Raw genomic sequence first — 230686 nt, forward strand, 5'->3', positions numbered from 1 at the left:
CTACGTCTACGTCTACGTCTACGTCTACGTCTACGTCTACGTCTACGTCTACGTCTACGTTTGCGACTGCGAGTGTTTTTTAGGCGATATTAGGCGCGGAGTATGAAATTTAGTCATTCTAAATGATGAGAAACAACGTTTCGCAAGGTAACTCGTAACGGCAAAAACACTCTAGTCCTGAAGGGTTGTGGCTAAAATTATCTCAGTCTGTGTTATGAAACTCGAAAATAGTCTCGCTATTCTCTTCGTTTCATGCCTTGCCTGCTCAATTTTAGCCTACAACGCAAGCCATTTATGAAATGTCAACAGACCCTAAGATAAATGAGAAGAACATGATTCAAAAACAATTAGAAAATATACAAAATTGGTTAGTGCAACATGCTGCAAAGATCGCAAATCAATCACTCAATCCTGCGGCAAGTATTTCAGATATAGAACAATTTGAACAAAGGCTTTCTAAACGTTTACCTGATGATTTTAAACAGTTGTACTGTTGGCATAATGGGATGAATGAAGAGGAAAATTTAGGCAGTTTATTTTATGGTATGGAATTTTTATCGCTGACCAATATTGAAAATAAACGTGCCGATCTTGCGGATCTCGTTGATGAGTTGTTTGTTCTTCAACATGCTGACCCACAAATCAATCCAACCAATGCCCATCATCGAGATTGGGTTCAGTTTGCGCACGATGGTGGGCGCACAGGTTTGTATGTGGATTTAGCACCCACCGCCGTTGGTCAAATTGGCCAAGTAATCTTTATTGATCATGAATATGATGTTGGTATTCTAGTCGCCAACTCGATTACCGATTTACTTCAACAATTTTCAGATGATTTAGACAATGACTTATATCAGCTGAATGAAGATGCTTTAGAAGATGAAAATGAATTTTTAGAAAGTGATACAGCTATTGATCTGGTCAATTGGCATATGAGTGAACGCTGGGCGCGTCCTGATTTTACTTAGATTTTTTTAGAAAAATCATTTTATAAAATTATGTTTGAACGCTTCACTCATAAAAAGTGTATCAATAGCGATTATTGCTACACACTCAATTTTGAACGTATTACATTTCTAATCGAATCAATTTTACAAAATCAAGTAAGCTCTTATTTTTAAACGAGCAAAATGATGGATCATAAAATAACGGTTGATGAGGTTGTAGCACGTTCAGTAAAAATCAGAGAACGTTATCATGAGCTAGAGCGAATAAATCATCATGCTGAATGGACAGTGCAAGAGGATGCGTTGGCATTTTTATCTGATGCTGGATTGGTTGGGAGATTAGTCATGGCGCAGACAGGGAAGTGGTTACACAAAGGCGATGCTCAACAAGAGTTGCAGCATAAGTTAGGTGAATGTGTCTGGTGGTTAGCCATTATTGCCAATGAATTAGATATGGATTTAACTGAAGCCACACAATACTTTTTAGATAAAGCTGAAAAGATTTAAATTTTTGGAAAAATGTTTATTGAACATTTTTTATGACCAAGCATTTGATCATTAATTATATAGTCAACCTGTCAAAAACTCAGACACAAGAATATAATTCTTCTTAATTAATATCTTAAATTAAATCAATTGCATGGAAAAATAAATTGTTTGATTATAAAAAGCTTGCAATGCCACACCTTACATTCAAAGTTTAAATACCATTGCGTAGGCGATGCCTCACTTTTCAGAGATGAAAAGATGACAAAAATCTTTTGCTGGGCGAGGGGTACGTCCTGTACCCCCGCCCAACGGCGACATCCCTGTCGCCCCACAGTAGGATCACCATCTAGGACTTAAAATTACAAAAAATGAATTAATAACCAACAGTTTCTAAAAGTTCATATAAAAACATAAGCTCAATTTGTGATCAATGACTTGATGAAAATTAATTCTATGAATAATTAGGTGGTTTAACTATAGAATTTTGACGGGCTTTTTTCAATTTTTATATTTAGTATGAATGACTAACCGATAAATAAGTCATAGCCCATTCGGCCAATTAAAAATACCAGTAAAATTAAAAAGAAAATACGAATAAAACCACTTCCATATTTAAATGCTAAAGCGGTACCTGCAAGTGAGCCTAAAACATTGCAAACTGCTAAAATGATGCCAGCCATCCATAAAATATGCCCAGAAGGGATAAAGAAAAACATGGCAGCAATATTGGTGGCAACATTGACCAATTTGGCAGATGCAGAAGCATTTAAAAAATCAAAAGCAAATACTTTTACAAACAGAAAGAGTAAAAAACTACCTGTCCCTGGGCCAAAAATTCCATCATAAAATCCAATTAAGGCGCCAAAAAATAAACCTAACGCAATTTCTTTTTTACCCGTCTGTAACACAGTATGGATTTTACCTAAGTCTTTTTTGGCAAAGGTGTAGATCGCAATCAAGATCAGTAAAAAGAATACGATATAACGCATCAACTCTTTAGGTATCAACGAAACTGACATTGCACCTAAAAAAGAAAATATAAATGCTGCCAACATTGTGGGTAGTATAAGTTTCCAATTGATTGTAACTTTCTTAAAGTAAGCAAATGCAGAAGATACAGTCCCTGCCATGGCAATGATTTTATTGGTTCCAAAAACTGTGGCGAGACTTTGATTGGGAAAGGCATGCATTAGTGCTGGGAGTAGAACTAATCCACCTCCACCGACCGCAGCATCAATTAAACCCGCACAAAAAGCGAAGAAGCCTAAACTCAGAAGTATTGTCTCGTATTCCATTACAGATTGTTCTAACTGCTATTTTAAGAGAATAATCATAGAATATATTCAAATAAAAGTAATTAAAAAGCGCTAATCTCAATCTATGAGATTAGCGCTTTAGTTTTAAATGCTTTGTAAATCTACAAGTTTTTCAAAAATTAGAAATCAACAGAAGTTTGTAGATAGAAAGTACGCGGTTGCCCTACGTATTTACCACCTGTAGAGTCAGATGAGCGAGTAAAGTATTCTTGATCAAATAGGTTTTTAATCCCACCAGCAACTTTTAAACCGTAAAAATCTTGTCCAAAATCATAACCAGTACGTACCGCAAAAGTTGAGTAACCCGGGATATCACCAGTACGACCATCTGAAGTTTCAACGGTTTGGTAAACATTGCCTGAACCCGGCGCATGTTGTTTAGATTGAGCAAACATATCTGCATTGACAGACCATTTGTCAAAGCTATAACCAAGCCCTAAATTTCCAACATGTCGTGAATAATAAGGTAAGTCCTTACCAGCAAATTTACCTGCCTCAGACACTGCTTTGGTAAATGTATAGTTACTATAGACTTTTAAGCCTTGCAGAGAGTCGTAGATATTACCAAAGTCATAACTTAGGCCAAGCTCTACACCTTTATGACTGGTTGCACCTAGATTGGTCCAAATGCCTGTACCAATATTGTCAGGGCGTTCAAGTAATAATTCTTTATCAAAGTCTAAATAGAACACTGTAAATTCAGCATTTAAACCATTGCCGAGGTATTTTGTGCCGATTTCATAGTTGTTGGATTTTTCAGGATGCAGACCATCTAAAGTGGTTATCGCTTTATTTCCTTCGACTTTAGCCAATTGATTATATTGCTGAGGACCAAAAGAAACCGCCGCATTGGCAAAGACATTCCATTGCTCATTGAAATTGTATTGCACTGCAAGGCTTGGTAAAAACTCATCAGAATTTATTTTTGGGTGTACCGTATTGATGAATTTACCATTTTGGTAGGCGGTATAATCATTATGGGTTTTAATTGACTCAAAACGTACACCTGGAGTGATGGTTAGTGCACCTAGACCAAAACGGTTATCAATATACACGGCATGCGCTTTGGTTCCACCTTCACTAGTGGTGTTGGCAAGACGTTCACCCGGTGTGCCTGTTGCAGTATTATATGGCGCTGTACGACCAGAAAACTCTGAACTATCTTCTTGTAAGTAGCGATAACCGACAGTGACTTCATTATTCATATTACCCAAAGTGTAGGCGCGTGAATAACGCGGTTCAATGCCAAAATATTTATAATCACGTGGAGAATTACTAATTCGACTATTTGCAGTACCTTCTACAGCTGATTCTAGATCACTGGTACGGAATGAATCGACATAATAACCAAGGATTTCAAAGTTATTGAGTTCATCTTTATGGCTGTATTTAACAGAAACATCTGAACGACGGCCAGCAAAATAGTTACGGTATTGGTTTGACTGGTATGGGTTTTTGGCATAATCCGCAGTCGTTAAGCCTTCTGGCATTTCGCCACGACCTTCATAATGATGCAAATTAAGTGCAATCGAATCTGCATCTGTAAACTGATATGACGACTTTAACATGACGTCATCAATATCTATGTCGTTATTGGCTTCGCGATAGCCATTTCCTTTGGTTCCTGAATAAAGTAGCGCAAGACCTAAACCATTATCCATAGTACCGCCGATAAAGAGGTTTGGGCTGTACTTGAGTTGGTCGGTACCTGTGGCGAATTCTGTGGTTAAACCAACAGAGCCTGATAGTTTTTCAGGGATTGCACGGGTATTAAAGTTGATGATTCCCCCCACGTTTTGAGGCCCAAAGCGGACTGAACCTGCGCCACGAACAACGTCTACAGATTCAATATTGCCCATTGAAACAGGTGCCATAGACAATTGTGGTTGACCATAAGGCGCGAAGGATAATGGAACACCATCCATCAACACAGTGGAGCGCGGTGAGAGGCGAGAGGTTAAGCCACGCACACCCAGATTGAGTGAAACATCACTACCCCCTGTGCCATTGCTATCCTGAACCTGAACCCCTGGCACTTGTTTTAGCGCATCACGGATAGAGGTCACCGCAGATTCGTCCATTTTTTTACGATCGATAATGGTACGTGCACCTGCATGCTTGTGAACTTTTTCAGCTTTGGCTGCTTCAAGCCAGTTTCCTTCAGCTTGTACGGTGATTGTTTTAAGTGTTTGTGTTGAAGTTTCTTGATTGTCTTCGGCAAAAGCAGCATTGGATATAAAGCTAAGTGAAACAGCAATTGCAAGGCTGAGATGTGAGGGTTTAAACAGGGCGAAGTCAGGTGTTCTATGGCTTGAAATTTTCATAAAGAGATAGGCATTTGAAATTGTGCGTATCTTAATCTCTTCAAGCATATTTTTAAATCAGGATGATTATCATTTAAAACTATTGTTTAATTCAAATTAATAGATTTTTTAATCAAATATTCACTTTTTTATATTGCAATCGCAAATTTATATAGTGCAATAGCAAAAAACCGTGCATAAGCACGGTTTATATAATAATCAAAAAATTATTTAAACTGGATCGAACCATTGGCATTGACTGTGATTTTTGATTCACCAGCGGCCATGTTCTGACCACCGACTGCATCGGCAGCTTCGAACTTAGCCATAGATGCACGCGCTGCATATACTGGTTGCGGATAAGAGTTGCTGGTATTGATGTTGATATTGACCAAGTTATAAGACGATTTATTCCACGCTTGCGTTAAAATTTGTGCACGTTGTTGGAAGTTCTTTGAAGCCTCAACCATCAATTCATTTTCAACTTTTTTACGTTGTTCATCAGATACTGTGAAATTAATCGATTGTGTTTGGAAGCTGGTTTGCAACTCGTTGATTAACTGGCTTGCCGCTTTAAAATCTTTACTTTCGATTTGAATTTCTGCACGACCACGCCATTCTTTCAATTTTTGGTTGTCATTGTCATAAACAGGATAAGTGGTTTGTGAGCCTGTTTCGACTTTAACTTGTGGATACTTTTTCGAAATGCTAATGGCTTGATTCATTAACTGAGTAATTTGAGAAGATAACTCAGCAGGTTGCTTGTTGTTTTTCTCAATAAAAAGTACAGCATGCATTTCATCATTAGACACTTGACGTGTCGCATCTGCTTGAACGTTGACAATATTGTAGTTTAACGGGTCATTTTCTGCTGCCATTGTCATTGTGCTCAGTGTGGTTCCCAAGAGTAAAGTAGTTAAAGCTAAATAACGCATAATGAATCCTTAAAATTGTTTGACTAAATTTTATGACCGAAAGATATATTGTATAAATTGAATCTGTTTTTAATCATAAATCTGGTTTGCGGAAAACTATGGCAGATTTTGTGGTGCATTTGTAATAATTTGCATATAAATTGCAATTTTGTTTTGATTAAAATATTTTAAAAATTAAAAGCTTATCGAGTTTGATTGTGATAAAAAATGATCAGAAGGGTTGAGATTTATAAAGTGATTTTAATTATCGGCTTTTCTTTGCTTTGTCACATAGTATGATGATAATAACTAATTAGATTTAGCTAAATGTTTTTTTCGATAAATGGAGTGTGGATAAGTACATAAAAGATATTTATTTTCTTGTAAAAAACTGTATTATCGCGCTCCTAGTTATGAAGATTAAAAGCACTCTAACTAGATTTCTATAAAGCACCGAGTCAAAGGACCACAAGTCACCCGACTTATTTCTTTCAACCCATATCAGAGATGGTAATTCGATATGAGCGTTACTTCTGTAAATCCTGCTGCCACTTCCACAAACGAATACTACTTGACTCGCCAAAGTCAGATGGAATCGAATGTTCGTAGTTATCCACGTAAATTACCGTTAGCGATAGCGGAAGCACATGGTTGTTGGGTTACCGATGTTGAAGGTACAAAGTACCTCGATTGTTTAGCTGGGGCAGGAACATTGGCATTAGGCCATAACCATCCTGCGGTGATTAAAAGTATTCAAGACACTTTAGCGAGTGGTCTCCCTTTACATACTTTAGATTTAACAACGCCTTTAAAAGATGCTTTCACTGAAGCACTGCTTGCACAACTTCCGGGTGGGCAAGAAGAGTATTGCTTACAGTTCTGTGGCCCATCTGGTGCAGATGGTACAGAAGCAGCGATTAAATTGGCGAAAACCTATACAGGTCGCAATACAGTTATCAGTTTCTCTGGCGGTTACCATGGGATGACTCATGGCGCGTTAGCGATGACAGGTAACTTATCTGCTAAAAATGCGGTAAATGGCTTAATGCCAGGCGTACAATTTATGCCATACCCGCATGAATACCGTTGCCCGTTGGGTGTTGGCGGTGAAGCAGGTGTTGATGCCTTAACTTATTATTTCGAAAACTTCATTGAAGATGTCGAAAGCGGTGTAACTAAGCCTGCAGCTGTGATTCTTGAAGCAATTCAAGGTGAAGGCGGTGTGGTTACAGCACCTGCGAAATGGTTGCAAAAAATCCGTGAAGTGACTGAGCGTCATAACATTGTGTTGATTTTGGACGAAGTTCAAGCGGGCTTTGCACGTTCAGGCAAAATGTTTGCTTTTGAACATGCTGGTATTGAACCTGATGTTGTGGTGATGTCAAAAGCAGTGGGTGGTAGCTTACCATTGGCTGTTTTGGGTATTAAACGTAAGTTTGATGCTTGGCAACCTGCAGGTCACACAGGTACTTTCCGTGGTAACCAACTTGCAATGGGTACTGGTCTTGCAACGATCAATACCATTAAAGAGCAAAACCTTGCACAAAATGCGCAACAACGTGGTGATTTCTTACAAGCTGAATTGAAAAAATTAGCGCAAGAATTCCCATGTATTGGTAATGTTCGTGGTCGCGGTTTAATGATCGGTATCGAAATTGTGGATGAGCGTAAGCAAGCGGATCATATGGGTTCTCTTCCTGCGGATTCACAATTGGCTGCTGCAATTCAAACGGCATGTTTTAACAATAAATTATTGTTAGAAAAAGGCGGCCGTAGCGGTACGGTGATCCGTTTACTTTGCCCATTGATCATTACTCAAGAAGAATGTGAAGAAGCTATTGCGCGCTTTAAGAAAGCGGTTGCAGAGGCTCTTATTGCAGTTCGAGGCGCTTAATTCATGGTAGATTTTGCAGAACATCGTAAAGCGTTACTCTGCAATGATGCTCAATCTATTGCTGACTATGAGTCAGCAATGGGTGAGGCGACCAAAGCGGTCGCAGCATGGTTGCAAAATGACAAAATGTATACAGGTGGGAGCATTAAAGAACTTCGTGAAGCGATTTCTTTTGCACCGTCTAAACAAGGTCTAGGTTTACACCAATCGCTTGAGCGTATGGTTGAGCTTTTCCTGAACAAAAGTTTAAAAGTACATCATCCGCATTCTTTAGCACATTTGCATTGCCCAACCATGGTGACAAGTCAAATTGCTGAAGTCTTGATTAATGCGACCAACCAATCAATGGACTCATGGGATCAAAGCCCAGCAGGTTCTTTGATGGAAGTTCAATTGATCGACTGGCTGCGTCAAAAAGTAGGTTATGGTGCAGGTCAGGCAGGTGTGTTCACCTCTGGTGGCACTCAATCTAACTTGATGGGCGTATTGTTAGCGCGTGACTGGTGTATTGCCAAGAACTGGAAAGACGAAAATGGTCTGCCTTGGTCTGTGCAACGTGATGGCGTTCCAAGTGATGCCATGCGTAATGTCAAAGTGATCTGTTCTGAAAATGCACATTTTTCTGTGCAAAAGAACATGGCGATGATGGGCATGGGCTTCCAATCTGTGGTGACTGTTCCAGTCAATGAAAATGCGCAGATGGATGTTGATGCGTTAGAAAAAACCATGGCGCATTTACAGGCTGAAGGTAAAATTGTTGCTTGTGTCGTTGCGACTGCAGGGACAACCGATGCAGGTGCGATTGATCCATTGAAGAAAGTGCGTGAAATCACCAATAAATATGGCGCGTGGATGCATATCGACGCAGCATGGGGTGGTGCACTGATCTTATCGAATGACTACCGTTCAATGCTTGATGGTATTGAATTGTCTGATTCGATTACATTGGATTTCCATAAGCATTATTTCCAAAGTATTTCATGTGGTGCGTTCTTGTTGAAAGATGAAGCGAACTATCGTTTTATGCATTATGAAGCTGAATATTTAAATTCTGCTTATGATGAAGAACATGGTGTACCGAACCTAGTGTCTAAATCTCTACAAACTACACGCCGTTTTGATGCGTTGAAATTGTGGATGACGATTGAAAACCTAGGTGAAGAGCTTTATGGTTCAATGATTGACCATGGCGTTAAGCTAACTCGTGAAGTGGCAGATTACATCAATGCTACTGCTGGTTTGGAAATGCTGGTTGATCCACAATTTGCATCGGTATTATTCCGTGTAATACCTGACAATTATCCAGTTGAATTACTTGATACTTTGAATCAAAACGTTGCAGATGAATTATTTGCGCGTGGTGAAGCCAATATCGGTGTAACTAAAGTTGGACAGGTTCAATCTTTGAAAATGACCACTTTAAGTCCAGTTGCAACTTTAGAAAACGTGAAGAATCTTCTTGCCTTGGTGTTAGAAGAAGCTGACCGTATTAAAGATGCGATTGCTGATGGCACCTATACGCCTGCAATTGACTAGATTGATATCCAGTTGATTGACGTTTGAAATAGATTAATTTTATTTCAAAAAACGCCCGATGAATTTCATTGGGCGTTTTTTATTTAAGGGCGTTTCGATCTAAAATATGATCAGTGATCAAATGCTTGTTCATAGAAAAGAGATCTTATTGATCTCTTTTAAATTGAATATGGAGTATTAAAAATTACACATTGAGCTATTACGGGTGAGATCAGGTCCCCAAGTACGATAACCTTGAGTATCAATATGGATTTGCCCTGAAGCATACAGTCCTAAGCCCATGTTTAAGCTTTGACCATACTGCGACCAGAACTGGCATAATTTGAATTTGGTATGTTCAATATACGCATAATCTTGAGGTTGCGGATTTTCTGGCCCAATACGGAAATCAATGGCTGAATTGAATAGGTGACGTGAAGATCCAGCACCACCGGCACATTGGTTTAAAGGTAAGTCTCGATATACTGAGGTTACAGTAAAATCAGTCAGAACTTTAGAAGCAACCAAGTATTTAAATACTTTTAATGTCGGTAATTGATTACTCCAAAGCTCACGGCTTGGAATCATATATTCAGACTTACCACACTTGTCCCAATCCCGTGCAGTTTTAAATAACTCAAAACTAGGAATAATATTTCCAGCATTATTTTGTTCAAGAAAACGTTCATAATCACGTGCACGTGATTGATTGTCTCCATAAATCAACCATTGGCGATAAGATGAAGGCATCGTTTTAGGAGGAATAGGTCGCTCAATCGTAATTTTTTCTTCGGGGATGTAAATACGCTGACCATGCGACGTGCTAATTGTTGGATTCTTTTGAGGGGAAGATGTACATCCAGCCAGAATCATTGTAGTAACACCGACAGCAAGTAAACCTTTCAAAATAAATTTCATTCTCAATATTAGCTAAAGCAAGTAACGGGCTATTTTAGTCTAGTTTGGCGCGTGTATTATGGATAAATTGCAAATAAATGTACAATTTACATATTAAAATGCAAAAAGATCAGCCTAAGCTGATCTTTTTTATACAATACTTATTTTTCTAAGTATTGTAATTTATCGGCTTTACCATTCCACTCTTCACGATCTTCAGGTTGATCACCGATTTGAGTAATGTTTGGCCATTTTTGAGCAAGTTCAGCATTTAATTCAATAAATACTTCTTGACCTTCAGGGAGTTCATCTTCAGAGAAAATTGCATTTGCAGGACACTCAGGTTCACATAGCGCACAGTCAATACATTCGTCTGGACTAATGACTAGGAAATTTGGACCTTCATAAAAACAGTCTACTGGACATACTTCTACGCAGTCTTGATATTTACACTTAATACAATTTTCAGTGACAACAAAGGTCATGGCGTCAGCTACCTAAAAATATGGTTCTAATTAATAATGCTGTATTTTAGGGAAAACGCCGCAAACTAACAATTGCTTTTATTGATATTTAATATAGAAGAACCTGCTAAATCAATTTTTTTTATAGAAAATTCTTCTAACTTGTGATGAATTATGCATTTTTTAAAATATGCGCTGTAATTTTGATGTTGCCATAGGTGAAAAAATGCTAAACATATTCAAAAAAGAACATAAATATGAGACTAAATCACAGAAGCGAAATGGGGTTATTACCTTCGCGTGCTGGTTTTTTAGCCAATTGCTATATTCAGAACTATTTAGAATTCTTTAGACCTGTATTTTCAGTATCAGTCAGATCATCACAATGTATAGATAAGATGAATATCTTCAGGTTCTAATTCCAATAATTGCTGATCAGGTTTTTCTAAGACCAGCGCGCCTTGTTTAAGATAAAAGTCGACAGTACGCTGGGTTGGTGTTGCTGAAATATACAGTTGTTTAGCACCAAGTTGCTCAGCTGATTTTATCGCTGAGTGCATGAGTTGTGTACCAAGACCAAGGCCTTGATGATTTGCATCGACATAAAAATATTGTAATAGCTTCGCATCTGGATAATCAGTGATGACTTGATTAGATACCAGTTGTACACCAATTAATCGATTTAATTGATTAAATGCACCCACACATCGTCCACCTTGAATAAGATGCTGCATTAACAGCGGGGGGTCATTTTCTAAATGATATTCATCCCAGCTTTGCACATCATAAAAACAATCTACTAAATGTAAATTTTGCTTTTGTTGTAGATACATTTGGGTGATTAATTCACGTCGATCAATATGTTGCCAAATGAGATCTATATCGGAAAGCTGCAGGGACTTGAGTAAAATATTGATATTATTCTCCTAAAACTTAGCATTCAATTACTCATTATGGAGTGCTATTTTACGCTTTAGACTGGCTTAAGTTATCGTCTAGATTGCTATTTAAAGATCAATAGACGCAAGTTATTTCCAGCCTAAGTAGAGAGTTTCAAACTTACTTAGACTGGATAGCTGTTATTGCTTATGCATTTAGTGCTGCTTTTAATGCATAGAGGTGATCTAGCGCTTGGCGAGGCGTTAAATCATCGACATCAATATTTGCTAAAGCATCGAGTACTGGTGATGACTTTTCAACTTCAACGACTTTTTCAATTTCAATGATGTGTTCAAACTTTTCAGGCTCAATGGTTTCAACTTCTGCAAATAAGTCATTTTGCACAACGGATTGCAATTGTTGCTGTTGTTGTTTCTCTAAAATTTTTAAACGCTTTTGCGCTTCTTTAATCACCCCCGCAGGGATCCCTGCAAGTTTTGCAACTTGTAAACCATGACTTTGGCTGGCAGGACCTTGTTGTACTTTATGCAATAGAATCAAATTACCATTTAACTCTTTGGCAGTCACATGGTAGTTATCAATTGCCACTTCTTTTGAAAGTTCAGTTAATTCAAAATAATGTGTGGCAAAGAGACATAAACATTTGATTCGTTTGGTTAGATCAAGCACACATGCCCAAGCTAGGGATAGTCCATCATAAGTACTTGTACCACGACCAACTTCATCCATAAGCACCAAAGACTGATTGGTTGCATGGTGCAAAATCTGAGATGTTTCGGTCATTTCCACCATAAAGGTAGATTTACCCGTAGATAAATCATCTGCAGAGCCTATTCGAGTAAATATACGGTCAATTGGTCCTAACTTCGCAGTTTTAGCAGGGACGAAGCTACCACAATATGCCAGCAAACTAATCAGTGCAGTTTGACGCATAAAGGTTGATTTTCCGCCCATGTTTGGCCCTGTAATGATCGCCATACGATGATTGAAATCGAGTAGGGTATCATTAGGGGTAAATGGCGTTTTACTGAGTGACTCAACTACAGGGTGGCGACCTGCGGTAATTTTGATCCCGATTTCTGGGCTGTATTCAGGTCGATTCCAATTATTCAAACGGGCTTGATGGGCAAAGTTTGCCAATAAATCGATATGGGCAATCGATGCACTCATCATTTGTAAATTGGCAATATCCGCTCTTAACTCATCTAATAACATTTCAAAGAGTAGTTTTTCTCGCGCAAGCGCACGTGATTCACTGGAAAGTACTTTATCTTCAAAAGATTTTAATTCTGGGGTGATATAACGCTCGGCATTTTTCAGCGTCTGACGACGGATGTAATGATCAGGCGCTTGTTCTGCTTGGGCACGGGTGAGTTCGATATAGTAACCACTGACACGGTTATAACCAATCTTCAGGGTATTAATGCCCGTGTTTTCTCGCTCTTTGATTTCTAAATCAATCAGGAATTGGCCTGCGTGATCACGGATTTTACGCAGTTCATCGAGCTCATCATCAAAACCTTCTGCAATTACATTGCCATCACGCAATAATACAGGTGGGTGTTCAACAATCGCAGACAGTAAACGTTGGTGTAATCCATTAAAATCGCCCAATTCTTCATTCAATTGCACAATCAATTTAGATTGCTGAGTCTCAAGAATCGGTTGGATTGCATGTCTTAAGAATGGGATTTGTGCACATGCTTGACGAAGCTGCACCAAATCACGAGGACGTGCACTGCCAAGTGCAACACGACTTAAAACCCGTTCAATATCGCCAATTTCTTTTAAGACTAAGCGAACAGGACTTTCATGGTAGCCTTTCAGTAAAGTATCCGTTGCATCTAAACGTGCATCTAAGATTTGAGTATCACGAATGGGCTGCATCAAAGTACGTGCCAGCAATCGTCCGCCCATTGCTGTTTGGCAATCATTGATTAAGCTAAACAGCGAAGTGCCGTGCTCAAATAAAGGATCAATAATTTCTAAATTACGGCGTGTAACAGGATCAAGTGCAATAAAATCTGAGCTTTGTTCTAATTTAATTGAACGAATATGTGGTAACGCAGTTTTTTGAGTTTCTTTGGCATAATGAATCAGTGCAGCGGCAGCCGCTTTAGCCAAGGGTAGATGGTCAATACCAAAACCAGAAAGTGTGGAAACTGCGAATTGGTCACATAAGGTTTTTTGTGCGTTATTTAAATTAAAATCGACATTGGGCCGTTTGGTAATCGGGCATTCAATTTGTCGTTTAATATCTTCAATAATATTTGGGTCGACAATGTCCTCATCGACCAATATCTCACTTGGCATTAAGCGAGCTAATTCAATCGCCAAGCTTTCAGATTTAAATTCTTGTTGTTGAACTTTAAAAATACCAGCACTTAAATCCAGCAGTGCCATACCAATTTGGTTTTGTTGAAAGCAGATTGCAACAAGATTCGATGCTTGTGTTGCGGTTAACAGGGCATCATCGGTCAATGTTCCAGGGGTAATAATTCGCACTACACCGCGTTCAACAGGTCCCTTACCTGTGACTTCACCAATTTGCTCACAGATGACAACCGCTTCGCCTTTTTTAACCAAACGCGCCAAATAGCCTTCCGCAGCATGGTATGGAACACCTGCCATTGGAATAGGTTCACCATTGGCTTTACCACGATGAGTGAGGGTAATACCCAAAAGTTTTGCGGCTTTTTTAGCATCGTCAAAGAACAGTTCGTAAAAATCGCCCATGCGATAGAACATTAAAGAGTGTGGATGCTGCATTTTTACTTTTAGATATTGCTGCATCATTGGGGTGTGGGAGGATAAGTCAGCCATTGTTTCCATGCTATTCATGTATGTTAAATCTCTAAATTTAAATAATAAATAAGTTTATTTTGAAAGTTTGGCTATCTAACCAATTCTAACAACTTCTGTGCAAATCTGACCTAAGCAAAGGAAAAAGCATCGCTTTAGTGTACTTTTATTAGTGCCAAAATTGAGTCAACAATGTGTGAGGAAACAAATTGGTTTCTCTCGGTCGCCATCTTAACAAATTGAGGCTGATTCACAAAAAGGAATCCGAAGATGAGTGCGGAAATTAGCAACAAAAAGAAAATGGCATGATCTGCTCGTGCTATTGATAAGATGAAGATAGGGGATGTCGTAAAAGAGGTGGGTTATCTCTATTTAACTAAAGTGATTATTGTTTTACGCTCTGAAGTTAAGAAAAATATACAAGGTGTGCGAAATTTAAAAGGACAACTTGAAGCAAGACGAACTATATGCTTATGTAATTACAGATAAAATAACACCTGATAGCATCGTCTATACTAATTAATGGCGTAGTTAAAATTCTCTAGATATAGCGGGTTCTGCCATCATAAAATTTATCATTCTACGCACTTTGCAAATGGTCAAAATCATTTTTATGGAATCGAAAATTATTGGAATTAAAATCAAAGGTTAGTATGAAAATAATAATATACCGAAAAAGATTATTTCCCTTATTTTTGAAGGAAAGGGGGGCAAGATTTACTACGGAAGTCCAAAACCACTATTGAGAATTTTGAGATCATGGACTGGAATTTAAAGCTCATCTAGTAGGACTCCGTTTTTATTATTAGATGATCAATATTTTTTAAAAACAATTAATTACGCTAAATTAAAGCATCTATATTTATTTATGTTTGGAAGTTAAACAATTGATTACTTAATTTGAAATGGTAGTATGATTAATGGTTTTAATGTAAGGTATTTATATTTATAGAATTTTTCTGATTATTTAGCATTTTTGTTTTATATGATAAACAAAATGTTTAAGATGTAAAGAAAATAATAATCAATAATTTTAAACTTTAACGTCCAGTTTTTTTAAGTAATTATTGTTTTGTCAAAATCAAGCACAAAGGTTAAACGAAAATATAATCGAACTTATCTAAGGAAAGGTGATCATGCATTTATTCTCATTTCTATCTTCTTAACGAGAGTTAAATATCAAGGTTGGAATGATGGACAAATTAAAAAAGTATTGAAAGAAGCGACAAGTAAAGATTATGAATATTTATATTTTACTTTAAAAATGAGTTTAGATAAGGAAAATATTTAAGGTATATTGGAAATTCAGTTCAAAGGAACTGAATTTCCCTTTTTAATTATTGAGATTTTAATGTTTTTATTTCATTTTCTAAGGCTTCAATTTTACGTTCTTTCTTTTTAATCTTATTTAAATTTCCAGATTTTTGCTCTAGTTGTATTTCTGATTTAAGTTTTTGTATTTTAATTTCTTTTTCTTTGATTTTAGTGTCTGTTTTTTGCTTTAATGTCACATTATTGCAATGTATCTGATTTTCTTTTAGTGCTTTTTTAAGACCATTTATTTCGTATGTATTATTATGTTGTATTGCAATTTTTAATTTACTTTCGATTTCTTGTTGTTTTGATTCGCATGATTGAAAATTTTGAGCATTTGAAGTGTTAATTGATACGAAGATTATTGAGGCTGTAGCAATACATTTATAAAAATTCATTCAGGTTATTTCCTTTTTAGCGTTTGATTGTTTTTATTTTAGTTTGAAAAATATTTATTTATCAAGTTATTTGATAAATAAACTTGATAAATATGATTGATTTCATTTTATTTCTTTAAGTCATTATTAAAATTCAATAATTTGTCTTGTATTGGGTATTTTATTATTTTTGTTAAACTTATCACTCTTTTTCTTGTGAGTTATGAGTAAATTTATCTAATTGAATTCAATAAATAATTTTTTAAAATAATAAATTTATATTTAAATTTTTAAGAAAATTTGTTTTAAATGTATAAGTAATTTGTGTGAAATGTAAAGAATTGTTTATCGCTTAAAGATTATTATCCTCATAGTTTCATTTGGTTTTATTTATCATTTAAAGGTGTATTTATGAAATTAGTAAATCGTTTTCTAGCAATAGCAACTATGAGCATTATGGTTACAGGCGTTGCAAATGCTGCGCCTACAGTAACATTTCAAGGGGAAGTTACAGATCAAACTTGCCAAGCTTCAATCAATGGTGGAACCAATGGCGTGGTTTTACTACCTACGGTATCAGCAAATACGCTAACTTCTTCTGGTGCCACAGCAGGTTTGACACCTTTTACGATTAATGTCACTGGATGTACTGCACCTAGCTCAGATCTTGATATTAAAACAAAATTTTTAGGTCACTCAGTAACTACGAGTGGCAATTTAGGCAATGTAGCAACAGTTAATCCTGCTACTAATGTTGCGATTCAGTTGACTAAAGAGGCTGCTGGAACAACTTCAGTTGTTCTAAATGGGCCAACAGCTGTTGAAGGTCTGAAATTACTCAATGGTGCAACAAGTGCCAGCCATGATTTTGGTGCGCGTTATATTTCTGAAGCTGGTGGTGCAACACAAGGTGCTGTGACCTCAGTTGTTGAATACACCTTAAGCTATCAATAAGGTTTTATCTGATCTGCTACTTAAGTAGCAGATCAATCAATTTTTTGGTTGGAGTGGTAAAAATGAGTAGGTGGATCGTCAATATTATAAAAAGTCATATCTTGATTGGTGGCTTAACCATAATGTCCGCTGCCTTCTCAGGTGTAGTTCTTACAGGAACACGTGTAATTTTTCCTGATGGCCAAAATGAAAAAACGATTTACTTACAAAATAAAGATCAATATCCAAACCTTGTACAAATTTGGCTAGATGAAGGGGATGAAGATTCTACTCTTGAAAAAAGCAAAGCTCCCTTTGTTGTTAGTCCACAGATTTTTCGGATAAATCCAAATACTGGACAAACTGTACGCTTAATATTTACGGGTGAGGAAAACGTCTCAAAAGATGTTGAGTCACTGTTTTATTTGAATTTTTCTGAGTTTCCTGCACTAAAAAAACAAGACAGCGATAGTAGCCGTTTAATGATTGTATTTAAGAATCGTGTCAAGGTTTTTTACCGCCCTAAAAATTTGAAAGGTTCTACAGCAGATGCTTATAAAAAAGTTCAATTTGCCTTGGAAAATGATGGAACAAAAAAGCAATTAAACATTCAAAATTCATCTGAATATTATGTGAATATTAAAGAATTAAGTTTAGTTGCTGGAAATAGCGAAATCGTGGTGAAAAAAAATGACTTAATTGCTCCAAAAGCTAAAGTTAATTGGGTAATAAATAATAATACGCATAGTTTAAAAGATTCAAAAATTAAACTTACCCTTGTTAATGATTATGGTGCTTTAGTCGTCCACGAGATTCCTCTGAATAAATAATAAGCGAGTATAATATTATGTTTGCTGAATATTTTGGCCGTAGAAGCTTATTGTCTATATTTTTAGTAGGTTACTTGATTGGTGGTTATAATTCTGCCGATGCAAATGATCATGTTAATAACGATGGTGAATATATATTTGATCAAGCATTATTCCGTGGGCAATCTGATCATCAAATTAAGCTATTAGAACGTTTAAGTGAAAAAGAAGATATATTGCCAGGCTTTTACAAAGTGGATGTTTTTGTTAACAAGCAAATTATTGAACGTATGGATTTAAAGTTTGTAGAAGACCAACAAAAAAATATTTCTCCATGTTTTGATTTAGTTGCTATAGAAAAATTAGGAATTTCAGAGCAAATTTTGATAAATATTAAAAAACAGCAAGATCAATGTGTTCTCTTATCAAATTATATTCAATCCAGCTCAATAGATTTTAATTTTGAAAAGCTTCGACTTGATATTAGTATCCCTCAAAATGATATGCATAATATTCCACGGGGTTATGTTAATTCATCCCAATGGGATGCGGGTGAAAGTATTGGCTTTATCAATTATCTGGGTAATTATTATCATACTTCATATCAATTACACGACCATTCGCAGACTCAATCTGCTGCATATGTATCATTAAATGGTGGTGTAAACATTGGAAAATGGCAATATCGTCAACAGTCTAATATTAATTATAGTCCAGAAATAGGGACAAAATGGACCAATATTCGTAGTTATATTTCTCGCCCTATAGAACCTATTCAAGGTGTATTGACTTTAGGGCAGACCTATAGTTCTGGAAAGTTTTTCTCAGGGTTAAGTTTTAATGGATTGAGCCTTAGTTCCGATGAAAGGATGTTACCTGATTCATTACGAGGCTATGCACCAACGATTCAAGGTATAGCTAAAACCAATGCAAATGTTTCTATATTGCAAAATGGAAAGGAAATTTATCAGACAACAGTAGCGCCAGGCGCGTTTAAAATTTCTGATTTATATCCTACACATTTTAATGGTGATTTAATCGTTAAAGTTAGAGAAGCTGATGGAACGATTTCTCAGTTTAGTGTTCCATTTTCAGCTGTACCTGAGTCTCTACGTTTAGGTGCTTCACGTTATAACTTAGATGTAGGGAAAACTCGTGATATTGGAGAGGACACTTTTTTCTCTAATCTTACTTATCAACGAGGAATAAGTAATAGCGTCACTTTAAATTCAGGATTACGGCTAGCAGATGGTTATCAAGCTGGCCTCTTAGGCGGAACATATGCATCACATATCGGTGCTTTTGGTGCTAACTTAACTTACTCTAGAGCAAGTTTACCTGATGAAAATATAATAACAGGTTGGATGACTAACCTGACCTATAGTAAGACTTTTCAGCCTACCAACACGACAGTATCTTTAGCAGGCTATCGTTATTCAACTGAAGGATATAGAGATCTAGGCGATGTTATTGGGCTGAGGAATTCTTATAAACATGGTTATCGTTGGGAGTCATCGACTTACCAACAACGCTCCCGTTTTGAAATTACGCTGAACCAAAGCCTTGGTGATTACGGGATATTATTTTTATCAGGGTCAGCACAAAACTACCGTGATGGTCGTGATAATGATGTACAGGCACAAATTGGATACGGCAAAGCATTTCAAAATGGTTTGACGCTCAATCTGGCTGTAATGCGACAACGTTATGCTTATGACAATATCATCAACAATAGATTTGATGAAATAGATTCAAAACTACTTGATAATCGTCAAGATACCTCAGTGAATCTTTCCTTGAGCTTTCCTTTAGGACGATACAAAAAAGCAAATTTACCGAATTTAGATTTAGCTTACTCACATGCTGAAAACGCTAAAGAGTTTTATCAAAGTACATTATCTGGTTCTTTAACTCAGGATCAATCACTGAATTATGCAGTAGGTCTCAGCCATGATCGAAATATGCAAGTGACGACTTGGAATACAAATCTCAATAAACGTCTAGACAATAGTAATTTAGGTCTAAATGCTTCAATGAGTGATAACTACTGGCAAGTTTCAACTAATCTGCAAGGCGCATTAGCGGTGCATTATGGAGGGATCACATTTGGTCCATACCTTGGTGAAACTTTTGCTTTAGTTGAAGCCAAAGGCGCTGAAGGTGCACGACTCTTCAATGGTCAAGGTACACGAATTAATCATCAAGGCTATGCACTTATTCCTGCAATTACACCTTATCGCTATAACAATATTTCATTAGAACCAAAAGGCATTTCTGATCGTGTTGAGATTGAAACAAATGATCAACGTATTGTTCCCTATGCTGGTGCAGCGGTAAAAGTAAAGTTTAAAACCAGAATGGGTTATCCATTACTCATCCAAGCAAAATTGGATGCTGATGAATTTGTTCCTTTAGGTGCTGATGTAATTGATTCGCAAAATAATGTGATTGGAATGGTGGGGCAAAGTGGTCAAATGTATGTTCGTACTCCAGCAAAGCAAGGGGTTCTAACTGTCAAATGGGGCGAAGAATCAGATCAGAAATGTGATGTTCATTATCAGTTGAATGATGAACTTCTTAAACAAACGATTATTCGTCTGGAAGAAACGTGTAAATCTGGAGAGTTGAAATGATCCGCATACAATTCAAAATATTAATTTTATTGGGATTCTTTTTATCTATCTTTGCCCATGCTAACTGTACAAAAGTGGGAAACTTTCTAGCAACTGATGGTACTACTGCACCTATTGTGTTTGGAAAAGTAAACTTAACAAGTTTATATTTACAACCTGTTGGGAGTTTAATGGGGAGTGCTGTTGTCCCTCCAACAAGTTATACCTATGGTGGAGCGAATGCCTCGACAGTATTTTGGGAGTGTGACCTTACAGATTTACCGAATATCCAATTTTTGGTTGCTACAAATGGCGATGATCGAGTAGGGGGCTATTGGGATTTGGGTGGACTCTATGATGGACTTCCCAGTGTATATGCAACTTACTATAAGTATGTTGGTCTTAAACAAACAATGGATGGGGTAGTTTTAACTCGCTATTGGAAATCCTTGCCGGTCAAAAATTATCAAACTGTCGGAAGTAAAATACGAATTAGACTACAAGATATCCCATCGCTTTATGCAGAACTCTATAGAGTTAGCCGTTTAGCACCTCAATCTGGTTCAGGTAGCGCTTATTGTGGAACTGGTATAGACAATCAAATCACGGTGGGTTCATATACCTGTATACAGCCTAATGCATATATTCAATTAAAAGGACCGGGTTTAACCAGTGATAATGTTGGAGAAGATTCGAATACAAATTATAGATTTTGGGGGGTAAATAATGGGATAGGCTATGGAATGCGCTCTGGAAACTCACTTGCGAATCAGCCAACTTGTGTTGCTCGAAATGCGACTCCTATTGTTTTTTTCAATACGATTAATACTCTAGCGCTTGGTGCAAATCAATCTGTACAAGAGAACTTTAATGTATCTATTGAATGTTCCAATCAAGTTACTTCAGGTACAGCAAGTAATCAGACTGCTATTGGTATACAGACTTCAAATGGTGCATTTGCAGCAGCACAACAATTAGGTTTAGTAAATGCCCAAAATGGTGTGACTGCTTTACTCTCAGATAATTATACTGATGCACAGTCAGCAAAAGGTGTAGGAATTTTCTTAAAAAACACAAATACTGGGACAGATATGAATTTTGTTGGTCAGCCAGGTTTAGCAGGTGGGGGTACTGCTGCTGGTTGGTATCCTGTACTAAGTGGAGCGCAAACAGGGGCATCAACAGAGTCAGGCTATACGCATTATCTACATAATTTTACCGCAATCTTAAAAAAACTACCTGGAACTGAACCAATTAAAGCTGGGAAAGTTAATTCCACAGCATATGTATTAGTTAAGGTACAGTAATGAAAATAACAAAATTTACACTATTATGTATTTGTTTGTTTTATTCATTTCTATGTCAAGCTGGGGTATTGGCTGCTAAAACACGGGTAGTTTTTAAGGACGGTGAGCATGAACAAAGTCTAATGTTAGCAAATACTAATGACTATCCTATTATTCTACAAACATGGGTTGATCAAGGAGAAGGGGATCCTGATATTAATAATATGCCGTTTCTAATATTACCACCTTTTGTAAAACTCGCATCAAATGACATTCACGGGCTTAGAATTTTATATAATGGCAAGGCTCTACCAAACGATAGAGAAACTGTTTTTTGGTTAAATCTATATGAAATACCAATGATTAAGCGCCATAGCGATCAAGCTGCGTATATGAATTTAGCAATGAATACTCAGCTTAAATTATTTTATCGTCCTAAACAGATCGCAAAAATGTTGCCTGAAATGATTGTAGAAAAAATACATTTCAAAATCGTTGAACAAGATAAAAAAAATTATATCGAGTGTGAAAATCCCACGCCTTATCATGCTTCATTGATCAACTTAAAAATTGAAAGTTCTTCTCAAAAAATATATATACAATCAGAAATGGACATGATGTGCTACCCGTATTCAACTAAACGTTATGAAATAGCTGGTGAACTTAATAAAAATGATAATTTATATAAACTTAGCTTTAATTTTCTTGATGATGATGGTAATGCAATTCACTTTCAGAAAAATCTGAACCCATTTAGCTAATGATATAGAACCTTGGTATAGTTCTATATGTTCTAATAAAATCTGATGCTTAGCGATTAATCTTTTTTAGATGTACAGGGGAAATTAAAGATGAAGCGTATTTATAGTTTGAAGTCTGTGACGAGCGGTTTAATTGATTTGTTAGAGCTTTTTGTTTTAAAAAAAAATTTAAATGTCGCTAAAATTTCAAACAATTTGCATGAATACAAACGAATTCCATTTACTGAATGGTTAGCAATGTTGAAAGCAATTGAAGAAAAATATAATAGACCATCTCTAGGATTAGAAATTGCTAGATATGTAAAACCTTCACATTTAGGTATTTTAGGATACATCGGCTTATCATGTGAAAGCTTATATGATGCACTGCCTTTTTTTATTAAATATCAAAGGCTCTGTTATGACTTTATGCAAATGGAAGTTTCTATTGAAGATGAAAGCCTTGTTGTTTCATGGGAGTTTGATGCAAACTTTAAAGCGGGTAAGTTAGCGGATGAGACAATGATTGCTATATTTTTTAATATTGTAAACATCATTGTAGCGCCCAATGTTGTGAAGTTGAACAAAGTGGAGTTTGTATTCGATCGACCCAAAAATCCACGTACTTATGAAAAATATTTTGATTGTAATATTGAGTTTTCAAAAAATAGAACAAGGATGTTTTTTGCGAAAAGTAATTTAGAGTTGCCAATAAATAAGGCTGATCCTGTTTTAAAAAATATTTTAAATAGGCAAGCAGACATTTTGTTGACGGAGCTACCAGAGGTGAATTCATTTGATGAGTTGGTGCAACAAAATATTATCAAAGCTATTCATCAAGGTAATATCAATATTGAATATGTTTCCAAAAAAGTAGGTCTTCCTACGAGAATTTTTCAATACAAATTACAAAAACAAGGTTATACATTTAAGCAACGTCTTAACCAAGTTAGAAAAGGACTGGCATTACAATACCTTGAGGACAGGTCATTGAACATTAATGAGATATCAGCTTTGCTCGCTTATAATGAACAAAGTTCTTTCAACCGAGCATTTAAAACTTGGTTTGGTATGAGTCCAATACAATGGAGAAAAGATTTTAATAAAGATGCTATTTGAAATTGGTAAAGTTAAAGAATTATATTCATTTTGTTAAATTCACTAAGTTTTATTAGAAATGGCCCAGAAATTACTTCTGTTAAATTTACATGTACTCGCTCAAACCTGATCTGACAGTTACCCTTTTTTAGTGTGTCTGTCAGGTTAAATTTGAGCTAGATTCTTTTCAGCCCAAATTCGCTTCCCTTCAAGTAATGTTTCTAGTGGTGTGTGACCACTGCACATTTTTCTCCTGATATGTTCGTTCAGTATTATAGAATTTTGCCAAACGTCTAGAGCAGCTTGTAATTCCGCTAATGTACTATATAGCTTCTTCCTAAATGTAATTTGATAAAACTCTTGCAAGATCGTCTTTATGGAAACGCTCGCATATTCCATTCGTTTGTGGGAATGCTGGTTTTGTTTTTGTGTGATCAATATCATTGATGGCTAAACATAGCTCATAATTATGTTGTTCAACCTTCACCGCAATATCCAATACCCTATCTGCCAGGATACGCAGCATTGGTAGATCCTGTGACTGATAAAATGGTATACAGGATCATTTAAAAAGATCTGCTGCTGTAATCGGTATTTTCGTTGTATAGAGCTGGCAATGAATGACTTTGCTGTAGGTGTCGATGAAAGTTTGTAGATAGATTCGACCAACACCTTTGAGATTGCCAACGTAAAAGATATCTTTTGCTCCAAGATATCCTGGATGGTGTGTTTCTATTATGTTTGCCTTTGCGTTGGTAAATACGACCACGTTTGGGATCAAAGCAGATTAAAAGATTTCATCAATTTATCAAGGCTTGGCAGTAGAAGATGAATGGCTTGTATGATAGGTTTTAGATACGGGTTTGTTGATCTGTGAATGATATTGCTGAACAAGGCCATACGGACTGGTTTTACAACAAAGTTCAATAAGAAAGGTTGATTCGGCTTTGAATGACCAGGGTGTAGGGTACCTAGATTAGGTGTTATTACTGGTTTATCTATTTTTGCCACGCAACTTTAATGAAGCAAAACTGTTTTTAAGTGCTGAGAAATAAAATGATGAAGGTATCAAAACAAAGCTCTGTAAGCATAAGCTCTGAAACAAAAAGCCAGTTTGAATCTATTTTATCAGCACATTTACCTGAATCGAAATTAGTTGACCAGTTTCAAAGACACAAAAGAAAACTAAGAATTTCGTTGACTGATCGATGTAATTTTAAATGCAGTTATTGTATGCCTGATCATCCGAGCTGGTTAGCTAAACAGGATATTTTAGGTTTTGAAGAACTTTATAGATTTTGCGAAGTGATGATTAAACTTGGCATCACTCAAATTCGCTTAACGGGTGGCGAGCCGTTGATGCGAAAAGGGCTCGTTAATTTTATTTATACGCTCAATACGTTAAGACCATCAGGTTTACAACGTGTCTCAATGACGACGAATGCTTATTATTTAGAAAAATACGCAGTTGAGCTAAAACAAGCTGGCCTTGATGATCTGAATATAAGTTTAGACAGTATTGATCCAGATACTTTTTTAAAAATGACTCAAAAACCCTTAACACCCGTATTAAAAGGAATTGAGGCGGCAAAAGCTGCAAATATCCCAATTAAACGCAACTGTGTTTTAGTGTATGGACAGAATCATCAGGAAATATTGTCATTAACTGAGTGGGCTTATCAAAATGACTTTGAACTACGATTTATTGAATACATGCCATTGGATCAACCTGAGCATTGGAAGCGTGAGAAAGTCGTGGTTGAGGATGACATTATCAATATACTTTCGCCACATTTTCGCATCGATAAATTAGAGCGAAATAATGACCCAGCCACAATATATACACTCAATCAACGTTTTAAACTGGGTATTATTTCCACCATCAGCAAGCCTTTTTGTCAAAGTTGTGATCGTTTGCGTTTAACCGCGACGGGTGAGTTATTTACATGTTTGTTTGCCAATACAGGTATTTCTGTTCGACATTTATTGGATAAAGCTCAGGGAAAACAATTGATAGCAACAATTTTGGATACGGTTTGGCAAAAAAAGGCAGGATATATTGCTTACCAAGCTGCACCCATTCGTAAGATTAGTATGCATTCTATTGGCGGTTGATTTTATACATAGAGATAGAATTGTATATGCTTTTTTTATTTGAAATGAGTCGCTTATTGTGAAGTTGTGTATTATTTAAATTGACAGGATTTTTTATGAAAAATGTAGGCATGAAGCCTGAGAGTTATCGTATTGCTACTGCAAGTTCAGAGTTATTCGCGCCTCCGCATTGTTTACAATTATTAGCAGAGGGTAATACTGAAAAAGGCGATGCACTAAAAACAGCACGAATCGCAGGGATTCTTGCAGCCAAACGTACTGATGAGCTTATTCCGCTTTGTCATCCTTTACCTATTTATCGAGCTGATGTCGATTTTGAAATACTAGCAGATCGCGTCAAGATTACGGCAACCGTAGAAACGATTGCGCCAACTGGTGTTGAAATGGAGGCTTTAACTGCCGCAAGTCTGGCTGCGCTCACGATTTATGACATGTTGAAACCGCATTGTGAACCAGATGAACTGATGATTGGTCATTGCAAACTTGAATTGAAAAAGGGCGGGAAATCGCACTATAAACGTCATCTTCGACAAGCTGTATCAGCTGCAGTCATTGTTTTATCAGATAGTGTCGCTTCTGGCAAAAAACCTGATACTGCGGGACGTTTTGTGGTTGAAACCTTAACTGAGGCTGGATTTGATCCAATTCACTATCAAATCATCGCTGATGAGCCTTTGCAACTAAAACAATTGATTGCAGAATTGGTGCAATCTTATGGATGCATCATTACGGTGGGTGGGACAGGCATAGGTAAGCGCGATATTACTGTTGATACGATAGAACCATTATTGGAAAGAGAGCTGAATGGTCTGATGGAAGCGGCACGTGCTTTTGGGCAAAGACGGACACCTTATGCTGCAATGTCTCGTGGTGTAGCTGGTTTTATTGACCGATCATTAGTTATTACGTTACCAGGAAGCCGTGGTGGTGCTTCTGAATCTATGGCAGCGATTTTACCTGCCTTGGTGCATATCTTTGATGTATGTCGAGACTTACCACACCCAGGAGGTTATGAATGAGTTGTTCTGGTCAAGGATTAATAGGTTTAGATCAAGCATTGGCAGCTTATTCTACGGTTGAATCACGAGCGGTTCAGACTCTGCCACTGGTAGAAGCACATCAACATTATCTGGCACAAGATGTCCTGTCTGAGATTGCATTACCTCTATTTACTCAGAGTGCAGTAGATGGCTATGCCTTAAAAAGCGAAGATATTCTTGCCGGTATTACCGTGTTTGAATTGGTTGGAGAAATACGCGCAGGTATTGAAGAATATGTTCAGATTGAGTCTGGACAATGTGTTCGAATTTTTACAGGCGGTAAATTGCCAGATTCGGCTGATACAGTTGCCAGACAAGAAATAGTATCTAAACTAGATAGCCGAATCAGCTTAAATCAAGCGCTTAACAAAGGGACAGATATTCGTTATCAAGGCGAAGAATTATCTATTGGGACAATATTGGCAAAGCAGGGCCAATATCTAAAAAGTGGCTTAGTTGCATCACTAAGTATGGCAGGGGTAAAAGAGGTCAGTGTTTTTAACCATCCTCGTATTGCTGTATTGATTACAGGGGATGAAGTCAGCAAAAGCCTTGATAATAGCGCTCAGGTTTTTGATGCGAATTCGCCAATGGTTTTGACATGGTTGAAGGAAAGAGGTTTTTACTCGATCCATTTAGAACATGTGATAGATGACGAAACTGTCTTGAAAAAGGCTTTAGCAAATGCCTTAGATCATTACGATTTAGTTATCACGACTGGTGGGGTTTCAGTTGGAGATTATGATTTGATTCGTCCTGTTTCTCTTGCATTAGGGGCAAATGAAATTTTTTGGCAAGTTGCTCAGAAACCAGGCAAACCGATTTATTTTGCTGAATATAAAAAACCAAACCAGTCTTCCTATTTATTAGGGTTGCCGGGGAATCCAGCAGCAGTATTTGTTTGTTTAGAAATCCATGTGTTCACTTTGCTTAAAGCAATGCAAGGTTTAAAAGAAGCAAAACCAGAATGGGAGAAGGCAAGCTTAAGCGAAGCTGTAAAGGGTGATAGTCGAGAACAACTGTTGCGTATGAAACTGAATGTTGATGAGCAAGGGCAACTTAGTGTTTCAAAACTCAAAAAACAGCAATCGCATATGCTAAGTAATTTAAGTGAAGCGAATGTCATTGGTCGAATTCCAGTGTTTAACAATGCTGAAAATTGCCCCAAATTCATTGAGTTCATTCGTCTTTAGTATTTTGAGTCTAATACGCTTGGGTAACAATAAAAATGTCTCAATATCCAAATACTGACTTAGTCATTTTAGCTGGTGGTCAAGCTAGACGGATGCAAGGTAAAAACAAGCTTTTGCAGCAGTTTGATCATGAAATGCAATTGCTTAAAATCTATCGTCAATTTTGTGATGAGGTTGCGAAAATTTGGGTAAATAGTCATCAGGACTGTATTGTTTATCAGGAGATCATCGCTGAAATAGCCTGTTTTTCAGATGATCAGGCGGGATTTTTAGGGCCATTAATGGGAATGAAAAGCGCATGGGCACATGTAACTACAGATTATATTCTGTTTATTCCTTGCGATATTACTTTTATCCCTAAAGATGTCTTATCAAAAATGCATCAAACTTTATTGGATGCAGAAAATTCTCAAGCTGTATTTATCTCTATAAACGAACAAAACCTTTACCCATTTTGTTTGTTAAAAAGAGACAGCTTAGCTACGCTCGAAAAGCATTTGGCTAATGAACAATTAAGTATTCGAAAATGCTTTGATGATTTGAATCCAAAGGTCGTTAAATATGAAAACCCTATAAGTTTTCATAGCATTAATTCAGAACAGGAGTTAAGACTATACCGTGAAGAATTACACATATTCAGTGGTTCAAATTCAATTTAGTTCACCCTAAATACTCATTGTGGCGCTATGCTTAAGTAAAGGTGTTAAATGGCAGAGATTCAAATTAAGATTGAAACTTATGGTGCAATTGAAAGACTGTTACCTAAAGATTTAAATTTTTCTTGTGTTGAAAATAGTATGGTCTCAGAAATTTTGCAGCAAATTTCTGATCAATATGCTGATTGCGCTAGTCTTTTAGAGAAGTGTGCATGTGCGATTGGTGAAGAAATTATTCCCCGTCGACATCGATTAACAAACCATTGTACATTGGTTTTATTATCCCCTGTAGCAGGAGGCTAACATGACAAATGGATCTCGGATTAAGGAAACGGATCTGAGTTTAGATGATTTTAAAACCATTGATCATTTTCCTGAATGTGGTGGTATTGGAATTTTTATTGGAACGGTTCGAAATCACCATGAAGGTCGCAGTGTTAAGGCATTAAAATATACTGCTTATAAGCCCATTGCTGAAAAAATGATTCGTGTAATTGAGCAAGAAATACAAAACAAATATGCAGTATCATATATTCAGGTTATTCATAGAATTGGCGCTCTAGATATCGGAGGCAAAGCAATCATCGCAGTGGCTTATGCGCCGCATCGAAGAGAAGCTTTTATGGCGTGTGAAGAGGCTGTAGAACGTGTAAAACATGAAGTTCCAGTATGGAAAGAAGAGTTTTACTCAGATGGTTCCAGTGAATATGTTGCTGGCTGTTGTATCCGGAAAGATGAAGATGTTTCGCATAAACATCTTCATTTGAATTCACATTCTCATTAAGTCGTTGTAAATTAAGCAGCTTAAGTTATAAGAATGATGAATGATTATTATGAAAAGTTACCATGTAAAGTAAATGAATTTTTTCTTGAGCTGATTTTTTAATCAGATAAGCCATTAAAGAGGGCACTCAAATGAACGATTTAGAAAAAAATAAACCTGAAACAGAAGGTCAAGAACGCCATATTCAGGAGAATACCAATTTCGCGCGTATCGAACCCTATACGCACCCAGCTGGTGGTTGGGGCGCTTTGTTGAGTGTTGCTAGAAATTTAAAAAGGCAAGAAGTCTTTGCCAAAGGCTCAATTACATTAATGAATATTAACCAGCCGACAGGTTTTGACTGTCCTGGTTGTGCATGGCCTGAAAAAAAAGATACGCACGCATTTAACTTTTGTGAAAATGGTGCAAAAGCTGTTGCATTCGAAGCAACCAGTAAACGAGTTACTCCCGAATTTTTTGCGCATCACACAGTGAGTTGGTTAGCTGAGCAAAATGATTTTTACCTCGAAGATTTGGGGCGACTCACAGATCCAATACGTTATGACGCGGCTACAGATAAGTATGTCCCAATTTCTTGGGATGATGCATTTAAGCTTATCGCTCAACATCTTCAAGCTTTGGATCATCCAGATCAGGCAGCATTTTATACATCTGGTCGGGCAAGTAATGAAGCGGCTTTCTTGTACCAGTTATTTGTCAGAAGTTATGGAACAAATAACTTCCCTGATTGTTCAAATATGTGTCATGAAACCACCAGTATTGGTTTGAAGGATTCAATTGGGCTTGGCAAGGGTACCGTTACTTTAGATGATTTTGATCAAGCGGATACTGTATTTAGCTTTGGGCATAATCCTGGTACCAACCACCCTCGAATGTTAGGAACTTTACGTGAAGTATCGCGTAGAGGTGGAAATATTATTGCGATTAATCCAATCAAAGAACGTGGATTAGAGCGTTTTCAGGATCCTCAAGCAGCAATTGAGATGATGACGAATGGCAGTACGCCCATTAGTCGCTTTTATTTTCAGCCGAAAATTAGCGGAGATTATGCGCTTCTGTTAGGTATGATGAAGCATCTTCATGAATGGGATAAACAGGCAATACTTGCAGGTAAAACGGGGGTATTTGATCGGCAGTATATTGCTGAGAATACTGTTGGCTTTGATGAAATGTTAAAAGAAGTTGACCGAACAGAATGGCGTGATATTTATCAGTATTCAGGTCTCTCTTCGGAAAACTTAGAATCAATTGCTAAAATGTTTTGCGAGTCTGAGCGTTCGATTTTTTGTTGGGGGATGGGCATAACACAACATAGACACGGCACTGCGAATGTTCATATGTTGGCTAATTTACTTTTGGCAAAAGGACAGATTGGTCGTCCGGGAGCAGGCCTATGTCCAGTTCGTGGGCACAGTAATGTGCAGGGTGATCGGACCATGGGGATCAATGAATTACCAAGTGAAAAAATGCTGGATGATATTGATCGTGTTTTCAACATTAAATCGCCACGTAAACATGGCTATGGCGTGGTGGAAACGATTAAAGCGATGTATGAGGGCGATGTTAAAGTCTTTATTGCTTTAGGCGGGAATTTTGCAGTTGCGACACCTGACACCCCATATACTCAAGAAGCGCTTAAACGCTGCTCACTGGTGGTAAATATTGCAACAAAACTCAATCGTAGCCATCTCGTGTGTGGTAAAGACGCCTTGGTTCTTCCATGCCTAGGTCGTACCGAACTGGATAAGCAACTGAAAGGGAATCAGGCGATCTCAGTTGAAGATTCAATGAGTAATGTGCATTTGTCCGCTGGGCGCAATGAACCTGCATCAAAGAACTTGCTTTCTGAACCTGATATTGTTGCACGAATGGCTGAAGCGACATTACCTGACTCTAAAATTAAATGGCGTTGGTATGTTGAGGACTATGATCGTATACGTGATTCTATTGAAGAGGTTTTTGAGGAGTTCAAAGATTTCAATGGGCGAGCCTATCAACCAGGTGGTTTCCATCTTATTCATCCTGCCAATGCTAAAGTTTGGAATACACCCGTGGGTAAAGCACAATTCCTGATTACGCCATTAACCCAAGTCTATAACGATCAAGAAAATCAATTTTCTGCCCAGTATACGAAGAGCAAAGTCTACACTTTAATGACGATACGTTCGCATGATCAGTACAATACGACCTTATACGGTCTTGATGACCGCTATAGAGGTGTGTTTGGCCAGCGCCGTGTATTATTTATAAATCAACAAGATATTGATGAAGCAGGTTTTGTTGCTGATCAATGGGTTGATATTGAAAGTGTATTCTCTGATGGGGTAAAAAGAGTCGTGAAAAGTTTCCGAATCGTTCCCTATAACATTCCACCAGGAAGTCTGGCCGCTTATTATCCTGAAACCAATCCACTGGTTGCGCTTTCAAGTCATGATCAATATGCCAAGATTCCAGCTTCAAAAAGTGTTCCTGTTATTTTACATGCTGGCGATGCACCTGAGCACTTCAATTTATTTACTGAGGTCGATCCTGAGAATGCAGAAAAAAAGGTTGAGATTTAATTATTTACTGGTTTATTGCAGGATACGTGAAATTGGATAGTAACCTATGATTGCTATCCAGAATTGTAAGGAAAGCTCAAGTTGGAACCACTATTTTCAGGTTATGCGTCAGTTCAAATTACACGATTTGATCAAGATAAAACAGATGTTCAGTTTGATCAGGTTGTTCAAGAATATCCTATAGCATTGGTTTATAACGGTATATCTCATGCTGTGATGATGGCTACACCAACTGATATCGCTGAATTCGCAAAAGGATTTAGCCTTTCTGAAGGAATAATTGCAAGTTTAAAAGAGCTTTACTCGCTTGATATTATTCACAACAATTTTGGTATACAGGTTGAGATGAAAATTTCATCAAAAGCTTTTATGGCATTAAAACAACATCGCAGAATGCTGATTGGTAGAACAGGATGTGGTTTATGTGGTATAGAAAGTCTTCAACAACTTCAATTTTCATTGCCAAAAATTAGTTCTACAATTCAATCAGAATGGTTAAGAGAAATTCCTAACGTAATCAAACAATTAAAAAACCAGCAAAAGATTACCGCTGTGACTGGTGGAGCTCATGCTGCTGCTTGGGTTGTGGAGGGGAACATCCATGCTATTTTTGAAGATGTTGGAAGACATAATGCGCTAGATAAATTACTGGGTCATATCTCAGCAGAGAACTTTGATCTGTCAAAAGGATCTGTGGTGATGACCAGTCGAGCAAGTTATGAACTGATTAGAAAGTGTGTTGTATTAAATATCGCATTACTTGCAACAATTTCTGCGCCTACCAGTCTGGCAATAGAGATGGCACAAGCTTCAGGTCTCACATTGGCAAGCTTTTGTCGGGGTGACGGTTTCGTTCTTTATAGTCAGTAATGCTTAGCGATCAATTTTTTGTTATTCAAAGGAAGATGTCGATGAAAAAAATTTTATTCAGTTTAAGTTTGCTTGCCATGGGCCATGCTTATGCAGAAGATACAATCACAGTCTACGCTGCAGCCAGTTTAACCAATGTTCTAGCAGAACTAGATCAAAAATATGAAAAGAAAAATAATATAAAAATTAAAACATCTTATGCAGGTTCATCGACACTGGCAAAACAGATTGAAGCAGGAGCACCAGCCAATTTATTTATCTCTGCCGATGAGCAGTGGATGAATTATTTACAAGATAAAAAATTGATTAATCCTAAAAATAGAAAAAATCTACTTGGTAATCGTTTAGTATTGATTAGCCCGAAAAATCAAAACATACCATTCAAAATGACCCCATCATTTGACCCAACTACCGCATTTAAAGGCAAGCTTTGTACAGGCGATACCAAAAGTGTTCCTGTTGGAAAGTATGCGAAGCAAGCTTTAACATCATTGCAGTGGTGGGAAAAAATTCAGCCGCGTTTAGTTCAAGCAGAAGATGTTCGCGTTGCACTGAATTTTGTGGCACGTGGGGAATGTAATGTGGGGATTGTTTATTTAACTGATGCTGCAATTAGTCCAGATGTTAAGGTTATTGCTGAGTTTCCGTTAAACACGCATACACCGATTGTTTACCCAATGGGGATGGTAAAACCGACCCCTGAAACTGTTAAGTTTTATCAATATTTACAAAGCAATGAAGCTAAAACCATATTTAAAAAATATGGCTTTAGCGTTCTTAATTAGAAATCGGCTATGTTTGATGTACTGTCACCAGCAGAAATTGAAGTCTTAAAACTCTCTTGTAAAGTTGCTGGTTTTTGTCTGATTTTTAGCTTGATTCCAGCCATTATCGTTGGCTGGATTTTGGCACGTAAAGATTTTTTCGGAAAATCATTATTTGAAACATTGATTTTTTTACCTTTGGTGTTACCGCCAGTTGTGCCAGGTTTTTTACTTTTACAAGTTTTTGGTAATCGAGGCTTCTTAGGGAAATATTTAACGGAGTTCGGCCTAGATTTTGCATTTAATTGGAAAGGTGCAGTCTTGGCTTCGGCAGTGATGGGATTTCCATTATTGGTCCAATCGATTCGTCTGGCGATTGAACTTGTTGATCAAAAGCTAGAAATGGCTGCAAAAACTTTGGGCGCATCTGCATTTTCAACATTTCTGCATGTGACTTTACCTTTAGCGAGTAGTGGTATTTTAATTGGTGCAATCTTATGTTTCTGTCGTAGTTTAGGAGAGTTTGGCGCAACAATTACATTTGTGGGGAATGTTGAGGGTGAAACCAGAACTCTGCCGCTTGCGATGTATAGTTTGATGCAACAGCCTGATATGAATCATGCATTACAACGTCTGATTATGATTTCATTGACTGTGGCATTTTTGGCATTATGGTTTGCGCAGTGGTTTCACCGCTATCAAAAGAAAAAACAGAGTTAACGTAATGCATTTCGATTTTAAAATAACCCTGAAATTTAATAAATTTAATTTAAATCAGCAATTTAAGTCTGATGAAAGTGTTGTGGGATTATTTGGACATTCTGGTTCAGGTAAAACCAGCATTTTAAATGCGATAGCTGGCTTACGTACGCCACAACAAGGCTGGATCAAAGTGAACCAAGATACTTGGTTTGATCATGAAACAAAAATAAATATCCCCACTCAAAAACGCCGTGTGGGGTTAGTCTTTCAAGATGCCCAATTATTCCCACATAAAAATGTTATGGGAAATTTAAAGTTTGGATATAACCGAATTGATGTTGAGCGACGTCAATTTGAGTTGGACTATATCGTTGAATTATTAAAGCTGAGCCATCTACTTGATCGGATGCCAATACACCTTTCTGGTGGTGAAAAACAGCGTGTAGCATTGGGTCGTGCGATTTTATATTCGCCGAATATTTTGCTATTAGATGAACCTTTATCAGCCTTAGATGCAGAGCATAAAGCTGAAATTATTCCATTCTTTCAACAAATAAAGAATGAGATTAAAATTCCTATGTTATATGTGACTCATGATATCGAGGAAGTCAAACTGTTAACAGATAGCATTTGGCACTTATCATGATTGTCGATTGGGTTTAATTTGAAAAATTCATTTTATATTTTTTTAGAATAAATTGGGGATATTTTAGAAATTTAGAACCATAAAATAAATATGGCAACTCAATTCTAGATTTGTATAACAACCTATGTTAGAAAAATAATAGGGTTACTAGAAAATGACTGCAAGAGAAATTAAAAGCTCTTTTAAAGCACATCAAGGTAGCAGCGTTTAATCAAAAACTAATAGAGCAAATATTAAAGTAAGTACTAAGGTAGACAAAATTTGTAATTCAAACTTATGATTTTTAATTTTATCTAGTGATATGATTTAAAACAATAAAATGAAATGAGATTGCTCCAATACATCATTTGTATTCGATTTTTAACAAATAGATGAATTAAAAAATAGCTGTTTTGGTAATGATAAGACGTGGTTAAAAATATGCATTATTTGCATACAAGATTTAATTTTTGCATTGTCGTTTTATAAAAAAAAAAGCAACACTTGCGACAGCGGATTGTTGAGCCATTTTTTTTAACGAAAAAGTAAAGCCATCGCTATGTAACCAAAATGGATAATCATCAAAGTCTGTATGTAAGATCAAAATTTTGATGTAAATAATATTAAAGAAGGAATTTGTTTTATGAATCAAAAAAAATTACTCAAATATATTTTGATTGCAATGATATCAGGAGTATTGGTGGGTTGGGTATGCCATAGTAATTTAAATACCATACAAGCAACTGAAATTTCTTCATACTTCAAGATTGTCACTGATGTCTTTTTAAGATTAATTAAAATGATTATTGCGCCTTTAGTATTTGCAACAATTGTTTCTGGCTTGGTATCAATGGGAAAGTCATCTTCTTTAGGATCAATTACCTTAAAAGCTATGAGTTGGTTTATTGGGGCATCTTTACTTTCACTTTTACTCGGTATGAGTCTAGCAAATTTTTTCCAACCTGGTGCTGGAATGAACCTGACTATTCCGAAGCAAGCTATCGATGTTGGTGTTAGTGCATCAGGTTTAAGTCTACAAACTTTTATTACTCATATTTTTCCACGCAGTTTTGCTGAAGCAATGGCGAATAATGAGATTTTGCAAATTCTAGTTTTTTCAATTTTCTTTGGTTCCGCATTAGCCTATGTTCAGCACGAAAATGAAGCTACTGTAATTGGCCGGATTATTGATGAGCTTTGTCGAGTCATGTTCCGCATTACAGATTATGTTATGGCTTTTGCACCTGTTGCGGTTTTTGCGGCAATTGCTTCTGCCATTACAGTTCAAGGACCTAGGTTAATTCTTGATTATAGTATTTTTATTGGAGAATTCTATATCGGATTACTTATTCTTTGGATGATCCTCATTTCATTCGGCTACATCTTCTTGAAAAAAGATGTATTTAGATTGATGCGAGTGGTTCGCGAGCCTACCATATTGGCATTTGCTACAGCCAGTAGTGAGTCAGCATACCCAAAAACGATGGAGGCTTTAGACAAATTTGGGATTCCTAAACGAATTACCAGCTTTGTGCTTCCATTAGGTTATTCATTTAATCTTGATGGGTCTATGATGTATATGGCATTTGCTGTTTTGTTTATTGCACAAGCTTATAATATTGATTTGAGCTGGACTCAGCAGGCTTTAATTCTAGTTACGTTAATGATAACCAGTAAGGGAATTGCTGGTGTTTCTCGTGCATCTATTGTCGTTATCGCTTCAACTCTAGCCATGTTCAAATTGCCTGAAGCTGGTATTTTATTAATTTTAGCAATCGATCAATTTCTAGATATGGGACGTACTGCAACTAATGTCATTGGCAATAGCATTGCAACTGCTGTAATTGCTCGTACAGAAGGCGATAAATATGAGCATGCTGAACAAGAGAATGAAGTGATTGAATCAAATGCTACCCCAGTAAATCGATTAGCAGATAATTGCTAATCTGTTTTATGTAGCATATAAATAACCTACTAAAAAAGAGTATCAACAGTGATTTTAAATAGCAAGCTTGATGTTGTATTTATCACTTAATTTAATGATCACTATGTTGATGCGGGTTTTTAAGATCATAATTAAAATACCATATGCTAATTTTTTATTTTTTTGGTGCAGTTATTGATCTCCATATCTGATTAATACTATTTGAAATAATAATTTTGTGTCTGATAATGTAGACATCTTGAGATGTATTATAGTTTTTGTTATCTATTATTTTTAATTTGTTTTCGGAGATCTCTTTTTCAATTAATAATTTTGGTAGCCATGCTATACCCAAACCTTGTATAACTAATTCTTTTAAATCACTGGCATTATCTGTTTCATATAGAGTTCGATAATTTAGATTTTTTTCAATCACCTCATCAACGCAGTTTCTTAAATATGCTTGTTTACTATATGCCAATAGGGGGAAAGGCTGATCAATTGAATATTTAGGAATACCATTATCAAGTGCAGTAACAGGGAGTATTTCCATTTTCACAATTTTATGAAAGACAAAAAGAGAAAGATCAAGTTGCTGTAATGTTTTTTGATCGCAATAGCAAATTAATAAATCACAAGAGCCATCTTTGAGTAAACCCAGCCCTTGTTTGAAGTTGGATGCAATAATTTCTAATTTTAAATCTTCTAAATTTATTAATGAATCATTGATAAATCGTGGGAAAAATTGGGTTGTTAAGGAGTGTGATACAGCAAACCTTATATTTAATTCATTATTTTTAATATTTTTTTCAAGATAGTTGATTGTTGCATTAAGTTGGTTTTGGATATTTTTTGAGGAAGCTAATAAAATTTGTCCCGCTTCGGTAAAATCAATATTTTTACTATATCTTTTTAGAATTTGGAATCCAAATGCATTTTCAATGTTCTGAATTCTCCGTGTAAATGCAGATTGTGTGACATGTCGTACCTCTGCTGCTTGAGAAATTGATTTTTCTTGCTCTAGAGCAAGTAAGTCTTCAATCCATCGAATTTCTAATGTCATAACTAATACTTAATGCAGACTTTTATAAATTATAATATATTATGTGGAAAATTAATGTATTAATATTTTTAAAAAATAGAAAAAATAATTTTAATATCAGTTTTCTATTGCTAGGGATTTTTTTTGATAATTATTAACCAATTTTTAGAGTATACGCTATTATAAATATTGCTTAATTTAAAATGAATGGTTTTTAAAGTATATTTTTTAGAATCTTAGCTATAAATAATTAGGTTCTAGTCAAAAAATAAGCATTTTTGCTGAGCTTGTTAATTTTCTTTACGATCTAATAAAATCTGATAATTTTGATAAAGAAAGATTAGCAGAAATAATATTAACTATTGGAAAATTAAATATAGGAAATTATAGATATTTAAGCCATTTAGTGACAATCTTAAGTGAAGAGTTTTCTATATTCATGTTTGATTAAATCATGAGATGATAACTTTGTAGAACCAGTCTTGGCAGTAGCTCAAAATAAATGAGTTATGTCATATTTTTGTGGACTTTTCATTGCTAAAGTATAAATTTAGTTATAAATGGGTATTAAGTTTTTATGATACAAAACATAGAGTTAAGGTGGTTGTATGATCTTATTGTTTTAGAAAAGTATCGAAACTTTACAGTTGCCGCAGATATAAGAAATATTTCGCAATCCTCTTTAAGTAGACGTATTCAGACTTTAGAGAACTCTTTGGGATTTGAAGTTTTTGACAGGGATACATCTCCTCTAAAATTGACAGAAAAGGGCAAGCTATTTCTTTTACATGTAAGAAGTTTATTAGATGATTTTGAATACAACATCGATAAAATTAAAGGTACTAATGATATAAGAAGTAGAGTAACTATAGCTTCAGCACATTCATTAGCAGGATATATTTTTCCTAAAATTTTGGGGAATTTAAAAAATTATCAAGAAAAAATCTTTTATGTTGAGTCAATCAATGTAAATGAGACAGTTGATCATCTAAGAAATGGGAAATGTGATTTTATCGCTTCTTTTTATGATGATGAGCTTATGAACACTCAATTTTTATGCCATAAACTTTTCTCAGCAAAATTATATTTAGTTACGGCCCCAAATCATTTAGGGTGTCCTAAGTTTTCCCTTGAAGATGGTTCGCTTCCTTTAATGAATTATACCGATGATAGTTATATGGGAAAGAAAGTAAATAAATTTCTTCAAGAACATCAATCTCATTCTTTTAGTACTACGTTTGTATCATCAATGAGTATCTTACTTAAAGATATGATTAAAGGGGGATATGGTGTGGGCTGGTTGCCAGATTACAGTATCCAAGATGAACTTAAAAATAATGAACTCATGGTTATTCCTCTAAAAAACTCTGTGTTATCTGTTGATATATATTTATATAGAAGTAGTTCTAGATTGAATGCCGCATCAGAAGGATTATGGAGTTTTGTTAAAGCTATAGATTGGGAAATTACATAGATGGAAATAAATCCGTAGCACTTTAGTTTTTTAAATAATTGTACTTTTAAGTTTGTAGCTCTGATCTAATAATAATGTTTATATCAGTCTATTGTACACACCAATAACTCAAAAAAGTGAAGATATTCATACAGCCAAAATTATTAAAATAAAAATAAAATCATATAGATTTATAATCATTTAATATGTTTATACAAAAATATCATTATTGTTTAGCCTATTTTTTAGTTAATCATAATAATTAAACTAAAAGGTATTTTAAATATCAATATCATTCCCCAAAGAGTGCATTAAAATGATGCAAAACTTATGCATTTTTTAATATAGCTATGCAAATTATGCATCATTATATAATGCCTATATTTAATTAATTTAATTAAATCAATAAGTTAATATAAAAATTTAAAAAATACAAATAGAATGCTTATGCATTTTTTGGATTTTACATCTATTTTTTGCAAACTGATAGATTTTTTTCTTGCAATGCTAAGTTCATATAGTAATTGCTCGGAAATGGATATGAATAAACCAATTGGAATTTTAGGTGGAATGGGGCCACAGGCGACAGTTGATGCCATGAATAAAATTATTAAAAATACTAGAGCAAGCTGTGATCAAGACCATATTCCGGTCATAACTGTATGTATTCCAGACATACCTGATAGAACAAAATCCATTTTGAATAAAAATGATAAACCATTAGAAAAGATGGTTGAATATTTACGAATTTTAGAAAATGCCAATGTCGGATGTATAATCATTCCATGTAATACTGCCCACTTTTGGTTTGATCGGTTGCAAGAATCTACTCATACAAAAATGATTAGTATTGTTGAATCAGCTATTCAATATATTAAAAATAGTAATATTCAGGAAGTCTGTATTTTAGCGACTACGGCTACAATTAGTACTCAACTTTATCAAAAGGAATTTGTTAATAATAAAATTAACTTCACTATTCCTTCTTCTTTTTTTCAGAATCTAATAATGGAAAGCATTTATAAGTATAAAGCTGGAGAATATGCAAAAGCTAAAGAAATAATGAACAGCATTATTAAAAATTATACATTAAAAGATGATAAAAAGTTCCTTCTTGCATGTACAGAAATTCCTCTAATTTTAGAAGATTGGATTAAAATACATCCGGATTTATTCATAGATGCAACTGACTTATTAATCAAAAATGCAATTAATTGGTACCAGTATAAGCATTGCTAAAATATTTGAAATAATTGCATAGAGGAATTTTTAACTAAAATAAAATCTGTATTGGATTTTGAATTTTTAGTTTTTAAATTGAAAGAAAAGATATCGATGAAATTTTTTGATGATCAAGAGGGGTATTTATTATTTTTATTGAAATGATTTTTTTAAATGTGAGAATTTAATAATCTATTTTTTATTTGAATTTTATCTTTGATTAATATTCAAATACTTTTAATTAAAAAGGAAATCTATATATGAAAGATGATGTTTTAAAATACTCCAAAATTTTAAGATTATTTTCTGTTACATTCATAACGCTGTTAGGCCTGACGGCTTGTAATGATAGTTCAGACAGTAAATCTACAAATACTCAACAACAGGCATCAAGTAAGGGACCTACTTTACAAGGAAAATTTATCCCAATTTATGAACCTGCTCTAAATGCAGACAATAGAATTGAGGAAGGTCTTTGGCGTAGTCGGAAGTTATTAGAAGGCTATACTGAAGAAATGAATGATTTTGTTAATATTCCCTCTGATATCAAAGTTATTGCAAAAGAGTGTAATGAAGCGAATGCATTTTATGAAAGTGATAAGAAAACAATTGAACTATGTTACGAATTGGGTGCAGAAGAAAGGAAAATGTTCACTGAAGCTGGCGATTCGGGTGTCATATTAGAAAACGAGTTATATCAAAGTGCTGTGGGAACTTTATTCCATGAAACTGGGCACGCCCTTATTGCAGAGCTCGATTTAAAAATTACGGGTAGAGAAGAAGATGTAGCAGATCAGTTGGCAGCATATATTTTAACTTATGACGATCAAGATAAAGAGTACCTTCTTACAGTTTCAGATACCTATGGTCTTGCTGCAAGAAGAGCGACTTCATTGGATGATTTACTTTTTTATGATTCACATTCTTTAGATGCACAACGTGCTGTAAATTTTCTTTGTTACGTTTATGGTTCTGATCCGAAGAGCTTCCAGAGTCTTATAGATGATGAGTTGCTTCATAAGGAACGTGCTGAAGACTGTGAACATGAATATCAACAAATAGTTGATGCTTGGGATTCTTTACTTGCTCCTTATTTTAAAAAGAAAAAGAATGCTTAGTTATCTTCGAGTTAGTCGTGGTACCAGATTTTTCTTTTTAGGAAGACATATTAACAGGAACGTTATTGAATTTATGATCGTTTAAAAAGGATTGTAATATTTTTAGCTTTAAGAAGCTTGTTGTGCAATCTTATATTTAACTGATTTTCAAGATTGGGTTGTTTCATGTTGCTATATTATTAATATATTTTAAATATATTAATTTTAATCTAGATATAACTCTTAAATTATATGATGTTTAAAATTAGGTGGATGATATGGGAATAAAACGTATTTTAAAAATTTTATTTAAGATTAATATATTATTTTTCTTATTTACTAATATGGTTTTTGCGGCTATGCCACCAAGTGGGCAACTGAATAATAACTTTTCTGAAGCTGCTGGAGGAAATAGAAGTTATTTCGTTACTTTACCTAAAAATTATACCCCATTGAAAAAATATAAGTTGGTATTGGTTTTTGCGGGAACAGATACTACAGGTAAAGAAATGAAGGATTGGTTTGGGCAGGGATGGAGTTCTTCGGCTCATGGATTAGAAAAAAATATGTCTGATACTATTTTTATTTATCCTGATCAAAAATGGCGCTGGGGAGTTGATAAAGGTTGGGCCTTAGGGCCAAACGGTGGGGATTTTTCTGGAAATCATGATATCAAATTTACTGAGGAATTACTTTCTTTAGTTAAGCGTAATTATTCAATTGATTCAACAAGAATATTTGTTACTGGGCATTCTTGGGGAGGCGATATGGCTGCTGTAGTTGGATGTTTGCTAGGAGATCAGTTTAAAGCAATTGCACCAGTTGCAGCCAATAATCCATATTGGTTTTATGATGATAATAATAATGCTGTTAAATGCAAAGGTAATCCTGCAGTTTGGACTGTATTTGGTTTGGCAGATGATTTTTTTGGCAGTAAGAGTCCAAATGGATTGTTTGGAAAAGAGCAGAATACATTTTGGTTAGATAATCATAAATGTAAAACCTCTTTGACTAAAAAACTATCAAACGAAACAATTGAATACACCCAATGTCAGGTCGCACCTGTAAGGTTGACTCTTTATCAACTTGGTCAGTATTCTGGAGGTGGGAGTTTAAAAGGACATTACCCACCAGATTATTTCTTAAAAGATGTTTCAAGATGGTTTGCTAGTTTTTAAAAATAAGAGTAATTTCTTTAATTTAGGAAACATAATTTTTTTAATGCGCTTTTATATGGAAAATTTAATTAGGCTTCCTTAATGAAGCCTAATTGATTTTATAAATTGTTTATGGATGAACAGAGCTTAATATTTTAAGTAAAGGAATTGGCACGTAATTTGCCCCTTAACAAGTATTGAGCGTTAGCTAGGTGAAAAGAATATGTTATCACTAAGCCAAGAGATGGATCTAAATCACTATTCCCGTCAGGCAGAATTTGCACACAGTTTAATGTCCTCAATATGTGGGGAGCATCACTTAGATACATGCGGTCGAAATGTCTTGGATTTTCATTATGAAGGGATTCGATTACCCCACAAGCGTATGGCGATCGGTAAGATCAGCTATGGTGCAAATGTACTCATTAACACGTCTAATTTAAGGGCATATAGTATTAGCTTGCCGATTCAAGGTAAGCAGACTTTAGCAATCAATGGCACCAATTACATTTCCAGTGCGGATAAAGGCCTAATTTTATCTAATGCAGATTTACAGGATTTAGCGATTGATAAAGATTGTAAAAAATATCAAGTGGTTATTCCTGAAAAAAGTATGCAGAAGGTGTTAGGCGAATTACTACGTCAGTCTGTTGAAGAGCCCGTGGTTTTCAATCCTGAAATGAGTTTGAAAATTGATCAGGGTATCGGGATGTGGTGGCAAAATATTGATCATTTTTTGTTGCTTCGATCTCAATACAAAAGTATGCAGGGCTTACAACTTTGGTCAGAGGATTATGAAAATTTTCTGATTAAAGCTTTATTACTCTCGCAAGAAAATAATTATTCAAGCTTGTTAAGATCCTTATCTGATCAACAAGCGCCAGAATACTTACGTAAGGTATGCGACTATATTCAGAAGTATGCCCATGAAGAGATTCGTGCAGAAGATTTGCTAAGATTAGCTGGCGTATCAAAGTCTAAATTATATGCTGAATTTCAACAGTATTATGGAACAAGTCCTTTGACTTTTTTACGTAGATATCGTTTACAACAAGTTTATAAGACCTTAAGTACCTCTAGGGATAAAAATATTTCCATTTCAAAATTAGCATTTGATTGGGGATTTAATCACTTGGGTCGTTTTTCGCATGAATATCGTGAAGAGTTTGGAGAGAATCCAAGTGAAACTAAGAATCGAGTAAAAATATAATCTATTAATTCATTCGTGCTTTTAACCCGATTCTTTCCAAAATGGGAAAGCGTTAATAAACTACTTTAGACTCTTGCTTAATGTGCGAGTCGTTGATTATTTTAAAATGGAATTACACAGTATTATTTACAAGCGCATGCTTTGATCATTCTTTTTAGACTTGTCATCTCAAGAGGCAGTTTTTCTCTATTTATTAGGTATATTGGGGCATGATCTAACAAATTAATAACAACCTATACTCGCCATCCTTTTCAACGGGCGCTCGATGAACGCAAGGTAAAACCTGTTGTGTTGGATGATCTACCGCTAAGCGCCAAAGATGTCCTGAGCCTAAATTTACAGGTTCTGAGTTGGGTTTCGGCTGGTAATGCAGATCAAAAAAATACTCTTGCAGAAAGGTTTCAAATTCTGCTTCAGGACCGTCATGTAATGCTTTAAGCTTTTCCCTGATTTCTGGGATCAAAATCTTTTGTTCCACTTGATCATTGGAGATGATGTCACTGGCAGCGCCATGATAGGTACATAAAAAAGTATCTGTTTCAATGGGCGAACGATCAACATGATACGAATATACATCTGTAGAAATGAAATCCAGATCTTGATCCCGTTCATAATGTTTAAGTAAATTCAGTGAAGGCGAAGCACCGAAATCAGTTAATAGTTGTATATCGCTTAAGATGATATCCCTTGCCAGAATGCCTTTTTCTGAAAGTTGTAGCGCTAAAAGATCTTCAGTGGAAACTTCGGTAATATTTTCTTTTAACTCAAGTTTAGACACAATTTCTTTAAAATCACCCAGCAAATCTCTGTTCCAACAAATGGCATTTATCTCGCCTTGAAATGTCGTATTTACAAGTTCAGAAAAAGTCGTTACTACACGAACTTGATTGTTGTCAGAAAATGCAAGGTGCATATTAGAATTTAATAAATCAGAAACCATGTCTAATATATTCACTCAGCTTGATAGAATCAGCTTTATAGAAGTTGGGACGAATCGCACAGAAGCGTGCATTACAGGTAGCGTTGAACATAGCTTACTGAACAACAGGGTATTGTTGCAATGTATTGCTGAGAGAGATGGACTTTAACAATGAGTTCTATTGAGAACTTTTGCAAAATTGCAGATTTACTTATTTAACTATGGCTTATTGATGTGGTGAGCAAAATCTTGTTTAAGATAATGTTGTTCAGAATAGTAGATGACAAGACATTTATAAAAAGTGGCAATCAGCTTCTATCATAAGTCCTTATTAAAACCATAATTCAACATTAAAGCCCTCTCATCCTCGCCTCAGCCCAAAGGCAATTTCAATATCAAAACGATTCGCTCAATATGCTCATTTTTTGATTTATGAAAAAGATCTAATGATTTCTAAAATAAATTTTATGCATTGAATTTTCATCTTTCACAGTATTCCGCACTGATTGGATAATCCTCGCAGATTTTGGACAGACGTTAAATACCTTTCACAGACATGATAACGCTAACGGTTAGGTCTGGAGTGGATGAAATGTCAGGTCAATATATTGAAGTAAAAACCCAAACAGGGAAGTCATTTGCTGGGTATTTGGCAATTGCAGAAGGCGGAAAAGGGCCTGGAATTGTACTGTGTCAGGAAATTTTTGGTGTGAATGCAGCAATGCGTATCAAGGCTGATTTTTTGGCTGAGGAAGGCTATACCGTATTGGTTCCAGATTTATTCTGGCGTACTGCACCCCGCATTGAACTGGGTTATACCGAGCAAGATTTTCAAAAAGCCTTCGAGCTTTATCAACACTATGATGAAGATCAAGGTGTCGAAGATATTCAAGATAGCTTGAATTTTCTCAAAACTTTAGAGAGTTGCGATGCCAGTGCAGGCTTAGGTGTCGTGGGATATTGTCTGGGTGGAAAACTGGCGTATCTGGCAGGTTGTCGTATTCCTGAAGTGGCCTGTGCTGTGGGTTATTACGGGGTAGGAATCGAGAAGACACTCGATGAACTTGAAAATGCCAAAGGGCGAGTAGTTTTACATATTGCTGAATTAGACAAGTTTACACCGCCAGAGGCACGCCAAAAGATTCTGGATGCTGCCGCCCAATATAGCAATGTTCAGGCTTATGTCTATGAGGGTGTAGATCATGCCTTTGCCCGACCAAACAGCGAACATTATCACAAACCCTCCGCACGTTTTGCTCATGAACGCAGTATTACCGCACTGCATCAAAGTATCGGACCAGTTTATGATTTGGTTGCACTTTGGGAAGCGCATATCCGTTATGAATTTGATACACGCGATGTACCTGCCACTATGGCAACCATGGTGGCGCAACCCTATGTCAATCATATTCCAACATTGACAGGTGGTGTGGGATATAGCCAACTTGCCCGCTTCTATCAATATCACTTCGTTCATCAAAATCCAAAAGATATGAAGATCACGTCGATCTCACGCACTGTCGGTTCAACACAGGTGGTGGATGAATTCATTATGAGTTTTACCCATGACAGTGAAATTGACTGGTTACTGCCGGGAGTCGCGCCAACAGGGAAGTATGTTGAGATTCCTATGCTGGGTGTGATTCAGTTCCGTGGCCCAAAACTCTGCCATGAACATATCTACTGGGATCAGGCATCCGTTCTGGTTCAAATTGGATTACTCAATCCTAAAGGGCTACCCGTTGCTGGTGTAGAAACTGCTCAAAAACTACTGGATGAAGATTTGCCATCCAATACCCTCATGCCGTCTTGGTCAAGCAGCGAAGGCAAATCGTTTTAACTATCAGGAGTGGAATATGGATATTCAATTGAATCAGAAAATCGCTGTGGTCAGTGGCGGCGCAACCCTGATTGGTCAGGCCGTAGTTCAAGCATTGGTCGATGCAGGTGCAAAAGTCATTATTCTGGATATTGACCAACAAGGACAGCAAGTGGCGGATGCCATGCACGGGCAGGCGCAATTTATTCAAACTGATTTAAGCAGTGATGTGGCGATTGTAAACGCAGTGAAAACAATTCACGACAGCTTTGGCAAAGTTGATTATTTGGTCAATCTGGCCTGTACCTATCTGGATGATGGCTTTAAATCCTCACGTGAAGACTGGTTACAAGCATTGAATATTAATCTGCTTTCAGCCGTCGAACTGACCCGTGCGTTTTATGAGGATTTAAAAACCAAGCATGGTGCGATTGTCAATTTCACCTCGATCTCCGCCAAATTTGCACAAACAGGACGCTGGCTTTATCCCGTTTCAAAAGCAGCGATGCGACAACTCACCCAGTCTATGGCGATGGATTTTGCAGCAGATGGGGTACGAGTTAATTCGGTATCACCTGGTTGGACATGGTCACGGGTGATTGCCGACGTCAGTGGCAATAACCGAAGCAAAGCTGATGCCGTAGCAGCTGACTATCACTTGCTGGGACGTCTAGGTCATCCCGAAGAGGTAGCCAATGTGGTGCTGTTTTTACTCTCGCCAGCCGCAAGTTTTGTGACAGGCGCAGATTATGCCGTCGATGGTGGTTACTCCGTCATGGGGCCTGAAGGGAATCAACCAGCTATTCCACGTTTAGCCGATGAAGCGTGATAGCAAATCAAACATTTAAAACACTCAATGAATTAAAAAATATGGGAGAACCATGATGCGTCGTATAGCTATAGTAGGAGCGGGTCAATCTGGATTGCAGCTCGGTTTAGGATTATTAGACACAGGTTATGAGGTGACGATTGTCACCAACCGTACTGGTGATGAAATTCGTCAGGGCAAGGTCATGTCGAGTCAGTGTATGTTTCACACGGCCTTGCAAACAGAGCGTGATGTTGGACTTAATTTTTGGGAAGAGCAATGTCCAGCGGTTGAAGGGATTGGATTTACACTGGTCAACCCAGAAACAAAACAGCCTGCCTTTGCATGGAGTGCGCGATTGGAGCGTTATGCACAATCGGTAGATCAGCGCGTCAAGATGCCGTACTGGATGGAAATGTTTGAGCGTCGTGGTGGTCAGTTGATTATTCAAGATGTTGGAATAGATGAACTGGAACAGCTCACTGCTGAATATGAGCTGGTCTTACTGGCCGCAGGTAAGGGGGAAGTGGTTAAACAGTTCGAGCGTGATGAAGCGCGTAGTTGTTTTGATAAGCCACAACGCGCGCTTGCTTTGACCTATGTAACAGGTATGAAGCAAATGTCGCCGTATTCTCGTGTGACTTTTAACGTAATTCCAGAAGTGGGTGAATATTTCTGTTTTCCTGCGCTTACAGTTACAGGTGCTTGTGAAATTATGGTGTTTGAAGGCATTCCCGGTGGGCCGATGGATTGCTGGCAAGATGCGAAAACACCAGAACAGCATTTGCAAATGAGTAAAGATATTTTAAACAAATATGTGCCTTGGGAAGCAGCACGTTGTGAAAATATTGAATTAACCGACGCTGGTGGCTATCTGTCTGGACGTTTTCCACCGGGAGTGCGTAAACCGATATTAACCCTGCCATCTGGTCGTAAAGTTTTTGGTATGGCCGATGCATTAGTGGTGAACGACCCAATCACGGGGCAAGGTTCAAACAATGCCGCCAAGTGTAGCAAAATTTATTTCGATGCCATTTTAGCGCATGACAATCAAACATTTACAGATGAATGGATGCAACAGACATTTGAACGTTATTGGGCATATGCCGAAAAAGTCGTGGCTTGGACCAACAGTTTATTGTTGCCACCACAACCGCACATGATTGAGCTTTTGGCGGCGGCTGAGCAGAACCATGCCATTGCTTCGAGTATTGCCAATAATTTTGATAATCCACGTAATTTTGCTCCATGGTGGTTTGATCCAGAACAGGCGCAACGTTTTATCGAATCGAAAAGCTGTCAAAAAGTGGCTTAATAGGGAAGCAAAGTCAAAGGTGAATGGTATGAATATCAACACATCGCAGGAACTGGATTTAAAACCAATTGATACGGAAAATCCAAGAGAAATTCGCAACCTGTTAGGGCAGTTTGCTACAGGGGTTACGGTGATTACAACCCGTGGACGAGATGGAAGAAAAATTGGGATGACAGCCAACTCGTTTTCTTCACTATCACTCGATCCGCCGCTGATTTTATGGAGTTTGTCAAAGACTGCACCAAGCTTATTGGATTTTACTGAGACCGAATATTTTGCGATTCATATGCTGGCACAAGAACATCACTCACTTTCAGGGCATTTTGCCCGTGGTTCAGAGGATAAGTTTGCCAACATTGCACATCGTGAGTGTGAGCGCGGTTTACCGTTACTAGAAGATGTATTGGCAACATTGGTATGTAAAAACGTAAATCAATATGAAGGGGGGGATCATCTGATTTTTATTGGTCAGATTGAACATTATCAACATCGTATTGGTGAGCCTTTGGTGTTTCATGCGGGCAAGTATCGTATTGCTGCAGCGCATCCAGAACTGAGTATTTAACAGCAACAATCACGATCAATTTTGATCGTGATTTTTTTCGGGGATCGAAAATGAAAAATAATGTGATCAAAAGAGGTTTTCTTGCTGGAACAGTGGTCTTAACAGCGGTTGCAGCACAGGCATATGACTTGCCGACAGTGAATCTGGGCATGACCAGTTTTCTGGATGGTGGACTGCCTGCTGGGCCGGGGTGGTATTCTCAAACGTATCTGCAAAATTATGATTCGAACAAGTTAAAAGACAATCAAGCTCATCGGTTAGCTTTACCCAAGACCGACTTAAATTATCAAGTCATTGTTGAACAAGTTAGTTATCTGTCCGATTTGCGTGTAGGTGAACACGCATCGTTAGGATTGAATGTGCTGATTCCATTTGTCAGTAAAATGGATATGGATGATGGTTTAAATAATGCCGCGATTAAAGCCCAAGGGGGTTTTGGTGATCTGATGATTGGGCCATTTATCCAGTTTGACCCAGTCATGAGCAAAGATGGGCCCAAATTCGTACAACGTTTTGAATTTCAGGTCAATTTACCGACAGGGAAATATGATCAGAATAAAAATATTAATCCGGGCAATAATGCCGTCTCATTTGATCCATACTGGGCAGCAACTTATTGGTTTAATCCAAAGTGGACGGTTTCTACACGTCTGCACTATTTGTACAATTTTAAAAATGATGATCCAAATTATAGCTTCGGTCTTGCAGATGATATTCAGGCAGGGCAAGCGATCCATGCCAATTTTGCAACCGACTATGCGCTTACACCACAATTACGCTTAGGGATCAATGGTTACTGGCTCAAGCAAATTACTGACACGGAAGTAGAGGGTGAAAAATTAACAGGCACACGTGAACAAGTGTGGGCGATTGGACCGGGGGCGATGTATAGCTTTTCTAAACATGATCATATCGTGACAAATGCCTATTTTGAACAGGATGCAAAAAATCGTCCTGAAGGAACTCGTTTGCAATTACGCTATATTCATCACTTCTGATTTGAAACGCTATGGCAACATACTGACAGATATACTTGACCTATTTAAATACGTCTAAATAGGTTTTTTAATTATTTATAATGAATAAAATCTCTAACTAAATCTTATCGGTTGTTTAAGAATATGGCTTAAACCTAAGATCTTGCTGTTCAAGGGTGCTACGGCGTGTACAAGAGGGTAATTCACCATAACGACGTTTATATTCCTGAGAAAAACGTCCAAGATGACTAAAGCCCCATTTAAACGCGACATCTGTGACTGAGACATGCTCATTTTGTAGGAGTTCCATATGCGCTTGTTCAAAACGCAACTCTTTTAAATATGACATTGGAGTAGTGTTTAAAAAGCTTTTAAATCCTGCAAATAATGTACGTACGCTTACGCCTGCCTGTTCAGCCAATTGTTCAATGGTTAAATTTGCGTGTAGATTTTCACGCATATAGGCTTCGGTACGTTTGACAAAATAAGGTGAAATGGCTTTTTCTCTGTACTGATCGATTTGATGCAATAAGCTGTTGGCTTGGCCGTAAATCAGGGCATTAAATAGACTGGATTCAAACTGCTTAAATGCCATTGGGTGATGCAAAGGATGCTGTTCACAAGCAAGCGCATCCATCAATGTACGCATCAATTGGAAAAAATAAGCACCACCTTGGGTAGAAAGATCAAGCTTGGGTTCAAAAATAGGAGGGTGCTGCTGTGCGTCTGGAAGATGCTGGCGGCAGTGCTGTAAAAGGTCATCTTTATCAATTTTGAGAATCAGCTGTGGGGAGTTGGCATGCCAGCGCATTTTTAGCGATTGTTCGGGTGAAATTAGAGAGGCAACTTGCGGATAAGAAATAAATTTTTGTTGATTCATTTCAATTTCTGCATATCCCTGTGTTGGGATTTGAATCAGATAAAATTTTTCTAAATGGTCAGGTTCAATATAGACATCGGCACTGTATTCAAGACGACTGATGGATAATCGTCCTGCTTTAAGATGGTGCATGGATGAGTGAAAATCGTTTTGTTGTTGTACGATTTTTAATAGATGCGGTTTGAAGATTTGCCCAACACTTTTGCAGGTTTCGCCCAAGTCTTGATGCTGAAAGACTAAGTTTTGCGATGAAAAAATGGGGCATTGTTGTAAATGACGTCCATTGAATTCCATAGTAGGATCGACCTGACTCATAAATATTCCTTTTGGCTGGCTTGTTTATTACAGCTAATCTTTATGTCACATGATGACCTGATTAAAATGCACTAAACAATACTTAAAACTTTAAGTGGCTGGCAGTGATATAAAGAGTTAAGCAAAAAATAGACCAAGTAAAATACCTCGATACAACATATTTTTAGTCTAGTTTGGCGTGATCAAATCAATAAAAACGTTATGGTATTTTTAAAAAAATAAAGGATAGCGTTGATCATGCTTTGTACTCTTTATATGATCCTATTCCTTAAGATCTATCTCTATGTATAGCAAATCTGACTAAAATGATCAATTTATTTTTAGTTGTTTTTAATGGTATAACATATTGAATAATATAATTATATTAAAATCTCTCATATTATTTTAAATATCAGGATATCACAAAACTGAAATATTCAGACGACGTAGAAAAAATATCCAAATTCCATCAATAAATCATTCTATGATTTCGCTATTTAATAAGTTTTGTTGCCCAATTAAGATTTGAATCATCTTGAGCTTAACCCTGCTGTGAGTTGGTGTCATATCTTAAGATATGACACGCATTTTGTTGTTAAAACTAAGTTCTTACCGTATTGCTCTGTAAGAATTTCTCACTGTAAATCGAACAATCTTCGATAGATTGCTCATCTAGCCAAGATTTAACGGCTTCGATCATCGGTGGCGGGCCACATAAGTACATATCAAAGCGCTGTTGTTGAAGTTGTTGTTTATCCAGATGTTGATGGATATAGCCTGATTTTCCTTGCCATAGTTCTGAGGCGCTTGAAATGATCGGATGATAACTAAAGTCTTTGATCTTTTCTGCATAGGCGATCAAACGCTTTTGTTCACATAGATCGGCTTCTGTATTGACACCATAATAGAGTTGCACTGAGGGTTGATTTGGTTGATCGGCAATATTATCGAGCATACCTAAAAAAGCCGATAAACCTGTACCACCTGCAATAAAGATCAGAGGGCGTTCAGCTTCACGTAGATAAAAACTACCTAAAGGCGCTTCCATCATCAGGCTTTGTCCAATCTGACAACGTTCTCTGAGATAATTACTCATTACACCATCTGGCAGCAGACGAATTAAAAACTGAAGTTGATTGTTGGCATTGGGACGATTGGCAAATGAATAAGAACGCCAATCGTCAGTCTCTGGAATTTGTAAACGTGCATATTGACCTGGTAAAAAATTCAGTTCCTTGTCAAAACTACTGGCATCCAGATGCAAGATCGCGGTGGTTTCTGAAACCAATTCAACAGCAGTAACCACCGTGGTGATTTTTAAAGCCTCACCCGCATTACAGATTTCGGAACTATGATCGAAATAAAAAGCGGCATTAGACTTAACCCGTGTCTGGCAAGCCAGCATTTTACGTTCAGCCAAATCACGTTCGCTTAATGCATCCTCATCGACATATTCTTGTTCATAAATACCCGTTTCACATTTTCCCTGACAGGTTCCACAAACACCTTCACGGCAGTCAAGCGGAAGGTGGATTCCTTGACGAACCGCTGCATCTAACAGCAATTCGTCTTCCTGTACCGCGATAAAAAATGTTCTACCATCGGCAAAGTTGAGTGCAACAGAATGACTCATTGTATTTCTCCTTAGACGTGATAGAAATCGAGAACCGAATCTATCTTGTCATTAAGCAATACGCTATGTTGACGACGAATACGGAAGCTATCTTCAGTTGGACGGAGCAAATAAGTGGCATGACCATAAAAGCATCCTTCAAGGCCCTGACGATTATAAAGCGTGCGCCAACTTACCTTTGCCTCAACCAAACCATCTTCTTGAGTCTTTACTTGTACATTGTGAATATTATGTTGAGTGCGCGGTAAAGGCGTTGCAGAAGCTGCTTTTCCAGTACGGATACGGAACACACGATCTTCAAGTCCTGAACGATCGGGGTAATAAATATAGGACAAGCCTTGATTGGGATCTTGAACGTAGTGATGGTCATCAATCCATTGCGGGATATGATATTCACTATCTTCATCATAGAGTTCGAGGTAAGCATCCCAATCATAGCGATCACACAGTTCCGCCTTTTTATAAAGGAATTGAGACACTGCAAAATGAAGTTCTAGAGACATGGTTACACCTCATCCGTAACAGATTGATTTAAAAAAGTAACTTCTTGCATCTTAAGTGCTTTTTTATTGAGTCCATTGAGGAGCAGGCGTTGCCAGTGACCATGCTGGTTGACATATAGCCCTTCATGAGTAAATTCACGCCCTGTGATCACGGGTTCAATACCAAGATCTTGTGAATTTTGTGATGGGCCATAATTCCATTGATGATAACCGCGTGAGATATCACTCCAGCGTTCTAAACGGCCCTGAAAGCCTTTTTGTTGTTCGCGGAATTCCACCAGATCATCTGGTGTACCCAATCCTGATACATTGAAAAAGTCTTCAAACTGACGAATACGGTTACGACGTGCCTCCGCTGATTCACCTTTGACACCAATACATTGGCTGATGACTTCGGTTTTATTCCATGCCACAGGCCGGACAATACGCAGTTGTGAACTGATCTGATCCATAAAGAACAGGCTTGGATAAAGGTTGAGGTTACGTAAACGGTGCATGGCCCATTTAGCACGCTTTTCCCCAAACCTTTCCAGCAGATAAGGCATCACCACATCATAACCAGGACGTACCGCTGGATTTGGCATATCACTAAACAGAACACTATGTCCATTTTTAAAGCTAAACCAACCATCATCCGTTTCGGCATCACCCGCACCTAATTTACTATAATCAAGTGTGTCAAGTTCACTGCCATTGGCTGCGTTAACTTGCTGGCGATGTTGAACGGTGGAAACATAGTTATAATGCACGGTACTAACGTGATAGCCATCCAGACCATTTTCATTTTGTAGTTTCCAGTTGCCTGCAAAAGTATAAGCAGATTTACCTTGTAATACTTCAAGCTCACCCGTTGGTGATTGATCAACCATCAAGTCAAGAAACACTTTAGTATCACCTAAAAAGTCTTCCAGTGAATCTGTAGCCTGAGTATCCAGACTGACAAAAACAAATCCACGATAGCTGGCAATACGGCCTTGTTTTAAACCACGGCTAGATTTATCAAAATCTTCACAATATTCATTTGGCGCTTTGACCTTAACCAAACGCCCATCCGACTTATAACACCAAGCATGAAACGGGCAGGTGAATACAGACTGATTGCCTTTGGCCACACGGGTCAAGGTTGCACCACGATGCTCACAGGCATTGACCATGGCATGTAGTTCGCCTTTACCATCACGGCTGATAATGATCGGTTGTCGGCCAATCTGTACTGTAATGAAATCATTGTTATTGGCAATTTCACTTTCATGGCAAGCGTAAATCCAGACCTTTTCAAAAATGAGTTCCATTTCGAGATCAAATAGTTCTGGTTCGGTAAACATATCGCGAGCAATTCGATAAACACCATCATTTGGTCGAAAATCGATACAGCTGTGTACAAAATTTTGCCATTCGGCGAGGTTACGTGCAGTCATGGGCTCTTCCTCTATCCAATCAGTCCTTTGTTTGATTGAACCGCGATTTAAAGAAAGGCTCTATCCAGATTTTCCATGTGTTTATCCACTTTATGCAGATTAAATGCTTGGATACATTTTTGTGGAGGAGATTGCGATAGGATTGTTGAATCTGTTTTATACATAACAAGATGCATACTTTTGAAATAAATAGGGTCTGTTAACAATTCGTCTATGTTTGCGACTATGTGTGTTTTTTAGGCGATACTAGGCACGAAATACGAAATTTAGTCATTCTAAATGAGTAGTTCGTAACGACGTAGCGGCAAAAAACACGCTAGTCCCGAAGGGGTTGTGGCTAAAATTATCTCAGCCTTCGTTATGAAACTCGAAAATAGTCTCGCTATTCTCTTCATTTCATGCCTTGTCTGCTCAATTTTTGCCTACAACGCAAGCCATTTATGAAATGTCAACAGACCCTCATATTTTTGAATTGGACTTCGCCGTAATTTGGTTTTTTAAGTAAAATTTTAATGATGGGGATGAAAATGGACAAAGTGTTTGCCAAAACGGGGGGAGGCTAAGCTTTAAGTCGCAATTCAATCATTTATATTCTAAATTGATATCTTATTGAACTTAAAGCGTTGCATTGAAAAATGAAGTTATTAAGACTGACCGCTATTTAAGGTAAAAAGGTTTCCTGTAAGTAACTCCACTGCATTTTTCCTTGAATTTCTTCAATCAGCGCACAAGAACGTCGAACTAGAATTCCTGATTCCTTGGTGTGTTTTTCAGTATAGGTGAGAACAATGCTTTGTTCACTTTGCATCAAAATTTGTTCATCATAAATTTCGATCTTTAGATCTGGCATCTTGCCCTGATTATTGCTAAACAGCCCTTTGACATCGGCCAAGGAAAAACGCTTTCCAGCTGCACCGACCATCTCAAAATGATCGGAAAAATATTCAATAAGTAGGGGAAGATCTTGTTCTGTATGTTTCCCGTTAAAAATACGTTCAATCAGTACGTGCATGCTATGTATACTTTCAATTGCATCTTGTTTTGACAGTGGCATATCCATTTCCTATGAGAGGTGTATTTTTTATATTATGTAAAAATAAATGTAAAATTCAATATTATTTTAAAATTAAATTTTTAACGTATGTTTCAAGATCGCTCCCAAAAATAATTTCCAATTTAAAAAACATAGCATCTTATTGATATCTATTATTTTAAATAAAATGAATTTGTTCGAGTTGAGCATTGTGACGCAAAAGGTATAACTATATACTTAAAATAACATGGAAAATTCCATGTAAAAATAACTATAGTAGACTAAGCTTTTCTTTATGAAGGTGGATAGGAAATGGATATTTCCTCGAATACGCGACGTCTTCTTAAAGATACCAATCATAAAAATGCATGGACAAGGAAGAAAAATGGATACTCATTCACCAGAGTCAACAGGCTCTCATTCAAATACATATGCATGGTATGTTGTTTCGCTGTGCATGTTGGCTTATATCTTTTCATTTATAGATCGGCAAATACTGGCACTGATGATTGAACCAATTAAGGCTGATCTAGGTTTGTCAGATACCCAATTTAGTCTATTACATGGTCTCGCCTTTTCGTTGTTTTACGCCTTTATGGGGTTGCCACTGGCCTATTTGGCAGATCGATTTTCTCGACCAAAAATTATTGCAGTCGGGGTGGTGTTTTGGAGCATTGCAACTGCATTCTGTGGCTTAAGTAAAAACTTTATTCAACTGTTTTTAAGCCGTATGGGTGTTGGGGTGGGCGAAGCTGCTTTATCTCCTGCCGCGTATTCAATGTTTAGTGATATGTTTAGCAAGGACAAATTAGGCCGTGCTGTTGCAGTATATTCAATTGGTTCATTTGTCGGTGGAGGGATTGCTTTTCTGGTCGGCGGTTATGTGATTGGCTTGCTTAAAAATATGGACACCATTCAGGTTCCTTTATTTGGTGCATTAAGAGCATGGCAGGCAGCATTTATTATCGTAGGCTTACCTGGAGTGTTTATTGGCTTACTGGTGTTACTTACGGTGAGAGAACCGCAACGCAAAGGTCAGCGTTTAAATGCACAAGGTCAAGTTGAAAAGACCAATATGAAAGATGCGTTTAAGTTTATCAAAAAACATAGTCGTACTTTTACTTGCCATTATTTAGGTTTTACTTTCTATGCAATGGCGCTGTATTGCTTGATTAGTTGGTCACCAGCATTTTACATGCGTAAGTTTGGCCTTACACCGACAGAAGCAGGCTATATGCTAGGCACGGTGTTATTGGTGGCAAATATTCTTGGCGTATTCTGTGCAGGCTGGCTCAATGACTGGTTTATTCAAAAAGGACGTAAGGACGCGCCAATGATTACCGGTGTGATCGGAATCGTAGGATTAATTTTACCAATTATGGTCTTTACCCAAGTCAATGAGCTGTGGCTTTCTGTGGTATTTCTGGTCCCTGCCATGTTTTTTGCCTCTTTCCCAATGCCAATTTCAACCACAGCAATGCAAATGCTGGCACCGAATCAGTTGCGTGCACAAATCTCAGCTGTATTTTTGCTGATCAGTAATTTGGTTGCGGTTGGGATCGGTACCACGTTGGTGGCATTGATTACAGATGAAATCTTTGAAAATCCACTGATGGTGGGGATGTCTTTGTCTATCGTGGGTACGATTTCATGTGTGTTGGCATTTATCTTATTGAAAAAGGGCTGTAAGGCATTTAGCGCCAGTATGCAGCAGGAACATGCCTCTTAATCCAATGGTGTTCTCAATCAGTCACAGCGCCCATTCTTTGTAATGGGCTTTGTGACTTGTTTGGTCAATCCATAATCAGGGAGTGAAAGAATGGAACAGTTTTTCAAATTGGATTATCTAAATGAGCTGCTGTTGTTTAAATCGGATGATTATCAAACCATTAAAGATCAGGTCAGTTATTATTTAAGCCCTCATCGTTTTGAGGTGGAAGTGCGTGAACCGTTAAATACCCGTTTAAATGGTTTTCGCTTTGGAAATTGTGCCTTGTACGATCTTAAATATAGCGCACCTGTGATGATTACCATTGATGAGGTTTCTGATTTTTATTTATTTCGATTGACACTGGAAGGTCAATGTAAAGTCGGTATAGAAGACCAACAGGTGCTACAGTCAGTCGGGATTATGTCAATTACGCATCCACATACTCAACAGCAAATCCAGACCAATCAGCATTGCCGGAATATTATTTTAAAACTTGCTCAACATGATGTAGAAACCCAATTGTTTAAAATGTTGGGGCATACCAGTCATGAACCAGTTGTCTTTGATATGAGCCTGTCCTGTACCGAGGAAGGCATAGACTCGATTATTGAAACCCTCAATTATTTGTGCCATGCCTATTATCATATTCAAAATTGGAGCTTTATCTCAGCGAGTTTTACCCAGTATTTAATTGAACTGATTTTATTGAAGATCCCAAATAACTATAGTGACCAGCTTAATTTGCAAAGACAGCATATTTTGCCCGGCTATCTAAAAAAAGCACAAAAATATATTCAGAATCATTTAGAAAAACCGATTTCATTAGCGGCTTTAAGCCAGTGTTGTGAGGTGTCGATCCGCACATTGCAAAAAGGCTTTAGCCAGTATTTACAACAAACCCCAGTCGAGTATATCCGTGATCAGCGACTTGAACGGGTACATCTGGCTTTACAGCATGCTCAAACCAATGAAACAGTGACGGATATTGTGTTGCGTCACGGTTTCCAAAGTTTAGGGCATTTTTCTACGCTGTATAAAAAACGCTATGGGTGTTTACCTTCTAAAACTTTAAAAATGAGCCCTGTTCAAATGAGTACAATGCTTTCGTAAACTGAACACGTGTTGCGTGTTTGGATAAGCCAGCAGGTTATTGTGCTTCTATGATGAATTGAAATAAATCAGGAAGAGCAATGATGAAAATTACAGTTTTAGGTGGCGGTCATGGATGTTATGCAGCTGCGGCAGAAATGGCTGAAAAAGGGCATGAGGTGCTGTTATGGCGCCGTGATTCAGATGCTTTGCAACAACTTGCTGCCACTGGGCAATTAAAGATTAAAGATTATCAAGGCGATCGTACTGTGACGGTGGGTTTTGAAAAGAGTCAGATTAATTTGTCTGATAATTTGCAACGCGCCATTGAACATGCTGAGTTGATTATTATTCCATTACCTGCGACCACACATGATGATTTAGCCCATCAAGCAGCGCCATTTTTTAAAGCTGGGCAAGTGGTGTACTTACCACCAGCGACATTTGGTAGTTTTATCTTTGCCAAGGCGATGCAACAAGCAGGCAACACTGCGCAAGTGGCATTTGCAGAAACGGGGACTTTGCCTTATTTGGTGCGTAAACATGGGGTGAATCAAATTGTGATTAGTGGTTATGCGACCCGGTTACCCACAGGCGTGTTTCCAAGCGTATTGTCACAACAAGCATTTCAAGTACTTAAGCAGGCTTATCCTAGCGTTGAACCTGTTGAGGACAGCTTAAGTGGTGCATTGATGAATGCTGGACCAATTATTCATCCACCTTTAATTTTGATGAATGCGGGTCCGCTTGAACATTTTGACGCATGGGATATTCATAACGAAGGTACTCAACCCTCAATTCGTCGTGTCACCAATCAACTCGATGCGGAACGAATGCAAGTACGTGAAGCATTGGGATATGCCGCACCACATTTTCCTTTGGCGGATCATTATAATCATGAAGGTGAGGGTGATGAATGGATGTATGGGCGTGGGGCACATGGAAAATTAACTGACAGTGGTGACTGGCGTGAGGATATCGACTTAGATTCACATCGCTATATGTTAGAAGACACTCGTTTAGGATTATCTTTTTTAGTTTCTGTGGGACGTTGGGCAGGTGTTGCAACCCCTGTTGCTGAAGGATTGTTGAATATCGCGTCAGCGGTCACTGGTAAGGATTTATATCAACAAGGACGTACTTTTGAGCGTTTAGGTCTTGCGGATAAAAACCCAGCAGAACTGCAAGCGATTTTGCAACAAGGAGTCTAAAATGCAGATGATCGAAAAAATTGCAGTGCTCGGTGCTGGGCGTATGGGCAAAGCCATTGCGATTGCTTTTGCCTATGCCGGACTAAACGTTGATTTGATTGATGCCAAACAGCGCAGTGAAGCTGAATTTGAACAATATCAAACTCAAATTCGTGCTGATTTACAGCAAGAGTTACAGTTGCTTGAGAAAATTCAGTTTATTCAAGCATACCAGCAAGATTTTATTTTGGATAAGATTGCGATTTTATCTAAACAGGCTGCTACAGGCATGTTGCCAAGCTGTGCGTTGATCCTTGAGGCTGTACCAGAAGTAAAACAAGCCAAACAAGAAATTTTTGCTTGGCTGGATCAATATCTTTCACAGCAGTGTATTGTGGCTTCGACCACATCCACATTTTTAGTGACGGATATTGCGCAAATGATTTCGCATCCTGAGCGAGTGGTCAATGCACATTGGCTAAATCCTGCTTATCTCATGCCTTTGGTGGAGTTAAGCCGTTCTGACCAGACCTCAAATGAGGTGCTGACTAAGCTTAAGCATTTCCTACAGGTGATTGGTAAGGTACCTGTGGTTTGTAATGCCAAGGCGGGCTATATCGTGCCAAGGATTCAGGCCTTGGCAATGAATGAAGCGGCACGTATGGTTGAAGATGGAGTCGCTTCGGCAGAAGATATTGATATTGCTATTCGTACCGGTTTTGGTTTGCGTTTTTCTGTTTTAGGCTTATTGGAGTTTATTGATTGGGGCGGTGGCGATATTTTGTATTATGCCTCGCAATATTTGCAAAAAGAGCTGGGTGAGCGTTTTCGTACACCTGAAATTATTGCGGAAAATATGCGGCAGCAGCGTAATGGCCTTCGTGAAAAGCAGGGCTTTTATAATTATGCGGATGTGGATATTCATCAATATAAACAAGATGTCTTACGAACCTTTTCAGATCGAATTGAAAAAAGTAAGTTAAAACCATCGTTTAATATTTTACAGTCCGCAACGTGATGAACCGAACAATTCGCCCATTGCACTCAGCGAATGGGCGTTTATTTACAGCTTTTAGCTTGATGGCATCAAGTTGAATAGCTTTTTCAACTGTGCATTTAACTGATGCAATTCTTCATCTTCAAAGGCATTTAAAATCCCAGATAAAGTCACTTGGCTGATTTGATTAATCTGCTCCACCAGTTCTTTGCCTTTGTCTGTGAGCTTGACCATAGAGATACGTTCATCAGACTCTGAAGAAAAAACCTGCACAATATCATCTTCAACTAGGCGATAAATGGCTTTGGTTGCTGTGGTCAATTTAAGGGTAGAGAGGTTGGCAATTTCGGTAATACTGGCTTGTTGCAAAGCATTGGTACTTAAAATGATTTTACGACGTGTATTGTCGATACCTAGTTTTTTTATTGATTTTTCAATAAGTTGTGTGTATTTACCATTCACTTGAGAAATCCAAAAGAAAGGATAGCTTTGTAAGCTGCTAGGTTCATTATTAGGTAGAAATTGTTCTAAATGAGTAAGCATAGCAAAGTGATAACTTTATAAAGATGAATATTCATCATTATACAAAAATTAAAGAAAAAATCTTTGCTCTTTCTGATAAAAACATCTTGACAATTACATTACTTTTTCCGATATTGGTATTAAGTATAAAAATACATGGAAAAGTGAATGAATATTGTTGTACAAGAGGTACAAATAGGACGTGGTGCGTTAAAAGTCATGGTGAAAGATTCCATTGATATTCAAGGTCTAAAGACCATGATCGGGAGCAAAGCCTTGATGGATAAGCCTTCTGCAACAAAAAATGCAGAAGTGGTAGATCGTATTTTGGCAGCGGATTGCCAAATTACTGCAAAAACCAATCTGCATGAGCTGGCTTTTGGAATTACCGGGATCAATCCTGTTTTTGGCACTGCAATCAATCCTCAATATCCTGATCTTATTCCAGGTGGTTCATCGAGTGGGTCTGCTGCTGCCGTAGCCGCGGGACTGGCTGATTTCACTTTAGGTACCGATACTGGTGGTTCAATTCGTATGCCAGCGGCATGTTGTGGGGTGTATGGTTTTAAACCGACATTCAATCGCGTCAGTCGTCAAGGGATACATCCGGCCATGAGTTCGTTGGATTGCGTGGGACCATTTGCCGCTTCGGTTGCAATGATTGAAACCGCGATGCAGATAATTGATCCAAGTTTCCATGCTTTGGAAAAATTAGTGCATACGCCGAAACTGGCTTGGCTTGAGGTAAATGCGAACCCAACGGTATTGAACTGTATTCAGCATTTTCTTGCTCAGGCGAATCTGTCAGCTACACCAGTGAAATCTGAATGGTTTGAACCTGCTTATGATGCAGGGATGCAAATCATTAATTATGAAAATTGGCAGGCGTATGGCGAATTAACCAAAACTGGTTTATTGGGTGACGACATCCATGCTCGCTTGCTCAAATCTGCGCAAACCACGGCGCAACAAGTAAAAGAGGCGGAAATGGTCAAAGCACAATTTATAAATGAAATTGATGGCTTATTGGAAAAATATGATGCCGTGTTACTGCCAACCCTTCCGCAAATCCCACCCAAATTAATCGATGCAGAACATATGGTTGCACTGTTGAACTTAACTTCATTGGTGCGTCCATTCAATTTATCTGGTCATCCTGCAATTTCAATACCGCTCAAAACCAGTGAAGGGCAACCAGTGGGTTTACAAATCGTGGCAAAACGAAATTCGGATGAGCTGGTGTGTGCAATTGCGAAATATATCGTGGATGCAGCGCAATAAATGACAAGGAGTTGGGTAATGAATAATTTATCGACAAAGGAATTTGTAATGGACACAACAATAACGGAATTAGAAGCACTCTGTCAGGAGATTCGAGAACGTGCTTGTACAGGCGAGTTTGATAACCAAGCGTATGTGAGTCAAGACATCATTGATAAGTTAAAGCAGATTGGTGTCTATCGTGCATTGGTACCGAAACGTTTTGGCGGCAATGAATGGTCACCTCAACAATTTTGTGAGTTGATTGAACGTTTGTCTAAAGCAGATGGTTCAGTGGGCTGGGTTGCGAGTTTTGGGATGAGCCCTGCTTATTTGGGTAGCCTGCCTGAAGCAACGCTTGAAGAATTATATAAACGGAGCCCAGATATTGTATTTGCAGCAGGTATTTTTCCACCGCAACCCGCAGATTTAAGAGCTGATGGCGTGGTGGTGAAAGGTCGATGGAAATTTTCCAGCGGTTGTATGGGGGCCGATATTATTGGAGTGGGGATTAGTCCACAGGTCAATAACACCACACAAGGTCTCCCACGTTTAGCAATTATCCCAGCAAAACAAGCACAAATCGAAATGACTTGGGATACAGTCGGCTTAAAGGGAACAGGCAGTCATGATCTACTAGTCGATAATGTCTTTGTTAACAATGACTGGACCTTTATTCGTGGTGAACCGTCTAAACTTTCGGAACCATTTTTTAAATATCCATCACTGTCATTGGCAACACAGGTGTTAACTGTGGTCGGAATCGGTGTTGCAGCAGCAGCGTTGGAAGAATTCCAAAAGTTAGCGCCTGGCAAATCATCTATCACAGGTGGTGCTGAAATTGCCAGTCGCCCAGTCACTCAATATGAATTTGCCCAAGTCGAAGCTGAGTTTAAAGCAGCGCGTGTTTGGTTCTACGACACTATGCAAATCGTTTGGAATGAGATTATTGCAGGTGCTACGCCAACGCCAGAACAGATCAGTGAGATGCGTTTGTCTTGTACCCATGTTGCTCGAGTTTGCGCACGTGTGACGCGCAAAATTCAAATGCTGGCGGGCATGACTGCAATTTATACCCATAACCCATTTAGCCGTTTTGTGAATGATACCAATGTGGTGACTCAGCATGCCTTTATGGGCGATGCCACTTTACAAAATGCCGCTTTGGTGAGCTTTGGTATGCAGCCAGCACCCGGTTATTTATAAGCCGAATTTAAATAATCACGAGATGTCCAAGGATGAATATGACATGAATAGCCAGATGGATTTGACCGTTATCTTACAACGCTTAGAGCAGCTCGAAGCACAAAACACGATTCGTAATTGTATTCATCGTTATATGGAAATTTGTGATGGATTAAATGCCAAAACTGACCTCAATGAATTAATGGATTTATTTGATCAGGACAGTATTTGGGAAGGAATTGGTGAGAAATATGCGCAATCTTTTGGTCGCTATGCTTCATGGCAAGCCATTTTTGACATGTTTAAAAGTTATACCCAAACCGAATCACATTTTGTGATGAATGCACATTTTGTCAGTTCAGAACAAATTTATATTGCAGGCGATCAGGCCAATGCAAGCTGGTTGATGTTGCAAACCTCGACCTTTCTCAATGGAGATAGCCATTTAAATGCCGCAAAACTCAGTGTGAAATTTAAACAGCAAACCGATGGTCTATGGAAGATCAAACATTTTCAGACTGAAAATATTTTTAGTCGCCCTGTGTCTCACTGGAACAGTACAGCGATATTGCCAGTACCGTCTCAGCAATAAGTTATGGATAAATTGAAAAGGATAATGGATATGAACAGTATTATTCCAATGCAGAATATTAATATTGATTACAGCGAGTTAGTTCAAAGTGATCGTGCGCATACCTCTTTATATAAAGATGCGCGTGTCTTTGATGATGAAATGGAAAAGATTTATTACAGCACTTGGGTTTGGGTGGCACATGCCAGCGAAATTCCAGATGGTGGTAGCTATAAAACCATTAATATTGGTAAGCAACCTGTGGTCGTTGTACGTGACCGTAAGAAAAAAGTCCATGTATTGCTCAATCGTTGTCGCCATCGTGCAGCAACGGTATGTGAACATAAAAAAGGCAAAACCAACAGTTTTGTTTGCCCATATCACGGATGGAGCTATGCACTGGATGGTTCATTACGTGGTGTACCTTCACCTGAAAGTTATGGTGAATGTCTGGATAAATCAGAGTTTCCATTGATTAGCCTACGTGTTGAAGAATACAACGGTATGATTTTCGCCACCTTTAAAGACGATATTGAACCTTTAGCGGATTTCTTGGGCGCTGCGAAAAAATGGATTGATTTGTTTATGAAACAAGGCGCAGGTTATCCAATTAAAGTATTGGGTGAACATCGTTTCCGTTTCCCAGGCAACTGGAAAATCCAGCTGGAAAATACCACCGATGCCTATCATTTTCCGTTGGTACATAAGTCATTCTTAAGTTCAGTCGATGAGAAGACTGAAGAGTTATTTAATTTTGAAAATCAACCTGGCTATGTTGAAGATTTAGGTAATGGGCACAGTGTCATGGTGATGATTCCTGAGCTGGTGGATTTAGATGAAGAGTTGATGGAACGCCCAATTCAGGAACGTTTTGAAGAGCTTGCTCAAGCGTTACGTGATGAAGGACATGAAGAACTTGAAGTACGCCGTATTGTACGTGCTGTGGGTGGTTCTGGTTTTAACTTAAACCTGTTCCCAAACATTGCCTGTTCAATGGCCTTTTTCCGTGTCATGCAACCGATTTCAGTCAATGAAACTGAAATTCATCATTCCGTGATCACGATGGATGGTGGTCCACAGATTGCCAATCAATATCGCTTACGTCTACATGAACATTTCCAAGGTCCATTTGGTTTTGGTACACCTGATGACTCAGAAGCGTGGGAACGTGTGCAACATGGTGCCAATGCTGGTCATGATTTATGGATCATGTTGAACCGTGGTTTACCCGGCGAAGTAAAAACTGAAGATGGCTTAAAGAGTGATGTCAGTGCAGAAACTGGAATGCGCGCTGCTTATCAGCAGTGGAAAAAGATGATGACGGCTTAAGGAGAGTAGCATGAACATGAATTTGCAATTATTAAATGAAGTGACTGCTTTTGTTTGGGCTGAAGCTGACATGTTAGACCACAGTGAATACCGTGAATGGCTCAATCTCTGGAATGAAAAAGGCGTGTATATCATTCCGATTGATCCGACACTCAAGGATTATGAAAATAATTTGAACTATGCCTATGACAACAATCATATGCGTACATTACGGGTCGAACGTTTGGAAAATGGTGAGGCGATTTCGACTGCACCCAAAGCCAATACCGTCCGTAGCGTGTCACGTATCCGTGTCGTAAAAGATGAGGATGGTGAAATCATTTTACGCTGTGCACAAAACCTCCGTGAATTCCGTAAGGAAAGCTTAAAACATTACACCGCAGATGTGATTTTTCATTTGGTTCGTGATCCAGAACAAGGCTTTAAGATCAATCGTAAAATTATCAACTTAGTCAACTCGACCGATACTTTGGCGGGTATCAGTTACATCCTCTAGGAGCGCAAAAAATGAAACAGGTTGTTTTAGTCACGGGCGCGGCGTCTGGTTTAGGGAATGTGATCGCCGAATATTTTGCAGCACAGGGGTATCAAGTGATTGTCTCTGCCAGCAGCTTAGAAAAGGCTGAAAATGCCAAAGCTCGTAGTCCTAATGCGGAGAATATGTTTGCGTTAAAACTGGATATTTCAGTTGAGCAAGATTTTCATGCCGCAGTGCAGTGGATTCAACAAAAATTCAGCAAATTGGATGTGTTGATTAATAATGCGACGGTCACCAAGGCAACCCCTGTTTTAGAGATTACTGCAGCTGACTTCGACTGGATCACCCAAGTGAATCAGCGAGGAACCTTTCAAGCGTGTCAGATTATTGGCAAGTATATGGCAGATCAAGGCTATGGTCGTATCGTCAATATGGCTTCATTGGCAGGGCAAAATGGAGGTACTGCAACAGGAGCACACTATGCTGCAACTAAAGGTGCAATTGTGACTTTGACCAAAATCTTTGCTAAAGAGTTTGCTGCTAAAGGTGTGACTGTAAATGCCATAGCGCCTGGGCCAATGGAATCACCGATTGTACACAGTGTGGTATCTGACGAGAAAATGGCGCAATTTATTCAAAATATCCCAGTCAAAGCATTAGGTAGTATGGAATTTATTGCTGAAACCTGTGCCTTGTTGGCAAGCCCAAGCGCTGCATTTGTCACTGGGGCGACGTGGGATATTAACGGTGGATTATTTATGCGTTAAGCCTTGGGCGAGATGCATAAAAGGGAGATAAATCATGGCTACACTCTATAACGTGGTTGTCAGAAACCGTCATGTAGAAGGTGGGAATGTTGCAGTCATGGAGTTTGAATCTGCAAATTCTGCCACATTACCAAAAATTGAAGCAGGTGCGCATATTGATGTGCACTTACCCAATGGTATGGTGCGTCAGTACTCACTATGCCAAAACCCAAAGGATGTTGGCATATTCAGACTGGGGATTTTACGTGATCCAGAATCGCGTGGTGGTTCAGTCTCGGCTTTTGATGATTTAAAAGATGGTATGCAAATACAGGTCAGTGAACCGAAAAATCTGTTTCCATTAGTCAAAGCCAAACATGCTGTACTGGTGGGTGGGGGGATTGGAATTACCCCTTTGATCACCATGGCCTATCAATTGGTACAAGAAAACGCATCTTTTGAACTGCATTATTGCGGGGCAAGCCCAGAGCAATGTGCCTTTGTTGATGAAATTAGAAATAGTGTATTGGCGCCATTTACCACCTTTCATTTTAAATCAGAAGGGGCCAGCCATCGTGAGTTTTTTCAATCTGCCATTCAGGACATAGACAAAGCAAGCCATATTTATACCTGTGGTCCCAATGGATTTATGGATTGGGTGATTAATTTGGCTTTGACACAAAATTTTCCTGAGCAACAGATTCATAAGGAATATTTTCAGGTTGAGGTTGAAACCAACGGTGATGCATTTGAAGTTGTGGCTGAGCGTAGTGGCAAGATCATCATGGTCAATGCCGAAGAAACCATTCTGCAAGCACTGGCACGAGAAGGGATTGAGATTGAAATGTCTTGCGAACAGGGCGTCTGCGGAACCTGTATGTGCGATGTGATCGAAGGTGAGCCTGATCATCGTGATGTGTATTTTACTGATGAAGAAAAAGCCAGTAATGAACAAATACTGGTGTGCTGTTCCCGTGCAAAGTCAGCACGATTGGTACTGGATATTTAATTGCTTTTAACAGGATCAAGCAATTTCAGATACCGAGCTAAATAGGATAAAAGATTCAGGAGAGAATAATGAATTCATTAAAATCAATGGATGAAATCAAAATAGATCCAATGCAATTTAGACGGGCATTGGGTAATTTTGCTACAGGTGTGACCATTGTTACGGCACAAAATGAGCAAGGTGAGAAGGTTGGAGTCACTGCAAATAGTTTTAATTCAGTGTCTTTAGACCCACCACTCATTTTATGGAGTATCGATAAAAAATCATCGAGTTTTTCTGTATTTGAGCAAGCTACGCATTTTGCGGTAAATATTTTATCGGGTTCTCAAATTGAGTTATCCAATAAATTTTCCCGTCGCAATATCGATAAGTATGAAGGTACAAGTTATCAGGTTGGTGCAGGTCAATCACCAGTTCTAGACCATTGTTCAGCAGTGTTTGAATGTGAACGACATGAAATTATTGAAGGTGGTGATCACTGGATTATTATTGGCAAAGTCGTTAAGTTTCATGATCAAGGGCGTAGTCCGTTGGTGTATCACCAAGGTGCGTATTCAGGTGTGATTCCTCATCCATTATTACAGCTTAAAGATACTGTAGAAGCAGAAGACTTAGGCGAATTACACCAAGGGCATTTATATAGTAATGTCTGTTATTTAATGAGTCGGGCGTTTAAATTTTATCAGACCGATTATATTCCGAAGCAGTTAATCACTGGATTTCGCACCAGTGAAGCAAGATTATTATTGGTGTTAGGCAGTGGTACCGCATCCAATAAAGCAGATTTACCACGTGATATTGCCATGCCGATGCGTGAGATCGAACAAGCTGCGCTTATCTTAAAAAAAGATGGTTTATTGATTGAAACGGAAGGTTTTTTTAAGTTAACGGAAAAGGGCAAGAAAACCGCACATTATCTGTTTGATATTGCCGATAGCCATCAAAATGAAGTTTTTGAAAAATATCCTGAAAATGAAAAGGAAATTTTAATTAAAATTTTAAAGGATATTGCGGGGATTGTATAAACATCAACTAACCGACAAATATCTAGATGAATTTGTCGGTTATTTGGATTTATTGAGATAGAATTTTTAACGGTGTTGGAAGAAACAAAGCAAAGCTACTCAAATTATTGAATCGATCTGTCCAAGGGGAATGGATATGAATCAAGCTAAAGAAAATGAAATTGTGCAGTGGAAGCAATCTATTCAAAAGGTTTGTGGTGATTTTGAAACGACCTTTGATAAACAAAATAACTTATTTATTGGTGAAGTAAAGTTCTTCCTATTGGGTGAGACAGAGGTTGCTTTTATAAAAAGTAATGCCAGTCATATTTGCAGAAAAAGTGGTATGCCTGATCGAGTGAAAGATCGTTTCTGTTTTTTGGTAATTCAGTACACAGGCAAGATGCGGATTGTTTATAAACAGCAAAATATTGATTTAAATGAAGGAGAGATTACCTTACTTGATCCTGATGAAACGATTGATATGTATCCACAAGGTTTATTTAGTCATGTTTCAGTGCATTTATCGCGTGAGAAATTATTCAAGCAAGGCATTACAGTTGATCATTTTGGCAAATTAAACACTTCCAATATGAGTGGGCATTTGCTGAAAGGTATGTTGCAAAATCTATCACCTGAAAATATTGAACTTTGGTATGCAAAAGAGGATGGCAATGCTTTTGAAGATGCCTTGATTGCTTTAATCAAACCGACAATTAACTATAAAAATATTGAAATTTCCAGTCATCTCAAAATAAAAGCAGAGCGATTTATTTTTGAGCATCTCAATCAGCAAAGTTTAAATGCACAAATGATCGCAAATCACTTAGGGATTTCACTTCGGCATTTACACCGATTATTTGAACATCAACAGCAATCTGTACACAAGTTTATTCAAATGCATCGTATCGAAAAAATTCAGTATGAATTAAAAGATGGCAAAAATAAAAGTCTGTCGATTACTGAAATTGCTTTGAAGTGGGGATTTGGTGACAGTGCTCATTTCTCAAAATTGTTCCGTAAGATGATCGGGCTTTCACCGAAACAATATCGCTTAAAAGTGTAGTCGATGAATTTTTAGATCTGCTGTCAATGTCACAATTTTGCATAAAGTGAGTCACGTTTAAACAAGAACATCCGCTGTAATCATGATGAAATCTTATTCAAGGAATTGGATGAGTAGGCAAGCATGATGCAAGCAGAATATGACTATATTATTATTGGGGCAGGGTCGGCAGGCTGTGTGGTCGCAGCACGATTGTTACAAGCAAACGCAGGACGAGTGCTGGTTTTAGAGGCGGGGACGAAGGACAATAGTATGTTCCATACGATCCCTGCAACAGTGATCAAAGTATTTCAACAAAAATCATGGCCGTATATGACGGTTCCACAAAAACATTGTAATCATCGTGAAATGATTCTTGCACAAGGAAAAGTCCTTGGCGGAGGGAGCTCTGTCAATGGCATGGTGTACTGTCGTGGACAACGTCAGGATTATGATCTATGGGCATCTGAATGGGGCTGCAACAATTGGTCTTATCAAAAGGTGCTTCCATTTTTTAAAAAATCTGAAAAAAATGAAAGTCTTGCGGATGAGTATCACGGACAAGAGGGTATTTTGCCTGTCAGTGAAAATCGTTATCGTCATCCTTTAACACTTGCCTGTATTCAAGCAGGTCAGCAAATGGGGATGAAATATGTCAATGATCTCAATGGATGGGATCAAGCGGGTGTCGGATTTTATCAAACCACAACCCTGCATGGTGAAAGAGCCAGTACTGCAAAGACCTATTTAAAAGCGGTTGAACATCTTGCAGATATTACTGTGGTGACTGATGCACTGGTTCATAAAATCGAAACACATGCTGGTCGGGCGACAGGTGTAACCTATAGCATTGCTGGAAAATCGGCTGTTACTGTACACGCAAGCAAAGAAATTATAGTCAGTGCTGGTGCAATTGGTAGTCCAAAAGTTTTATTACTCTCAGGTATTGGCCCAAAACAGCATTTAAATGAACTGGGCATTGAATGTATTCAAGACTTACCTGTGGGTGAGAATTTTCATGATCATTTACATATGTCAGTGAATGCAACTGTCACAACCAAGAATAGTTTGCTTGGGGAAGATCAAGGTCTAAAAGCACTACGGCACTTTTTACAATGGCACTTTACTCGTTCTGGTTTATTAACGTCTAATATTTTAGAAGGTGGTGGCTTTATTGATACCAATAACCATGGCCGACCTGATGTACAGTTCCATTTCTTGCCAGTACTGGATAATTTTGATAATACGCCAGGTGAAAAAGCAGTGGCACAAGAACATGGTCTCACCATTAAAGTTGGACATGTACAACCCAAAGCACGAGGCAGTTTACGTTTAAGCAGTAAAGACCCAAATGCTTTGCCGATCATTGATCCAAACTATTTAGGTCATCAAGAAGATATTGATGCCAATATCCGCGCGGTTCAGGCAGGGCTGCGTTTACTACAACAGCCTGCATTAAAATCTATAGTCAAAGACATTATTGAACCAGCAAATATTGATCCCGATGACATTGCTGCGATTGATCTGTGGATGCGTCAAAATATTAAAACGGTCTACCATCCCGCGGGCAGCTGTAAAATGGGCAATTCTTCACAAGACTCCGTTACTGACCAAACCCTTAAAGTGTATGGTTTTCAAAATTTACGCGTGATTGACTGTTCCATTTGCCCACAAGTACCAAGTGGAAATACCAACGCCATTGCCATCATGATTGGTGAGCGCGGTGCTGACTTTATTCTAAATGCATAACTAAATCTCATAGAGATTGCTGAACCTAAATTGCCAAGATTTCTATATAGAACACAGGATAATAAGATGAACCAAGTACAAATTTTAGCGAGTGTCCAAACTTTTTTGCAACGTCAACACGGTCATTTTATTCATGGCCAACATATTGAAGTCGATGATACACGGACTCGAATTGAGCTGATTAACCCTGCAACGGAACAGCCTGTTTCAAGTATTGCAATTGGGACTAAACCCGATGTTGAGGCCGCTGTAAACAGTGCACAAGATGCTTTTCTAAATGCTTGGGCCAATACATCACCTTATGAGCGTGGGCAAAAGCTGAATAAGCTTGCTGATCTGGTTGAACAGCATGCGGAGGAATTAGCACAACTAGAAACTTTGACTACAGGCAAGTTGATTAATCTTTCTCGACACTTAGAAGTTGCTCAGACTGTCGTGTTTTTAAGATATTTTGCTGGTTGGGCCACCAAGATTCATGGTCAAACCATGCAACCTTCTATTCCCTCAGCCAATGGTGAAAAATATACAGCTTATACGGTGCGTCAACCTGTTGGGGTTGTGGCAGGGATCGTGCCGTGGAATTTTTCCTTGATGATCGGATGTTGGAAGATTGGTTCGGCATTGACAACGGGTTGTACAATCGTGCTTAAACCTAGTGAGTTTACAACACTTTCATTATTACGTTTAGCCGAGCTTGCAATAGAAGCAGGCATCCCCGCAGGTGTGATTAATATTGTCACAGGCACAGGAGAAACTGGCCAATATTTAATTGACTCTAAAAAGATTAAAAAAGTCTCGTTTACAGGTTCTGTACCCACAGGAATTGCGATTGGCAAACAAGCGATGCATAACGATTTAACCCGTGTCAGCTTAGAACTAGGCGGAAAAAATGCAGCTGCAATTTTAGCGGATACTCAAATCGATGAAATTTTACCAACACTGTTACAAGCCAGTTTTGTCCATCAAGGTCAAGTTTGTGCAGCACCAGAACGTTTTTTTGTGCATCGCTCTAAATATGAAGAGTTTATTCAAAAAGCAGCCGCAGCTCTTCAGCAATTTAAAATAGGTTCACCGCTGGATGAATCCTCTATGTTTGGTCCACTTTCAAATAAACCACATTTTGAGAAGGTTAAACATTATCTGGATCTTGCTCATCAAAATAATCAAATCATTTGTGGTGGTAAAGTCATTGCAGGAACAGGCTATTTTGTAGAGCCAACTTTATTAACAGTGCGGGGTATTGATGATCCATTATTTATTGAGGAAACATTTGGACCTGTGGTGGATGTGATTGCTTTTGAAAGTGATGAAGAGTTAATTTCAATGATGAATCATTCTCGTTTTGGTTTAACTGCAAGTATATGGACCAATGATTTGGCGAAAGCTTTGCGACTCATTCCGCAAATTGAAGCAGGCTCAGTCTGGGTGAATATGCACACATTCCTTGATCCTGCCGTTCCTTTTGGTGGTGTCAAAGCATCTGGTCTGGGTCGTGAATTTTCAGACGCATTTATTGAGGATTACACTGAATTAAAGTCAGTGATGATCCGCTATTAAAAATGCACAATATTATTTAAACTGGCAAATCCAGTTAGAGAAAGGTAGCAGCATCAATTGCTACCTGTAGGAGGATTTTGCCTCAACAATAAGGATATTGAAGATGAATAAGAAAATACTGGGTCTGATTTTTATTACGCATACAAGTTTTGCCAGTGATCTGCCAACTGTGAATTTAGGTCTATCGAGTTTTGTAGACGGTGTAGTTCCAGCAGGTAGTGGTTGGTATGCACAAACCTATTTTCAGAATTATCGCGCGGATAGTATTCGCGATACACATGGCAACAAAATCGCACTCCCTCAGTCAGAGATTGATTATCAATCGATTGTTCAGCAAATCAGTTATATGTCAGATATCAAATTGGGCAGTGGTAATCTTGGCTTAAATATGGTGATTCCTGTGCTGGCACATGTAGATGTGGATGATGGCCTCAATAATCAAGCCATTAAAGCAAATAGGGGACTGGGCGACATTATTATCGGCCCTTTTATCCAATTTGATCCAGTGATGGGGCAAGAGGGACCTAAGTTTTCCCATCGTTTTGAATTTCAAATCAATTTACCTACAGGTGAATATGATCGTAATAAGGATATAAACCCTGGTGCCAATGCAGTGTCATTTGATCCATACTGGGCTGCAACCTATTGGCTGAATCCCAAATGGACACTTTCGACACGCTTACACTATCTTTATAACTTTAAGAATAATGATCCAAATTATAGTTTTGGGAATGCTGAAGACATACAGGCTGGGCAAGCGTTACATGCCAACTTTGAAAGTAGTTATGCAGTCACACCACAGCTTCGGTTAGGAATAAATGGATATTGGCTCAATCAAATCACCGATACACAGGTGGATGGTGAAAATGTCAAAGGACGACGTGAACAGGTCTGGGCGATCGGTCCAGGGGCGATGTATAGTTTTTCTCCCCATGACCATCTTGTTGCAAATGCTTATTTTGAACAAGATGCAGAAAATCGACCACAAGGGACCAGTATGATTTTCCGGTATGTACATCATTTTCATAAATGATGGATTGAACAAGCTTTAAAATTTAAACAGCCCAATATATGCATATATTGGGCTGTTTCGAGTAAAAATTAATAGGTTAAAGTCATACTTTGCTGTGTTGCTTGATCAATTTGCTTTTGGCTTACCGCATCATCCTTACATTGATAATTTTCAAATAATGGGAGCTGATCGGCAAAGTGTGCATCGGTCTTTCCGTTGCGATGAATAAATCCACTTTGACCAGGTGCAAGAATTGAACACATGCTGACTTGATTGGGATTAAGTACCACTCTAAAGGTTGCACTCCCTGTATTTCCATAAGTACTCAGCTGTTGTTGATGTGCTTGATCAGCCCATGGAATACCTACTGAGTTTTTGTTGGAGAATCCCATTGTGGCAACAGGAATTTTCCAATCATTGGGTTGGTCTGAATGATATTGTTTTGAAAGCTGAATTAAGGTGTTTTCCAAGGCAGTTAACACCACATCATCTGCTGATTGTCCTTTTAAGAAATCAACGGTTTGAACAACGCTGGCTTGTTTGCCTTGCAGCGCATTCCAGATTAGTTTGGATGCATTGGCAGGTTGTGTACTCCGTGGGTCATTATTTACTGGGTAAAGCGTATCTGTGTAACGTGCATAAATATTTTCAGATAGATTTGGTTTAAGCACCAATTCAATCATTTGATTGAGCCATGTGCGCATAATGACAGGTGCTGCGCCTTGATAGAATTTAGCGTCACTGTCAGGACGAAGTTTGAAGTCCCAATCCTCCAATATCGGTGCAACTTTCTTTGCCAGAGGTGAGGCGTTCGGGCTTTGCGCAGCTTTGACCATATAGGGAATAAAATAACGCGCATTCAGATCCGACCAAGCGCCCATTTTATTGATATCCCAAATGTCTTGTTGGCTTAATTTTGCTTTACTTTCTAGGGGGGCAATCAGTTCATTGACACGGTCAACATGAGAGAAGTTGGAGGAATCGGAACGTAAATCCGCATAAGCTTTATTGTTCCAACTGCTAATATAGCCCTTTTCAGGGTTATAGGCTTTGGGATTATGTGAGAAATCATAGAAACCCTGCCATTCCATTGAGCCATCACCTTGAGCAGGCAGTTGAATATGCTGGTTTTCAGGACGGATCGGTAAACGACCCAATGCAGCGACACCAATATTATTTTGGGTATCTGCATAAAACCACGTAATTGAAGCCGCGACACGTTTGGCTTGATCTAGGAATTCTTGCCAGTTGCTCGCTTTTGCTGCATTGGCCCAGCCCAATAAAGTTTCAATCTCTACACCTTCCCAGCTACGTTTTTGTGCATAGGCGGTATGATTTTTTTCATCCCATGTGCTGACAAAGCCTTGTTTACTTTGATACACATCTAAAACGTGGTCTGGTTGATTACGGACTTTAATTTTGATCTGTTGATGTTCAAAGGGAATATAACTGCCTTGATAACGATACTGTTTTGGATTGCTCGGATTTAAGCTGAGTTGATAGACGTCATTGGTATCAAGCGAACCGACAGTTGAACCCCAAGCAATTTTTCCATTGGTTCCAAATAGAATTGCAGGTAGACCGACAGGGGTAATCCCGGTGAGATTATAGCCCGCACCATGTAACCCAACCGCATAAGTAATGGCAGGCGTGTACCAGCCTTGTTGAGGGCCATTATATAAAACCGTTTGGCCTTCTACCGTTTTATCTCCTTTGACCACCCAGGCATTACTGGCTGTAGGGACGCCATCAACCACACTTTTACCCAATGCTATACGTGCTTGAGCTAAATAGTTTTTGGCTGCTTGGTCTGAGATAGGCGCTATACCTTTTAACATGTGTTGCTGACGTGCTGAAACTTGTGGTTTTGCTTTAGATTGAATAATTGTAGGAGCACTCGGATCATCTAACCAACGTAATTGCTGATAAACTTTTAATCCTGTTTCTGGACCTTTTTCTTTTTGTAGTTGAGTCAGTAAATCTAAATTTGAGACTTCTGAACTGGCTGAAAAAAAGCGATTGAGAATTAAGCCCACCCAGACCATTGCGATATCTTCTTGCTGCCATGTCGATGGTTTAAAGTCATAATCAATAAATTCTTTAGGCAACAGCTCCGGATTGGCTAAGACCTCTTGGACACGTTTATTAAAACCAGCGGCATAGCCATCGAAAATGGCACGATCTTCAGGAGAAAGCCGGGCAATTTGTTGTTTAATCTGTTCAGGATTAAAACGACTATGGGTTGCAATATCATATTGTAGATAATCAGGGCCGAGAACTTCAGCAACAGTGCCTAAACCTGTACGTTTTGACATTTCCATTTGAAATAAACGATCAGTTGCGACTGCATAAGCATAGCCATAAAAAAGACCATAAGTATCCTTGGCATAGACATGCGGTGTGCCAAAATTGTCACGTTGAATCGTGACCTGTTTTTGCACTGGGTTTGATTCTAAACGAGAGGATGAACTACATCCTGCAAGCAATAAACAACTTAAAACACCTAATTTGATTAAGTGGTGTTTATCGCTCAGTTGATTATTTGAGGGGCTTTTTTTCAATTGAAATATCCTTTTCATTATTGTTGAGAAATAGAGTGTTGGGAAATAAATGCTTTTAGATGTTTTCTAAAAACAGTAGATTTATCGATATGCAGGTCCTGAATAAATAAAATGATTGTTATTTTTATATGTAATTTTCTATTACTTTGTGGGTATATATTTATACTTTTAAATAAATGGACTTAATTTTATCTCATCATTTTATTTTAAATATGCTTTCTCAAGTATTGATGAAATGCCAAAAAATAAAGGGATATGTTCTATCCCTTTATGCTGCGTCAAAAATTAAGTGTCAAAGCTCAGTCGTAAGAATTTCAGAGAGAAATTTTTCAAGTGCAGCATTGAATGCTTCTGGACATTCAATATTTGAAATATGCGATGCTTGAATTTCCACAAGTTGGGATTGCGGAATGTGCTGTTGCATAAATTGCCCATCTGCAACTGTAGTTACAGGGTCTTGCGTTCCTGCAATGACCAAAACTGGAATCGTGATATCTTTGAGTTGATTGCGGACATCCGCTTTAGCCAAAGCCTCACAACAATTGGCATAACCTATTGCGCTGCCAGCACTTAAGTCGTTACACAGATTATTGACAATTGCAGGATGACTTTGGATAAAGGGATCTGTAAACCAACGTGATGCAGCGGTTGCTGCGATGTTGGTTAAACCTTGTTCTCGGACAAGTTGGGCACGATCTAGCCATGCTTGTTCTTGTCCAATTTTTGCTGCGGTATTACTGATAACAACAGCATTAAATCGTTGTGGATAATGGATGGCTAACCATTGACCTGTTAATCCCCCCATAGAAATGCCACAGAAACTGGCTTTTTCAATATTTAAATGATCCAGTAATCGAATCACATCTTCAGCCAATTGGGGCAAGGTATAAGGACCTTGTGGCGCAGATGAAGAACCATGTCCACGGGTGTCATAGCAAATGACAAAAAAGCGTTCTTTAAAATAATTGAACTGCTTTTGCCACATGCCATAGTTGGTCCCTAAGGAATTTGAAAAGACCAGTGCAGGGGAGTTAGGGTTTCCAAAACTTTGATAATAAATCTGTGCATCCGCTGATTGAAAAGTTGGCATTGCTCGTTCCTTAATTTTGATCAACACGTTGAATAATGAGCGCGATACCTTGACCTACCCCAATACACATTGAACATAAGGCATATTCACCCTTGATCTGTTCAAGTTGATTTAAGGCAGTGGTCACCAGTCTGGCACCTGATGCACCCAAAGGATGACCTAAAGCAATCGCACCACCATTGGGATTGACGCGTGCATCATCATCTGCCAAACCTAAATCACGGGTTACCGCCAAAGCTTGGGCAGCAAAAGCTTCATTTAGCTCAATCACATCCATTTGCGCTAAACTAAGATCGGCTTGTTTAAGCAGTTTCTTAATCGCAGGCGCAGGTGCAAAGCCCATAATTCTTGGTTCAACACCCACAGTGGTTGCTGCAATAATTTTGCCACGTGGTTTTAATTGGTATTTTTCTACGGCTTCGTCTGAAGCAATTAATAATGCCGCTGCACCATCATTAATTCCAGACGCATTGCCCGCCGTGACCGTACCATCAGCTTTGACCACACCTTTAAGTTTTGTCAGTGCTGCTAAAGTGGTTGATGCACGTGGATGTTCATCGGTATCCACAAGCACAGCATCGCCTTTACGCTGTGGAATAGTGACAGGCACAATCTCATTTTGGAAAAAGCCTTGAGCTTGTGCTGCCGCAGTACGTTGTTGGCTATTCAGCGCAAACTGATCTTGATCCACACGGTTAATATTGAATTGTTCTGCCACGTTTTCAGCGGTTTGTGGCATGCTGTCCACACCATACAATTCTTTAAGTTTTGGATTGATAAAGCGCCAGCCCATGGTGGTGTCTTCAATCTTTTGACTGCGTCCGAAAGTACTGTCCGACTTGCCCATCACATAGGGCGCACGGCTCATGCTTTCTACACCACCAGCAATGATTAAATCTGCTTCATTGGCTTTAATGGCACGAGCTGCCATGGCAATCGCATCCAGTGATGATCCACATAAACGGTTCACAGTGGTTGCTGGCACTTGGTATGGCACACCTGCCAATAATGCTGACATACGCCCGACATTACGATTGTCTTCACCGGCCTGATTGGCACAGCCATAGATCACATCATCGACTTGCTGCCAATCTACTGTTGGATTACGTTGTATCAATGCTTGAATTGGAATTGCACCAAGGTCATCTGCGCGTACTGGCGCAAGACCACCAGCATAACGACCAAATGGGGTACGGATGGCATCTATGATGTAAGCGTTTTTCATGTTGTTTATATCCTTAAATAATCTCCCTTGCGCTGCTACAGCCGCAGCTCACCTCTTTGTAAAAGAAGAAGTTCCCCTCTTTCATAAAGAGGGGTTAGGGGAGATTTAATCATTCCGTTAGGAGAGATTTAATCATTCCGCAAGGAAGGGATTTATTATCCCTGTGTCGCATCAATCAATTGAGCACCCGTCAAAGCCTGTAATTCTTCAAAGCTCAGACCTGCAACTTTTTCAAGCACTTTTAAGCCATCTGTAGTCACATCAATCACGCATAAGTCGGTATAAATACGATCAACACAATGCTTACCTGTTACTGGATAGCTCAGCTCTTCTACAATCTTGGGTTCACCTTGCTTAGTCACATGATCTGTGGTGATAAAGACTTTCTTGGCCCCTACAGCCAAATCCATTGCACCACCCACCGCAGGAATCGCATCTGGCGCACCGGTATGCCAATTGGCAAGGTCACCATTGGCCGCCACTTGGAATGCACCCAATACAGCAATATCCAGATGTCCGCCACGCATCATGGCAAAGGAATCACCATGATGGAAAAACGAGCCACCCGTTAGCATGGTCACATATTCTTTGCCAGCATTAATCAACTCAGGATCTTCTTCACCTTTAGCAGGTGGAGGACCAAAAGCCAATAAACCATTTTCAGAATGCAGGAATACATCTTTATCTGTTGGCAGATATTTTGAAATCTTGGTCGGTAAACCAATACCTAAATTGACATAAGCCCCATCGGGAATATCTTGGGCAACACGTTCAGCAATTTGGTCACGGCTTAGTTTTTGGTAGCTCATTGTTATTCTCCATTACCATTGGCTGCATCAACTGCAACCACATGCTGAACAAAAATCCCTGGGGTAATAATATGCTCAGGATCGAGTTGACCCAATTCAACCACCTCTGAAACCTGCGCAATGGTGACATCTGCAGCCATCGCCATGATTGGACCAAAGTTACGTGCTGATTTGTTATAAACCAAGTTGCCCCAACGGTCGCCTTGATGTGCTTTAATCAGTGCAAAGTCTGCTTTAATCGGATATTCAAGCACGTAGTCTTTGCCATCGATATGACGAGTTTCTTTGCCGTCTGCCAATAAGGTGCCAAAACCTGTTGGGGTAAACACTGCACCTAAACCCATTCCAGCAGCTTGAATACGACACGCGAGATTACCTTGTGGAACCAATTCAAGTTCGATCTTGCCCGCATGGTAGAGTTCATCAAATACCCAAGAGTCCGACTGACGCGGGAAAGAACAAATGATTTTACGGACTGCACCTGATTTAAGCAGTTTAGCCAGACCATAATCGCCATTGCCTGCATTGTTATTGACAATCACCAGATCTTTAACGCCAAGTTCAATCAGCCCATCGATCAGCTCTGCGGGTTGTCCTGCTGTTCCAAAGCCACCAATCATAATGGTTGCACCATCTTTGATGTGGGACAGAACCTCAGACAACGAGAGCTTACTTTTATCAATCATAAGACGAACCTTTTATCCATGTTTTTAAATTTCTATACATGCCGCATTAGCAAAGATAGACATGTATAGAAACTTAAAAAACTGTGAGAAAGAACTTATCTCACAGTTATTTAGTCAATGAATTTACACCCGCTGCTTAATGGTCATCTTCTCGAATTGAAGACGGATGACGGTTTAAGGCAGTCACTTCGATATTCATATAAGGATATAAAGGCAATCCCTGTAAAATATTGTGGAGTTCTTCATTGCTCTCTACATCAAAAATACTGGTGTTTGAGTATTGGCCTGTAATACGCCAGATATGACGCCATTTCCCTTGACGTTGTAAATCTTGTGAATAAGCCTTTTCAATTGCTTTAATTTCATTGGCTTTTTCGACGGGCATATCGAGGGGGATGTGTACATCCATTCGTACTTGGAAAAGCATGTCAGCTCCTTGAATTATTGACGACGTAGGTTGTCGATTTTGTCTTCATCTAGTTCAATGCCGAGGCCCGGACCAGTTGGAATTTTGAGCTCAAAATTGCCATATTGAAGCGGTGTTTTTAAAATTTCTTCAGTTAGTAGCAGTGGGCCAAATAATTCAGTTCCCGCTGCGAGATTGCTAAATGTAGAGAAGGCATGTGCTGAGGCAATTGTTCCAACAGGACCTTCAAGCATAGTGCCACCATAAAGATCAATACCTGCCAGATTGGCGATTTTACCGACTTCGCATGCTTCAATCAGACCACCAGATTGCGCAACTTTTACCGCAAAGACTGAGGCTGCATTGGTTTTTGCCAAGTTATAAGCACTTTGTGGACCAGTTAATGATTCATCTGCCATGATCGCGATATCAAACTTACGGCTAAGACGTTGCATAGCATCAATATTATGAATTGCACAAGGCTGTTCAATCAGGTCAACGCCACCATCTTGAAGCATTTGAATCCCTTTAATTGCATTCAGTTCAGACCAAGCACGGTTAACATCTACACGAATTGAGATGTCTGCACCCAAGGCTTTTTTGATTGCCAATACATGCTCGACATCTTGTTCAACAGGACGTGAACCGATTTTTAACTTAAAGACATTGTGACGTTTTAACGCAATCATTTTTTCTGCTTCGGCAATGTCTTTTTCGGTATTGCCCGACGCCAAAACCCAAAGCACAGGAATACTGTCACGTAAGCGACCGCCTAGAATCTCACTCAGGGGTTGACCTAAACGTTGCGCTTGAATATCTAATAATGCAGTTTGAACAGCACATTTCGCAAAACGATTACCGTTGATATTACGATGGATCACTTGCATTGTTTGGGCAATATTGGCACCAGACAGTGTTTTTAACAATGGCGCAAAATAGGTTTCGATATTGGTCTTTACACTTTCAGGACTTTCTTCGCCATAACCTAAACCGCCAATTGTGGTCGCTTCACCCCAGCCAATTAAACCATCTTCAGTCGTGATTTTAATCAGGACCAAGGTTTGGGTTTGCATTGTCGCAACGGCCATCTTGTGAGGACGTATCGTTGGAATTTCGATTAACAGCGTTTCTATGGACTTGTACATCGTGGTTATTTCTTAAGTATCAATCTATTTATATACCCTAATTTAATGTAATATCTTTAACTAGGCCGATTTTGGTATTTTTAGATACTTAAAAGGTATATAAAAGGGATTTATAGAGATGGAATTAAGATATCTTCGTTATTTCGTTACAGTGGTCGAAGAGCAGAGTATTACCAAAGCTGCAGAAAAATTATGTATTGCTCAACCGCCATTGAGCCGTCAGATTCAAAAGTTAGAAGAAGAACTGGGTATTCTTTTATTTGAGCGTGGCACACGTCCAGTAAGAACAACAGAAGCAGGGCAATTCTTTTACCAACATGCGGTACAAATTTTGACTCATACTGCGCAAGCCACCTCTATGGCGAAGCGTATTAGTTCAATGAATACAATTGTCCGTATTGGTTATGTCAGTTCATTGCTGTATGCGTTACTGCCTCAGGTAATTTATTTATTTCGTCAAAATAACCCTGATATTCAGGTTGAGCTGATTGAATACAGTACCAAGGATCAAATCGAAGCACTCAAACTCGGTAAAATAGATTTAGGCTTTGGTCGTTTAAGAATTAGTGATCCATCGATTAAGCGCATTTTATTGTACAAAGAGAAATTAAAACTAGCCGCGCATAAAAATCATCATTTAACCAGTTATATTGATAAAGGTATTTATTTATCGCAAATTATCAATGAACCTATTTTTTCTTATCCAGCCACACAGAAGCCTAATTTCTCAACCTTGATTCAATCCATTTTTACCGAATTAGGCTTGGTACCGAAAGATATGGTTGAAGTTCGAGAAATCCATATGGCTTTGGGTTTGGTGTCGTCAGGGGAAGGGATATGCATTATTCCTGAAAGCGCTAGTGAAATAGGCATGAAAAATTTGGTCTATATTCCGATTTTGGATATAGAGGCCTATAGTCCTATTTCATTAGCTGTGAGAAATATGGATCAAAGTCCTTATTTACCCAAGATTTTAGAATGTATTCGACAGGTCTTTGAAGAAGAAGGGATTCCACTTCAACTCGATGGGGATTAATCGAGTATAGGTCTGAGCTGAGATCAATATAAAATCCCCTCATCCTCGCCTTCTCCCAACGGGAGAAGGGACTTTCAATACCAATATGATTCACTCAACATGATCATTTTTTTGATTTATGAATGAGATCTATTGAGTTAATGATTTTAAAATGACATTTTCGGTGTTTATCCTTTCATTCTTAATGAATTCGCAATGTATTGTAGTTCCTGTTCGTCATTGATTAAGCCTTGCTGGATAGTGGCAATTTGCTCTTGAAGATTGCTTAGCAGTTCTTGGCATTGTGCAATAACTTCATCGCTATATTGATCAAGCTTTTGCCACAAACTATGTGAGATCTCGCTATATAAACGGTCATGCCCAATGGCCAAGATCTCGGTTGCATCATCAGCATAAATCACTTCATACGCCAGATGCTCAGCAAACTGTAACGGACTGAGAGGGGCATATTGCAGTTGATAATCCGATAAAGTATTTGCAATATGTTGTAATAGAAGCTGTTGAGCCTGTTGGGTCAGTGCACTATACAATTCATCCACCGCTTGCTGCTCGGCATGTTGCTCTAATAAGCTTGGCAGGGTTGCAATCATACTGCGCCATGTTTGCGTAATGATCTGCTGTTTATGTTGCAGCAAAGCGCTCATAGCATTGCTTAGCTGCTGCTGTAATTGATGCAGTTGTGGCACAACCTCAAGTTGTAAAGGCGTTAGAATTTGTTCTTGTAAATGATGTAACAAGGCTTCCGCAGGTTTACGCTGTTTATAAGCCAGAGCAGGTTGGATCAAATGTAAAAGTGCATCAAATAAACGATTAAAACCTGCCATTTGCATAGCCTGATCATTGAAATCCGCATTTTTCAACATCTGAGAGGAGGTTGAAATTGGCGATTGCAATAGCACAGGATCAACTTGCATTGCGATCAGTTGGTCAATAGCACGGGTTTGAACATCGGTTTCTTGCAGATAACGTTGGTCAGAGGTTTTATTGCATAGCATCTGGCAAATGTCGCCATCAACTTCATCTTCTTCAAAATAATCACTTCGTGTCAGCACTGGCAATAACGGTTTATGTCGGCGTAATTCCTGCCCCAAAGCCGCTAATTCTTTGACCTGACCGGGTGAGGAGGAACTACTGAGCCAAAGGACACCATCCGCACTATCCATAAAGCGTTGGGTTAATGCTGCATTTTCTGGCGTAACGGAATGAAGTCCTGGGGTATCCAGTAAAATGAGGTTGTTCGCTAAACAAACCCCTTGTAAGCGTGTGGTGGTTTCTGTGGCACCTTCTTTAAAACGCTCCTGACTATGGATAATTTGACCTGAGTCGAGATAAAAATATTCAACGCTTTGCTGGCGTCTGTGAAAACACTCTGCCAATACATTACAGAATGAACTTTTACCCGCATTGAATTTTCCGAAAATCAGCAAAATAATCTTATCGTCAAAATGATCTGCGATGGATTGTGCCGCATGTAGGGTCTCTAATTGTGTTTCCCAATGGCTGAGATAGCTTTCAAGCTGCGAATTGAGTACTGCGATGTCTTGGGCAATCTGACAAAGTGATGTCAGTCCAATGGGATTGATACGTTGTTTATTAAGATTGATCGCCAGTTGTTGATGCCACGTGTGCATCTTATTTAAATGCAGGATGATGTCCTGTTCATGCTGATCAAAAGCTTTGCTACTCGCAATCAGCGTCTGAATCGAATCATGGACGGTCATTATACCTGCTCCAAAGTGGTTGATGCCTGTTGGGCTTGTATGATGAGCTGCTGTTGCTGCTGCAAATTAAGTAATTGCTGTTGCAACTGCATTCGATCAGAAGACAATTCAAAATAATGGGCAAATTCACCACGTAAACGCTGACGACCTGATTCTTCCACAAAAATAAGATTGAGATCCTTACGCAGTTTGACCGAGACACCCATCACCGCAACCATGACCGTATCTAGACTGCGTACATTACTTTTTTGCGTATCAGGTAAACCCACCACACCATAGCGCACCAGATGGCTATTGATTTCGATACAGGCACGAGAATAAGCCACTTGAATACGGTTACGATCACGTTTGCCTGCGGTTACTTTATACATATTGGCAAAAGAATCTGGTTCTAGCGAATTATCCTGCCCAGAGACCTGTAGGACCGATTGTAAATCTTGACGCACTTTATCTAATATTTGATTGAGATCACGCTCAAAATTTTGGCGTTGTTGCTGTAAGGTTGCTGTAAGTTGCTGAATGTTGCTTTGAATGGTTTCTAGGTGCTGGGATAAGCGCGTTTTTAGATCAACAATGATCTGTTTTTTTTCAAATTGACGTATTGCGGGGACTTGCTCAAGCATCCGATGAAGTGTGTGTTGTAGTTCGGGGATACCACTGCGTTGTACCAGTACGGGTTTGGAATTTTCGATACCTTGACGGTGCCGTGTAGCTGATACAGGTAGTACAGTTGCAGTTGGTGCTTGATTTTGAATGCTGCCAATAATCTGCGCTAAAATGGTTTGATCTGGAATCTGGTCAATTTGGGTAAGCAGCAGTAAGCTTTGTCGTTGGGTTTGCTTTGCATCTTGCTCGAATTGCTGGAATAAGTGTAATTCATAAGGATCAAACTCACCCTCACGTACCGAATGGACCATTAGGCGAATATCTGCTTTATTCCACATCGCATCTTGAGCAAGTTGATCATCGATTGTCGCCACATCAGCATCCAAACCCGGTGCATCTAACCAACGGATATGATGTTGCAGATGTTCGGAGAGGACCACCGTTTCTCGTTTATCCGCAACTGAGAAAATATCTTGACCAATAAGCTCATTTAACAGCCGGCTTTTACCATGATTATATTTGCCAATCACTGTAACCGTCGGAAATTGACCTGCCTGTAGAATGGCACGCAGTCGAGCCAGAGCTTTCGCATCTTCAGGAACAACGGTCAAAATAGTATTGCGTGCTGCATCAAAAGTATGAATATCCATCTAAATATCTTTTCCATAAAATAAATCAGGCTAAACCGTTACAGCTCGCCTGATTTCTAGATTCACAAAATGACTTTTAGCTGAATTAAGCTTGTAGGCGAGGGCGGTCAACCACATGGTTATCAACACCATCTACAAGGCGGCTAAGTCTGAGGTCAAATACCATTTCGGCAAATGGACCTTCAACACCGTTGGCTTGGATCGCTGCTGCATCTGTATGTTCGATTGCGTCAACCACAAGGCCTTCACGTGTTGCGTAGGCGAAGTCATCATAAGTGTACGGGTCGCCAGCAACGTTAATTTGCGTGGTTAGTTTGCGATGACCATCTGCAGATACAAAGAAATGAATATGTGCAGGACGATTACCATGACGGCCTAATTGATTTAACAATTGTTGAGTTGGACCTTCTGGTGGACAGCCATAACCTGCAGGCAGAATCGTTTGTACACGGTATTGACCTTGAGCATCTGTCATAATGGTACGGCGCATGTTAAAAGGCTGTTGTTCGCCAGTTGGATCAAAGTGTGAATAGAAACCTTTGGTATTGGCATGCCAGATTTCAACTTGTGCATTTGGTAGTGGTTGACCATCTGCAGCGTAAATTGTACCGTGCAAAATCAGGGTATGACCATTTGGATCACTGCCATCATCCATACGAGCAAAACCTTGGGCAACAGGTGCACCTGCGACATAAAGTGGGCCTTCAATGGTACGCGGAGTTGGGTTCTCAATACCCAAAGCGGCATCAATTGCATCCATACGCATATCAAGGAAGTGGTCAAAACCTAAACCAGGAGAAAGTAAGCCTGCTTCATGACTGGTACCTAGCTGGTTTAAATATGCAATTGCAGCCCAATATTCGTCAGAAGAAATCTCTAAATCTTCAATGGTCTTAAATAAGTCAGAAACCACCCGATGAATGATTTGCTTAGTACGAGGATTTCCACCGTCTTGCTCAAGTCCGCTGAGTAGGTTAATGAAATTCTGTACTTCTTCCGTCTCGAAAATTCTAATATTATTGGCTGTCATGGCTATCTCCTTAATCTTGCCATAATGCTGGTTTGCGTCATATCTTTTAAGATATGTTGTGCGTTGAGCCAGCATCATTCCTAATCTTGCTTGGTTCATAAATCCTTCTATATACCTTAATTGAATGTAATCCCCTTATCTAGACTGAATTCGGTATCTTTAAATACTTAAAAGGTATATTTAACCCGCTCAAATGATAAAACTGTGATGCTATCATGCTATAGCTTGAAAATAACCATGTTGTTAGATCATTAAAAATAATAAAAAATATTTATTTTTCAACATCTTAATATGATTTATTATACAGAAAAAATTGTTTATCTAGATTTAAAATAGCAGTGGTATGACTGAAAAGGTATAAACATATACCACATTATACATGGAAAATTACATTAATAATTCTGATAATGAGTAATACTGATGTATTTTCTTAATTATATCATTTTGAATTTATTTATATTTTAAGGAAGTGCAAAAGTTTTTGTCTGGAGGATAAGACAAAGAACACCCTAGAACTTACACAACAAGAATTTCAAAGATTCAGGAAAGGATTTCCCATGTTAAAGCTAAATCTGCTTTATAGAACTCAACGAGTTGCACTTTATACGCTGTTTGGATGTCTGAGTATAGATGCTGCTTATGCCGAGTTTTTAGAAGAGAGTAACACCAGTATTTATTTACGCAATTTCTATAATGAACGTGACTACGAAGATACCAAGAATGACCTCGGCAGTTGGTCGCAGGCAGCATCTGGGCGTTTTGAGTCAGGTTATAGCGACACTGCGCTACAAGTCGGTTTGGATTTTGGTTTTCAATATGCCCTACGTTTAAATGATCGTTATGATGAACGTTTAGATACCGTTTTTAAATATGACAAAAGTGAAGCCCAACAAGCACGGGATTATTTAAAATTAGGTGCCACCTTAAAACTTAAATATCAAAATACAGAGCTTAAAGTGGGGGAGCTTTTTCCAAAAACACCAGTTTTATTTATTGATGATTCTCGACAATTGGTGACAACCTATGCTGGGGTAATGTTAGAAAGCCAAGACATTCAAAATTTAAAACTGTCCGTAGGCCGTTTTACTCATGTCAATGCCCGAGATGATGATGAATATAGAAAATTCACTTTGGGCAACTCCACAGATCCCAACAAAAGAAGTGATGGTTTAAATTTTATCGGATTAGACTATAAGCTCACCCCAAACTTCACTGGTTCATACTGGTTTGGTCAGTTGGAAGATATTTACCAACAACACTATTTCAATGCGGTTTATACAGAAAAAGTCAATGAGACCAAGCTAAAAGTAGATGCACGCTATTTTAATTATAAAGAGGATGGCGATGCTTATTTTGGAAATATCGATGTCCAGTCTGTAGGATTACAAGCGAGTGCACAACATGGGCCAAATACCTTTTTAGCGGGTGTGCAAAAGCATATGGGTGAGGACAATATTCCACTTTTAAATGGTTATGTCCCGCAAGGATATTTACAGACTTGGTCTGCAATTGCATTTTATAAAGCGAAAGAGTTTACTTGGCATGCCTTATATAGTTATGACTTTAAAGATCATGGCGTACCAGGCTTGAAACTGACCTTGCGTTATTTGAATGGTAGTGACATTTATCGGGCTGGCTTTAAGGATAATAAAGAAACCGAGAAAAATTTGATTGTAAACTATACTGTTCCAGAAGGATGGTTAAAGGGACTTGGAGTGGAATGGCGCTATATTGATGCTGATATTAAATATGGTGTTGGAAACCTTCCAGGTAGAGATTTTGTGGAAAATCGTTTTATCACAACCTATACCTTTAAATTCTAAATTTTTGCTTAATCCGATAAATCGAGTGATGCCCCCTATTAAAAATATGGGGCATCATCTTTAGCAGTCAGGACATTTAAGCGTCCAAATAAATAAGGATAAGCATAGTTAAATGCTTATCCTTTCTTCGCTAGTCAGATCATCAACAGGTATATGCCTAATAGGCAAAACTAAGCATTAATCTAAACAACCCCGCAATTAGAGCCAATGCTGCAAAACCGAAACACCACAACAAAATAAACCATGTTGCAGGGTTGAGTTGTTTGATGTATTTGTTCATCTAAAACTCCTTGATCAATGGTAGCCTTCATCACCAATACGGACTTTGTCTCGGAAAACCCAGTAAGACAAGAAGGTATAAGCGATAATAATTGGGATCAGAATTGCCGCGCCGACCAAGGTAAATTTAAGACTTGATTCTGGTGCAGCGGCTTGCCAAATTGAAACTGAAGGTGGAATGATATTGGGCCATAAACTAATTACAAATCCAGTAAATGCCAGAAAAACCAATGCCAGCGTATAAACAAAAGGTTTAATCTCATGTCGTTGCTTACAAGCATGTAAAATTAAACCAGAAAAGAGTACAACTAAAATAGGCACAGGGCTGAAATATATAAGGTTTGGTAATGCAAACCAGCGCTGGGCAATTTCAGGATGTGTGATCGGGGTATAGATACTGACGGCAGCAAAAATAATCATTAACGTAATTAACAGCTTTGGCATCAGCGTATACATGATGTCTTGTAAACGCGCTTCCGTTTTTAAAATCAACCAGCCACAACCTAAAGTGGCATACATGACAACAACACCTAAACCAGTGAAAAGTGAAAAAGGGGTAAACCAATCCCATACACCGCCACTATAAATACCCGCAGTGGTTTGAATACCTTGGATATATGCACCAAGGATAACCCCTTGGAAAAAGCTAGATAAGATCGATCCCCAAATAAAGGCTTGATCCCATAAGTATTTGGTTCGAGTTGCTTTAAAGCGGAACTCGAAGGCAACACCACGGAAAATCAATGCGACCACCATAAATATAATGGGAAGGTATAAAGCAGAGAGTACCGTAGAATAGACCAGCGGAAAGGCTGCAAATAATCCCGCGCCGCCAAGCACCATCCATGTTTCGTTACCATCCCAGACAGGGGCGACCGTATTCATCATGACATCACGTTCTTGTCGGTCTGGAATAAATGGAAAGAGAATTCCAATACCTAAATCAAAGCCATCCATCACTACATAAATCAGTACACCTAAACCGATAATGCCGACCCATATTAAAGCGAGATCAATCATGATGTTTCTCCTTATTTTGATCTAGCGGCGCTTGTTGTCCATCGATTGGATCATCCACAGCACTGAGGGGGCGTAATGGGGTTTTAAAATGCCCTAAACCTGTTATTTCAGGATCTAAATGAGTTAAAAACTCAGGTCCAGATTTCATGAGTCTGAACATATAATAAATCCCTGCACCAAATACAACGGTATACACCAGTACAAAAATGATCAGACTGAGTCCCACTTGGTCTGCTGTTACGGTATGCGATAACGCATCTTTGGTACGTAATACGCCATAAACCACCCAAGGCTGTCTTCCTACTTCTGTAGTAACCCAACCTGCGAGTAAAGCGATATAACCCGTTGGGCCCATCACAATGGCGAATTTATGAAACCATGTAGACTCGTATAGCCGATTCTTTTTGCGTAGCCATAAGGCTGTTAAAGACAGCAGCACCATTAACATGCCAAGACCCACCATGACACGGAAGCTCCAGAAAACGATGACTACATTTGGACGATCTTCAGCTGCAAAGTCCTTTAATCCAGTGACTTCGCCATCTAAGGAGTGGGTTAGAATCAAACTGCCTAAATAGGGAATACCGAATTCAGTTGTATTTTTTTCTTGTTGCATGTTTGGTGTCGCAAACAGCAGAAGTGGCATCGCATGGTCACGGTTGGTCTCCCAGTGTCCTTCAATTGCTGCCAATTTCGCTGGTTGGTGTTTTAAGGTATTTAAACCATGGTTGTCGCCAATAACTACCTGTAAACAAGAAGTTACCAGTACCATCCATAAACCCATAGAGAATGATTTTTTAATTAATTCATCACGACGACCTTTAAGCAGATGCCAGCCAGCTGTGCCCACAACCAATAATGAAGACACTAAAAATGCAGCTGTTGCCATATGTGCAAAGCGATAGGGGAACGATGGGTTAAATACAATTGCCCACCAGTCCGTCGGAACAATGATGCCATTTTCTATTGCAAAGCCTTGCGGTGTTTGCATCCAACTGTTGGAGGACAAAATCCAGAACATTGAAATACAGGTTCCAATGGCGACCATAAGTGTGGCAAAAAAATGTGCTTTTGCGGTGACTCGGCCCCAACCAAAAAGCATGATTCCTAAGAAGCCTGCTTCTAAGAAAAATGCGCTTAAAACCTCATAGGTAAGCAATGGCCCCGTCACACTCCCTGAGATACGCGAGAACTCACTCCAGTTGGTACCAAACTGGTAGGCCATGACAATGCCTGAAACAACACCCATAGCAAATGCAACAGCAAAAATCTTAATCCAGTATTTGAATAGGTCTTTGTAAACAGGGTTTTGTGTCCGCAACCACTTCCATTCCAGCAGTGCAAGGAAACAGGCTAAACCAATAGAGGTTGCAGGGAAAATAATGTGAAAAGACACAGTGAAAGCAAACTGAATTCTTGCCAGTTCTAGTGCAGTTAATCCGAGACTCATTGCATGCCCCATCGTTGCTTGAGGCATTGGATCGCTATAGACCCATGACCGTCATGATTAAGTTTGGAAAAAACTATAGATCGTTCCATAAAAACTACCTACTTAGAAATAATTATTATGATGTTGCACGATAATCTAGTTGGGATGTAGGTACAGAAAATGAGGAGAAAAAATATAACAGATTTTTAAAACATGGCTAAACTGTTATATTTTTATCGGCTACTTTTGTAGCTATTTTTTTTCTTTAATGCACTGCAAACTACGGATATATCACTTAATTTCAAGTTGAAAAAAGGTATGTACCGTTAAATTTAGCTTGAGTCATGATGAATATACGGATGTAAATGACAGTGTTTTATACAATATCTGAGTTAACCACGATTAAGCGCGCGAGCTACCAAATCAGCTTGATTATAGCGATTTGGGGTTTTGCATATATGTTGCAAAAACTGTTGAATTTACCCATTGCATCAGGTGTTTTAGGTTTTTTTATATTGCTGATTTTATTGCAAATGCAATGGCTCAATTTGGAAAAGGTGAGTCTAGGTGCAGATATTCTATTGGGTGAGCTGTTGCTGTTTTTTATTCCACCAGTGGTCGGTGTGATTCAGTATCAGCAATTGCTTTTGATCAGTGGTTGGAAAATATTTCTGGTGATTTTACTCAGTACCGCTTTGGTGATGGCAAGCTCTGTGTTGATGGTGAAAATATTCTTGCAACAGGATGATATGGAATGACGGAGTTGTGGGGAATTTTTTACTTGCTTTGGACGGTACTGTGTTACTTCTTGGCAAAGCGTTTATTTGTTTTTACCCAGAAAATATATTTTTCTCCGATTATTGTAGTACCGAGTCTCAGTATTATTTTGATCTTTATATTTCAGCATCGCTTTCAAGACTATTACCTATACACCCAATATTTGGTTGCCATGTTAGGACCAATTACAGTTGCATTTGCGATTCCTGTATTTCGTTATAGAGCGATCGTCAAACAGTATTTTTTCGTTTTAATCGTCAGTTCTAGTGTGTCTATGCTGGTGGGAATCTTAAGTAGCTGGCTATTGGCAAGTATGTTCAATTTCGACGAAATTTTGAAAAATAGTCTTTTGGCACGTTCGATTTCTATTCCATTTGCTTTGGAATTGACTGAAAAAATTGGCGGCTCAATCAGTTTAATTCCCTTGTTTACGGTCATAACAGGCTTAGTGGGGATGTTATTTGGTGATTTTTTACTGTTATGGATGCGCTATAAAAACCGTATTGCACAAGGTGCTGCTCTAGGAAATGCCGCTCATGCGATGGGGATTGCGCGAGCAAGACAACGTCATGAGTTAGAAGGAGTGATTGCTAGTCTATCCATGATTATTTCAGGAATTATCATGGTGTTATTTGCGCCCTTTATGATTTCATTGATTAAACATATTGTTTGATTTTATTTTATTTAGATTGAAAAATAACATTTAAGAATGAAGTCTAGACTGCATTTAAAGACAGTATGCAATGTGAAATATAATTGATTTACATGAATATTTATTTTAAACCTCCGTATAGGATTTTGTGATGGTGCTGGTTTTGCGCTACATATTTAATTGTATTTAGCCCTTGTCATATTCTAGAGAGGGTGATTTTATATTGGGATCATCAACGGGATGATCGAAAGCAACTGCTGGATTTGGAATAGGCTTATGGATGGGTTATCTGAATTTTCTTGGCAAAATATTAAATATAACTTTTACAATACTGGAGAACTGCCAGAGATTGTGCAACGAGACTCACCTATTTTACAGCTTTGGGAAAGTGCAAAAAATTCGGGCTTAAGCCCTTTCTCCAAAATCACTGACTTAGACGAGTTTCCTGTCGCTGACCTTTCCCAGGGTGATATAAAATTAGCCGCATTGGCTGAAGGTGTATTAAATGATGTCTGGCGCTTATTTGGGCAACAGGATGTTATCGTTTTCTTAATTAATCATCAGCTTAAAATTATTGCTGAACGTCACAATCCTGATTTAGATGACCAATATCATTATTTATGCACGGGTCGTATTATTGAGCCCTCTGTGTTTGGTGCGATTGCACCGACATGTAGTGTGATGTCTAAACAGCCTATGATCATGACAGGGCATCAACATTATCTGGATGAATTTTCGAATTATTCTTGTGCATCGGTTCCGATATTCAATGGCTGTGGTGATGTACTCGGTGCTTTAGATATCACTTCACCACAAGGGCTTTTGGCGAGCAATTGGTTGCGTCACTTACTTTACCAAAGTTATATTTTGGAAAATAAGATTATTCAGGCAGCACTACAACCTGATCAACGGGTCCTTTATTTTCAACATTCCAAAGATTTGCTGAACAATGCCTATACGGGCATGATCGTACTGGATCAATCAGGAAAAATCCTCAAAGCCAACCAAATGGCGTTGAAATTGCTAAATTGTTCTATTGAGCAATTGTTGCAGCAACCAATGGATCATTTTTTACTCACTGAGCATTTGAATCCATTAAATTCGAGTGATTGTTTTTTAATTCAAAGTTTTGACCATGCATTTTTTTATGCCCAGTTACGTAGTGTGAATGGGCAGTTGCAGAATAAAACAAGCAAAATCACGACACAGCATTTGCTTGATCAAGCGCTGAAAGCATTAAAAGCTGATATTCCTATATTGATTACCGGAGAAACGGGCACAGGTAAGGATCATTTTGCTCAGCAGTTACATCAGAAGCTGGATGTAGATTTACCTTTTATTTCGATTAATTGTGGTGCAATACCAGATCATTTGCTTGAAGCAGAATTATTTGGTTATGAAGGCGGCGCTTTTACAGGTGCTAAACGGCAAGGCGAAAAAGGTTTAATTGAACTGGCAGATCAGGGCATACTCTTTCTCGATGAGATTGGTGATTTGCCTTTACATTTACAAGTGAAAATTTTAAGAGTGTTACAAGATCAGCAGTTCTATCGGGTCGGAGGACGTAAACCAATCAAGTCAGCATTTAAACTGTTATGTGCAACACATCACGATTTAAAAAGTAAAATACAACAGCAGTCATTCCGCCGTGATTTATATTATCGTATTTGCGGTTTTCAGGTACATTTACAACCCTTACGCTTACGTCAAGATAAACAGGTCATTTTACATCACGTTCTGGATCAATTTGGCATAGCGCAATGGTCGAGCCATGTAGAACAACAATTTGATAGGCACACATGGGAAGGAAATATTCGTGAATTAATTCATGTGGTGAAGCTATCCGCAGCGTTTAAAGACAGTGAAATTTTAAATCATTTATATTTACCTGAAGCTGATTTAGCGATTCAGCAGCAAAGTAAGCAACTGATATTAGATGAAAATAAAAACTTAAATAGCTTGACCAAGCAAATGATTATACAGGTGTTACAAGAAGAACATGGCAATATCGCAAGGACAGCGAAGCGCTTAAATATCTCAAGAACAACGATTTATAAATATATTGGCAATTAATTGTAATTTTCTATTCAGCCCTTTAGTTCATTTTTTATAAATTCAGCTGAAAGAGAGCCTGAAAAATTCAAGATGATCAATCCTTTACTTGTCCATGTGGGTTTTTCTATTAATTAATAGTCTTATAATTAATAGAATGAAAAGGACTAAAGTTATTAACAAATATGTATTCCCTTGGAATATATGAGAATTATATCCTTTATAAATAAACGTTGGTAAAAGTTCTTGTTGTGTATAACCAATTGAAGATTTTTCAAAAAAGTAGCTTAAAATTAAAGAATATAGACCAGTAAAGACAAAAAAAGAGAGTACTTTATTAATTTTATCTTTTATAAAAATAATAGAATTTAAGCTAAAAGATATAATTAATATTGAAAAAACAGCAGAATAAACGTTAATCCAGTATTCATAATTTTCCACGACTTCACCATACTAAAGCTTTTTTTCTAAATTCAGCTGAAAGAGAGCCTGAAAAATTTAAGACACTCTATCCTTTACTTGTCGATGTAGGTTTTTTCTATTAATTAATAGTCTTAGAATTAAAAGAATTAAAAGGACTAAAGTTATTAATAGGTATATATTTCCATGAAAGATATGAGCCCTATAACCTTCAAAAATGAATTTAAAAAGCAATTCTTGTTGAGTGTAACCAATAAATGCTTTTCCAAAAAAGTAGCTTAAAATTAAAGAATATAGACCAGTAAAGACAAAAAAAGAGAGTACTTTATTAATTTTATCTTTTATAAAAATAATAGAATTTAAGCTTAAAGATATAATTAATATTGAAAAAACAGCAGAATAAACGTTAACCCAGTATTCATAATTTTCCACGACTTCACCCTCCTAAAGCTTTTTTTATAAATTCGGCTGAAAGACGACCTTCTCTGCGTGTTTTAGCAATGACTTTACCATTATTATAAATTATTCGTGTCTCATGTCGATAATCTTGTTTAGACATATCCTTTGTCCCCCCTCTATTTGGACTAGCAAAATCCGCATGCCCAATAACAACACTTCTTTTTTTACCAGCTTTGAATAAAGCAACTGATATTAAAGAGCTAAGAGTGTCTAGCTCTCCATCAAATGCACTATTACAACCATGTATTTCTATTTTTGATTCATTTGTAAAAACTTTAAAATTAATGTCTGAAATAATGAATGAATTTCTCCAATTAGCTCCACCAAAAAATTCATATTGATCCAATTTTGTTGATCTATTTCTATATAAATTAGATGATAAATTATTTGACTGAGAATATTCAAATGTCATTGATTTTTTTAAAGAAGCACCAATCACACTATAAAGACCTAGATCAGAACCATGGCTAAAAACGTCTAAAGATTGAATGGAATTTTCAGGTTGAACATTTATTAGATCAATAAACTGCCTCATTCCATTTGAAATAAAATAAGATTTCACAGGTAGATCATTTTTATAATCAGCAATCACATTTTTAGAGGCATAAAAAAAAGCCCCATTATCTCCAAGAGATCGGGCACCACCGTATAGGACGAGGCGGGTAGGTGATTTTAATTTTACAATTTCTACTTTTGCAATTTTGGTTGTTGTAGTCTGATGTTGATCTACCATGAATCAGCCTCAAAAAGTTTAATTTCAATATCTTCTGCTTTTTCTGTAAATTCTAGTTTTTCTGTCATGCCATTTTCATCAGTGACACCTTCAATAGTACGACCATCAGTATAGGTAACAATGTATTTTACATTGCTATAGGGTTGATTATTTGAATTATTTACTAACTGATATTGACCTGAATATAGAGTTAAGCCTTGAGCTAAAAAGCTTGATGAGTTTGTATTCTTACTATAGTTTTCCCCTTGACTTGTTCCAACAACATGATCTTGTTTAGGTAAAATTTTAGCTCCACAAGTCAATAAGTCATCAACATAAGCAACAGCTTTGCCATCCATAATAATATGATCATGGCTTTTAACAATTTCAGACCAACATTTGCACTTAGGGCAAAAGTGACCATCTCCAGCACGTAGAAATAGGTTTCCCATTTGGGATGTTCGTTGTTGTGTTGCTTGGATGATTCCTCCATGATTTGTCATAGAGTTATGAATTGCAAAACCTTTAGCCATGATTAACACCTTTTTTGTACAAAAAGCCTTCAGAGGCCTTATCACCGATAAAGATATTTATAGCTACAGTGTTGTTAGGGCTATCGACAATCTCATCACCATTCTCTAAGAAGCTTCCTACTAACGCACTCGCTTTAACTAATCCACCATTTTTGCTTTTAGCTCCATTTACCGCAAGGTAATAGATCTTTTTGGGCCTATGCCGAAAATAAAGCTGTTCTGCTTTTATTGTTTGCTTTATGTCTTGTTGAGAAATCTGTTTTAACTGTTCAATTGGTAATTCATGTAAAAATTTAGGTTTCGTCATACTTAGTCCAATTATTGTTATTGAATGAAGAACATAGAGATTAAAACATAAAACCAACTATTAAGACAAATTTAATTGAATTGTTAATTATGTTTAATAATTTAAATTTATTTACTCAAATTCATGGCAGCTTTTGTTATAGCTTTCATGTTCTGATCGTACGATTTATTTAAATAGTAAATTTAAGAATTAGTCATATGTGTTTTTTAATAACTTATATTTTAATTTTTGTCTTATTAACATAATTTCGCTTTATCGTTCACGACCAGTTCAACAAACGCCATATTTAATTGTTTAGAGAATATTTCATCTACTCGTCAACATCGCTAACCCCCATCCATATTTTTATGCCCTCAGTGATTGTCCATTGATTGGACAGCGCTTTCTCAATGCTGTTCATTTATTGGACATTGGGAATGTAGCTTTATTTTAAGTCTATGATTATTAATTATAAAAATATTGGCACGCTAACTGCAAATATTCTGTGGCTCATATTTGATTAAAACAAATCTATCAAACGATTTATTAAGTGCAGATGGTCGATTCCTCATGGATAAATAGATTGATTTTTGATTAAAAATTTAAACAAGTGCAATGAGCAGTGAAAAGGATGCTTGAAACTAAAGGGAATAGATGATGTGTTTTAGCAATAAAAATAGCCTGCTTCTTATGTTGAGTGGCATGTTTGTACAGTATAGCCATGCGATTGACGTAAACGTGGGGGATTATACAGCGTTGCCAAAAGGCACCAATGCAGGTGTGTTCTATTATCAACATAGTCAAATGGAGGGTTATTACCAAAATGGTGAAAAAACCAGAGCTGAATCTAAATCGGATATCGGTATCGCGCGCTTTATTCATTACACCGACATCGCTGGGTTACGTGCAACACCTCAAATAATTTTACCGTTTGGAACAGTACGGCATACGCAAATTGGCGATACTGATTTAAACAATGCTTCAGGTTTTGCAGATCCAGTAATTGCTTCTGCATTTTGGTTGATTAATCGACCTGAACAAGGTTCATCGGGTCGTTATCTGGCATTTACCCCATTTATTTATTTGCCAGTTGGGCAATATGATCGAAATGATGCGGTGAATTTAGGCGAAAATCGATTTAAGTATGATCTTCAACTGGCATGGGTACAGCCGCTATATGGCAAGTTTGCTTTTGAACTTTATCAAGATGTGATTTGGTATGGAGACAACGATGAAGCAGGAAAGGGTGATCAAACACTTTCACAAGCGACCAGCTATCAAACTCAATTTAACTTACGTTACGACTTGAATTCTAAACAGAGAATCGCCTTCGGTTATGCCGCAAATTATGGGGGTGAACAACAGCTGGATGGAATCAAACTGGATCAGAACATGGAAAAGCAACAAGCGCGATTGGAGTTTCAGCAAATGCTGAATGCAAAAACTCAATTAAGTGCACAGTTGCTTTCAGACACACGAACAGAAAGCGGATTTAAGAAAGATTACGGTCTAAATTTTCGTGTGTTTTACATTTTTTAATTTAAAGCAGGTGTAACACATTGATTGCGTCATTTTTACAAGGATGCAGTTGGAACAGTAAAGCAATTGTCTAAATAAATTTTGAAGAGGTCATAATGTCTATATTCACAAAAGAGCTTTGGGATAAAAAATTATTTAACGGTTCATGGCAGTCAGCCCAAGACATCTACAGTGTGATTGAGGTTGCAACAGGTCAAGTGCTTGGTGAAATCGGTTATGCCACTGCCGCTGATGTGGTGAGTGCTGCACAACAAGCCAAAGCCGCTCAACAACAGTGGTGGGCTTTAAATTATCAAGAGCGTCAGGCAGTGTTTGAGCGAGCTGCTGCTTTACTGACAGAAAATCAAGCGGAAGTGATTGAGTGGCTGGTTAAGGAAAGTGGCTCATTACAACTGAAAGCAGGCTTTGAAGTGAGTATTGCGATTCAAGTGCTTAAACATTGTATTGCTTCACCTGCAACTGAACAGGGCACATTATTACCTACGCAAAATGGCAAACTAAGTATAGCGAAACGCTTGCCCTTAGGTGTTGTTGGGGTCATTTCTCCATTTAACTTTCCACTGTACTTAGCTTTACGTGCTGTGGCACCTGCTTTGGCCTTTGGTAATGCGGTGGTGTTAAAACCTGATGAGCGTACAGCAGTGTGTAGTGGCTATGTGATTGCACGGATTTTTGAACTTGCAGGATTGCCAAAGGGGCTGCTGCATGTATTGCCAGGTGGGGCCGAAGTTGGTGAAGCACTGACTTTGGATAAAAATATTGCCAGTATCCAATTTACGGGATCAACCCAAGTTGGACGGATTGTTGGGGCGAATGCGGCAAAGACCTTAAAGAAAGTCTCTCTAGAACTGGGTGGGAAAAACTCACTGATTATTTTGGATGATGCGGATATTGAGTTGGCAGCAGAAAATATTGCATGGGGTGCATTTTTACATTCTGGGCAGATTTGTATGACCTCTGGCAAGATTTTGATTCACCAAAAAATTTATCAACAGGTCAAACAGCGTGTAATTGAAAAAGTGCAGAATTTTGTGGTAGGGAATCCTTGTGACAAGAATGTCACCATTGGGCCATTGATCAATGCCAAACAAGCGCAACGTGTAGAACAATTGGTCAGTGCTGCGGTTAATGAAGGCGCAACATTGGAAATCGGCGGGCATGCCGATGGGGTATTTTTTCAACCGACTGTACTGACAGATGTGACTGCAAACAATTCGATTTTTAGTGAAGAGATTTTTGGTCCTGTTGCCGTGTTGATCCCGTTTAGCTCAGATGAACAGGCCATTGAATTAGCTAATGACGGCGATTATGGGCTTTCAGCAGGCATTATTACCTCGAATGTGGGACGAGGTATGCAACTCGGTGCGCAGCTCAAAGTGGGCTTGCTACATATCAACGATCAGACCGTAAATGATGAAACGGTCAATCCATTTGGTGGTTTTGGTTCATCAGGTAATGGTACGCGTATTGGCGGCCCTGCCAATGCCGATGAATTTACCCAGTGGCAATGGATTACAGTACAGGCTCAAGCGCCACATTATCCTTTTTAAACAATTAAATAAATCATGACAGGACGTTATACCATGAGTGAATTAAAAGATATTATTGCCGCAGTGACCCCATGTAAAGGTGCTGACTTTGAGCTACAAGCTTTAAAAATACGTCAGCCGCAAGGTGATGAAGTATTGGTAAAAGTGGTTGCTACAGGAATGTGCCACACCGATTTGATTGTACGTGATCAATATTATCCGGTACCGCTGCCTGCCGTCCTTGGACATGAAGGGTCAGGAATTATTGAGGCGATAGGCCCTAATGTAACCGAGCTTCAAGTCGGCGATCATGTGGTTTTAAGCTATGGTTATTGTGGGAAATGTACCCAATGTAATACTGGAAATCCTGCCTATTGTTCAGAGTTTTTTGGACGAAATTTTAGTGGGGCAGATTCAGAAGGACAACATGCGCTTTGTACCCATGATCATGGCGTGGTTAATGATCATTTTTTTGCCCAATCCTCCTTTGCAACCTATGCTTTAAGTCGTGAAAATAACACGGTTAAAGTGACCAAAGATGTACCAATCGAACTATTAGGACCATTAGGTTGTGGTATTCAAACAGGTGCTGGTGCATGTATAAATGCTTTAAAAGTGACACCTGCCAGTAGTTTTGTGACTTGGGGTGCTGGTGCTGTTGGTCTGAGTGCTTTGCTTGCGGCAAAAGTGTGTGGTGCTTCGATCATTATCGCTGTTGATATTGTTGAATCTCGTTTGGAACTGGCAAAACAATTGGGTGCAACTCATGTGATCAATAGTAAAACTCAAGATCCTGTAGCGGTGATTAAAGAGATTACTGATGGTGGAGTCAACTTTGCATTGGAGTCTACTGGGCGCCCTGAGATATTAAAACAAGGTGTTGATGCGCTGGGGATTTTAGGCAAAATCGCCGTGGTAGGTGCACCTCAATTAGGCACAACTGCACAATTTGATGTAAATGATCTGTTATTGGGTGGGAAAACCATTTTAGGTGTCGTTGAGGGGAGTGGTTCACCCAAGAAATTTATCCCTGAGTTAGTCCGCTTATATCAACAAGGGAAATTTCCCTTTGACCAACTTGTAAAATTCTATGCATTTGATGAAATCAATCAAGCTGCGATAGATAGTCACAAGGGTATTACACTCAAACCGATTATTAAAATTGCATAATGTTGCATGGCATGCTCATTGAGGAGCATGCCATTTCTTTGATTTTAAGCGTTTTGGGGTTTAAATTTTGGGTTTAGTTTTAGATTTTAGGTTTAGGTTTAGATTTAGTGTTGTAAGCTAGCTGGATGAGTTTAGAGCTTTCTTCGCTTTTCCAGTAATTTTCCAAATAATAAACCTAGCTCAAACAATAACCACATTGGGATCGCAAGCATAATCATAGATATTGCATCAGGTGGTGTTACAAACATAGCGATAAAAAAACAGCCCATTATAATAAAGCGGCGTTTTGCAATTAAACTCTGAGTGCTAACCACACCAATCAAAATCAATAAAAGTGTGATCATTGGAATTTCAAAAGTTACCCCAAACACCAAAAATAACTTTAAACAAAAGCTGAGATAACTATTGATATCGGTCATGGGTGCGACGGTTTCGGGAGAGACGCTAATGAAAAAGTGTAGAATAGAAGGCAGTACAATAAAGTAAGCGAAGGCAATCCCTGCGTAAAATAATAGGATGCTACCGAACAGCAAGGGAAGTGCCAGTGATCTTTCTTTTTCATAAAGTGCGGGTTTAATAAAACTCCAGAGCTGATAAATAATAAAAGGCATTGCCAGCAGAATCGCCACAAAAAAGTTAAGCTTAAAGGGTGCCATAAATGTTGCGGTGACATCTGTTGCGATCATGGATGAATTGGCAGGAAGCTGAGCTCTTAATGGTTCTGAGAGTAGTTGATACGTTCGATTGGCAAAAGGCAATAAACAAAAAAATAGTGCGAATAGAACCCCTACCGTTTTAAACAAATGTTGACGAAGCGCTACCAAATGTTCAATCAGTGGCATTTGCTGTAGTTCTTCAGACGGTAGGTCTTTTGCAATCACAGCGGGTGACGAAGATTGAGGGAGCTGTGTATTCATGCGATCACCTTTAATTTTACCGGAGATGAGGCTTTAGGCTCTGTCTGATGATCATCAGATGCTTGTTGATGCTGTAAATAGTTTTGCAAATAATGGGGCGTAAATACTGCGTAATAGGCTTTATTATTCAATAAAACATGATAAATCAAAATGTTAAACTTTGCTGTTTTTTCAGTAGCGCTGCTTTGTAGCTGTTGTTTAGCGTCGTTTACCTCTGTTTGCTGCCGAAGTTCAGCAAGTTGGGATTGCATTTTTTGTTCAAGCTCGGCCATACGCTGCATTTCTTGTTGGACTTGCTCACGCAGTTCGGATAATCCGAGTTCACGGTCAATATCTTGTTTGGCATTGTTCACAAAATGCATGAGTTTGGCATACCATTTCCCCGCGAAACGAGCGGCCTCTGGTAGTTTTTCTGGCCCAAGTACCAGAAGGGCGATAATGCCAAACACAAAAAGTTCAGACATTCCAACATTAAACATCTATATCATCCCTAAACTTAGCTGTTAATGGTTGAGTCGGATGGTTTCTTGGTCTCCTCATGTTCAAGCGTGTTGGTCTCTTTTAATGCGATGTTTTCTTCCTCACGCATTGATTTTTTAAAGTCTTTGACTGCGCCGCCAACATCTTTACCAATATTTTTAAGCTTAGAGGTCCCGAATAATAAAATAACCACAATTGCAAAAATGATCACATGCCAAATTGATAAACCAGCCATAGTGTTCTCCCTTGTTATTCCTGTCCATGAGAATTGATTTTTACTGTATTGAGATCAACATCCATTGATTCAATTCATTGTTTTAAATAACCTAATCATTTAGGGTCTTACATTTAAAAGCAGTGCATTTAAAATGAATAGGTTTTGAGCGAGTAAGTTATAAGTTAAGTTTTTAAAAGAGAAAATTTCAATAAATTCACAAGAATTTTTTCTCTTTCAGCATCACTTTTACTTTGTTTGTCCAGTCAATTAAATTCCGTTTAATCCTTGGGATATTCTTGTTTAAATCGTCTTTTAATATCGAAATAGCATTGAAAATAATCATTGCTATGTTTCAGTGGTTGTTTTAGTCATCTCCTGTAATGGATAAATTAAGCAGATGAGGTTTGAGTTGCTTTGGGCTATTCGACTTGATTAAACAACAAGCCGCTCAACTGGATTGCTGATCCACTATATCTGTACCATACCCCATAATCTGATTCTGTTCCAATGCTTGAATAAGATCCTCTTCCTTTATTTTCGAGTTAGGCCCAAGCTTAATAGATCGCATTGAGCGTGTTGATTTTAAATACAGGTATAACCAGCATCCGCCGTAATGATTGAACCTGTGATTAGACTTGAGGCATCTGAAGCCAGAAATTGCACAATAGACGCAATTTCATGAGCTTGCCCCATACGTTTAGCTGGTGTCATATTCAGCCATTGATTGACTAAGTGATCTTGGTTTTCAAGGTTTTTTAATAACGGTGTTTCAATATAGGTGGGGGCAACAGCGTTCACCCGAATATGACGTTGAGCCCATTCAACCGCAAGCGATTTCGTTAAATGATGCACGCCTGCTTTTGAGGCATTGTAGTGACATTGCGGTTGTGGCACGTTGACAATCTGTCCTGACATTGAACCAATATTGATAATCGATCCTCGTCCAGCATCCAGCATTTGACGGGCAAAGCCACGACAAGTCTTAAAGATGCCAGTCAAGTTGATGTTGATGACATTATCCCACTCTTCATCTGTCATGTGCTCAGCTGGGGTGTTTGTCACAATGCCCGCATTACATACCAATATATCCAGTGCTGGTAAAGCTTGAGCAAGCGCATTAATCGCTGCACTATCTGTGACATCTAAGCTTTCTGCACGCGCAAGATAGCCCTTGGCTTTTAACGCTTGTACAGTTGTTGTTGCACGATCCAGTAAGATGTCGGTACAAATAACTTCGGCGCCTGTCGCTGCCAGTGCTTCAGCAATTGCTGCGCCTATGCCTTGACCTGCACCTGTGACCAGTGCCAGTTTATTGCTTAAGTCCATTTTCTTGCGATAATCCATATCTTTTCTCTTTGTCTTTTCCATTTTATGTGATGAGTGAGCATCGTAACGGTTCACCACGTAAACTGCGTAATGCTTCTTCAGCGGCTAAGCGCTGTAAGGTATCTACCGATGTATCAGAAAAAAAGGCCGTATGTGGTGACATGATTAAATGAGGTGCTGTACGTAGAGGCGAATCTGCTGGTAACGGCTCTTGTGCAAAGACATCAAGTCCTGCGCCTGAGATTTGTCCACTGAGCAAGGCTGTGGCTAATGCTGTTTCATCAATCAGTCCACCTCTTGAGCAATTGATAATGATTGAACCCTGAGGCATTTTTGCCATCGCCTCAGCATCAATCAAATGACGTGTTGCTGGGGTCAGTGGAACATGTAGCGATAAAACATGAGCAGAAGAAATCACTTGATCCTGTGACATCAGGTGAACGCCTAGTGTTTTTGCTTGCGCTTCGGTGACATATGGGTCAAAGCCAATCATATGACAACCAAAGGCAGCGAGGCGTGAGGCATAAGCTTTCGCAATACGTCCCAGCCCGATTAAACCTACAGTGGTATTACGCAACGAACGAATACCCGTAACCATTTGATCGATCTTCCATTCACCTGCGCGGATACCTTGGTCATACTGATTGAGTTTACGTGCCATCATCAAGGTCATGGCAGCTGCATGATCAGCGACTTCTTCAATACCATAATCAGGTACATTACATACCTGTATCCCAAGTTGTTTTGCGGCGACGAGATCAACATTATCGACACCAACGCCATAACGTACAATGGTTGCACCAGTTGCCATGGCCTGCATCACACGATGGGTCATGGGTGCAAAGTTGTTGAGTACTACATTTGCTCCTGCAACGGCTTGTACTGTTTCTGCTTCACTACGGCATTGAAATTCTGCAAAACTTGCCCCAGCAACTTGCGCGGCTGCTTGCTCATGTCGTGTATTGCCAAAGGCTTGATCAGTGACCACTAATTTCATCAGAGCACACCTCGTTTTACTAAATTACGCATCAGTGCACGGGTTCCATAAGTCCATGGTTGTGCTTGATCAGCATAAACAACAGTATTGCGTAATGTGCCTAAAAGCGGAGTAGAGATTTCGACCACGTCACCTGGTTTATGGGTAAAGCCAGAACCTTGACCTTCTCGATCTTGTGTTGGCGCAAACATTGTGCCTAAAAATAACATAAAGCCATCTGGGTACTGATGCGAGTCATTGTAGGTTTGTGCGACCAGATGCGCGGGTTTACGACTGATTTCCGCCATATTGGAGTGTCCTGACATGCTGAAACCATCTTCTGCACCAGTTACAGACATGTGAAGAGCGGCATTTTCAATATCGCTAAGGGTGAAATCTGAGTCAAATAAACGGATAAATGGGCCAATTGAACATGATGCGTTATTGTCTTTTGCTTTGCCGAGTAATAGTGCTGATCGGCCTTCAACATCGCGTAGATTGACATCATTGCCCAGCGTCGCACCACGGATATTGCCTTGGCTATCCACTGCCAACACTATTTCTGGTTCAGGGTTGTTCCATGCTGAAATCCGATTAATTCCCACTTGTGCACCATAACCTACAGCAGACATGGGTTGTGACTTGGTGAAGACTTCGGCATCTGGCCCAATCCCGACTTCGAGATATTGTGACCATAAACCTTCAGCAATCAATGTCGCTTTAACTTCAGCTGCTTGCTGAGAACCCGCTTGAATATTCGATAAACTGCCACCGATCAGTGTACCTATACGTTGACGTAATGCTTCGGCACGAGCAGGATCACCCGAGGTTCGTTCATCGATGACACGTTCAACCATACTTTTGGCAAAAGTAACCCCACAAGCTTTTAAGGATTGAAAGTCACAGGGGGCAAGTAAGCAAGGACGATCTGCGTGGTAACCCATTTCTGCAGGATCAAGCACCAAATCTTCAACTTTACCAAGCACTTCACCTGTGAGTTTGTCAAAACGACCAGCAGGATCATCGTCAAGAAAATCAGCCATTGAGATGACTGACTCGGTGACATCAAACAGTATGTTGTCACGTAAGATGACAACCGATGGCCCTTTGTGAGGAAGCCAAACACGACCAACCAATTTGGCGCTGTTGAGTGATGTGGGTAACATGGAGAATCCTTCCTTTGTTTATCATTTCTTCTATCTAGTAATACTACTTTTTAATTTTAGCTTTGGTCAAGTAGTGTATTGAGTATATGCAGAGATTATTCGCTTACATTAATGGATTTTTAATATATTTATTTGTTTTTTAAACATAAATTATTTTATTTTTATTGTTGATTTTGATGTTTTCCCAAAGGGTTTTCAGATAATTTATAAATTATTCTTGCATAAAAATAGTATTACTATATATTTTAACAATGAATAACAAGATTACTCGCATAGGAAGGCGTGAAGTAAATGATGAAAAATAATGCTTTAGCTGAATCAATCGCTGTACTCGACAGTACTTTATATATCGACGGAAAATTTTCTAAAGGTAAAGGACCTCGCTTACCTGTGCTAAACCCTGCAACGGGTGAGGTGATTGGTCATATTGCTGCAGCAACAACGGATGAGATTGATGCGGCTGTTTCTGCTGCACGTCATGCATTTGCTTCATGGTCTAAGCTTGTGCCAAAAACGCGTGCGATCGCTTTGCATCGTTTAGGTGACCTTATTGCTGCGGATGCCTTAAATATGGCAATGATCATGACAGCGGAACAAGGCAAACCTGTTAATGAAGCAAAAGGTGAAATTCTAAAACTCGCTGAAGCATGTCATTTTTATGCTGAAGAAGCCACGCGAGTACATGGTGAAATTATTCCCAATGATCAACAAGGATTCCAAAGTTTAGTGGTACGTGAACCGATTGGTGTGGTTGCTGCAATTACACCATGGAACTATCCCGCTGAGTTGGTGGGGTGGAAATTATGTGCCAGCCTTGCTGCTGGATGTAGCATTGTTATTAAACCTGCTGAATTGACGCCATTTACTGCTTTGGCAATTGCACAAAAATGTCATGCAGCGGGTATTCCTGCAGGAGTAGTCAATGTATTGACGGGTAAAGGCTCACAAGTGGGGCAGGCACTGGTCGAGCATCCGCAAGTGGATAAAATTGCATTTACGGGCTCAAGTGCAGTGGGTTTGCATATTCAACAAAGCTGCCCACAAGTGAAACGACTGTCTTTAGAGTTGGGTGGCAATTGCCCGATGATTGTCACTGCGAGTGCCGATCTTGATGCAGCGGTCAAAGGTGCAGCACGTCGTAGCTTCCGTAATTGTGGGCAAATCTGTATTGCGATTAATCGCATCTATGTACATCGCGCAATATATGAGGAGTTTGTTACTCAACTTGCAGCGGCGGCTGATGCATTGAGTGTCGATAATGGCTTGGAAAATCCAGCCGCTGATCTTGGGGCAATGGCATCTGCTGAGCCTCTAGATAAAACGCGTACCCATCTCCAAGATGCTTTGGTTAAAGGCGCACGGTTGGTGGCTGGTGGTAAAGCACCAGAGGGGATTCAATATGCCAAAGGATATTTTTTTCGTCCAACTGTGATCGCGGATTGTAAGCATAGTATGCAAGTCATGAGCGAAGAAACGTTCGGCCCTTTGGTTGGGGTTGCACCTTTTGATGATTTGGATGAGGCAATCAACTATGCCAATGATACGCCTTATGGTTTAGCAGCTTATTGTTATGCTCAAAATTTGACAGAAATTCATCGGGTTTCAGTAGGTCTTGATTATGGCAATGTTGCGATCAATAACGTTGATGCTGGAATAATGAATGCTGCTTATGGTGGTCGTAAGCAGAGTGGTGTTGGCTACGAACATGGTCGTGAAGGATTGCTTGAATATTTTAATTTCAAACATATTCGTTTACACCACGGCGTGGAGAATTGATTTATGCAAGTACTTCTAGGGATAGATATAGGAACTTCAGGATGTAAGGCTTTATTGATCGATATTGAAGGAAAAGTTGTTTCAGCCGATATCGCAACTTATCCATTGTCTAGACCTCGACCAGGTTGGACAGAGCAAGATCCTGAATTGTGGGTGGAGGGTGCACGTCAGGCTGTCGCAGGGGCATTGGCCAAAGCGCCTCCAGTGCAAATATTGTGTATTGGCTTGTCTGGGCAGATGCATGGCTTGGTTCCACTTGATGCTTTACAGCAAGTTTTACGCCCAGCCATTTTATGGAATGATCAACGTAATCAAGCTGAATGTGATGATATTGTCGTGGCTGCTGGTGGGTTGGATGGATTACTTGCGGCAACCAATAACAGAATGTTGGTGGGCTATACAGGTGGCAAAATTCTTTGGATGCAACGCCACGAGCCTGAACTATTTGCGCGTATGCGTAGCATGTTGAACCCGAAAGATTATTTGCGTTTACGTCTGACTGGGGTGATTGCCACTGAGGTTTCTGATGCTTCTGGCACAGGCTTGTTTGATGTGCGTTCGCGACAATGGGCGATGGGCTTGATTGAAAAGATAGGAATTAATCCTGAAATACTCCCACCGGTATTTGAATCACAAGTGATTTCAGGATACGTCTCAGCAGCAGGTGCAGCACTCTTCGGTCTTCCAGAGGGATTGCCTGTTGCGGGTGGGGGTGGGGATTCGGTAATTCAGACTTTTGGTTCAGGTGTGATTGAGCCGGGTGAACTGCAAACCACACTTGGTACAGGTGGGATTCTCGCTGCTGCCTTAGATACAGCACAAGAAAACCCAAAAGGTCGTTTGCAGGTTTTCTGTAATGTGGCTGCTGATAAATGGCATTGTATGGGTGTCTCTCTCAATGCTGGCAGTGCAATGAATTGGTTCCGTGAGAATTTTTGTCATATTGCTGACGGGCAACATCTTTCATTTGAGCAAATTGTCGCCAAAGCAACAGCGAGTACGGCGGGTGCAAAGGGCTTATTGTTTTTACCTTATCTGTATGGCGAGCGTTGCCCTCATGCCGACCCTAAAGCGCGTGGCGCGCTTATCGGTCTTACTGCACGACATGATTGTGGTGATGTTGCTCGGTCTGTGATGGAAGGGGTGGTGCATGCCTTGGCGGATATGTATTCCTTAATGCAGCCATTAGGGATTGAAAAGCATGTGATTAAAGCTTCTGGGGGTGGTGCAAAGTCTACCCTTTGGCGACAAATTCAGGCTGATGTATTTGGTTGTGAGGTGGTGACGACCGATGGTGCTGCTGAAGGTGCCGCCTTTGGTGCTGCATTGGTTGCTGGCTTGGCAATGGGGGTTTGGCCCGATGCACAGAGTGCGATCAAAAACTTTCGGGCAATTTCTAGAGAACAGCCAAATTTGGCAGTCGCTGAGGTGTATGCACAAGCGCATGAAATGTATCGCAGTCTCTATCCCGTATTGGGGCAAACGCTTACCGCATTAAGTTCTCCAATTTTTGACCAATAATTCTCAGGAGTTTTTTATGACTGCTTATTCTGCATTTATCTTTGATTTAGATGGTACGCTAATTGATAGTGTGCCTGATATTGCGGAGGCTTTAAATATTGGCTTTGCTCAAAATGGTTGGCCCAAGCTTGAGGCGCATTTTGTTGAAAAATTTCTTGGCAATGGTCCACGTCGGCTGATTATCGATATTTTAGATGAATTGGATGTTGCCTATGACGAAGTAACATTACAGCAAGCTTTACAATGTTATCAACAGGCGTATCTGGCCAATCCTGCGGGGCATACCCGAATTTTTCCACACGTACGTGAAGATCTTGAGGCGTTAAAATCGGCTGGGATAAAATTGGGTATTTGTACCAACAAAACCCATGCAATCACTGCTAAAGTGTTGCAGCAATTGGGCTTATCTGAGTTATTTGATGTGGCCTTAGGTGCGGATGCGGTACCTGCCTGTAAACCAGATCCAAAACATTTGTTGGCTGTGGCGGACGCGATGAATTTGGTTTCTGGTGGTTGGGCTTATGTTGGCGATACACCCATTGATCAACAAGCCGCAGTGGGTGCTGATGTGCCTTTTTTTGTTGTACCTTGGGGCGGTGGCCCAGAGGTGAAAATTTCTGCCAAGCAACGCTTAAGTCGTTTGGCGGATTTATTACAAGTTTGATTTGATGTGCTGTCAGGTGGCGGCTAGGAGTGTAGTGGTATGACCGTCAGTTTGTTACAGCGGATTCTTCAAGAAAGTGAAAACATGCATCGTGCTGAACGACGTGTGGCTGATTTTGTGGTGACATCACCATCTGAAGTGATTCAGATGAGTATGGCGAGTCTGTCTGAAGTCTGTTCTGTCAGTGATCCAACCATTATGCGCTTTTGCCGCCGTTTTGGTTTTGAGGGTTATCAGGATTTAAAACTTCAGTTGGCGCAGAGCTTAGTGCCATCTGCACCATTTGCTTATGAGCAAATTATTCCCAATGACAGTATTGAAAATATTGTGCGGAAAACCTGTCGTAATTCACTGAATGCAATTCAGCGCTTGGCTGAAGATTTAGTGCCAGAGCAAATCACGGCGGGAGCAGGTTGCCTTCAAGCGGCAAATTGGGTTGGCATTTATGCCACAGGAATGTCTGAAATCAATGCTGTGGATGCAGAACATAAATTTCAACGACTGGGTATCCGCTGTCAGGCCTTGCTTGGTACAAAGCACCAACGTATTCATGCCGATAGTGCCAGACCTGAAGAAGTTATTTTGATTTATTCGCAGTCTGGACATACGCGAAAAATGGTCGAGATTGCCAGCATTGCCCGTAAACGTGGTGCGAAAGTGGTTTCGATTACGGCACATGATAGCCCATTGGCACAGATTTCAGATGTGCTGATTGCTGTGCAGCCTTATGAGCATACCGAGCTTATGACGCCGTTGGCTTCACGCCTGAACCATCATCTGGTGACCAATATGTTAGTCACTGCCATTGCAATCGCAAGTGGTAGTCAATTTCCTGATCAATTGCCGGCGCTTGATTTATGGCACACGGACAAGATTTGATCAATTAAAAAGTAGCAGTGAAGCTGCGTAAGTAACAGGAGTACTGAATGAGTAATCAACAGGATGAAGCAAAAAAAGTAGCAGGACGCCGAGTAATTCAGGATTTTATCCATGATGGTATGAAATTGGGCTTAGGTTCTGGAACGACGTCGCATTTTTTTGTTCGAGAGTTGGGTGCACACATACGAGAACATGGATTAACTCTGACGTGTACCACCACTTCTCGTTCAACCATTGAGGTGGCACAACAGGTGGGGATTGAAATCACGGATCCCAATGAGATCGGTAAAATTGATCTGACCATTGATGGTCCAGATGAAGTTGATCAGCAGTTTAATATGATCAAAGGTGGCGGTGCTTGTTTGCTTTGGGAGAAGATAATCGCACATGCTTCTAAACAAATGATCTGTATTTGTGATGAAACAAAGATTGTCGATTGTTTGGGCGGTTTTCCGCTTCCAGTCGAAGTGGTGCAATTTGCATGGAAGCAAACCTTAGCAATGGTTGAACGCGTACTTGCAGAACATGGTATTGACAATATACGGATTGAACGTCGAATGCGTGATGGGCAACCCGTTATAACAGACAGTGGTCATTTTATTCTAGACTGCCATTGTGGGCCAATAATCAAAGATCCATCACCATTAGAGATTGAGCTCAATCGAATTCCGGGTGTGGTCGAAAATGGGCTGTTTACCCGTGAAGCGGTGGGGATGGTGGTGGCGTGTTTTGATGGGACCTCTTACGTCAAAATGCGATAATATAGTAAAACTATATTTTGTTGTTATAAAACTAAAATCGATTTACCAAAATAAAATGGTTGATATTTCTCTTAAATATCCTTGTTTATTATATATTTAAGCTTTTATTGTTTAATTTTAAGTATCTATTTATTGTATCTAAAGATTATTTTTTAAATATTCTGTATGGGATGTTATTGACAGTTTAATTAAAAATGTAGTATTACTAGATTTAATAAATAAGGAATAAAGGAGATATTCCAATGACAAAATCAAATCAGGGCGGAATAACCCGCCGTAATCTATTTAAAAGCGCAGTTGCAGCAGGTATAGGGCTGAGTTTGGGGGGAGGGCTTATAGGATGTAGTCGTTCTACATCAACCGCAACTCGTCTTTCAATTCCATATTCCAATAAAAGTCTTGATTACTACTTTTTTGTGATTCAGGAAGAAGCTGTTAAACGTGCGGTGCAAGCCAACTCAGGCGAGTTTCAAGCCATCAATGCAAACTTTGACAGTACCCGTCAGCTTGAGCAGTGGCAGAGCTTACTCTTATCAAAACCATCTGCAATTATTTCAGATTCAATAGACAGTCAGGCGATTGTTTCTGCCATCCAGCGCTATAACCATCAAAAAATTCCTGTCGGTATCATCGATACGCCTGCGGATGGTGGTGATGTCGCAATTACTGTAAGTTTTGATAATTTTCAAGGCGGTGTCATTGCTGCAGAGGAAATTGTAAGTCGTTTGGTCAAAAAGTACGGAAAGCCAAAAGGTAAAGTCTTAAATTGTTTTGGTGCTTTGGCTTCTGTGGCATGGCGTTTACGTAAAGAAGGCATGGATTCAGTTTTTGCGAAATACCCAGAAATTACCTATTTGTCTCGACCGACTGAAGGGCAACTGGAAAAAATGCTGGCGGTAACTTTATCTACCTTATCTGAGCATCCTGATCTAGATGCAGTACATGCACCTTCAGATTCTCCTGCTCGCGGTATTGCGACTGCATTGCAACAAAGAAATCGTTGGAAGAAGGTCGGTGAGGAAGGCCATGTTATTTTCGTGACGATTGATGGTGAACCAATTGCTTTGAAATGGATTCAGGAAGGCTATATGGATGCATGTGTTTCTCAAGACCCAATCGCTTATGGTGAGATTGCGGTTGAAATGCTAACCAAGCATTCATTGAAGAATACAGAAGTGCCTTTGGGTGAATACCAAAACACCAAGTACTTTTGGGAAAAGGGCGTCATCGTAAAAGGTAAAACAGGACCAACACTGATTATTCCTGCTTTTGTCATCAATAAGGACAATGCTGGTGATGCAAGACATTGGGGGGCAGTAGCTGAGAAGGATTGGGGCATTCCCTATGCTTAATTCGCATTGAGTAAAGCAGACTTGTTCCAGTGATGACAAATAAGCAATGTTGAGAGAAAAAATGGGATTACATGAACGGAATATTGATAAGGCAATTAATGAGAAGATCCTAAGCATTGAGAACGTGACTAAAAGTTATGGTGTGGTTCAAGCACTACGCGGTGTCACGGTTGAAATTCGTAAAGGTTCTATTCATGGCTTGCTGGGTGAAAACGGTGCAGGTAAATCCACATTGGTTGGCATTATTTCGGGACAAGTCACCCCTACATCTGGGCGAATTATTTTAAACGGTCGTGTACTTGAGCATGTTGACGTCAAAGCAATGGAAGCCGCTGGGGTTTTCTTGGTGACACAAGAGCCAATGATCATTGACAACATGACCGCAGAAGAAAACCTGATGTTGGGTATCTGGCCGAATAAAAAAGGGTTTATCGATTGGAAAACTTTGCGTGGCAATGCAAGTCGCATGCTTGAAGGAACCAATATCGATGCCAAAGCATTAGCAGGACATTTAAATGCGGTGGCACGTCGTAAGTTAAATATTCTACGGGCGATGTTCTCTGGTGGTCGAGTGATTATTTTGGATGAGCCAACAGCGGCATTAACCGTTGCTGATCGCCGTCAGTTATTTGATTTTATGCATAAATTAAAAGCCACGGGGGTAACGTTTATCTTTATCTCACACTACAACGACGAAATTCTTGAAATTTGTGATGCGGTGACTGTATTACGTGATGGCAGTTTGGCAGGTGGTTCTGACAATGTGAGTAACATGAGTGCTGAACAACTGACTGAGTTGGTGATCGGGAGAGATCTTGCGCTTTTTCAACGGGAGCGATGTGATTACACCGGTCAAATCCCTGCTGTTTGTTTAAAAAATATATATGGCAAAGATTTGGCCTTGCAACAACTGAACATTGGTCCAGGCGAAGTGATTGGATTTACAGGTTTGCCTGGCGCAGGCGCCAAAGAAATTGCTCGGGCAATCTTTGGATTGCATCCTGCAAAAGGCTCAATCTCAATGCATGGCGAAGATGCGCAACCTTTAGCAACGTCTCCACATGAAGCCTTTGATATGGGAATAGCTTATCTTTCTGATGATCGTCGTCATGATGGGGCAGTTGGACAGATGTCAATTGGATCGAATATTGCGCTTTCTTCTTTATCACAACGCTCAAAATTGGGATTTATCGATCAACAGGCAGAACATTCGGTGATTCAGCATTATTTTAACGCAATGGGGGTGAAAGCCCCCAATGCTGAATATGCAGTGGATACATTGAGTGGTGGTAATCAACAAAAAGTGTGCTTAGGACGAGTGTTGGCAGCAAAGCCACGATTGTTGATGGTGGATGAACCGACACGTGGAATTGATATTGGGGTGAAACAAGATGTATTGCGCATCATTGATGAACTTAGTCGTGCTGGTGTTGCGGTCATTATTGTTTCAACCGATATGGACGAATTGGCTCGTGTGGTCGACCGGGTGTGTATTTTTGATCAAGGGACTGTAAAAGAAACATTGACGGGGCAGGAGATTACCGTCGACCGTCTACGCGCATCCGTTCAGGCGTGATGTCACAATAATAAGGATAGATGCAATGAGTAAGGAGAGATGCAATGGGTAATGAAATAGTAGCAGACAATAAGATCACCAACATTACAGCAAAGAAAAATACCCGCGAAATTTTAGGTTGGGTGCTCCACAACGTGGTCTGGATTTGGTTGATCGCTTTGGTCATCATTTTTGGTGCATTTAATGAATACTTTCTCACCGTTTTTAATTTGCAAAATATCATGGTGCAGGCAACCGTTTTAGGGCTTTTGGGTTTGGCTGTCGCATTGCCATTGTTGATTGCTGAAATCGATCTTTCAATTCCAGCAAATGCAGGTTTTTCCGCTGCTGTAGGTGCACTTGCTTATTCTGATTGGGGATTACCTTGGTTTGCCGCGATTTTACTGGGCTTATTGGTCGGTACTTTTATTGGGTTCTTTAATGGTTGGTGTATCACCCAATTAAAAATGGTTGCGTTGATCCAAACCCTAGCAATGATGATCATCCTTCAAGGTGCACTTTTGGCCTTAACACAAGGCAAAACGCTGAATAATTTTGCAGAAGCTTATACTTGGATTGGACAGGCAACCCTCGGGACTTGGCCATTAATGCCAGTGGTATTTTTGATCATGTTGCTGATTATTGGCGTGATGTTGAAACATACCGTTTTGGGTCGTTCAATCTATGCTGTAGGTGGAAATCCTGCTGCTTCACTCTCTGCGGGAATCCGAGTGAAACGTATCAAGATTATGACCTATACCATTTCTGGGTTTCTTGCTGCTCTTGCGGGATTCTTACTGGCTTCATGGCAAATGGCAATTACATCAAATCAAGGCTCAAGCTATCTACTCTATGCGATTGCGGCACCCATTATTGGTGGTGTCAGTGTATTTGGTGGGCGTGGTAATGTGAAAGGCGTATTGGGTGGTGTATTGCTACTCACGATCATTCAGGTCGGACTTGCAATTATCAATGTGCCTTCTTTTTATGTCGGAATGATTGGAGGAATTATGATTTTTATTGCAGTACTGATTGATGCTTTCCGCGTCCGTTATTTTGGTTAATTTACTCAACTTGATCGAGGAAAAAGCACAATGTCTTTTCAACCACATGGTCAGCACTTAATCGCAGGGAAGTGGATTGCGACTGATCAGACTTTTACCAATAACCCTATTGATGGTTCAGTATCTCGTTTTTCTGTCGGCCATCGTGAACTTGTCAATCAAGCGTGCCAAGCGGCAGAAGATGCTTTTTGTACTTATGGTTACTCAACGCTTGAGGAGCGCGCGACTTTTCTCAATGTCATTGCTGATGAAATCGAAGTCCGAGCAGATGCGATTACCCAGATTGGAACCCAAGAAACAGGGTTGCCCAAGGTTCGACTGGAAGGAGAACGTGGACGTACTGTGGGGCAGCTGCGACTTTTTGCTACGCATATCTTGAAAGGTGAGTTTTTAGATCGCCGTCATGATGTTGCGCTTGCAGATCGAAAGCCACTGCCACGTCCAGATATTCGTTTGATGCAACGCCCAATCGGACCAGTTGCAGTGTTTGGTGCATCAAATTTTCCGCTGGCATTTTCAACAGCAGGCGGGGATACAGCATCGGCATTGGCCGCAGGGTGTCCAGTTGTGGTTAAAGGACATGAGGCACATCCAGGTACAGCGGAGATTGTTGCTGAAGCGATTCATGCTGCGATTGAAAAATGTGGACTGCACGCTGGTGTATTTAGTTTAGTCCACGGTGGAGCATTAGATGTTGGTCAAAGCTTAGTACAACATCCGTTGATTAAAGCGGCTGGATTTACAGGTTCATTGCGTGGTGGACGTGCTTTATATGATCTTTGTGTTGCACGTCCAGAACCGATTCCGTTCTTTGGTGAACTGGGTTCTGTCAATCCAATGTTTATTTTGCCCAATGCGATTACCAATCGTGGTGCTGAAATTGCCAAAGGCTGGGCTGAATCATTGACATTAGGTGCAGGTCAATTCTGCACCAATCCTGGGGTCGCCGTGTTGATCGAAGGTTTAGCAGCAGATGCGTATATTCAAACTGTTGTAAAAACACTTGAATCTGTTCCAGCACAAGTCATGTTAACCGATGCGATTGCCGAGGCTTATCGTGAAGGGCAAAAACGTTTGGCAAATACAGCAGATGTAAGTCAAGTCTTTAGTTCAAGCAGTGATTTGCGTAATGCGAGTCCTTATATGTTTGTTACAACAGGCAAAGCATGGCTGGAAAATAAGACCTTAGAACAAGAAGTATTTGGACCGCTGGGTTTAGTGGTTATTGTTAAAAATATTGATGAATTGATGCACGTGGCGAAGTCCCTTGAGGGGCAGATTACCTGTACGCTTCATCTTGATCAAGCAGATCATCATGTTGCAAGTCAATTACTGCCTGTACTGGAACGTAAAGCAGGTCGTATTCTTGCAAATAGTTTCCCGACTGGGGTTGAGGTATGTGATGCCATGGTTCATGGCGGACCCTATCCAGCTTCAACAAACTTTGGTGCAAGCTCTGTAGGCACGCTGGCGATTCGTCGCTTTATGCGTCCTGTGTGTTATCAAAATATTGCGGAAGACTTACTTCCTGTGGATTTACGTTAAGTAAAAATCAAGCGCAATGTGCTTGAAAATAAAGGCAATGAGATGAATTAAAGGAGATGGTTTTATCTCATCATTAAACTCTAACCCGAATTGAAATAAATATAATTTTAATGAGTGCGCTCTTTACTCCATCCAACTGAATGAATCAGAGGGATAAGGCAAACTCATGCTTAAAAAAGGAATTTAATATGAAAACAAACGTATGGATTGTTGGAACAGCGGTTTTTTTATTGTCGCAAATTGCATCTGCGATTGAGTTTGGTGGCTATTTCCGTACGGGAATCGGTGCAACTGAAAATGGCAAAACACAAGAGTGTTTTCAACTCACGGGAGCGCCGACCAAGTATCGTCTTGGAAATGAATGTGAACAATACGGGGAGTTTTTTGCCAAACAAAACCTGATCAAGTTAAAAGATAATTCCGAAATTAACATCAACGGAATGCTTCAGTTTTATAACCGATATGGGCAAACATTAAGTTTTAATGACGACAATGGTTTTACCCGAATGAACCAAATTTATTTGGATTGGAGAAATATTTCCTATCTGAATGGGGCAAATCTCTGGGCAGGCAGGAGATTTTATCAACGTAATGACATTCACATGTCCGATTTCTTTTATTGGAATCAGAGTGCTACTGGCTTCGGTATTGATGATTATAAAATCAATGACTTGTCCTTAAGTTATGTGTTTTCCCGAAAAGACAATGTATTTCAGGAAAAATATATCAATCGACATGATGTGACAGTGAAAGGGATTCCAATCGGTTCTAAAAATACAATCAATACAGGTTTGTCATTGATTGATGCAGATGAGATGGGCTGGGCACTGACCGTGCAAAATGTCACGGCTGAGGTATTGAATGGTAAAAATACTGTGGCGCTACAATATGGTCAAGGCGCTGGGATCGGGCTGAGTTATACCGGTAACCCTGAATTGGATCGCGATACTTCTTCACTGCGCTTTCTTGAAATCTTGGATTGGAGCTCAGACAGTAAGAAATTCAATGGACAAGCTCAATTTATTTACCAAAAAGACCAACTGAAGAATCAACAAGATCGTGATTGGATTTCAGTGGGCTCTCGGGTGGCGTATGTGGTTCAAGATCATTTTAAAATTTCCACTGAAATTGGCTATGACCAAATCAAGGCCAATGACCAAACCCGTAATCTGACCAAATTGACACTGGCACCAACCTGGTCGATAAAAGGCACAGGCTATTATGATCGTCCAGAACTTCGCCTTTATTATACTTATGCATTTTGGAACGATAATGAACAAAAAATGCGTGACTTGGTGATGCCGAATAACAATTTTCACAATGTGAATCGTGGTTCAAACTTTGGTGCTCAATTGGAATATTGGTGGTAAGGCTTTAATTGATTATTCAAAAATGAGTGGTCTTTTAAGATCGCTCATTTTTAACAATGTGACTCAATTGAAAATATGACTCAATTAAAAATGACATCAACCATTGCAATACAACCACAGTGGAATACGTCAGCAGCAGAAGAAGGTCAAAACAAAAAAAAGCAACAACTGAAAACAACACCCAAGGAAGCAATCACAATGAAAGCATTGGTACTGGAAGAAAAAGATAAACTGCAAATTCGTGATATTGAGATCAATGAATATCTAAGCGCAACAGATGTACGTATTAAAATTGCCAAAGTGGGTATTTGTGGCAGTGATGTGCATTATTATCAGCATGGTCGAATTGGTGATTTTATTGTCAATACACCAATGATTTTGGGGCATGAAGCGAGCGGAGTCATCGTTGAAGTGGGTTCGGCAGTTCAACATTTAAGGATAGGCGATCGTGTATGTATGGAGCCTGGGGTTTTTGAGCCAAATTCTCCAGAAGCGATGCAGGGTTTGTATCATCTAGATCCGAATATTCAGTTTTGGGCAACACCGCCTGTACATGGTGTATTGCGTGAGTCTGTGGTTCATCCTGCAAACTTAACCTTTAAGGTACCAGATCATGTCAGTCTGGAAGAAGCAGTGTTGGTTGAACCTTTGGCTTCAGGTGTACATGTGGCTCGCAAAGTGGGTATTTCACCTGGAGATACTGCCGTGGTTACTGGTGCAGGGACGATTGGTGCTTTAATGGCATTGGCATTACTCGCATCAGGTTGTAGTCGAGTTATCATTACGGATATAAAACAACAGAAGCTGGATTTTTTAGTCCAGCATTATGGTGAGCGTTTAATTGCATGTAATGTCGCACAGGAAGATTTAAAGTGCTTTGTGCAACGGCACTTTGTCGGTGGTGTCGACCTATTTGTTGACTGTAGTGGTCATGCAAGCGCAATTGCAGCAGCACCCGATTGTCTAAAACCTGCGGGCAAACTGGTTTTTGTTGGAATGCCACAACACGCTGTGCCTATGGATATTGTTGCCATGCAGGTCAAAGAGATTGAGACGATTTCAATTTTTCGTTACGCAAATGATTATGAGCGTTCTATTGCAATGATTGCTTCTGGTCAAATTAATGTGAAGCCTCTAATTTCAAAAAAAATTCATTTTAATCAAAGTATTGAGGCATTTAAGTTAGCGGCATCGGCACCTCCAGATGTGATTAAAATTATTATCGATTTTGATCTTTAATTTATTAATTATTAGTCACTTAGATATGTGAGGTGGGATATTTATATTTAAAAATGAAGTGTTTAAAAATGAAGCATATTAAAAATATGTACTCCCACCCAACAGCGACATTCATGTTGCCCTATGGTAGGACAACCTATGATTCAAAGTACAAAAAATGAATTGATAACCAATAGTTTCTAAAAGTTTATACAAAAAAATATGCTTTATTTTATGATCAATGACTAGATATAAAATACTTGTATGAATAATGCGTTGGTTTCACTATATTTATTATACTAATTAAATGAAAGTTAAATAATAACCTTGGATGATAAAATTTTAATTTTTTATTTATAGTCTGATTTTTTTCATCATCATAAATAATAATTAAGCATTTAAGATAATAAGTTTTTTATTATTCAAGTGATTTTTATTTGTATGTTTAATTCAATTGAATTTACTAAAACCCTAAAAGAAAATACTTTATACATATCGGTCTTTATATTTGTCGTAATTTGTCAATGAATTCGTTGTGAAATGTCAATACGCATATTTCTAAATTTTATACTTTAACACTGTGTTGTGAATATTTATCAATAAAATTCCACAACTTTTATAACTTTAAGAAATGATTTAAATCAATACCAATCGATAAGACAGCACGAAGGATTTGTGAATCTTGGTATGTATTTTAGTTTGAGACGACGATATAGACCATGACAAGAAAATTTTTATAAATTGGAGTACGTATGCAAGATTTTACTTTATCTAAGTGGGTATTTTTAATTTCAACAGTAGTTTACTCAAGCCATTCTTTTGCGGGTTTTAATGTAAATCCAATTGTAGACAGCTATGAAAATAAAAATAGTCCTCAACCAATTGTGCTTGTACATGGCTTAGCAGGGGCAGAACATGTAAAGTTTTTAGGAAATTTTTCTATTTATGACTACTGGGGTTCAACATTAACTCAATTGGCTGAACAGTCCACACCAGCCATAGCAGTTTCTATAAGTCCTTTAAATAGCAATGAATATCGTGGTGAAGAATTAATCAAGCATTTACAGTATATTCAAACGACTTACTATCGTGATGACGTTAAATTTAATTTAGTAGGACATAGTCAAGGTGGACCGACATCTCGTTATGCGCTTGGGGTTAAACCTGAGTTGGTGTCCTCCATCGCGACTGTTGGTTCTCCACATCGGGGAAGTCCATTTGCTGATCAAAATATCCAAGAATATGAAGCAACTGGAAAATTAGATATTAGCAGTATGTTGCCTTATTCTTCGCTACAGTCTGTGTTGAATTTTTTGCAAAATATCATTTATAGACATGATTTTTTAAGTGCACTTCATAAAATTATAATTGATGGCAGATTAGATCAAAATGATATTAAAACCTTTAATGCCAACACCTCGTTCTGGGTGTGGGGCGGTGAGGGTGTTAGAAAATTACCAGATGAAGATTATCGTCGTAACAGTCTAAATTATATTAATTTGCTTGAAGGGATCCGAGCCAATAGTGCCAAAAGTATGCAAGATTTTAATACTTTATTCCCTGAAGGTATTCCCATTTCTGCTCAATGTCTAAAACAGACCGATAACCCAAGTGACTATAATTTACCCAATACACCTGATCGATATTCTATCAAAGGATTAGATGGAAATTCCTATCCTGTTTATATGACATCATGGACGGGAAAAATTGATGAAGTGGTAAATTTATTTCCCAACCAAGCACATGATGGTACGGTCTCAGTATGCAGTAGTCGTCTAGGAAATCTAAAGGGAATTTATAACTGGAAACATAGAGAACAGTCAGGAACGTTTAGTAAATACGATGAATCATTCTCAGTTTCAGGCTGGCCTTGGAATTGGGGTTGGATTCAAACACCGACGAAATGGGCAACAATTCCAAACCCAATTGATGTTTTAAAAGATCATGCAAATTATTTAAAGGAAAATAATATGTGATTGACTTTGGGCTATATTGATCTATAAAGAATAAATATAGCCTGATTTTATTTAAAACAAAAAATCAGGGATTTTAAATGAAAAAAAGTATTTTAGTTTCATCTTTTTTTCTAGTGGTTATTGTTTGTTTTCTATGGCTTGTGTTTAAGCCAATAGATAAAAAGACAAATAATCAGGAGGATTTAAAACCAGATCAAGCGACCGCTTTAAATATAGGTAGTATAAAACCAAGCAATGGTTTTATACCCATTGCGGTTGATGCGTTTGGAGGGAATATTTACTGCGAATTAAGTTTTGATACAAATCAAACTTTTGTTTTAGACAATATGACCAAGGATTGTTTTGATAAGCTGTTAAAAAATAATCCAACTGAATCTGATTCTACCAATTTTGGTTTAAATTTTTTCAATAAGCTGTTGGTTGATCCGGCTCAAAGTATCGTAAAGGATTTATGGATTAGGTATGTCAAATATACCGATCAGGTCATTTTAACGCATAAGGCACATTCGAAAAATCAAGCGAATTATAAAAATGCGAAAAGACTTGTAGATGCGATTCGATCTATCCGAGAAAGATTTTTTACCCCCTTTGAGATAAAGGCATTATTTGGTGCAAGTGACAAAATTGAAGATTATGAGTTGGTTGTTTTAAAAATAAATGAATCTACAGGGATGACAGATGATGAAATCGAACAGGAACTCAATACAGCGATAAACAACCTGCCCGAAAAATCTAGAAAGGCCATAAAGTTTAATAAAGACTTTAACGATGTATCTCGTAAAGTTCAGGAAATAAAAAATAGAGGAGGTTCACAGGAAGAGATCCACAAGGAGCGGTTAAAAGTATTTGGTCCTGAAGTGACCGAGCGCATGGAATCTGTTGATAAATCAAGAGCGCAATTTAAAAACCAAGCAGAAATATATATGCAAAAGCGAGGTGAAATTTTGCAACGTGATTTAAATATGCTTGATCAGGAAAAATCAATTGAAGCGCTTAGAAAAGAAATTTTTAGTGACAGATATGATAAGCGGAGAATTATCAGTTTGGAAAAAATTTATGATACGGAAAAATCGTTAGATATTCTCAATTAATGTAAGTGTATTCAATGAATCAATCTAGTTAATGGGACCGTAGAGAATAAATAAATTTAGGTCTTATTTAGTATTTGTAATGTAGCCATAGTTTAAGGAGTAAAGTATGACAGCCAAAATTACACGACGAGAACTTATTCAAAAAAGCCTATTCGGTTTTGGTGCACTGTCTTTATCTGCGGGTTTTACGGGATGTAATGACAGTTCAGATCGAGAATCAACAACACTACAAGTCAATTTTGAACATGGGGTTGCCAGTGGAGACCCTTTACAAGATCGCGTGATTTTATGGACACGCTTAACGCCCAATGATAGCAACGCACGTTTGCAAGTGACTTGGGAAATTGCTTTAGATGATCAATTCAAGCAAATCATTAAAACAGACAAAGTCACCACAGCAAAAGCACAAGACTTCACGGTGAAAGTTGATGCCACAAACTTAAAACCAGATCAACGCTATTTCTATCGTTTTAGCTTTGGCAATAAAGTTTCACCAGTTGGACAAACCAAAACGCTACCAATCAACCCAAGCAAAGTCAGTTTTGCGGTATGTTCTTGCGCGAATTATCCAGCAGGGTATTTCTATGTTTATCGTGAAATGGCCAAACAAGATGTTGATGTGGTAATTCATTTGGGTGACTATATTTATGAATATGGTCAAGGTGGTTATGCAACAGAAGATGCAGTGAAGTTAGGACGTACTTTGGCTGCGGACAATAATCAAGAAATTATCAAGTTAGATGATTATCGCAAACGCTATGCGTTATATCGTAAAGACAAAGATTTACAAACATTGCATCACCGTCATCCATTTATTGTGATTTGGGATGATCATGAGTTGGCAAATGATACATGGCGAGATGGTGCTGAAAATCACCAAGCCAATGAAGGGGCTTTCCTCGATCGTAAACTTGCTGCATTACAAGCATACTTTGAATGGATGCCGATTCGTCCTATTTCCGCAAATGATCATCTCAATATTTATCGCCAGTTTGACTTTGGTTCACTGGTGCAATTGACCATGTTAGATACCCGTATCCTTGCCAGAGATAAGCAACTGGAATATACCGATTATATCACCGCTTCTGGTATGGATTTTCAACGTTTTCAGACTGACTTAACCAATCAGAATCGAACCTTGATGGGGTATACCCAACGTGAATGGTTACAGCAAAAGTTGGCTCAATCCAAGGCAACTTGGAATGTATTGGGTCAGCAAGTGTTGATGGGTAAGATATTAATCCCTGCTGAATTACTGGTACCGTTGAGTGCAGTTCTGAGTGGAAACGCAACTCAAGAGGTTTTAAATCAAATCAATACGATGATCATGGAGTTAGTGCAACTGAAAATGCGTGTGCTACAGGGCGATCCAACATTGACAGCAATTGAAAAGGCACGTTTAACCACTGTCGCACCTTATAATTTAGATGCTTGGGATGGTTATTATGCTGAACGTGAAATTCTGTATGGTACCTTAAAAGCATTGAACAAGAAGGTCGTAGTGCTGGCAGGTGATACCCATAATGCATGGTCATCAGAGTTGTATAGTCAGGCGGGTGATTTTGTCGGTGTTGAGCTGGCGACAAGTTCAGTGTCATCGCCGGGAATTGAAAAGTATCTCAATATTCCAGTGGAACAGTTACAGCAGTTTGAAATGGCGTTTACCACACTGATTGATGAATTGGATTATACCAACCTAAATCAACGTGGTTATCTGAATGTCAGCTTTACTGCAACACAGGTTCAAGCGGACTGGATCTATGTCGATACCATTAAAGAGCCGCAATATACTGTGGATACAAAACGTGGGCATCAAGTGGTGTTGAATAATCAATTGGTCAATGCCCGCTCGATTAAGAAAACTGCTTAACAAAAGACTATTTAATTTTATATCGCCTGACTACTGAAGAAGATTTAGATGCTATTGCTATCGCATCATTTCTTCAGTAGTACATGGCTAAACTGTCTTTGTACACATAATGATTGAAATAACACAAGAATATCAGGAGTAAAAAACCATGGCTGGATTATCGATTTGGCACGTACTTATTTTTGCAATTGTGGTGATCTTACTTTTTGGCACATCTAAATTAAAAAATTTAGGTAAAGATGTCGGTGGTGCGGTGAAGGATTTTAAAAAATCAATTCAAGATGATGAAACAACCACTGCTGCACTGAATGAACCAAGAACACAGGAACATCAAAATAGCAATGCTGATGTGAACTCTACGGTAAAGCACTAAAACTGGAGAACTAACACATGCTTGATGTCGGATTTTCTGAATTATTGGTTTTTGGGATTATTGCGCTGTTGGTGTTAGGACCTGATAAACTCCCTGAAGCTGCGCGTTTTGTTGCGAAATGGTACAGTAAATTGAAACGTCTCATCAGCAATGTTCAGAACGACATTGACCGTGAATTACGCTTATCTGAATTGCGCGAACAGATGCAGAATGAGATGCAGCGTATTCAAGAATTAGAGCAAAAAATGCAGGCGCAGATGCATGAGCTACAGCAATTATCGGCTATGCCTGGAGATGCTATACAGCAAGAGCAAGCGCCAGCACGATTAGAGAAACAGCAATTAGAGCAACCGCAATTAAAAGAACAGCAAAAAGCCCAGCTGAGAGTGAAGCAGATTTATCAACCTGTCTCACGTGATATTCCTACAGTCTATTTGCCAAGTATCTGGCTAAAACAAGTTCAATGTAATGATGAAAAACTCAGTATTGATCTTGTTCAATCCAAGTCAATATCGCAATTGAAGGTGGCCGTATGACATCAATGATACCGCAGCTACAAGAGCAAGTTTCCGAAGAAGCGACTCAGCTTGAAGCAATGCCTATCACCCGACATTTGATGGTGTTGCGTCAGCATCTGTTTAAAATTATCGGGGTATTAATTGTGCTTTTTTTCTGTTTGTTGCCATTTGCAAACAGAACTTATTCAATGTTATCTGAACCACTACGTGCCCAATTACCTGCCAGTTCGACCATGATTGCTACAGATGTAACTGCAACATTTATGGCACCTTTTAAACTGAATTTCTTTATTGCGCTGATGCTGGCGATGCCTTTTATTATTTATCAGATTTGGGCATTCATTAAACCTGCGTTGTATGAAAAAGAAAAGAGTCTGGCATTCCCATTGTTATTGAGCAGTATTTGCTTGTTTTATTCAGGGATTGCCTTTGCCTATTTTATTGCCTTACCTTCGATTCTGCATTTTTTTATCAGTGTTTCACCTGATACCGTTGCACCAATGACGGACATTAACAGTTACTTAAGTTTCTGTTTAAAACTCTTTTTGGTGTTTGGGGTCACTTTTGAAATTCCAATTATTACACTGGTATTGATTTTAATTGGTTTGGTCAGCACGCAAACGCTGGTGGAAAAAAGACGCTTTATTATTGTGGGCTGTTTTTTTATTGCGATGTTTGTCACGCCACCAGATGCTATTTCGATGATCATGTTGGCAATTCCAATGTGGATGTTGTTTGAATTGGGATTGGTATTTGGCAAGATGATTGAAAAACGTGAACGTGTATAAGTGCTGATTTGTAGCGAAAGTGGTTAAGTGTTGCTTTGTTCTATTCAACCCTTCTTTTTTAAAGCAGACGAATTTATATTTAAGTGTATAAATTCGCCAGATCTCTAGATTTTAACCTATCCTTGTCTCATGGGTGAGTTCGTAATACTGTTCTAAACCCCACATGCGTTGCAGCCAAATCAAACTCTTGCGGATATCGACTACTATTTCGATAACGAGAGCAATAACTCGAAGCACATAAGAAAGAACCACCTTTAATCACATATTGGGTTGCTGCGATGCTTTGCTGACGCAGATCAGTATAATTTCCCATATGTTGATCATGCGCGCCTTGATATACAGAAGAGGTCCACTCCCAGACATTCCCAATCATATCGAACAATTGGAACGCATTGGCAGGGTAGCAGCCGACAGGTGCCACACCTGCAAAATGGTCTTCAACAGAATTATGCATTGGAAATTCACCTTGCCAATAATTGGCTTGTGGATGTTGATGGGCATCCTGAGGCGCTTGATGCAGTGGCGTATCGGTTTTTGAGCCCGCCTTTGCAGCATATTCCCATTCTTGTTCGGTAGGTAAATCTCGTCCTAACCAAACTGCGTAATGTTCAGCATCATTTTTGGTCACATAGCGAACAGGTTCAGCAGGGCGTGGAGCTTGACCCGAAGCGCCATTGGGCGTTTTCCAAGTGTAATCAGACTTGAGTTGCCACCACTGATTAGGCTTATTGGCATCTGGTGAAAATACAGCTGCCTGTTTCTGTTGCTCTGCGTCGGTTACATAGCCGGTTGCTTTTACAAAACTACTAAACTGCGCCACAGTCACTTCGGTTTGATCGATCCAGAAACCCTCAACTTGACGTTGTTTTTGCCCAAAATTGAGTTCATCGGAATAGGCTTTATCGGAGCCGAGCTGAAATGAACCTTTGGCAATCCAAACCATACCTGCTGTTGGCTTTTTTTGCCATGCATTGGGTAAACCTGAATAGTGTTCGCATTGCTGCAATGAACCAAGTGGTATAGAAGCTTTGCTGGTTTGTTTGGGAGAATGGTGCGAGTCGGGCGTAGCTTTATTGCAGCCTGTTACAAGGAACAGGCTACATAGTGAAATTAAAAGAGGGCTAAACTTCATTGAATGTTGTATTCCTTCACCCCATTTTGTTGGGTATATTTGTTATACACATCAAGTAGTTCTTGTAGTTTTACTGGGTTATTTTGTGCAAGGTTTTGGGTTTCACCACGGTCATTTTTTAAGTTATATAATTCCCAAGCTCCCGTTCCTAGCTCTGCTTTACCTTGTAAAGCAATTTTCCATTCGCCTTGACGCGCATATTTACTGCCATGCAATTCATCTGCAAAACTAAAGTTTACAGGACGAATCGCCTGTGCTTTATTTTCAAGCACCGATTTCCACGAGTAACCGCTTGGGGTATTAATTTGACGACCTTTATATTGACTTTGTGGGACAGCAATATTGGCATAATCTAAAACAGTTGGGAAAACATCGAGCACTGAAGCAAAACCATGATAGGTTGCTTGCGCTTTATTTTGATGAGGAAGTTTAACAATGGCTGGTGCTGTGGTTGCACCTTCACCCGCAGTATCTTTCCATAAATGGAAAGGTGCAGCACTGACTTCAGCCCAACGCGGACCGACATAGTGATAAGAACTGGATGTACCGATATTGTTCACCCGATTATCAAAACCTGATTCAGCCCCATAACTACCACGAATAAAGCCTTCAGCTCCATTATCTGAAACAAAGAAAATTAAAGTATTGTCGTATAAGTTATTGCGTTTTAAATACTCAATCACGCGTCCAATATTGGCATCAAGGTTTTCGACCATACCCGCATAGATTTCCATTCTGCGTGCTTCTAAGACTTTTTGCTCTGTGGAAAGTTCATTCCATTTGCCATATTTTTGTGGTGCATTTTTTGTCGCAATCGGTTCGGCTGCAGTAAAGTTAGCTGGAATTAGACCAAGTTGTTTTTGGCGGGCAATACGACCATTACGGATCACATCATAACCAGCATCGTAAACGCCACGATAACGGTCACGATATTCAGCTGGGGCTTGTAATGGCCAATGAGGTGCGGTGTAAGCAGCATAGGCAAAGAATGGTTTTCCTGAATTTTTACCTGACTCTAAATAACTAATTAACTTATCGGTGAAGTAATTGGTTGAGAAAAAGTCATCGGGTAATGCTGAAATTGGAACAACTTTACCATCCTCCGTATAGGTGGCATTACGTTTATATGCACTAGGCGCTTGTTTAAAGTGTAAATCTAGACCTTGCAATAGCGTAAATGAATGATCGAAGCCTTTTACATGTGCGTTAGTTTCAGCGGTTAAACCGAGGTGCCATTTTCCACTGATATAGGTTCGGTAGCCATTATCTTTAAGCACTTCTGCTATTGAGAGTGAGCGCTCATTTAAGTAGCCCTCATAACCCGGCTGGCCTTTTAAGTGGGCAGGAGTGAGCTCAGCCATAGCCCCAATGCCAGCTAAGTGATGGTCTGTACCCGAAATTAATTGTGAACGCGTCGGTGAGCAGGTTGGGGCAGTATGGTAGTCCGTTAAAATACGACCTTCTTTGGTCAGTGCGTCAATATTTGGGGTGTGTATTTCTCCACCAAATGCCCCTAAATCCGAATAACCTAAATCATCAGCCATGATAAATAAAATATTCGGTTGTTTCTTGGTTTCCACCACAGTATTTGAATGGTCTGAATCATTATTACATGCTGAAATAGAAAGACTGATTAATGCAATAGAAAGTGTTGTAAGCAGATTTTTATGAGACATACGTGTCGACTTGGTTTTTTAAAAAATTAGGCTGAGTTTAGAGCGTTAATTTTTATGGTAAAAATAATTAAAATTTGATTGTTAATCTGAAAAAAAGAAAAGCCCTCAATATGCTTCCGAATAGATGTTGAAATCATTTAAAAGTAAGTATGTTGAGCTGTTTAATAAAACCAAAATACTTCTAGGCTTAAAAAAATGAGCACCATCAGCTTATAGCAAGGCCTTGGATATGCTTTAGGCATATTAGGAAAGTTTTATATTCGTGATAGTTTAATACATGATATTCAAATACACCTTTGTAATATCATTGGTTTTAGCATAGCAACAATTTGAATTTATCCAGTTCTACAATTTAATCTGATTAAACTTTAAACGCCGATGTAAATAAACAAGTCACTTTGATTGCGAATGAATGTTTTTTAAACAAAAATATACAGAACTGTCTGTTTTTATGTTGATGGTGTATTGATTAATTGAAGATTATTGTGATAAATTCTACAGAATTAGAGGGAGATCTTTTTTAAAGATTCTTGATGCCTTGATCCTATTTCCCTTCCCCAAGGGAAATAGGAGTTTTTAAGGATTAATAAAAAACAACAGATAAAGATGTTTATAAAAGACTGAAAATACATTATCTCAATGGGAACATAGATAAATTTTATAAAATAACGCATTTGTATGAATTCTACTTTTAAGAGTGAAAATACAAATCTATAGGTAAGTATTACGATGAAAATTTATGAAATGATATTTCATAAAGGAACTTATGAACAAACACGCTTATTTTATATTCAGAATAATAAAGCTTCACGTCAGCATTTTATTGAAAATATGCGTTTAGAACTTGAGCAAGAACTCAAGGACTTCAATCTCAGTTGTAAGTCTCAGTATAAGCATGATTTATTTGCCTTGTACAAAAAAGTCCAAAAAGAAAGCCACTTACATTTAGATGCGATGGAAGATGAATTTATACAAAATTCAAAAGCCATTTTTGATCAATGTATTTGTTTAATTGTTAAAAGTCATGAGGTTTTAAATGTTGTAAAATCGCTGATTTAAAAAAGTATCAGTCAAAATAAATAAGCATTAAAAATCAATTCTATAAATTGGTAAGTTGGTAGTTTTATTGTCTTCAATCATAGTACAGCCAATTGCCGTTGTGCTAATTCATAGCCTTGATCTGCGGCTTTTTTCAGCCATTCTTTTGCTTTATTGATATCTTGAGGTAGACCTAAATTTCCATCTAAGTATAGAGATCCCAATTTAAATTGTGCTGTCACATCACCATTTTCAGCCGACTTAAGATACCAATAATTTGCAAGATCTAGATCTTTCTTGATATTTTTCCCATCTGAATATTCTTCAGCTAAATTGTATTGTGCCATCGCATTGTTCTGATTTGCAGATTTGGTCAGCCATTCAATACCTTTACGGGTATTTTTACCGACACCTGAGCCCCATAAATAACTCATTGCTAAACTGAGTTGAGATTCTGAATCACCCGCTTCGGCGGCTTTTTTAAACCAAAAAACACCTTTTTCTTCATCAAAGGACACACCCTGATTGCCACTGCTATAAAGATAACCCACTTGGTATTGCGCTTTTACGTCCCCATTGTTGGCTTTTTCGAGTAGGGCTTCAAAACTTTCTGAAAATACAAGTGTAGTGGGAAAAAATGTAAGAATAATAAGAGGGTACAGCAGTTTTTTAATTTTAAATTTCATCATTTTTTCAATCATTTGTGTCTTTTAATCAATAAAATTAAAGTGCAAAATTAAGTTATAGTCAACTTAATTTGAGCCAAGACTTATTCTATTTTGTCTTTCAAGCTTAGCTCCCTAGGGAACTAAACTTACCTAAATAATGAAAATGAAGAGCTTATATCACTCGACAAATTGGGGTAAAAGACGCTGTTAATACTACACAAAATTATCTAAACACTCGCATGTTTAGTGGTGAGCAGCATTAAAGCATCGTCCTAAGTATCCAGCTTACATATTTGGATAGTTAGGCCCACCACCACCTTCCGGTGTTACCCATGTGATATTCTGAGATGGATCTTTGATATCACAAGTCTTACAGTGAACACAGTTTGCAGCATTAATCTGGAAGCGCTTAGAACCATCATCATTTTCCATAATCTCGTAAACACCAGCAGGGCAGTAACGTTGAGCTGGCTCATCCCATTTTGGTAAGTTGACATTGATTGGAATCGAAGCATCGGTCAGCTTTAAGTGAGCTGGTTGATTCTCTTCATGTACGGTATTCGATACAAATACAGAAGATAAACGATCAAAGGTTAATTTACCGTCTGGCTTTGGATAGTTAGGTTTAAATGTCGCAGTATCTACAGTTTTTAATGCACTAAAGTCAGGTGCAAGGTCATGTAGTGTAAATGGCACTTTAAAGATATTTTGATCGATAAAGTTAAATGCACCACCCATCCATAAACCGAATTTATGCATTGCTGGACCAAAGTTACGTGAACGATGTAACTCTTCTTTTAACCAGCTGTTGTTGAATTTGTCAGTATAGGCAGTCAATTCTTTAGCAAAGAAGTCTTCGCCTTCAGCGACACGCGCCACTGCTAAATCGCCACCTTTCTCATGACCGGCTTGGATTGCTTCAAATACAGCTTCACCGCACAACATACCCGATTTCATCGCAGTATGAGAGCCTTTGATTTTAGCAAAGTTTAAGAAACCAGCATCATCACCAATTAAGCAACCGCCAGGGAAGGTCAGTTTAGGTAGAGAGTTTAGACCGCCTTTAACAACTGCACGTGCGCCATAAGAAATACGCTTACCGCCTTCAAGATATTGCTTGATCAGTGGATGCGTTTTCCAACGTTGCATTTCAGCAAAAGGATACATGTGTGGATTTTCATAAGATAAATCGACAATCATACCCAAGGTTACTTGGTTGTTTTCAGCGTGATATAACCACCAGCCGCCTGAAGAACCCGTTTCGGCCAAAGGCCAGCCTGAACCATGCATCACTAAACCTGGTTTATGTTTTGCAGGGTCGATTTCCCAAAGCTCTTTTATCCCGATACCGTAATGTTGCGGATCAGCATCTTGATCTAAGTTGTATTTTGCAATCAGACGTTTACCGTGGTGTCCACGGCAACCTTCTGCAAAAATTGTGTATTTTGCATGAAGCTCGTAACCAGGGGTAAAGTTATGAGTAGGTTCACCATCTTTACCAATACCCATATCACCAGTTTGGATGCCTTTTACAGAACCATCTTCATGATAAAGGATTTCTGAGGCAGCAAAGCCAGGGAAGATAGAAACTTCTAACTCTTCCGCTTTTTGACCTAACCAACGAACCACATTACCCAATGAAATAACATAGTTACCATCATTGTGCATGGTTTTAGGAACCATCCAATGCGGTGCTTCTTGTGACTTTTCAGCAGACATGAGGAAATAAGTTTTGTCCTCTGTCACAGGTACATTTAAAGGTGCACCTTGTTCTTTCCAGTCAGGGAAAAGTTCATTGATTGCACGAGGTTCAAGTACAGCACCAGAAAGGATATGCGCACCAACTTCAGAGCCTTTTTCAACCACACAGACAGAAAGGTCTGGAAGATTGTTTTCAAGCGCTAATTGACGAATTTTAATCGCAGCAGAAAGACCCGCAGGGCCTGCGCCTACGATGACTACGTCAAACTCCATTGACTCTCGTTGTAAATCTTTCATAAAAAGAAATCCTATTTCGCTTGACGGTATTTTAATTTATTGGGCTAAAAATATCAAATAAAAAAGCATCAAAAAAGGGCTGCTTGATGAGCAAATTCAAAATGATACCCACAAAAAAGCCAGCTAGATTTAGCTGGCTTTAAAATGGGATAACTGATTTTACAAGGTTACTTTTACGATTTTTGCGGATCGTAGAGTTTTTCCTTGATGAAGAGGGCAGGAATAACGCCGCAAATTAAATAAGCAGCTCCCATCACCACAAAACCTAAACCAATAGAACCACCCGATGCCAAGTAGCCAATCGTTGCAGGCGCAAGTGCTGCACCAAGACGCCCCACGTTATAGGCACCACCAATCGCTGTACCACGAATCGCTGTCGGGAAACTTTCCGTCATATAGGTGGCATTTACACCATAAGGAATACCGTATAAAAATCCGAAAGCGATCAATAAATATAAAATGTTGCTGGGTGAGTTATAAAAAACAATCAGTGGTAGAAAAATAGCAGTCCCAATCGCACCAAAGGCATAAGTAAAGCGACGACCAAGTTTATCAGCCATCATCCCCGCAAGGACTTTACCGAGGATCATGGCGGTATAGGTACCGACCATATATGCGGTCATTTCCTTAAACTTCATGCCTAATTCACTTTCTAGATATGAAGGCATCCAGTTATTTACCCCATAATAACCAAATTGCAAGAAGCCTGCTGTGAGCGCCCACAAGATAAACATATTACGATTTCGTTTATCTTTAAAAATCAGTTTAAATGCTGAAGTTTCCTCAGAATTTTTATCGCGTGTTGGTTGTTGTAAACGAGACTGTTGCCATGCGAGTGGTTCTGGTACCAAAAGATGCATTAAAACAGCAATCAATACAGGTACAATGGCAACATAAAACAGCATACGCCAGCCATGATCTGGAATAATCCATCCAGCGAGTAGTGTTGCAACAATATAGCCAACTGTCCAACCTGCTTGTAAGGTACCCAATACCGTTGTACGGTAACGTGTAGGTACATATTCCGCCATCAATGTATTGCAGGCAATATAAAGCGAGCCTAGTCCAAGAGAAGCAAAAAAGCGTAATAGCCCAAATTCAAGAAAGCTTTGGGTAAAGCCTAGTCCACATGTAAGTAGTGAGAAGGTGAGAATAGAAATAACCACGATCCGTACTCGACCAAATTTGTCACATGCCCATCCCCCAAATATTCCACCGACAGCCATACCCGCCAAGGTAAAACTACCCAGCATACCTGCCTGCACGGAACTTAAACCAAAATCTGCCTTAATACTGTTGAGACTATAAGACAACAGCATCAGATCGGCACCATCCACCAACAAGGCTAAAAATGCAAAAACAAATGCAATTTTCCAAGTGTGAGGTTGTATTGAAGAGAGATGTGTATTGTAGTTTGTCGCCATAATCCATTACCTACATTTGATTTACAGCACTTCAAATCGTTTTAAAGTGCCTAAAAATTAATTAAGACGCAGCGCGAATCATATTTCGAGCAATAATCATTTGTTGAATTTGGGTGGTGCCTTCATAGAGACGGAATAAACGCACATCTCGGTAAAAACGCTCAATGGCATATTCACTGATATAGCCAGAGCCACCATGAATCTGTACGCAACGATCGGCTACGCGACCACACATTTCAGTGGCAAACATTTTTGCGCATGATGCTTCAGTGCTGACGTTCAGTCCAGCATCACGTTGTCTTGCCGCATCTAAAACCATACATTGCGCTGCATAAATTTCTGCTTTGGAGTCAGCAAGCATGGCTTGAATCAATTGAAATTCAGCAATCGCTTGTCCAAATTGCTTACGCTCAAGGGCGAACTTTAAGGTATCGTCTAACATGCGTATGGCAGCACCGACACTGATTGCGGCTATATGTAAACGACCTTTATCCAAGACTTTCATTGCGGTTTTAAATCCTACACCTTCGACACCACCAATCAGTGCTGAGGCAGGAACCCGACAGTTTTCAAAAATCACATCACAGGTATGGGCACCTTTTTGCCCCATTTTTTTATCTGTTTTACCTAGAGAGATTCCTGCGGTTTTGCGATCTACGATAAAAGCAGAAATTCCACCAGCACCTTTAATGTCTGGATTGGTTCGTGCCATCACCGTAAACACCCCTGCATGAGGTGCATTGGTAATAAAGCGTTTGGTGCCATTTAAAATATAAAACTCACCTTCTTTTACTGCGCTGGTTTTTAAAGAGGCAGCATCTGAACCTGCATCTGGTTCAGTTAAGCAAAAAGAGCTGATCACTTCGCCACGTGCTAAACGGGGCAAGAAAAATGATTTTTGAGTTTCGGTACCATCAATAATCAGGCCACTCGAACCGATTCCATTATTGGTGCCGATCAGTGAACGAAAGGCAGGCGAAGTACGTCCAAGTTCAAAAGCGATGGACACCTCTTCTTCCATGGTCAAGCCAAGACCTTCGTATTCTTCTGGAATCGTCAGCCCAAACAAACCCAAAGCTTTCATTTGCTCAATGATGGCTTGAGGGATTTGATCTGTTTCCGCGACTTCATTCTCATGAGGAATAAGGACACCATCTACAAACTGTCGAATCATATCTACCAGTTGTTTGAGTGTTTCCTGATCTCGAATCATAGTCTTGTCCTTTGTACAACATGTTGAAAACATCGAGCTGATGTTGCTAAAACCCTGCATATTGATGCGATAGTAATCAAAGGATCAGTAGAAAACAATATATTTTGAAAATTAATTTCGCAATGCGGTATATTGTGCTTGTTTTTCAGTTGGCTAATTATTTGATTTAATTAATCTATATTTGTTGAATAAAAATCATCACTTTTGATGAAAAAATTAAGTTTTATTTTTAAAGTTTTCTGTGTATATTAAAAATATATATCGCTATGCGAAATTTATATTAAATAAATTTTCCTGTAGGAAATTAATCAAAGGTTAGTGGAATAAACATGGGTGCTTTAAATGGAATTCGTGTACTTGACTTAAGTCGAGTACTGGCTGGACCGTGGTGTGGACAGATTCTTGCCGATTTAGGCGCAGAAGTGATTAAGGTTGAAAGACCGAAACTAGGTGATGATACGCGTTCTTGGGGACCACCTTGGATGAAAGATGACGCCGGACAAGAGACACGAGAAGCCGCTTATTATCAGTCGACCAATCGTAATAAACTTTCTGTTGCAATTGATATTGCAAATCCTGAAGGGCAGGCGCTCATCAAAGCACTTATTCAAGATACCGATGTGGTCATTGAAAACTACAAAGCTGGTTCTTTGAAAAAATATGGCTTGGATTATGCTTCTTTATCAGAAATTAATCCTAAACTGGTTTATTGCTCGATTACGGGTTTTGGTCAAAATGGACCGAGAGCAGAAGAACCTGGCTATGATTTTATCATTCAAGGAATGGGTGGACTGATGTCCATCACGGGTGAAAAAGATGATTTACCCGGTGGTGGTCCGCAAAAAGTAGGTGTCGCATTTTCAGACTTATCAACGGGATTATATTCAACCATTGCCATACAAGCGGCTTTGCTCAATCGTCATATGACGGGTTTAGGGCAACATATAGATATGGCTTTACTTGATGTGCAAATTGCCACAATGGCAAATCAAGGAATGAATTATCTTTCATCTGGAAAAGTGCCGGTACGTTATGGCAATGCACATGCCAATATTGTGCCTTATCAATTATTTAAAGCCGCTGATCGAGAGTTTATCATTGCTTGTGGTAATGACACCCAGTTTATTCAACTGTGCAGAAGTATTGGTTTGCCAGAGTTACCCAATGATGTTCGATTTACCCGTAATGCAGATCGTGTTAAGCATCGTGATGAAGTAATAGAAATTTTATCAAAGCATTTTTTAAGCAAGACTGCCGATGAGTGGGTGAGTGCAATTTATGCTGCTAAAGTGCCTGTTGGTGTGATTAATAATCTAGAGCAAGCTTTTAATGAACCTCAAGTAATTGCGCGAGAGATGCTGGTAGAAATGCAACATCCTCAACGTGAAAAACTTACTGTAGTCGGTTCTCCGATTAAGCTTTCACGTACACCTGTAGAGTATAGAAATGCGCCTCCTTTATTAGGCGAACATACTCAAACAATCTTAGGCCGTATTATTTCTCCTGCTAAACTTGATGAGTTAAAAGCCAAAGGCGTGATAGGATAGTTTTTAAATAGATGATGTGAGCAGTCTAAAGCCATTTTTTTTCAATAAAATAAGCAAATTTAGACTTTTCACATCGAGATGGATGCATCGTTTTATTTTCAAAGTGAATCAGATGATTGCTTTTTGCTATTTATAGAAAAAATAGATTATAATTTTCGCAGTGCGAAACAAATATGTGAATTGGTATAACCATGAATGATGCCGTAGATGCAGAACAAACAGAAAAATTATTAGCGCCTTTGAGGCATGAGTTATTGCATCCGATTGAAGATATGCAAGATGAAAATGATCGTCAATTTATTACAGCTTTAGGACGTGGTTTAGAACTCTTACGTTGCTTTACCCCAAAACATCAGCATTTGGGTAATCAAGAGTTATCACAAATGACGGGTTTGCCTAAACCGACCATTACCCGTTTAACACACACATTGTCACGTTTGGGCTATATCAAGCAGGTCCCAAATTCAAGCAAATTTCAACTTTCAGTTGGGGTTTTGGCGTTTGGTTACTCCATGCTTTCTAATGTGTCTATCCGTAATATTGCACATCCCTATATGAAAAACTTAGCGGATTATGCAGGTGCTGCTGTGGCAATGGCAACGCGTGATCGTCTAAATATGATTTATTTGGATGTGGTACAAGGCAAGGGCAATATGACCATGCGTCGTCAAGTCGGTACTTATTTACCGATTCATTTAAGTTCAATGGGACGTGCATGCCTGGCTGCAATGGCTGAAGATGAAAGAGAGTTTTTACTTGATGCAATCCGTAGCAAACATAAAGAAGATTGGATCAAGATCAACCGTGATTTAGATAAGGCATTTAAAGATTATCAAGATTTTGGTTATTGTTTTTCAATTGGTGAATGGCATAAAGATGTCAATTCAGTGGCAGTCCCTTTGATTCATGAACAACATGGTCTACTGGTATTTAACTGCGGTGGACCAAGCTTTATTATGAACCGAGAAAAACTTGAAGAGGATATTGCACCGCGGCTTCTCCACATGGTGAATAATATCCGTACTGAAATTAGTTAATTTTATTGCTTTAAAACTGAAAGGCCAGCAACGATCTGCATTGTTGGCCTTTTTAATATGATGCATGTTAATAAGATGCATGTTAAAAAGTTTGCTTACGGAAAATGGGTGTTTTTTTTCATCAAGGTACTCAGAGCTTGTTTAAATTCGTCACCTTGCAAACAAAGTGAGAATACAGTGGACTCATGATCGATCAGATTTAATAAATCATCGATAAGCATAGGATGCTAAGAAATGAGCCTCTAAATATAAAATAGTGAGTGGAAAGAATATGAAAACCAAAATTACAGAATTATTTGAAATTGAACATCCGATTATTCAAGGCGGTATGCATTATGTCGGTTTTGCCGAGCTGGCTGCTGCAGTTTCAAATGCGGGTGGGTTAGGCATTATTACCGGTTTAACCCAGCGAACACCTGAAAATCTAGCAAAAGAAATTGCCCGATGTCGAGAAATGACCGATAAGCCTTTTGGTGTCAATCTAACTTTCTTACCCACAGTCAATACACCTGATTATCCGGGTTTTGTCGAGGCAATTATTAAGGGTGGGGTAAAAGTTGTAGAAACAGCAGGTCGTAATCCTGAACAGGTCATGCCTTATTTAAAGGCCGCTGGAATTAAAGTGATTCATAAATGTACTTCGGTTCGGCATAGTCTAAAAGCTCAAAAAATTGGATGTGATGCTGTTTCTGTCGATGGTTTTGAGTGTGGTGGGCACCCCGGTGAAGATGATGTACCGAATATGATTTTATTGCCTTTAGCTGCCGATACCTTAGAAATTCCATTTGTTGCATCAGGTGGTATGGCTGATGGACGCTCACTTGCTGCCGCTTTAGCCATGGGGGCGGATGGTATTAATATGGGAACACGTTTTATTGCAACTCAAGAAGCGCCAGTACATGCAAATGTGAAACAGGCGATCCTGAATGCTACGGAAAGAGATACCCGTTTAATTATGCGCGCTTTGCGTAATACTGAGCGCGTTATGAATAATGCAGCTGTAGAAAAAATTGTAGCCAAAGAAAAAGCACTTGGTGACCAGATTAAATTTGAAGATATCATTGAAGAAGTTGCAGGTGTTTATCCTAAAGTGATGATCGATGGTGATGTCAATGCTGGGGCGTGGTCATGTGGTTTGGTTGCCAGTCTGATCCATGACATTCCGACATGTGATGAACTGGTCAACCGTATTGTAAAAGATGCAGAAGACATTATTCGTGGACGTTTATTCGGGCTTTTATAAACATCTATTTGAGTTCAGCTTTATCTCGATGATGAAAGACTGCTTTTAAAGATCAGCACAACACTATGAATTGTGCTGATTTTTAGCATCTGCAAGACAATAATATAGACACAGCAGGGCAAAAACTAAGCCCAAGATACATACACCTGTCCAGCCAAAATGTTTCCATGCATAGCTTCCACTCGTGGTCCCTAAAGCACCACCAGCGAAATAACCTGTCATATAGATGGCATTGAAACGTGAACGCAATTGTTGGTTAAGCTTAAAGACAATACTCTGATTGGTGACATGAACAGCCGAGAGCGAAGCATAAAGGATAAGTAAGGCAATGATATAAAAGATAAAATGATAAGAAAGCAACAAAAACAATAGCCAACTTAAAATCAGACCGATACCACAACATATCGAAATTTTATGAATATAGCCTTGATCAATAAATTTACCTGAAAAATTGGCAACGAATGTCCCTAAAACACCGACAAACCCAAATAAGCCAATCGTAAAATCACTGAAAAAATAAGGCGCAGGAGCTAAGAGTAAAGACATGGTGGTAAAGGTTAAGCTTACACAGGCAAAGGTTAATCCACCAATATAGGTTCTGATTCTTAGGCGACGATTTTGAATAAAGATTTGCGGCAGTGAGTGAATTGTTTTGAGATAATTTTCAGATTTGGTTGGAGGAAATAAGCCAATATTACGGTACAAAATAATCGCAATGAGCAATAATAAAAAACCGCTGAGCAGATAAATAACATTCCAAGCAAAAAGCGTCGACATCATCCCTGATAATGAGCGTGCCAATAAGACACCCATCATTAACCCACTCAGTAAAAAACCAACAACACGACCACTATGTTGAATTGGAACCAGACTGGCAGCCAGTGGTAACAACAGTTGGGCTGAACTAGAAAATAACCCTGTAATGATGGTACCGAACATTAACAGATAAATATTCTGGGAAAAACCACTAATAATTAGCCCAATTGAGGCAAGCAGCATAAATATAAACAACAACTTACGCTTTTCGAGAATATCCCCTAAAGGCATTAAAAACAGCAGACCTGCTGCATAGGTGATTTGCGCTAAAGTAGGCACCCATGCTGTGGTGGTATCTGCTAAATTTAAACTTAGACTAATGGAATGAATCAGTGGTTGGCTAAAATAATTCCCACCAGTACAGATGCCTGCTGCAACTGCCATTAAAATAATGGTTGGGGTATAGAGAGTGTTTTTCATCATGCCTATGGTTTGTCATTATGAAATCGGAACTTTTAATCCACACAACCATGTATCTGCTGATTTTACGCATCTGATTTTAAACATGGTTGTTAAGGCGTTTCACTCAAAGCATCTTGAATGTTGTGCACCATATGGATTAAACGGGGACCAATTTCACCTTCAAGTTTTTCAGGGTTTAAATGAAAACTTGGTGCACCGCAGTTAAACACATAAAGACCATGTTTGGAGCTGACTAAAGGTACAGCAACAGAGTTTACTTCTTTATGCCATTCACCTAAAGAAAGGCAATATCCGTAATCTTGATAATCTCGGAAAGCTCGTTCTAAAGAACGTTTAATTGCAGGCCAGTTTTCAGCATTTTTTTGTTTAAGCGCATCCAGTAAAAAGTTACGCTCACGTTCAGGTGTAGCCGCCAAGCAAGCTCGACCCATGGAACTGCTGTGAATGGGTAGGGTTGAGCCGATGGGACGGCGCATATTTAAAGCAGTTTCGATCTGAACCACATCGATATAGACCATATTTAAACGATCACGGGTTGCCATCGCAACAGGTGCTTGTACATATTGGCTCATTTCTTCCATATAGCGATGTGCAATATTACGGATAGAAATATTGGACAAGGCTGCATAGCCTAAAGATAAAACACCGATATCCAAGGTATATTTGGTGGAGTTCGGTAGTTGTTTTAAATAGCCTAATGACACTAAGGTATTGGTTATCCGCGCAATGGTTGGTTTTGGTAAACCCGTCATTTTTGCCAGTTCTTGGTTACCCAAGACTTGATTGTTGGCAGAAAAACAACGTAATAGCTCTAAACCACGTGCTAAAGAAGCGATAAATTGGGGGTTATTTTCCCGATGAATATGTGAAATAGGATCAAGACGTATCTCATCAAAATTTATAGGTTGTTCAGTTTCTGAATTCTGAGACATTCAATACTCAAATATAATAAAGCAACAGTTTGGCTATTATATTTCGCTCTGCAAAATAAATCCATTCATCACTGCGCTGTTGTGATGAATGGATACTCGGTTAGTGATTAAACAGTCAATGCTATGACACGTTTTCAATCACCATAGCTAAGCCTTGTCCTACGCCGATACATAAGCTAACGACAGCATATTTCTTATTGCGGCGGATCAGCTCACGCGAAACTGTCAGTGCAAGACGTGCACCAGAAGCCCCAAGTGGGTGGCCAATGGCAATTGCACCACCATTTGGGTTGACACGCGGATCATTAAAATCAACATCTAAACCTTTTAAGCAAGATAATACTTGTGAAGCAAAAGCTTCATTGATTTCAATGATATCCATATCATCTAAAGTTAGCCCTGCACGTGCAACGGCTTTTTTGATTGCTTCGATTGGGCCAGCACCCATAATACGAGGTTCAATACCTGCTGCTGCTGCTGACAAGATTTTTGCCATTGGCTTTAAGCCATATTTTTGGCCCGCTGCTTCGGAACCGATGAGCAATGCAGCAGCACCATCGTTAATACCCGATGCATTTCCAGCAGTGACGACACCACCTTCAAATAATGGTTTTAATTTGGTTAAGGCTTCAACAGTTGAGCTTGGGCGAGGGTGCTCATCTTCAGAAACCAGTTTTGGTGGTAACTTTTTGCCTTGAAAGACTTCAATTGGGGTAATTTCACCAGTAAAAAAGCCGTCTTGTTTGGCTGTTTGATACTTGGCTTGTGATTGGGCAGCAAATAAATCTGCCTGTTCACGGGTAATGCCAAACTCAACTGCGACATTGTCACCAGTTTCAGGCATTGAGTGACCACCGTATTGTGCAATCAGTTTTTTGTTTGGAAAGCGTGAGCCAATTGTGGTGTCGTAAATTTTGGCCTCACGGCTATAGGCAGTTTCAGCTTTACCCATCACAAATGGAGCACGTGACATGCTTTCTACACCACCTGCAATATACAAGTCGCCTTCGCCACAGGTAATGGCACGTGCAGAGTCAATCACAGCACCCAAACCACTTGCACATAAACGGTTTACAGTTTGGCCGGGAACAGTCACAGGTAAGCCCGCGATTAATAGGGCATTTCTGGCAACATTACGACTGTCTTCACCACCTTGGTTGGTATCGCCTAAAATAACATCTTCAATCGCTGCGCCCGGAACCCCAGTTTTTTCAAGGAGCTTTTGCAAAACTGCCGCAGCTAAATCATCTGGACGTACTGAAGCAAGCTCACCTGCATGACGACCAATCGGGCTACGTAAACCATCATAAATATAGGCATTTAACATTGAGAAGTTCCTTTTCAAAATCCAGAATTAAAAGTAAGCGGTAAATTTAATGCGACACGACGTTGTAACCATGGGCTAGGGCGATAACGTGGGTCGTAGGTCAGTGTTGAGATACGATTGAGAATGAGTAAGATTTTTTGGCTACCGATATGATCACCCCATTCAATAGGGCCAAAGGGATAGCCTAAACCTAAACGGACTGCGGCATTGATATCATCGACACTAGCAATATTTTGTTGTGCAATATCACAACCTAAATTAATCACCATGGCTAAAACACGTTGTGCCACGAAGCCAATACTTTCAGCGATCATGCTGACCATAGCACCATCTAAATTAAACATAGAGTGGGCTGCTTGACGATACTCAGTGCTTGTCGCCAGTGACGGCATTAACGTTCTATGTTTGCTTATGCCATATAGCATATCTATGCCAACAGCTTGTTGTGGATTGACTTTTAAACGTGTCGCTGCTTGGGTGGTATCTTCACCGTAGCAAGCGAGTAAACATAAACTCTCAGGTAATGGTTCTAAACCTGTATCTAAGACAATATTTTGCTGGATTAAATAATCTTCCAGTTGTTGTTTATCTTCAGCAAAATCAGCTGCAATCCAAACTTTTGGATAGTCTGTTAAACGCTCAACAAACTGTGCGGGTTTTTCACCTGTTTTTGTGCCTGTTTCATAGTGGTAAAAGCCTTGATTAACTTTACGCCCAAGTTGTTTGGCTTCAAGCATTTGTTTGGTCAATGGATTGGGCTTGTAACGGGCTTCTTCATAGTATTGATGATAAATCGACTCCATTACAGGATGTGATACATCCAGTCCTGTTAAATCCATGAGTTCGAATGGTCCCATTCTAAAACCAACACCATCTCTTAAAATGCGGTCAATTTCACTGATGTCACAGACGTTTTCATTTAAGATTTTTAACGCTTCGGTGCCATAGGCGCGCCCCGCATGATTAATAATAAATCCTGGGGTATCTTTGGCAACAACAGGTCGATGACCAAATGCACGTGATAGCTCATTTAATGCATCTACAATACGTGGATCCGTTTTTAATCCTTGGATCACTTCCACAACTTTCATCAGTGGTACTGGATTAAAAAAATGGAAACCGACTACACGTTGTGGTTTTTTACAGTTTGCTGCAATGGCTGTGATTGAAAGCGATGAAGTATTTGAGGCTAAAATAGTGGTGTCTGAAACGATCTCTTCGAGTTGTTGCATCAACGCTTGTTTGATATCTAAACGCTCAATAATCGCTTCCACAATCAAGTCGCAGGCTTTTAAATCTTCAAGTTGCGCTGCAACGATCAAATGTTTGTTGGCATTTTCCGCCTGTTCAGCGCTGATTTTATTTTTATCGACCAGCTTTTGAAAAGTTGCTGCCAGCTTTTCTTTGGCCTGTAGCGCAGCACCTTCTTTGGTGTCATATAAATAGGTGGTATGACCTGATTGTGCGGCAATTTGAGCAATACCGCTGCCCATAATACCAACACCAATTACAGCCATGCTTTGAATATCATAAGTCATGTCGATCATCCTGATAACTGATCCAGATTAAACGAAAAATTAGAGACGGAAAAAATAGAAACGAAAGAAACCAGTACAGTTTGGTGGGTTAACTCAGACATTGTTTATCACCATCAATCGGTAAAATTTGTCCAGAAATAGAGCAACTGCTTTCCGAGGCTAAAAATATACACAAATCGGCAATATGCTTTGGATTGACAAAATATTTGAGCGATTGATTTTTAAGTGCATTTTGCGTAACGGCATCCAAAGAAGTTTGAGCGATATCTGCACGCGCTTGTAACACCCGTTGAACACGTTCCCCATCCACTGCACCTGGAAGTATGGCATTGACTCGAATATTGTCTGCACCAAGTTCCATCGACAATGTTTTGGTAAAACCAATCAATCCCCATTTAGAGGTCGCGTAAGCCAAACGATATGGATAGCCCAAACGTCCAGCGATCGATGACATATTGATAATGACACCTGCTTCCGACTGTTTTAAAAAGGGGATAGCGAGTTGGGTGATCGCAAAGGTACTATTTAAATTAAGGTTTAATACAGCACTCCAATCGGCAAAACTCAATTCTTCTGCTGCGATGGTTGGGCCAGAAATCCCTGTATTATTGACCAGAACATCAATATGCCCCAGTTTGCTGATGGCATCACTAAACATAGATTTGATTTCATCATGGTTAGATAAATCACATGCATAAATATGTAGTGCAGGATAGGCCTTTTGGAATTGCGCTAAGCTTTCTGCATTGATATCACAAACGAAAACTTCATCGTGATGTGCTAAGAATGCTTCTGCAATACATCGTCCAATTCCTGAACCGCCTGCACTAATCAATACTTTTCTAGCCATTTCTATTCCATTGTTGTTATCGATTAAACTTATTTGCCTTGATATGATGGTTTACGCTTTTCAATAAATGCTTGAATACCTTCATTTTTATCTTCGGTCGAAAACAACAATTGAAATGATTTACGCTCCAATGCCAAACCTGCATTTAATGGAACATCTTCGCTCATTAATGCAACTTCTTTGATTTGTTGTAAGGCAATTGGTGGCATTTTTGTCAGATTTTGCGCCATTTGAATAGCGGTTGAGATAGTCTGGTCATCTTCAGTAACTTGGGAAACCAGTCCAATGCTATATGCTTCTTCTGCTTTGACCATTACACCCGTCATGATCATACGCATCGCGTGGAATTTACCCACTGCACGGAAGAGACGTTGGGTTCCACCAGCGCCAGGCATTAAACCGACTTTAATTTCAGGTTGACCAAAAGTTGCGCCTTTACCCGCAATAATAATGTCGCTATGCATGGCAAGTTCACAACCGCCACCCAGTGCATAACCATTTACAGCAGCAATCACGGGTTTAGGGCATTGCGCAATTGCATTCCAATAACGTTCTGTATGACGTAGCAACATTTCTGTAGAGGTTGCGCTTGCCATTTCTTTTAAGTCTGCCCCTGCGGCAAAAACTTCTTCACCACCTGTAAGCACAATGGCATGGATCTGGTCATTAAAACTTAACTCAGTAAACACTTGAGCCAGTTGCTGACGTACCTGTGTATTTAAGGCATTTTTAGCCTCTGGACGATTAATCTTCACGATCGCTACTTTCTGAACAGAATAGTCAACTTCAATGAAACTGTTCCCTGTTATTTCACTCATTTTTTGATTCCTTGTTTCGCAGATCAAAACTATGTTTCTTTAATAATGCGTGTTTTGAAATTTATTTCAAGTAGTTTTTACTCCTCTTGACACTTTATCGTCAGCATATTTTTCTAAGTGATTGATATTTAATATTGGTATATCGTAAAATTTCGCTTAATGAAATTAATTTTCAAAAAAGCTTGAAATTTGTGTTTTTAATCTCGTACTATGAAACACATTCGCAGTAAACAAGATTTAAAACAGGGTATCCATTACCCAGCTGGAATAGCTGATGGATGCAATGAAGCTACAAAAGAAGGGAGATCATAGATGATCCGTGATGAAGGAATGTTGCAACAGTTGCTCACAACAATTCGTGACTTTGTAAAAAATGAATTGATTCCACGTGAACATGAGGTTGCCGAGCAGGACAAAATTCCTGAGGATATCGTGCAACAAATGCGTGAATTAGGTTTGTTTGGGTTAACCATTCCAGAAGAATATGGTGGATTGGGAATTACCATGGAAGAGGAGGTGAATGTTGCATTTGAACTTGGACAAACTTCACCAGCATTCCGTTCACTGATTGGTACCAACAATGGTATTGGTTCAAGTGCGATTTTGATTGATGGCACAGAAAAACAAAAACAAAAATATCTTCCTCGTTATGCCAGCGGTGAAATTATTGGTTCATTTTGCTTAACCGAACCTGAGGCAGGTTCAGATGCCGCCTCTTTAAAAACCAGTGCGGTCAAGGATGGTGATTTTTACGTTTTAAATGGTACCAAACGCTTTATTACCAATGCACCACATGCTGCTACTTTTACCGTGATGGCGCGGACCAATCCTGATATTAAAGGCGCAAGTGGTATTTCTGCATTTTTAGTTGAAGCCAATACGCCTGGGATTAGTTTGGGAAAAATCGATCAAAAGATGGGACAAAAGGGTTCTCATACTTGTGATGTGATTTTTGAAAACTGCCGCGTTCCAGCATCAGCACTGATTGGTGGGATTGAAGGTATTGGTTTTAAAACAGCCATGAAGGTTTTAGATAAAGGTCGTTTACATATTGGTGCATATAGCGTCGGTGTGGCTGAACGGATGTTAAATGACGCACTTCACTATGCCATTGAGCGTAAGCAATTTGGTCAGCCGATTGCTAATTTTCAATTGATCCAAGCCATGCTTGCAGACTCAAAAGCTGAGATTTACGCGGCAAAATGTATGGTGCTCGATGCTGCGCGTCGCCGTGATAATGGTGAAAACATTAGTACAGAAGCATCTTGTTCAAAAATGTTTGCCACTGAAATGTGTGGTCGGGTTGCAGATCGCTGCGTACAAATTCACGGTGGTGCTGGTTATATCAGTGAATATGCCATTGAACGTTTTTATCGTGATGTGCGTTTGTTCCGTTTATATGAAGGAACCACGCAAGTTCAACAATTGATTATCGCAAAAAACATGATTAGGGATGCTACAGCCTAATAACAATTAGATGCCATGAGGCAGGGGATGCCTCATATTCCTTCTGAGGATATGGACATGACAACGGAAACAGTTACACAAAATAATTGCGGTAATAATGGTGCTGGAGAGGTGATTCAGACACCCAAAAAGATTTGGATTACGGCCTTTATCTTTGCATTTTTTACTTTGCTTTGTGATGGCGCAGATTTAGGCTTTTTAGCGTTAAGTTTGACCAGTTTAAAGGCTGAGTTTCATCTGAGCGGTGTACAAGCAGGAACATTGGGCAGTTTGACACTGTTAGGTTCCGCTGTGGGTGGTTTAGTCGGTGGATGGGCTTGTGATCGCTTTGGCCGAGTACGCGTGATTGTATTCTTTATTGCTTTTTCTTCTGTTCTGACCTGTGCATTGGGTTTTACCCATTCATATATGCAATTTGCGATTTTAAGAACAGTCGGTGCAATGGGCTTAGGCGCACTTTATATTGCCTGTAATATTTTAATGTCTGAAATGGTGCCGACCAAACATCGTTCTACAGTGTTGGCAACACTGATGACGGGCTATACCTTGGGGTCTTTACTTGCGACTTTATTGGCAGGTCATATTATTCCTGAACATGGCTGGCGTTTCCTATATTGGCTTGCAATTACCCCGATTATTTTATCAGTACTGATGCATTTTATCGTACCTGAGCCTGAGTCATGGAAAAAAGCACGCCAATTAAAAGTCATTGCAACGCCACAAAATGCACAGCCTGTTAAACGTCAGAATCCGTATTGGGAAATTTTGAAAGATAAGAAACATGGCACCATGTTTGTGCTGTGGATTTTGAGTACTGGTGCTTTGCAATTTGGTTATTACGGGGTGAGTAACTGGCTGCCGGCTTATTTGGAATCTGATCTAGGAATCAAGTTTAAAGAAATGGCGATGTATATGGTCGGCACTTTCTTAATCATGATGTTTGCCAAAATTATTGCTGGAATTATTGCGGATAAATTGGGTCGCCGCGCTGTATTTGCATTCGGCACAATTGGCACAGCTCTATTTATTCCCGTGATTGTTTACCTTAACACGCCTGCCAATATTTTATGGCTCATGCTGTTCTTTGGTTTTCTATACGGCATACCGTATGCAATCAATGCCACGTATATGACTGAAAGTTTTCCAACCTCAATTCGAGGCTCGGCAGTCGGCGGTGCGTATAACATCGGTAAAGTACTTTCAATTTTCTCTCCATTAACCATCGGTTATTTATCACAACATGGTTCGATTGGTTTAGGACTGTTGGTGATGGCTGGGGCGTACTTTATTTGCGGTGTAATTCCACTGTTATTTATTAAAGACCGACTATTTAACCCGCAAAAGGCAGAGTGACAATTTGACCTGTCACGTCAATTTAAGGATGAAAAGGGACAAGCGAAATGATAAATAAAATCACCAGTGACATTGAACCGATTTTAAAGGCAATTCCTGATGGCGCAACCATCATGACCAGTGGTTTTGGTGTGACAGGTCAGCCTGCGGAACTGATTGAAGCCTTAATCGATTTAGGTAAAAAAGAGCTGACCATTGTCAATAACAATGCTGCCTCTGGTGATCGTGGTTTGACCAAGCTGATCATTGCAGGTTGTGTCAGAAAAATGATCAGTTCATTTCCAAAGTCAGCGGGTTCGACCGTATTTCAAGACTTATATCGTGCAGGAAAGATTGAATTAGAACTGGTTCCACAGGGCAACTTAGCCTGTCGTATTCAAGCGGCAGGTGCAGGTCTAGGTGCAATATTTACACCGACAGGCTATGGCACAAAAGTCGCAGAAGGCAAAGAAACCAGAACCATTAATGGTCGAAACTATGTACTTGAGTATCCGCTTGAAGCTGACTTTGCTTTGATTTATGCCGATCAAGCCGATCGTTGGGGGAATTTGACCTATCGTAAGGCAGCACGGAACTTTGGCCCGATTATGGCAAAAGCGGCAAAAACAACCATTGTTCAAGTGAATCATACGGTAGATCTAGGAAGCCTTGATCCTGAGTGCATTATCACACCTGGGATTTTTGTACAGCATGTTGTCAAAGTAGGAGATATCTAATGTCAGTTCAAAAACGTTCTCGTGAAGATATCGCTCAGTTGATTGCTCAGGATATTCCCGAAGGAGCTTATGTCAATTTAGGTATTGGTTTACCCACCAACGTTGCGAAGTATTTACCTCAAGACAAAGAAATCTTTCTGCACTCAGAAAATGGGGTTTTGGCCTTTGGCCCACCACCCAAAGCAGGTGAAGAAGATGAGGACTTGGTCAATGCTGGAAAGGAGTTAGTGACTTTACTGGATGGTGGTTGCTTTATGCATCACGGAGATTCATTTGACATTATGCGTGGTGGGCATCTGGATATCTGTGTGATTGGTGCTTTTCAGGTTGCAGTGAATGGCGATTTAGCCAATTGGCATACTGGCAAAGCTGATGATGTTCCCGCTGTAGGTGGTGCAATGGATTTAGCGGTGGGAGCCAAGTCAATTTATGTCTATATGGAGCATGTCACCAAAAAGGGCGAAGCTAAAATTGTTGATGCATTGAGTTATCCCATTACAGGCGAGCAGTGTGTAGATCGTATTTATACCGATTTATGCATTATTGAATTAAAAGATCACAAAGCCTATGTCACTGAAATGGTTTCGGGACTAAGTTTTGATGAATTACAGGCAGTAACGGGCTGCCCGTTGATAGATGCACGAGACGCTTAGTTTATAAGCGTAGGAAAAAAAGCTTCTTTAAGGATTAAAAGATGAAAAAATTAATTTTAGCTACAGCTTGCGCTGTGGCTTCAGGGACTATTTTTGCAAATTCACCAGTGACAGCAGAACAACGGATTAATCTGTTAGAGACAGAGCTGCAAAAACTCAAAGCAGAACTCGAAGCTCAAAAGCTGTCACAAAATAATTTGCAGGTCAAACAAGCAAAAATTGAAGAAAATGTAGAAAAAAATAAAGCACTTGAAACCGCGAAACCAATTGCACCTTCGTGGGTGACTTGGACAGACAATGTTAAAGTCTATGGAATTGCCCGACTTGATGCTGCAGTTGATTTTAAGTCCTCACCAGATTCGGGAGGAAGAACCACCAATAGCATAAACCGTACTCCGTTTGAAAGTGACAAACGTTCCGATCATGCCCGCTCAGATGCCATGATCAATGCCAGTCGAATCGGGGTGTATTTCAACAGTCCAGATAAGGCTGTAACAGGAAATATTGAAGCCGATTTCTTTGACAGTGCCAACATGGGTACAGGCGATGGTAAATTCCGTATTCGTCATGCTTTCTTTACTTATAAAGATTGGACTTTCGGTCAAACATGGTCTTTGATGTCCAATATGGAAACACGTACAGAGTCCGTCGATTATACTCAGTTTATGGGAACCTCTTATACCCGTACACCTCAAGTGCGCTATGACTGGAAGATAAATGGCAAGAGTGATTTAAAAGTCGCATTGGAATACACTGGATCTCGGGTTTCAGCATTCCCGACATTGACAGGTCGATATACGGTAAAAGAAGGTGCCTTAACGGCTTTGGCTCAAGGTTTTGTCAATGAAAAATCAGTAGATGTTGCGAAAGATACGGTTAAAAAAGTCAGTTGGGGCGCGGGTGCTGGTTTAAAATACCAACTAAGCCCAGCGCAATCTGTACAGGCGAATTATCAATATATCGTGGGTGATCAAAAATTCATGCCATATACCACACAAACTGGCCTGACAAATGCAACCAGTTTAAATGCGGCAGGTGATTTTTCTTTAAATGCGCAAAAAACAGATTTAGAGATGAATAAACTCAATAGCTTAAATATTGGCTATTCATATAAATTTAATCCGCAATGGCGTGCAAATTTATCTGCATCGATTTTTGATTTTGATGATGATTCAGCCTATGCAAAACTCAATCCTGACGCAAATAAGCGTTTAACGGATTATGCTGCCAATCTGTTTTATTCACCTGCTGAGCAAATTGATATTGGTATGGAATATCATCAAGGTAAGCGTGAAGTGTTTGATGGAAGAACAGCAGATGTTTCCCGCATTAACTTTGTGTCGATGTACAAATTCTAAAATAAGGTGAGCTGCGCAATGGAAAAAATAGTTCAACCTGACACAACGCATATCTTGTCAAAAAGTTTTATTTTCATCATGGCAATGGCATGTGGGATTTGTGCGGGTTCGAACTATTATAACCAGCCTTTGATTTATTCCATTGCCGAGGCATTACAGGTCAATGCAGAGCAAGTCGCTTTAACAATTGTGATCGGCCAACTCTCTTATGCCGTTGGTCTGTTTATCTTGGTGCCGCTCGGTGATTTTTTTGAAAAGCGTAGCTATATTTGTTTGTTGATGTGCTGCACAGGTTTCGCCCAGATCGGACTTTCTTTAAGTCAAAGTTTGCCCGTATTGTATGGTTTTACCTTTTTAGCCACCTTCTTTTCGATTACGACACAAGTCTTGGTGCCATTTGCTGCTGGTTTGGCGAGCCCTCAAAAAAGCCCGCAAATTGTCGGAACACTGATGAGTGGCTTGTTTTTAGGCATTCTCTTGGCCAGATCAATCGCAGGCTTACTTTCGACCGTTTGGTCATGGCATGCGGTGTATTTACTCAGTGGTATGGTGATTTTAGCTTTTGCAGTAGTGATGTGGCTTAAATTACCCGTTGCTCGAAAATCTCATCAATTAACAGTGCTGCAAATTTATCGTTCATTGTTTACATTGGCCGTTGATCAGCCACATTTAATCCGCCGCGGTCTGGCAGGTGGGATCGGCTTCGGTATATTGGCGTTGATCTTTACCACCATGACTTTTATTCTTGCCAATGCGCCTTATCATTTCAATGATTTCCAAATTGGTTTATTTGGCATAGTTGGTTTGGCGGGTGTGTTTGCAACTCCTTGGGCGGGAAAACAAATTGCCAAAGGATTGGAAAATAAAGTTGCACTGATTTGTATGTGGTTATTGGTACTGGCATGGATTCCACTGTTTTTTGCCCAACAGTCTTTGCTGGCTTATGCAGGAGGTGTGATTTTGGCTTATTTTGGTTTATCGGCCTTTCATGTACTTAACCAAAATCTGGTCTATCGAATTTCAGCACAAGCACGTTCTCGAATTAATTCTATTTATATGACATTGTATTTTGGTGGTGCTGCGTTGGGTTCTTTGGTTGCGGTCTACACGTGGAAACATTGGGGATGGAGTGTCTGTGTGGCTGTGGGTTTAGCCATGGCAATTCTAAGTTTTATAATTGACCGAATAGATTTTTATGTCATGAAGAAAACAGTGATAAAAGAATAGGGGCTGTTGACAATTCGTCTACGTTTGCGACTACGTGTGTTTTTTAGGCGATACGAGGCGCGAAATACGAAATTTAGTCATTCTAAATGATGAGAAACAACGTTTCGCAAGGTAACACGTAGCGGCAAAAAACACACTAGTCCCCCGCTGCGCCTTGCGCTGCAAACAAAGCAGTGCTTTGTTCTTGCTCAGGGTTGTGGCTAAAATTATCTCAGCCTTCGTTATGAAACTCGAAAATAGTCTCGCTATTCTCTTCGTTTCCTGCCTTGCCTGCTCAATTTTAGCCTACAACGCAAGCCATTTATGAAATGTCAACAGACCCTAAGTCGTAAAAGGGCTTAGTCTTTTTATTATTTTCGTATGATCATCAGTGTTGCCGTCGCAAACGCATAAATTTTGCCATTTTCATCCACAATTTTACCTTCTGTGGTAATGATATTACGTCCAGCATTAATCAGTTCAGCTTGTGCGTAGTAGGCGGTATCGATCTGCATTGGGCGAATCATTTTCACATTGAGATCAATCGTGCCATAACCCATACCATGTTCCAGCAAGGTATGTGCTGCACTTCCCGTTGCAGTATCTAAAGCAGTCGCACAAAAACCGCCATGGATTGTTCCTTGTATATTTCGATGCGCTTGACTTGGCGTAACCTTATACGTCGCTTTGCCTTTAGAAACTTCGATTAACTGCATAGGAATGGTTTGCGCCATGGGCGACGCTGAAATTTCACCATTTTTTAAAGCAGTTAAGAATTCAAGACCTGTGTATTGAGGGTTATCCATAAATCATCCTTGGAGTGTTAAGCGATCTAATTACCATACTATAAAATTTAATTTTACGAAATAATATTTTGCTATACAAAATTATTTTTTAATCAAATATTATACTTGAATTTCGATTTATTTAAATATTATTGTTCAAATACAGCTTATTGTGTCGGTTTGTTATATTTTTGGCGGTATTTTTGAATAAATCTATCTAATAAAAATGAAAATAAATTTTGCAATAAGAAATTTATTTGATATTTTTAAGCAATCGTAAAATAAAATTGTCATCTAAGGGAAATCATCTCTATCTGCATCATCGGCAGAAGAACTGAAAGGGAAACACTATGCCTTTATACAAAGCACCACTGCGTGATATGCAATTTGTATTGCATGAAATGCTGCAAACAGAAGAAAACTACCAAAAACTACCCAAATATCAGGAAACGGTTAGTCGTGAATTGATCAATCAATATTTAGATGCCGCCGCAGACTTTTGTGAAAATGAGCTTGCACCCATCAATCAAAATGGTGATCAGGAAGGTTGTCATTTAAATCAGGGTGTTGTTACAACCCCAGCGGGATTTAAACAGGCTTATCATAAATATACTGAATTGGGTTTTACCTCACTGACGGCGGATCCTGAGTATGGCGGTCAAGGCCTACCTACTTTATTGCGTATTGCAATCTCAGAAATGCTGTGTGGTTCTAACTGGGCTTGGGCAATGTATCCAGGTTTATCGCATGGCGCAATGCGCACCATTGAACATCATGGTACAGCAGAACAAAAGCAACAATTTTTAAGCAAACTGATTAGTGGCGTGTGGACAGGGACAATGTGTCTAACTGAGTCACATGCAGGTTCAGATTTAGGTTTGATCCGCACCAAGGCCGAACCAAACCCAGATGGAAGTTATGCAATAACTGGTGAAAAAATCTTCATTTCTGCTGGGGAGCATGATCTGTCAGAAAATATTATTCATATTGTTTTAGCCCGATTACCACAAGCACCAGCGGGGACCAAAGGGATTTCACTGTTTATCGTGCCTAAATTTAACCTCGATGATGCAGGTGATTGCCAAGATCGCAATAATGTTATCTGTAGTGCGATTGAACACAAGATGGGGATTCATGGCAATGCAACCTGTGTTTTAAATTTTGATGGGGCCAAGGGCTATTTAATTGGCCCTGAAAACCGTGGGCTAAATTGTATGTTTACCTTTATGAACACAGCACGTATTGGAACAGCTGTACAAGGGTTGGCTGCTTCGGAGATTTCATTTCAAGGTGCGCTGAGTTATGCCAAAGAACGTTTGGCGATGCGTGCTTTATCAGGTGCAAAATATCCAGATAAAAATGCTGATCCGATTATTGTGCATCCAGCTGTGCGTTCGATGTTAATGACGCAAAAAGCCTTTTCTGAAGGTGGTCGCGCATTGGCATATTTTCTGGCTCAGCATGTTGATATTGTTGAAACATCCAATGATCCTGAACAACAGAAAATCTCAGATGAATTGTTGGCATTTTTAACCCCGATTGCCAAAGCTTTTTTAACTGAATCAGGCAATGAAGCGGCAAAACACGGCGTACAAATTTTTGGTGGGCATGGATTTATTGTTGAACATGGCATGGAGCAAATTGTTCGTGATGCCCGTATCTCAACCTTGTATGAGGGAACTACAGAGATTCAGTCTGTAGATTTGCTGGCACGTAAGGTGCTCAAGTCGGATGGCAAACTATTAAAAAATATGACTGATTTAATAGAACAGTTTATTACAGCGAACCAATCAAATACCGTATTGGCAGCTTATCTGGAAAAACTGGCGGAACTCAAGCAACAGTGGTTATCAATCACAGACAGTGTTACCAAAAATGCACAGCAAAACCCAGAAGAAATTGGCGCTGTTTCAGTTGATTATCTGTATTTCTCTAGCTATGTCGTGTTTGCTTATCTTTGGGCACGTATGGCACAAGTAGCAGATGAAAAGTTAAGTCAAGCAACGCAGGACGAAAAATTTTATCAGGCTAAATTAACCACAGCGAAATTTTTCTTTCAAAAATTATTACATCGTACCCAAAGTCATGCAGCTGCTATTGCATCGGGCGCTGAAGCGGTAATGGAACTAGAACAAGATGACTTTGCTTTTTAAGCAGGGTCAGGAAGTTTTGTATTTAAATGAGTAAAAATAAATGGATTTTCAACATATTTTGATTCGTCAGGAAAATCGGGTGGGCTATTTAACCTTAAACCGTCCCGAGGTGCTTAACAGTTTTAATGAGCAAATGCATCGTGAAATTGCTGCAATTTTAGACCTGTGGGCGGTTTCTACTGAGATTAAAGCCATTGTAATCTCTGGTTCAGGTAAGGGCTTCTGTGCGGGTCAGGATTTAAGAGCGAGAAATAAAGAGGTGATAAGCGCAGCTGATTATGATGCAGGTGCTGCCTTAGAAAAATTTTATAATCCGTTAGTCGTTAAAATTTCCAATATGGCTAAACCTGTTATGGCTGCGGTCAATGGCGTAGCGGCTGGTGCAGGGGCGAACTTGGCTTTGGCTTGCGATATTGTTGTGGCCAAACAATCTGCTACGTTTATACAATCTTTTTGCAAAGTCGGTTTAATCCCAGATGCAGGTGGGACGTGGAATTTGCCACATCTGGTGGGGCTAGCCCGAGCCAAAGGTTTGACCATGTTCGGGGATAAGCTATCTGCTCAGAAAGCTTTGAGTTGGGGGCTTATTTGGGAGGTCTATGAAGATGATGGTTTTGATCAGGGCGTGATTGAATTGGCGGAACGTTTGGCAGAGCAACCAAGCAGTTCGATTTCGCTAATTAAAAAGGCCTTAAATACTGCCTCGCAAAATACTTTGGCTGAACAGTTACAGTTGGAACGAGAGTTACAGCGTATTGCTGGACAATCAGACAATTATAAAGAGGGCATTGCGGCTTTTATCGAAAAAAGGAAAGCTAATTTTAATTGATCAAATCTATGCCTAATCATGTTTAACCAGTAAAAGTTAACTCAAAAAGCACTCTCTTTGGAGAGTGCTTTATAATAAGTAATCACTAGTTTTGATCGTTGTTTACATGATGGTTTTTAACCTTAGTAAGCTAAATAGAGCTTTTATTTTTTATATATGAAGTAAGTTGCGAGAAGAGAAGGAATACCAAAATTAAGTAAAAATATTAAGAATTCTTCTTTAACCGCATATCCTGCTTGTATGCCCATATACATATTCCAGCTCATTGCTACAAACCAAATCAAGATGAACAGAATAAAAAATAATGTTGGACTAAAGCGACCACGTAATATTCGACTTATAAAAAGAATTGCAAGGAGTAGCATTATACCGATGAGAATCGTATAGAAAGTTCGCATATTGGGTCACCATTTGAATTAGAGATTATTTATATTTTCATTCATCATATCGAAGTTGCTTTACCACATTTGTTTTAACTTTATTTTATTGTTGAGCATAATACTTCCCTTATTTGGGCGACTTAATGATTAAAGTAGCGAATAAGACAAGGATAAATGTTTTTAGTAGAACAATAATGATATGAAACTTGGCATGTCTATTCGAATTTTCGAACAATCTAAAAGCTAATGGGCATTTTTGATATAGTTCAAAAATGAGCAACAACGTCCAGTCTAAAATTGTTGCTTGGGGTGCTTTGATCTGTTGATTCAATTTAGGAGCGGGAAGGTCAATGATCCTGATTCCCTTGGCTAAGTTTTTGAAGACTAAATTCTCCAGATGAGAATTCTGGAGAATCAATGAAGCTCACTTTTGTAAAATCCCATTAAGGCAAATCTAATTCTTTACGCATCTTTAAAGATCGCAGTAATGCCTGATCACGAAGTAATTGAAGATTCTTATCGCCTAGCTTTTTAACAAACTGCTGAGTTTCTTCATTCAGCATCTCAATTTTTTCTTCAGATAAAGTATAAGGGTGCATATCAGCCCACCATTCAGACATTGGTTCACCTAAATGATGCATAGCGGCTTTAAATCCATGTTGATTGGCCAACTGCATATTTAAATAAGGACCAAATATTGCCCAACGTAATCCAGGTCCATTGGTGATCGCAATATCAATATCTTCTGCGCTACATACACCTTCAGAAACCAGATAAAACGCTTCTCTCCAAATTGCAGACTGTAAACGATTGGCGACATGGCCTTTGACTTCTTTTTGAATTAAAATCGGTTTTTTCCCCAATAATCTATAAAATTCAAAAGCATCATGGATATAGTTGGCTTGGGTTTTTTCTCCACCAATAATTTCAACCAAAGGTAATAAATGTGGTGGATTAAAAGGATGGCCCAGTACAATTCTTTCAGGATAAAGGCAATCATGTTGAATATCTGAGATTTTTAAGCCAGATGAACTTGAGGCGATAATGCTATCTTTGGGGCAATTTTGAGTAAGCTGTGCATATAAGTCTTTTTTTAGATCAATCCGCTCAGGACCATTTTCTTGAATAAAATCGGCATCTTTTACCGCATCTGCTAGATTTTGATAAAAAGTGAGATTTTTTAAACTGTCTGAAACATAATGATCAGAAGAAGTGGTTTGCTCTTCAGCCAATTCAAACAAATCAAGTAAATAGGTCTGAACTCTATTTTTTAAATTTAATTCTGCATCAACAGCAGGATCAAAAGCACTCACCTGAAATCCTTTACTTAAATAGAATGCTGCCCAACTTGCACCAATAACACCAGTACCGATAATGGCAACTTTATTTATGGGTTTCATATATTCATTTTCCTTGAATAACCTGAGAACGTTGGATTGTCTCGTTATGACACATGACAAAGTGAGCCTTTCACTTTGATAAAAACTAAAGATAGAAAAACTAAAAAACAGTAGGGGAGAATTTCCCCTACAAATGAATATGTATTACATCTGGTTAGATGATTTACATAGAGATAAATTCATGATCATTGCAATCATCAACTGTATTATTGAGCGGTATAACCACCATCCATAACCACTGCCTGACCCGTCACGCCCGCTGCTTTTTCACTCGCCAAGAAAACGGCATAATCTGCAATTTCTTCAACATTGAGTAAGCGCTTTTGTGGCACCATGGCTAAAATGACATCTTCAAGTGCACTTGTTTCGCTGACATTACGGGTTTTGGCTAAATCTTTAATTTGACCACGTACCAAAGGTGTGTCGACATAACCTGGGCATAATGCATTGACCGTGATTCCATCACGAGCAGATTCTAACGCTGCAACTTTAGTTAAACCAATCACCCCATGTTTGGCACTGTTATAACCCGCTTTTCCAGCAAAGCCGATTAAACCATTGATCGAAGCCATATTGATAATACGACCATAGTTTTGTGCCTTCATGATTGGAAATGCATGTTTGATTCCAATAAAAGAACCCACCAACATGACATTTAGTAGTTTTTGATAAATGGCAGTTGGAAACTCTTCGATGGCAGCAACATGTTGAAAACCAGCATTATTGATCAAAATATCCAAACGACCAAAGGTGCTATGTGCTAGACCAATAGCAGCAGCATAAGCATCTTCATCTGAAACATCACAAGGTGCAGATAAGGCTTCAAATCCATCAGTTTTTAAGGCTAAAACTGCTTCATTACATTTGTCCGCATTCATATCCGAAATCACTACTTTTGCACCTTCAAGGGCAAATTTTTTGGCAATTTCAAGACCAATACCACTTGCTGAACCTGTGATAAATGCAACTTTATCTTTGAGAAGTTGACTCATTATTGACTCCCTGTGTTCATTTTGAAGATAAACTTAGACGATACCAAACCATGTAAATGCTGCAATTGCGACAAATACTGCAACTGTTTTAATGATGGTAATGGCAAAAATGTCTTTATAAGATTGTTTATGTGTAAGTCCAGTGACAGCAAGTAGGGTAATTACGGCACCGTTATGCGGTAAGGTATCCATACCGCCAGATGCCATTGCAACAATACGATGCATGACTTCAGCAGGAATGCCCATTGCAGCAATAGCTGTATTGTATTGGTCAGCCATGGCACTGAGGGCAATACTCATACCGCCAGATGCTGAACCTGTAATCCCTGCCAAAACGGTTGTGGTGACTGCACCATTGACCAATGGATTGGTAAATGTATGCCCCAAAGCATGACTGATTACAGCAAAACCCGGTAAAGCGGCAATGATTGCACCAAAACCATACTCAGATGCAGTGTTCATCACAGCGAGTAAAGAACCACCTATACTTGCGTTTACACCTTCTTTAAAGCTGGTTGAAACACGACGATAATCGAACATAATCGCAGTGATAATCCCAACAATTAAGGCCAAACCAACTGCCCAAATCGCTGACGTTTTTGCGACATCGACAGTGTAATTTGCTAGTCCAAGCGCATTAAAATCAAAGCCATTTGGATACCATGTTTTAATTGCTGTAGATAAATATTTATTCATCACTGCAACTAAAATTAAGGGAACAAATGCCATGAATTGACGTAGACCAGAACCATTATCTTGTTGCTGAGATTGATTTTCGAATTGTTGAAGTTCGGCTTCTGTTAAAGTAATACCAGATGCAAAGCCATCTCCATTGCGAGCAGCAACACGACGACGCCATTCCAGATAAGTTAAACCAACACCTAAAACAAAGATTGCACCGATAATCCCTAAAAATGGCGCTGCATAAATATTGGTTCCAAAAAATGTAGTTGGAATAACATTTTGAATCTGAGGCGTACCCGGTAAGGCATCCATGGTAAAGGAGAAAGCACCCAGTGCAATCGTGCCAGGAATCAAACGTTTAGGGATATTTGCTTGTCTAAATAATTGGTTTGCAAAGGGATAGACTGCAAAAACCACGACAAATAAACTGACGCCGCTATAGGTTAAAATTGCCCCTAGCAGAACAACGGTAAGCATTGCATTTTTAGAGCCAATTAATTTAACAATCGTTTTGGCAATGGATTCAGCAATACCAGACATTTCAACAACTTTACCAAAAATCGCACCCAGCAAAAACACCAAGAAATAATCTTTAATAAAGCCCACCATTTTTGGCATAAACACACCAGAATAAAATGGTAAAACGTTGGCTGGGTTAATCAGCAAGACGGCCAATAAAGCACAAATCGGTGCCATGAGAATTACAGAAAATCCTCTGTAGGCTGTGTACATCAACAAGCCAAGAGAAAGTAAAATTATACCCAGTTCCCACATATTTTTACTCCGTCCTTAAAGAATATATGTCAAAACCCACCTTGTTTTTTATTTCAAATCACGACAAGGCTATCTCAATCATAAAAATGCATTAGTGAGTGAAACCAATAAAAATGGATATCTAGAGAAATTAATATTGATCAATAAATTTAGCTTTTATAAATCGTCCAGACTTATAAATTGGAATATCCATTTCCAAATGATGGATAAAACTATAATCCAAATTATTCGAGGCATTGTTTGAAAATATTTATGAGTCAATATGGAAAACTAATGAATAGAAACAAGTTTCATGAGGTTTTTGCGCAATAGGTCATAGATAAGCAAAAGAAAAAAGCCAAATTGGAAGTGCAGATGAATGAGTATATGTTGAGCATTTTAATTTTTATTTATAGCAGTGATTTTATTGACAAGTAGGCTGATTCAAATACGTCGTATATCGATTTTGCCTTGATTTAAATGCATAGACATATTTTTTACAGATCATACAAATTAAAAACTTTCATTAAGACATCAATCTGAGCAAAAACGAGATCAGCTAGCATGGATTGATATCTTATTCTATAAGCAAAACGATAGCTCAAATGACTCATTTTAGGATCAAAACTCGCTTGGTTTAGCGTATTATAGAGCTATAAATCAGTTAGGTTGCCGTATGACACTCAAACAGTTAAAAGCTTTTCTAGTTCTTGCTCGGACATTGAATTATGCCAATGCTGCCAATGAACTTTGCCTAAGTCAATCTGCTTTAAGCTTAAGTATCAAAAGTTTAGAGGATGAGTTGGGTGGCAAGCTGTTTAAGCGCAATACCCGCCGTGTGGATCTTACCGCTGAGGGAAATTCGTTGATTCCATTTGCTAAAAAACTTTTGGCAAATTGGGAAGACATGGAAAGAGATGTTAAACAGCGTTTTAAATTACATCGTGGCACATTGAATATTGCCTCGATGCCTTTCGCGACACATGCCATTTTACCTGCTGTACTGCATGAATTTAATAAGAATCACCCCAATATCAATTTTTCAATCCATGATATTCCCAATGAAAAAATTATTGAAAAAGTCCAAGAGGGCATTTTTGAAATTGGGATTTGCTTTGAACCGCAACACAATGATCAATTAATATTTAAGCCATTTTTCAATGAAGATTTTTTAGCACTACTTCCCAAGGATCATGAGTTGGCGCAGCGTAAAAGTGTGACATGGCGTGAGCTGTATGCTTATCCTTTTATCACTTTACAGAAACCTTCGATCATTCGACACGTGGTGGAAGAGAAATGTTCACAAAATAATATGATCTTAGATTTAAAACTTGAGTGTCATCAGATTAGTTCATTGTCGCATTTTGTGGCTTTTGGTATGGGGGTCAGTGCGATTCCACGTCATTTTCAAAATTATATCGATAAAGAAAATAATGTCTTGGTTGAAATTGAAGAGGGCAATGTCAATCTTTCGGTTGGGATCATTTATAAAAAAGATTTTGAACTTTCTAATATTTCTTCGCAATTTATTGAAACGATATTGGCACATCAGTTTTAAAAAGAATGTTAGCCCATCATAAAGTCCACTATTTCAGGATAAAATCAGATTAATGAGTTTTACTCATTAGACATTTGAAAGAATCAATTTCTAAAATAATTTGCTCGATGTTAATAATAATAATTCTAAAGGACATAGAGTTAAAACGATGAACAAAGTTGTCGCGAATGCACATGAAGCTTTGGCTGATGTGGTTGCAAACAACCAGACTTTTGCAGTGGGTGGTTTTGGATTATGTGGTATTCCAGAAGCATTGATTGATGCCTTAAAAGAAATTGGTGTAACGGGTCTAACTTGTATTTCTAACAATGCAGGTGTGGATGATTTTGGTCTAGGCAAGCTTTTACAAACCAAACAAATTAAAAAAATGATTTCATCCTATGTCGGTGAAAACAAAGAATTTGAACGTCAATATTTAAATGGTGAACTTGAAGTTGAGTTGACACCTCAAGGCACCTTGGCTGAAAAGTTACGTGCAGGTGGTGCAGGCATTCCAGCGTTCTTTACCCAAACAGGTGTTGGGACATTGATTGCTGAAGGCAAAGAAGTTCGCGAATTTGATGGTAAAGATTACATACTCGAACAAGCATTGGTTGCAGATATTGCTTTGGTAAAAGCCTATAAGGCAGATAAAGCAGGCAACTTAATTTTTCGTAAGACTGCACGAAACTTTAACCCTGAGTGTGCAATGGCTGGCAAATTGACCATTGTCGAAGTTGAAGAAATTGTTGAAATTGGTGAGTTAGATCCAGATTCAATTCATTTACCGGGAATTTATGTAAGTCGTATTGTTTTAAATGCGCAGCCTGAAAAACGAATTGAACAATTGACATTGAAGACGGAGATTTAATCATGGCTTGGACGCGTAATGAAATGGCTGAACGTGCAGCGCAAGAGCTTGAAGATGGCTTTTATGTCAATCTAGGCATTGGCTTACCTACTTTGGTTGCAAACTATATTCCTGACAATATCAATGTCTGGCTTCAATCTGAAAATGGCTTATTGGGAATTGATGAATTTCCAACACAAGCTACTGTCGATGCAGATTTAATTAATGCGGGTAAACAAACCGTAACTGCACGTAAGGGTGCTGCGTTTTTCTCTAGTGCTGAATCTTTTGCCATGATTCGTGGTGGTAAGGTCAATATTGCCATTTTAGGATCAATGGAGGTTTCCGAAAAGGGAGATTTAGCCAACTGGATGATCCCTGGGAAAAAAGTAAAAGGCATGGGCGGTGCAATGGATTTGGTTGCAGGTGTTCAAAAAGTCGTGGTGTTGATGGAACACTGTGCTAAAGATGGTAGTCCTAAAATTGTCGCTGAATGTTCATTACCGCTTACTGGAAGACTGGTCGTAAACCGTATAATTACGGATCTAGGGGTGATGGATATCACTCCCCAAGGTGTTGAGTTGATTGAATTGGCCAAAGATGTAAGCCTAGAACAAATTCAGGCGGCAACAGGGGTAGAACTGATCACCTCAAATCTCGCTGTGGCCTGATTGTGACAAAGCAAGCTTAAAATTATAATTTAACCAGCCAAGTTTAAATGCTAAGTCGCTTTGGCGGCTTAGACATGTTATCAATGGATATGCTATTTTCAAAAATACCCGCTTCAAAAGTATACGCATTTAAAATACAAGGTGAACTCGAATGGAAAAGATTGTCATCGTCGCTGCTCGTCGTACTGCAATGGGAAGTTTTCAAGGCAGTTTTGCAAGTTTATCTGCACCGGATTTGGGTGCAGTCGTCATTGAAAAAGTTGTTGAACAAGCCAATGTACCTGTTGCTGATATTGATGAAGTGATCATGGGTTGTGTATTACCTGCGGGTTTAAAACAAGGTCCAGCGCGTCAAGCGATGCGAAAAGCGGGTTTACCAGATCATGTTGGCGCAACCACAATCAATAAAGTCTGTGGTTCTGGTATGAAAGCTGCAATGCAAGCCAGCGATGCCATTAAAGCAGGAAGTGCCAAAATTATTGTCGTCGGTGGGATGGAGTCTATGACCAATGCACCGTATTTATTACCTAAAGCACGTTCAGGTTATCGGATGGGGCATGGTCAAGTGATTGATCATATGTTCCTTGATGGTTTGGAAGACGCGGGTACAGGGCGTGCAATGGGAAGTTTTGCACAGGAAATGGCGGATAAAAGGGGCTATAGCCGTGAGCAAATGGATGAGTTTGCAATTCGCTCACTGACACGTGCAAAAAAAGCGATTGCAGAAGGTTATTTTAAAGACGAAATCACACCTGTTAAAGTGGCGTTACGTCAGGGGGAGATCACGGTAGATGTGGACGAAAATCCTGAAAATGCCAAGATTGATAAAATCCCAAGCTTAAAACCTGCATTTGCTAAAGACGGTACGATCACTGCTGCAAACTCTAGTTCAATCAGTGATGGTGCATCTGCACTACTGATCACGTCGGCGTCAGAAGCGCAAAAGCGTGGTTTGACTGTGTTGGCTGAAATCAAAGGCTATACAACCAATTCCCAGCATCCTGAAGAGTTTACCATTGCACCTGTGGGAGCAATTGAAAAACTACTGAAAAATGTTGGTTGGTCCGTAGACGATGTTGATCTTTGGGAAATTAACGAAGCTTTTGCCATGGTCACTATGGCTGCAATTGATGCATTTAAACTTGATCCTGAAAAAGTCAATATTAATGGCGGTGCTTGCGCACTCGGGCATCCACTGGGTTCATCAGGTTCACGAATCATTGTGACCTTGATCCATGCTTTAAAACGCTTAGGTAAAACCAAAGGGATCGCAACACTTTGTATTGGTGGTGGTGAAGCTACAGCACTTGCAGTTGAATTAAGCGCATAATTTATTGTTTATCGTAATAAATAGCTAAATAGTTTGTGATCCAAACTTAAAAAAGCCGGTCGTTTCAATACTGCCGGCTTTTTGCTGTTCTTTGTCATATGAGTTTAGGTCGTATTTTGATTTTATTGGAATCGTTTAAAAATAAAATCTCGCTTGCATTTTCAAGGATTGTTCTTTAATTCTTGAAGCATAGCGTCTCGAAGAATTTTGTTCATACGGGTCTGATAGCCCTTGCCTTGAGATTTTAGCCATTGCATAACATCTGAATCAATACGGACAGTAGTCACTTGCTTGGTGGGCTTGTAAAAGGGATTTTGCACAGCATTTTTCCAAAATTTTTCATCAAGTTGAGGAATATCTGAAAAATCTATCTTGCTGTCTGGACGTTCAGCCAAAGTTTCAAGCCTTGCTTTTTGTTCATCTGACAAGGTAGGTGGATTATTCAAATCCAGTTTGTAAGTAACGGTTTTGCTCATACTGTTTCCTCTCTTTTTTCTCTGCCTGACGTGCCGAAATGATACGGATATGATCAATCCCATCATGATCCTGTACAGTATGGGCAACCAGTAAAACAGCCTGCCCATATACCAAACCTATCGCTTGCCAGCGATATTCACCATTTTCAAAGCGATCTTGATGGTATAAGGCATAAGCATCATAGAAAACCAGTACTGCGTCTTCAAAAGCTACACCATGCTTTTTTAAGTTTATTTCTGCTTTATGCTCATCCCATGAAAATTCAATTTCCATCACTGCATCGCTTTTTGTTAGTATAAAAATGTTAATACAAAAATGTAAAAAATGCAAAATTCAGCTAATTTCTTGACCAGAAATAAAAAAACGATAAAGCCTTATAGATCTCTATAAGGCTTTATTATCAAATCTTACCATTTATGACTATAAGTCACTTTCAATGTTGCACCTGACGCCAGCAGATGGCTGGTGTTATTACTGGTACGTAGAAGTTGGCTATATAATGGATAATATTTACGGTTAAACATATTTTCTAAGCCAATCGTAACGGTATCTTTTTTGTTTAGGGCAAAACTACTGATTAAATCTGCAGTGGTATATGACTTCACATCATAACGACCAAAACTGTTGACACCGTTTAAGCGATAATCTTCTGAAGCAAAATATGTTGCTTGTAAACGATTTGTCCATGTGTCTGTTGGGCTATAAGAAATGTATCCTGTTACTTTTAAAGGTGGAATACGGTAACCCGTCATGTCTTGTTCTGTATTGGTGTTCTGTGGGGTTTCACGGCCTTTCATCCATGTAACACTTCCTCCAGTTCCCCATACTTTTGCATCATCAAGATAATCAAGAGTCGCTTCTACACCAGTCACTTTTTCTTTGGTACGCGTCAGTATCAAGCCATTGTTAAAGGATTGAACACCACCCAGATCTGAAGTTGACTGGAACACTGCTAAGCTTGAACTAAAATTATTAAAATGACCATTCCAACCGAGCTCGTAATTATCCACCTTAACCGGTTCAAGGAATGATGATGCTAAGTTAAATCCTGCTGTTGCATTACGGATCACCACCCCTACATCGGGCAATTGAAAACCTTGATTAAAAGATGCGTAAATCGAGTGCTGATCTGTTGGCTTAAAGGTGATATTGGCATTATATAACCATGCATCCGCCGTCACTTTACCACCCTTAACAGTATAGGGATTTGGTTTACCTAATTGTGATAGTGGAACAAAGCTATCAATTTTTGCATAACTGTCTTCATAACGCGTACCAACTTCAGCAGACCATTGTTCATTAAAATTATGTTTTAATTGCGCAAAACCGCCGATACTTTGTGTGGTTAATTCAGGTAAATAGATCAGTTTTCCATTTTTAACAAATTCTAAACCACCAGATTGGTCATAAATTGTAGGATCAAACGTGTCTAGAGGCATTTCGCTTTTTTCACGACTAAAATCGCCACCCCAAACAATTGACGTATCTCCTAAAAATTCTAATGGGGTATTTACGGTTAGGCGACTGCCGAGAACATTATTGTTTTGATAAACCTGATCGACTTTTCCACCACGTGTACTGACTTTACGGGCATCGAATGGCGAGAAGCGAGTAAAAAAGTCTCGGTAATAGATTTGCGCGTCAACTTTACTGCCAAATAAATCTTTATTGTTATAGGTCAAATTGTAGATTTGATTTTCATTTTTATTCTGGTCTTTTAATTTAAGCCCTTTGATTGCTTTCGCAGGTACGCTACCTGCAGGAAGTTTTGCTACACTTGGGTCAGAGGCATAGTCAGAATCTTGTTCAGCGTTATAGTAATTTGCTGCAAATTGTAGATATTGGTTATCATCAATGTGATAGCCAAGTTTACCGCCTACGCTATATGCATCCGCATCAAATAAATCACCTTGACTTGGTTCTGGTGCAACACGATCGCCTCGGGCATCGTATGGACTACCAATACGTTGATAGCCAAAATCAAATGCATAGTCAAAGTTATTTAAGCTTCCAGAAAAATATTGATGAATATCTCCACTTAAAGCATCTGTACGAAAGTTGGTCAAAGCGCTTTGTAGCCCAATCACAGTTTTTGCAGTCGGTTCACCGCCGGCCGCTTTGGTGGTGATTGAAATCGTTCCGCCAGCAGCACCACTTCCATAAATCGCATTACTGCCACGAATGACTTCTATACCTGTAATACTTTGCGGGTCGATTGATGAAAGACCTCTTGATGTATCACGTGTCAAATTCATGGGTACACCATCAACCAAGATCAAGGCATTACGTCCGCGTAAAGTTTGCCCATAATCGGTAATTGTACGACTTGAATCAGATAAGCCAGGCACAACTTTGGCTAAAACAGTGGCAATATTTCCAGAAGACGCATTTTTTAGAAATTCAATTTGTTTTTCATCTAATTTGGTCACTTGTTTTGCAGAAGAGGAGAATTCATCTGAACGTGATGCGCTGACAGTAATGGTTGGAAGCACCGCAGCTTTGTTTTCTGTATCTGTAGCCTCTGTGGGTGAAATAGCAAAAGAGGATTGTGATAAAAAGATGAACCCACCAATTGATATAAGTGGAATGATTTTTTTTACATCAGACTTCTTATTAAAAATTTTGTTGCTTTTCATCTTGCTTCCTTTTATCTCACCCTGAGATTGCTTTAAATTGACGAAAGTATAATTGAGAATGATTGTAATTCACAGAAACTACTGAATACAGAATAAAGCACTTATATTTAGTTTAAATTTATAATGATTTGCTTTCATAAATCTTTTTTTACTCGGCTTGTATCATTTCTTTCAATTGATCCTAGCGAATTGCTTTTTTGTTTTTAGTAATTTGTTTCTCGCTCTATTCAAGAACGAGAAGAAAGTATTAAGAGGGCAAACTTTCTATTTGTTAAAAATTATAAAATAATCGTGATTTATATCACGCTTAATCAAGATAAATTTATCTGATCCTGTCTTTCATTGATCAGCATTTTAGGAAATTTAAGGTTGAATTTTATAGTCTGAGTGATTTGATTAGACTTTACTGTGTGAGAAAAATGAAGAGTTGTTAAGTGGGAGTAATTTTTTATTATTGAATGTAAATAATAATAGTTATCATTTGTATTTGTAATTAAGCATGGATATTCTCCGTAGGTACTTATCCCCCCACAGAGTAATCCTGATGAGATCAATCACAAATAAAATTGCCTTGCAGCATTTAGTGAACTCATATTTACAAGAAACAGGTCATGGTCGTTTTCTCTCTTTAACAGAACAATCTCCTCATTTAACAGACAGAGGCAAGGGCAAAGTTTTACTGAGTATCCCTTTGCACGCAATCAATGGGTTTCTTTATGCACCGATTGAATATTTCAGTCAGGTGGGGCGACACCGTTTTGCTGACTTGCCGTGGGTCGAGCGAGAAGGTCAGTATCTGGCACTCAGCCCTGTAAATATTGCGGCAAATCTACTGGAAAATTTAATTGAACAATCCAAAGCTCAGCAACTTGATGCATCTTCATTGCTGGAATGTTGGATTCAGAGTCACAGGGCACTACAGCAATTTCTCAGTCATCGTGAACCAGATTTTGATCAGATTATAGCAAAACAACAAAATTTTATTCAGAGTGAACAGGCATTGGTACTTGGTCATAGCATGCATCCTTCACCAAAAAGCCGTCAGGGTTTTGTACAGGATGACTGGAAGATTTTTTCACCTGAAACACAGAATACCTTCAAAATGCAATTTTTATATGTGCACCCCGAACATATTGCTTCGGACAATGCGCATAAAATTGATATTCCCACACAGTTTAAACATGATTTAGAGCCATATTTCAATGCGTATCACCGAGCAAAAATAGCCCAGTTTCCTGACTATGCCTTGTTACCTTTACATCCATGGCAGGCACGTTATTTAAAGGACAAGGACTGGTATCAACAGCTTTTACATGAAGAAAAATTGATTGATTTTGGCGCGCTAGGCTGGGATGTCAAAGCAACAACTTCAGTACGTACGCTGTACAGTGAGCAATCACCTTGGATGTTCAAGGCATCCATGACTGTGGCTGTTACTAATTCAGTTCGGGTCAATCTGTATAAGGAATGCCACCGTGGTTTGTTGAGTTATCAGCTGTGGCATGATGATTGTCTAAGTGAATTCAGGCAGAGAAATCCGAACCTTCAGGCTTTGAGTGATCCTGCTTGGATTGCATTGAAATTTGATGGTCAGGTACTGGATGAAACCATCTGTATTCTGCGTGAAAATCCATTTAAGGTCAGTGATGATGTGACTTGTATTGCTTCATTGTGTCAGGATCATCCTGTATTGGCAAAAAATCGTTTCAGTGAAATTTTTGCAGATATTTCAAAACAAACAGGTCAGTCTCAGTCACAAGTTGCCTTGCTATGGTTTGATCGTTTCCTGGAAATGACCATTCTGCCATTGATGGAGTTGTATCATGAATATGGAATGGCTTTTGAAGCACACCAACAGAATACCTTGATTGAACTGGAACAGGGTATGCCTAAAACAGTATGGTTTAGGGATAATCAAGGGTTTTACTATATCCGTGAGCTTGCCACAGAAATTTTGAAACATTATCCGACACTGGCAACAGATGGTCAGGCAGTATGCTCATTGTCATTGGTGGATGAACGTTTCCGATATTACTTTATTGGTAATACCTTATTTGGTCTGATTAATGCCATAGGTATGACTGGCGCCGTTCAGGAGCAACAATTAATTGAAATGCTGCAATCCTACTTGTTGCAGGCCTATCAGAAATATCCTGAAAGCAATTTATTAAAGACTGTTTTGCATCATGAAACTTTCCCCTATAAGGGCAATATGATGACACGTCTGTATGAACTGGATGAGTTGCAAGCTGATATTTCTCAGCAATCAATCTATGTCGATTTAAAAAATCCACTCTATGTTAGACAAGTTATTGAGGAGGCCGACTATGCTTGATTTCATCGGTGTTGGTCTGGGGCCCTTTAATTTAAGTCTTGCTGCGTTGCTGAATCAGCATGCTTCATTGAAGTATTGTTTCTTTGAAAAACGCGAAAATTTTGACTGGCATGCAGGATTACAGCTGCCAGGTGCGATGTTGCAGGTCCCTTTTATGGCCGATTTGGTCAGTCTGGTTGAGCCAACAAGCCCTTATAGTTTTCTGAACTATTTAAAGGCACAGCAACGTCTCTATAAGTTTTACTTCCGTGAGAATCTGTATATTCCGCGCAAAGAATATAACCATTATTGCCAGTGGGTCGTAAAGCAGCTGCATGATCTAAACTTTGGTCAGCGGGTGGTGGACGTTGCTCCAATCTCTGGAGGTTTTCAGGTGATTGCTGAACAGCGTGGACGATTGTCCATTCATCAGACCCGTAAACTGGTATTGGGGGTAGGAACGGTGCCGCGATTACCCAAACCATTACAAACCATTTCAGAACAGACAGCCTCTTGTCTGCACTCTTCCAGCTATCTACAGCAGTGTACCGATAATCTGTCTGGCAATGTGGTACTGATTGGGTCTGGTCAGTCTGCGGCGGAAATTTTTATTGATTTATTTGATCAGCAGATTTCATCAGAAACAGGCAAGCCCCGATTCCATTTGTATTGGTTGACCCGCTCCGCAGGTTTTTCACCCATGGAAAATACACCATTGGGTCTGGAAAGCTTTAGTCCAGATTACATGCGTTATTTCTACCATTTACCAGAAGCTCTCAAGGATACTCTGCCAACTGCACAAGCCCATTTGTATAAGGGTATCAGTAGCAGAACCATTCAGGAAATCTATGAGCGCCTTTATCACCGTAGTATTGGACAAGCGGATACCTGTGTGACTATTGCTGGCAACTATCAGTTGGAGAATGCACAGTTACATGGTCCGAATAATATCCAACTTGAATTTTTACAGACTCAGCAGCAGCAGATGTTGAAACTCCGGGCGAGTACCGTGATTGCAGCAACGGGTTATCAATATCCTGCACAGACGTTCCTGAATAAGCTAAATGACGGGATTGTATTAGATACCCAGCAACGCTGGAAAATTAGTGAGCATCATCAACTGCAATATCAAGGGGATGGTGAGATCTATATTCAAAATACCAGTCTACAACACCATGGCGTAGGTACCCCTGATCTGGGATTGGGCGCATTTCGTTCCGCACGGATCGCCAATCAGATTCTGAAAGAAAACTATTTTGATGTAGACGGAAAACAAGGCTTTCAGGATTTTCAGCTAGGTAGTCAGGCCTTGACGACTGAATTCCAAATAAATAATTCCCGAACAAATACAGTCATGCCGCGTCCCTCTGGGAAAACCGATGATCAGTATTTAAAAGTCATGAGCAAATAACACAGGGGACAGGAGATGGCTGAACAGCCACAACCACTGTTGCAGACAGAAAATCCTGCATCTTCAGGGTTACAACGTTGGGTGATGATCTGTGTGATGCTGGGGACTGGCACCGTCAGTATAAATAACAGTAGTTTTAACCCCGCTATTCCTCAGTTGATGCATGATTTTCAGATCAATGAAACAGCCGTCAGTTGGGTGATGGTTATTTTTCTGCTGAGTATGAGCCTGAGTCTATTGCTCACAGGTTATTTGAGTCAGCGATTTGGTAAACGTCAGGTATATCTGACTGCGTTGACAGTCTTTGGTTTGAGCTCGCTGTATGGTGCTTTTGCAGGGCATTTTGAAACTGTACTGCTGGTTCGTGCCTTACAAGGCTTTTCAAGTGGATTGATGATCCCATTGTCTCTGGGAATTATATTTATGGTAACTCCGCGTGCGCAGCGGGGTACTGCTACAGGGCTATGGGGTGCCATGATTATGCTGACTTTGGCATGTGGACCCATGCTGGGTGCACTGGTTTTGGTATGGTGGAACTGGCAGGTGTTGTTTTTATTGAATGTTCCGCTAACCATCTGTGCATTGGTGATGGGATTGCGTTGGTTGCCGTCACAGCAGACGAATATGAGATTGTTAGGTTTTGACTGGAGGGGTTTTGTACTGCTTGCTGTGGGTATTGTGGCGTTACTGCTCAGTTTGAGTGGTATCCAGCAGTTGAGTGACATCCAAAGACCTGAGTTTCTGCTGTTGTTCAGTACAGGCATTGCGGCATGTTGTGGCTTTGTTTGGTTTAGTCGTAATAAGCCCAATGCCTTAATTGACTGGCAACTGTTTACCAGTAGTGGTTTTAACTACAGTGTCATTATTTCAGTTGTGCATACCATCGGACTGTTCATTACCTTACTCCTGATCCCACTACTGTTACAGAATACTTTAAAACTCAGTCCAGTGTGGACAGGGCTGATCCTGATGAGCAGTGCATTGACCACCAGTCTATGTAGTCAATGGGCGGGTAAATATCTCGATCAACATGGTGCCCGACAATTAATCTGTTTTGGTCTTTTGTTGACTGTTGCTGCATTTGCTGGTCTGGCATTGATTCCTGGTACACATGTTATATCCCTGATGTTTTGTATGATCTTGCATGGGTTGGGATTTGGTTTGTCCTATATGCCAGCGACAACAGCTGGGTTAAATAGTCTGGAAGATCAGGAACTGGTGACTCAGGGAGCAGCTGTTAATAACTTACTGCGCCGGATCTGCGCTGCAATTGCTGTTGTGATTGCAGCACTCTATCTGCAAATTCGTACACACAATATTTCATATTCACCTGAACTCGCAATTGCTCAAATTCATGCAATACGGGAACTGTTTTTGATCTGTGCAGGAGTGATGCTGTTGGCATTACCCGCTGCATGGAAGTTTCCGAGTCAGAAGCAAGCGGACGTTTTGGTTCAAAATCAATAAAGGTAAAAATAATGGGCAATTTACATCCAGCACTTTCCACGACCACACATTCTGTGAATACAAGCACTTTGGCTTGGCAACAGCCTGATCAAGTCACAATTCAGAAAGTTGAACAGCGTGTGATCAAACAATTGCTACAGGCACTGATTTATGAAGAGGTGATTCCAGCCCAATTTGAGGATGGTGTTTTTTATATAGATGTGATCAATTCACAAGGGCAGTCGGTTCGTTACGTGGCTGCAGGACAGCGACATCTCAGTTTTGGACTGGTACGCATGACTGCTTCAGATGTTATCCGTGAAGATCATCAGGGACAGAAAACGGTTGCACAGTTGAATTTAGTGATTGATGAGATCGTCAGAAGTATTCCACAGGCAGCCCAGATTGATGGTTTTATCAGTGAATTGAAGCGAACTTTTATTCATGATGTGCAGTCTCAACATTGCCAGAATGAGTATGCATTACCAGCAGCACAATATAGTTATGATGTGCTGGAAACCTATCTGATGGATGGCCACCCCTATCATCCTTGTTATAAATCTCGAGTTGGTTTTAATCTGCAGGATAATCTGAAATATGGGGTTGAATATGCACAACCTATTCATCTGGTGTGGATTGCAGTACATCAGTCCATATTTTCCCATAACGCATCCAGTCATTTAAATGCGGATGATTTCCTGCAGCAGCAGTTGACTGAACAGGATCAGCAAGAGTTTGCAAAGGTTTTGGATCAGCAAAAAAATGCAGATGAGTATATTTGGTTACCCGTTCATCCATGGCAATGGGAAAATACTATTGTGCATGTGTTCTTTAAGGAAATTGCTGAGCATAAGATTGTTTATCTGGGACGAGGAGAATATGCCTATATTGCTCAGCAGTCACTGAGAACACTGACCAATTTACAACATCCTGAAAAGCCTTATATCAAAATGTCCATGAGTCTGACAAATACCTCAAGTTCACGGATATTGGCAACGCATACCGCAATGAATGGGCCGCTAATTACAGATTGGCTACAGGGTTTAAAAAAGAACAGTGAAATTGCCCAAAAATTGGATTTTGATATTCTTGGTGAAGTACATGCCTCAGCAGTGGATTTCATGCGTCTGCCTGCATCACATGCCAAACAGGCATATGGAACTATTGCCAGTCTGTGGCGTGAAAGTGTGCAGCAGTATCTAAAATCTGGTGAAGACGCTATTCCTTTGAATGGAATTGGTCATGTCCAACAGGATGGGAAGTTACTGATCGCACCTTGGCTGGATCAGTATGGTGTGGATGCATGGGTTGGGCAATTGCTGTCTGTGGTCATTCAGCCAATTCTATATTTACTCTTTGCTGAAGGAATTGGAACTGAATCGCATGGGCAGAATATCATTTTGGTTCATCGTAATGGCTGGCCAGTACGGATCATTTTAAAGGATTTTCATGATGGGGTACGCTTTAGTCCTGATCATCTGACCCATCCAGAAGCTTTTCCGACCTTGCATGCATTACCTGCGGAACATGCGAAAGCCAATCGCATGTCATTTATCCTCACAGATGATCTAAATGCAGTACGGGATTTTAGTTGCGCTTGTCTATTCTTTGTTGCATTGAGTGATATCGCCATGACACTACAACAGCAGCTTGACTTTAGTGAACAGGTCTTCTGGCAAAAAGCAGCAGATATTATTCATGATTTTCAGCAGCAATATCCTGAACATCAGTCACGCTATGCGGTGTTTGATGTCTTTGCAGAGCAATATTGTATTGAATCGCTGACCCGCCGCCGCTTATTCGGTGATGGTGATGTACAGATGCGTTATGTCAATAACCCTCTGTTCCATTTCCGTCAGCCTGTTTAGGGGGGATAAACGAATGAATACCATGGTATTTTCACCTGCCGTTTCAGGGCAGGAGATATTGATGGATTTGGTCAATAGCCTACTTGCTGAGCAATATATTTCAGAATCGGAGATCCTGACAAAGGATCAGGCTCAACGACTATGCAGACAAAGATTTCAGCATGGCTTTGAATCACTTTTCGACAGTTATACAGTTGGGGAGTGTTTTGCAGTTTTATTTAATTCTGCACAGACTGAGTGTTTGATTCTACCGCTGAAACAGGGTTTGAAACAGCGTTGGCAGATGCATGTTGGAGCATCGATCTATAAGCTTAGCATGGACGAAGCACAGGGTTATCATGTTCAGAAATTAAGTGCATTGCAGTTATTTGACTTCATGCAGCAATTACACTGCTTCAACTCTGCTGATGCATCAAAACTGGCAGATTTTCGTGCAGATTTAAAACAGGCAATGTTGCATGCAGAATTGTCTCAGCAACATCAGTTGTCCTCCTCAGAGTGGTTAACGCAGCATCCCGCAGACTTATTTATACAGCTGGAGCAGTATGCCGCTTTGCGAGATCGCCCTTATCATCCGTTGGCCAAGTTAAAGGACGGTTTTAGTTCCGATGAATATCAGTATTTCAGTCCTGAATTTGCTCAGGATATGAATGTTCACTGGGTTGCAGTAAATAGAGAAAAGTTGGTCTATGGGAAGGATGTTACTGAGATCAGCAGGCAGCAACCTGCTCGTATTTTTCTGAACGCGGAACAGTTCCTGATGTTGAAACAGGAGTGTGATGAAAAAGCGCTGGGGGATGGTTATTTGGCGATTCCCTTACATGCGTGGCAGTTCAAGCATGTGCTGTCTGACAAATTTTCTGAAGAGTTGCAACATAAGGACATTATCCCCTTAGCGTTTCAGTCCAGCGGCTGGTACGCCAGTTCATCACTAAGAAGCCTTCTTTCAGCGTCACAGCCACAGGATAGTCTAAAATTACCACTTGCAGTTAAGTCTTTGGGTTCATTGCGTTTTTTACCGATTGTCAAAATGATCAATGGGCAAAAAAATCAGCAACTGTTACAGCTCGCTAAGCAAAAAGATGAGGTATTGAAAAGACGTCTGTGGTTATGCGATGAAAATCAATGGTGGGCTTATCTTCCGGAGCAGCAGGATAATTTAACGCCAGATAATTTAATGCTGTTCAATGAACGTCCGATGCATCTCGCAGCACAGCGCCGAAGGATTCCTGCTGAGTTGTTACAAGCACCTTATCAGATTATTCCTATGGCTAGCTTAGGGCAACTGATGGATGGGCAGGGATGTGTATTTGATCTGCTTCTAAAATGGCAGAATTTAACTGTTACACCACAGCATATCTGCAATATTTTTGTTGCATTATGCCGTGATTTCTTTGAGGTAAATTTGCGCCTGTTCCGTCTTGGTCTGATGGGCGAAATTCATGGTCAGAATATCTGTATTGTACTGGAACATGGGCAGTTCGCTGGTTTCATGCTCCGCGACCATGATTCTGTCCGTATTTATCAGCCATGGATGCAGCAGCAGGGCTTGCCTGATCCTGAGTACCTGAGTCCACATGATTTTCGTATTACGTTGTACCACGACAGCGTGGAAAGTTTGATTCTCTATCTACAGACACTCGGTATACAGGTCAATCTGGCCAGTATCTTGGAAACTGTTGCAGAGTTCTATCAGATTGACTCGGCGGATTTATGGCGTGTATTGGCTCAGCAGTTACAGCAAGCACTGGATGATGTGCCATTTACGGATACGGCCCGAGCTGAATTAAAGCATATCCTATTTGATAGTGAGTTGTGGCCATATAAGCAACTGATCCGCCCACTACTTGAACAAGATAATAGGGTGGGAAGTATGCCAAGCAGTATGGGAACTGTGCCGAATGTATTCAGGAGTGTTGTTTAATTTCATGAATAGAGAAAACTCAGGTGTGCAGTCAAAGATTGCAGTATTGAATATTGGGTCTGATTTTAAAATGACAAAATCTGATATATCAGTACTTAGGCAGTTGCTGGCTGAACGCCTGAATATTCAATTTGATGTACTGCCTGTAGAGGGGCAGCAGATACTGAGTTTTACTGATCTGCTAAATCCCTCTGCATGTTTGATAGCATTAAATGATTTTAGTTCTCGCGTGGATGCAGTGAATTTAACCTGCGCTACATCCATGTTCATTAAATACTGGGCTGTCCCTCTGTTATTCCCATATTTTTACGCACTGACTTCTGAGGATATTGATTTGCCATGGGACTTATCCTGTATTTCCACAGGATTGCCTCCTGACTGGTATTGGGACAGAACACTGCATCTGATTAATCTGCCCCAATTACAGCATGGCGTTAGTAGAAAACAGCAATCTTTTGAAGGATATGTGCGATTCATACTGGATGACCTGAAAAAGTTATTTGATGCCCTTGCCCGTACAGGGAAAGTACAGAAATTTTTGTTGTGGGAAAATACTGCATTACGAATTCTGCAATTTTACGACATGATGAACAGAAAAGCGGGTAACCAAGCTTTACTCAGCCGTATCCAGTATCAACGGCAGTTTTTGATAGATTTGCCTGCAGCTGATCTGGGCCTAAAACAAAACCCATTTTATTTACTGGATCAGAGTCGGCAGCAATCGTCCACGACCTATCAACGTAAAAAATGCTGCTTTTATTTTCAGTTACCTGAAGCACAGAAAGAATATTGTGCAAGCTGTCCATTACTAAGACAGGATGAACACAGAGGTCAATACTCATGCAAGAGCAGTTAAATAATTTAATCCAGAGTTATGCAGATATTGCCAGCTCAACCATTGGTCATGTACTGGACCAAGGGCATTTACCACAGATTCATGCGATTAACCAGATTGGGCATGCTGTGGGTCGGGTGCGTACGGCTACAGTGCATTCAGTCAATGGTATGGCACTGCGTCAGGCTTTGCTGAACAGTCAGCCGGGTGATGTACTGGTCATTGATGCACGTCAGCTGGAACATCGTGCCTGCTGGGGAGAACAGCGACATCGCGCTGCCATATATCATCAGCTTGCCGCTGTAATCATATTGGGTGCAGTAACGGATGTAACTGCTTTAAGAAACATGAAGGTCCCCGTTTTTGCTTCATCGGTCAGTTGTCTGACTACACGTCAGCAGGGAGAGAGTGTGGTGGAGTTTGACCAGCAAATACAGATGGGAGATACCTGTATTTCCTCTGGCGACTTAATGGTGGGAGATGCCGATGGTGTGTTTATTTTGAGTCCAGATATTGCCCGTCATCATCTCGAGCAGTTTCAGCAAATGGAAATCCAAGAACGGCAGAAACGGGACCAGTTTTTCAGCGAACATTCAGCACAGGATTATTATCACTTTACTGCATCTGCATGAAATTGAATTGAGTAAATATTTATGATGACATTATCTTCACAGCTGTTGGATGAGTTCCATTACGAGGAAAGAGGAATAGCTTATGGATTAAGGGCTGTGCAACTTCCGCAAGATTTTCCATTATTGTATAAATGGATGCATGAACCTCATGTGATTCCCCAGTGGCAACTGAATAAACCAGAGCTTGAACTGGCCGTTTATTTTGAAAAGATGATTTGTGATGATCATCAGCGTTTATTTATTATTACGATTGAACATACAGATGTCGGTTATCTTGAGATATATGAAGCCAAGCGCGATCGACTGGCACTTTATTATGATGCTGATGACTCTGATCTGGGCTGGCATATTTTACTCGGTGAAAAACATGTGCTTGGGCAAGGACATTTCAGAGCTGTCATGCGCATGATGAGTTATTTTATTTTTGAAAATTCAGCTGCCAGTAAAATTGTGGGTGAGCCGGATGAAAATGTAAAATCTTATGCCTATATTGCAGAAGATATTGCTTACCAAGCGCAGAAAAAAATAAAGATGTTGGAAAAAACAGCAGTTCTATATCATTGTTATCGAAATGAATTTTACTCACGCTGTGGACGTTATCGGCAAGGTGATGGACTAAATGAAACAGAAATAAGAGTACAGTAAAATATAATAAATCAACAACTTAATTGTTTTTTATCTCGAATATGCCAGAACCGGTTTGATATACACCATCGGAATATTATGTTTTACATCGGTAATAATAATGATTATTATTAGCGCTAAAATTCAGGCCTACAACTGAGGAAACAGGATGCGCCTTTCCCAATTCAGCTTATGTGTTTTATCTATTGCAATCAGTAGTCAGTTATATGCACAGGATGAAACCTCGAATAATCAGACACCAGTTAGCAATGCTCAACAACAGGAATCTGTCCAGAAATTGCCACAGATTGTTATTACAGCAACACGATCAGAAAAAAGCATTGCAGATATTGCAGGGACTGTACAGAACATTAGCGGAGCAGAGGTACAAAAACAGGCTGGGGCAGGGCGAAAAGTAGCAGATGTTCTTGCTCAACTGGTTCCTTCACTGGCGCCGTCTAGTGGTACTGGAAGTAATTATGGCCAGACCATGCGAGGCAGAACGGTACTGGTGATGATTGATGGTGTATCTCAGACGGGATCGCGTGATCCTGCGCGCCAATTGAACAGTATTAGTCCGGGGATGATTGAAAGGATTGAGGTTATTTCTGGGGCAACCAGTATTTATGGTTCTGGCGCAACGGGTGGGATTATTAATATCATTACCAAACGTGCTGATAAATCGAAACCACTGAGTTTTGAGACGAAATTAGGGATAACCTCTGCTGATAATTTCCGAGGAGATGGTCTGGCTTATGAAGCGGGTCAGAGTGTTTCTTTCAGCAATGATAAAATGGATGGTTTTCTTGGTGCGAACTATACCAGTCGAGGATCATTATTTGATGCGAATGGGGATCGAATCGCAACTGAACCCAATCAGACCAGCCGTAATGATACAGATACACTAGATATAAATGGGCGCCTGAATTTTAATTTGACTGACACACAAAGCTTGAGTTTTGGTGCGCAGTATTATAAGGATAAGCAGGATACTCGTTATCTACCTGATTATGGACCGAACTATACCATTGCTAAAGGGCCACAGTCTGAACGAGCAATCAAGGGACTGGAATTAAGTAATCAGCCATTTACGGATCGTTATGCCTTTAATACCCAATATCAAAATCAGGATGTATGGGGGCAGACGGTAAATTTGGAAGCCTATTATAGAAATGAAAAAGGACGTTTTTTCCCAGTTTATGCTGGTGGCGCGACGGTAAATCAATCGCAATATACGGTTGATGTGGCAGGAATGCGGTCTACAGTTCAGTCTGATTTTAAGCTTGCAGCGCGTGATCTTAATCTGACCTATGGTCTGGATTATGACCGGGAAAAAGATACTCAGCATTATGACGTATTGTCTGTCAGCAATAACGGTATGGTTTACAAGGATACTGGTAGAAGGCTAGATGCAGGTCCAGATACTGTCATTCAAAATATCGGTGCTTTTTTACAGGCAGATTATCAATTAACGGATCGCTTTAATCTACAAGCGGGAACGCGCTATCAATATATTAAGGCAGATACAGACGCTTATACACCTTCTAGACAAACACAAAGCGTAGCGAGTGATTCAACAAATGCTGACAAGTTTTTGTTTAATTTAGGCGCAGTTTATAAACTTACTGATAATCAGCAATTATTTGCCAATTTCTCTCAAGGATTTAGTTATCCAGATGTATTACGGATGTTGCGTGATGTCTCAATTCTGACCGTTTCAACTGCGAATATAGAACCACTAACCGTCAATAGTTATGAACTGGGTTGGCGTCTGCAAGATGATCAAAAACTTGATTTAGGAATTACTGGCTTTTATAACACATCTGATAAAGTCATTCAGTTCAATGCGGACCGTTCAGTCAATATTGCTGATACTGATCAGCGTGTTTATGGTGCTGAAATGACTGCGGCATATCCAATTCTGGATGATTTTAAAATTGGTGGTACGTTGGCTTACACCCGTGGACAATATAAGGATGCGGCTGGTAATTGGCGTGAGTTAAATGCTTATCAGGTATCTCCAACTAAGGGAACTATTTTTGGTGAGTGGAATAGTGATGATGGTTATGGATTCCGTGTACAGATGCTTGCTGTAAAAGGAACTGACAAAGCATTTGAAGATGATAAGGTTGCGGTGAACAGTGATAAGGTGGTTCCAAACCGTGCTGCAAAAATAAAGGGTTATGCGATTATGGATACCCTAGTGAATTTTCCTGCGTATAAGGGGCGGGTGGATTTTGGAATTTATAACGTGTGGAATAAAGACTATCGCACTGTGTATAGCCAGCAGTCAGAAATTACCTTTTCCCCTGTGTCTAGTATGCGGGCACAAGGGCGTACCTTTGGTTTGAGTTATACTTTTAATTATTAATTAATGTTAGCTAAAAGCTGGTGCCGAGTGTTTAATTCTCACTTATCACCAGCTTTTATTATTTATATATAGTTAAACCGCCTAATTATTCATACAAGTGATTTGCATCAAGTCATTGATCATAAATGAAGCTTATAGTTATGTATGAACTTTTGAAACTGTTGGTTATTCATTTTTGTACTTTTGAATCCTAGATGGTGATCCTACCGTGGGGCGACATGGATGTCGCCGTTGGGCGGGGATACAGGACGTACCCCTCGCCCAGCAAAAGATTTTTGTCATCTTTTCATCTCTGAAAAGTGAGGCATCGCCTACGCAAAGGTATTTAAACTTTGAATATAAAGTGTGGCATTGCAAGCTTTTTATAATCAAACAATTTATTTTTTCCATATAATTGATTTAATTAAAAATATTAATTAAGAGAAATTATATTCTTGTGTCTGAGTTTTTTGACAGGTTGATTATAAAACAAATTCTTAACCAAAGATAAGTATCAAGTGTCGTCAAAATTTAAAACAATAGAATGGATAAGCTATTTAGCGGATTTTTTAGCCATGTTTGTAGAGGTCTATTCTATTTGAGTTGTTGTTGCACAATTTGAAATGAATAAAAATTCAATGAGTACATGTTGTATCGCCCTAATTTTGGTTCAAAGCTGTTTAGTTTACCCATACTGTTTAAAACACATTATGCCAATCGACCAAATCGAAATAAAGATAGTCAAACATCAGCTCAGTGTGATAATCGTGTTTTAAGCAGGGGCGTATTTTTAAATAAATATTTGATAAAACAATGAGAAATTTTTATCTTTTATATGAGTTATAATAAAAATAGATGCATTTTTGCTTAAATATTAACCGCAAGATAGACTAGTCTGTATAGACAAAGCCCTAAATTTTTTAGTACAATTGATCACAATTTAGAATTAAATAATAACGCATGTCTAACAATATTTACGCTGCTTTGGAGCAGCTTGGCTTATCAGCACAAAAACGTGCGATTCACGTACAATTTTCTAATTCGGCGTTGAGCCAACAAGTGTTCCTACAACGTATCGATGGAACACATCAAATCAATGAGGGTGTTCGGCTCCAACTCATCTGTCTTGCAACCTCAGAAAGCATTCCTTTAAAAAGCTTTATTGGAACGCAAGCTGCAATCGATATTGTCACAGATAAATCTGAGTTAACCCGTATTTCAGGAATTGTGACCCAAGCCGATATTGGCGCATCTGATGGTTCTCTTACCATCTATCGTTTGACCGTAGAAGACCCAACAGCACTTTGGAAGCATCGTAGAAACTCTCGAGTATTTATGAATAAATCGGTTGTGGATGTGATCCAGACCGTGTTCCAAGAATGGGCACAACGCAGCCCACTGTTTGCCTCAAGTCTGAGTCTAGATAAGAGTGGCTTAAGCAAAGACTATGATGTGCGCCCATTCATTATGCAGGCATCTGAAAGTGACTTTGACTTCCTGACCCGTTTGATGAGAAGTGAAGGGATTAACTGGCTGATCGATGAAGCACAACTTAAAGTGTCGAGCTCAACAGAACAAATTCAAGCACAAAAGCTCCGTTTAATTGATGACAATTCGCAATTTAGTGCCCTAGAACGCCGCAATATTCGCTTCCATAGAAGCAGCGCCGTAGAAAAAACTGATTCAATCACCAATTTTATTGGTCAGCGTTCCATTCAACCGACTTCAGTGCATATCCAGCGTTGGCAAGCTGATGTACTGGATATTGATGAAGGCGCTGGTAGTGTCCAAAGTAAGCACAGCCATAGTGAAAATTATGACAATGCCAGTCTAGCTTTAGAACAAGCATGGCACTTTAGTCCTGCTTGGATTCAAGACCTTAATGGCGAAGATGGCGCAACGCCATCGGGCAACAGTCAGATTGAAAAATTTAACCAAAACCTCAGTAACTACTACGATTCACAAGCCAAACAATTTACAGCAACGTCAACAGTGCGCGATGCACATGTCGGCTATTGGTTTGAACTAAATGAACACCCTGAGATAGATCAACACTCAGGTGCAGACAAAGAGTTTTTAATCACGGCTAAAAGCTTTTATAACCAAAATAACTTACCTAAAGATCTCACCGATCAAGTCACCGCTTTAGTCCAACAAAGCAATTGGCAAACAAGTCAAATCACCAGCAACACGAGTGATGAACGTCAAGCCAGTAATTTAACCATTCAACGTCGTAATATCAGCACGGTTCCAGCTTATAACCCATTACAACACCGACCGATTGCATCACCACAACGGGCCAAAGTGGTGGGGCCAAGCGGAGAAGAAATCCATGTCGATGAATGGGGGCGTATTAAAGTTCGCTTCCTGTTTAGCCGTAATGAAGACAATACCCATGATGGCGGTGCGGGTTCTAATGACAATGACACAGATTCCGCTTGGGTCGATGTCCTGACCCCATGGGCAGGTGAAGGCTATGGGGCGCGATTCTTACCGAGAATCGGTGAGATTGTCGTGATTGACTTCTTTGATGGCAACATTGACCGTCCATTTGTGGTTGGGCGCATCCATGAAGCGCAACGTCATCCAAGTAAGTTTGATGACAAAGGCAAACTGCCTGACACCAAGAAACTGGCAGGAATAAAAAGTCGAGAGTATCAAGGCAGTGGCTACAATCAACTGAGGTTTGACGATACTACTGGCCAAATCAGCAGCCAGTTACAGAGTAGTCATGCCGCCAGCCAACTCAACTTGGGCAAACTGAGTCATCCTAAAGACAAAGCAGAAAGTGATGATCGTGGTGAAGGCTTTGAGCTGAGAACTGACCAATGGGGAGCCGTTCGGGCAGGGCAAGGTTTACTACTTTCAACCTATAAACAAGACCAAGCCAAAGGTGATCACCTTGATTCAGAGCTTGCCAAAAAGCAACTTGAAGGTAGTCAGACCAACAGTAAAGCCTTAAGCGATATTGCCAAGAACCAAAAGACGGATGAAATAGAATCGATTGAGCAACTCAAAGCTTTTGCCGAAGAAATTGAAAAAGATGTTGCCAAGTATAAAAAAGCCATCATGTTACTCAGTTCTGTTGATGGGATTGCCTTAAGTACCCCTGAAGATATCCATCTTTCAGCCACAGGCATCATTAACCATACTGCGGGCGATAGTATTAACCTTAGCACCCAAAAGAATCTTTTGGGGCAAGCTTTAGGCAAAGTGAGCCTATTTGCTGCACAAGGTGGTATTAAAGCCATTGCCGCGCAAAGTAAAGTTGAAATTCAAGCACAGTCCGATGCTTTAGATGTATTTGCCAAACTGGGGATTACCATCTCATCTACAGAAGATCGGATAGAAATCAGTAGTCCAAAAGAAGTGTTGATTACTGGTGGTTCATCACAGATTGCCCTAAATGGCTCAGGGATTTTCCCCAAAACAGGTGGGAAATTTGAGGTGAATGCAGGGCAGCACACATTTAAGCCGGGTGCCAGTGTGAGTAAATCAGCACAACTGCCGCCATCGAATCCGCTCAAAGGCGCACTCGACTTATTAAAAAGCTATGGTGGGCAAGACTTCTTTAAACAAACCGGCTTTAAAGTGATTGATTCATTTGGCAAGCAAGTGTCTGGCAAGCTGGATGGCAATGGCTTTGCCCAAGTGACAGGTATTGCACCTGGCCCTGCCAAAGTTGAATTTGAAACTGATCCACGGAGTGCATGGGATAAAGCAAGTCATTTTAACCGTGATTATACTTGGTCAGAAGAAGTGGTCGGTGGTGCCACAAGCTTTGCACAAAATGCTTTAAATTCAGTGGGGCAAAATATGATGTCCCAACTCAAAAACAATTTATTCTCTTTGAATGCTGACTCATTGAAAGATATGGGCAAAAATGCTTTAAAAGACTTAGGCACACAAAGCTTGGGACAATTTAAAGAACAATTTACTCAAAGTGCATTAGGTTCAGTCTCATCAGCATTGAATTTAAATTTATCTCCGTCACAGATGATGAATGTGGGACAGATGATTGCTAATCCAAGTCAATCCCTACAAAACATTAAAGATCAAGGCATCGATTTCTTTAAAGACCAAGCCTCAGCATTGTTTGCTCAACAGACCAGCGGTTTAGTTTCTAATATAACTGCTGGAACAGGATTTGGGTCGTCACTGGGGCAAGGTTTTGTTGCAGAGTCATTTGGCGCTGCTCAAAATGGGTTTGATGCCCCAGTGAAAGTGGTGGATGATTTTATTAAAAAAGATGAATATTTCTCTCGCTTCTTAACCTATAGCATTACCACTCGAAAAGGCGATGCATCAGTACCCACGATCCCGCAAAATATTCCTCAACAAGTCAGTCAGCCTGCGCCAATTTTGACTCAACAGACTCCACAAGCGACAGCACCAGTCGACGTGAAAAAACCGCAGTCGATTTATGATATGGATAAGGATGTGGTACGGATGGATCTGGAAGAGTCTCGTTATGTCACCAAACAAGTGACTGTGCGAAAAACGGCTGCTGAACAACCAGATGTATATAACGCGCGAAATAAATAATTGAACATTTTTTTGAATTTTAATTGATTGAAATTAAATTAAAAATTAGAACGTATTAAGGTTAAGCTTATGGCATTTATAGACAGTAAAAATCAGACCACAGGGTCAAATACACAGCAACAACCAGCCGCTAAAGAGACCAAGCCAGCGGTAGAATTGGCAGTATTTAATTTGGCCAGTCTGACGCATACAGAAGACCATAAGTTTATCGCCCATCAAATCCAAAACTATTTACAGGCTTGCGGAAATACCAGCCTAGAACAGATCAAAGCAAGCGCCAATGTACCGACAGTCGCCAATATCTTTGCATTATCTGGCAGTGTATTGGATTTAATTCTATTTGCCACAGAACCCAAGCAAGCTGAGGCAGGCGTACAACAATCGGCATTGTTAAGCATGAACTTAATCGGTTTATTTTTACAACCGAATACAGAAGCACATGTGCGTATGGCTTTACGTCCAATGCTGGGTTTAATGGCCGAATGTTTATACCCAGCCAATGGCAAAATCAAAGAAGCTGATTTACGTCGTATGCAACTACACTTAAATGCGCAGATGGCAGGCGATTTAGAAAAATTCCTACAAGAAACACAGGGTAAATTATCAGGTTTATTGTCGAGTGCAACGACATTAGGGACTTCAATTCTGCAAGCCTTTAGCAGCAGTGCTGTAGCTGGATTACCCAGCGTTGCTTCAGCGGGAGCCACAGCTGAAAAACGTGATCCCAGCAAGCAGTTTAGCAACTGGGCACAACCATTGATTGATTTGTTGGGTACACCTGCACAAGCTGATATGACCGCAAAGATGACCCCGAATATCGCAACACGATTAACAAAAGAAGTGCTTAAGGCGACACCACACCTTGCTACAGTGATTCAACAACAAAGCAATGCAGGAACTCAATATAGCCTTGCATGGTTGATCCAAGAAACCCTAAAAGCCATCCAAACCCAAGGTAAAAAAGCTACAGCCAGTGTGCCGTTAAACCAAACAGGCGAACATGAGCAGCATATCAATGGTGATATTTTAGAGTTTGTCACCTTACAACCTGATGCCTTAAATGATCCACCTTGTCAGGGTGTAGATACACAAACAGGTCAAAGTATTAGTTATTCTATTGGTGCTGAACGGGTCAATCATTCAGATTTTTATTTACCTAAAGTTGGTTTTGCCTTTAGTCGTCAATATAACTCTCAAATGAATGAGTTTGACCACAGTATGATCGGCGCACGTTGGATGATGCCATTTTCCAATGTGATCATACAAAATCAAAATGGGTATTTATTTATCGATAGCAATGGACGCAAACACCAATTGCCTGCTTCGATCGTGTATGAAACATATCAGGTACCCTTTGAAGGCTTTAGTGTCGCACCACATGACGATGGGGATTTATTGCTGAATTTTGGTTCAGACTGGAATTTCCATTTTCATAGTTTTAATGCGGGAAAACATTATCACCTCGTTCAACAATTTAATGATCAGACTGATGAAAAAGTAGTACTGACCTATTTATTATTTGAACAATTTGCCTATTTACAGGCGATTGATTTTCAATTGAAACGCGCTAAACACTTAGTCAAATTTGCTTTTAATGAACAAGCCAAAGTCATTGCCGCATTTGTCGATGAACAAGCGGAAGCATTGGCACGTTATGAATACGATCAACAAGGCAATTTGATCAAAGCCATTGATCAAAATGGTCATACACGCAGCTATGAGTATAACCATGCCCATCAATTGACCCGTTATACAGATCGTACTGGGCGTGGGCAAAATATTCGATATGACTCTACCGCACCCAAAGCCAAAGCGATTGAGGAATGGGCAGATGATGGTAGTTTTAAAACCCGTTTAGAATGGCATCCACGTTTGCGTCAGGTGGCAGTCTATGATGCTTATGAAGTTCCAACCTATTATTATTTTGATTTAGACGGTTTTACCTATCGTACTCGTTTAGCCGATGGTCGTGAAAAGTGGATATCTCGAGATAGTCAAAAACGGATTACTCGACAAATTGATTTTGCAGGCTTAGAAACAGAGCAAGTCTATAACGATCAAGATCAATTGGTGAAAATTGTACAGCCAAATGGTGGCATTATCCTATTTGCCTATGATGAAAATGGTAATCTGACTGAAACCAAAGACCCAGAAGGCAATATCTGGAAAAAACAATACGATGCTGATGGTAATGTCAGCAAAGACATTAATCCTTTAGGACATATCACCCAATATAAATATAATAATGACAACCAATTGGTTGAAGTGATTGATGCCAAAGGTGGCTCAAAGAAAATTCAATATAATGATCTTGGACAGATGGTGTCGTATACCGATTGTTCAGGGAAAAGTAGTGCTTGGGAATATGATGAAGACGGTACACTGACGGCACAAGCTGCTGCAGATGCACAACAGGTCCAGTATCTCTATAGTACTCAAGGTAAAGACCGAGGGCAGTTACAAGCAATCATTTATCCTGATGGATTAAAAGAACAATTTGAACATGATGAAGAAGGGCGTTTACTTAAGCATACCGATAGCAAAGGTTTAATCACCCAATATAAATACAATCAAGTCGGGCTATTAGCGCAACGGGTCGATGCCAATAGACACCAAATCGGCTACCAGTGGGATAAACAAGGTCGAATTCAAAAACTAAGCAATCAAAACCATGCCGAATATCTATTTGACTATAATCGTTTTGGGCAATTGGTGCGTGAACAAGCCTTTGATGGTGAAGAAAAGCATTTTACATATCATGACAATGGATTTTTATTTCAAATCCGCCAACCAAATATTCTGACTCAATTCGGTTATCATACGGATGGTTCGATCGCGTCAAAGACCTATACCCATTTGCAGACTCGGCATAGTCAAGTTGAAGAATTTGAATACAACTTAAATAATCAACTCAGTAAAGCGACCAATACAGAAAGCCAAATTGATTTTTATCATAATCAACTTGGACAATTGGTACGTGAGCATCAACACTATAAAGTACCGAATCTAACCCCACTCACAGCAGTATTACGTTATGAGTACGATGAATTGGGGAATTTGACTCAAACCATTCGTCCTGATGGGCAAGTTCAAGCCAATCTAAGTTATGGATCAGGGCATATTTATGGTATTGCTTTTAACCAACAAGATATGGTGGCATTCCAACGTGATGATTTACATCGTGAAACCACGCGATTGCTGGCCAATGGTTTAGTGCAAACTAAGAATTATAATGATGTGGGCTTACTCAGCTCACAAGTCATTCGCCCTGAACAAGAAACAACGGACAAGGTACAATTTCAAGTAAAACGCCATTATCACTATGATAACAACTACCTACTGACTCAAGTTGATGATAGTCGCTTAGGAAAGTTAAATTACCAATATGATCCAATCGGGCGTTTAATTAAAGCGCAAAACCCATATAGTTCTGAAAGCTTTAGTTTTGATCCTGCGGGGAACTTAATTGATCCAATTGCTACACAAGCTGCGCAAGTGAAAAATAACTTGATTAGCCAGTATCAAGGCAAACATTATAAATATGATGCACAGGGCAATGTGATTGAAACCACCCAAGCAGGTCAGACCTTAAAACTCACTTGGGATAACTTAAACCGTCTGATTCAAAGTGACAACAATGGTCAAATCACAGACTATGGTTATGATGTTTTTGGCAGACGATTATTTAAGAATAACCAAACAGACCACAGCCTAACCTTATTTGGTTGGGATGGTGATCTAATGATATGGGAGTCATATCAAGCAAACCAAAATCAATCAAAACAGCAAGACTACACCAAACACTATGTCTATGAACCGAATAGCTTTGTACCACTATTACAGACAGGTTATGCTGGCTTTATTCAGTTGATAGAAACACCTGACTATCGTCAATTCCAAAACGTACCCTATTCGATTTATAAAGACCCTGTATGGAAAACTGAAACCAGAAAGAATAAAGCTGAATTAGAACGTGTTGCCTTTTATCACTGCGACCAAGTCGGTACACCACAAACCTTGAGTAATGAGTTAGGCGAGTCTGTTTGGGAAATCAAACAGGATACATGGGGCACAGCTTTAGAAATTAATACAACAAACCAAGACAATCCATTGGAACAAAGTAATATCCGTTTTCAGGGGCAATATTACGATAAGGAAACAGGTTTACACTATAACCGTTATCGTTATTACGAACCGTTTAGCGCAAGGTATATAAGTAAAGATCCAATTGGATTAGATGGAGGGTTAAATAATTCTGTTTATGTAAGTGATCCAAATCAGTGGGTGGATCCGATGGGATTGATGGCAAAGAGTGAAAAGGAAAAGATGGCAGCGAATAATGCTTCTGTTCTAAAGAATAAAGCAAATGAAACTCAGTTAGCTAAGAGTAAATGGGGCGTTACAAAAGTAAGTGATTATTGGATTGGTCAACAAAAAATTTATAATCAACCTGTTCCGAAAAATAAAAAAGAACCATATTCTGGTGGTTTACTAGGAGGATACAAAATCCCTTCGAAATACAATGACAACAAATCAAAATGTCCAAGTGGAAAATGTAATATTGAAATCGACTATTTAATTTGCGCTGGAAGTTATTATGTCGGGAGTGGAAGTGTAGGGCTGAATGTACACAATGGGAATATTTATGGTGGACTTGGGATTACTAAAGCAAGCTATGATAAATTATCTGGCAAATCTGCAATTGGTGCAGGTTGTTTAGGTTTTTCTTTGGGGCAGTTGGATTCTAAATTAAATAGAGCGACTTTGACAGATTCTGCAATGAGCGGAGAATCATTTGGTTTATCATACGGTGGGCCTTTTGGTTTAGCAGCAGGAGTTGATATGCCGATAGCAAAAGGTGGTAAAATTGCGGTTAACACAGGGGGTGGTTTTTCAACTCCTGGTGTAACATATTTTGATTTTTCACATAGTAAACATATTGGTAATACTAAAGATACAGAACCTTATGCAATAGGGCTGATGCGTTCATTTGGGGGATTATGATGAAAAAACTTATTTTACTATCAATTATTTCAACAATCTTGTTAGGTTGTAATGAATCAAAATTTGAACAGGGTCAAAGCTTAGAACAACTAGAAACTAAAGTAGATGTAAATAAAGCTAAGTATTTAAAAGAAATGCAGTACATTTTCTCAAATTATGATTTAGTTTTATATGATACTCAATCAGTTAGATCTTCAGATTTTTTCTATTTTATAGAAAGAATAGGTTTTTTTGATAATGAGATTTATTTGAAAGAGGTAAGACCAAGGCTTGCTCAAAAGGGGTGGGTCTTAGTTGAAAAGAATAATTTTAGTGAGCTTTTCTGTAAACAAAATCAAGCAATTGGTGTAACATTTCCAACTTATAAAAAAGAAATGGATGGAGTCAATACTGGTTATTTTACTTATCAATTTTATAAAAAAGTTTCAATAACTTTAAATTATACTACTGCTAAAAATAATATAAGCTGTGTGGTAAAAGATTAATAGTGGTGTTTACATTCAATAGCATACGATAAAAAAACTTTTATATACTAAATACAATTAGCTGTAGGAAAGTAGCAGTGGGATTAATAAGGGGGAATATATAGTATAGAGTTTCGCTTTGATGAAGTGGTAAACAGGAGTTAATAAAGCATTAGGTGGGTATTGTGAGAAATAGAGATGAATTAAGTTTAAATAGATCAGATTATAATGGTTTGAAATACTATTATTATATAGGTGTTTTTTTTATATTTTCTTTTTTATGTTTTAATTTCCTTACCTGATGAATCAATTTTAAGGTTTTTGGTTACTTTAGTTATATTGATGATTATTCCTGGTCTTATTTCTTATGCAGGTTTATTTTTTCTTTCATACAATGTGTATAGCTATCTTGAGAGCAATAAATCATTCGATTCAAAAGGGAAATTTTTACTTAAAGTATTGTTTTTTTTATCTTTATTTAGTTGTTGGTGGAATTATTGTTTTTTTCTCGTTTTATACACGATTCTATTTTTTAGCACCAATTTTATTTATATTTTATTTTTATTTTATAAGTATTAATATAAAATATTTAGTACCATCATACTCAAGATACTTAAAAAGGTAAAATATATTTCTGATCACATTTTTTTTAATTTCTTGTGGTGGTAACTCGAAGTAAGAATTAAATATTTCTAAAAACTTAAATAATCCTGTAGGAATAACAACTTGGTTAAATTCAGCTGTAATAGGTGCTACCTCGGGAAGTATTGCTAAAGATGTATTCAAATCTGATAAAAAGGAGAAGAAATAAATTATGATTACACTAATCGCTGAGGTTATAATTAGTATTTTTATTTCTAACTTTAAATCAGAAGATCATCCTTATCTGATAAATTTTTTTAAAGGAATAACAATAGGTTTAATTGGATATTTTTTAGGAAATCTAGTAGGGTATATCGAAAATCATAAAGTTATGGAATACAGTAAACAAATTATTTTTTTTATTGTTACACAATTTATAGGGTTTGTTTGTTTTATTTTTTTATCGATCGTTGACTTTTTAAATGGAGGCCACCATAGTAAATAAAAGTTTAACTTAAAATTATAATTGTCAAAAATTAATTAAATGAGAATAATGTTATCCTCATTTAATTTCATAAAGAGCATTATATTTATAAGTAGCCCAAAATTATGTTGGAAGGGACGAGTGTAGTCAACGATTATCCCCTTTCATTGAACCAAAAATTTCACAGAGATAGCCTATACAAAATATCCAATTATCACCAATTGATTGGGGAAATCGTTAATGGAATATTATTTTTTTCTGAGAATATAAGTACAAGTTACATTTTTATAGATTATTTGAAATTTAGTTATATGAACTTACATAGAGCTAGATTCGAAAATTCTTCATTAAAAAATTATATTTTTTTCAATCAAATTTAAGGGGTGCTTTTTTTATTAATTGTGAAATAAATATGTGTAAGTTTATAAATACAAGTTTTTTAACTTTTAATGCATTGAATACTTTATTTCATAACTCTTTATTTGAAAATTGTCTGATTTTGAAATGATAAAAAATAAAATAGAGAAAAAATGGAAGTTGGTTTATACATCTGAGGATCAGTATGTTTTTTGTTATAATAAGTATAATCAAATGACAATTATTTATCCAAGAAAAATGGAATACTATGATAAATTTGGTTAGAAGTTATACATAAAGTCTAGTTCTCTTGATAAGTGGGGGATAAGTATAAAGTATATAAAAGAAGGAACTTTATATTGTAAGGATGTAAAATTTTAGGTTAATCTAGGAGATAAAACATATTGCATAAATTTATTTTTTTAATAATTTTGAATCTATTTTTACAAGCATGTACTGATATAGATACTTCCAAAAATAATGAAATTAATGTTGAAAAAGAGATTTCTTATTTATTTGATGGTTATAATTATGATTTAAAGGTAGGTATGCAACGAGGTTTTGCAAACTACTATAATGTTTTTATTCTTAAGTCTGATTTATCCTTGTCTGGCTTTGAAAGGATAAAAAGTAAAATAGAGAAAAAATGGAAGTTGGTTTATACATCTGAGGGTCAGTATGTGTTTTGTTATGATCGGTATAATCAAATGACAATTATTTATCCAGGAAAAATGGAATATTATGATAAATTTGGTCAAAAAATATACATAAAATCTAGTTCTCTTGATAAGTGGGGGATAAGTATAAAGTATATAAAAGAAGGAACTTTATATTGTAAGGATGTTGAATTTTGAATGGTTTTTTATTGAGAAAACTAAAATCAACTTTGGATAAAACTTATAGATTTAAAATGTATAAAATATTCTTTTCTATACTAGGATTATCCTTTTTCTTGGTGTCTTGTGTAAATAATAATCCAAATGAAAAAAGACTTGATATTCAAGAGTTTTCAAAATTGGTTTTTAAAGGGTATAAATATGAGTATGAGCCTGGGATAGTGAAGCCTAGTGCGGAAATTTCTAATATTGTAATATCTAAATCTGTTATGAGTCAGTCTAATTTTTTTGGTATCGAAGAAAAAATATTAAAAGAAGGATGGGTCAAGAAGTATGAGTATCAGGGATTTAATGTATATTGTTATGATATTTATAATAAATTAGGAATTTTATATCCAGAAAGGAAAGCATATTTGGATAAGGATGGTAGTAGTATTAAGATTAGTAATTTTGATAATTGGTTGATTTATTATGCATATAGTGATTCTGGTGTAGATGGATGTGAGTAATTTGTACGGAGTTTTTATTTAAAATTATTTGGAGTGATTGAAAATTAAGATAATAGTTTTCTTGTTTGAAGTGCTGATTAATTAATAGGGCTGAAAGTTGAAGTGTTTTATGGTGTTGAAATATATATGTATTTTATTTGTTTTAATGGTGGGGTGTAGCTCAAATACAAATATGTATGAAAATAAAGATAGTTTAAATTTCTCTTTGGTAAGTGAAAAATTATTTTATGATGTTAAATATGATTTTGTTGAAGTTATAGTCAAGGATAAGGTCGAAAATTATAATGTTTTTGTTAGTAAAAAAGAGATGAGTATTGACTTTTATAATAGTGCTGTAACAAAAAGAATTAAAGATATGGGTTGGAAAAAAGTTAAATCAACCTATGAGAATCAGGATATATACTGTTATGATGAAAAAAATGAAATGGCAATCTTATATCCTACAAAACAAAATTATTCTTCGAAAGATGGCAAAAATGGGTTTAGTATAACAAAAAAATATCTAGACTATTGGGTTGTGTATTATAGGTTTAAAGATGATGGTACGAATAATTGTAAATATTTAACACCGATATTAGGACAACGATAATGCTAAAGAAAACGCTCTTTATATTGTTAAGCAGTACAATTTTTTCAGTACACGCAACTCCTGATTTTTTAAGCTATAAAAATTGCAGTCCGCTAAATTTAAGTGATGCAAATTTTAGTCTTTCATCGAAAGATGTCTTTCCTGAATATTCATACATCACTAAAAATTATAACTTTTTGACGTTACCGATTTCAGATCAAAATCAACATTATTGTTTAATTATCAATAATAAAAATAAAGTGATTGTTGATGCTATTCCGACGATGTTAAGCGGTATGTGTGCTGGAAAGTGGGATAAGCAAAAGGATCTACCTATTTGGGAGGCTGATGTCGGTGGGGGAAGAGGCGCAGTTGTTTATATGAATTATTCAACAAGCCAAAATTTAAAGAAATTGAAAAAGTCTGAGAAATTAGAAATAGATGAAATAATCAAAAGCATAAATTGCCAATTGCCTGTATATAGCAAAAATGATATTCAAGAACTTAATGATTCTGCATTTTATTTATATAAATTAGGCTATTATAATGAATCTTTAAACATTTTAAACCGTGTTACAAAGCTAGATCCAAGTAGAGCAGTAGCTTACTTAAATATAGCCGATATTTATGTCGCACAAAAAAATGAACCGCTCGCAAGGAAAAACTACGCTCTATATTATGCAGAGATGAAAAAATTAGGTCTTTTAAGCAAAGTGCCAAATAGAATTAAAAAATACTTATAGTTAGGTTTTTTTGAGACGTTATGAAAAAAATTATTAAGTCTATTGTAACCTCATTTCTAGTGTTTTGGCTGGCTGCATGTTCAAATACAGATAAAGCAGAAATTATTCCTGACCGTTTTAAGAATTTTATGAATATATATTTTCATGGCTATATTTATGAATATAAGGACATTAATGCTCGTGGTAATCATAATTATGGTGAGCAATATGCATTAATTAAAATTAAAAAAGCAGATTTAAATCGCGATGAAATGAAAAATATTTATAAAAAACTTGAAGATGGAGGGTGGAAATTAGTCGAGACTAATCATGATAATTACGTTAATTTTTGCTATGGAGAAGATTTTTCTCTAATTATTTTATATCCATTAGGAAAATTCGCAAAGACTCCAGCAGGTATTCCATCAAGCTATGATGACATTAATTTCTGGCAGATTTCTGTTTATAAAAGTACATCAAAGTTAGCTGCATGTAATCAAAATTAAAACGATTTTATTGATTTTAAGACGTTTTGATTTGAATCGTTGTCATAAGTTTGGTTTTTCAATAAAACCTAAAAATCACAGTTTTTTACCTCCTTATCGTGATTGAATCAATCCGCATTAAACACAGTCTGTAAATTCCGACTTTATAGTTTGCCCATTGTTTGTTGTACATAAATTCTTCATTTTTATATGAGGTTAAACAAGGATGTACAATAATGAAGAAGTTATTTCTATTTATAGGTTCAATGGGGCTTTTGGTCAGCATGCCTAGTTTTGCAGCAGATTTAAGTATAGGTGACCCTAAAACAGAATCAGGTGAACTTAAACTTTCAGGCGCAATCCGTACCCGATATATGTACAAAGATTATATCGTTGAGGCAAATGAAGGTTCTAAAAATAAGGACTGGCAGCTTGCAGATATTAAAACAGTATTGAGTTATGAAAATCCAAATTGGATTGCCTCATTAGATCTACGCTGTTACCAATACAGCCGCTTATGTGACGGATTATTTCTAAAAGATGCTTGGGCTGGGTATAAAATTTCAGACCAACAACGCTTTACCGTGGGCTTTCAATCAGTTGATTTTGGATTTGGTCGACTGTGGGGCAACAGCTATTATGAAACCTTGCTAAATACAGTTGGCTTAGAAGATATTCAAAATCTAGGTGCCAAGTATCAGTTTAAAAATGATCAATACAATTTTATTTTAGGTTTTTATCCAACAGATGGCGGTAACTATACAGGGACATCCAAAGACGCCAGCCGCTATAGTGGTAACTTCGTTCAAGCCGATGATTTAAGCCAAGGTACAGATATCGATGAAAAAAATATGTGGGTGACTCGCTTATCTAGAAAATTTGAGTTAGACCCTGCGCAAAAGTTTTCAACTGAGATTGGTGGTTCATTCTGGTACTCAGATCTGGAAAATAATCGCGCGCAGCAAGATGGTCATCGAAGTACGTGGAGTGTATTTAGCACAACCAATTATCAAGCATGGCAATGGCTTTTCCTTGCAGGTGAACAGAACATTAAAAATGCCGATAATCTTCTGCCAAATAGCTCAACCATCGGGGCATTTGATTATCCCTACGAAGTGGCCAATAAAGGCAAATTTATGGCCAATGAAATTAATTACACCTTGGCTCAACCCTTTTATCAGTTAGAAAATATTAAACCTTATCTGTCCTATAGCCGCTTCTTTAAACATCAAAAGGGCTATCAAGATTCAGATCGTTTAATTGCTGGGGTGTATTTTAATTATAAAGCAGTAGGGATTCAGGGCGAATATATTTGGAGTCGTAATGATCCAATGACAGGCGGCAGTGCCAACGGTCTTGCACACGGCGACAGTAATCAGTGGAATAAATTATTTTACTTATCACTTGGTTATTATTTCTAAAATTAACATAGAAGATCAACCAGTCTATTTAAAATAGGCTGGTTTTTTCGGTTCTGCCTACGCCAGCCATTCTTAGGAATAGATGGTACTTAGTAATAAATGGCTGTTAGGGTTAGACGGCTCTTAGGACCAATGCCCCGATTAAAATAATACATGACGAGACAATACGTATCGTATTAACTTGCTCTTTAAGAATAAAAATCGAAATCAGCGTCGCAAATAAAATCGAGGTTTCACGCAGTGCGGCAACAATAGCAACTGGTGCAAGTGTCATCGCCCACAATGCGAGTCCATAAGAGAAAAATGAGCCAATCCCACCAATTAAACCGAAATGCCAATTATGACGAAAATAATTACCCATCTGGTGATATTGCATTTTCAAGGCAAACATAAAAAAGATCAGACCTGAGAGCACAAAGCTCCATAAGATATAAGAAATGGGTGATCCTGAGAGACGAATCCCATGACCATCCACCAAGGTATAGCCAGCAATTAAAACTGCATTGAGCAAGGCTAAGCCAATCCCTTTTCTTCCTGTTTGAGAGGTCGCGAAGATCATAGATAAAATGCCGATGGAAATGGTAATGATCCCAAGCCAAGCATTGAGTTCTAATGTTTCATGCAGCAAGAATGTCCCTAAAACTGCCACAATAAGCGGTGCAGTACCACGCATCAGTGGATAACTTAGTCCCATGTCAGCGACACGATAGATTTTGGCAACCATACCAAAATAGAGAATCTGTATTCCCGTTGAGGCCAAAATATAAGGCCAACTAGCGCGATGTGGTATCGGGAAAAAGGGCAGTAGTAGCGCTGCTAAAACTGCTGCTGATGCAGTCACCAGTACAGTGGTTAAAAATTTATTTGAGCCTGCTTTGACAATAGCATTCCATGTGGCGTGAAATGCCGCTGCGATTAAAATAAGGCCAAATATTGCCGTGCTCATATGCTGCCTGCATGTTCATGATTGAATTAATGTGCATGATGTTGTTAAAAAAAGAAAGCAGGCAACTGATCTCGATTATAAAAATACCTTTTCAGCGTGTTGTGTTACCGATTCTACCGGTTGAATCAGTTGTCCACGTGATAAGTTCTGAACATGCTGCAATCGATTCTGTAATTCATTTTGGATAAACAGGATACAGGTCTGTAATTTAGACGAGCTTTTTAAACGTGACGGGTAGACTGCCCATACATCGGCATCTTGCCAGTATTCAGGCAAAATATGCTGTAACTGACCGCTAATCAACTCATCTGCAACATCCCAAATTGAACGTAAGATAATGCCATGACCTTCGACTGCCAATTGGTGAATAATTTCACCATTATTGGAAATAAAACGTGGGGTGACATGTACCGACATATCTTCTGAAGCGTGGCGTAATTTCCATAATACCGAGGATTGGTCACGTTCACTGATGGTTAAACAATCATGACTACGCAAATCGTCTAAACTTTCAGGCATTCCATTTTTTAGTAAATAGCTTGGTGCAGCACAAAAAATTCGGAAATTAGAAACCATTTTTTTGGCAATCATATTGGGTGCAATTTCATTGCCAATTCGAATGTCCAGATCAATACTGTGTTGAATTAAATCTTTCGTATTATCAATTGTATCAAACTGAATTTCTAATTTTGGATACATGGTCAGCAGTTTAGACAAGATCGGTGCAACGTGTTTCCGCCCAAAACCAAAGCTGCTGACAATATCAAGATGCCCTGTGGGGGTACTTAATGGGTTATTGACCAACTCACTGATTTCATCAAATTCATCCAAAATATGAGCGACTCGCTCCAAAATCAGTTTGCCATCTTCAGTCAAACTGACATGACGGGTACTGCGATGAAACAATTTACAGTTTAAATTGTTTTCTAAAATGTTGATACGCTTACTAATAAATGCAGGCGAAACACCCAGTTCCTCAGCAGAATCAACAAAACTTTTACGTTTTGCGACTGTGCAAAAAACCTTTAAATCCGATAGGTTAGGTAGATTATTCACGATCCGTGTCCATTGGGGTGATAGTTTTATTATTGATCATTTTTGCTGAAAATAGCATGTTTACAGCTAAGGATATTAACCAAAGGTGTAAGGGAGCGTTATGGCAAAAAAGTATAAAGTTGCGACGATTGCAGGCGATGGAATCGGGCTAGAAGTTCTACCAGAAGGGATCAAGGTTGTAAAGGCAGCTGCAGACAAATATGGCATAGCGCTACAGTTCGATGCGTTTGAGTGGGCAAGTTGTGATTACTATCTTGAACACGGAAAAATGATGCCCGACAACTGGTTTGAAATTTTACAGCAATACGATGCGATTTTCTTTGGTGCAGTGGGTTGGCCTGAAAAAGTGCCAGATCATATTTCTCTTTGGGGGTCATTGCTACAGTTCCGTCGTCGTTTTGACCAATATGTGAATTTACGTCCAGTACGTTTAATGCCAGGGGTGAAATGCCCACTTGCAGGGAAAAAACCGGGGGATATTGATTTCTACGTGGTACGTGAAAATAGCGAAGGTGAATATTCTGCGATTGGTGGTAAGGCTTTTGAAGGTACTGAGCGTGAGTTTGTTTTACAAGAAGCTGTGTTTACCCGTCATGGTGTAGACCGCATTTTGAAATATGCCTTTGAGTTTGCCAATCAACGCGATGCTAAAAAAGTTACCGCTGCAACCAAATCAAATGGTATTGCAGTCAGTATGCCGTACTGGGATGAACGTGTTGATGAGATGGCAAAACAATATCCGCAAATCAAGGCAGACAAACAGCATGTCGATATCTTGGCCGCGCGTTTTGTGTTACAGCCTGAACGTTTTGATGTCGTGGTTGCTTCAAACTTGTTTGGTGATATTTTGTCGGATTTGGGACCTGCATGTACAGGAACGATTGGTTTAGCTGCTTCTGCAAACTTAAATCCAGAACGTAATTTCCCATCGTTGTTTGAACCTGTACATGGTTCTGCACCCGATATTTATGGTCAAAAAATTGCCAATCCAATTGCTGCAATTTGGTCTGGTGCAATGATGTTGGATTTCTTGGCAGATGGTGATGAACAGGTAGTTCAAGCAGGTCAAGAGATTATGCAGGCAATTGAACATGTATTGCTGCATGGCCCGAAAACACCAGATGTGGGTGGAACAGCCAAAACTGGCGACGTTGGAGATGCGATAGCAGCATTTGTAACACATCAAAAAATGGACTTATTCGCGATGGAGTAATCGCCCTTAGAGAATAAACAATCAGGATCCAAGATGGATTGAATGGATATGGATAATCAAAATACAAAACTTTATACAGATAAGACACTTGCAATAACCAGTCTTGCCGTTGTGTTTATTTCGGTGGCTGGTTTAGCAATTTACTCGACTGAATCTATACAGCTTGCTGCTCAATGGATGAAGTGGACAACATCTGTTTTTACTACACCAGTGCTTTTATTTGCATTTTTATCAATTATTTTTACCTTTGCTTTGGCGTTCAGTAAGTATGGAAAAATCAAATTAGGTGAAGGCAAACCGCAATACAGTACTATGTCATGGATTTTCATGTTCATTTTATCGGGTATTGGTTCTTCGACCTTATATTGGGGCTTCTTAGACTGGGCTTATTATTATCAAACACCGGGTTTAAATTTAACTCCTGAATCTGCGGAAGCATTGAAATATAGCGTTGCTTACTCATTCTTTCATTCGGGATTGAGTGCTTGGTCGATCTATGCGCTGGCTTCAATTTCACTGTGTTATAGCTATCACGTCAGAAAGAATAAAGGCTTAAGTTTGGCGTCAATGATTGAAGCGGTCACTGGTTTTAAGGCAACTGGACCTGTTGGGCGCCTTGTCGATCTGATGTTCTTGTTGTGTATGTTCGGTGCTTTAACGATTTCTTTGGTGCTGACTGCGGTGACTTTTACCAATATTTTGTCGCAGCTGACAGGTATCCCCAATACCTTTATGACCAAAGTGGTGATTATTTTTGCAGTATCGATTTTATTCGCCCTGAGCTCTTATGTGGGGATGGATAAGGGCATGCAACGTCTCAGCCATATGGTGTGTTTAGGTGTGGTGTTGTTTGCGATTTACGTGCTGTGCTTTGGGCCGACCCAATTCATTATGAATAACTCGCTGATGAGCTTTGGCTTAATGGCAACCAATTTTGTCGATATGAGTTTATTTACCGACCCAATGGGCGATGGAAAGTTCACCCGTGAATGGACCGTATTTTATTGGTTATGGTGGATTTCTTATGCACCGGGTGTGGCCTTATTTGTAACGCGTGTTTCAAAGGGACGTACCATCAAAGAAGTGATTCTTGCCATGGTCATCGGCGGTAGCGTTGGTTTATGGTTCATCTTTGGGGTGTTTGAAAACTACAGTGTCTATAACTTTATTCACGGTATGGTCAATGTGCCACAAGTTTTAAGCCAACAAGGTGGTGAAGTTGCGATTAGCCAACTGCTTGGTTTATTGCCTGCTGGCAAGCTGATGATGTGGATTTTCCTTGGGATTATGGTGATTTTTCTTGCAGCACATATGGATGCTGTGGGCTATGCAGTGTCGGCAACTTGTACCCGTGGTTTACGTGAGGGGCAAGACCCATCACCAAATGCACGTTTGTTCTGGTGTGTGATGCTAACCCTTGTCCCGATTGCGATGATTTTCTCTAAAGCACCTTTGGACACCATGAAGACCGCGACCATTGTGACTGCCTTGCCATTCATTGTGATTATTTTGATACAGACCTATGGCTTGGTGAAATGGTTGATTGAGGATTATTCAAAGGTTCCATCCCATCTGATAGAGCAAATGAGTTTTAGTGAGTTGGAATCTTTAGATCAAACAGATGCAAATAAACATATGCACATTGATGTTGCAATTGAACCCACTGCGGATAAAACCAGTCAAAAGGAATTGTCATGACACAACAATCGAGCATGCACTATAGATTGAGTGAAGAAATGCAAAGTCTGGTGTATTGGAGCAGCATTTATTCACCTGCGGATGACGATATCGATTCTATTCGGGCTGCGTATGATGCGATGTGCTTACATTACACCTTACCGCGTGATGGTACGGTCAATATTGAAGATAAAACTGTGCCGCAGCTCAATCATCCAGTCAATGTTCGGTTGTATTCACCATTGGGTGAAGCACCAGCGACAGGTTGGCCATGTATTTTATATCTTCATGGTGGCGGTTGGATGGTGGGAAATCTTGATTCACATGAGTTTATCACCCGCTATTTATGTCGTGATTTAAATGTTGCTGTGCTGAGTGTGGATTATCGCTTAACACCAGAACACCATTTTCCAGCTGCATATGAAGACTGTGAAACGGTATATCACTGGCTCTATCAACATGGCCTGCAATGGAAGATTAATCCAAATCAAATTGTTTTGATGGGGGACAGTGCGGGCGGTAATTTAGCGGCTGCACTTGCAGTGCAATTACAACATACAGGGGCTCAAGCCTGTGGTCTGGCAATGATTTATCCATGTTTGAGTAGTGGTTTTGATACGGCATCCTGTCAGCAGCAAGCAGATGCACCGTTACTGTCGCTAGCGGATATGCATGATTACTTGCAAGCCTATGCGCCAAATACAAGCGACTGGCAGGACTTACGTTTATCACCCCTGTTGGCACAGGATTTTTCCGATATGCCCCGTAGTTTTATTGCCGTCGCTGAGTATGACCCTCTCAGTGATGATGGGCGTATTTTTGCTGACAAGTTAAAACAGGCCAATATTGCAACCGAATTTTATCTCGGTAAAGGATTACTACATGGCAGTTTGCGTTTAGTGCGTGACTGTCCTGTGGTGCAAGATTTATATCAGCGCATGCTGAGTTCGTTAAAGCCAATGTTCAATTGATTTGAACATCAGCCAATTTTAAACAAACGGTCGTTAGGACAAAAAAGAGTTTAATGGAGTAAAAACATGAATGCAGTTGAAAAATTACCAGAAGATTTCTGTTCAAACCCAGACGTTGCTTGGACATTTCCCAAAGTGTTCTATACATCGTCTCAAGTTTTCGAGCGTGAAAAAGAAGAAATTTTTGCAAAAAGCTGGATTTGCGTTGCACACGGCAGTGAAGTGGCACAAGCCAATGACTATATTACCCGTAAGGTCATTGGTGAAAATATTATTGTGATTCGCGGTAAAGACAGCGTATTACGGGCTTTTTATAATGTCTGTCCGCATCGTGGGCATGAGTTGTTAAGTGGTAGTGGTAAAGCGAAGAATGTGATTACCTGTCCTTATCATGCATGGACATTTAAGCTAGACGGAAGTTTGGCGCTGGCACGTAACTGTGATCATGTTGAATCCTTTGATAAACAAAACTCAAGTATGGTGCCTGTAAAAGTTGAAGAGTATGCCGGTTTTATCTTTATCAATATGGATGAAAATGCCACTTGTGTTGAAGATCAATTGCCTGAGTTTGCACAAAAGCTCAATGAAACTTGTGCGGTCATCAAAGATTTAAAACTTGCAGCACGCTTTGTGACGGAAACACCAGCGAACTGGAAAGTGATTGTAGATAACTATATGGAATGTTATCACTGTGGGCCTGCGCATCCGGGCTTTGCCGATTCTGTTCAGGTGGATAAATATTGGCATACCACACATCAAAACTGGACCTTGCAATATGGTTATGCACGTTCTTCAGAAAAATCCTTCAAGCTGGATCCATCTGTACAAGATCCAACCTTTAGTGGTTTTTGGACATGGCCTTGCACCATGTTTAATGTGCCACCAGGCGGTAATTTTATGACCGTAATTTATGAGTTTCCTGTAGATGCTGAAACGACATTACAACATTATGATATTTACTTTACCAATGAAGAACTGACTCAAGACCAAAAAGATTTGATTGAATGGTATCGTAATGTCTTCCGCCCAGAAGATTTAAATCTGGTTGAAAGTGTGCAACGTGGCTTAAAGTCACGTGGTTATCGCGGTCAAGGGCGAATCATGACGGATAAGCAACGTTCGGGGATTAGTGAACACGGCATTGCTTATTTCCAAAACCTCGTTGCGCAATATCACAAATAATCATTTAAGGGAGCCTCTCAAAACATCACTGGGGTAAACAGCTCGAGCATGTTTTTTTTAGAGAAGCTCTCAAGTTAAAGGTACGGCAAATAAAGTCGTACCTTGCTTTCAAACCATAGGATCATGACATGTCAAGTTTGCAAGGTAGTCCGCTATTTCAACAACGCGGATGGGTAAATGGTCAGTGGATCAATGCACAATCCAATGCCACTGTACCCGTCACCAACCCAGCAACAGGTGAAGAGATTGGGCTTATTCCCAATATGGGGGCGGCAGAAGCAAGCCTAGCGGTTGATGCTGCATATCAAGCCTTAGCAACATGGAAAGCCTTAACTGCACAAAAACGCGCAGATTTATTATTGGCTTGGTATCAGTTGGTATTGGCACATGCTGACGAACTGGCTCGTATCATGACCATTGAACAAGGCAAGCCTTTGGCTGAAGCTTTAGGTGAAGTGAAATATGCTGCTTCATTTATTCAATGGTTCGCTGAAGAGGGCAAGCGAGTTTATGGTGATGTGATTCCTACCACCAACAATCAACAGCGTTTTATTATTACCAAGGAACCTGTAGGTGTGGTTGCAGCGATCACGCCTTGGAATTTCCCAATTGCCATGATAACCCGTAAGGCTGCGCCAGCTTTAGCTGCGGGTTGTACGATTGTGATTAAACCTGCCAATGAAACGCCTTATTGCGCCTTGGCCATTGCAAAACTTGCAGAAATGGCAGGGATTCCTGCTGGGGTGATCAATGTTGTAACAGGTCAATCACAAGAAATCGGTGCGGTATTTACCAGTCATGAAAAAGTCAAAAAACTGACTTTTACCGGTTCAACGCCTGTTGGCCGTTTATTGATGCAGCAATGTTCAGACACGATTAAAAAACTTGCACTCGAACTCGGTGGAAATGCGCCATTGATTATTTTTGATGATGCAGATTTAGATAAAGCAGTACAAGGTGCAATTTTTGCCAAATTCCGTAATGCAGGGCAAACCTGTGTTTGTGCTAACCGTATTTATGTACATGACAAGGTTTATCAGGCATTTACTAAGAAGTTTGTGCAAGAAGTTGAAAAGTTTAAGATTGGTAATGGTCTTGAAGAAAATGTACAGATAGGGCCTTTAATCAATGAAAAAGCCGTCCTTAAAGCACAACAGTTAATCGATGATGCACGAAAAAAAGGTGCACAAGTGGCTTGTGGAGGTAAACAGCATGCACTTGGACAGACCTTTTTTGAACCAACCGTGCTTACTGATGTGGATCAAAGCATGGAGATTGTCAAAGAAGAAATCTTTGGGCCAGTGGCACCGCTGATTCGATTTAGTGATGAAGCAGATGTGGTTGCTCAGGCCAATGACACCATCTTTGGTTTGGCAGCCTATGTGTATAGCGAAAGCATTTCACGGATCTGGCGTGTCGCAGAAAAACTTGAATATGGCATGGTGGGGATGAACTCAACTGCAATTTCAAATGAAGTGGTCCCGTTTGGCGGTGTGAAGCAATCAGGGGTAGGCCGTGAAGGTTCTAAGTATGGCTTAGAAGAATTCATGACCATTAAATATATGTGTTTAGGGCTATAGGATAAAGGCGTGTTGGACATTCATTGATGATCATCCAACACGCTGCCCTCCAATGAGAAAGCGCTTGAATAAGTACTTAAAAAAGCAACATGTGGTAAAGAGGATTTAGACATGGCAAGTCATTATGAAATGTTTGCATCAGTGGTCACAGGGGTAGAGCAACTTACACCATTGATCAAACGGTTTACATTTAAACGTCAGGATGGACAAAATTTTCCTCAGTTTAATGGGGGCAGTCATATCATTGTTAAAATGAATGATCAGCTTTCCAATGCCTATTCACTGATGAGCTGTGCTCAGGATCTTAGCACTTACCAAGTATGCGTACGCAAAGATGTAGAAGGTAAAGGTGGCTCGGTCTATATGCATGAGCAATGCAATGAAGGCTGTGAAATTCTGATTTCAGAACCTAAAAATTTATTTCCACTGGCTGAAAATGGCGCAAAACATATTTTAATTGCAGGTGGGATTGGGATTACGCCTTTTGTGCCGCAAATGGATGAGTTGGCTGCACGTGGGGCAGATTACGAATTGCATTATGCCTATCGTTCGCCAGAGCATGCTGCACTGTTGCAAGAGCTCAAACAAAAACATGCTGAACATATTTTTAGTTATATCGATTCAGATGGGAAATGCCTTGATCTCGATCAATTAATTTCCGCACAGCCAAAGGGCACACACGTTTATGTCTGTGGGCCAAAGCCAATGATTGATGCGGTGATTGATCGTTGTAATTTTCATCGTTATCGAGATGAATATATTCATTGGGAACAATTTGCTTCAACCGTACCTGAAGATGGTGAAGCATTTACTGTGGTTTTGGCGAAATCCAATCAGCAAGTCGAAGTTCAAGGCAACCAGACTATTTTACAGGCGATTGAAGCATTGAATATCGATGTTGAGTGTTTGTGTCGTGAAGGGGTGTGTGGTACCTGTGAAACTGCAATTCTAGATGGTGAAGCAGAGCACTTTGATCAGTATTTGAGTGATGATGAAAAGGCATCACAGCAATCGATGATGATCTGTGTATCTCGTGCCAAAGGCAAAAGATTGGTATTAGATTTATAAATAATCCTTGGCGTAAACCGAAGTGATTTATGTTGATATATTGCAGCTTTACTTTAACCCGAATTGACGGTTTCTAAATTAACGCCGAATGAATTTCATTCGGCGTTAATGATTGATTATGAGTATGATTTAACAACTACATTTGAGCATCAGCACAAAAAACCAAATACTGCTAAGTGCAAAGCATAGCCACTAAAAAGCCCACACAAATTTTAATACACTCGTATGACCTTCAGGGCGATTCTCAACATGAGTTTCTTTTAAATACTTTGCTTCAATTGACCAGTTTTTATCTTGATATTGTATTGCAGGACCAATTGCCAAAACTTGTCCACGCATCGCAATATTTTCACCCTGTTGCTTATCTGACTTGGTTTGCTTAAAAGCGTAGCCTTCAACAGCCACTTTAACCTGATCAGTAAGTTTATATCCAAGACTATAATCACCAGCAAAATATTCCCCAGATTTGTATTGGGTATCATCATTTTCAGTGTTAAAGCTATAAGAAATTTTAGTTGAAATATCTAAACCATTTTTTGGCGCATAGCTGTAAGCAAAAATCGGTCGAACAGTATTATAGTTTTTGCCAATATTGGCGACCAAAGGCTGTTGTGCTGTGGCCTTATCATATTGACCTGTGGCGAGTACTGTTTCTATCGCAGCAATCCAGTGGTGATCTCCTTGATGCCAACCTAACATTGACCCCAACATTAAATCACCTAAGGCAGTGTTATGGTCTAACATCCCCGCTGCAGATAATCTGAGATCAACCATAGGCTGTATGGCATAGAAACCCAGTTGACCACCGAGATAGTTTTGTTCTGTCATCCAGACCAAACGGGGGATAAAGGCATTTACATCTAAATGAAAATTCGCTGGGCCGTTGTCAAAACTTCCAGCATGGTAATTTTGATAATAGCTTAATAGATACACGCCAGCGGGTGGTAGTGCGCCCGCCATCATACCTTCTGCACCGAGGGCAAATGAGTCAGCCCCATTTTCTGTGGCACAGGCAATGCTACTGGTTAAACCGAGCATTAGTGGAATTGAAAGTTTGAACATCAATTGTTTCATAGAAAATCCTTTTCAATGATATTTTTATTGCAGCTAGCTGTAGCTAAACGGGTTAAGCATCACTACATTGTTGACTAAGCGGCTACTCGACGACGATCAACCTCTGTAGAGGGGACTTGATCAGCGTCTTGGACCAATTGGAAATTAAATTTGATGTGTTTAAAGGCTTTATCTAAATTGTATTGTTTAATTTTTGCGAGATCCGTTACATCCAGCGCAGTAGCGATCAGTCCATCACGAGTAGCAAAGGCAAAGTCATTCCAAAGGTATTTGTCACCTTCAATATTAAATTGAGTGGTCAGTTTGCGATAACCCGGCGCAGAGACAAAGTAGTGAACATGCGAAGGGCGGTTACCATGTCGACCCAACAAATTGAGTAAAGCTTGTGTTGTACCTTCAGGTGGACAGCCATAACCGACAGGCATGGTGGTTTGAGCGATATATTGACCTTGTGTATCGGTGAAAATACTGCGGCGTAAATTAAATGCAGACTGAGATTTATCAAAGAATGAATAGTTGCCTAAACTGTTGGCATGCCAGATTTCTACTTTTGCATTGGGAATAATCTGTCCAGCAGTGTCAGTGACATTGCCTTCAATGATTAAGGCATCGACGTGCGCAGATTCAGAGCCATCATCCATACGAGCAAAGCCAACGGACTCAGGCGCACCTGCAACATAAAGCGGTCCTTCAATTGTTCGTGGTGTTCCACCTGTAATACCGGCTTTAGCATCTGCTTCATCTGCACGTAAATCTAAGTAATGTTCTAGCCCGAGACCTGCTGCCAAAAGTCCCAGTTCATTGGCTTGACCTGCATCTGTCAAATATTCTAAGCCTTTCCAAAGCTCGGTTTGAGACATATCTAAGTCTTCAATGGCCTGGAATAAATCACCAAGTAAACGAACAACGATTTGCTGAACACGTAGATTGACTGCACCTGTTGCTGTCGCGACATTCATTTGCTGAACGAGGCTATCGATTTGTTGTCTATTCATCATCATCTTCCTTTGATTGATATGAGTATTTGGCATGAGTATCTTGAGAGAGATCTGGAATCGGTGCAGATCACTCACGCTGGTGTTGCTATATTGGATAATTTAAGGGTTCAACCACTCAACTTTAGATGTGTCTAAAAAGTGCCGAACGTGATTGCCCATTTGCACCATCTGCAGCACTTAAAAAGCGTTCGGTATGGATGTCTTTTTCAAATAAACGGCTTTGCATCAAGGTGGAGATGGCGGCATCAATCATCGGTGGCGGGCCACATAAATATGCTTTGTGCCCACTGCATTTATTTTCAAAATAATTGGCAACCGCTTCATGTACATAACCTGTAAACCCAGTCCATTGGTCTTCTGGCTTAGGCGCATTTAAAGCAGGGATGTATCTGAAATTTGGATATTCTTTGACAAGCTGTTCGAATTTTTCACGGTTATATAATTCAGCAACATCCCGTGCACCTTGGAACAAATAAATGATACGGGTGTCACCTTGTTCTAAAAGATCCAGAATCATCGATTGAGGGCTTGAAAGCCCTGAACCACCTGCAATGAAAATGACATTTTGCTGATCAGACTTACGCACAAAAAATTGTCCATAAGGTCCTGAAAGCACCATTTCTTCACCAACACTCAGTTCATCATGCACATAGCGTGTTGCAGCACCCCCTTGCACTTTACGAATATGTAATTCGATCAGATTTGCTTCGCTCGGTGTATTGGCGATTGAAAATGCCCGGGTTCCTTCAATATTGGGGAGTTGGATATTGATGTATTGACCTGCTTGAAATTGCATTGGTCGATCAAGTTGAAGTCGAACACCTTTAATCGTCGGCGATAAATCCGTTATTTCAATGACTTTGGCTTGGTAGTCTTGGACTAAATAGCCTAAGAAATCCTCGTCTTCATCCACATCAGCTTCGATGACCATGTCAGATTCTGGCTTGCAACAACAAGCCAACACTTTATTTTCTTCACGTTCAATGTCCATAAGTGCAAAAGGCGAGGCTTCACCTACATCATAAAAACCGTCTGTGACTTGAACTTTACATGTACCACAAGTGCCATGTCCGCAAGCAAAGGGCAACCAAACACCTTGACGCAATGCTGCATCTAAAATGGTTTGATCCTCTTCAACTTGAATGATGGTTCCTGCTGGTTCAATCGTGACTTGATAGCTCATCTGTGTTCTCCTTAAACATGTGTGCCTTGGTAACCTGCTAAATCAGGCGTTACAAAGCGCAGGAGAGATTTATGATCAAAACCCAAATCTTCTAGGGACTTAGAAAAATCAGCCTGTAAAAGATTACGGTTTAAACGGAATTCAACTTTAGACCAATCAATATGTTTAAAATCGGGATGTTGCTCAAAACCCCCCTGAATTTGCCCATCAATCAAGGCTTGTAAGCTTTGTTTTGGTGAAACCACAAAAGCATGTGCCGAACAAAATAAGGTGTGATGATCCCAACCAATAAACAACAAAATGTTTTCGCCGTAATTTTGTTGTAGATCTAGTGGTTCAAATTGATATTTTTCAACAATCGCTTGTACAGTCATGGTGTATCTCCTTAAACTTTTGAATGAATCCTTGAGCGGATGCTGTCGAGTTAGACAACATCCATTGCTTATTTTTTAATTTTTGGATGAGGGTTTAAGCTGCGTTGCCTTTCCACTTTTTCCAGCGCTGTTGGTCAGGTGAACCTTCAATATCGAGATTGTCTGCACCGACATTAAAGTTGTAGTAATCCCTTAAAATACTTTCTAAATCTGGACCACCACAGTTACCCTGCAAAATTTGATGTACAGGCAGCCACGCTTGGATGTATTTCTCAGGTTCGCGTTCAAAAATGTCATGACAACCATCAGAGCAAGTGTGGTAACGTTCATCTTTGTAAATTGAATCGCGGTAGCTAAATAGCGTTGGGTCACCATCCATTTCAGTAAAGGTCATTGGAATTTGGCACACTTGGCACAATTGTGGTAAACCCGCGCTATAGAAGCGTTTACCTTCAGCTTCCATTTTTCGAGCAAGTTCCCAACGTGGGCGGTAGTATTTATCAAACGTGTCAGGATATTTTTCTGAGAGCCAATCCATTTCCTCATCTGTTGGGATCCACGTATGGAAGCCTGCTGCATGACCGAAGTTATAGAAAATCCACCATGCTTGATGCGAAACATGTTCTTTCTCTTTGCTAATCACTTCACTATATTTCGGCATACGAATCCCGTAGCGACTTAAGTCTTTAAATAAAGCGCCACCTGCTTCTTCAAAATAAGTTTCCCAAGCTTCTTTCCATGACATGACTTTATTGGGCAACATGTAATCCATCATCATGCCGACGATGGAGAGCAGGCGAGTTCCTCGCCAGAACCATTTATCAATCCATTCTTGTACGATTGGTACATTATCTTCGTGCTGTTCCAGTAAGAATTTTACAATTTCCAGTCCTAGCGTCATGTGGCGTGCTTCGTCTGATTGTGCACTAAAGCCAAATGTTACGGTTGCCATATCACCATTGTAAGCTGCTCCCGACATGAAAGGAACGAACAATAAGTTAGTTAGGACATATTCAAAGGCAAAGCTGATTGCCAATAAAAACTCAAAAGGCCCCGCTGAACGTGCATCTTCAAAGAATGATTTAGGTACAGACAAGTACCAGACACGGTCATGCATATGTGCCCAGTCTTGGAAGCCATCAAAGAACTTGTTGTAATGGCTCATCGCATGAATCTGGGTTTGTACATGACGTAATTCATCAATGGATTGCATTTGCGAGGCGATACGTGCACCAATGCCACTGAACTGACGCCCAACATGGGCATAGCCTTGGTACGCTTGATACTCAAGCGGGGTTACCGCGGTTAAAAACAATTTAATCGCGTTGACATAACGTTCATTTGAAACATTCATTTGCCCATTGTTTTGTGCAAAAGCATCAAAAATGGCATATAGCTTCTTTTCTTTTTCTGCTTGGTATTTCCAATAGTTATCCATGGTTAAACGGAAAGGATCTTCCCATTTCGACCAGTCGGTAATTTTGATGCCTTCAAACTCTTCATACGGAAAGGCATCTTTACGATCTGCATAGGAAAAGTCCCAATCTAGATCACGGGTGAGTATCCGATAACGTTCTTTGGCATTGAGCTTTTTATTGTTTACTTTGGCTTGACTATTCATTTTGATCATCCTTTAACTTACATGCAGCTGCCTGCTATTTATGCTTTAAATCTAGGGGAAGTGCGGCTTAGTTCCACTTCAAGGTAAAACTGTCATCATCTTCATCAACATTGCCACCCAAGGTAATCATGTTGAGTTGTAGTTCTTGGATATCCCAGTTTTGCCCAAGTTTTTCTGATACTGTTTCTGCCCGTACTACCAGCTCGCCAGTGCTTTCGACTCGAATCATCGCGGGAAGATATTGAATTGTTGCTTCAGGATTGTCCTGTTCAATCGCTTCAATGATGTAGCGTGAGGTGTCATTGTCTTGCAATGCTAAATAAACTTTAGAGGTCATGTTGGCAATCCTTATGCTGCTAAATCGAGTAAAATGTTGCCGGCTTTTTTGCTACGTTCAGAGATCTTATTTAGACCTGAATCAATCCCTGAATCCGTGAGTGCGGTTTGTGCCCAAGCACTAAATGCCTGTTTAACTTGGGGTAGTAATTCCGTGATCCATGATTGAATCAGGGTTTTATTGTCTTCAGATTCTGAAATAGCAGTTTTTAAAACACTGTCTGACCACTTCGCTAAATCAGTTAAACAGTCCTTCATAAATTCAGTAAGAATGGCAATATCACGCCCGCCATTTTCAACCAGCCATTCATCCAGCTGTCCAAAAACCAGCTCTTGTAACATGCTGTCAATCAACAGATTTTGCAGAATGTAAAGTTTGAACCAGTCTTGTTCGGTTAGGCTTTGTTCACAAAGTTTACGTAAGGGTTGCCAAGTTTCATCATTTAGCCAAGCGTGTTTGGCTTGCTGTAATGATTCACCTGTATTGCCATCGAGGATTAAGCCAATACGTGAAATGTATTGCGCCATACCGAGACGATCCATTGCTGCAAAAATACATGCTTGGGTGATGACGGTGCCATAACCATAGGCACTGCCTGACATCATATGTAAGTTGGCCGTTTGTTCGACATAGCGAAAAGGTAATAAACACTGGATGATTTTTTGTTTCACTTCATCACTGAGATTATTGACCAACTGACGTTTTTCAAAAAAAGCATAATGACTTTCAGCGGTATCTTGCAGACGTGCACGATGTTGCACATAAGCACCGTAATAAAATTGACGAGGGTCTTTAAATGCATACCAATCTTGCATTTGCAAAGCCGTATGGGTTTTATCATTTAAGGTTTTGTCTGGTTTCCACAAAGGGCGATAGTGAAAGTTTGTCGAAGCTTGAATATCAAAGCTGACTTCTTGGTAGCGTGTTGCGGGCTTGGCTCCAAAACGGCGTTCGATATACGCATAAGTCTGACGAATCGGTTGCAAATTGGATGTTTTAATTTCTAAAGTCATTAGCTTCTCCTTGTAGAATTAAGCCTGATCTTCTTGATCAGAATGTTGGCGAGCATGATTTAAAACAGTCGGTTCAATGCCATAACGCCATTTATCTTCCTGCGCATCGTTCCAAGCTTGTTGTTCTGCGGTCATTTCAATGACATGATTAATTTCACAAAAATGCTGGAAAGCCTGTTGGGGGAGAATCAGTTCAACAAAAAGCGTAGGATCTTGAATGGCAAAATCGAACTCGACAAATTTGGCATTCCGCTCACCAGTAATACGGATATATTTGACCAATGCGGTAGGCTGTTTAGCGTCAATCATGTGCTTATCCTTTTATCAACATCAAAACAATTTCGATGTAGAGCTTCATGCTCATGTGCTAGGTTTGCTCTAGATATTCCAAAAGTCGTGCCAACTTTAAAATTTAATTAAAATTCAATTATTTATTGTTTTTTTCTCATGAGGATATGAAGTACGACAGCATTATTTTCATCAAATAATGAACGTAAAGAGATGCTGATTTCATCAAAAGATGAAACAGTGATTTTGATGGGAAAGGTCGAGTTAATGTTTATAAAACCAATAACGACTTGATATCGATTAAAATATAAACAATATACCTTAAAGGTATGAAAATATAAGAAAAGGTAGTGAAGCTTTTGGTTCAGAATTAGGTAATATCAAGATTGCATTCACAAAGACATATAGCCAAGGATGGATATATCATGCCCCCAGCCAAAGATGTGAAGGTATATAAAAAAATACTGGAACAGAACAAAGATATTCAAGATTTACTCGATAAAATCGTTTTTGATGCTCAACACGGACAAATCTGGTTTGATGAAAATCGAATGCTGTTGATGCATACCAGTATTCTGGGTTTTTTAAGAAAAGATCTCTATCAAATGCTGGGGCTTGAACGCACTAAACGCTTTTTTATTCGTTGTGGTTACCAAGCTGGCATGCGCGATGCAGAAGTGACCTCAAAACTACGACCAAATTTAAATGAAGCAGAAGCTTTTATGGCTGGACCACAAATGCATGGCATCCGTGGTATGGTGCAGGTTGACGTCAATGAGCTGCATTTAAGTCATGATTTAAAACAGTTTTATGCTGATTTTAACTGGCTTAATTCATTTGAAGCAGAAGTGCATTTAAGTGAGTTTGGTGCTTCAGATCAACCTGCTTGTTGGATGTTATTGGGCTATGCCTGTGGCTATAGCAGCTTTGTCATGGGGCAGACCATTATCTATCAGGAGACACATTGCGTTGCTCAAGGTGATGAGCATTGTCGAATCATTGGAAAGCCGTTGAGTGAATGGGAAAATGCCGATGAGTTGATTCGCTTTATGTCACCCGATGCTGTCTCGGATGAAATCATTGCCTTACAGGCGGAACTCAATCAATTAAAGAAAAATATCTATACCGATGCTGAAAGTGATTACACCATGTTTAATGCGGTAGGAGAGTCGGTCGCCTATCGCAAAGTCTGTGATCTACTTAAAAAAGCAGCAGGGAGTAAAGTCGCAGTTTTATTACAAGGTGAAACAGGCGTTGGCAAAGAAGCATTTGCACGTGGTATTCATAATGGCAGTCAGCGCCAAGCGCAACCATTTGTGGCAGTGAATTGTGCCTGTATTCCTCCTGATCTGATTGAGTCAGAACTGTTTGGGGTGGAAAAAGGCGCATTTACTGGTGCGGTTCAATCTCGAATGGGAAAATTTGAACGTGCCCATGGCGGAACAATTTTTCTAGATGAAGTGGTTGAGCTTTCACCACGCGCACAAGCTGCGTTATTACGGATGCTGCAAGAAGGTGAGTTTGAACGGGTAGGAGATAGTCGCACCCGCCAAGTCGATGTCAGACTCGTTGCTGCGACCAATGAGGATTTAGAGCAGGCCGTTAAAGATGGAAAATTCCGTGCAGATTTATATTATCGCTTAAATATTTTTCCTGTGATTATTCCACCTTTGCGTGAGCGAAGAGAAGATATTCCCTTGCTGATTAATCACTTTTTGGCACGCTTTGAAAATATGTATAACAAGACCCTAAAAGGGCTCAGTGATAAAGCGAAAAACTTTATGATGAAATATGATTGGCCTGGCAATATTCGTGAGTTGGAAAACTTATTGGAAAGAGCCACCTTACTGACCGATCATCAACAGGAAATTAAATTGGACAGTTTGTTTCCTCAACATAAAGATTTAGAAGCAGTGGGTGAAACTGCACAACCGGTGATCAATGTAGAGGATTTATTTAGTGAGAATTTCTCTTTAGATCAACTTGAACAAAATATTATTCGTAGCGCTATGGATAAAAGCCAACAGAATGTCTCAGAAGCTGCACGTATGCTTGGAATTAGTCGAGCAACATTGGATTACCGTTTAAAGAAAATTACGCTAGGTTAAAATCAAATTTGCCTCAATAACCATAGACCAATAGCCATAGAAATGTGTTTGGATAGCGCTTTGATCAGCTACAGGCCGCTATGTTATCTGTCTATAGTTGTTGATAGTTGTCAATTTAAAACAGATGAGTTGAATGCTTGTTTCAATGAAGTCGATTTTACACTTGGATGTTGATCTCATATTTTATTTAAATCGTCGGGCTTAAATAAAATACTAAAACAACTTCCCCCTAAAGCTTGTGACTTGGAATATTCAATGCGACCTTCATGCGCGATCATAATTGCATTGACAACAGATAGACCTAAACCACTGCCACCATTCTTCTTGCCTCTGGATTCTTCAAGTCGATAAAACGCATCAAATATAAAGGGGATATGCTGATCTGCAATACCGGGTCCTTGATCTTCAATGGTTAAAACCAAACCTTCTGATTTTTTTTGGGTGCTAATCCGTAAAATCCCTGCCTGTGCATAACGAATTTCATTTTCAAATAACGCAATTAAAATCTGTTCAAGCCGTTGTCGGTCAAAAAAGCAGGCTTGATCTGATAGATCGGTTTCGATGACTAATTTTGCTTGATCAAAACGGTCTTGAAGTAAGTTTACAGATTGTGTAATGACGTCAGATAGACAAACTGACTCTAGGTTAAGTCGAAGTTGTTGATTATCCGCCAGACTTAGGGTTCTTAGATCTTCGATTAAAAATGACAGTTGCTCAACTTGATTGAGCAAATTTTTTAATAAGGCTTTATCTGGGGTAAATATATCGTCAAGCACGCCTTGTAAGCGACCTTGTAAGATAGTCACAGGTGTTCTTAATTCATGTGCAATTGCGGCATTCCAAATAGATGCATTGTTGACTGAGATTTCCAGTTTTTCTGCCATACGATTAAAATCATTGATCATCTTTGTGATTTCAGCGACAGAAGAGGGATTGTCCAATTGCGCTCTTACGGAAAGATTGCCCAAACTAATTTCTCTTGCTGCAATGGCTAAAGAATTTAGCGGGGCGATAAAGCGTTGCGCTAATTTTAATCCTAAATAAACAGAAGTTAATGAACCGCATAAAGTCACCAGTAAAATCCAGATCAGATCAATCAAATTAAATGACCAATCCTCAGAATTTAACTGTTCTAGCGAGACCAATTTAAACTCGATGGCAACAAAATAAGTTAAATAGCCAAACACCAAGGAAAAACAAGTGGTCAATAAGCTCACTTTGGCCATGGTGATAATCAGCTGGCGGCTAATTCCAATGTTATTTTTCATCATTTTGCCTTAAACGATAGCCAACACCACGAACATTGATCAGTAAGTCAGTTTGATGATGATCTTCCAGTTTTTTACGTAATTTACTGATGTGACTGTCTACAGTACGCTCCAAGGCATCACCATCAGGCAAGCAATGGTTCATTAATTCTGATCGGGTAAAAACCTTGTAGGGCGCTTGCGACATCAACGCAAGAATCTTAAATTCCGTTAAGGTAAGGTTTAACAGTGCTTTCGAATGTTCTTTGATAATGTATACACAAAGTGTTTCTGTATTAATTTCAATTGATTTAAAGCTAATGATTTGGGCTTTCGCCTGAGATGACATTGCACTTCTTCTCAATACTGCCTCAACTCTGGCAATAATTTCATTTGGATTAAATGGTTTTACCACAAAGTCATCAGCGCCGATTCTAAGTGCTGTGACTTTATCCACTTCTTGATCTAATGCGGTCAGCATAATCACAGGGGTTTGTTTGGATTGACGAATATGATTTAAAACTTCCCAACCATTTAAGATCGGCAATTTCACGTCAAGAATCACCAGATCAATCTGTTGCTGCGCATGTATTTCGATGGCTTGCTGTCCATTAAGTGCTCTAAGCACATTGAAGCCATTTTTTTTCAGATAATGCTCCACAATATCGCCGATATCATAATCATCTTCAACGACTAAAATTTGTTTACTGGCTGGATCAGACGCAAAAGAAATATTGCCCATTGCTGGATACTTTAAAATGGATACAGGCCCATCATAATTTATTTTTAGTGGCTATATCCACACAATCTCCACACTTTGGTGACGCTAAGTACACAAATATTGCCAATAATCGTCATATCTAGAACTCTGGGTGCAGATGATGCCTAAGCCTTATTTTTTTATTATTTTATTGGTTGTTTTAAGTGGGAGTGCGTTAACTGGATGTAATCGCTCAGGAAATGCTGAAGCAGAACAAGCACAGCAGGCTGCACCAGCCAAAGTCAGTATTTATACCGTTCAACAGCAAGATATTCATTTGATTGAAAACTTACCTGCACGTGTACAAGCCTATCGAATTTCAGAAATTCGCCCACAAGTTGGCGGAATTATTGAAAAGGTGCTGTTTACCCAAGGCAGTGAAGTTAAGGCTGGACAACCCTTATTTAAGATCAATTCGGAAATTCTTCAAGCAGATGTCAATAGTAATCAGGCTTTATTGGCAAAAGCACAGGCAGAAGTGGTGCGTCTAAAAACCCAACAGGAGCGATATCGACAACTGCTTCCTTCTAATGCCATTAGTAAACAGGAATTTAATAATACAGAAGCTGCTTATCAACAGGCTTTGGCCGAAGTTGCTCAAACTAAGGCAGCATTGGCACGACAAAATTTAAACTTACGCTATGCGACTGTACGCGCCCCGATTTCAGGTCAAATTGGTAAGTTGCTGGTAACCGAAGGTGCATTGGTCAGCACCAGCGATACCAATCCAATGGCTTTGGTACATCAGTTAGATAAAGTCTATGTTGATGTTAAACAATCAATTTCTGAATATGAGCAATTGCAAGATCGTTTGAATGATGGTTCGTTGTTACAACGTGGCGGTGCTGAGGTCAGCATATCCAATAGTCAGGGTAAATTATATCCAGTGACTGGAAAGATTTTATTCTCAGATACTAGCGTGGATCCCAATACCGGTGACGTGACCATCCGTGTTGAAGTAAATAATCCTCAACGGAAATTATTGCCAGGGATGTATGTCAGAGTCGGTTTAAACAGAGCATCACAACCCAATGCCTTACTTGTACCTGAGCAAGCTGTGCAAAGAGATATTTCAGGTCAAGCACAACTGATGATTGTAAAAGCAAATCAGACTGCTGAAACACGTCCAGTGAGTTTAGGGCAGTTATATAAAGGTTTCTATGTGGTGAATAGTGGAATTAAAGCAGGTGAAAAAGTCATCGTTGAGGGGCATGATCGAATTCAACAGCCAGAACAGCCTTTAAAAATAACCCAGTGGAAGTCGCAATACATAACCGATGTTGGGGGCACGCAAGCACAAAATAAGGGCAGTGATCAAAGCACGGCAGGTCAGTCTTCTTCGAATACAGGAGAAAAATTATGATATCGCAGTTCTTTATTAAACGGCCAATCTTTGCTTGGGTGATTGCACTCTTTATTATTCTGTTTGGTGTCTTAAGTATTCCAAAGTTGCCGATTTCTCGTTTTCCTTCAGTTGCACCACCTTCGATTAGTATCTATGCAACCTATCCGGGAGCAACACCAGAAACCTTGAATGATAGTGTTGTTACCTTGATTGAGAGAGAGTTATCGGGAGTAAAGAATTTACTTTATTACAGCGCCACCTCTGATGCCAGTGGTCAAGCGAGTATCACTGCCACATTTAAACCGGGGACTGATCCAGAGTTGGCTCAGGTGGATGTGCAAAATAAACTAAAGTCTATCGAACCGAGATTGCCACAATCAGTTAGACAGCAAGGCCTGATTGTTGAAGCGGCATCTTCTGGATTTCTGATGATGGTCGGAATCAACTCACCAAATAATCACTTTAAAGAAATTGATTTAAGTGATTATTTGGTTCGAAATGTGGTTGAAGAATTAAAACGGGTTGAAGGGGTTGGTCGTATCCAATCCTTTGGATCTGAAAAAGCCATGCGTATTTGGATAGATCCAAACAAACTGGTGTCTTATCAGTTGTCGATAAAAGATGTCACAAATGCCATTCAAGCACAAAATACGCCGATATCTCCGGGAAGTGTCGGGAGTTTGCCTGCGGTCCAAGGACAGATGATTACACTGCCATTAACGGCTGAAGGACAATTAAGTACAGTCGAAGAATTTCAAAATATTACTTTGCGTGCCAATCAGAGTGGCGCACAAGTCACACTTAAAGATGTTGCACGGGTGGAGCTTGGGGCGCAAACCTATAGTTTTTCTATTTTAGAAAATGGAAAGCCAGCAACCGCTTTGGCGATTCAAATGAGCCCAGGGGGGAATGCAGTCAAGACATCTGAAGCGGTCAAAGCAAAAGTTGAGGAGTTGAGCAAGGTTTTACCAAAGGGAATGCAATATTCGATTCCTTATGATACTGCACCGTTTGTTAAGATTTCGATTGAAAAAGTAATCATGACATTGCTGGAAGCAATGGTGTTGGTTTTTCTTGTTATGTATTTGTTTTTACATAACATTCGTTACACCTTGATTCCTTCAATTGTCGCACCGATTGCACTTCTAGGCACATTTGCAGTGATGTTGATCAGTGGTTTTTCGGTCAACGTTTTAACCATGTTTGGTATGGTTTTAGCCATCGGTATTATTGTCGATGATGCGATTGTGGTGATTGAAAATGTGGAACGCATCATGGCAACGGAAGGCTTATCACCTGTTGATGCCACTTCTAAAGCAATGCAAGAAATTACCAGTCCAATCATCGGGATAACCTTGGTACTGGTGGCGGTTTTTTTACCGATGGCCTTTGCCAGTGGTTCGGTAGGGATTATCTATAGACAATTTACAGTGACCATGGCGGTATCCATTGCATTCTCAGCATTTTTAGCACTGACCTTAACCCCTGCACTTTGTGCAACCTTGTTAAAACCGATTGAAGCAGATCATCAGAAAAAAGGCTTCTTTGCGTGGTTTGATCGCTTTTTTGACCGCGTCAATAAAAAGTATGAAGCAATTTTAGTGAAATTGTTGAAACACATTTTTACTGTGATGATTGTATTTGTTGTTCTGACAGGTTTCTTAGTATTTGCGTTTAAATCGATCCCAACTGCTTTTTTACCAGAAGAAGACCAAGGCTCATTTATCACCTCATTTCAATTGCCTGCAGATGCCAGTCAAGAGCGGACATTGACCATTGTAAAATCGTTTGAGGAACATTTAAAAAGCAGAGAAAGTATTAAGGAAAATGTTTCTGTACTCGGGTTTGGCTTTAGTGGTTCTGGCAATAACACTGCCATTGCCTTTACAAATTTAAAAGATTTTAAAGACAAAAATACCTCCGCTGCAGATGAAGTTAACGCTGTAAATACGGCAATGGCAGAAAGTGCAGAAGGTACGATTATGTCTGTTTTACCGCCGGCAATTGAAGAAATGGGAACAACTTCGGGCTTTACTTTACGTTTACAAGATCGCGGTAATCTTGGAATGCAAGCTTTGAATGAGGCACAAGCGCAGTTGATTGGTCTTGCAGCAACCAGTAAAAAACTGGCTTATGTTTATCCAGAGGGTTTACCGCCAGGTAGTAATGTCGATTTAAAAATTGATCGTAATAAGGCAGAAGCTTTAGGTGTGAATTTTGCTGATGTGACAGATACCATTTCATCTTCAATGGGCTCAATGTATGTCAACGATTTTCCAAATCAGGGACGAATGCAGCAAGTGATTGTTCAAGTCGATGCTGATTCACGGATGAAAGTCACTGATATTCTAAATTTGAATGTGGTTAACAAGACTGGAGCACTGGTTAAACTCTCTGAGATTGTTACACCTGTGTGGACACAGTCTCCGCAGCAATACAATCGCTATAATGGACGACCATCATTGAGTATTGCAGGGGCAGGCGCAGAAGGGGTTTCTTCAGGGGTAGTGATGAAGGAAATGGAGCGACTGATTGAGCAATTACCAAAAGGAATTGGTTATGAGTGGACAGGGCAATCCTTGGAGGAAAAACAGTCAGAAGCGCAAACCAATTTCTTATTGGCATTGTCAATGTTGGTAGTTTTCCTCGTCCTTGCTGCACTCTATGAAAGTTGGTCGATTCCATTGTCGGTGATGTTGGTTGTACCTTTAGGTATGATTGGTGCAGTGGTTGCGGTATGGATCCGAGGAATTCCCAATGATATTTTCTTTAAAGTGGGTTTAATTACCATCATTGGATTATCTGCAAAAAATGCCATTTTGATTGTTGAATTTGCCAAAATGCTAAAAGAAGAAGGAATGACTCTGATTGAAGCCACTGTTGCAGCTGCCAAACTTCGTTTAAGACCGATCTTGATGACATCGTTGGCTTTTACCGCTGGTGTAATTCCATTGGTGATTGCTACAGGTGCAAGCTCTGAAACTCAGCATGCGATTGGTACAGGGGTTTTTGGTGGTATGGTCAGTGCGACGATACTTGCAATCTTTTTTGTCCCAGTATTTTTTGTGTTTATTCTCAGTGCTGTTGAGAAATTACGTGGCAAAGCTTTACCTGTACGTAAACTGCCTTAAGCGCTCTGCGTTAAGCTTTTAATTTTTAGTCTTGTGTTTTGTAGAGGATAAGCATTTGTTCTCTACAATATTTCTAGCGAATAACCGCATTTATTATATGCATTCATTTAGATGACCTAATTTTTCTTCCTATTATTTTTATCTCGTATAGTTTTCTTTAGATATACAGGTCAGTTGTTTTAACTGCATTATTTATATAAGTTTATTTTTTACATTTAAATAAATACGTTCAGTGGCCCACTGTTTTATCGTCAAATTACCTCTTCTAAACCATTCTTATTTACATTTAATTACATTTCTCATTAGGCATTTTTGCCTTCTCATTCGTCTATATAGATAAAGGCAGTGTTTTTTAAATTCACGGCAATTGATCTGATAGACGAAGCAGGAAGGATTCATGAACAGTACAACGCAATACAATAGATTGAGCAGACAAGAAAAGCACAGGGTTTTATCCAGCACTCAGCAAATGCGCTACATTTATTTGTGCTGTATCTAAGCCTATGTCTGCTGTAATTCTCGCTTCAAATGATAAGCAAAAATACTCTACGCTTTGTGGGGTAGTGATCAGTCATATATTGTTGTTATGGTCTTTGTCTTATTTAAAAACAGATGTTCGTATTGAATCACATTCACCTGAAAATGCGATTCAAATTCGTTTTATCAGCTTGAACAAAACCGATGTTGTACAACAAAGCAGTACAAAGCTGCAGATGGCATCAGAGCAAGCTGCAACGCAATCAAAAGCACAACCTCAATCTACAGTAGCAACAGCGGTACAACATCAACAACAGGTCAAAGTGATACATAGTACTGAGTCAAAAAAGTTGAAGATGGATCAAACAACACAACAGACAACGAAAACACAAGAAAAAAAACTAACCGATCAACAGACGGAAAGTAAATCTGAATCAAATCGTCAGTCAACACAAACATTCACGGAAACAAAATCATCTGCGAATACTGAACAGACTGCTTCAGGTCAGTCAAATGAGATAGCCAAACGTGCAGGTGGTGAAGCAGGCAAAGACAATAAAAAAGAACAAAACGCTGCCTCTACTTCTCAACCACAGCAACCCCTTCCCGTGAGTCGGGTTGATGTACTCAGCTTTGGCAAGCTTAATTACGATGATCGCGAATTGCAAAACCAGCAGCGCTTGTTGGTTCTCACCATCAAAATCAATCCACAAGGGCAGCCAATAGATGTCAGAGTAAAGCAAAGCTCAGGCATTAGTAGTTTGGATGAAAGAGCTATACAAGCTGCACAAAAAGCAAAATTTAAACCACATATTGTCAATGGTGAAGCATTGGCAATCGTGGTGGATTTTCCCATTCAGCTTAAGCTTGGTCGTAATCGCTGATTGGATCATTAAACAATGAAAGGGTTTATTTAGGAGTTTTTATGAACGCATCAACAGAAAAAGTGATCAGCAGTAGTTTAATGCAACGCTTGAAACAAGAAACACTGGCAGAGCATGAACGTATGGAAATTTTGATGCAGCAATCAGGCGCGTTTGAGAGTAAAGAGAATTATGCGCAATTCACCCTGTCGCAATATTATTTTCAGAAAGATGTTGAACATCTTTATCAAGATTCACAGGTTGAACAATTGATTCCCGATTTAGATGTGCGTGGGCGTTCCGATGCAGCTTTACAAGACTTGGCTGATTTAGGTTTAACGCCTCAGCAGCAGGGTATTGCAACAGATGAAATTAGTTTTCCACAATCTTTGGGCTGGATTTATGTTTCAGAAGGTTCAACCTTAGGCGCAGCATTTTTACTCAAAGAGGCTCAGGCTAGATTTGGCTTTAATGCTGATTTTGCTGCACGTAACTTAGCAGCATATCCAGAGGGTCGTGGATTAGTGTGGAAGCGTTTCAAGCAAACCCTAGATGATGCAAATTTTAGTTTAGAGGAACAGCAATTGATTATTGAGGGAGCTATGCAAGGCTTTCATCGTTTTGGTGAACTTTTAGCACAATTAAAAACACTGAAATAAATAATTGATGATGGATAAAGGAAATCAAGCAATGAAGCAAACGGGGTCAGAGACCAATCTAAATACCAGTATTTCTATGTCGGAGCCGAGATTGGCGAAGTCATGGTTGGTTCGCTGGATCTGTATTGCACTGGCGGGGTTATGTCTGGTCTTAGGGACGATCGGTTTGGTGGTTCCTGGTTTGCCTACGTTTGATTTTTATTTTCTTGCGACGTTGTTTGCTGCAAAGGGTTCGCAGCGAATGCATCAGTGGATTGTTAATAATAAAGTCATTGCTCCAATTTTACAGCAATGGCAACTCAAACGAACTTTACCTGTAAAAGTAAAACTATTTTCTTTGGCCAGTATGAGTGTGGCTGCTGGAATTTTAATTTGGACTGTGCCTCATCCATGGGCAGTAGGGACCATTGTTTTGATGATGGTTTGTGTGCAATTGTGGATGTGGTTAAAAGCATAGATGAGGATAATCTCAGGATGGAAATCTTTGAATATTATAAAAATACTGAAGAACTTAAACGCTTGCTGTTGCAAGCAAACTTAAAAGTAACCACAACACGATTAACTGTACTGAATATTTTAAGAAATGCACAACGAGAGCTGACAGCAGCCGAAATTTTGTATAGTCCAGATTTAAAAGTGAAAAAATTATCTTTTGCTGGTGTCTATCAAACCCTGAAACAGCTTGTTAAAGCAGGATTGTTGGTTAAATTTAAGCTGGGCAGTGAACAAGCATTATATTCATTCAAGGGAAGTCAAACCAATATGAGAATATATTGTAAAAAGTGTAGTCAGTTGCAACAAATTAATGATGAGGCTTTAGAGCAGCAAATTCGAGGACTTATTTTAGAACATGGTGCAAGTTCATATCATCTTGTTATAGAAAAACCCTCTTGTCCTTATTGTAGTCATTAAAACAACATGCCAAAGGGTAGATTATTTTATGATAAAAATATCCATAAATAATAAATCGGAATTTACACTGAATGATAACCAAGATATTGAGGTTCAATGTGCATTAACTATTGATAATTTAACTTTATTTTTTAAGTATATTAAACGATCAAATAGAACATAAGGATGTACATGAACTAAAAAATAATCATATATACGGGGAATTTCTCTCAGAGTGTCTTGACATTTAAATGATAATTATTATCATTTAACAGACCGTCAAAGAGTTGATCCTATTGTGAACAAAAATCCTGCATTTGTAGATCAATTGTACCGTAATCACCAATCTTGGTTGCATCAATGGCTTAGAAAAAAAGTAGGCAATAGTGAGCAAGCTGCAGATTTGGTACAAGATACGTTTATTAAAATTCTGCAAACGCGTGATGAACTTTTTGGAGTAAAAGAACCTCGTGCATATCTGGTGACCATTGCTAGAAATTTAATGATTGATCAGGTGCGCCGTAAGCGCATAGAACAAGCCTATCTGAATGAATTGAGTCAGATGGAATATATGCTGGATACAATTCCTTCGCCAGAAGATCAACTTCAGGTTGTTCAAGCGATTGACCAGATTTGTCAGGCTTTGATACGCGTCTCTGAAAAAGCACAGCAAGCTTTTGTGCTACATTATTTTGAAGGTTTAACCCATAAAGAAATTGCAGAAATCATTGGTGTTTCAACCAAGATGATTCAAAAATATCTAGCAACTTGCCTTGTGCAATGCTACGCACTGAAACAAGAGAAGGATTTGTTTGAGTAAATGATTGAAGAAGAGAAGAGTAAGCAACAATTAATCGAAGAAGCAGCGGAATGGATTGTGCTGCTGAGTACCGATGATGACTTACTCAAAAGAACAGCGCAAACAGATTTTGATGCTTGGAAAAGCAAGAGTCCACAACGCCAAAAAATTGCTCAAGATATCGAGCAATATATTACTTCGATTCAAAAACTGGTACAGACTCCACAACAACAGAAAATGACCCAATCTGTCTTAAAAACAGGTTTGCATAGTGCCCGTAAGCAAAAAAATATGCGCTATGGTGGAATTTTAACGGTGATATTGTGTTGTGTAGGGGGTATTTATAGTTATTTTATTTATCATCCAGTGTCATATCTAACCGCTGATATTAAAAATCATGCGGGAGAATGGAAAACCCAAACCTTAGCAGACGGTTCACAACTTAAACTCAGTGGTCAGAGTGCGGTTAATCTGGACTTCTCAGCAAATCAGCGTGTTGTGGAGTTGGTTCAAGGGGAAATATTTGTAGATGTGGCCAAAGACAAAGCCCGTCCTTTTATTGTCAAAACCCAACATGGTCAAATTGAAGCATTGGGAACTGCATTTAGTGTTCAATATCAGCCAGATGCGACTGGGCTTAAAATGCTACATTCCAAAGTGAAAGTTCAGTCCTCGAAACAAGACGAAGATCAAACCAAAGCATCTTCTGTGATTGTGACAGCAGGGCAAGAAGTCATACTTGATCGAAATGGTATACAACCTATACATACTTTTAATTTATACAATGAACAGCAGAAATGGAATCAACGGCATTTGATTGTTGAAAATATGTCTTTGTCAAAAGTGCTAAATGAGTTGAATCGAAACAGCAAAGAAAAAATTATATTTAACGCTGCTAAGTTAGAGAAAATTAAGGTCAATGCTGTATTGCCTTTAGATCATACCGAAAGTGCATTGCAATTATTAAGCAGTGTATTCCCTCAGCTAAATGTCTATCAAATCACCCCATATTTCACAGTTGTGACTTTGCAATAAACAGCATGATTTAAGCACTTGGTTTGAATCATGCTGTTTAGCTTTAAATTAGGCCTAAAATTTATATCGTTTTTTACTAATTGTTTGATAAATATAATTAATAATAAACTTAGAAAAATAAAAGATAGATAATTTAAATTTATTTTGAATAAATGGTTCCACTTTTTCAATTCTGAAGCGTCATAGTAAGTAGAAGCAAATATTAGGAATACATTTAATTTAATATATTGAATGATTCTTATTTACATTTACTGGAGCGTAAAATGAGTGAAGCTGTTTGCGGTCAAAAGCATCCAAAATATTCTTTCAAAGTGACATCATTGGCATTGGCGATTCATCTCGTTTGTGTGGGTGTAGCAACAACAGTCGCGACACAAAGCAGTTATGCGCTCAGTACAGAAACGCAGTCATATCATATTCCAGCGGGTTCACTTGCCAGTGTTCTGAATACCTTTGCCGAGCAAGCGGGGACCTCGATTGCAATTGATGCAAATCAGCTTAAAGGTAAAAGTAGCTTAGGTTTAAGCGGACAATATAATTTAGAAAACGGCTTTCAACATATTTTAGCAGCAACCGAGTTTACTGTGGTGAAAGTTGGAAATGGCTATATATTGAAGCATGTGGATAAAGCTGAAATTAGACCCATTCCAGTACAATCTCAGCCGATGATAGCTGATCAAGAAAATGTCGTACAACTTAGCCCAATGACTGTTTTTGGCACTGTCAGTCGCGATACAAAAGGGCAGAATGATGTTTATGATCAAGATATTTCTAGCGTCTATGCCAGCAAAGAGCAAATAGAACGATATAAAGGCGCTCAGCCAGCAGACTTATTCAAGGGAATGGTCGGAGTATACAGTGGTGATGCCCGAAACAGTGGTGCTTTAGATCCAAGTATCCGTGGTGTTCAAGGGCCGGGCCGTGTTCCTGTCCTTATTGATGGGACAGAACAGGCACTCACTGTATGGCGTGGTTATAACGGTGCGAATAATCGGAGTTATATTGACCCTAATTTAATCGGTGGGTTACAAGTCATTAAGGGGCCTTCCATCACACGCAATGTAAATACAGGTGTGGGTGGTGCGGTCGTTATTCATACTCTAGCTGTAGATGATGTTTTAAAGGAAGGTAAAAATTTTGGTGGGGAGATAAAAGTAGAAACCAGCAGCAATGCAGTGAAACCTAGAGAACCACAATTACTCACAGGTCAAAGCATTTATGATAATCCAAATTATCCAGCTACAGGAACGGACTGGCAAGGCAATCCAGTGTTCGAGCCTTATTATGATCCATCCTTATTTAAAGTAGCACGTCAGAATAAAGAAAATAATATTTATTCAGGCGATGATGTTGCAACACGTATTGCTTTGGCGGGACGTAGTGATAATTTTGAAGTTTTGGCTGCTTATGCTTATCGTAATAAAGGCAATCACTTTGCAGGAAAAAATGGCAGTGATTTTTATGATAAACCTGCCACAGGACGATTTAATTACGTTCCATACCTTGCCAAAGTTTACCCAGGAGGTACAGAAGTTCCCAATACATCCCTTGAAACAGAATCTTATTTGTTAAAAGCGGCGTGGAAACCCACAGATGAACAGCGTTTAGAGTTCGGTTATCGGGACAGTTCAATCATCAATGGAGAAATTTTACCTTCACGAATTGCTTGGGGTGAAGTCGTCAAAAATAAAGCAGGGGTACCACAATGGCCTTTAAGTCATATCGACTCCAAAGCCTATAATATGGAATACAAATATCAACCTAAAAACAATAATTTAGTCGATTTCTACGGCAATATTTGGCGAACTG

At 39.1% G+C, this 230686-nt stretch carries 193 protein-coding genes and 3 pseudogenes (1 of these 196 cut by a window edge); 124 read left to right on the plus strand and 72 right to left on the minus strand.

Features of this window, described 5'->3' with window-relative positions:
* The first annotated feature begins 332 nt into the window (after window positions 1–332).
* Together FY049_RS08195 and FY049_RS08200 are read left to right on the plus strand one after the other, a co-directional pair.
* Window positions 333–968, plus strand: a complete 636-nt coding sequence (locus FY049_RS08195) for an SMI1/KNR4 family protein (RefSeq protein ID WP_446083503.1) — start codon at window positions 333–335, stop codon at window positions 966–968.
* Between the two features lie 165 nt (window positions 969–1133).
* Window positions 1134–1454 (plus strand): hypothetical protein, encoded by a 321-nt coding sequence (locus FY049_RS08200; RefSeq protein WP_004721698.1) that lies wholly within the window; start codon window positions 1134–1136, stop codon window positions 1452–1454.
* A 506-nt stretch (window positions 1455–1960) separates the two neighbouring features.
* Here FY049_RS08200 and FY049_RS08205 read toward each other — a convergent pair.
* The 3 genes from FY049_RS08205 to FY049_RS08215 form a co-directional block, all read right to left on the minus strand.
* Window positions 1961–2731: a sulfite exporter TauE/SafE family protein gene (locus tag FY049_RS08205; protein ID WP_004721696.1), complete on the minus strand. Its 771-nt coding sequence runs from the start codon at window positions 2729–2731 to the stop codon at window positions 1961–1963.
* A 140-nt stretch (window positions 2732–2871) separates the two neighbouring features.
* Entirely contained in the window at window positions 2872–5076 is a 2205-nt protein-coding gene (locus tag FY049_RS08210; protein ID WP_446083504.1) for a TonB-dependent receptor family protein, read from the minus strand.
* A gap of 206 nt (window positions 5077–5282) precedes the next feature.
* Window positions 5283–5990, minus strand: a complete 708-nt coding sequence (locus FY049_RS08215; RefSeq protein WP_004721692.1) for an SIMPL domain-containing protein — start codon at window positions 5988–5990, stop codon at window positions 5283–5285.
* Window positions 5991–6489: 499 nt separating this feature from the next.
* On the opposite strand from FY049_RS08215, the gene FY049_RS08220 reads away from it, so the two are divergent.
* Window positions 6490–7863: a diaminobutyrate--2-oxoglutarate transaminase gene (locus FY049_RS08220; RefSeq protein ID WP_004721690.1), complete on the plus strand. Its 1374-nt coding sequence runs from the start codon at window positions 6490–6492 to the stop codon at window positions 7861–7863.
* A gap of 3 nt (window positions 7864–7866) precedes the next feature.
* On the plus strand, window positions 7867–9399 hold the full coding sequence (locus FY049_RS08225; RefSeq protein WP_004721689.1) for a pyridoxal phosphate-dependent decarboxylase family protein: 1533 nt from the start codon (window positions 7867–7869) through the stop codon (window positions 9397–9399).
* Between the two features lie 177 nt (window positions 9400–9576).
* Here the strand turns inward: FY049_RS08225 and FY049_RS08230 are convergent, their stop codons facing one another.
* The 4 genes from FY049_RS08230 to mutS all read right to left on the minus strand — a co-directional run bounded on the left by FY049_RS08230 (window position 9577) and on the right by mutS (window position 14480).
* Window positions 9577–10296, minus strand: coding sequence for a D-Ala-D-Ala carboxypeptidase family metallohydrolase (locus FY049_RS08230; RefSeq protein ID WP_004721687.1), 720 nt, complete (start codon window positions 10294–10296; stop codon window positions 9577–9579).
* A gap of 140 nt (window positions 10297–10436) precedes the next feature.
* On the minus strand, window positions 10437–10760 hold the full coding sequence (gene fdxA / locus FY049_RS08235) for a ferredoxin FdxA (RefSeq protein ID WP_004721686.1): 324 nt from the start codon (window positions 10758–10760) through the stop codon (window positions 10437–10439).
* Between the two features lie 359 nt (window positions 10761–11119).
* Window positions 11120–11650 (minus strand): GNAT family N-acetyltransferase, encoded by a 531-nt coding sequence (locus tag FY049_RS08240; RefSeq protein ID WP_224965510.1) that lies wholly within the window; start codon window positions 11648–11650, stop codon window positions 11120–11122.
* Between the two features lie 175 nt (window positions 11651–11825).
* Window positions 11826–14480, minus strand: a complete 2655-nt coding sequence (gene mutS / locus FY049_RS08245; RefSeq protein WP_419261674.1) for a DNA mismatch repair protein MutS — start codon at window positions 14478–14480, stop codon at window positions 11826–11828.
* 436 nt (window positions 14481–14916) lie between these two features.
* On the opposite strand from mutS, the pseudogene FY049_RS08250 reads away from it, so the two are divergent.
* Window positions 14917–15216: pseudogene (locus FY049_RS08250) on the plus strand (IS1595 family transposase); the annotation flags it as partial.
* Between the two features lie 562 nt (window positions 15217–15778).
* Here FY049_RS08250 and FY049_RS08255 read toward each other — a convergent pair.
* The gene (locus tag FY049_RS08255) at window positions 15779–16153 is read right to left on the minus strand and encodes a DUF1090 family protein (RefSeq protein ID WP_004721683.1); all 375 of its coding nucleotides are present in this window, start codon (window positions 16151–16153) and stop codon (window positions 15779–15781) included.
* A gap of 390 nt (window positions 16154–16543) precedes the next feature.
* On the opposite strand from FY049_RS08255, the gene FY049_RS08260 reads away from it, so the two are divergent.
* The 6 genes from FY049_RS08260 to FY049_RS08285 all read left to right on the plus strand — a co-directional run bounded on the left by FY049_RS08260 (window position 16544) and on the right by FY049_RS08285 (window position 23631).
* A complete protein-coding gene (locus tag FY049_RS08260) occupies window positions 16544–17086 on the plus strand; it encodes a fimbrial protein (RefSeq protein WP_056515326.1) in 543 nt (180 codons plus the stop codon).
* 122 nt (window positions 17087–17208) lie between these two features.
* Window positions 17209–17895: a fimbrial biogenesis chaperone gene (locus FY049_RS08265; protein ID WP_228129025.1), complete on the plus strand. Its 687-nt coding sequence runs from the start codon at window positions 17209–17211 to the stop codon at window positions 17893–17895.
* 17 nt (window positions 17896–17912) lie between these two features.
* Complete coding sequence (locus FY049_RS08270; protein WP_446083505.1) at window positions 17913–20507, plus strand: fimbria/pilus outer membrane usher protein; 2595 nt, start codon at window positions 17913–17915, stop codon at window positions 20505–20507.
* Window positions 20504–21793, plus strand: coding sequence for a fimbrial protein (locus tag FY049_RS08275; protein WP_166783537.1), 1290 nt, complete (start codon window positions 20504–20506; stop codon window positions 21791–21793). The genes FY049_RS08270 and FY049_RS08275 overlap by 4 nt, the downstream gene beginning before the upstream one ends.
* Window positions 21793–22533, plus strand: coding sequence for a fimbrial biogenesis chaperone (locus FY049_RS08280; RefSeq protein ID WP_056515333.1), 741 nt, complete (start codon window positions 21793–21795; stop codon window positions 22531–22533). The genes FY049_RS08275 and FY049_RS08280 overlap by 1 nt, the downstream gene beginning before the upstream one ends.
* 90 nt (window positions 22534–22623) lie before the next feature.
* Window positions 22624–23631, plus strand: a complete 1008-nt coding sequence (locus FY049_RS08285) for an AraC family transcriptional regulator (protein ID WP_056515336.1) — start codon at window positions 22624–22626, stop codon at window positions 23629–23631.
* Between the two features lie 144 nt (window positions 23632–23775).
* Here the strand turns inward: FY049_RS08285 and FY049_RS08290 are convergent.
* Window positions 23776–24346 (minus strand): annotated as a pseudogene (locus FY049_RS08290) (integrase core domain-containing protein); the annotation flags it as partial.
* Window positions 24347–24666: 320 nt separating this feature from the next.
* Here FY049_RS08290 and moaA point away from each other — a divergent pair.
* The 12 genes from moaA to FY049_RS08350 all read left to right on the plus strand — a co-directional run bounded on the left by moaA (window position 24667) and on the right by FY049_RS08350 (window position 36865).
* Complete coding sequence (moaA, locus tag FY049_RS08295; RefSeq protein WP_446083506.1) at window positions 24667–25725, plus strand: GTP 3',8-cyclase MoaA; 1059 nt, start codon at window positions 24667–24669, stop codon at window positions 25723–25725.
* Between the two features lie 95 nt (window positions 25726–25820).
* Window positions 25821–26744, plus strand: coding sequence for a bifunctional molybdenum cofactor biosynthesis protein MoaC/MoaB (moaCB, locus tag FY049_RS08300; RefSeq protein WP_446083507.1), 924 nt, complete (start codon window positions 25821–25823; stop codon window positions 26742–26744).
* Window positions 26741–27958 carry a molybdopterin molybdotransferase MoeA gene (locus tag FY049_RS08305; RefSeq protein WP_446083508.1) on the plus strand — a complete coding sequence of 406 codons (1218 nt, stop codon included), beginning with the start codon at window positions 26741–26743 and terminating at the stop codon, window positions 27956–27958. The genes moaCB and FY049_RS08305 overlap by 4 nt, the downstream gene beginning before the upstream one ends.
* A gap of 35 nt (window positions 27959–27993) precedes the next feature.
* Window positions 27994–28617 carry an NTP transferase domain-containing protein gene (locus FY049_RS08310; protein ID WP_262781867.1) on the plus strand — a complete coding sequence of 208 codons (624 nt, stop codon included), beginning with the start codon at window positions 27994–27996 and terminating at the stop codon, window positions 28615–28617.
* Window positions 28618–28665: 48 nt separating this feature from the next.
* A complete protein-coding gene (locus tag FY049_RS08315) occupies window positions 28666–28917 on the plus strand; it encodes a MoaD/ThiS family protein (protein WP_224965202.1) in 252 nt (83 codons plus the stop codon).
* A 1-nt stretch (window position 28918) separates the two neighbouring features.
* A complete protein-coding gene (locus FY049_RS08320) occupies window positions 28919–29398 on the plus strand; it encodes a molybdenum cofactor biosynthesis protein MoaE (RefSeq protein WP_224965203.1) in 480 nt (159 codons plus the stop codon).
* 131 nt (window positions 29399–29529) lie between these two features.
* A complete protein-coding gene (locus FY049_RS08325) occupies window positions 29530–31959 on the plus strand; it encodes an FdhF/YdeP family oxidoreductase (protein WP_446083509.1) in 2430 nt (809 codons plus the stop codon).
* An 81-nt stretch (window positions 31960–32040) separates the two neighbouring features.
* Window positions 32041–32829 (plus strand): formate dehydrogenase accessory sulfurtransferase FdhD, encoded by a 789-nt coding sequence (gene fdhD, locus FY049_RS08330; protein ID WP_446083510.1) that lies wholly within the window; start codon window positions 32041–32043, stop codon window positions 32827–32829.
* 41 nt (window positions 32830–32870) lie between these two features.
* Window positions 32871–33614, plus strand: a complete 744-nt coding sequence (gene modA / locus FY049_RS08335; RefSeq protein ID WP_166783542.1) for a molybdate ABC transporter substrate-binding protein — start codon at window positions 32871–32873, stop codon at window positions 33612–33614.
* Between the two features lie 9 nt (window positions 33615–33623).
* Window positions 33624–34313 carry a molybdate ABC transporter permease subunit gene (gene modB, locus FY049_RS08340; RefSeq protein ID WP_004721653.1) on the plus strand — a complete coding sequence of 230 codons (690 nt, stop codon included), beginning with the start codon at window positions 33624–33626 and terminating at the stop codon, window positions 34311–34313.
* 4 nt (window positions 34314–34317) lie between these two features.
* Window positions 34318–34941, plus strand: a complete 624-nt coding sequence (locus FY049_RS08345) for a molybdenum ABC transporter ATP-binding protein (protein ID WP_224965206.1) — start codon at window positions 34318–34320, stop codon at window positions 34939–34941.
* A gap of 622 nt (window positions 34942–35563) precedes the next feature.
* Window positions 35564–36865, plus strand: a complete 1302-nt coding sequence (locus FY049_RS08350; RefSeq protein ID WP_224965207.1) for a dicarboxylate/amino acid:cation symporter — start codon at window positions 35564–35566, stop codon at window positions 36863–36865.
* A gap of 154 nt (window positions 36866–37019) precedes the next feature.
* On the opposite strand, the gene FY049_RS08355 is transcribed toward FY049_RS08350, so the two are convergent.
* On the minus strand, window positions 37020–37907 hold the full coding sequence (locus FY049_RS08355; protein WP_056515367.1) for a LysR substrate-binding domain-containing protein: 888 nt from the start codon (window positions 37905–37907) through the stop codon (window positions 37020–37022).
* Window positions 37908–38463: 556 nt separating this feature from the next.
* On the opposite strand from FY049_RS08355, the gene FY049_RS08360 reads away from it, so the two are divergent.
* The 5 genes from FY049_RS08360 (at window position 38464) to FY049_RS08380 (ending at window position 44024) form a co-directional block, all read left to right on the plus strand.
* Window positions 38464–39360, plus strand: coding sequence for a LysR substrate-binding domain-containing protein (locus tag FY049_RS08360; protein ID WP_166783546.1), 897 nt, complete (start codon window positions 38464–38466; stop codon window positions 39358–39360).
* A 519-nt stretch (window positions 39361–39879) separates the two neighbouring features.
* Window positions 39880–40578, plus strand: coding sequence for an aspartate/glutamate racemase family protein (locus FY049_RS08365; protein ID WP_224965208.1), 699 nt, complete (start codon window positions 39880–39882; stop codon window positions 40576–40578).
* Between the two features lie 242 nt (window positions 40579–40820).
* Entirely contained in the window at window positions 40821–41678 is an 858-nt protein-coding gene (locus FY049_RS08370) for a DUF4344 domain-containing metallopeptidase (protein WP_446083511.1), read from the plus strand.
* Between the two features lie 257 nt (window positions 41679–41935).
* On the plus strand, window positions 41936–42835 hold the full coding sequence (locus FY049_RS08375; RefSeq protein ID WP_224965209.1) for an alpha/beta hydrolase family esterase: 900 nt from the start codon (window positions 41936–41938) through the stop codon (window positions 42833–42835).
* A gap of 202 nt (window positions 42836–43037) precedes the next feature.
* Window positions 43038–44024: an AraC family transcriptional regulator gene (locus FY049_RS08380; protein ID WP_224965210.1), complete on the plus strand. Its 987-nt coding sequence runs from the start codon at window positions 43038–43040 to the stop codon at window positions 44022–44024.
* Between the two features lie 214 nt (window positions 44025–44238).
* Here the strand turns inward: FY049_RS08380 and FY049_RS08385 are convergent, their stop codons facing one another.
* Window positions 44239–44937, minus strand: a complete 699-nt coding sequence (locus FY049_RS08385; protein WP_056515439.1) for a DUF1826 domain-containing protein — start codon at window positions 44935–44937, stop codon at window positions 44239–44241.
* Between the two features lie 598 nt (window positions 44938–45535).
* On the opposite strand from FY049_RS08385, the gene FY049_RS08390 reads away from it, so the two are divergent.
* From FY049_RS08390 to FY049_RS08410, 5 genes are read left to right on the plus strand one after another with little or no spacing between them, the layout of a single operon-like run.
* On the plus strand, window positions 45536–46783 hold the full coding sequence (locus tag FY049_RS08390; RefSeq protein WP_004820381.1) for a dienelactone hydrolase family protein: 1248 nt from the start codon (window positions 45536–45538) through the stop codon (window positions 46781–46783).
* Between the two features lie 16 nt (window positions 46784–46799).
* On the plus strand, window positions 46800–47591 hold the full coding sequence (locus FY049_RS08395; protein WP_105714284.1) for an SDR family oxidoreductase: 792 nt from the start codon (window positions 46800–46802) through the stop codon (window positions 47589–47591).
* 55 nt (window positions 47592–47646) lie between these two features.
* Window positions 47647–48885 carry a styrene monooxygenase/indole monooxygenase family protein gene (locus tag FY049_RS08400; protein WP_056515442.1) on the plus strand — a complete coding sequence of 413 codons (1239 nt, stop codon included), beginning with the start codon at window positions 47647–47649 and terminating at the stop codon, window positions 48883–48885.
* 28 nt (window positions 48886–48913) lie between these two features.
* Window positions 48914–49450: a flavin reductase family protein gene (locus tag FY049_RS08405; protein ID WP_410549112.1), complete on the plus strand. Its 537-nt coding sequence runs from the start codon at window positions 48914–48916 to the stop codon at window positions 49448–49450.
* A 50-nt stretch (window positions 49451–49500) separates the two neighbouring features.
* Entirely contained in the window at window positions 49501–50448 is a 948-nt protein-coding gene (locus tag FY049_RS08410) for a SphA family protein (RefSeq protein WP_446083512.1), read from the plus strand.
* Between the two features lie 115 nt (window positions 50449–50563).
* Here FY049_RS08410 and FY049_RS08415 read toward each other — a convergent pair whose 3' ends face one another.
* From FY049_RS08415 to FY049_RS08435, 5 genes are all read right to left on the minus strand, one after another.
* Complete coding sequence (locus FY049_RS08415) at window positions 50564–51622, minus strand: AraC family transcriptional regulator (protein WP_004721620.1); 1059 nt, start codon at window positions 51620–51622, stop codon at window positions 50564–50566.
* Window positions 51623–52202: 580 nt separating this feature from the next.
* A complete protein-coding gene (gene antC, locus FY049_RS08420; RefSeq protein ID WP_004721619.1) occupies window positions 52203–53234 on the minus strand; it encodes an anthranilate 1,2-dioxygenase electron transfer component AntC in 1032 nt (343 codons plus the stop codon).
* Window positions 53235–53245: 11 nt separating this feature from the next.
* On the minus strand, window positions 53246–53737 hold the full coding sequence (gene antB, locus FY049_RS08425) for an anthranilate 1,2-dioxygenase small subunit (RefSeq protein ID WP_056515392.1): 492 nt from the start codon (window positions 53735–53737) through the stop codon (window positions 53246–53248).
* Window positions 53738–53739: 2 nt separating this feature from the next.
* Window positions 53740–55155 (minus strand): anthranilate 1,2-dioxygenase large subunit, encoded by a 1416-nt coding sequence (antA, locus tag FY049_RS08430; protein WP_056515395.1) that lies wholly within the window; start codon window positions 55153–55155, stop codon window positions 53740–53742.
* Window positions 55156–55816: 661 nt separating this feature from the next.
* Complete coding sequence (locus FY049_RS08435) at window positions 55817–56209, minus strand: hypothetical protein (RefSeq protein ID WP_034614166.1); 393 nt, start codon at window positions 56207–56209, stop codon at window positions 55817–55819.
* A gap of 364 nt (window positions 56210–56573) precedes the next feature.
* On the opposite strand from FY049_RS08435, the gene FY049_RS08440 reads away from it, so the two are divergent.
* The 4 genes from FY049_RS08440 (at window position 56574) to FY049_RS08455 (ending at window position 61196) form a co-directional block, all read left to right on the plus strand.
* Complete coding sequence (locus FY049_RS08440; protein WP_224965216.1) at window positions 56574–57917, plus strand: spinster family MFS transporter; 1344 nt, start codon at window positions 56574–56576, stop codon at window positions 57915–57917.
* A 90-nt stretch (window positions 57918–58007) separates the two neighbouring features.
* Window positions 58008–59009 (plus strand): AraC family transcriptional regulator, encoded by a 1002-nt coding sequence (locus FY049_RS08445; protein WP_224965217.1) that lies wholly within the window; start codon window positions 58008–58010, stop codon window positions 59007–59009.
* An 83-nt stretch (window positions 59010–59092) separates the two neighbouring features.
* Window positions 59093–60199, plus strand: a complete 1107-nt coding sequence (locus tag FY049_RS08450) for an NAD/NADP-dependent octopine/nopaline dehydrogenase family protein (protein WP_224965511.1) — start codon at window positions 59093–59095, stop codon at window positions 60197–60199.
* Between the two features lies 1 nt (window position 60200).
* The gene (locus tag FY049_RS08455; RefSeq protein ID WP_335954713.1) at window positions 60201–61196 is read left to right on the plus strand and encodes a 3-hydroxybutyryl-CoA dehydrogenase; all 996 of its coding nucleotides are present in this window, start codon (window positions 60201–60203) and stop codon (window positions 61194–61196) included.
* Between the two features lie 54 nt (window positions 61197–61250).
* Here FY049_RS08455 and FY049_RS08460 read toward each other — a convergent pair whose 3' ends face one another.
* Window positions 61251–61718: a MarR family winged helix-turn-helix transcriptional regulator gene (locus tag FY049_RS08460; protein ID WP_004721604.1), complete on the minus strand. Its 468-nt coding sequence runs from the start codon at window positions 61716–61718 to the stop codon at window positions 61251–61253.
* Window positions 61719–61865: 147 nt separating this feature from the next.
* Between FY049_RS08460 and FY049_RS08465 the strand changes: the two genes are divergently transcribed.
* From FY049_RS08465 to FY049_RS08520, 12 genes are all read left to right on the plus strand, one after another.
* On the plus strand, window positions 61866–62978 hold the full coding sequence (locus FY049_RS08465; protein ID WP_446083513.1) for an amidase: 1113 nt from the start codon (window positions 61866–61868) through the stop codon (window positions 62976–62978).
* A gap of 18 nt (window positions 62979–62996) precedes the next feature.
* Window positions 62997–64163, plus strand: a complete 1167-nt coding sequence (locus FY049_RS08470; protein ID WP_446083514.1) for an acyl-CoA dehydrogenase family protein — start codon at window positions 62997–62999, stop codon at window positions 64161–64163.
* Window positions 64164–64206: 43 nt separating this feature from the next.
* Window positions 64207–64734: a nuclear transport factor 2 family protein gene (locus FY049_RS08475; RefSeq protein WP_056515414.1), complete on the plus strand. Its 528-nt coding sequence runs from the start codon at window positions 64207–64209 to the stop codon at window positions 64732–64734.
* A 30-nt stretch (window positions 64735–64764) separates the two neighbouring features.
* A complete protein-coding gene (locus tag FY049_RS08480) occupies window positions 64765–66042 on the plus strand; it encodes an aromatic ring-hydroxylating oxygenase subunit alpha (protein WP_004721598.1) in 1278 nt (425 codons plus the stop codon).
* 10 nt (window positions 66043–66052) lie between these two features.
* Window positions 66053–66538: an aromatic-ring-hydroxylating dioxygenase subunit beta gene (locus FY049_RS08485; RefSeq protein ID WP_004721595.1), complete on the plus strand. Its 486-nt coding sequence runs from the start codon at window positions 66053–66055 to the stop codon at window positions 66536–66538.
* A gap of 11 nt (window positions 66539–66549) precedes the next feature.
* Window positions 66550–67287, plus strand: coding sequence for an SDR family NAD(P)-dependent oxidoreductase (locus FY049_RS08490; RefSeq protein ID WP_335954716.1), 738 nt, complete (start codon window positions 66550–66552; stop codon window positions 67285–67287).
* Between the two features lie 34 nt (window positions 67288–67321).
* A complete protein-coding gene (locus FY049_RS08495; RefSeq protein ID WP_004721592.1) occupies window positions 67322–68275 on the plus strand; it encodes a PDR/VanB family oxidoreductase in 954 nt (317 codons plus the stop codon).
* A 65-nt stretch (window positions 68276–68340) separates the two neighbouring features.
* Window positions 68341–69300, plus strand: a complete 960-nt coding sequence (locus FY049_RS08500) for a p-hydroxyphenylacetate 3-hydroxylase reductase component (protein WP_446083682.1) — start codon at window positions 68341–68343, stop codon at window positions 69298–69300.
* A gap of 136 nt (window positions 69301–69436) precedes the next feature.
* Entirely contained in the window at window positions 69437–70345 is a 909-nt protein-coding gene (gene feaR, locus FY049_RS08505; protein WP_335954717.1) for a transcriptional regulator FeaR, read from the plus strand.
* A 126-nt stretch (window positions 70346–70471) separates the two neighbouring features.
* The gene (locus FY049_RS08510) at window positions 70472–72073 is read left to right on the plus strand and encodes a GMC family oxidoreductase (protein ID WP_446083683.1); all 1602 of its coding nucleotides are present in this window, start codon (window positions 70472–70474) and stop codon (window positions 72071–72073) included.
* 66 nt (window positions 72074–72139) lie between these two features.
* Window positions 72140–73630, plus strand: a complete 1491-nt coding sequence (locus FY049_RS08515) for an aldehyde dehydrogenase family protein (protein WP_446083515.1) — start codon at window positions 72140–72142, stop codon at window positions 73628–73630.
* A 103-nt stretch (window positions 73631–73733) separates the two neighbouring features.
* On the plus strand, window positions 73734–74663 hold the full coding sequence (locus FY049_RS08520) for a SphA family protein (RefSeq protein ID WP_446083516.1): 930 nt from the start codon (window positions 73734–73736) through the stop codon (window positions 74661–74663).
* 68 nt (window positions 74664–74731) lie between these two features.
* Here FY049_RS08520 and FY049_RS08525 read toward each other — a convergent pair whose 3' ends face one another.
* From FY049_RS08525 to FY049_RS08555, 7 genes are all read right to left on the minus strand, one after another.
* Window positions 74732–77221: a penicillin acylase family protein gene (locus FY049_RS08525; protein WP_446083517.1), complete on the minus strand. Its 2490-nt coding sequence runs from the start codon at window positions 77219–77221 to the stop codon at window positions 74732–74734.
* A gap of 274 nt (window positions 77222–77495) precedes the next feature.
* Entirely contained in the window at window positions 77496–78293 is a 798-nt protein-coding gene (gene pcaD / locus FY049_RS08530) for a 3-oxoadipate enol-lactonase (RefSeq protein WP_446083518.1), read from the minus strand.
* A 10-nt stretch (window positions 78294–78303) separates the two neighbouring features.
* Window positions 78304–79518 (minus strand): 3-oxoadipyl-CoA thiolase, encoded by a 1215-nt coding sequence (gene pcaF / locus FY049_RS08535; protein ID WP_446083519.1) that lies wholly within the window; start codon window positions 79516–79518, stop codon window positions 78304–78306.
* A 155-nt stretch (window positions 79519–79673) separates the two neighbouring features.
* The gene (locus FY049_RS08540; protein WP_004722148.1) at window positions 79674–80327 is read right to left on the minus strand and encodes a 3-oxoacid CoA-transferase subunit B; all 654 of its coding nucleotides are present in this window, start codon (window positions 80325–80327) and stop codon (window positions 79674–79676) included.
* A 2-nt stretch (window positions 80328–80329) separates the two neighbouring features.
* A complete protein-coding gene (locus tag FY049_RS08545; protein WP_004721570.1) occupies window positions 80330–81013 on the minus strand; it encodes a 3-oxoacid CoA-transferase subunit A in 684 nt (227 codons plus the stop codon).
* 136 nt (window positions 81014–81149) lie between these two features.
* Complete coding sequence (gene catC, locus FY049_RS08550; RefSeq protein WP_004820442.1) at window positions 81150–81440, minus strand: muconolactone Delta-isomerase; 291 nt, start codon at window positions 81438–81440, stop codon at window positions 81150–81152.
* A gap of 14 nt (window positions 81441–81454) precedes the next feature.
* The gene (locus tag FY049_RS08555; RefSeq protein WP_154131035.1) at window positions 81455–82564 is read right to left on the minus strand and encodes a muconate/chloromuconate family cycloisomerase; all 1110 of its coding nucleotides are present in this window, start codon (window positions 82562–82564) and stop codon (window positions 81455–81457) included.
* Window positions 82565–82682: 118 nt separating this feature from the next.
* Here FY049_RS08555 and catM point away from each other — a divergent pair, with 118 nt between their 5' ends.
* Window positions 82683–83600, plus strand: coding sequence for a cis,cis-muconate-binding transcription regulator CatM (catM, locus tag FY049_RS08560; protein WP_034617960.1), 918 nt, complete (start codon window positions 82683–82685; stop codon window positions 83598–83600).
* A gap of 167 nt (window positions 83601–83767) precedes the next feature.
* On the opposite strand, the gene FY049_RS08565 is transcribed toward catM, so the two are convergent.
* The 3 genes from FY049_RS08565 to catA (FY049_RS08575) form a co-directional block, all read right to left on the minus strand.
* Window positions 83768–85321: a dynamin family protein gene (locus tag FY049_RS08565; protein ID WP_446083520.1), complete on the minus strand. Its 1554-nt coding sequence runs from the start codon at window positions 85319–85321 to the stop codon at window positions 83768–83770.
* Entirely contained in the window at window positions 85321–86577 is a 1257-nt protein-coding gene (locus FY049_RS08570) for a GTPase (RefSeq protein WP_446083521.1), read from the minus strand. The genes FY049_RS08565 and FY049_RS08570 overlap by 1 nt, the downstream gene beginning before the upstream one ends.
* Window positions 86578–86662: 85 nt before the next feature.
* On the minus strand, window positions 86663–87607 hold the full coding sequence (gene catA / locus FY049_RS08575) for a catechol 1,2-dioxygenase (RefSeq protein ID WP_004721555.1): 945 nt from the start codon (window positions 87605–87607) through the stop codon (window positions 86663–86665).
* Between the two features lie 557 nt (window positions 87608–88164).
* Between catA (FY049_RS08575) and FY049_RS08580 the strand changes: the two genes are divergently transcribed.
* Window positions 88165–89430: an OprD family outer membrane porin gene (locus FY049_RS08580; protein ID WP_224965232.1), complete on the plus strand. Its 1266-nt coding sequence runs from the start codon at window positions 88165–88167 to the stop codon at window positions 89428–89430.
* A 157-nt stretch (window positions 89431–89587) separates the two neighbouring features.
* On the opposite strand, the gene FY049_RS08585 is transcribed toward FY049_RS08580, so the two are convergent.
* Genes FY049_RS08585 through FY049_RS08595 form a run of 3 tightly spaced genes read right to left on the minus strand, consistent with a single transcriptional unit; the run spans window position 89588 to window position 92179 of the window.
* The gene (locus tag FY049_RS08585) at window positions 89588–89710 is read right to left on the minus strand and encodes a DUF2474 family protein (RefSeq protein ID WP_004721553.1); all 123 of its coding nucleotides are present in this window, start codon (window positions 89708–89710) and stop codon (window positions 89588–89590) included.
* A 14-nt stretch (window positions 89711–89724) separates the two neighbouring features.
* Complete coding sequence (gene cydB, locus FY049_RS08590; protein ID WP_034617970.1) at window positions 89725–90729, minus strand: cytochrome d ubiquinol oxidase subunit II; 1005 nt, start codon at window positions 90727–90729, stop codon at window positions 89725–89727.
* Window positions 90722–92179 carry a cytochrome ubiquinol oxidase subunit I gene (locus tag FY049_RS08595; protein ID WP_151957329.1) on the minus strand — a complete coding sequence of 486 codons (1458 nt, stop codon included), beginning with the start codon at window positions 92177–92179 and terminating at the stop codon, window positions 90722–90724. Before FY049_RS08595 ends, cydB begins: the two co-directional genes overlap by 8 nt.
* 344 nt (window positions 92180–92523) lie before the next feature.
* On the opposite strand from FY049_RS08595, the gene FY049_RS08600 reads away from it, so the two are divergent.
* From FY049_RS08600 to FY049_RS08610, 3 genes are all read left to right on the plus strand, one after another.
* Entirely contained in the window at window positions 92524–92916 is a 393-nt protein-coding gene (locus FY049_RS08600; RefSeq protein ID WP_081409330.1) for a CidA/LrgA family protein, read from the plus strand.
* On the plus strand, window positions 92913–93608 hold the full coding sequence (locus FY049_RS08605) for an LrgB family protein (RefSeq protein ID WP_154130660.1): 696 nt from the start codon (window positions 92913–92915) through the stop codon (window positions 93606–93608). Before FY049_RS08600 ends, FY049_RS08605 begins: the two co-directional genes overlap by 4 nt.
* Window positions 93609–93863: 255 nt before the next feature.
* Window positions 93864–95660 carry a sigma-54-dependent Fis family transcriptional regulator gene (locus FY049_RS08610; protein ID WP_446083522.1) on the plus strand — a complete coding sequence of 599 codons (1797 nt, stop codon included), beginning with the start codon at window positions 93864–93866 and terminating at the stop codon, window positions 95658–95660.
* Window positions 95661–96137: 477 nt separating this feature from the next.
* On the opposite strand, the gene FY049_RS08615 is transcribed toward FY049_RS08610, so the two are convergent.
* From FY049_RS08615 to FY049_RS08630, 4 genes are read right to left on the minus strand one after another with little or no spacing between them, the layout of a single operon-like run.
* Window positions 96138–96491, minus strand: coding sequence for a hypothetical protein (locus tag FY049_RS08615; protein ID WP_446083523.1), 354 nt, complete (start codon window positions 96489–96491; stop codon window positions 96138–96140).
* Window positions 96492–96495: 4 nt separating this feature from the next.
* Complete coding sequence (locus tag FY049_RS08620) at window positions 96496–97251, minus strand: hypothetical protein (protein WP_446083524.1); 756 nt, start codon at window positions 97249–97251, stop codon at window positions 96496–96498.
* Window positions 97245–97763, minus strand: a complete 519-nt coding sequence (locus FY049_RS08625; protein WP_166782729.1) for a PAAR domain-containing protein — start codon at window positions 97761–97763, stop codon at window positions 97245–97247. The genes FY049_RS08620 and FY049_RS08625 overlap by 7 nt, the downstream gene beginning before the upstream one ends.
* The gene (locus FY049_RS08630) at window positions 97756–98070 is read right to left on the minus strand and encodes a hypothetical protein (protein WP_446083525.1); all 315 of its coding nucleotides are present in this window, start codon (window positions 98068–98070) and stop codon (window positions 97756–97758) included. Before FY049_RS08630 ends, FY049_RS08625 begins: the two co-directional genes overlap by 8 nt.
* Before the next feature lie 636 nt (window positions 98071–98706).
* Between FY049_RS08630 and FY049_RS08635 the strand changes: the two genes are divergently transcribed.
* From FY049_RS08635 to FY049_RS08645, 3 genes are all read left to right on the plus strand, one after another.
* Window positions 98707–99588 carry a transporter gene (locus tag FY049_RS08635; RefSeq protein WP_151957330.1) on the plus strand — a complete coding sequence of 294 codons (882 nt, stop codon included), beginning with the start codon at window positions 98707–98709 and terminating at the stop codon, window positions 99586–99588.
* 95 nt (window positions 99589–99683) lie between these two features.
* Window positions 99684–101138 (plus strand): benzaldehyde dehydrogenase, encoded by a 1455-nt coding sequence (locus tag FY049_RS08640; RefSeq protein WP_446083526.1) that lies wholly within the window; start codon window positions 99684–99686, stop codon window positions 101136–101138.
* A gap of 33 nt (window positions 101139–101171) precedes the next feature.
* A complete protein-coding gene (locus tag FY049_RS08645; RefSeq protein ID WP_262085671.1) occupies window positions 101172–102287 on the plus strand; it encodes an NAD(P)-dependent alcohol dehydrogenase in 1116 nt (371 codons plus the stop codon).
* Between the two features lie 131 nt (window positions 102288–102418).
* Here the strand turns inward: FY049_RS08645 and tatC (FY049_RS08650) are convergent, their stop codons facing one another.
* The 6 genes from tatC (FY049_RS08650) to FY049_RS08675 all read right to left on the minus strand — a co-directional run bounded on the left by tatC (FY049_RS08650) (window position 102419) and on the right by FY049_RS08675 (window position 107369).
* The gene (gene tatC, locus FY049_RS08650; RefSeq protein WP_446083527.1) at window positions 102419–103204 is read right to left on the minus strand and encodes a twin-arginine translocase subunit TatC; all 786 of its coding nucleotides are present in this window, start codon (window positions 103202–103204) and stop codon (window positions 102419–102421) included.
* On the minus strand, window positions 103201–103683 hold the full coding sequence (tatB, locus tag FY049_RS08655) for a Sec-independent protein translocase protein TatB (RefSeq protein WP_446083528.1): 483 nt from the start codon (window positions 103681–103683) through the stop codon (window positions 103201–103203). Before tatB (FY049_RS08655) ends, tatC (FY049_RS08650) begins: the two co-directional genes overlap by 4 nt.
* A gap of 17 nt (window positions 103684–103700) precedes the next feature.
* Window positions 103701–103919, minus strand: a complete 219-nt coding sequence (tatA, locus tag FY049_RS08660; protein WP_004721526.1) for a Sec-independent protein translocase subunit TatA — start codon at window positions 103917–103919, stop codon at window positions 103701–103703.
* A gap of 564 nt (window positions 103920–104483) precedes the next feature.
* Window positions 104484–105245 (minus strand): SDR family NAD(P)-dependent oxidoreductase, encoded by a 762-nt coding sequence (locus FY049_RS08665; protein ID WP_446083529.1) that lies wholly within the window; start codon window positions 105243–105245, stop codon window positions 104484–104486.
* Window positions 105246–105270: 25 nt separating this feature from the next.
* Window positions 105271–106224: a C-terminal binding protein gene (locus FY049_RS08670; RefSeq protein ID WP_446083530.1), complete on the minus strand. Its 954-nt coding sequence runs from the start codon at window positions 106222–106224 to the stop codon at window positions 105271–105273.
* Window positions 106224–107369: a fumarylacetoacetate hydrolase family protein gene (locus FY049_RS08675; protein WP_446083531.1), complete on the minus strand. Its 1146-nt coding sequence runs from the start codon at window positions 107367–107369 to the stop codon at window positions 106224–106226. The genes FY049_RS08670 and FY049_RS08675 overlap by 1 nt, the downstream gene beginning before the upstream one ends.
* A 291-nt stretch (window positions 107370–107660) precedes the next feature.
* On the opposite strand from FY049_RS08675, the gene FY049_RS08680 reads away from it, so the two are divergent.
* The 17 genes from FY049_RS08680 to tatC (FY049_RS08760) all read left to right on the plus strand — a co-directional run bounded on the left by FY049_RS08680 (window position 107661) and on the right by tatC (FY049_RS08760) (window position 127690).
* Window positions 107661–109145 carry an aldehyde dehydrogenase family protein gene (locus tag FY049_RS08680; protein WP_446083532.1) on the plus strand — a complete coding sequence of 495 codons (1485 nt, stop codon included), beginning with the start codon at window positions 107661–107663 and terminating at the stop codon, window positions 109143–109145.
* A 3-nt stretch (window positions 109146–109148) separates the two neighbouring features.
* Window positions 109149–110666 carry a xylulokinase gene (gene xylB, locus FY049_RS08685; protein ID WP_446083533.1) on the plus strand — a complete coding sequence of 506 codons (1518 nt, stop codon included), beginning with the start codon at window positions 109149–109151 and terminating at the stop codon, window positions 110664–110666.
* 16 nt (window positions 110667–110682) lie between these two features.
* Window positions 110683–111330, plus strand: coding sequence for an HAD family hydrolase (locus FY049_RS08690; RefSeq protein ID WP_446083534.1), 648 nt, complete (start codon window positions 110683–110685; stop codon window positions 111328–111330).
* A 39-nt stretch (window positions 111331–111369) separates the two neighbouring features.
* Window positions 111370–112209 carry a MurR/RpiR family transcriptional regulator gene (locus tag FY049_RS08695; RefSeq protein ID WP_004721513.1) on the plus strand — a complete coding sequence of 280 codons (840 nt, stop codon included), beginning with the start codon at window positions 111370–111372 and terminating at the stop codon, window positions 112207–112209.
* Between the two features lie 47 nt (window positions 112210–112256).
* Complete coding sequence (gene rpiA, locus FY049_RS08700) at window positions 112257–112970, plus strand: ribose 5-phosphate isomerase A (RefSeq protein ID WP_446083535.1); 714 nt, start codon at window positions 112257–112259, stop codon at window positions 112968–112970.
* 242 nt (window positions 112971–113212) lie between these two features.
* Window positions 113213–114322: a sugar ABC transporter substrate-binding protein gene (locus FY049_RS08705; RefSeq protein WP_446083536.1), complete on the plus strand. Its 1110-nt coding sequence runs from the start codon at window positions 113213–113215 to the stop codon at window positions 114320–114322.
* A gap of 61 nt (window positions 114323–114383) precedes the next feature.
* Window positions 114384–115898, plus strand: a complete 1515-nt coding sequence (locus FY049_RS08710; RefSeq protein ID WP_419337676.1) for a sugar ABC transporter ATP-binding protein — start codon at window positions 114384–114386, stop codon at window positions 115896–115898.
* Window positions 115899–115942: 44 nt separating this feature from the next.
* On the plus strand, window positions 115943–116941 hold the full coding sequence (locus FY049_RS08715; protein ID WP_419302681.1) for an ABC transporter permease: 999 nt from the start codon (window positions 115943–115945) through the stop codon (window positions 116939–116941).
* Window positions 116942–116971: 30 nt separating this feature from the next.
* Window positions 116972–118486 (plus strand): aldehyde dehydrogenase (NADP(+)), encoded by a 1515-nt coding sequence (locus FY049_RS08720; protein WP_446083537.1) that lies wholly within the window; start codon window positions 116972–116974, stop codon window positions 118484–118486.
* A 188-nt stretch (window positions 118487–118674) separates the two neighbouring features.
* The gene (locus FY049_RS08725) at window positions 118675–119856 is read left to right on the plus strand and encodes a carbohydrate porin (protein WP_446083538.1); all 1182 of its coding nucleotides are present in this window, start codon (window positions 118675–118677) and stop codon (window positions 119854–119856) included.
* A gap of 90 nt (window positions 119857–119946) precedes the next feature.
* Window positions 119947–121095 (plus strand): NAD(P)-dependent alcohol dehydrogenase, encoded by a 1149-nt coding sequence (locus FY049_RS08730; RefSeq protein ID WP_446083539.1) that lies wholly within the window; start codon window positions 119947–119949, stop codon window positions 121093–121095.
* Window positions 121096–121826: 731 nt separating this feature from the next.
* Complete coding sequence (locus FY049_RS08735) at window positions 121827–123050, plus strand: alpha/beta fold hydrolase (protein WP_446083540.1); 1224 nt, start codon at window positions 121827–121829, stop codon at window positions 123048–123050.
* Between the two features lie 77 nt (window positions 123051–123127).
* The gene (locus FY049_RS08740) at window positions 123128–124141 is read left to right on the plus strand and encodes a lipase secretion chaperone (protein WP_446083541.1); all 1014 of its coding nucleotides are present in this window, start codon (window positions 123128–123130) and stop codon (window positions 124139–124141) included.
* Between the two features lie 106 nt (window positions 124142–124247).
* Complete coding sequence (locus tag FY049_RS08745; RefSeq protein WP_446083542.1) at window positions 124248–126011, plus strand: alkaline phosphatase D family protein; 1764 nt, start codon at window positions 124248–124250, stop codon at window positions 126009–126011.
* 148 nt (window positions 126012–126159) lie between these two features.
* On the plus strand, window positions 126160–126384 hold the full coding sequence (tatA, locus tag FY049_RS08750) for a Sec-independent protein translocase subunit TatA (protein ID WP_056512930.1): 225 nt from the start codon (window positions 126160–126162) through the stop codon (window positions 126382–126384).
* A gap of 17 nt (window positions 126385–126401) precedes the next feature.
* The gene (tatB, locus tag FY049_RS08755; RefSeq protein WP_151957908.1) at window positions 126402–126920 is read left to right on the plus strand and encodes a Sec-independent protein translocase protein TatB; all 519 of its coding nucleotides are present in this window, start codon (window positions 126402–126404) and stop codon (window positions 126918–126920) included.
* Window positions 126917–127690, plus strand: coding sequence for a twin-arginine translocase subunit TatC (tatC, locus tag FY049_RS08760; protein WP_056512934.1), 774 nt, complete (start codon window positions 126917–126919; stop codon window positions 127688–127690). The genes tatB (FY049_RS08755) and tatC (FY049_RS08760) overlap by 4 nt, the downstream gene beginning before the upstream one ends.
* Window positions 127691–127817: 127 nt before the next feature.
* Here the strand turns inward: tatC (FY049_RS08760) and FY049_RS08765 are convergent, their stop codons facing one another.
* Window positions 127818–128822, minus strand: a complete 1005-nt coding sequence (locus FY049_RS08765) for an SUMF1/EgtB/PvdO family nonheme iron enzyme (RefSeq protein ID WP_446083543.1) — start codon at window positions 128820–128822, stop codon at window positions 127818–127820.
* Window positions 128819–130498, minus strand: a complete 1680-nt coding sequence (locus tag FY049_RS08770) for an arylsulfatase (protein ID WP_446083544.1) — start codon at window positions 130496–130498, stop codon at window positions 128819–128821. Before FY049_RS08770 ends, FY049_RS08765 begins: the two co-directional genes overlap by 4 nt.
* A 729-nt stretch (window positions 130499–131227) precedes the next feature.
* Between FY049_RS08770 and FY049_RS08775 the strand changes: the two genes are divergently transcribed.
* Window positions 131228–131557 carry a hypothetical protein gene (locus FY049_RS08775; RefSeq protein ID WP_446083545.1) on the plus strand — a complete coding sequence of 110 codons (330 nt, stop codon included), beginning with the start codon at window positions 131228–131230 and terminating at the stop codon, window positions 131555–131557.
* Between the two features lie 77 nt (window positions 131558–131634).
* Here the strand turns inward: FY049_RS08775 and FY049_RS08780 are convergent, their stop codons facing one another.
* The 4 genes from FY049_RS08780 to FY049_RS08795 all read right to left on the minus strand — a co-directional run bounded on the left by FY049_RS08780 (window position 131635) and on the right by FY049_RS08795 (window position 136839).
* Window positions 131635–132225 carry a tetratricopeptide repeat protein gene (locus tag FY049_RS08780; RefSeq protein WP_446083546.1) on the minus strand — a complete coding sequence of 197 codons (591 nt, stop codon included), beginning with the start codon at window positions 132223–132225 and terminating at the stop codon, window positions 131635–131637.
* Window positions 132226–132489: 264 nt separating this feature from the next.
* The gene (locus FY049_RS08785) at window positions 132490–134202 is read right to left on the minus strand and encodes a 4Fe-4S dicluster domain-containing protein (protein ID WP_446083547.1); all 1713 of its coding nucleotides are present in this window, start codon (window positions 134200–134202) and stop codon (window positions 132490–132492) included.
* A gap of 173 nt (window positions 134203–134375) precedes the next feature.
* On the minus strand, window positions 134376–135626 hold the full coding sequence (locus FY049_RS08790) for an MFS transporter (RefSeq protein ID WP_004721472.1): 1251 nt from the start codon (window positions 135624–135626) through the stop codon (window positions 134376–134378).
* Between the two features lie 61 nt (window positions 135627–135687).
* Window positions 135688–136839 (minus strand): acyl-CoA dehydrogenase family protein, encoded by a 1152-nt coding sequence (locus FY049_RS08795; protein WP_056512946.1) that lies wholly within the window; start codon window positions 136837–136839, stop codon window positions 135688–135690.
* Between the two features lie 329 nt (window positions 136840–137168).
* Here FY049_RS08795 and FY049_RS08800 point away from each other — a divergent pair, with 329 nt between their 5' ends.
* Both FY049_RS08800 and FY049_RS08805 read left to right on the plus strand, forming a co-directional pair.
* Entirely contained in the window at window positions 137169–138386 is a 1218-nt protein-coding gene (locus FY049_RS08800) for a CaiB/BaiF CoA transferase family protein (RefSeq protein WP_004721468.1), read from the plus strand.
* Between the two features lie 191 nt (window positions 138387–138577).
* Window positions 138578–139423 (plus strand): IclR family transcriptional regulator, encoded by an 846-nt coding sequence (locus FY049_RS08805; RefSeq protein WP_446083548.1) that lies wholly within the window; start codon window positions 138578–138580, stop codon window positions 139421–139423.
* A 95-nt stretch (window positions 139424–139518) separates the two neighbouring features.
* Here the strand turns inward: FY049_RS08805 and FY049_RS08810 are convergent.
* Window positions 139519–139644, minus strand: a pseudogene (locus tag FY049_RS08810) (enoyl-CoA hydratase); the annotation flags it as partial.
* 50 nt (window positions 139645–139694) lie between these two features.
* On the opposite strand from FY049_RS08810, the gene FY049_RS08815 reads away from it, so the two are divergent.
* Entirely contained in the window at window positions 139695–140666 is a 972-nt protein-coding gene (locus tag FY049_RS08815) for an NAD(P)H-dependent flavin oxidoreductase (RefSeq protein WP_004721466.1), read from the plus strand.
* Between the two features lie 63 nt (window positions 140667–140729).
* Here FY049_RS08815 and FY049_RS08820 read toward each other — a convergent pair whose 3' ends face one another.
* From FY049_RS08820 to FY049_RS08845, 6 genes are all read right to left on the minus strand, one after another.
* Complete coding sequence (locus FY049_RS08820) at window positions 140730–141905, minus strand: MFS transporter (RefSeq protein WP_419304782.1); 1176 nt, start codon at window positions 141903–141905, stop codon at window positions 140730–140732.
* A gap of 89 nt (window positions 141906–141994) precedes the next feature.
* Window positions 141995–142837 (minus strand): IclR family transcriptional regulator, encoded by an 843-nt coding sequence (locus tag FY049_RS08825; RefSeq protein ID WP_004721464.1) that lies wholly within the window; start codon window positions 142835–142837, stop codon window positions 141995–141997.
* A 121-nt stretch (window positions 142838–142958) separates the two neighbouring features.
* Entirely contained in the window at window positions 142959–144164 is a 1206-nt protein-coding gene (locus FY049_RS08830; protein ID WP_056512953.1) for a 3-oxoadipyl-CoA thiolase, read from the minus strand.
* Between the two features lie 14 nt (window positions 144165–144178).
* Complete coding sequence (locus FY049_RS08835) at window positions 144179–145702, minus strand: 3-hydroxyacyl-CoA dehydrogenase (RefSeq protein WP_419304785.1); 1524 nt, start codon at window positions 145700–145702, stop codon at window positions 144179–144181.
* A gap of 88 nt (window positions 145703–145790) precedes the next feature.
* Window positions 145791–146552 carry an SDR family oxidoreductase gene (locus FY049_RS08840; protein ID WP_446083549.1) on the minus strand — a complete coding sequence of 254 codons (762 nt, stop codon included), beginning with the start codon at window positions 146550–146552 and terminating at the stop codon, window positions 145791–145793.
* A 29-nt stretch (window positions 146553–146581) separates the two neighbouring features.
* A complete protein-coding gene (locus FY049_RS08845) occupies window positions 146582–147370 on the minus strand; it encodes an enoyl-CoA hydratase (protein ID WP_446083550.1) in 789 nt (262 codons plus the stop codon).
* Window positions 147371–147682: 312 nt separating this feature from the next.
* On the opposite strand from FY049_RS08845, the gene FY049_RS08850 reads away from it, so the two are divergent.
* Genes FY049_RS08850 through FY049_RS08875 form a run of 6 tightly spaced genes read left to right on the plus strand, consistent with a single transcriptional unit; the run spans window position 147683 to window position 154144 of the window.
* Window positions 147683–148837 carry an acyl-CoA dehydrogenase family protein gene (locus FY049_RS08850; protein ID WP_446083551.1) on the plus strand — a complete coding sequence of 385 codons (1155 nt, stop codon included), beginning with the start codon at window positions 147683–147685 and terminating at the stop codon, window positions 148835–148837.
* 57 nt (window positions 148838–148894) lie between these two features.
* Window positions 148895–150190 carry an MFS transporter gene (locus FY049_RS08855; protein WP_446083552.1) on the plus strand — a complete coding sequence of 432 codons (1296 nt, stop codon included), beginning with the start codon at window positions 148895–148897 and terminating at the stop codon, window positions 150188–150190.
* A 47-nt stretch (window positions 150191–150237) separates the two neighbouring features.
* Entirely contained in the window at window positions 150238–150906 is a 669-nt protein-coding gene (locus tag FY049_RS08860) for a 3-oxoacid CoA-transferase subunit A (RefSeq protein ID WP_004721455.1), read from the plus strand.
* The gene (locus FY049_RS08865) at window positions 150906–151559 is read left to right on the plus strand and encodes a 3-oxoacid CoA-transferase subunit B (protein WP_034614881.1); all 654 of its coding nucleotides are present in this window, start codon (window positions 150906–150908) and stop codon (window positions 151557–151559) included. The genes FY049_RS08860 and FY049_RS08865 overlap by 1 nt, the downstream gene beginning before the upstream one ends.
* A gap of 41 nt (window positions 151560–151600) precedes the next feature.
* Window positions 151601–152917: an outer membrane trimeric porin-like protein DcaP gene (gene dcaP / locus FY049_RS08870; protein WP_262781824.1), complete on the plus strand. Its 1317-nt coding sequence runs from the start codon at window positions 151601–151603 to the stop codon at window positions 152915–152917.
* 18 nt (window positions 152918–152935) lie between these two features.
* Window positions 152936–154144 carry an MFS transporter gene (locus FY049_RS08875; RefSeq protein ID WP_446083553.1) on the plus strand — a complete coding sequence of 403 codons (1209 nt, stop codon included), beginning with the start codon at window positions 152936–152938 and terminating at the stop codon, window positions 154142–154144.
* A gap of 350 nt (window positions 154145–154494) precedes the next feature.
* Here the strand turns inward: FY049_RS08875 and FY049_RS08880 are convergent, their stop codons facing one another.
* Window positions 154495–154929 carry a PaaI family thioesterase gene (locus FY049_RS08880; protein WP_004721448.1) on the minus strand — a complete coding sequence of 145 codons (435 nt, stop codon included), beginning with the start codon at window positions 154927–154929 and terminating at the stop codon, window positions 154495–154497.
* A 329-nt stretch (window positions 154930–155258) separates the two neighbouring features.
* Between FY049_RS08880 and FY049_RS08885 the strand changes: the two genes are divergently transcribed.
* The gene (locus FY049_RS08885) at window positions 155259–157061 is read left to right on the plus strand and encodes an acyl-CoA dehydrogenase C-terminal domain-containing protein (protein ID WP_446083554.1); all 1803 of its coding nucleotides are present in this window, start codon (window positions 155259–155261) and stop codon (window positions 157059–157061) included.
* Window positions 157062–157101: 40 nt separating this feature from the next.
* Complete coding sequence (locus tag FY049_RS08890) at window positions 157102–157890, plus strand: enoyl-CoA hydratase-related protein (protein ID WP_446083555.1); 789 nt, start codon at window positions 157102–157104, stop codon at window positions 157888–157890.
* 823 nt (window positions 157891–158713) lie between these two features.
* Here the strand turns inward: FY049_RS08890 and FY049_RS08895 are convergent.
* From FY049_RS08895 to FY049_RS08905, 3 genes are all read right to left on the minus strand, one after another.
* On the minus strand, window positions 158714–159670 hold the full coding sequence (locus tag FY049_RS08895) for a 3-hydroxyacyl-CoA dehydrogenase NAD-binding domain-containing protein (protein WP_446083556.1): 957 nt from the start codon (window positions 159668–159670) through the stop codon (window positions 158714–158716).
* A 206-nt stretch (window positions 159671–159876) separates the two neighbouring features.
* Window positions 159877–160662 (minus strand): 3-hydroxybutyrate dehydrogenase, encoded by a 786-nt coding sequence (locus tag FY049_RS08900; protein ID WP_096733811.1) that lies wholly within the window; start codon window positions 160660–160662, stop codon window positions 159877–159879.
* Window positions 160663–160695: 33 nt separating this feature from the next.
* Entirely contained in the window at window positions 160696–162120 is a 1425-nt protein-coding gene (locus FY049_RS08905) for a GntP family permease (protein ID WP_004721436.1), read from the minus strand.
* A 655-nt stretch (window positions 162121–162775) separates the two neighbouring features.
* On the opposite strand from FY049_RS08905, the gene FY049_RS08910 reads away from it, so the two are divergent.
* The 4 genes from FY049_RS08910 (at window position 162776) to FY049_RS08925 (ending at window position 166487) form a co-directional block, all read left to right on the plus strand.
* Window positions 162776–163657 carry a LysR family transcriptional regulator gene (locus tag FY049_RS08910; protein WP_446083557.1) on the plus strand — a complete coding sequence of 294 codons (882 nt, stop codon included), beginning with the start codon at window positions 162776–162778 and terminating at the stop codon, window positions 163655–163657.
* Between the two features lie 148 nt (window positions 163658–163805).
* Window positions 163806–164507: a CoA transferase subunit A gene (locus FY049_RS08915; RefSeq protein WP_004721433.1), complete on the plus strand. Its 702-nt coding sequence runs from the start codon at window positions 163806–163808 to the stop codon at window positions 164505–164507.
* Between the two features lie 2 nt (window positions 164508–164509).
* Window positions 164510–165157 (plus strand): 3-oxoacid CoA-transferase subunit B, encoded by a 648-nt coding sequence (locus tag FY049_RS08920; protein WP_004721431.1) that lies wholly within the window; start codon window positions 164510–164512, stop codon window positions 165155–165157.
* Between the two features lie 151 nt (window positions 165158–165308).
* Complete coding sequence (locus tag FY049_RS08925) at window positions 165309–166487, plus strand: thiolase family protein (RefSeq protein WP_446083558.1); 1179 nt, start codon at window positions 165309–165311, stop codon at window positions 166485–166487.
* 161 nt (window positions 166488–166648) lie between these two features.
* On the opposite strand, the gene FY049_RS08930 is transcribed toward FY049_RS08925, so the two are convergent.
* The 3 genes from FY049_RS08930 to FY049_RS08940 form a co-directional block, all read right to left on the minus strand.
* Entirely contained in the window at window positions 166649–166963 is a 315-nt protein-coding gene (locus FY049_RS08930; RefSeq protein ID WP_224965259.1) for a BrnA antitoxin family protein, read from the minus strand.
* Window positions 166926–167237: a BrnT family toxin gene (locus FY049_RS08935; RefSeq protein ID WP_224965260.1), complete on the minus strand. Its 312-nt coding sequence runs from the start codon at window positions 167235–167237 to the stop codon at window positions 166926–166928. Before FY049_RS08935 ends, FY049_RS08930 begins: the two co-directional genes overlap by 38 nt.
* Window positions 167238–167371: 134 nt before the next feature.
* Window positions 167372–169600, minus strand: coding sequence for a TonB-dependent receptor (locus FY049_RS08940; protein WP_446083559.1), 2229 nt, complete (start codon window positions 169598–169600; stop codon window positions 167372–167374).
* A gap of 544 nt (window positions 169601–170144) precedes the next feature.
* Here FY049_RS08940 and FY049_RS08945 point away from each other — a divergent pair.
* The 18 genes from FY049_RS08945 (at window position 170145) to FY049_RS09030 (ending at window position 198981) form a co-directional block, all read left to right on the plus strand.
* Window positions 170145–171935 (plus strand): IucA/IucC family protein, encoded by a 1791-nt coding sequence (locus FY049_RS08945; protein ID WP_446083560.1) that lies wholly within the window; start codon window positions 170145–170147, stop codon window positions 171933–171935.
* On the plus strand, window positions 171928–173325 hold the full coding sequence (locus FY049_RS08950) for a lysine N(6)-hydroxylase/L-ornithine N(5)-oxygenase family protein (protein WP_446083561.1): 1398 nt from the start codon (window positions 171928–171930) through the stop codon (window positions 173323–173325). The genes FY049_RS08945 and FY049_RS08950 overlap by 8 nt, the downstream gene beginning before the upstream one ends.
* A 15-nt stretch (window positions 173326–173340) precedes the next feature.
* Window positions 173341–174792, plus strand: a complete 1452-nt coding sequence (locus FY049_RS08955; protein ID WP_262781814.1) for a DHA2 family efflux MFS transporter permease subunit — start codon at window positions 173341–173343, stop codon at window positions 174790–174792.
* Between the two features lie 11 nt (window positions 174793–174803).
* Window positions 174804–176639: an IucA/IucC family protein gene (locus FY049_RS08960; RefSeq protein WP_262781813.1), complete on the plus strand. Its 1836-nt coding sequence runs from the start codon at window positions 174804–174806 to the stop codon at window positions 176637–176639.
* A 13-nt stretch (window positions 176640–176652) separates the two neighbouring features.
* Window positions 176653–178563 carry an IucA/IucC family protein gene (locus FY049_RS08965; RefSeq protein ID WP_446083562.1) on the plus strand — a complete coding sequence of 637 codons (1911 nt, stop codon included), beginning with the start codon at window positions 176653–176655 and terminating at the stop codon, window positions 178561–178563.
* Window positions 178541–179419 (plus strand): (2Fe-2S)-binding protein, encoded by an 879-nt coding sequence (locus FY049_RS08970; protein ID WP_446083563.1) that lies wholly within the window; start codon window positions 178541–178543, stop codon window positions 179417–179419. Before FY049_RS08965 ends, FY049_RS08970 begins: the two co-directional genes overlap by 23 nt.
* A complete protein-coding gene (locus tag FY049_RS08975) occupies window positions 179404–180030 on the plus strand; it encodes an RraA family protein (protein ID WP_004721412.1) in 627 nt (208 codons plus the stop codon). The genes FY049_RS08970 and FY049_RS08975 overlap by 16 nt, the downstream gene beginning before the upstream one ends.
* Window positions 180031–180051: 21 nt before the next feature.
* On the plus strand, window positions 180052–180675 hold the full coding sequence (locus tag FY049_RS08980) for a GNAT family N-acetyltransferase (RefSeq protein WP_105712979.1): 624 nt from the start codon (window positions 180052–180054) through the stop codon (window positions 180673–180675).
* 148 nt (window positions 180676–180823) lie between these two features.
* Window positions 180824–183025 carry a TonB-dependent receptor gene (locus FY049_RS08985; RefSeq protein ID WP_105712978.1) on the plus strand — a complete coding sequence of 734 codons (2202 nt, stop codon included), beginning with the start codon at window positions 180824–180826 and terminating at the stop codon, window positions 183023–183025.
* A gap of 939 nt (window positions 183026–183964) precedes the next feature.
* Window positions 183965–187549 carry a type VI secretion system Vgr family protein gene (locus FY049_RS08990; protein ID WP_446083564.1) on the plus strand — a complete coding sequence of 1195 codons (3585 nt, stop codon included), beginning with the start codon at window positions 183965–183967 and terminating at the stop codon, window positions 187547–187549.
* Between the two features lie 69 nt (window positions 187550–187618).
* Complete coding sequence (locus FY049_RS08995; protein WP_446083565.1) at window positions 187619–192553, plus strand: RHS repeat-associated core domain-containing protein; 4935 nt, start codon at window positions 187619–187621, stop codon at window positions 192551–192553.
* Window positions 192553–193038, plus strand: coding sequence for a hypothetical protein (locus FY049_RS09000; protein ID WP_419328249.1), 486 nt, complete (start codon window positions 192553–192555; stop codon window positions 193036–193038). The genes FY049_RS08995 and FY049_RS09000 overlap by 1 nt, the downstream gene beginning before the upstream one ends.
* Before the next feature lie 1806 nt (window positions 193039–194844).
* Window positions 194845–195294 carry a hypothetical protein gene (locus FY049_RS09005; RefSeq protein ID WP_446083566.1) on the plus strand — a complete coding sequence of 150 codons (450 nt, stop codon included), beginning with the start codon at window positions 194845–194847 and terminating at the stop codon, window positions 195292–195294.
* Window positions 195291–195785: a hypothetical protein gene (locus tag FY049_RS09010; RefSeq protein ID WP_446083567.1), complete on the plus strand. Its 495-nt coding sequence runs from the start codon at window positions 195291–195293 to the stop codon at window positions 195783–195785. Before FY049_RS09005 ends, FY049_RS09010 begins: the two co-directional genes overlap by 4 nt.
* A gap of 109 nt (window positions 195786–195894) precedes the next feature.
* Complete coding sequence (locus FY049_RS09015) at window positions 195895–196374, plus strand: hypothetical protein (protein ID WP_224965281.1); 480 nt, start codon at window positions 195895–195897, stop codon at window positions 196372–196374.
* Window positions 196374–197096: a tetratricopeptide repeat protein gene (locus FY049_RS09020; RefSeq protein ID WP_423854412.1), complete on the plus strand. Its 723-nt coding sequence runs from the start codon at window positions 196374–196376 to the stop codon at window positions 197094–197096. Before FY049_RS09015 ends, FY049_RS09020 begins: the two co-directional genes overlap by 1 nt.
* 20 nt (window positions 197097–197116) lie before the next feature.
* Window positions 197117–197581, plus strand: coding sequence for a hypothetical protein (locus FY049_RS09025; RefSeq protein WP_224965283.1), 465 nt, complete (start codon window positions 197117–197119; stop codon window positions 197579–197581).
* 215 nt (window positions 197582–197796) lie between these two features.
* Window positions 197797–198981, plus strand: coding sequence for a hypothetical protein (locus tag FY049_RS09030; RefSeq protein ID WP_446083568.1), 1185 nt, complete (start codon window positions 197797–197799; stop codon window positions 198979–198981).
* Between the two features lie 112 nt (window positions 198982–199093).
* Here the strand turns inward: FY049_RS09030 and FY049_RS09035 are convergent, their stop codons facing one another.
* Both FY049_RS09035 and FY049_RS09040 read right to left on the minus strand, forming a co-directional pair.
* On the minus strand, window positions 199094–199927 hold the full coding sequence (locus FY049_RS09035; protein ID WP_224965285.1) for a DMT family transporter: 834 nt from the start codon (window positions 199925–199927) through the stop codon (window positions 199094–199096).
* A gap of 75 nt (window positions 199928–200002) precedes the next feature.
* On the minus strand, window positions 200003–200983 hold the full coding sequence (locus tag FY049_RS09040; RefSeq protein ID WP_004721384.1) for a LysR substrate-binding domain-containing protein: 981 nt from the start codon (window positions 200981–200983) through the stop codon (window positions 200003–200005).
* A 100-nt stretch (window positions 200984–201083) separates the two neighbouring features.
* Here FY049_RS09040 and FY049_RS09045 point away from each other — a divergent pair, with 100 nt between their 5' ends.
* The 6 genes from FY049_RS09045 to cntB all read left to right on the plus strand — a co-directional run bounded on the left by FY049_RS09045 (window position 201084) and on the right by cntB (window position 208674).
* On the plus strand, window positions 201084–202196 hold the full coding sequence (locus FY049_RS09045) for a tartrate dehydrogenase (RefSeq protein ID WP_446083569.1): 1113 nt from the start codon (window positions 201084–201086) through the stop codon (window positions 202194–202196).
* Between the two features lie 42 nt (window positions 202197–202238).
* Window positions 202239–203894: a BCCT family transporter gene (locus FY049_RS09050; RefSeq protein ID WP_016539053.1), complete on the plus strand. Its 1656-nt coding sequence runs from the start codon at window positions 202239–202241 to the stop codon at window positions 203892–203894.
* Window positions 203891–204844 (plus strand): alpha/beta hydrolase, encoded by a 954-nt coding sequence (locus tag FY049_RS09055; protein WP_423854414.1) that lies wholly within the window; start codon window positions 203891–203893, stop codon window positions 204842–204844. Before FY049_RS09050 ends, FY049_RS09055 begins: the two co-directional genes overlap by 4 nt.
* A gap of 66 nt (window positions 204845–204910) precedes the next feature.
* Window positions 204911–206026, plus strand: a complete 1116-nt coding sequence (gene cntA, locus FY049_RS09060) for a carnitine monooxygenase subunit alpha (protein ID WP_004721375.1) — start codon at window positions 204911–204913, stop codon at window positions 206024–206026.
* A 128-nt stretch (window positions 206027–206154) separates the two neighbouring features.
* The gene (locus FY049_RS09065) at window positions 206155–207606 is read left to right on the plus strand and encodes an NAD-dependent succinate-semialdehyde dehydrogenase (protein ID WP_419355595.1); all 1452 of its coding nucleotides are present in this window, start codon (window positions 206155–206157) and stop codon (window positions 207604–207606) included.
* 111 nt (window positions 207607–207717) lie between these two features.
* Window positions 207718–208674, plus strand: coding sequence for a carnitine monooxygenase, reductase subunit CntB (gene cntB, locus FY049_RS09070; protein ID WP_096733827.1), 957 nt, complete (start codon window positions 207718–207720; stop codon window positions 208672–208674).
* Between the two features lie 192 nt (window positions 208675–208866).
* Here cntB and FY049_RS09075 read toward each other — a convergent pair whose 3' ends face one another.
* From FY049_RS09075 to FY049_RS09110, 8 genes are all read right to left on the minus strand, one after another.
* Window positions 208867–209748 (minus strand): SphA family protein, encoded by an 882-nt coding sequence (locus tag FY049_RS09075; RefSeq protein WP_446083570.1) that lies wholly within the window; start codon window positions 209746–209748, stop codon window positions 208867–208869.
* A 74-nt stretch (window positions 209749–209822) separates the two neighbouring features.
* Window positions 209823–210743, minus strand: coding sequence for a catechol 1,2-dioxygenase (gene catA, locus FY049_RS09080; RefSeq protein WP_446083571.1), 921 nt, complete (start codon window positions 210741–210743; stop codon window positions 209823–209825).
* 124 nt (window positions 210744–210867) lie between these two features.
* The gene (locus FY049_RS09085) at window positions 210868–211929 is read right to left on the minus strand and encodes an NADH:ubiquinone reductase (Na(+)-transporting) subunit F (RefSeq protein WP_224965292.1); all 1062 of its coding nucleotides are present in this window, start codon (window positions 211927–211929) and stop codon (window positions 210868–210870) included.
* Between the two features lie 11 nt (window positions 211930–211940).
* Entirely contained in the window at window positions 211941–212303 is a 363-nt protein-coding gene (locus FY049_RS09090) for a phenol hydroxylase subunit P4 (protein WP_446083572.1), read from the minus strand.
* A 94-nt stretch (window positions 212304–212397) separates the two neighbouring features.
* Window positions 212398–213924, minus strand: a complete 1527-nt coding sequence (locus tag FY049_RS09095) for an aromatic/alkene/methane monooxygenase hydroxylase/oxygenase subunit alpha (protein ID WP_004820631.1) — start codon at window positions 213922–213924, stop codon at window positions 212398–212400.
* A gap of 67 nt (window positions 213925–213991) precedes the next feature.
* Complete coding sequence (locus tag FY049_RS09100; RefSeq protein WP_004721361.1) at window positions 213992–214261, minus strand: MmoB/DmpM family protein; 270 nt, start codon at window positions 214259–214261, stop codon at window positions 213992–213994.
* A gap of 11 nt (window positions 214262–214272) precedes the next feature.
* The gene (locus tag FY049_RS09105; protein ID WP_151802777.1) at window positions 214273–215274 is read right to left on the minus strand and encodes an aromatic/alkene monooxygenase hydroxylase subunit beta; all 1002 of its coding nucleotides are present in this window, start codon (window positions 215272–215274) and stop codon (window positions 214273–214275) included.
* 18 nt (window positions 215275–215292) lie between these two features.
* Window positions 215293–215583, minus strand: a complete 291-nt coding sequence (locus FY049_RS09110) for a phenol hydroxylase subunit (protein WP_056512494.1) — start codon at window positions 215581–215583, stop codon at window positions 215293–215295.
* 404 nt (window positions 215584–215987) lie between these two features.
* Between FY049_RS09110 and mobR the strand changes: the two genes are divergently transcribed.
* Complete coding sequence (gene mobR, locus FY049_RS09115; protein WP_004820639.1) at window positions 215988–217670, plus strand: phenol degradation transcriptional regulator MobR; 1683 nt, start codon at window positions 215988–215990, stop codon at window positions 217668–217670.
* Window positions 217671–217846: 176 nt separating this feature from the next.
* Here the strand turns inward: mobR and adeS are convergent, their stop codons facing one another.
* Together adeS and adeR are read right to left on the minus strand one after the other, a co-directional pair.
* Window positions 217847–218938, minus strand: a complete 1092-nt coding sequence (adeS, locus tag FY049_RS09120) for a two-component sensor histidine kinase AdeS (RefSeq protein WP_419311850.1) — start codon at window positions 218936–218938, stop codon at window positions 217847–217849.
* Window positions 218928–219659 (minus strand): efflux system response regulator transcription factor AdeR, encoded by a 732-nt coding sequence (gene adeR, locus FY049_RS09125; RefSeq protein WP_004721351.1) that lies wholly within the window; start codon window positions 219657–219659, stop codon window positions 218928–218930. Before adeR ends, adeS begins: the two co-directional genes overlap by 11 nt.
* A 136-nt stretch (window positions 219660–219795) precedes the next feature.
* Here adeR and FY049_RS09130 point away from each other — a divergent pair, with 136 nt between their 5' ends.
* The 9 genes from FY049_RS09130 to FY049_RS09170 all read left to right on the plus strand — a co-directional run.
* Window positions 219796–221040, plus strand: coding sequence for an efflux RND transporter periplasmic adaptor subunit (locus FY049_RS09130; protein ID WP_446083573.1), 1245 nt, complete (start codon window positions 219796–219798; stop codon window positions 221038–221040).
* The gene (locus FY049_RS09135; RefSeq protein ID WP_446083574.1) at window positions 221037–224153 is read left to right on the plus strand and encodes a multidrug efflux RND transporter permease subunit; all 3117 of its coding nucleotides are present in this window, start codon (window positions 221037–221039) and stop codon (window positions 224151–224153) included. Before FY049_RS09130 ends, FY049_RS09135 begins: the two co-directional genes overlap by 4 nt.
* Before the next feature lie 503 nt (window positions 224154–224656).
* A complete protein-coding gene (locus tag FY049_RS09140) occupies window positions 224657–225514 on the plus strand; it encodes an energy transducer TonB family protein (RefSeq protein WP_446083575.1) in 858 nt (285 codons plus the stop codon).
* Window positions 225515–225555: 41 nt separating this feature from the next.
* Window positions 225556–226152, plus strand: a complete 597-nt coding sequence (locus tag FY049_RS09145) for a biliverdin-producing heme oxygenase (protein WP_004721344.1) — start codon at window positions 225556–225558, stop codon at window positions 226150–226152.
* Between the two features lie 31 nt (window positions 226153–226183).
* Complete coding sequence (locus tag FY049_RS09150; RefSeq protein WP_004721341.1) at window positions 226184–226609, plus strand: YbaN family protein; 426 nt, start codon at window positions 226184–226186, stop codon at window positions 226607–226609.
* Between the two features lie 17 nt (window positions 226610–226626).
* Window positions 226627–227064: a Fur family transcriptional regulator gene (locus FY049_RS09155; protein ID WP_004820653.1), complete on the plus strand. Its 438-nt coding sequence runs from the start codon at window positions 226627–226629 to the stop codon at window positions 227062–227064.
* A 277-nt stretch (window positions 227065–227341) separates the two neighbouring features.
* Window positions 227342–227863: a sigma-70 family RNA polymerase sigma factor gene (locus tag FY049_RS09160; RefSeq protein ID WP_004721334.1), complete on the plus strand. Its 522-nt coding sequence runs from the start codon at window positions 227342–227344 to the stop codon at window positions 227861–227863.
* On the plus strand, window positions 227864–228877 hold the full coding sequence (locus FY049_RS09165) for a FecR family protein (protein WP_151957805.1): 1014 nt from the start codon (window positions 227864–227866) through the stop codon (window positions 228875–228877).
* A 263-nt stretch (window positions 228878–229140) separates the two neighbouring features.
* Window positions 229141–230686, plus strand: partial view of a TonB-dependent receptor domain-containing protein gene (locus FY049_RS09170; protein WP_446083576.1) — the beginning only. The gene runs 1589 nt beyond the window's last position; 1546 of the gene's 3135 nt are visible here — the first part of the coding sequence; it begins with the start codon at window positions 229141–229143; the stop codon falls past the right edge of the window.

The organism is Acinetobacter sp. 1125_18A (assembly GCF_052824985.1).

Excerpts from the sequence above, each read along its gene's own strand:
- FY049_RS08195 (WP_446083503.1), top strand. The coding sequence starts at position 333 with ATGATTCAAAAACAATTAGAAAATATACAAAATTGGTTAGTGCAACAT.
- FY049_RS08200 (WP_004721698.1), top strand. The coding sequence starts at position 1,134 with ATGGATCATAAAATAACGGTTGATGAGGTTGTAGCACGTTCAGTAAAA.
- FY049_RS08205 (WP_004721696.1), bottom strand. The coding sequence starts at position 2,731 with ATGGAATACGAGACAATACTTCTGAGTTTAGGCTTCTTCGCTTTTTGT.
- FY049_RS08210 (WP_446083504.1), bottom strand. The coding sequence starts at position 5,076 with ATGAAAATTTCAAGCCATAGAACACCTGACTTCGCCCTGTTTAAACCC.
- FY049_RS08215 (WP_004721692.1), bottom strand. The coding sequence starts at position 5,990 with ATGCGTTATTTAGCTTTAACTACTTTACTCTTGGGAACCACACTGAGC.
- FY049_RS08220 (WP_004721690.1), top strand. The coding sequence starts at position 6,490 with ATGAGCGTTACTTCTGTAAATCCTGCTGCCACTTCCACAAACGAATAC.
- FY049_RS08225 (WP_004721689.1), top strand. The coding sequence starts at position 7,867 with ATGGTAGATTTTGCAGAACATCGTAAAGCGTTACTCTGCAATGATGCT.
- FY049_RS08230 (WP_004721687.1), bottom strand. The coding sequence starts at position 10,296 with ATGAAATTTATTTTGAAAGGTTTACTTGCTGTCGGTGTTACTACAATG.
- fdxA (WP_004721686.1), bottom strand. The coding sequence starts at position 10,760 with ATGACCTTTGTTGTCACTGAAAATTGTATTAAGTGTAAATATCAAGAC.
- mutS (WP_419261674.1), bottom strand. The coding sequence starts at position 14,480 with ATGAATAGCATGGAAACAATGGCTGACTTATCCTCCCACACCCCAATG.
- FY049_RS08255 (WP_004721683.1), bottom strand. The coding sequence starts at position 16,153 with ATGAATTTTTATAAATGTATTGCTACAGCCTCAATAATCTTCGTATCA.
- FY049_RS08260 (WP_056515326.1), top strand. The coding sequence starts at position 16,544 with ATGAAATTAGTAAATCGTTTTCTAGCAATAGCAACTATGAGCATTATG.
- FY049_RS08265 (WP_228129025.1), top strand. The coding sequence starts at position 17,209 with ATGTCCGCTGCCTTCTCAGGTGTAGTTCTTACAGGAACACGTGTAATT.
- FY049_RS08270 (WP_446083505.1), top strand. The coding sequence starts at position 17,913 with ATGTTTGCTGAATATTTTGGCCGTAGAAGCTTATTGTCTATATTTTTA.
- FY049_RS08275 (WP_166783537.1), top strand. The coding sequence starts at position 20,504 with ATGATCCGCATACAATTCAAAATATTAATTTTATTGGGATTCTTTTTA.
- FY049_RS08280 (WP_056515333.1), top strand. The coding sequence starts at position 21,793 with ATGAAAATAACAAAATTTACACTATTATGTATTTGTTTGTTTTATTCA.
- FY049_RS08285 (WP_056515336.1), top strand. The coding sequence starts at position 22,624 with ATGAAGCGTATTTATAGTTTGAAGTCTGTGACGAGCGGTTTAATTGAT.
- moaA (WP_446083506.1), top strand. The coding sequence starts at position 24,667 with ATGATGAAGGTATCAAAACAAAGCTCTGTAAGCATAAGCTCTGAAACA.
- moaCB (WP_446083507.1), top strand. The coding sequence starts at position 25,821 with ATGAAAAATGTAGGCATGAAGCCTGAGAGTTATCGTATTGCTACTGCA.
- FY049_RS08305 (WP_446083508.1), top strand. The coding sequence starts at position 26,741 with ATGAGTTGTTCTGGTCAAGGATTAATAGGTTTAGATCAAGCATTGGCA.
- FY049_RS08310 (WP_262781867.1), top strand. The coding sequence starts at position 27,994 with ATGTCTCAATATCCAAATACTGACTTAGTCATTTTAGCTGGTGGTCAA.
- FY049_RS08315 (WP_224965202.1), top strand. The coding sequence starts at position 28,666 with ATGGCAGAGATTCAAATTAAGATTGAAACTTATGGTGCAATTGAAAGA.
- FY049_RS08320 (WP_224965203.1), top strand. The coding sequence starts at position 28,919 with ATGACAAATGGATCTCGGATTAAGGAAACGGATCTGAGTTTAGATGAT.
- FY049_RS08325 (WP_446083509.1), top strand. The coding sequence starts at position 29,530 with ATGAACGATTTAGAAAAAAATAAACCTGAAACAGAAGGTCAAGAACGC.
- modA (WP_166783542.1), top strand. The coding sequence starts at position 32,871 with ATGAAAAAAATTTTATTCAGTTTAAGTTTGCTTGCCATGGGCCATGCT.
- modB (WP_004721653.1), top strand. The coding sequence starts at position 33,624 with ATGTTTGATGTACTGTCACCAGCAGAAATTGAAGTCTTAAAACTCTCT.
- FY049_RS08345 (WP_224965206.1), top strand. The coding sequence starts at position 34,318 with ATGCATTTCGATTTTAAAATAACCCTGAAATTTAATAAATTTAATTTA.
- FY049_RS08350 (WP_224965207.1), top strand. The coding sequence starts at position 35,564 with ATGAATCAAAAAAAATTACTCAAATATATTTTGATTGCAATGATATCA.
- FY049_RS08355 (WP_056515367.1), bottom strand. The coding sequence starts at position 37,907 with ATGACATTAGAAATTCGATGGATTGAAGACTTACTTGCTCTAGAGCAA.
- FY049_RS08360 (WP_166783546.1), top strand. The coding sequence starts at position 38,464 with ATGATACAAAACATAGAGTTAAGGTGGTTGTATGATCTTATTGTTTTA.
- FY049_RS08365 (WP_224965208.1), top strand. The coding sequence starts at position 39,880 with ATGAATAAACCAATTGGAATTTTAGGTGGAATGGGGCCACAGGCGACA.
- FY049_RS08370 (WP_446083511.1), top strand. The coding sequence starts at position 40,821 with ATGAAAGATGATGTTTTAAAATACTCCAAAATTTTAAGATTATTTTCT.
- FY049_RS08375 (WP_224965209.1), top strand. The coding sequence starts at position 41,936 with ATGGGAATAAAACGTATTTTAAAAATTTTATTTAAGATTAATATATTA.
- FY049_RS08380 (WP_224965210.1), top strand. The coding sequence starts at position 43,038 with ATGTTATCACTAAGCCAAGAGATGGATCTAAATCACTATTCCCGTCAG.
- FY049_RS08385 (WP_056515439.1), bottom strand. The coding sequence starts at position 44,937 with ATGCACCTTGCATTTTCTGACAACAATCAAGTTCGTGTAGTAACGACT.
- FY049_RS08390 (WP_004820381.1), top strand. The coding sequence starts at position 45,536 with ATGTCAGGTCAATATATTGAAGTAAAAACCCAAACAGGGAAGTCATTT.
- FY049_RS08395 (WP_105714284.1), top strand. The coding sequence starts at position 46,800 with ATGGATATTCAATTGAATCAGAAAATCGCTGTGGTCAGTGGCGGCGCA.
- FY049_RS08400 (WP_056515442.1), top strand. The coding sequence starts at position 47,647 with ATGCGTCGTATAGCTATAGTAGGAGCGGGTCAATCTGGATTGCAGCTC.
- FY049_RS08405 (WP_410549112.1), top strand. The coding sequence starts at position 48,914 with ATGAATATCAACACATCGCAGGAACTGGATTTAAAACCAATTGATACG.
- FY049_RS08410 (WP_446083512.1), top strand. The coding sequence starts at position 49,501 with ATGAAAAATAATGTGATCAAAAGAGGTTTTCTTGCTGGAACAGTGGTC.
- FY049_RS08415 (WP_004721620.1), bottom strand. The coding sequence starts at position 51,622 with ATGAGTCAGGTCGATCCTACTATGGAATTCAATGGACGTCATTTACAA.
- antC (WP_004721619.1), bottom strand. The coding sequence starts at position 53,234 with ATGAGTCATTCTGTTGCACTCAACTTTGCCGATGGTAGAACATTTTTT.
- antB (WP_056515392.1), bottom strand. The coding sequence starts at position 53,737 with ATGTCTCTAGAACTTCATTTTGCAGTGTCTCAATTCCTTTATAAAAAG.
- antA (WP_056515395.1), bottom strand. The coding sequence starts at position 55,155 with ATGACTGCACGTAACCTCGCCGAATGGCAAAATTTTGTACACAGCTGT.
- FY049_RS08435 (WP_034614166.1), bottom strand. The coding sequence starts at position 56,209 with ATGCCACTGTCAAAACAAGATGCAATTGAAAGTATACATAGCATGCAC.
- FY049_RS08440 (WP_224965216.1), top strand. The coding sequence starts at position 56,574 with ATGGATACTCATTCACCAGAGTCAACAGGCTCTCATTCAAATACATAT.
- FY049_RS08445 (WP_224965217.1), top strand. The coding sequence starts at position 58,008 with ATGGAACAGTTTTTCAAATTGGATTATCTAAATGAGCTGCTGTTGTTT.
- FY049_RS08450 (WP_224965511.1), top strand. The coding sequence starts at position 59,093 with ATGAAAATTACAGTTTTAGGTGGCGGTCATGGATGTTATGCAGCTGCG.
- FY049_RS08455 (WP_335954713.1), top strand. The coding sequence starts at position 60,201 with ATGCAGATGATCGAAAAAATTGCAGTGCTCGGTGCTGGGCGTATGGGC.
- FY049_RS08460 (WP_004721604.1), bottom strand. The coding sequence starts at position 61,718 with ATGCTTACTCATTTAGAACAATTTCTACCTAATAATGAACCTAGCAGC.
- FY049_RS08465 (WP_446083513.1), top strand. The coding sequence starts at position 61,866 with ATGAATATTGTTGTACAAGAGGTACAAATAGGACGTGGTGCGTTAAAA.
- FY049_RS08470 (WP_446083514.1), top strand. The coding sequence starts at position 62,997 with ATGAATAATTTATCGACAAAGGAATTTGTAATGGACACAACAATAACG.
- FY049_RS08475 (WP_056515414.1), top strand. The coding sequence starts at position 64,207 with ATGAATAGCCAGATGGATTTGACCGTTATCTTACAACGCTTAGAGCAG.
- FY049_RS08480 (WP_004721598.1), top strand. The coding sequence starts at position 64,765 with ATGAACAGTATTATTCCAATGCAGAATATTAATATTGATTACAGCGAG.
- FY049_RS08485 (WP_004721595.1), top strand. The coding sequence starts at position 66,053 with ATGAACATGAATTTGCAATTATTAAATGAAGTGACTGCTTTTGTTTGG.
- FY049_RS08490 (WP_335954716.1), top strand. The coding sequence starts at position 66,550 with ATGAAACAGGTTGTTTTAGTCACGGGCGCGGCGTCTGGTTTAGGGAAT.
- FY049_RS08495 (WP_004721592.1), top strand. The coding sequence starts at position 67,322 with ATGGCTACACTCTATAACGTGGTTGTCAGAAACCGTCATGTAGAAGGT.
- feaR (WP_335954717.1), top strand. The coding sequence starts at position 69,437 with ATGAATCAAGCTAAAGAAAATGAAATTGTGCAGTGGAAGCAATCTATT.
- FY049_RS08510 (WP_446083683.1), top strand. The coding sequence starts at position 70,472 with ATGCAAGCAGAATATGACTATATTATTATTGGGGCAGGGTCGGCAGGC.
- FY049_RS08515 (WP_446083515.1), top strand. The coding sequence starts at position 72,140 with ATGAACCAAGTACAAATTTTAGCGAGTGTCCAAACTTTTTTGCAACGT.
- FY049_RS08520 (WP_446083516.1), top strand. The coding sequence starts at position 73,734 with ATGAATAAGAAAATACTGGGTCTGATTTTTATTACGCATACAAGTTTT.
- FY049_RS08525 (WP_446083517.1), bottom strand. The coding sequence starts at position 77,221 with ATGAAAAGGATATTTCAATTGAAAAAAAGCCCCTCAAATAATCAACTG.
- pcaD (WP_446083518.1), bottom strand. The coding sequence starts at position 78,293 with ATGCCAACTTTTCAATCAGCGGATGCACAGATTTATTATCAAAGTTTT.
- pcaF (WP_446083519.1), bottom strand. The coding sequence starts at position 79,518 with ATGAAAAACGCTTACATCATAGATGCCATCCGTACCCCATTTGGTCGT.
- FY049_RS08540 (WP_004722148.1), bottom strand. The coding sequence starts at position 80,327 with ATGAGCTACCAAAAACTAAGCCGTGACCAAATTGCTGAACGTGTTGCC.
- FY049_RS08545 (WP_004721570.1), bottom strand. The coding sequence starts at position 81,013 with ATGATTGATAAAAGTAAGCTCTCGTTGTCTGAGGTTCTGTCCCACATC.
- catC (WP_004820442.1), bottom strand. The coding sequence starts at position 81,440 with ATGCTTTTCCAAGTACGAATGGATGTACACATCCCCCTCGATATGCCC.
- FY049_RS08555 (WP_154131035.1), bottom strand. The coding sequence starts at position 82,564 with ATGTACAAGTCCATAGAAACGCTGTTAATCGAAATTCCAACGATACGT.
- catM (WP_034617960.1), top strand. The coding sequence starts at position 82,683 with ATGGAATTAAGATATCTTCGTTATTTCGTTACAGTGGTCGAAGAGCAG.
- FY049_RS08565 (WP_446083520.1), bottom strand. The coding sequence starts at position 85,321 with ATGACCGTCCATGATTCGATTCAGACGCTGATTGCGAGTAGCAAAGCT.
- FY049_RS08570 (WP_446083521.1), bottom strand. The coding sequence starts at position 86,577 with ATGGATATTCATACTTTTGATGCAGCACGCAATACTATTTTGACCGTT.
- catA (WP_004721555.1), bottom strand. The coding sequence starts at position 87,607 with ATGACAGCCAATAATATTAGAATTTTCGAGACGGAAGAAGTACAGAAT.
- FY049_RS08580 (WP_224965232.1), top strand. The coding sequence starts at position 88,165 with ATGTTAAAGCTAAATCTGCTTTATAGAACTCAACGAGTTGCACTTTAT.
- FY049_RS08585 (WP_004721553.1), bottom strand. The coding sequence starts at position 89,710 with ATGAACAAATACATCAAACAACTCAACCCTGCAACATGGTTTATTTTG.
- cydB (WP_034617970.1), bottom strand. The coding sequence starts at position 90,729 with ATGATTGATCTCGCTTTAATATGGGTCGGCATTATCGGTTTAGGTGTA.
- FY049_RS08595 (WP_151957329.1), bottom strand. The coding sequence starts at position 92,179 with ATGAGTCTCGGATTAACTGCACTAGAACTGGCAAGAATTCAGTTTGCT.
- FY049_RS08600 (WP_081409330.1), top strand. The coding sequence starts at position 92,524 with ATGACAGTGTTTTATACAATATCTGAGTTAACCACGATTAAGCGCGCG.
- FY049_RS08605 (WP_154130660.1), top strand. The coding sequence starts at position 92,913 with ATGACGGAGTTGTGGGGAATTTTTTACTTGCTTTGGACGGTACTGTGT.
- FY049_RS08610 (WP_446083522.1), top strand. The coding sequence starts at position 93,864 with ATGGATGGGTTATCTGAATTTTCTTGGCAAAATATTAAATATAACTTT.
- FY049_RS08620 (WP_446083524.1), bottom strand. The coding sequence starts at position 97,251 with ATGGTAGATCAACATCAGACTACAACAACCAAAATTGCAAAAGTAGAA.
- FY049_RS08625 (WP_166782729.1), bottom strand. The coding sequence starts at position 97,763 with ATGGCTAAAGGTTTTGCAATTCATAACTCTATGACAAATCATGGAGGA.
- FY049_RS08630 (WP_446083525.1), bottom strand. The coding sequence starts at position 98,070 with ATGACGAAACCTAAATTTTTACATGAATTACCAATTGAACAGTTAAAA.
- FY049_RS08635 (WP_151957330.1), top strand. The coding sequence starts at position 98,707 with ATGTGTTTTAGCAATAAAAATAGCCTGCTTCTTATGTTGAGTGGCATG.
- FY049_RS08640 (WP_446083526.1), top strand. The coding sequence starts at position 99,684 with ATGTCTATATTCACAAAAGAGCTTTGGGATAAAAAATTATTTAACGGT.
- FY049_RS08645 (WP_262085671.1), top strand. The coding sequence starts at position 101,172 with ATGAGTGAATTAAAAGATATTATTGCCGCAGTGACCCCATGTAAAGGT.
- tatC (WP_446083527.1), bottom strand. The coding sequence starts at position 103,204 with ATGAATACACAGCTCCCTCAATCTTCGTCACCCGCTGTGATTGCAAAA.
- tatB (WP_446083528.1), bottom strand. The coding sequence starts at position 103,683 with ATGTTTAATGTTGGAATGTCTGAACTTTTTGTGTTTGGCATTATCGCC.
- tatA (WP_004721526.1), bottom strand. The coding sequence starts at position 103,919 with ATGGCTGGTTTATCAATTTGGCATGTGATCATTTTTGCAATTGTGGTT.
- FY049_RS08665 (WP_446083529.1), bottom strand. The coding sequence starts at position 105,245 with ATGGATTATCGCAAGAAAATGGACTTAAGCAATAAACTGGCACTGGTC.
- FY049_RS08670 (WP_446083530.1), bottom strand. The coding sequence starts at position 106,224 with ATGAAATTAGTGGTCACTGATCAAGCCTTTGGCAATACACGACATGAG.
- FY049_RS08675 (WP_446083531.1), bottom strand. The coding sequence starts at position 107,369 with ATGTTACCCACATCACTCAACAGCGCCAAATTGGTTGGTCGTGTTTGG.
- FY049_RS08680 (WP_446083532.1), top strand. The coding sequence starts at position 107,661 with ATGATGAAAAATAATGCTTTAGCTGAATCAATCGCTGTACTCGACAGT.
- xylB (WP_446083533.1), top strand. The coding sequence starts at position 109,149 with ATGCAAGTACTTCTAGGGATAGATATAGGAACTTCAGGATGTAAGGCT.
- FY049_RS08690 (WP_446083534.1), top strand. The coding sequence starts at position 110,683 with ATGACTGCTTATTCTGCATTTATCTTTGATTTAGATGGTACGCTAATT.
- FY049_RS08695 (WP_004721513.1), top strand. The coding sequence starts at position 111,370 with ATGACCGTCAGTTTGTTACAGCGGATTCTTCAAGAAAGTGAAAACATG.
- rpiA (WP_446083535.1), top strand. The coding sequence starts at position 112,257 with ATGAGTAATCAACAGGATGAAGCAAAAAAAGTAGCAGGACGCCGAGTA.
- FY049_RS08705 (WP_446083536.1), top strand. The coding sequence starts at position 113,213 with ATGACAAAATCAAATCAGGGCGGAATAACCCGCCGTAATCTATTTAAA.
- FY049_RS08710 (WP_419337676.1), top strand. The coding sequence starts at position 114,384 with ATGGGATTACATGAACGGAATATTGATAAGGCAATTAATGAGAAGATC.
- FY049_RS08715 (WP_419302681.1), top strand. The coding sequence starts at position 115,943 with ATGGGTAATGAAATAGTAGCAGACAATAAGATCACCAACATTACAGCA.
- FY049_RS08720 (WP_446083537.1), top strand. The coding sequence starts at position 116,972 with ATGTCTTTTCAACCACATGGTCAGCACTTAATCGCAGGGAAGTGGATT.
- FY049_RS08725 (WP_446083538.1), top strand. The coding sequence starts at position 118,675 with ATGAAAACAAACGTATGGATTGTTGGAACAGCGGTTTTTTTATTGTCG.
- FY049_RS08730 (WP_446083539.1), top strand. The coding sequence starts at position 119,947 with ATGACATCAACCATTGCAATACAACCACAGTGGAATACGTCAGCAGCA.
- FY049_RS08735 (WP_446083540.1), top strand. The coding sequence starts at position 121,827 with ATGCAAGATTTTACTTTATCTAAGTGGGTATTTTTAATTTCAACAGTA.
- FY049_RS08740 (WP_446083541.1), top strand. The coding sequence starts at position 123,128 with ATGAAAAAAAGTATTTTAGTTTCATCTTTTTTTCTAGTGGTTATTGTT.
- FY049_RS08745 (WP_446083542.1), top strand. The coding sequence starts at position 124,248 with ATGACAGCCAAAATTACACGACGAGAACTTATTCAAAAAAGCCTATTC.
- tatA (WP_056512930.1), top strand. The coding sequence starts at position 126,160 with ATGGCTGGATTATCGATTTGGCACGTACTTATTTTTGCAATTGTGGTG.
- tatB (WP_151957908.1), top strand. The coding sequence starts at position 126,402 with ATGCTTGATGTCGGATTTTCTGAATTATTGGTTTTTGGGATTATTGCG.
- tatC (WP_056512934.1), top strand. The coding sequence starts at position 126,917 with ATGACATCAATGATACCGCAGCTACAAGAGCAAGTTTCCGAAGAAGCG.
- FY049_RS08765 (WP_446083543.1), bottom strand. The coding sequence starts at position 128,822 with ATGAAGTTTAGCCCTCTTTTAATTTCACTATGTAGCCTGTTCCTTGTA.
- FY049_RS08770 (WP_446083544.1), bottom strand. The coding sequence starts at position 130,498 with ATGTCTCATAAAAATCTGCTTACAACACTTTCTATTGCATTAATCAGT.
- FY049_RS08775 (WP_446083545.1), top strand. The coding sequence starts at position 131,228 with ATGAAAATTTATGAAATGATATTTCATAAAGGAACTTATGAACAAACA.
- FY049_RS08780 (WP_446083546.1), bottom strand. The coding sequence starts at position 132,225 with ATGATGAAATTTAAAATTAAAAAACTGCTGTACCCTCTTATTATTCTT.
- FY049_RS08785 (WP_446083547.1), bottom strand. The coding sequence starts at position 134,202 with ATGAAAGATTTACAACGAGAGTCAATGGAGTTTGACGTAGTCATCGTA.
- FY049_RS08790 (WP_004721472.1), bottom strand. The coding sequence starts at position 135,626 with ATGGCGACAAACTACAATACACATCTCTCTTCAATACAACCTCACACT.
- FY049_RS08795 (WP_056512946.1), bottom strand. The coding sequence starts at position 136,839 with ATGATTCGAGATCAGGAAACACTCAAACAACTGGTAGATATGATTCGA.
- FY049_RS08800 (WP_004721468.1), top strand. The coding sequence starts at position 137,169 with ATGGGTGCTTTAAATGGAATTCGTGTACTTGACTTAAGTCGAGTACTG.
- FY049_RS08805 (WP_446083548.1), top strand. The coding sequence starts at position 138,578 with ATGAATGATGCCGTAGATGCAGAACAAACAGAAAAATTATTAGCGCCT.
- FY049_RS08815 (WP_004721466.1), top strand. The coding sequence starts at position 139,695 with ATGAAAACCAAAATTACAGAATTATTTGAAATTGAACATCCGATTATT.
- FY049_RS08820 (WP_419304782.1), bottom strand. The coding sequence starts at position 141,905 with ATGATGAAAAACACTCTCTATACCCCAACCATTATTTTAATGGCAGTT.
- FY049_RS08825 (WP_004721464.1), bottom strand. The coding sequence starts at position 142,837 with ATGTCTCAGAATTCAGAAACTGAACAACCTATAAATTTTGATGAGATA.
- FY049_RS08830 (WP_056512953.1), bottom strand. The coding sequence starts at position 144,164 with ATGTTAAATGCCTATATTTATGATGGTTTACGTAGCCCGATTGGTCGT.
- FY049_RS08835 (WP_419304785.1), bottom strand. The coding sequence starts at position 145,702 with ATGACTTATGATATTCAAAGCATGGCTGTAATTGGTGTTGGTATTATG.
- FY049_RS08840 (WP_446083549.1), bottom strand. The coding sequence starts at position 146,552 with ATGGCTAGAAAAGTATTGATTAGTGCAGGCGGTTCAGGAATTGGACGA.
- FY049_RS08845 (WP_446083550.1), bottom strand. The coding sequence starts at position 147,370 with ATGAGTGAAATAACAGGGAACAGTTTCATTGAAGTTGACTATTCTGTT.
- FY049_RS08850 (WP_446083551.1), top strand. The coding sequence starts at position 147,683 with ATGATCCGTGATGAAGGAATGTTGCAACAGTTGCTCACAACAATTCGT.
- FY049_RS08855 (WP_446083552.1), top strand. The coding sequence starts at position 148,895 with ATGACAACGGAAACAGTTACACAAAATAATTGCGGTAATAATGGTGCT.
- FY049_RS08860 (WP_004721455.1), top strand. The coding sequence starts at position 150,238 with ATGATAAATAAAATCACCAGTGACATTGAACCGATTTTAAAGGCAATT.
- FY049_RS08865 (WP_034614881.1), top strand. The coding sequence starts at position 150,906 with ATGTCAGTTCAAAAACGTTCTCGTGAAGATATCGCTCAGTTGATTGCT.
- dcaP (WP_262781824.1), top strand. The coding sequence starts at position 151,601 with ATGAAAAAATTAATTTTAGCTACAGCTTGCGCTGTGGCTTCAGGGACT.
- FY049_RS08875 (WP_446083553.1), top strand. The coding sequence starts at position 152,936 with ATGGAAAAAATAGTTCAACCTGACACAACGCATATCTTGTCAAAAAGT.
- FY049_RS08880 (WP_004721448.1), bottom strand. The coding sequence starts at position 154,929 with ATGGATAACCCTCAATACACAGGTCTTGAATTCTTAACTGCTTTAAAA.
- FY049_RS08885 (WP_446083554.1), top strand. The coding sequence starts at position 155,259 with ATGCCTTTATACAAAGCACCACTGCGTGATATGCAATTTGTATTGCAT.
- FY049_RS08890 (WP_446083555.1), top strand. The coding sequence starts at position 157,102 with ATGGATTTTCAACATATTTTGATTCGTCAGGAAAATCGGGTGGGCTAT.
- FY049_RS08895 (WP_446083556.1), bottom strand. The coding sequence starts at position 159,670 with ATGAAACCCATAAATAAAGTTGCCATTATCGGTACTGGTGTTATTGGT.
- FY049_RS08900 (WP_096733811.1), bottom strand. The coding sequence starts at position 160,662 with ATGAGTCAACTTCTCAAAGATAAAGTTGCATTTATCACAGGTTCAGCA.
- FY049_RS08905 (WP_004721436.1), bottom strand. The coding sequence starts at position 162,120 with ATGTGGGAACTGGGTATAATTTTACTTTCTCTTGGCTTGTTGATGTAC.
- FY049_RS08910 (WP_446083557.1), top strand. The coding sequence starts at position 162,776 with ATGACACTCAAACAGTTAAAAGCTTTTCTAGTTCTTGCTCGGACATTG.
- FY049_RS08915 (WP_004721433.1), top strand. The coding sequence starts at position 163,806 with ATGAACAAAGTTGTCGCGAATGCACATGAAGCTTTGGCTGATGTGGTT.
- FY049_RS08920 (WP_004721431.1), top strand. The coding sequence starts at position 164,510 with ATGGCTTGGACGCGTAATGAAATGGCTGAACGTGCAGCGCAAGAGCTT.
- FY049_RS08925 (WP_446083558.1), top strand. The coding sequence starts at position 165,309 with ATGGAAAAGATTGTCATCGTCGCTGCTCGTCGTACTGCAATGGGAAGT.
- FY049_RS08930 (WP_224965259.1), bottom strand. The coding sequence starts at position 166,963 with ATGAGCAAAACCGTTACTTACAAACTGGATTTGAATAATCCACCTACC.
- FY049_RS08935 (WP_224965260.1), bottom strand. The coding sequence starts at position 167,237 with ATGGAAATTGAATTTTCATGGGATGAGCATAAAGCAGAAATAAACTTA.
- FY049_RS08940 (WP_446083559.1), bottom strand. The coding sequence starts at position 169,600 with ATGAAAAGCAACAAAATTTTTAATAAGAAGTCTGATGTAAAAAAAATC.
- FY049_RS08945 (WP_446083560.1), top strand. The coding sequence starts at position 170,145 with ATGAGATCAATCACAAATAAAATTGCCTTGCAGCATTTAGTGAACTCA.
- FY049_RS08950 (WP_446083561.1), top strand. The coding sequence starts at position 171,928 with ATGCTTGATTTCATCGGTGTTGGTCTGGGGCCCTTTAATTTAAGTCTT.
- FY049_RS08955 (WP_262781814.1), top strand. The coding sequence starts at position 173,341 with ATGGCTGAACAGCCACAACCACTGTTGCAGACAGAAAATCCTGCATCT.
- FY049_RS08960 (WP_262781813.1), top strand. The coding sequence starts at position 174,804 with ATGGGCAATTTACATCCAGCACTTTCCACGACCACACATTCTGTGAAT.
- FY049_RS08965 (WP_446083562.1), top strand. The coding sequence starts at position 176,653 with ATGAATACCATGGTATTTTCACCTGCCGTTTCAGGGCAGGAGATATTG.
- FY049_RS08970 (WP_446083563.1), top strand. The coding sequence starts at position 178,541 with ATGTATTCAGGAGTGTTGTTTAATTTCATGAATAGAGAAAACTCAGGT.
- FY049_RS08975 (WP_004721412.1), top strand. The coding sequence starts at position 179,404 with ATGCAAGAGCAGTTAAATAATTTAATCCAGAGTTATGCAGATATTGCC.
- FY049_RS08980 (WP_105712979.1), top strand. The coding sequence starts at position 180,052 with ATGATGACATTATCTTCACAGCTGTTGGATGAGTTCCATTACGAGGAA.
- FY049_RS08985 (WP_105712978.1), top strand. The coding sequence starts at position 180,824 with ATGCGCCTTTCCCAATTCAGCTTATGTGTTTTATCTATTGCAATCAGT.
- FY049_RS08990 (WP_446083564.1), top strand. The coding sequence starts at position 183,965 with ATGTCTAACAATATTTACGCTGCTTTGGAGCAGCTTGGCTTATCAGCA.
- FY049_RS08995 (WP_446083565.1), top strand. The coding sequence starts at position 187,619 with ATGGCATTTATAGACAGTAAAAATCAGACCACAGGGTCAAATACACAG.
- FY049_RS09000 (WP_419328249.1), top strand. The coding sequence starts at position 192,553 with ATGAAAAAACTTATTTTACTATCAATTATTTCAACAATCTTGTTAGGT.
- FY049_RS09015 (WP_224965281.1), top strand. The coding sequence starts at position 195,895 with ATGGTGTTGAAATATATATGTATTTTATTTGTTTTAATGGTGGGGTGT.
- FY049_RS09020 (WP_423854412.1), top strand. The coding sequence starts at position 196,374 with ATGCTAAAGAAAACGCTCTTTATATTGTTAAGCAGTACAATTTTTTCA.
- FY049_RS09025 (WP_224965283.1), top strand. The coding sequence starts at position 197,117 with ATGAAAAAAATTATTAAGTCTATTGTAACCTCATTTCTAGTGTTTTGG.
- FY049_RS09030 (WP_446083568.1), top strand. The coding sequence starts at position 197,797 with ATGAAGAAGTTATTTCTATTTATAGGTTCAATGGGGCTTTTGGTCAGC.
- FY049_RS09035 (WP_224965285.1), bottom strand. The coding sequence starts at position 199,927 with ATGAGCACGGCAATATTTGGCCTTATTTTAATCGCAGCGGCATTTCAC.
- FY049_RS09045 (WP_446083569.1), top strand. The coding sequence starts at position 201,084 with ATGGCAAAAAAGTATAAAGTTGCGACGATTGCAGGCGATGGAATCGGG.
- FY049_RS09050 (WP_016539053.1), top strand. The coding sequence starts at position 202,239 with ATGGATATGGATAATCAAAATACAAAACTTTATACAGATAAGACACTT.
- FY049_RS09055 (WP_423854414.1), top strand. The coding sequence starts at position 203,891 with ATGACACAACAATCGAGCATGCACTATAGATTGAGTGAAGAAATGCAA.
- cntA (WP_004721375.1), top strand. The coding sequence starts at position 204,911 with ATGAATGCAGTTGAAAAATTACCAGAAGATTTCTGTTCAAACCCAGAC.
- FY049_RS09065 (WP_419355595.1), top strand. The coding sequence starts at position 206,155 with ATGTCAAGTTTGCAAGGTAGTCCGCTATTTCAACAACGCGGATGGGTA.
- cntB (WP_096733827.1), top strand. The coding sequence starts at position 207,718 with ATGGCAAGTCATTATGAAATGTTTGCATCAGTGGTCACAGGGGTAGAG.
- FY049_RS09075 (WP_446083570.1), bottom strand. The coding sequence starts at position 209,748 with ATGAAACAATTGATGTTCAAACTTTCAATTCCACTAATGCTCGGTTTA.
- catA (WP_446083571.1), bottom strand. The coding sequence starts at position 210,743 with ATGAATAGACAACAAATCGATAGCCTCGTTCAGCAAATGAATGTCGCG.
- FY049_RS09085 (WP_224965292.1), bottom strand. The coding sequence starts at position 211,929 with ATGAGCTATCAAGTCACGATTGAACCAGCAGGAACCATCATTCAAGTT.
- FY049_RS09090 (WP_446083572.1), bottom strand. The coding sequence starts at position 212,303 with ATGACTGTACAAGCGATTGTTGAAAAATATCAATTTGAACCACTAGAT.
- FY049_RS09095 (WP_004820631.1), bottom strand. The coding sequence starts at position 213,924 with ATGAATAGTCAAGCCAAAGTAAACAATAAAAAGCTCAATGCCAAAGAA.
- FY049_RS09100 (WP_004721361.1), bottom strand. The coding sequence starts at position 214,261 with ATGACCTCTAAAGTTTATTTAGCATTGCAAGACAATGACACCTCACGC.
- FY049_RS09105 (WP_151802777.1), bottom strand. The coding sequence starts at position 215,274 with ATGACTTTAGAAATTAAAACATCCAATTTGCAACCGATTCGTCAGACT.
- FY049_RS09110 (WP_056512494.1), bottom strand. The coding sequence starts at position 215,583 with ATGATTGACGCTAAACAGCCTACCGCATTGGTCAAATATATCCGTATT.
- mobR (WP_004820639.1), top strand. The coding sequence starts at position 215,988 with ATGCCCCCAGCCAAAGATGTGAAGGTATATAAAAAAATACTGGAACAG.
- adeS (WP_419311850.1), bottom strand. The coding sequence starts at position 218,938 with ATGAAAAATAACATTGGAATTAGCCGCCAGCTGATTATCACCATGGCC.
- adeR (WP_004721351.1), bottom strand. The coding sequence starts at position 219,659 with ATGGGCAATATTTCTTTTGCGTCTGATCCAGCCAGTAAACAAATTTTA.
- FY049_RS09130 (WP_446083573.1), top strand. The coding sequence starts at position 219,796 with ATGATGCCTAAGCCTTATTTTTTTATTATTTTATTGGTTGTTTTAAGT.
- FY049_RS09135 (WP_446083574.1), top strand. The coding sequence starts at position 221,037 with ATGATATCGCAGTTCTTTATTAAACGGCCAATCTTTGCTTGGGTGATT.
- FY049_RS09140 (WP_446083575.1), top strand. The coding sequence starts at position 224,657 with ATGTCTGCTGTAATTCTCGCTTCAAATGATAAGCAAAAATACTCTACG.
- FY049_RS09145 (WP_004721344.1), top strand. The coding sequence starts at position 225,556 with ATGAACGCATCAACAGAAAAAGTGATCAGCAGTAGTTTAATGCAACGC.
- FY049_RS09150 (WP_004721341.1), top strand. The coding sequence starts at position 226,184 with ATGAAGCAAACGGGGTCAGAGACCAATCTAAATACCAGTATTTCTATG.
- FY049_RS09155 (WP_004820653.1), top strand. The coding sequence starts at position 226,627 with ATGGAAATCTTTGAATATTATAAAAATACTGAAGAACTTAAACGCTTG.
- FY049_RS09165 (WP_151957805.1), top strand. The coding sequence starts at position 227,864 with ATGATTGAAGAAGAGAAGAGTAAGCAACAATTAATCGAAGAAGCAGCG.